Source organism: Rhodopirellula sp. MGV (assembly GCF_002251265.1).
Taxonomy (GTDB): Bacteria; Planctomycetota; Planctomycetia; order Pirellulales; family Pirellulaceae; genus Stieleria; species Stieleria baltica_A.
The window spans coordinates 1-199,566 of the sequence record NZ_NPDI01000073.1 but is presented as its reverse complement, the minus strand read 5'-3'; the positions used below and the strand labels follow the sequence as shown (position 1 = coordinate 199,566).

Sequence of the window (199,566 nt, the reverse complement as noted above, 5' to 3'; positions counted from 1 at the left end):
ACATCTACCAACACCAAGATGCTGGCCCGCCAACGCTGTACATGGTGGCGAATGACTCGAACATTTCCTCGGATCAATCGGGCCCCAATCAGGGCGTTGACCAAGATGATCTCAGGGTGGGACTCGCCGCAGGCGTTTGTGTCGCTGGCGGTGCCGTCGCCGCAGAATCTGTTGGTGGCGATCCGCCAAAGGCGAAAAATTCCGCCAACGCGGTGGTACGATCCTCGTCCGCCTGTGGCAGCCACTGGACGCCTAAACGTCGTAAGTGATCGGCAAGACCGGCCGTCCCGGACAGAACGGTGGCGGGGTCGAGTTTTTTTGATGAATCGTTCATGACGGTTTGATAACACACCGGCTACTGAATTTGCACTGCGCGGTTTAACATACCAGCGGCGGGCGTCCACGATTCAGGGGTAGCTGCCGGCATTTCGCTCCGATTTCACTGATTCACTGTTCAAAACACCTTTCCCATGCCTGTTCCCCAAGTAGCCATTGTCGGTCGCCCCAACGTCGGAAAAAGCAGTTTGTTTAACTGGTTGGCCGGTCGTCGGCTGGCAATTGTCGACGATTTTGAAGGCGTCACGCGAGACCGAATGACCACGTTGATCAACAACGAGGACGCGTTCTTTGAGTTGACCGACACCGGGGGGTTGGGCATCGAGGACCCGGATGACCTGACCGCCGACGTGCGCCGCCAGATCGATTTGGCGATCGAATCCGCCGATGTGATCCTGCTGGTGGTCGATGTTCAGACCGGCCCCATGCCGCTGGACGAATTGGTTGTCGAACGTTTGCGTGGAATCGAACGCCCGGTGATTTTGGTTGCCAACAAGGCTGACCAGCCTCACCAGGACACCCTCGCGGAAGATTTCCACCGCCTCGGTCGTGGCCGATTGGTCACCGTCAGCACGACGCAGAACCGCAACAAGTCCGAATTGATGGAGCTGATCCTGGATCGCTTGCCGCCTTCGGACGAATCGATCAACGAACCGACAATGAAAATCACCATCGTCGGACGCCGAAACGTCGGGAAGAGTACCTTCGTGAACACGTTGGCCGAATCGGACCGAATGATCGTCAGCGAAGTCGCCGGAACGACCCGTGACAGTGTTGACGTGCGATTCGAAGTCGACGGCCAGACCTTTATTGCGATCGATACGCCAGGTCTACGGAAACGGAAAAGTCAGCGCACGGACCTCGAGTTTTACGGGACTCACCGGGCCCAGCGCAGCATCCGACGTGCGGACGTCGTACTGATGTTCTTCGATGCGGCCGAGACGGTCAGCAAAGTCGACAAGCAGCTCGTCGGCTACGTGATCGAAAACCACAAGCCGGTCATTTTTGTGATCAACAAGTGGGACCAGCTTCACGGCACCGTTCCGACCGACCGCTGGGTGCGTTACATCCGTCGCCAGTTCCCCACGCTCGCCTATGCACCGATCGCGTTCGTCACCGGTCAAAGCGGAAAGAACGTCAAGGCGCTGTTGAATCACTCGACCATGTTGTTCAAGCAGGCCCGAGAACGTGTTTCGACCGGGCAGCTCAACCGATTGCTGCGATCGGCGATCGAAGCACACCAGCCGCCGATGTATCAAAACCGTCGTCCCAAGGTTTACTATGCGACGCAGGTCGCGACAGAGCCGCCGACAATCGTTGTGATGTGCAACGAACCCAAGGCTTTCGCGAACGATTACCGGCGATATCTCTTGAGCGTGCTACGTGACCACCTAAAGTTTGGCGAAGTGCCGATCAAGCTTTATTTACAAAAGCGTCCTCGCAACGACGAAATGGACGCGATCAACAAGTAGTTGTTCACCGATGGGACGCCACGCCAAGTTAATCCGATTGATCGTCCTGTTGGCGATCGCGTTGACTGGCGCCGCGTTGACCGGACGTTTAACAGTCCATCAGGTCAACGATTCGCCGAGCTATTTGCTCTACCCATTTGATTCACTGGAGCAATCGCTGCTTTCGATTCGGCCGCCGGTCTATCCAGTGTTTCTTCGCTTGGTAACGGCGACCGTGGGGATCTCCTGGGTGCCGGCACTGCAGGTCATTTTGCATGCCTTTGCCAGTGCGTTCTTGACCGAAGAGCTGATTCGACGCGGCCTTTCTATCAGGCAATCGCTACTAGCTGGAATCGTCGTCTTGATCGGCTGCACTGCCGCCGACAATCTCAGTACGATCAGCACCGACGCCCCGGCGGCCTCGTTGGGCGTGTTCACGGCAACTTGGCTACTGCGTCTGCAGCGGTGCGGTGGAGTCGCCGCAGGCGTTGCCTGTGGATTGTTTGCGTTCACATGCATCCTGATGCGACCGGCGTATCTGTTTTTGATACCTTGGTTGCCGGTCACCGGTTGGCTTGTCGCCCGTTGTGATCGCAACCGCACATTGCCACAGGTCTCAACGTCAAGGCTTGGCAAAGGGGCGAATCGATGGTCGGGGGCGTTCGTCGCGATCGGTGTCACGTTTGGCGTGCTGCTTTGGATGACGCTTCGCTTGGTGGTCGTCAACGACTTTGCGGTGCTCCCGTTTGGTCACCAGAATCTTTCCGCGATCGCAGCGCAACTGGTTTCGACCGATGAAATGCGATTGATCGCGAAGGACTCCGATCCGCCGACTGCGAAATTGCTTGTCGCGGTTGCCGATCGACTCGATCAATCAGGACTGGTGCTTCCACAATCCAAGCGTTCGTCACTGCCAACGTTGACACTGGAAAATCAGTGGGGCGAGATCAACTACGGAATCATTTGGCCTGAAGCCAAGCGTGTCATCTCGAGCAGCGATGGCGCGGACGCGGGGCTGAGTCGTGACGTCGCACCGCGAATCCGTGAGCATCGATTGATCGGGGAATTCAACCGAGCGATTTTGAGCGATGCCCCAATCGCTTATGCCAAATGGATCGCGTTGGCGGTTCGGCGTGCGGTTTGGGGAACATTCGCGAATCTGGCAATGCATCCGCCCTTTCTTGCGGTAGTTGTCGGAGTGCTATTTGCCATCGTCTGGGTTGCGGCGACCGGGCGAACGCTTGTTGCGCGTGAGTTGCCGCAGGGTTGGTATGCCTTCGCGGTTGTTTCGATCAGCTATTTGGTTTTCAAGGTTGGGTTCATCGTGCTGACGAGTCCGCCGATCGGCCGATTCGCCGATGCCGCCGCAATCTTCTTGCCGGCTCTGATCGGCAGTTATCTGCTGGGCTCGGTGCGGATCTCTGAACGTGAGAACCGGGGTTAGCCGCCGAACCCAGAGTTCAAGCGGCAAAACTCCATCGTGATTGTGGCACCATTTAGAATCATGTGCACGACGATGGTAATCCAAAGGCGGTTGGTCCGTTGATAGACGACGCCCAGTCCGAGGGCGAGGAAGAACAAGGGGATCGGGGCGGCGCCTTGGCCGAGGTGCATCACTGCGAATACCAAGCTGGAGACCAGTAACGGCGCCAGTGAGCTGTAGGAAAACCGCGGATGGTCGTCCTGCCACGACGTGTCGCCAAAGTACTTTTGCAGTCCACCTTGGAGCAGCAATCGGAATTGAAACTCTTCAACGATCGGGGTGAGCACTGCCGCCGACAGAAACAACGCCGCAAAGGTGCGCATGCTGTTCTTCTCGGCGAGCAGGTCAGTCACGCTGTGTTTGTATTCGACGAGCTGAGACACGGCGATGTTGACCAGCAGCACCGGTGCCAAGATCCAGACCGTCGCCACCAAGCCTCGCCGCAAGTCCGATAGCCGCGGAATGAGGGAAAGGTTCTCCAGCGTCGCGTCTCGAGCGAGATGCAAAAAAGCTAGCAGGATCAGGAACGAAGTGGCGTTGGCAAGCATTTGAATGCCGACGCGCTTCGCCAAATCCATTTTGACGGGAGGAACGCCGGCTTGATTGGGCAACACGCCCGGCTGCTGTGCGCTCTCAACCGGTTCGATGGCTTCGGGATTCGAGGCTTGTTCGGCGGGGGCGACTTCGGTTGCCTGTCCGACGGTTGGTGCGATTGGCTTGTTCAGAAGCGGAGACGCTAAAGACCCGACGACGATGATGGTTCCGAACATCAGAAAAAAGTCTGCGATGGTCCAGTGTTGCGCCGGCCGAGGCAGGCGTGTCACCAGGTAATCGGAATGGTCACCGCAAAGGTTACGACGCCGATAGCCAGCCATCCAGGCGAGCCACATCCCACTGCCGATCAGGACGGCGCTGAACACCGCACCGGTAAGGATGAAGTAACCGCCAAGAAAAAATGGATGGCTGAACGTACCCTCGTCGTACATCACACTAACGCGTCTCGTCGGGTTCGTCTTGCATCAAACGCGCCGCAATCACGGTGTAGTCGTAACCGGAGTAGACCGTCAGTGCAATTGCGGACCAGACCAGCACGTCCGTCGTCAGGCTTAGCCACTGGGCCGGTGTATCCGTTTGCAAATACAGCAATGCCGCGACGACTGCGGCACACTGCAGGACCATTTTCCATTTGCCGAGTTGGCTGGCGGAGAAATCTTTGCCGCTACCTTCGATCATCCCTCGCAAACTTGTGACCAGCAGTTCGCGTCCGACCACGACAGTCGCCATCCAGGACGCGATCGGTGAACCAGTCGAACCGACGAGCGCGATGAACGATCCGCAGATAATGATCTTGTCCACGAACGGATCGAAGATGCGGCCGAATTTGGTCACCTGGCCGTACTTTCTGGCCCAGTAACCGTCCATCCAGTCGGTCGAGGCGGCGATCAAGAACACGACCATTGCGGAGAAGTAATGCTCCAACGGGATCAGTGTCATGACGGCAATAGCGAGCCCAAACCGAATGCTGGTCAGCAGGTTTGGGACGTTGTAAATCGATCGGGCGACTGGTGGATTCGTCTCAGCCAACGGTTGCGGTGGTTGGGTTTGGCGTGATGCCCCGCTGGACGAGGCTTGATGTGAAAGTTGCACGGTTTGGTACCCTGTTTGGTTCCCTATTCATCATGATCCCAAGAAGCTACTGGGGAAAGGGCCCGCCAACGGGGGCATTCTGCGCGATTGTGAGCGATCAAACTATAGCGATTGCGGCAACGAATCGGGCGAGGCAACCGGGAAAACACGGCGTCAGTCGGCTTGGCGCACGCCTCGCGAACACTTCAATTACAGGGATGAGCAAACAAGAAATCGAGGCTGCGATTCCGCACCGTGCCCCCATGTTGTTGTTGGACGAAATTGTCCAGCGTGACGATTCTTCGATCGTCTGTAAAAAGACGTTTTCGGCAGAAGAGTTCTTCGTGCAGGGCCATTTTCCTGACAACCCAATCGTCCCAGGTGTCATTCAGTGCGAATGCTGTTTGCAGGCCGGCGCTGTGTTGTTGGAAAAGTTCATGGCGACGTTGCCCAACTCGCTGCCCGTCGCGACGCGAATGGACAGCGTCAAGTTCAAACGCATTGTCCGTCCGGGGGACAGTGTGGAAGTCCATGTGACGCTAAAGGAACAGGTTTCCAATGCGTACTTCTTGACCGGGAAGGTGATGCTCGATGGAAAGCTGGCGACCCGGCTGGACTTTGCGTGCAGTGTGACGCAAGTCGGTGAGGGAGGTGTTTGATGAGTGAGTCAGATCAGGCTGCGCCGCCGGTTGCCGATTTCTTGCAGCTCGCCGGTAAAACGTTCTTGGTACTGGGTGTCGCGAATCGCAAAAGCGTTGCGTACTCCATCGCACAAATGATCGAACAGGCTGGCGGGACGGTCGTGTACGTCGTCCGCAGCGAAAGCCGCCGTGAAAGCACCGGCAAGTTGCTCAAAGGTCGCGACGTACGTGTTTGCGACGTCGAATTCCAGGAACAAATCGACTCGCTCGCGAACCAGTTCGAGCAAGAAGGTCTCCAGTTTGCGGGAATGGTCCACTCCATCGCATTCGCCGATTATCCCGAGGGGATACGTCCATTCCACGAAACGACCAAGCAACAGTTTTTGCAAGCCGTGGACATCTCCGCATTCTCCCTCGTCAACCTTTCCAACGCTTTACGCGACCGTTTTACGACGGACGCTTCGGTGGTGACGATCGGGATCAGTACAACGCGGATGGCGAGCGAGAGCTACGGCTACATGGCGCCGATTAAGGCAGCTTTGGAATCTTCCCTTGCCTTTTTGACGAAGTCATTCAGCCGCTTTAGTCAGGTGCGATTCAATGCCGTCGCGGCCGGTTTGTTGAAAACCAGTGCTTCGGCGGGGATCCCCGGATACGTCGATTCGTACCTCTATGCCGAGCAGGTGATTCCACGCGGAGAGGCCGTCAAAACCGACGAGGTCGCCGCGACAGCCGCTTTTCTGCTCTCACCACGCAGCAGCGGCATTACGGCTCAGTCGATCGTTGTCGACGCAGGAATGGCAATCAATTATTTTGACGCCGCCGTCGTTTCAGCGGTAACGAACTCGCAGTTCGGTTCGTAAACGCCGTTACGGAAATCGCCAGCCTTTGGTCATCATCGAAGGCGATCGCCCTAGCAACGTTCAGCAAGCTTCAATCACCCCCATTTTCTCGCATCCGCCGACCATGAGCCGACAGATCTACATCAACGGTGAATTCTTCGCCGCCGAAGACGCCAAAATCAGTGTCTATGACCACGGATTGCTGTATGGCGACGGGGTGTTCGAAGGCATGCGGATTTACAGCAACAAAGTGTTCCGCCTGGAAGAGCACCTTGCACGCTTGGACGAATCCGCACGTGCGATCGGCTTGACGATCCCGATGTCCTTGGAAAAGCTCGCCGAGGATACCAACGCAACGGTCGCGAAGAATGGACTTGTCGATGGTTACATCCGCTTGATCGTCACCCGTGGATCCGGGGCACTTGGTCTGGACCCGTTCAAGTGTTCCAACCCACAAGTCATCATCATCGCGGACAGCATCACGCTGTACCCGCAGACGTACTATGAGAACGGCTTAGAACTGGTCACGGCATCGACCATTCGCAATCACCCCGCGGCTCTCAGCCCGCGAATCAAGTCGCTCAACTACCTCAACAACATTCTTGCCAAGATGGAAGGCCTGAAAGCGGGCTGCATCGAAGCGTTGATGTTGAATCACAAGGGCGAAGTCGCTGAATGTACCGGCGACAATATTTTCATTGTCAAGAACGGCAAACTCAATACGCCGCCCATCGAGGCTGGCATCTTGGAAGGAATCACGCGTAACGCCGTGTTGGAATTGGCTCGCGGAGCCGGTATCGAAACCACGGAGCTGCCAATGACCCGTCACGATATCTACGTCGCTGACGAATGTTTCCTAACCGGAAGTGCGGCAGAGGTGATTCCGGCGGTGAAGCTCGACGGCCGTGATATCGGTGAAGGCAAAGTCGGCCCGATCACCCAGCAGCTCAACCAGTTGTTCCGCGAATTGGTTCGCAAGTAATCCCCGCGAATTGGCTCGCAACTAATCGTTGAAAAGACGTTCTGTACGAGGGGCCGTGCCGGTGGTATGGCCCGCTCTCACGCCCTTATTTGGCGGCTTGTGATTGCAGTGTCGCGCTCGCGAGGTGGCTGCAGAAGAAACTTTCGAGATGTCGGTTCGCCCTCAAATCGAGTGCGGCGGTGAATCTCGTCCCCCGCGTCGGCCGATGACCGTTTGTGCAACGGATGCTGATCAGGAGTGCGTGGGGCAGGCCTTGTCAGTCGTTTCAGTTGCATAAGAAGCCGAGCGGCCTGGATTTTCTCAACCGAGACTGTGCGAGCGACAGTTCTCTGTGGGGCAGAAAATCCAGGTCGTCTCGCATGCGCGGGCCGAATTTTTCGGCGCCCCCGATTTGACTTTTGATGGCACTTGAGCGTTAATACGGGTAAGCAGCCGGATCGGTTGCTGTCGAGCTATCCCACCCATTTGCCCCATTTCTTGGGCAAGGCGACGCGTCTGTTGCGGTTTCGGCGTTCGCGCTAGGATTGAGACCCCCAGATCAGCTGTCACTCAAAGATCCCTCGGAGACGATGCATGAAACGGTTTGCGATTCTATTCGGTTGCTTTGCGCTGCTGGCCTCGCCCGCACTCGCGACAAGCGATTTCAATAAGATGTGGAAAGAGAAATACATCAGCGGTGACGACGCCAACGAAGATCTGAAGAAGACTGCTCGCAAGCACGGCTGCTACATTTGCCATGTCAGCGGCGAAAAGAAAGACGTTCGCAACGAGTACGGAAAGGCCGTCCACAAGTACCTCAAAGCAGAAGACTTCCCGAAAGATTGGATCAAAGACAATCCAGAAGAAGCTCGCAAAAAGATCTTCGCCGGTCTGGACGAAGCCGCAAAAGAGAAGAGCAAAGACGGTGACCTGTTCGGCGACAAAATGAAAGCCGGCAAGGTTCCTGCGACCGATAGCGGCAAAGACTGATTTCGCCGCCGCATTTTATTTGCGAGAATACGAACATCGAAACGCTTGCCTGCACCCTCGTGTGAGGCAAGCGTTTTTTGTTTCCCTCCAGAAGTCTCCTACCCCACCCCTGCAATGCAAAAGACTTTTTGTTTCTCACTGATTCGATCGGCTCTGATTCTCGGCCTGATCGCTGCGCTCATGCCTGCCAACAGCCAAGCCGAAGAAACCGCAGAAGACGGCTTCGTCAAACTGTTCGACGGCAAGACCATGGAAAACTGGAAGCTGGCCGAAGAGAACCAAGACGCGTGGCACGTCGAAGATGGCATGCTGGTTTGTGACGGCGAACGATGCCACTTGTTCTATGACGGTCCGCTGCAACCGATGAAGGACTTCCACTTCCGTTGCGAAGTGATGACTACTCCAGGCAGCAACGCTGGTATTTACTTTCACACCAAGTACCAAGCACAAGGCTGGCCGAAATACGGCTTCGAATGCCAAGTGAATGTGTCGCACTCCGATCCCAAGAAAACCAGCAGCTTGTACGGTGTCGACAACGTTGCCGATCCAGGCGTCAAGGACAACGAGTGGTACACCCAAGAAATCATCGTCAAGGGCAACCACGTTCAATTGAAAGTCAACGGCAAGACCCTGGTCGATTACACCGAGGCGTCTGACAAAAAAGCGTTCAGCAACGATTTCGAACGTCGTTTGAACGAAGGCACCATTGCGTTGCAAGCTCACGATCCAAAAAGCAAGGTTTACTTCCGCAACTTGGAAGTGAAGCCGCTGTAGTTGACGTCACTGTCTTTGACGACACGACTGACGTACTCGATCATCTGGCTTAAAGCAAAAACGTCGCGAGGATTATCCCCCGCGACGTTTTTCGTTGGTCTCAAAAGTTGATCGTGAACGCTTAGGCGTGTTCTGTCACGATGCTTTCGCCTTTCGGTTGATCGATTCCGGCGAGCAATTCGCCGAACCATGGTGTGTCGATGTCGAACGGCTTGCCGCCTTTGATGCGTTCGAATTCGATCGCTCGCAATTCGTTGTCGCGGTCTTCGTCTTCGCCGATCACGCCGCCATCGCCAGCAAGAGCACACTGGACGCCTTTGTGGGCGCACTTGGCGATTAGCTCGATATCGGCTTTGTTGGCCGCAGCGGCACGGCTGAAGTAGCCGCTCTTTTGCACCAACGTTTTCTCCGCCCCTAGCATCTCGCAAACTGTTTGCCGAACCATTTGCCGGGGTTCACCGCGTCCAACTTGACGTGGCCGAATGCGTCCGTGGGAACTTCTTCGCCGCGTTCACGCATCTCTTCAACGATGGTGCTCACGCCGGCACCTTCGCTGATGAAGATGTTGACGCAATCGTTTTCGTCCATGATCTTGCGAAGCCGCTCGGCTTCCTTCTTCATGTCGAAATGCATTTCCGGGATGTAGACGCCATGGACTTCTTTGCGCTCGCGGCTGAGGCCAGCCTCCGGCAGAAAGTTCATTCCGTCGAGGCGTTTGCGATAGGCTGCTGCGGTTGCCGCGGTCAGCCAGCCGCAGTTGCGGCCCATGACTTCGTGAATGATCAGCATCCGCGGGTTGGCGTTGTGTTCGGCGACGATGTTTTCGAAGAACAAAGCGCCTTGTTCGGCCGCGGTCCAAGCACCCAAGCTTTGTTTGATCGGGATGACGTCGTTGTCGATCGTTTTGGGCAAGCCGACGACGGTTAGGTTGTAGTCGTTCTCAGCCAAGAAAGCCGCCAAGTCGGCAGCCGTGGTGTTGGTATCGTCGCCGCCAATGGTGTGCAGCACGTCAACTTTGTCTTTGGTTAGTTGTTCCGCGGCGACGTGCAACGGGTTTTGGCCTTCTTGGACCAAGCCGCGTTTAACGCAGTCGGCAACGTTGGTCAGTTTGACGCGACTGTTGCCGATGGGGCTTCCGCCGTGCTCGTGCAATACCGCCGCTTTCTCGCGAATGGCGGGTGTGACGACAAAACTATCGCCTTGGAGCAAGCCCTTGTACCCGCTCCGGTAGCAGATGATTTCGATTTCCGGTGCCAGTTTGGTGTAGTTCTCGATCAACGAACCGATCGCGGAGGACAGACAGGGCGCGAGCCCCCCAGCGGTCAAGATTCCGACACGTTTGACTGCCATAGTTACAATTCCTGTTGAGTGTCCGTTAGGGGAATTAATGCCTTTCAAATGCCCGTGCATGGGAGTTTCGACACCCAACAAAATATCGCATGCCGCCAATTTCGTAAGGATCCCGGTGCTGAAGTTGACCGGAGGGCGTCCAACACGTCGCTACCGCCGCATTGCGGCAGCCCCGGCGTAGCCCTTGTCGGGGTGGCCGGTTCGTGAGATGGGTGGTGTGTGTGAATGAAAGCCAGTCTGACTGGCACTCGCCGACGACGCTAAAATAGGACCCCGGCCAACCGGCGTCCCACATTGACGAAGCGTTCACCTTCCGACGGAATCAAAAACTGCAAATGGATCTTGGCAAACAATACCGAGGATGTAGCGGGCGAAAATGCTCTCCGGTTCCGTTTCGATCCTCGATGCGGCAGCTTGTGATTGCGTGCGCGGTCTCGCTTGCGTGGGTGGCCCAAAGCAAACCCGTCCTGGCGCAGCGGCGATTAGATGATGCGCCGATCCAGTATCGTCAGTCCGCAGCTGATAATCCCATCGACCGACTGGCTTCGAGCGTCGCCGCGGGGGAGACGAAGCTGCAGTACGAACCGGGCTACGGATACCTGCATTCGATTCTGCAGGAGCTGGATATACCGGTCTCATCACAATCGTTGGTATTTTCGAAAACGAGTTTGCAGACCGGCCGTATCAGCCCTGACAATCCTCGGGCGTTTTACTTTAACGATGATGTTTACATCGGTTGGATTCGTGGCAGTTCGTTGATGGAGGTCGCGACCGCTGACGTCAACCTGGGCGCCGCGTTTTACTCCATCCAAATGAATCCGCGTGGCGCGTCGATCCGACGAGAACATCACCGCTGTTTGGTTTGCCATGAAAAAACGGCGGACAGCGGCAAGGTTCCGATGCACACAATCACGAGTGTGATGGCCCGTGAGACTGGTCAGGTGAATCTGCTGCTGGCCGAGTACAAAACCGATCACACCAGCCCATTTAGCGAACGTTGGGGCGGCTGGTATGTCACAGGTGATGCCGGCGAAATGGGGCACATGGGAAATGCATTTTTGAAAGATGAAACGCTCGTGCCGATCAGTCCGCATCAACTTGATGACTTGCACGGAGTGATCGAAACGTCACAGTGGCCGACGCCTCATAGCGACGTTGTCGCCCTGATGGTGTTGGAACATCAAGTCGAAATGCACAACCGGATGACGCGTGCAAACTACGCCGTGCGGCGCGCAGCGTTCCAAAAAGAACAAGGCGAAATCAACGATGCTGATTTTCAACAAATCGTCGATCGCGAGGCCGATGCGGTAACGGAGTACGCTTTCTTCAGCGGCGAAGCAAAGTTGACTTCGCCGATCATCGGTTCCAGTGAATTCACTCGCGACTTCGCCAAGCGTGGCCCGTTCGATTCGCAAGGCCGCTCGCTCCGAGAATTTGACCTCACCACTCGAATGTTCCGGTACCCTTGTAGCTATCTGGTCTACTCGGACCAGTTCAAAGGGATGGAGGATGTGTTGCGCGAGCGAGTTTTGGCCATGATGAACGACGTTTTAACCGGCAGCGATCAACGTCCTAAATTCGAACACCTCTCCGCCGAAGATCGCACTGCAATACGCACCATCTTGCAAGAGACGAAAGCGATTTAGCCTTCGCATCCACTGACTTTCCAGGCAACTGATGACAACTCAAAACCTCTCTGATTCCGTACGACGAAATTGCAAGCACCACCAAACGCTTGTCGTGGTGATGTGGTGTGTTTGCTGCTGTATTGCGGTTTCGGCCAGTGCCCAGGATCCGGCCAAGGCATCGGTGCAAGAATCGACAGGATCCGCCGACGTTGCAGCCAAACCGGCGGATGAGAAACCGGTTGAGCGACGGCGCAAGAGTTATCTCGGTCGAGTGGTCGCGCAGCCGATGAGCCATGTGGGCGCACCTTGGCTGATTCGGCCCGAGCGAGACAGCGAAGAGAACGTCACGGACTCGTACAAGGCGTTGCAAATCCAACCCGGGATGGTGGTTTGTGACCTCGGATGTGGCAACGGATTTTGGACACTGCCGATGGCCAAGGATGTTGGCGAAAAAGGCCTTGTCTATGCGGTCGATATCCAACGGGAAATGTTGAACAAATTGCAATATCGCGCTTCGCAAGAAGAGCTTTCTAATATTCGCCCGACGCTAGGGAAAGTCGATGATCCGAAGTTGCCTGTGGACGAGATCGACTTGTTGTTGATGGTTGACGTGTATCACGAGTTTTCTCATCCGCAATCGATGCTTTGGGAAATACGTCGCAGCTTGAAACCGACCGGCGTCGTCGCACTTCTGGAATACCGCGAAGAAGACCCGACGGTTCCGATCAAATTGCTGCATAAAATGTCAAAGCGTCAGATCATGAAAGAGTACGAAGCGAACGGGTTCAAGCTGGTGCGCGAATACAACGAATTGCCTTGGCAGCACCTGATGTTTTTCGCACGGGATGACAGTCCATTGGATGCCGTCTCTCCGGTGCCCGCTGGCGAAGTATTAAAGGCGCTCGGCAATTAAGTTTGGTCTGCGGTTCGTGGCCCAGGCCGCCTGTTCGGTTCGGCTATACTGGCGTCGATCGTTCGATCTTCTCCCCGCCCCTCTCTACTGACCTGCCGCGAACTGATGAAACTACGTTCCCCAATTGGCGCATCACTGGTTGCCGCATGCGCGCTGCTTCACTGCGTCTCACTGACTTCGATTCGAACCGTTGTTGCTGATGACGAGAGCCAAACGCACGAAACGGCGAAAGCCGATTCGGTTGTCAACATTTGGCCGAAAGATCCGCCCACCTGGAATGCGCCAACTGATCCAGAGGTCGACCAAACGAAACCAAACGGTGGTCGCGTCGCCGACCGGTACGTGATTCGACTTGGCAATGTTGCCACGCCACAGTTGCATGTTTATCCGGCCGAAGGTTCCAAAACGACGGTCATCATTTGCCCTGGTGGTGGCTTCAGTATCCTGGCCTGGGATTTGGAAGGAACCGAAATTGCCTCTTGGCTGCAAAGCAATGGGATCAGCGCGGCAGTGTTGAAATATCGCGTGCCAACGGGAAAAGAAGACAAGAAATGGTTGCCGCCCGCCCAGGATATGCAACGCAGCGTTTCGCTGGTTCGCTCCGGGGCAATCGAGTCACTTCCGACGGAGCATATCGGCGTCCTGGGATTTTCAGCAGGTGGTCATACTGTTGTCCGAGGGACGTTGGAAACCGAACGTTTGTATGAAGCCCAGGACGAGCATGATCAAGCGTCGCTGCGTCCTGATTTCGCAGCACTGATCTATCCCGCCTATTTGACCAAAGAACGTAACTCGGTCGAAATGGATGAAGAATTGAAGGTGACGAAGGACACGCCGCCGTTCTTCTTTGCACATGCCTTTGATGATCCATTGACCCCAATGGGCAGCGTCGGTTTGTTTGCAAAATTGAAGGCGCAAAATATTCCGTCGTCACTACACATCTTTTCAACAGGCGGTCACGGATTTGGTGGTCGCGATACCGGCGCCGAGAAAGACGCTTGGTTGCCACTTTTGAAATCGTTTCTTTCGGATCGCGGTTTTTGATCGAACCGTGTCTTGGCTCATTGGCCGATCGTTTTCTGAAAAGTGAAATCGCCCTGATTCGTTTTGCTTGACTTCTCAGGGCAAGTTGATAGCCTCAACGGGTTCGCGGGTGGTGGAGATGTAACCATTGCCCAGCATGGCTTATGTTCAAGTCGCTGTTCGCCGCTTTTCAATTTCGGCGAGCCTCGACTTCAGGACGGTTTTATCTTGTCGTTTCTCAACCCTGCCGCCATTCGATACGCAACAGTCTTGCTGTTGTTAGGGTGCGGGTTTGCTTTTTGTCAACAGCGTGCCTTTGGCTCGTGTGGCGATTACTTGCAGATGGGAAATGCTCACGATCTAACGTCTCAATCGAATGCGGCGACCGAGTTCCGGCTGGCTGACTTTGCCCCGGCGGCAAATTCGTTGCCACTGTCGGTGCCGCCGACGGTCCCGCGTCCATGTCATGGACCTGGATGTTCTCAGGCACCCGAGATCCCGCTTACGCATCTTTCTGACACAACCAATCCGTCTCGTGGCGAAGTGGTGGCGATGTTGATGATTCGATGTCTCGACGACATTGGAGTAGTGCGGGAATGGTTCGCTGATCAGCCTGTTGGCGCATCAGAATTGAACGCCAGTATCTTTCGCCCTCCTCGGCTTCTTTAGGGCCTCTGCTGACGGCCTGTTGATTTTCAAATTTGCAATGTCCCTCGATCGCCTTTTGCTCCGCAAAAACAGCGTTAGAGAACGCTTCTTTCGCAGAGCGAAAGACGACACTCGAAAATCAGCAGCCTGCTAAGCCTCTCCCAGCTTTTCCTGCATTGCGTCAAACGTATCGCCGTCTCTTCAATCGAGGCCGTCGCGCGTTGTGATCCTTGCAGCCGAAATGTCTTGGCGAAAGAATCCCAGTCCTGTTTCAACTCGCAAGTGTTTCGTCGCTGGTTCAGCATCCTTATTGCAATAGGACTGATCAGCTTCCGACACATCGTTGTGTGTTGCACTCGCTCTGGGTTTCGCATGCGCTGGCAGACCGCCCTTCTCGCTCGCTCGTAGTCGCTCAAGTTTGATTTGAGTTGCTGCTTGCGCACAACAAACGTTCATTGACGATTCGGAATCCGTGTCTTTGCGGACCGGACCGCCATCTACTTGTTCGCAGTGTTTGTTTTCGTCACTGGTCGGTGCTGTTCTTTTAGATGTCGATCAGCCGAGTGAAGAATCAATTTGGAATCATAGCCATGAAAAATAAAAAGAGTCGGAGCGGTTTTACATTGGTCGAGTTGCTAGTCGTGATTGCGATCATCGGCGTTCTTGTCGGTTTGCTTTTGCCTGCCGTCCAAGCGGCTCGCGAAGCCGCGCGAAGGATGCAGTGCAGCAACAACATGAAGCAGATCGGTCTCGGATTGCACAACTACCACAGTAGCTATAAATCGCTGCCTTTCGCTTGGGGTGGGACACGCCCGCCAAACAACAGTCCCGGGTATTCGGCACTCAGTCAGGTGTTGCCGTTTATCGAGCAATCTGCATTGCACGAACAAATCGATTTCGCAAAGCCATTGACGGATCCGGTCAACAGTGCGGCGCGATTAACAGAGGTCCATACGTTCCGTTGCCCATCCGATTTGGACAATCCACAACCACAAACTGGCGGTGCGACAAATTACATGGCCAACGTGGGCAGCCAGCACATTTGGCAGGACCCGCTGTTGCAAGACGGTCCATTCATCCGTGCAAGACAACTAAAGTTCCGCGACGTTCTCGACGGACTGAGCAATACCGCTGCGTTTGCCGAGCGCATGTTGACCGACGGTAGCAATGGGATGATCAGCGTCGAATCGGATGTGTTTTTGGGAAGCGGCGATCCATTGACGCCAGATGACGCGATTCGGCTTTGTTACGAAACCGATGTGGACAACCTTGCGACCCAGTTCCCGATCTTTATGGGCGCTCCCTGGATCAACGGGCAGCATGTTTACTTGCATGTCGACGTGCCCAATCGTCGTTCCTGCGGATTCTATCCGACAAAAGCGACGATGCCGGCGAGCAGTCGGCACGTAGGCGGTGCCCACATGCTGCGCTGCGATGGGTCCGTCACCTTTGTGACCGAAAGCGTGAATATAAAGTTGTGGCGTGCGATTGGTACACGAGCGGGTGGTGAAACCTTAGAGAGCGAACTTTAACAGCCAGGGATTCTGGCTTGAGCGATGTGCGAAAGCCTGTCCTTGGTCGGTCGTATTCTTTGTTCGCTTTTTGAGTTTGTAATGTTTCCCCATTGGGTTTCCAAAATGTTGCTATGTTTCAGGAACATCGTCGTTCCTTGTCTGTTTTTCATGGTTGTCGTTCTATCGGTCGCATTGCCAGGTTGCGGCAAGTCAACGAAGGCGGATTTGGTCGATCCCACCCTGGCTCGGTCAACACTGGAGTCGGTTTTAGAGAGCTGGCGACGTGGCGATCCGATTGATTCTTGGCAAATCAATGATGCACCGATTGTCGTACAAGACCTGGACTGGAAGGCTGGGGTCAAGTTGGCTTCGTTTGAGATATTAGACCAAGGCGATGCTGTCGATGCGAACCTGTTCTGTCAGGTCGAACTGTCCTTGATCGATTCTCGTTCCAAGTCATTCACGCGAAATGTCACCTACATCGTCGGCACCTCTCCCGTTCCAACTGTCTTTCGAAGCTTGACGCCATAGACATCCATTCGTCGCAGTTACGTTGCAACTTTGTGACGACCACCCCACACATATATTAAGACGAGTCAGATATGAGACACCATGTACTTTTTCTTTTGACCATTACGGTTGCTTTTACATCGTCGAACGCGAGGGGCGATGAACCGTCTGCGGAAATCACGCCGGATGGCGAACAGCTTACGCCGCAAGCAACTGTTATTTCCAATGAATTGCGGAACGCTTTCGCTCCCGACTCGGAGCCAATCGTCATGTTGGACGCGATCATCGACGGCACGGCGCTGGGGGGCTATGGTGGCTGGTTCCCGATGTCAAAAGCGAATAGCCGATTCGAGTGGCTCGCGATTGCAGACACCTTTGATGCGAACTCCGACCAAAAAATTACTCGAGAAGAGTTTGGCGGAAACGGAAACGATTTTGCCCGCCTGGATCGAAACGGCGACAAACAGCTTTCGTCGGACGACTTTGATTGGACCGAAAGTTCACTCGAACGAACGCCTGGCTACATGATGTTTTTCATGGCGGATCGTGATGCAAATGGTAAGGTGACTCGCGAGGAGTTTTCCGCACTGTACGACCAAGTGGCGGGACGCAATGCGAGCTATCTAACGCTCGATGACTTGCGGGACCAATTTCAGCCGCCGGACACCGTAGACCACGAACGTCGTGCGAACCGTCCTTCGCGAAGTACGCTGATCGCTGCGCTACAGCGTCAAGAAATCGGCTCGCTGCAATCAGGGCCACGCGTTGGTGAAATCGCACCGGATTTTTCGCTGGTGGATTTGAACGGAAAAACGGTCACTCTCTCCGACGAAGTTGGTGAAAAGCCAATTGTCTTGATCTTCGGAAATTTCACTTGTGGTCCGTTCCGTAGTCAGTCTGGAAACATCGAAAAGCTATACCGGACCTATCAAGAACGCGCCAAGTTTTTTCTTGTCTACGTTCGTGAAGCTCATCCGAGCGATGGATGGCAGATGGCAAGCAACCAACGTGTTGGCATTGACGTTCCCCAACCGACCAGTCAAGACGGGCGACGTAAGGTTGCGCAGCAGTGTCAATCACATTTGGATATGGACCTGCCGTTTCTTGTTGATGATGTGGGTGACACGGTCGGGGAGATGTACAGTGGCATGCCGAATCGGTTGTACCTCATTGACCGGCAAGGGAATGTGGCTTTCAGAAATGGCAGAGGGCCCTATGGTTTTCATCCTCGAGAGTTGGAGCAGGCACTGATTCTGTTGCTACGCGATGATCGAGAAGACGGTCAAAAGGATGCAGGACCGAAATCCGGTTTTTGACTCGAGACGGGCCAGCACGTCTTGTGAACAGCCTTTTGATTTTCGATTAACGCCATGCTTTTGATCACGCTTGCGGTGGAGTTCCAAACATGTTTTCGCTCGTCTCCGGTTGTGCCACGTCGGACACCGGAAGCTTGTAAAATGGAACTCGACCGCCAGCGAGTTTGATGATGAACGTGTGAAGTTGAACTCGTCGGCGTGCCCTCCCCACGCTCTCGATCAACCTCTTCGGTGCTCTCATGTTTCGATTCCGTTTTTTGTTTTCGGCGTATTGCATCGTTCACGTTGCGTTGCCGGTCTTTGTTCGACCGACCGAAATCTGCGCAGCGGATGAGACGCTGGTGGGACGGCCCAACGTTGTGATCGTGATGACGGATGACCAAGGCTATGGCGATTTGTCGTGTCATGGGAATCCCGTGTTGCAGACTCCACAACTCGATCGCTTGTATGCCGAATCCGTTCGACTTACAGACTACCACGTTGCCCCAACCTGTTCTCCGACGCGGGCGGCGTTCTTGACCGGCCACTGGACGAATCGAACCGGTGTTTGGCATACGATCATGGGACGGTCGATGCTGCGTGAGAACGAGGTGACGATCGGCGATGCTTTTTCGAAAGCTGGCTACGCGACTGGCATGTTTGGCAAATGGCACCTGGGTGACAATTATCCATACCGGCCAGAAGACCGTGGCTTCACCGAAGTCATGCGTCATGGCGGTGGCGGGGTCGGTCAAACACCGGATCACTGGGACAATGCGTACTTCGACGGTGCATACTGGCATAACCGTGAAGTGACTCCGGTTCAGGGCTATTGCACTGATGTGTTTTTTAACTACGCAAAAGCCTTCATCCGCACATCCGTTGCTGAGGATCAACCGTTCCTAGCTTACATCGCTACGAATGCCCCACACGGCCCGATGCATTCGCCAGAACAGTACAGCAAACCGTATGCGGAGCAGGGGAAACATGTCGCGAACTTTTATGGAATGATTGCGAACATTGATGAAAATGTTGGCAAGCTAAGGGAGTTGCTAGATGAGCTCGATATCGCTGACAACACGATTTTCATTTACACAACCGACAATGGGACTTCCTCGGGCGACAAAGTTTTTAATGCGGGAATGCGTGGTCGAAAAGGCAGTCATTACGACGGCGGACATCGAGTCCCATTCTTTATCCGTTGGCCGGAAGCGGGACTGGATGCGGGACGTGATGTTGACACCATTACCAGCTACGTCGATGTGGTACCGACGCTGATTTCAATGTGTCGCATCGCTCCACCGCCCCAGGTTGCCTTTGATGGCGTTGATCTTTCACCACTGATTTTCGATCGCGCCGAGGACTGGCCGGACCGTTTTTTGGTGACCGATTCGCAGCGAGTGAAAGATCCGATCAAGTGGAAAAGTTCTGCCGTGATGTCGGACCGCTGGCGACTATGTAACGGAAAAGAATTGTTCGATATGGATGTCGATCCGGGCCAGAAAAAAGATGTCTCAGAGAAACACCCGGATGTCGTTGCGGCGATGCGTGAATTCTACGATCAATGGTGGGCTGAATTGGAACCGAGCTTTGCTCAGTCGACAGCGATACATCTAGGGCATCCGACTGACAACCCCGCACGGCTGACAAGCCACGACTGGATCACGACGAAGATGACGCCATGGAACCAGTCTCAAGTTCGTGCGGCATTGAACGGCGATGCGAACACTGGATTTTGGAACGTTAAAGTTACCGAACCGGGACGCTATCGTTTCCTGCTTCGCCGATGGCCGGTCGAAGTCAACGGCCCACTGACGCAGTCGCTTGCCGCCGGCAAACCTGTTCCTGGCGATCGGGCGTATCGTGAGACGCCGGGAAAAGCGATTGCCGCAGTCAGAGCCAATCTGGTCATCGGGAAGCGATCGGAGTCAAGCGAAGTGGACGCGACGGCCAGCGAAGTGGCGTTTGATCTGGACCTTGAAGCTCAATCGACGAAGCTGTGGGCGAGCTTTGAAACCGCGTCGGGCGAAGAGTTTGGTGCCTACTTCGTGTATGTCGAACGGCTTTAAATTCGATTCGGTGTGAAACCGTCTCGATCTCCGGTCAATGAAACGTGGGTGTAGTCGGTGACTTGCCAGCTACCGTCGGGTTGCTTTTGCATTGTCAAAATCACACGCCGTGGAATCGTCATGTCTTTGACCGCACCACTGGCTAGCCCACCGCGAACGGTTGCGTCCAAGTCCACGGTGGCTTCTTGAGGAATGCTGCCTTCAATCATATCGATCCGAATGTTGCCGACGCGAACGCGTTGGAATTCATAGTTTGGCAATTCATTCAGTGCACGTTGCCGGGTGTCACGGTCGGCGATCACGGCCGCGACGGTCTCGTGATCGTTGTTTTCAGCGGCAGTTGCGGTTTCATCAATGATGCGCAAAATCGATTCACGGTCGGTTTCGATCACGTTGGCGATCAAAAACGAGCAAGGAAGCAATAGAGCCGTAATCAATGCGGCGATGCCGAGCGTTTTTTCACCCGTGCTCGTCCAGGCGAAAAACAGGGCACCGACCACAATTGAGATCATGCCCGCGATTAACCATGGCTGTTCCGCAAAGATATCGATCATTGGGTTGCGTCACCGATTTTGATGAGGCGAATGAGGTCATCGGTATCCATCTTGGCAGCTCGATCGGTGCCATCCAAAACGCCAGCGACAAGTTCTCGCTTGTCGGCGTGCATTTCCAGGATCTGTTCCTCGATCGTTCCCGCGGCGACCAAACGGTACACCGTAACAGGGCGTTCCTGGCCGATGCGGTGCGCACGGTCAGTCGCTTGGTCTTCGACGGCGGGATTCCACCATGGATCCAAGTGTATGACGTAGTCAGCCGCCGTAAGGTTCAAACCCGTTCCCCCAGCTTTCAAAGAAATCAGGAACAGTTCGCCTTCGCCGGCTTGGAACGCGTCGACACGTCGTGCCCGTTCTTTTGCGGGGGTGGCACCGTCAAGGTATTGATACTTGATGCCGCGTTGGTCGAGAAGTTCGCGGACAAGGGAAAGGTGTTTGACGAATTGGCTGAAGATCAACGCGCGGTGTTCGCCGTCGCGAAGTTCGTCGATCAGCGTTGCCAACAAGTCGAGTTTTGCAGAGCCCTGTTCCCACAAGCGATCGACTAGGCGTGGGTGACAGGCAAGTTGACGAAGCTTGGTTAGCCACGCCAGCGTTCGCATGCGGTATTCGCCTGGCTTTTCATTGGCGGCACCCGAAAGCTCTGCCAATGCGGCGACACGAGCGTCGTCATAGCGTTGGCGTTCTTCGCCACTGAGCTGTGCCCGCAGCGTGATCTCGGTTCGTGGCGGCAATTCTTTTAGTACGTTTTCTTTGGTCCGTCGCAAAATAAACGGACGCACGAGACTGGCCAGCGATTCACGACGTTCTTGGTCTTTATGTCGTTCGATCGGATCGGCGAAACGATTGCGGAAGCGATCCCACGAACCCAGTAGTCCTGGGCTGATCGTTCGCATCAAACTCCATAATTCGCCGAGGTGATTTTCAAGTGGAGTACCGGAAAGGGCGATGCGCCAGTTTGCGTTCACATCGCGAATCGCGCGTGACGTCTTTGTCTGGGCGTTCTTGATGAATTGAGCTTCGTCTAGAACCAGCGTGTTCCAAGTTCTCGAGGCAAAGCGTTTGGCATCACGCTGCACCAATTGATAACTGACGACAACGATGTCGCCCGGTCCGACCGATTGGATTAGTTCTTGCCGGTTGGATTCGCGATAGAGCAGCGGGTTCAGTTCCGGGGCGAAGCGTTCCGTTTCACGGACCCAGTTGTCGCCAACACTGGTGGGGGCGATGACGAGCGCGGGGCCTTCGGTGGCTCGATCGACCAAAACGCCGAGCGTCTGAACTGTCTTACCAAGACCCATGTCGTCGGCGAGGATGCCGCCAACTCCCCAGCGGCTGAGTCGTGCCAGCCAGCGGTAGCCTTCGTGCTGGTAGTCGCGGTATTCGACGTCCAGTGAATCCGGCTTATCAGGATTAAAGTCCTTCAGCGATTGCAGGTTCTCGATCGTTTGCGTCCATCGTGCGGCCGCTTCGATCGGAACATCGGTTCCCAAGATTTCTTGGACGACCGGTACTGCGGCATCGGCGACACGAAGGTTACCGCGATCGTCGACCAAGGTATCGCCAAGTTGTTCCAAGCGGCGACGGAACGATTCGCTGATTTTGGCAAACTCGCGATCACCGACCCGGACCAAAGCACGTCGCTGGGTGACAGCACGAAGCAGGTCAGCCAAGTTCACATCGCGACCGGCGACTGAAACGGTACCGGACAGACCGAACCAGTCTTTCGAATCGTCGATTTGAACGCGTAGTGCGGAAGGTGAGATTTCGCCGCGGACACGAATCGTTTCGCCTTCCGGCCAAATCATGCGTGGTGCGTCGTCGCCGGCTTCATAAAGCTTTGACAACAAGTCGAGTGCTTGCTCGTCGCTTTGTGCAACCCAGTGATAGGCGTCTTCGGGAGCGAGTTCTTGCAGCGAGAACTTATTGATGACTGTCGCGGCACGTTTTCGTTCGTCAGCAAGATCTCGCTTCAAACGGATCGGGCCGTCGTCGGTAAAGGCCGGAACCGTTGCCGGGTCTTCGCCGGGAGTCAACGTTTGATGCAATCGCGGATCCAGCATTGCTAAACGCAGGAACATGCCGGCGCCGCCGCGTGGGCGAAGCTCGATGACCAGTTCAGCGCTGACATCTTCGATTGGCCCGGCGAGTTGGCCTGGCAGGTCGATTCGTACCAACTGGCCAAGCGAGCCCGCTTTGAGCGACAGTTTCGATGCCGCTTCGTCGTCGACCAAGATTTCCGATAGTTCGCTGCGAAGCAAGTACGAGATCAAGCGTGTTGCCCGGCGGTCACGCAGTCGAGCAAGGATCAGTCGGTTGCCGGAAGTCTCGGCAATCATGACGACGGGCTGCGCCGGATGTAGATTGCCAAGGACCAATTCGCATTGGTCGATTTGGATGTCGATTCCGGGGACGGAAAATCCGACACGATACAGTGTCTTACGACGACTGGGATCAGATTCGGCATCCGAAACGATCTCACCTGATCGTTGCTCGTCATCGAGCGAATCGATTTCGACAGGTTGCAGTGAAATACCTAGTTCGCCACGCATCACTTCCAGCGGCGTTCCGTTGGTATCGTCCCAGGCCAAGTTCGGATGACCGACCAACAAGTCGACTGCTTGATAAAGGTTGTAGTACTCGCGGTTCGCGTCCAAGTTGGCTTGTGAAACCAATGCCGCGACTTGGCAATCAAGTGAACTGGAACCGGGCTGCGGACGCACCAAGTCGAACGTCGTTGCCAGCCGACCGCGCGACCAGCCCTTGCCGTTCTTCTTCAGTTTCTGAACGTACGGGTTGATCGCGACCGGGCCGTAAAGCAGGTTACCCGTGATTTTCAAACGCCACTGCACGCGGGTGTCTGCTTGCGTGGTGTCGTCCTGAGCTTCGTCGGTCAGCTTTAAGATTTGCGAAACGACTTCGCGTCCCGCCGCGACGTTGTCGGCTTTCAAGTCACTAAGGAATAGCAGGACTTCTTCGCTGCTTCGGCGGGCGAGTTGCTCGTGAAGCCACCAAGCGACGGCAAGCGTGCAACTGCAGCGGCCATGGTCCGTCATCTTTGCTTGGCGGGCAAAGTCACGGCATTCGCATTGCACGTCGGCACGCAAGGCGAGGTCGAGCGGTGAATCCGAATCGTCGTCCTCGTCAATCTCCGGAGCGATGTCGAGCTGCACCACGTAAGGCGGATTGCGATCGGGGCGCAAGCGAAACTCGAACGAGATCTTGCCTTCGCCTTGGGCGAACTTTGGTTGTTCGACTTTCAGCATCGCGGCCCGCTTGTCCAACGACTCGTGATGGTCATCCACGAGCCTGGAGACTGCTTCGCCTAGCAGCAATCCGAACGCCGCAGGCAAGTTCTCCGTCATCAAATCCATGCTTGAATCAATTCCTGTTCGTCTATCGCCAAGGGCAGGTCGATCGCGCGTGATTTTCTCCTGCCGCAACGTCAAACGGTCGAATACTCGGTGTATCGTCTAGCCGTTGTGTGTTCCGCTGTGTCGTTCCCGTCGAATCAAAACCGCTGGTGGCGGCCCGTCTCGGGACCAGGCCGCTGTGAAGGACGGTGGCCAACACGCTATTCTAACGATGGAGCGACAGGATGCGATGCCAACTGGCCACAGAATCTCGCTCGACGAAAACTTCATGATCCGTCGTCACGGATTTCTCACTTCACGAAAGGAATTTACCGGATGCCAAAGTTGACAATTGATGGGGAAACGACTGTTGAGGTTCCCGCCGGAAAGCGACTGGTGAAAGCTCTGGTCGAAGAGGGTGGTACGGACCAACTGCACGCTTGTGGTGGCGTTTCGCGATGCACCACTTGCCGCGTTCGCATCGTCGACGGTGAGCCGGAAAAGATGACCGAGGCGGAGAAAGAAACCTTACGCGTTCGTGAGGTGACTGAACCCGGCGTTCGCTTGAGTTGCCAGATCGCTTGCGATCACGACATGTCTGTCGAACTGATCAGTCGGTTCGAAGGCAGTGGCCGGAAAGACCAAGGCTCGCCCGTGGCCGAAGAGATCCAACCGGAGCCGGTTTGGACGACCAAGTAGCACCGAGCATGGTGCCTAGTAAGTACCCATCGGGCGGCGTTCTGTGCCGGCGAGAACTTTCATCAACCCGGCACGCAGTTCGCGAACTTTTAGTGGCAGTGCAAGCAGTTGGCGGCGCGGACCACGTTTTGCTTCGCCGATAATCTTCACCTGGCGGCGGTCGACCAGCAGGATCGACGGAATTTCGCTGGTGTGATCGTCGGTGGCAAATTTGTTATACGCTTCGAGCGCCAACGTGCCGAGCTCGGCCGCACTGAAGATCACGCAGTCTGCGGCGGCTTCTTCGCCCTGTTCAAATCGGGCAAGGGCGCGGTTGGGGTCTTGGATGATCAAGACACGATATCCACGCGCCTTCAAACGCTCGCGAATCGCATTTTGCAAGTTCGCTTTGGATTCCACCAGCATCACGACATAGCCTTCACCTTCGTTGGTCGGCGTGTCGTCATCTTCGTACTGTTGGCCCGGTGTGTTGTCTGATTCGTCACGGGGCGCGGTGACACCTTTTTCCAATTGATCGATCACACGCCGAACCTCGGCCGTCAGCGCCGCCGCGCTTTGGATTCGTTCGTTTGGGCTGAACTCCATCATCTTGCCTACCAGCTGGGTGACCAAGCCAGGCAGGCCTTCGACGTATTCGTTGATCGGCTTGATTTCTTGGAATCGCGTGACGTTCAATCGGGCCAAGCGGTCGCGTGTTTCACTAAGCGCTGGGGTTCCGGCGAGCATGTGGTAAAGCATGTTGCCAGCGAAGAAAATGTCACTGCGTGGGTCGTCTTTGCGGACGTTTGTACCACGTTCCAACGCCGCGTAATCAATTGCGCGAGCGTTCGGGCAATCGGCGATTTGGTCCGGGTTTTTCCGGTCGCTCAATGCCGCCAAGCCAAAGTCCACCAGCTTCGCTTTTCCATCCGACGAAATCAGTACGTTTGACAATTTCAAGTCGCGGTGCGAAATCCCCAGGCTTGCCGCGTGGGCCAAACCGGATGCGATCTCGGCCATCAGTTTAAGTGACAGGTCGACAGGCAATTGGCCGCGCAATCGGACGAGGTCGCGAAGCGTCTGCCCTTCGACAAATTCCATGACCAAGAAGGGGTTGCGCGGGTCCGCAATTACCTCGTAAATGCTGACGATATTGGGGTGGCGGAGTTTCAGTCCCATCTGGCCTTCGCGCAGGAACTGCTCCATTTCCTTTGGTTCGTCACGGAAGCGTTTACGTAGGACTTTGACCGCGAATACTTTGTCGCCTTTGCTGGCCCGGTACACGCGAGCAAACGTACCGGCACCGATCAGGTACAGAACCTTGTATTCGCCATAGAAATACCCGATCCGGTCACCACGTAGGATCTTTTCTGTCTGCAGCGTTGTCACCAGACCACGCCGTTGCATCTGATTGACGACCGCGTCGAGCGTGAATTCCGATCCGCCAAGTTCGCCCATAGCGCTTTCGACGAGTCGACGGTCCGCGAGTCCCAAATCAACAATCCGGCGGGCGAAGTCCTCAGGAGACTGAATTTGCATGGGTGGAAAACAGATTCTGGCAGTTCGAAAGGGGGGCGAAGGCTCGCCTCAGTTTACACCAAGCCTGGAAAAGTCGGCTGACCGCTTTATTGACCGAGACAAAAAACTGTGTCGGGTTTGACAATTATGCCGTGCAATCCGCCGCTGGCTCCAATACACAACGCGTGAACGGCGCGGGAAGTACCCCCGTTGCGTTTTGGGAAGCGGCCGGACCCAAGGATTTTATCCGTCATCCATCACGACGGGGGGATAGTTCTCGACCCCGCCGCGTGCTTTGGGGTCCAGCGGCATTGGAGGGCATCACGCTTTTGCGGCACCGTTTGGGGCGTCGGTCAACGAGATTTCGAGCTGGCCAATCTTTGATCTTTAGAAACAAAAAAAGCCGTTCGTATTCGCGATGAATACGACGGCTTTCATTCGAAAGGTTGTGAACTGCCCGGTCCCGCCATGATTAGCTGGGCCGTCGCAAGTTCGACTCGCTTAGCTGCTCAGTTTTTCGAGCGTGTTCAATGCAACGCGAGTTTCTTCGATGCCGAGTTCTTCGACGACTTCTTTCAGTCGAATTAGCGAGTCGACAGAGATTTTGTTGCCCGACGAAGCTGCTGCTGGACGGCGTCCCGCTGCACTTGCTTTCTTCGTCGTGCCGGCAGGACGACCCGGACGACGTTGAACGCCGCCAGTTTTTTTGCTGGTCGACTTTACCGTGCTGACAAATTGAGCCGAGACGTCGATCCCTTTAGCCTTCATCGCTTCGACCACTTGGCGAGGCTTGGCTTCGGGGTTCTTCGCTAGGAAGTTACGGATCTCGAGAGATTTGTTAGGTCCACCGGATTTTTTGGCCATCTTTGTTACCTATTGGTTTCTCAAATACCCTCTTCCATTTCAGGTACCAGAAACTTGTGAATGGATTCGATCATCGTCAGGATGCGTTTGTCGATCGACCTGCGATCAGACTCTAAGCCTCAACGTACCACCAAGAAACCGTCTCCGCGGTTGCCCCGGATCACATGTATCAGTTTCGGAACATTGAATTTGCGAAGGCGAAAGGATCGAATTAACCCTCCGTGTCTCGCCTACTTTAAGAGGCTAGCATCTCACGCGTTCGTAAAAATAAGGCATTGAAACCAAGTGTCAATCATGTTCGTCAAGGTCCCCCCCGATAAACCTGATGCTTATACATGGTTTTTTAGCGCACTAATAACGCGTCGCTGAACGAATTGCTATCTACATGCGTTCGACGACATCAATACCAAGCAATCGCAAACCTAGCTGAAGCACTCGTCCTGTCAAAACAACCAACGCCAATCGCGTTGTTTGAATCTCATTTGATTCGGCGCGAAGTACATGGCATTGCGTATTGAATTTGGCGAATGACTCGGCGAGTCCATAGACATAGTCGACGAGGTGGTTCGGCGCATAATCGTCATAAACGCTGGACAATGCTTCTTCAAAACGCATCAGCATTAATGCGAGGTCGCGTTCGGCGGGATGCGACAAGATGAGACCGGATTCAGCCACGCGTTGGTGTACATCCTTTTCGGTTACGCCATTTCGTTGCAGGATACTTGGGGTTCTCGCATAGTTATATTGGGCGTAAGTCGCAGTATTCCCGGACAAGGCAACCATCTTGGAAAGTTTAAATTGATAGTCACTAGTACGGTGATGTGATAGGTCGGCGTATTTGATTGCCCCTATTCCAATGGTTTCAGAGACTTGGCGTTTTTCGTCGTCTCCCATGGGTGGTTCCAAGTTCACAATCCGATCGGGATCGCAGACAACTTGATAGGCAGCTTCGACCGCATCATCGAGTAGGCTTTCCAACCCGATGAGTGTGCCGCTGCGTGTCTTAATCGGTTTGCCGTCCTCGCCGAGAACGGTACCAAAGCTGACGTGGACCAGTTTCGCCGTCGTCAGTTTGGTCAACTCGGCAACTGCAAACAGCTTTTCGAAATGTTCGCTTTGACGCGCGTCAACGACATACAGAATTTCGTCTGGCGAAAACTCTTCCTCGCGATATTTCAGCGTCGCCAAATCGGTTGTGGCATAAAGAAAAGCCCCATCGCGTTTTTGAATGATCATGGGGGCATCGAACTGGTCTAGGAAGACACAGATCGCGCCATCGCTTTCCGTCGCCAAGCCCCGTTCACGCAAATCGTCGACCGTCTTACGGAGCATTGGGTGGTAGAACGATTCGCCTAGCGTGTGGTCAAAGGAGACATTCAAACGATTGTAGACACGATTGATTTCGTCCTTGCAGTGGGGAAGGAACTGTTCCCACAGCTGTTTGTTTTCCTCGTCTCCGGCGTGCAGTTTGGAGGTTTCTTCAAGTACTGCGGTCGCGATCGAGGAATGTTTCTCGGCAAGCGACTTCATCTCGGGATCGGAATCGATAGCCTTGATTGTCGATTTGGCTTTTTCGATCCCTTCTTTGCTTCCGGCGATCTTTTTGGAAATCGAGTCGGCAAGCTTGCGTTTCTTTTTCGCTTCTTTGCCTTCGACCGCTTCGGCTTCCTTGAGAGCTTCTTCACGCTGTAGGGAGAGCGTTTCGATTTGGTGGTCAAGCTTTGGAAGCGAACTGACAGCCTTGTGGTAAGACATCAGTTGATGGACGAGTCGGTACAGCTTTGATAATTCTGGAACCGGGTCCGCCGCGACGACATTGGGATCGCCGAAATGTTTGTATCCATAAATGATCATCCCGAACTGGGTACCCCAGTCACCCAAGTGATTGTCGGTAATGATCTCATGGCCCATAAAGGCCAGGGTTTGTGCCAAACAGTGCCCGATGACTGTCGTGCGGATGTGGCCGACATGCATCGGTTTGGCAACGTTTGGCGAAGAATAATCGATCAGGATTTTCTTCGGCGAATCGACTTGGCCCACGAGGCATCGTGGGTCATCGAGCATGGCGACAAGATTGTTGGTGATGAAATCGTCACGTAGCTTCAGGTTGATGAACCCTGGGCCGGCGACCTCTGGTGCTTCGCAAATTTGGTCGAGGTCGGCGAGGTCGACGACTTGTTGTGCAACGTCGCGTGGGTTGCTGCCCGATACCATTTTGCTAAGTGGCATTGCGAAGTTGGCTTGGTAGTCACCGAACTTCGGATTTCCGGCGATGCGGATCATACCGGCCAATCGCTGGATATCGTCAACTTGGTCAGCGAAAGGGCTGCGCGCGATCGCGTCCGCGAATCGCTGAGAAAGCAATTGAGGGATGTGCATCGTAGGTCCAAATAACCATGCGCGACCCAGATCCCGGTCGCGGCATAAGGGTAGAGCAAAAGAAAGGCGATCGGGGGGAAGCGGAATGGATTACTGGGGCGCTGTCACACCGAGATCAGAAAGTGGGATGGGGGTACCGTCAGCCCACAGAGATTCCAGGTCGTAGAACTCACGGGTTTCCTCATCGAATAGATGGATCACCACGTTGCCATAATCGAGCACGATCCAGTGGCTCTCTTCGTAGCCTTCTCTGCCATAGCGTTTTTCGCCCAGCCCTTTTTCGAGGGCGTCGTCAATTTGTTCGCTGATGGCATGTAGTTGGCGTCGGCTTTGCCCGGTGGCGATCACAAACAAATCGAATTCGGCAGATTGGCCACATACGTCCAAGACGGTGACTTCTTGTGCTTTGTTGTCGATCGCGACGGTAGCCGCCGCGGCGGCAAGTTTACGGCTATCTTCAGTTCCACGTGGGCGGATGGCACGTGAGGGTGCGACCATCGGGTCGGCAGGTTTTGCTGGTTGTTGTTCTGTCATTTCTAAAGTTTATCAGTTTTATGAGCGGTGTCACGAAGGGGATTTGAATGCTGCGGCGCGCGATTCCGAGAGCCTTGACCGGCTGCATCAAGGCGGCGATAGACGCCGTTTCGGCGGCATGGATCCCTTTCTAGATTCCGTCGGCGTGTTCTGTGTCGTTTGCGTTGGGGGGCGATTGTATCGCGTGGCGGGCATCTTGATGACTGCAAATATGAAGTCATGACGGTCAATTGTCGCTGTCGTTCGTGCCGCAACTTTCCTGTTGGAGCTGGCTTTTTGCAGACTGTCAGGCTTTTGGTGGCGGATTGAGATCGTCGGGGGGATTCGCGTTGGCCACTCGCGACGTTGTTGATACACGTTGCTCGCCCGGGCGATTAGAATGCGTGCTCCTCCCTCCGTCATTCGATCTGGTGCAGAGCTCTCGATTCTGCATCAATCCCCGCCAACTTTACCGCTAAGGAATTTCTCGTGATGCAAGACCGTTTCGAAACATCCAATCACTCCAACCCCGATGTGCCAAGCGAGGCATCAGACAAGTCATCACGACGTGACTTTATGGTGAAAGGTTCGGTCGCGGCATCAACCGTGGGTGCCGCAGCCATGCACGTACCGGCTGTACATGCCGCCGACGCAGCCGCGGCAAACACCGAATTGGTCCGAATTGGGATTGTCGGTTTGGGCGGACGCGGCAGCGGCGCGCTCAGCGACACGATGACGATCAATGAAAACATCAAGCTGGTCGCGACCGCTGATATTGATCCGGGAAAAGCGACCGGGATCCTGCCACGGTTGCAGAAGACATTCGGTGAAAAGGTTTCCGTTGATGCGTCGAAGAACTATGTCGGTATCGATGCCTACAAACGGATTCTTGACGACCCAGAAATCGACTTGGTGTTGATGACGACTCCGCCCGGGTTCCGTCCAACCTATGTAATGGAAGCGGTCCAGGCTGGGAAGCACGTCTTTGCTGAAAAGCCATCGTGTGTTGATCCGACCGGTTACCGAACCTGTTTGGCCGCACATCAACTGGCCAAAGAGAACGGTACCGCAATCGTTACCGGGACTCAGTACCGTCGACAAACCAACTACGTTGAAGCGATCCGCCGTATTCACGAAGGCGCGATCGGTGACGTGATCAACATGACCGCTCGCTACTGCAGCACCGGCATTTGGTATCGCGCTCGCAAAGAAGGCATGTCCGATACGCAGTACCAGATCTACAACTGGATGCACTTCGTCTGGTTGTCAGGCGATCAAATCGCTGAACAAGCCGTTCACAATGTCGATGTGATGAACTGGGTCATGGGCGGCCCACCGGAATCGGCCTACGCAGGTGGCGGACGCTTTACTCGCCCCGACGACAGCGAGATGTGGGACAACATGTCGGTCGATTTCAGCTACTCCGGCGACCGGCAAGTCTCGTTCATGTGTCGTCAGATCCGTGGGACTCAATCTGAAGTCGGCAATCGTATCTACGGATCCAATGGATCGGCGACCATCTTGGGAAGCAACGGTGGTGCGATGATCTATGACAAGTCAGGAAACGAAATCTGGTCAATGAAAGGCAACATTCAGGATGCCTATCGTCAAGAACATAAAGACTTGGTCGATTCGATTCGTGCCGGCAACCCGATCGTCGAACTGAAAGACACCGCTGACAGCTCGATGACCGCAGTCCTTGGCCGAACGGCTGCTTACACCGGTCAAAAGGTCGATTGGAGTTTCTTGACCGAGGAATCGAAGCAGGACTTGTTCCCGGCGGACTTTGATTACGAAGGTTCGCGTCCCGAGTCAAGCTTCGCCGTGCCTGGTGAAACCAAGCTGATCTAAGCCAAGCGAACGCATCTGACCAAACTGCGATCCGCAGGGAACCGAAGCCAGCATGGCATTTGGATTCTCTGCGGATTTTTCGTTGTGCGGACAGAAGATCGTCGGTCGCGTATCAAAACTTGATCAACAGCAGCATCGAATAATAGACGTCGTTCGGACGCGCCCCCTGTGGAGTGCTGTCGTAGCGGTCGGTGACGGCGAGTTTTAGCGACAGATTTTCGGCGTCGTCGAGCAAAATCTCCCACGCCGCGTCGGCGACCAAACGGAAATCCGAGAAGTCTTCCCAGGCCGGGAAGTACTCCAGCTTGCCTTTGATTCGGTTTCGTTTGTTAACCTGAAAGTTGGCTTCGGAGCCGAACACTGCTTCAGGTTTCCACGAATCATCTGGGGCACCGATTTCTTTCGATGCACCAGCACCGAACCGGGTTGCGAGTGTCGCGTCGTCACTGCGCATAAAATAATATCCGGCACCACCGTTGAAGTTCAGACGCAGGTCAAACGCTTTGAACTGGTCCCATTCGGCACCGAACTTTCCAAAGGCTGACCATCGCGAGTCCTTGTACATTCGGTTGTAATCAAGGTTGTATCGCCCGTTGTCTTCGGTTGTGACGCCGCGCGTTGTCGCTTTGCGGTAATCGAAATCGAGTTCCAACGTGTACCGTTCGGTACTGCGTTTCATCTCCAAACCGGTTTGTAGGGCAAGCGTACGTGAGTTGCCGCTGCTGCCGTCGAGGCCAAACTCGGCGTGATTTTTCCAGCCGTCTTTCAGCCATTGCCAAGGCACTTGGTACCAACGGATCGAATCTTCGGCCAGTGGCATCGTTTCACCGGTCTGCCCTGATTCGATCGCCTCACCGATTGGCATCGACGCCGTTTTGACGTTTGGTTCGCTCGACGGAAGGGCAGGCAAGTCGAGGGGAAGTTCGGCGGATACTAACGCAATCTCTGAAACAGCGGTCCCAGGACTGTCGATCGATTCCCAGTCAACTTGCGTGAACGGGAATGTTTCGAAAGATTCGACTGGGGGCGACCAGCGGTCAACCAGGGGCGATTCGGCGGCGGACCGGCGAGGCGTCACCAGCGCAATCGAAACGATCGCGACCAAGGTGGCAAGTCGTCGGAAGGGAATCATGTCGGAAGCGTTCATCGGGCCGTGGTCATCGTTGCTAAAAAGACGTCTTCCGACTTTGGGTAGCAAAGATCTACCCCAGCCGTCAATCGAACCCGCCGGAGTCTAAAACCCATCGTGTGTCCGCGAGACACCCTACTGGTTGCTCATTGACGCCTCTTCTATCCTTTCGATGCTTGTACCGCTCCCTCCGTTGCCACTCTTCGCCCTCTCCTACCCATGACCATTTATTTCGAAACCGGAAGCGAGTCGACGTCGCTGACGAGCGATGATCTGCGTTCCGCGTTGCACGAGACCTTTCAAAAGATCGGCGCACCAAAGAAAGCTTTGTTGCTGCCGCCCGATCACACGCGTTTGTTCAGCCGCGCAGGCGAGATTACTTCGCTGTGCTACGAAATGCTGGGGGACGCGATCGCCGACATCATGCCAGCTCTCGGAACACACAGCCCGATGAAGCCGGCGCAACTGGACCATATGTTTCCCGGTGTCCCGTTAGACTTGTTTCGTCCACACCGCTGGCGTGATGACGTCGTGACTTTGGGGACTGTCCCAGCCGAATTCGTTTCCAATGTAACCGGCGGATTGTACGACAGGCCTTGGCAGGCACAGGTCAATAAGTTGCTGCGCGACGGTGGCCACGATTTGATCTTTTCGATCGGCCAAGTTGTGCCGCACGAAGTGATCGGGATGGCGAACTACAACAAAAATATCTTTGTTGGCACCGGTGGCGCGGAGGGAATCAATGAAAGCCACTATTTGAGCGCCGTCTACGGCATCGAGCAAACGCTCGGTCAAGCCAACACGCCATTGCGGCAGATCCTGAACTATGCCCAAGACCAGTTTTGTCGCGAGATGCCACTGCTGTATGCGTTGACTGTCATCCAGCAGATGCCTGACGGTGCACTTCACACGCGTGGGCTTTATATCGGGGACGACCACGAAACGTTTTTCAAAGCGGCGGATCTTTCGTATCGCGTCAACATCACCCACCTGGAAAAACCGCCTCAGCATATTGTCGCGTATTTGGATCCGAACGAATTCAAGAGCACCTGGCTTGGCAACAAGGCCATCTACCGGACTCGATTGGCAATCGCCGATGGCGGTCGCTTGACCGTATTGGGGCCTGCCGTGGAGGAGTTCGGCGAAGATCACGAAATCGATCGACTGATTCGTCGTTATGGCTACCTGACCAAAAAAGAAATCGTCGATCTGGTGCGTGATAACGAGGACCTCGCGGCGAACCCTTCGGCGGCTGCCCACTTGGTACATGGCTCCTCGGAAAACCGCTTCGAAGTCGTCTATGCGGCCGGGAAGCTTTCTGCAGACGAAATTCGCTCGGTGAATTACACGCCCGGCGATATCAACGAGTTGATGCAGCGCTACAACCCGGAAACGTTGACCGACGGGTGGCATAAAGACGCCGATGGTAACGAGTTCTATTTCATCCAGAATCCCGCCTTGGGGCTTTGGCAAGCTGCGTTGAGTTAGTACCAGTTTTTTAGCGATTCGGCGGCTTTTTTGCTTGGCGGTAAAGCGACAACCCGCTTGAATAACCTTGCCCCACAAACGCGTGTGTCGCCCGGGGTCAGGTGAACCATGACACCTGATCACGGGTACGTTTGCGTGCCCTGTTTTTTCCAGCACTGACGACTGATCTCGGTCAACCGCGAAAGTGTCCCTAATCCGTATTGGTTCGCCAAAGGCCGTCTGCTATTTTTCGCGAAACGGCAAACGGCTTGATGAACGGGACGCTTTGCTGATTTGGTTGACGGAACTAATTCGATGTCCCCGCGTATTTCCAAACGCCGGCCGGGGCACTCGTCGCGCTGGAAAGGAGACCAGAAGTGAAACAAGCCAAAGAAACCCCGGTCTGTGTACATATTCGTTGGATGATCCGCCGGGATATGCCATCGGTTCTCGGAATCGAGAAAGCCTGCTTCGAATTTGCATGGAACGAGGATGACTTTATCCGCTGCCTGCGTCAGCGGAACTGCATCGGGATGGTCGCTGAGAAAGACGACGAAATCGTCGGGTTCATGATCTATGAATTGCACAAAAATCGACTGCACATTTTGAATTTCGCAGTTCACCCCGATCACCGCCGCGACGGTGTCGGCAACGCGATGTGCAGCAAGTTGTTCGGCAAGCTCTCGCACGAACGACGCAATCGCATCATGTTGGAAGTCCGCGAAACCAACTTGGATGCCCAGTTGTTCTTTAAGTCGCTCGGCTTCCGTGCGATCAGTGTCTTGCGAGACTTCTATGACGACACGATCGAAGACGCGTATCTAATGCAGTATCGCTACCAGCCCAACGCTGCCGAGATCGCGCAGCCAGGAAACCGCATCACCAGAATGGCTGGCTAGTTCAAGGCTGATCGTTCCTTCGTCCGCTTGTTGTGGCGGACGAAGTGATGAGTCGCTCGATCCGATGGCCGCAGGTGAAAATGCTGCGGTTGAAGAGGGGAGCCGAGCGGATTGCAAATTGGATTTTCATTTGCTGACGCACGCTAGCGTCGGTTTTTTCGTGCATTAATGCCTTTCGTGCTCGTGCTCGTGCTCGTGCTCGTGCTCGTGCTCAGCGTTTGCGGTGCTAGCGATTCTGGCTGGTGTCTGTATCCCGATCGTTGGTAACCGACGTTAGCGCGTAACGGCTCAGTTGGTGCTGGCACAGGAAGTTGCCGGTTGTCACGCTGCGTTGGAGCAAACGCGATTCCTAGATTCCGTAGCGTTCTTTGAAGCAGTCGCGGTGTGTCGATGCGAGCGTCGCGACGGCGGCCATGCCAGCCGATTCGGCTGCGTTGGCGATCTGGCTGAGCAGTTCTCCGTAAGCCGGCATCGGTTCTGCGCCAAGGTCCCAGCCGGCTTTCATGAGTGCTTGGTAGGTATCATTGGGCGCGGCGTTTTGGGCTCGGTTCGCAAAGTGGTCGAACACCATTTGTCGGCGGTCGGCAGCGTCGTTGGCGGCAAGGCAGTCTAGGTACTCTTGCTCACTCGGGTCTGCGCTGCGGTAGCCAAGTTGCTGTAACCTCGAGGCGGAGAATTTTTGGCCTTCGTTGATGAAAGCGTGTGTCCGGACGCGAACGGTTTGGTCGGTGAATACTGAGCACTGCAGGCCTTTCCGGTAGCATGCAATTGCTCGTTCGCGGTTGTCACTCCGTTCAAAGCTGTAGCCCCATAAGTCGTAGACCCAGGCGAGGTCGTGTCGCCGTGTGTCGATCGCTTGGCAGTGTTCGGCGACCTTGGCCCAGTCCTGTGCGGCGCAGGCAGTATCGCTTTGCAGGCCGATATTTAATGCGAGCGATTGCGGCACGAGGCGACAATCAAACAGGTACTGTTGCTTCTCGACAGCCGGCACGCTTTTCCATTTGCTATGGCTGAGCTCTTGGAGGGCTGGGTTGTCGATCGCCGCGATGCAAAGCTGGCAGCGGACAGCGACCTCAGAGAGTTTGCATTGAAGCAGATGCTCGGCGAGCTGTTCGGGGGCATTATTCGGCGTGAGTTGGTTGACGCGTCCGTTCAATCGCCCGATCGCCCAGTCGTCGACCGCGTGGGAGTCGCGGGGGGGCGAGTCATCTTCGAGTGCGGCGAACGCATGCTCGCGTTGTCCGCCGGGGAGTTGTTGCCGTACCGAGTCGAAGTAGATTGCTTCGGAGAGTGACGATCCCCAGGGAATCCAGTCGCCGCCGCCATGGAACCATTGAACGATTTCAGTGGGGCGATTGTTTTGGCCAAGGCGAACACAAAGGTGGTCGCCGATTCCGTTGGAAATCAGCGGCAGGAAATCGCATGGCATCAGGGCCGGCCAGACCGCATGCGGGGCTGGTGCCAACAGGGCTTCCGGTTCGATCGCGAGCAGGAATCGTTGGCCACCGCCATCATCAGCGGATCGCCAAATCTCGTCGTCAAACCAGGCGCGAAGGTCGTCGGTGAGCACACACCGGTACCGCTGCTGGATCTGTTCGGACCACGGTACGGACATGTACTTCGAACGCAGGGGAAGGGACGCAGGCTATTTGATGAGGCTCATGTAGAAGCTGAACATTCGCTCGTCGTCGAATTCGCCTTTGTTGACAGGGAATGCAAAGTCAAATGCGAGCGGTGCAGGTCCAAGGGCTGGGATCGCAACACGGAATCCAACACCGGGGGACACACGAAATGTATCAGAATCCAGCTTCACGCTTTCTTCGACGGTACCAAAATCGCAAAATAAGACGCCTCGGAACGCGTCATCTGCCGTTATGGGGAACATATACTCCACAGAGTTTAGCCACTCGAATTGGCCCCCAACTTGGATCCCGTTGCGCCCGCCCGCGACCGGTCCAGCACCGCGGAAATTGAAACCGCGTAGAGTCGCGTAGCCACCGGCGAAGAAGTGTTCGAAGATCGGGGTATCGTCGCCGCTGTAGCCAAACTGAGTGCTATACGAAATCGTTTGTTTTCCGCTGCCGTCGGCTCGCTCAGCGAGCAGCCAGTAGGTTCTGTATTCGAGCTCGAAGCGGGCGTAGTCGAAATCACCAAACGCTTCTTCGAATTTGAATTGGAAGTAGTGACCTTCGCTGGGCTGGATCGGGTTGTCACGCGTGTTGTGGGTCAGCGTGATGTTGCCGGTATAGAGTTCGTTGTCGCCGACAAGAGCGTCGAGCTCGGCAGAGACGCCGGGCAAGCGGAGTCGGCTGATGTCAACGTTCTGCCCGCCGACGCCCACTGCCAATGACAGGTCGGGAGTGATGCGATAGCCCAGGGACACTTTCGCGCCCAGGCGTTCTTCGTCCCAGTCATTGAACCGACGGTCGTACAGGAATCCACTGGCTGAGAAGCTGATCGGAAGGTACCCGAACAAGTTTGGGTCGGCGAATTGCAAGCTGTATCGGTCGAACACGCTGCCGGGTGCGGCTTCCAGTCGAAACGTTTGGCCGGCACCACGAAACGCGGTGCCGCTGAACAGGTCACTGAAAGAACGCGGCCAGCGACTGATGTCAAAGTTGCGTTCATCGATTGTGATTTGTCCGGTCACCCCGGCATCACTATTGACCGCACCACCGAGCATGATTCGCCCGGTTCGCGCGGGAAAGCCGTTGATCAGCAAATCTGCGGTGCGGACGTTGGGTGTGTAGACCGGATCGGTCCCGATTGGCGGATACGCAGTCCCGCTTCCTGGCACAGAAGTGCCGGGCATCAGCGATTGGGTGCGGGGCCCGAACATCCGTGGTGGAAATTCAGGGGCGGCCGCAACAGATGGGGCCGGCTGTACGTTTGTTTGCGGCTGCGGAACGCCAGCGCCGGATGTGGCGTAGCTAGGCTGGTTCCCGTAGCCCTGCTGGCTTTGGGGAGCCGGCTGGTTGGTATAGCTTGGCGGTGTGTTCAGGCCCGGCTGGACTTGGTATTGCGACGGGGTGTAGTTCCGTGGTGTCGCGGTTTGCTGTGGATTAGCGTATTGCGGAGCGGTTTGAGTGTATCCGCCACCATACGGGTCAAACTGTTGTGCCGAAGCATCGCTGGCGAAGCAACCGATTGCAGCGACGGCCGCAGCGGCGATTGATTTGAGCGAAAGTTTGCTCTGTGTCGTTTGCGAATCCCAGAGGCATGACTTCAGTTCCATCGCACACGCTTTGAAAAGGCGTGTGGCACCCGTCGACTTCGACACGTCGGTTTGACTTGCGTCGGAGTTGGCATGGCGATCAAGTCGGAGCATCGTTGGCCGTGTGTGCAAAAAAGGATTCTTGAAGTGTTTCGCAATGGAGCTGGTCGATCGTTTGGTCGGAGCGTTCATTAGTACGCATCCTCCTTCGGTTCGACGATGATGTCTGGTGGGTCCGCGATTTGCGGATTCGTTTCCAGCAATTGGCCACGTGTCATCCGTCGGCGAGCGACTTCCAAAAGTCGGCGGTCGATGAAGTCACCTTCGTGCAGGTCGAGCAAGTTCAGCATCACGGTTTCCCGCATCAGGTGCGGTTCGCCTTCGATGTTGACGCGGATTTCGCCGATTTTCCAGCGATCGCCTTCTTCGATCTTGTAGACCAAATCGACCATGTTTTCTTCTTCCCGCATGATCGTTTGCGGTTGGACATCGGCGTAGATAAACCCTAGCTCGCCATATCCATAGACGATCTCGCCGACATCGCGTCGCAATACGGTGCCGTCGAACATGTCGCCGGGTTTCAATTCGAGCCGCTGACGCAGCGAATCTTCCGTGACAAAGCGGTTGCCGACGATCTGGATGTTTTTAATTTGGAACCGCTTGCCTTCGTTGACGACAAAGGTGACGTGTAGGTACTTGCCGCTTTTGTCGTACTCGATTTGACGGCCGACTGTTGCCGTCAGGTATCCGAGATTGCGATAGTGTGCCGCCAAAAGGTCAACGTCTTTGTCGATTTGTGCAAGATCAGCGGAGTTGAAAGCCCAGAGGACCACTCCGAGCGGCGCTTCGCGACTCTTGATGATTTTTTTCAATCGGGCGTCACTCAGGATCGTGTTCCCAATGACGTCGATTGATTTGATTCGTTCCAGAGGGCCTTCGTTGATCCGAAACACGACGCGACCGGGGACATCACCGAAACCGATCGATGTCGTGATCGTGACTTGGTTGAATTTCTTTTCTTTGTAGAAATCGATCAGCCGGCGACGGGCCGATTCGACAGCGAACTCGCTGAGTGGGTCGCCGACAGCAAGGCCCGCACGTCCAGCCAATTCACGCTCATTCATCCCGCGAGCACCGTGGAACATCACCTCGGTAATCAGTGGTCGTTCATGGACGATGAACGTCACCGCGACGCCTTTCGGGGTTTCGTCGGTGCGGAAGGTGACGTGGTCAAAGACCCGCATTTCATTCAATCGGTGGACGTCGCCTAGCAGCGTTTCACGGTGATAGAATCGACCTGATTTGGTTTCCAGTTTTTGTAGGATTTCGTGCTGGCCGACGGACTTGTTGCCTTGGACGGTGACGGCAGAGACGACTTGATCGCCGCTTTCACGCCCGATTCCCAGGGTGTCTGTGGTGTGTTTGAAGTCACGGAATTTGGGACGCTCGGAAGGCCCCGGGGCGCCGCCGCTTCCGCCGGCACCTCCGCCTCCCATACCTCCCATGCCCCCCGCACCACCGAACTGCGCGGACACATGTCCCGCTCCGGCGAGCGTGATGACAAATACCATCAGCAAGTGCTTGGCTGTTTGGCCGAGATTGTTGGGTAGTTCCATAGGGCGAAAACGAGCTATTCCGGCAGGTTTGGCAGTCCGTCTTCCATGACGAACCATTCGATCACCCGGATCGATCCGGGCGCGATGCATTACGCGCATTGGACGGTTTTGCACCAGATGCGGTGGTATCAATCAATCCAGCGCCGCCACAAGGCAGATTTAGGCACTCAACGGGCAGTGTCTGACCGATTTGAAAAGAAATTTGCCGCTTTCGTTGTGAAACCTCGCGTTTCACATCCGGGCATCGGTTTTACTCACCGCAAAGGGCGTCTGATACGCAAGGCTGCTTCTGTGATGTCGATCTGTTCTGTTCCTCTCGCTGTGCCGTGCCCACCGATGGATCTGCTTTCAAGACCGATTCTGCTGTTTACGAGTCCGAAAGCAGGAAGCGGCGCCAATCGAGAGCAGATCCCGCTGCTTCGTCAGCTGTTGAGTGAGCGTGGATTGAAGTTTCATGAAGTCGGCTGTCCGGATGAGTTGGCGAGAATTTCGAGGCATGCCGCCGATGTCGGCGCACCCCAACCGGTTGTGATTGCGGCAGGAGGTGACGGTACACTTGGGCTAGTCGCATCACGCACGCTTCCGGAGACGCCGTTGCTGCCCATGCCAATGGGGACGGAGAACTTGGTCGGGAAAATGGTCGGCCAAGCGTCGACGGCTGAAGCGGTGTTCGCTTCACTCGCTGGCGGAAAAATTCGACGCATCGACGCGGCGACCGCGAATGGGCGGCTGTTTCTGATCATGGCCACTGCCGGCTTTGATGCCGAAGTTGTTCGGCGATTGCATCTTCGCCGTAAAGGTCACATTCGCCGATCCAGCTATGTTGCTCCGATCTTGCAAACGTTGCAGCGGTATCGGTTCCCCAAAATCCGCATCAGTCGCTTGGCAGACGACGATACCGTGATCGACGAAACGGTTTGCCGGTGGGCGATGGTCTTTAATTTGCCACGCTACGCGGCGGGTTTGCAAATCGCACCGACCGCAATCGACGACGACGGCCAACTCGACGTGGTGGCAATGTCGGGACGTGGCCTGATCAGTGGGCTGCGTTATGTCGCGGGAGCGTTGAGCGGGAGTTTAGAGCGGCATCAGGATATCGAACGCTTTCAAACGCATCGGATTCGCATCGAGTCGGACGAGCGAGTCGCCTTCGAACTCGATGGCGATTATATCGGCAGGCTTCCGATGGTGATCGAAAGCCTGCCGTTACGCGTCACGCTTGTTGTGCCGTAGAAAGGTGCGAATGTCAGTTTCGCAGTTGTTGGCAGTGATTGTTCGCAGTGCCTGGATTGTTCACAGTTGCTGAGAGATGGTGAAAGCACACGGTGCAGGTAGACGCTGATAGAATCCTGTGCTGGCAAGCTTCTCCCCCTCCCCACCCTCCGATGACGATGCCTGCGCGCACACCGGCTCAACCGCCGTCCGATGATCTTCCTGTTGCTCTCGGTTTGGACTTTGGTACCGAATCTGTTCGTGCCGTCTTGATTGATGCGGGAGGCAGCGAGCTCGGTGTGTTCTCGAACGACTATGCGAACGGACAAATTCTGGATCGCCTTCCGGGGGCTTCTCAGCCGCTGCCCGCACGCTATGCCTTGCAATGTCCACAGGACTGGATCGACTCTGCTGTCGTAGCGACTCGCGCGGTGTTCGAGGCCAGTTCGATTGATCCCGATCGCGTCGTTGGCATCGGCGTTGATTTCACAAGTTGCACGATGCTGCCAACACTTGCGGATGGGACGCCACTCTGTCAGTTGGCTTCGTTCGCAAACGTTCCACTCGCTTGGCCAAAGTTGTGGAAACATCACGGTGCGATCGAGCAGACGACCAGGATGAATGATATCGCCAAGCAGAGAGGCGAAGCGTTTTTGGATCGCTATGGCGGAATCATTGGGCTGGAGTGGTTTTTTCCAAAGCTGCTCGAAACGATCGAGCTTGCGTCAGACGTTGCCGATGCCGCCGAGGTTTGGCTTGAAGGGGGCGATTGGTTTGTCTGGCAACTGGTGGGCGGTGCAGCCGAATCGCTGCCTCGGTCGACGTGTCAAGCCGGATACAAGGCGCTGTGGTCCGCGGACACCGGCTATGCCAACGCGGAATATCTAGCCGCCGTGCATCCCAGGTTGGCCGAGGCCGCAGCGGAGAAGATGCCAGGGCGGATGCTGTCCCCCGGACAACGTGCCGGAACCCTCTGTGAATCGATGGCGACACAAATGGGGTTGCGTGCAGGAATCGCTGTGTCAGCCGCGACGATCGATGCGCACAGCGGCGTTCCCGGTGTTGGCGAAGCCGAAGCGGGGACGCTTGTGATGGTCATGGGAACGAGCAGTTGCCACATGTTGAACGCACCTGACTTTCGAACCGTTCCTGGTGTTGCCGGTATCGTCGACGGCGGAATCTTGCCGGGGCTATATGGCTATGAGACCGGACAGGCGGCGGTGGGTGACGCTTTTGCTTGGCTGTTAAAGACACTGAATCTGGATTCGTTCGAGCAACTCGCGTGCGATGCAATGAAGTTGCCCGCTGGCGCTGAAGGCGTGTTGTGTTTGGACTGGATGAACGGGTGCCGAACACCGTTGATGGACGGAGCCGTGAAAGGCGCTTGGACGGGACTTTCGCTCCAGACCACACCGGCGCATCTCTATCGGGCGCTTTTAGAGGCATCAGCGTTTGGACTTCGTTGGATCGTCGACGTGATTCGTGAAGGTGGTGTTGCCATCAACAAGTTTGTCGCGACCGGTGGACTGCCCCATCACAATCCCGCCTTGATTCAAGTTTATGCAGATGTCTTGGCCAGCGAAATCGAAGTTCATCCTTCGCAGCAAGGTCCGGCAGTCGGCGCTGCGGTTCTGGGGATGTTTGCTGCCGGTACCGACAAAAGCGGTTTCGAATCGATTGCTCAAGCCGCAACTGCGATGGCGTCCGTTCCTGAAGATCAGCGTAGGATTGTCAAACCCAAGCTTGCTGACCAGAACACGTATGATGAGATCTATCGGCGCTATCGGAAGCTTGCCGAGCAAGTTCAATCGTCAAGCCAGACCGATCCAACTTCTTAGAATCGCGATGGCGATTCTTTTGTTATCGTCAGACAGAGATCCCTCCCCACCCACCGTTTCATTTTCCCCACCGTAAGATAGATGGCAAATACTGTTACCTTGATCGCCTCTGGCGATTTGCGAGAATCTGCAAACCAAGTTTGTTGGGCGGCCCAAGCGGAGATGGAAGCCGCGCTTTCGTCGGCGATTGGGAAATTAGGTTGGACTGTTAAACGCGGCCATGAGTTTGATGTGCAGCGCGGGCACGGTTTTATCGCGTCGCAGCGTCAAGGTCTTGAGGTGTTTCGCCAGCTTGACCCCGACAGCCCATTGATCGTCGCCGAAGCGGTGTGGCAATACTCTCATCATGTGTTGGCCGGATTGACGACGCACCGGGGACCGATTTTGACCGTGGCCAATTGGTCGGGGACTTGGCCGGGGCTGGTCGGACTGTTGAATCTCAACGGATCGCTCAGTAAAGCCGGTGTGAAATACAGTTCGCTATGGAGCGAATCGTTCGACGACGAATGGTTCACGCAGCAGCTCAGTCGTTGGCTGACCAGCGGCGAGGTGGAACATGACACGACACACGTGCGACCGTTCGATCCGTCGGTGGCAAGTGAAATGGCGCGTCAGGCCGGCCAAGAAATCGCGACAACGCTGCGCCGCGAAAAAGCGATTTTGGGCGTCTTTGACGAAGGTTGCATGGGGATGTTCAACGCGATCATTCCCGATCATCTTCTGAACGCGACGGGAGTGTTCAAGGAACGCCTAAGCCAGTCTGCCCTGTACTTCGAAACCAAGCAGGTTTCAGAATCAGACGCACAGGCAGTTCGTGATTGGTTGGACAAGGCGGGAATGAAGTTCCATACCGGACCTGAGCACACGAGTGACTTGACGGACGCACAGATTTTGGACCAATGCCGAATGTATGTCGCCGCCGTACGAATTGCTGCGGATTTTGGTTGCGACGCTATCGGTATCCAGTATCAGCAAGGGTTGAAAGATCTGCTTCCGGCAAGCGACCTTGTTGAAGGCATGCTCAACAATACCGATCGGCCGCCGGTTATGGATCGGGAGGGGGCCGAGGTGCTGTATCCGAATCGTGCGTTAACGCACTTCAACGAAGTCGACGAGTGCGCGGGATTGGATGGACTGCTCACACAAAGGGTACATTCGGCACTTGGCCAGCCGACGGAAAACACCCTGCACGATTTGCGTTGGTCAGATCGTGATCTTTCCGGAACGACCGACGAAGAAGTCTGGGTATTGGAAATCAGCGGCGCCGCGCCACCGGCCCACTTCGTCGGTGGCTGGAATGGTGCCGAAGGGTATCGGCAGCCTCCGATGTATTTCCCATCCGGTGGCAGTACCGTGCGCGGCATTAGCAAGCCTGGCGTTGTCATTTGGTCGCGGATCTATGTCGAAGACGACCGATTGAAGATGGATCTGGGCTTGGCCGATGCTATCGAGTTGCCGCCCGAAGAGACGCAGCGGCGTTGGGATGCGACGACTTCCCAGTGGCCAATCATGCATGCCGTCCTACGTGGCGTGTCCCGGAATCAGATGATGGCTCGCCACAAAGCGAACCATATCCAAGTTGCTTATGCAAACAGTGAATCAGATGCGGTCGACGCGCTGTATGCCAAAGCGACGGCTGCTTTCGAGCTTGGGATGGTTGTCAGTTTGTGCGGAAACATAGGAGATTGATGTGAATCAGAAAGCATTGGTCAAAGCGTTCGCGAGCGCGATCCGCACGGGCAATGAGAAAGCAGTTCAGAACGGTTTGTTGGATGGGTTTCCAATCAACGAACGACTGTTTGATGGTGGCAATCGCACGGCCCTACAGTTCGCGATCCAAAATAGGCGTTACAAGATAGCGCTAATGCTGCTCGATCATGGGGCGGATCCAGACGCCCAAACCGATCAGTTTCAGGCGACTGCGTTGTGCGAAGCTTGTGAGGAAGGGGATCTCGTCGCGGCCAAACTGTTGCTCGATGCGGGGGCGTCGCCGGATATTCCAAACGAATACGGGATCACGCCACTGATGGAGGCAGCGTCGGCGCCAAAGAATGCTCAAGAATTGGTTGCCGCTTTATTGGCTCATCACGCCTCGGTCGGCCCCAACAAAAATGGCAGGAATGCGTTGCATTCGAAGATCACCGATCCCAAGGTGGTTGACTGTTTAGTGGAAGCCGGTGCTGATGTGAACGCGGCATTTCATGGTAGCACTCCGCTGATGAAAGCGATGGAGAGCCCACAGCCAAAGGCGAACGTCATCGCAGCCTTGGTGAGCCATGGTGCAGGCGTCATCGGTTGCACGGCGATCGAATTCGCACGAGAGAAGCAACTGCCGCCTGCGTTCATCAAGTTGCTGGACGCCGGAGGCGGCTCGGCTGCGAAGAAGAAGGCTGCGAAGAAGAAGGCTGCGAAGAAGAAGGCTGCGAAGAAGAAGGCCAATTAGCGTGTTTGGAATACCTCCTTGTCTGCGCCGTTGGCTCGAAAGGGCCGTTTCGCTGTGATTTGGTCTTGTCAGCGAGTGATCGGATCGATTGAACTTGCTGGTGAATTTGGCAACCGTCCGATCTTTTCACCTACTTTGTTGCTTGCCCCGAGGACCTGTATCAATGACCGTCGAAAATCAGCACGATGTTGATGGAATCATGGCAAGCGGACGTGTGGTCGCCAAAGTGCGTGATGCGATGCTTGGCGCGATCGAGCCGGGGATGACAACGGCAGAGTTAGACCAATTGGGTGCCGATCTGTTGCAGCAATTTGGTGCGACATCGGCACCGCGAGCAATTTACGAATTTCCGGGCGCGACTTGTATCAGCATCAATCGCGAAGCGGCGCATGGCATTCCTGGGCCTCGCAAGATCGAGCCGGGTGATGTGGTGAACGTCGACGTCAGTGCAGAACTCGATGGCTACTTTGCGGATACGGGTGGGACCGTTGTGGTGCCACCAATTTCGAAGACGAAAGCGCGGCTCTGTCGAGCGGCGGAGCTCGCACTGAAAAATGCTCTTGCCGGTGTTCGTGCTAACGCACCGATCAACCGGATTGGTCAAGCGATCGAGTCGACCGCAAAAGCGCATGGGTTCAAGGTGATCAGAAACCTTGGAGGCCACGGCATTGGCCGAAGCTTGCACGAGGAGCCAGAGGGGATTGTCAGTTGCTTCGACGCGGCCGACCGACGAAAACTGAAATACGGCCAGGTTTTAGCCATCGAACCTTTCTTGTCGACGCACAGCACTCGCGTAACCGAATCGCACGATGGTTGGACGTTGCTGGGGCATCCTGACAATTTGACGGCGCAGTTCGAGCACACCGTGATTGTGACGAAAGGTGCTCCGATCGTGGCGACGTTGTCCGCGTAACGGCGACTACCAATCGGCCAGTGGTCCGGTGCTGCCGTCGGTAGCGTAGCGATATTGTTGATCGCAGAAACTGTCGGTCATTCCGGCGAGGTATTCGCCGACGACGGCGGCGACCGGTTGATCGTCACAGCGTCGACGGAATCGAAGCGGTAATCGTTCTGGCGCGTTGACCAGGACTTCGAACATGTCTTGAAGCCGGTGGTATGCGGCCCGGCGAACCGGTATTAGCCGTGGGTGGCGATACACCGCGTCGAACAGGAACGCTTCCAGTTCGGCACGTTCTCTGCTGAGTTGATCGCTATGTTCGAGACGCACGCCAGCGTCACGGATATCCGTTGCCGATTGCCCATTGAAGGTAATCAAGCTTTCGGTCGCTTCTTCTAGGAAGTCTGTGACCTGCAAATCGATCAGTTCGTGGACAAGCAACTGTCGCTGTTGGCGCACTTCGCCGGAACCTTGTTTCGCGGCGATCGAAGACATCGCGCGGCGGACGATCGCGAGTTCACTCAATTCGCGCATCGTCAGCAAGCCCAACTGCAATGCGTCATCGACATCTGCGGCGTCGTATGCCATTGAGTCGGCGGCATCAACAAGTTGGACTTCGAGCAGTGGGGATCGTCCGACGGCGGCCTCGGCTTTGTGGGCGCGGACATCTTGGCCGTCAAGGATTTCGCGGGTCAGGTTCAGACCAGGAAATGACTCGTAGCGTTTTTCCAATTGTTCAACGATGACCAACGCAAACGCGTTGTGAGAAAAACCGCCGACGTGCTGCATACAATCGCTAAGTGCGTCTTCACCACAGTGACCGTAGGGTGGGTGCCCGATGTCGTGGACGAGTGCGAGTGCTTCGGTCAGGTCTTCGTTCAATCGCAAGACGCGAGCCATCGTGCGAGCAATCGACGCGACTTCGAACGTGTGGGTCAAACGGGTGCGGTGATAGATCCCCATCTCGCCGGTGAAAACCTGCATTTTGCCTGACAGCCGTCGAAACGCGCTGCTGTGCAGGATGCGGTCCCGGTCACGTGCAAACGGCCCACGATAGGTGTGATCGGATTCTTCATATTGACGCCCAGCGGTATCGCGACTGTGCATCGCGAACGATGCCAGCAGCAAATGTTCGCGATCGTCGTAACGCCGAGTGTCCAGCATGGGGGATGTAAACAACTTTAACGACTTTAGGGTCTGTGCCCGCGAAAAATGGCGGACGGTGGGGATTTACGTTGACTGGAATTCCTACAATTTAGGTCACATTTCTATGATGCATCCTAGCGATCTGCCGCTGTCAGGCCCACACCAATGTGTCCAGATCACTGTAGTTCCGTGTTAAGATAAGAAGGCCTCGCAACGAGTCCTCGGTGGGCGGCGCGGCCTGTCGTTCCCACCACGGTCGTCCCAAATCCTGAGCGGTTTTTTGTCGTTTCAACCTTTCACTGTGACCTGCGTTACCTGCGGCAGTCGGCTAAGCGTTCGACGTGAGTCGCTCGTCGATCGCATCGTGGCCTGTCCAAAATGCCAATCGATGGTGCAGTTGTCGCGTTCGATGGCCGATGTGGTGCCGCCGATCGCGATCGGTGATCGTCCGGTCGATTCGGACGCGATAACCAAAGATTCATTCAGCAGCGAACCGCCGCTGCCTGATCCGGGGCAGGCAGCCCAACCGGGGTTCGGTGCCGCGAAAACAACCGCGCCCCCGCCTGTTGTTGGTGATAGCGATACCGTCGCCAATCTGTCGGGAGCGGCGCCGAGCGGCTTTGCTGATCCCAGTGGGTTAGACACGTTCACAGACGATGGCGCGGATGGGACGAATGCCGCGGCACCGCCGTCTGAATTCGGAAGCACGCTGGATTGGCAAAGTAATAAATCTGCCAAGAGTCGTCGGCTGGTTGTCATCGCGTTGTCTTCGGTCGCAGCCATCTTGTCGATCATCATTCTGTTGACTGTCTTGTTGCGCGATGATGGGAATGGCCAAGTCACGCTCGATAATCCGGCTGAGAGGCCAGGCCAGTCGGAGTCGGATCAAGCAAATACGGATGATTCGAGCTCCGCCGAAATCGATGATGTTGATGGTCAGCCGAGCGTTGCTGAAACTCCTACCGAGCCAGCTGAATCAGATGCCACGGACGTGAGTGATACCGACACGAACATTGTGGAGCCCGACCAGCAAACCGACACCGAAACATCGCAGCCGACGGATCCGCCAGGCAATCCCTCTGCGATTCCCGGTGATCTATTGCCGCAGAATCCGTTGCTGCCGGATACCCCATTGCTACCCGACAATCCGCTCTTGCCTGGGAATCCACTCGACGGATTTAATCCGGCTCAGCCTGCAACGCCGGGGGGCGATCGCGACGAGGGTCCCGAAGCGCCAACATTGACCGAATTGCCAGACGCGTTGAAACCGTTTTTAGTCGGGATGGACATTGACCGCCCTCACCTCGCCAGTGACGCGCCCGCCCCGAAAACCATCGACGAAATCGAACTCGATCGGGCGGCGTCTGACGACTTCAAATTGGAAGTCGCCGTTGCGGCGCCGACTCCCGTCAATCTGACCGCGGCACTGGGCGTAACGATCGCGTTCCAGCCCGCCAGCCCGGACGGTTATCCACTTGGTGACTTTGCAATGTTGCTGTCCCAGATGACTGGCGTGCCAATCGATGTTGAATGGATTTCGTTTGACCTTACGGGGACTCCGTTGACGACCCCCGTACCGTTGCCGGTTGGAAAGTGGGTTGATATTGAAGAGGCGTTGACGTCTGCTTGCGAGGCGATTGGTGCGAGCTTCGAAAAGCAACCTTACGGCGTCCGCGTGCATCCACTCGAGGACCGATTTGCGGCCGTTCTGACGGACGCGATCGACTTGAGTGATTTGGACGACCACGCATCGGCTGTCAAACTTGCTCGACAACTGTTGCGACAGACGGACGAGAATGTTGATGCCGTGCAGGTTCCTGTGGAACTTGGGCCCAAGCAACTGTCGGTCTTGGTTTGCGAAGCGATTCGACGGGTTCGTGGAAAACCGGGAAAGGTCAGCGACGAGAATGTGTCGCGATGGCTAGGTTCCTATGAATCGCAAGTAAAGGCATGGCCAGAGCTTTCCGGGGGCGATTCTGGTGGGGCGACGGACGAACCTTTGGCGATGTCATCATTGATTCGTCGGATCGCTCGAACCAACGGGGCAACGTCTTTCGTCAATTGGTTGGAAGTCAGCAAGCGTGCGCTCGGGCCAGGCGATTTGATGATGCCAAAGATGGGGCCAGGTGTTTCCGCCGCCGATGCCCTTGCCGAGGTGTTGGCACCCGAAGGTTTGCAGGTGCGTGTTTGTGATGCCAAACATTGGTGGGTCGGCACACAGGCCTATTTTGATCGTTTGCCGGTGGTCGTTTGGGTTGATGATGCCAGCAAGGCGAACAAGTTTCTCCGCGTTGCAGAGGGCGCGATCGGCGGTGCGGCCATTGATCAGCAATTCACCGCTTCGGTTGCAATCGATCCTGTCAGTGGCAAGTGTTTGGCAGTGTTGCCGAGGTTCTTGTTACGACAGATGCCACGTCTGATGTCGCTGGATTGAGCTGTATTGACTTGATTGAGCTGGGGGGCATCCGTCAATTGGGCGGTTCGGTTTAGGCCAGCTGTTCCGGCTGGGCCGTGGCGGCACGAGGGGTTCAAAAAAATGCTTTCATCTGGCGGATCCCCCGTTTGCTCCGTCATTTCTAAGAAGCAACGTTTGGCCGAGCGGGCTGTAGCGTCAGCCGCTGATTCCTGAAAACTCCTGGGTTGGCTGACCGGCCGAACGCGATTTGCTTTCATCCGTTGGTGAATAGAAATGAAATATGTGTTGCTTCTGATTGGCGTGGTGGGGTCGATCGCGTTTCTCGCGATGGCGGTTGACTTCGGCGATTCGTCAGAGTCTGGAGGTGACAGCGAGTCCGCTGAGGTGACGTCCGCTTCTCATCAGGTCGACCCATTTGACGATGCCGAATCGGGGTCGTCTGGGTTGGTGTTGATGAAGTTTGGTGCGCCGTGGTGTCCGCCATGTCGCATGGTCGACAAAGAGCTGGTTGACCTGGCGAAAGCGAACCTGCCAGTGGAAGTCCGAAAGATCGACGTCGACCACCGTCAAGACTTGGCAGACCAGTACGACGTCAGCAGCATCCCGCGACTGATTTTGAAAGAGGATGGCGAAGTGATCGGCGATCTTGTCGGTTATCAATCCGCGGCACAGTTAGAAGCTTGGATTCGTGACAACGCGTCTCAGGAAGCCTTGTCGGCGTCCAATGAACCGAAACTGCCGACCGTCTATGCGAACCCGTTTATGAAATAGGTCGCTGCTGACACAGCGGGCCGTTTGCGGCATTCTGAACGCCTCAATCGCACCCAATCAGCGTGATCTGGCTGGTTGGTGCGTCTTGAATGGGGTTGATTGATACCTTTGATGCGCGGAAACTCTGTCCACGCCCTCTCACGTCAGGCCACTGTGGCAGACGCAGGCGTGGATCATTTTTCAAGCTTCGGGGTGCATCATGCCTGACTTCTATCAGCACGAATTGATTACAACGATCCACGACTTGCAGACCGGTGGGTTGGATCAGATGGAAGAGATGTTGCGTTCGGCGACGCAGCAATCAAAAGTGGGTTTGGTGTTGCCGGTGACCGCATCTGATATGCGCGCAGAACCATTCGGACGCATCGTAGAAGAGCTTCGTGGTGCGGACTATGTCGACACCATCGTGGTTACGTTGGGCGTCGCGCCGAGTGAAGCTGACTACCAGGAGACACTTCAAAAGGTCGCCCCGCTTGGCGATCGTTGCCGGGTGTTGTGGACCGACGGGCCGAAAGTCCAAGGGCTCTATGACCAATTGATCGACGCGGGGATTCCGGTCAGTACGCCTGGAAAAGGGCGCAGTGTTTGGACGGCGTTTGGCTATCTGCTCGCCGATCCGTCGATCGAAGTATTCGTTTTGCATGACTGCGATATCGTCGACTATGATCGAACGTTGTTGTCGCGATTGTGTTTGCCAATGGTGCATCCGGCGCTCGATTTCGAGTTTTGCAAGGCGTACTATGCACGCGTGACCGATCGGATGCATGGACGTGTGGTTCGGTTGTTGGTCATGCCGCTGCTTCGTGCGTTGATGAAGATTTATCCGGACAATCGCTTCGTGCATTTCTTAGCGAACTTTCGCTATCCGCTCTCCGGTGAGTTTTCGTTGACGCGAAACTTGGCGCGATCCAACCGGATTCCTAGTGATTGGGGATTGGAAGTTGGCACGTTGGCGGAGGTGTTTCGCAACACGTCGCTGAAGCGGGTTTGCCAAGCTGACCTCTGCCGTTTGTATGAGCACAAACATCAGGACGCTTCGTTGCACAACAAGCAGGCGGGGCTGATGAAGATGGCGACGGATATTTTGACGACGATCTATCGCACGTTGGCTAGCCAAGGCGTGATTCTCAGCGATGGCGCGTTCATCACATTAAGAAGTCTGTTTTTACGAACGGCACAAGATTGCATTCGCCAATATGCCGCCGATGCCCGGATCAATGGTTTGGACTACGACCGACACGGCGAAGAAACGATGATCGACGCATTCGCGAGCTGTATCACTGCTGCGGCCGATATCTTTCGGGCCGACCCCAACGGCGCCGAAGCGATTCCAAACTGGACGCGTGTTCGTGCCGCCTTTCCAGATTTTGTCGATCGTCTGAGGGACGCGACGTAGTCCTTGTGGGCAGCCGCCCGTAGGGCAATCGCTGCTACAACGGGAATAACCCGATCAGTGGAAATTAATTCTGTCACCCGCGACAGCTGTGACGCGAGTGAGAATCTGGACAGAGACGGCGTCCGGAGAAGAATGGAGGAAACATTCCTGCTGGGCAAAAATCTGGTTAGAATTCACGGCGTGGCGTCTTGAAACGAGGCGTCACCCGTTGGGGCTTTGGCGTTCGGCCCTGCTTTTCCCCATTGAGCGTCTTTCCCACGCACTCCTCCGTCGCGTCCAAACCTATGCCGATTCCGATTCGTTGCCAATGCGGTCAATCTCTTGCTGTGAAAGAGCAATTTGCCGGACGAACGGTGAACTGTCCCAAGTGCAAGAGTCCGATTAAAGTGCCCGTTGCTCCGGCCGCACAAAGTGTTGGGACGACTGCTGCTGGGAACCCTCTGAATGACCTTTTTGATGAAGAGGGCTTCAGCAACAACATCGCGGCCTTGTGCCCGAACTGCAACGCAGAGATGTCTGCCGAGGCGGTTCTATGCACCAAGTGCGGGTTCAACAAAGCGACTGGCGAGATGGTTCGTGGGCACCTGACGGCTGGCTTGGATATCACACCCGGGGCGCTTGCCCTTGAGCGTGCAGCCGAAGACATGCGGCGGGCGGACAAACTGCAACGTGACATGACAGAAAAGGCTGGCATGCCGTGGTGGATGTTGGGCCTGATTCTGTTCATTCTAGGCAGCGCGACCGCACTGGCTGTGATGGCGCTGATGTCCGCCAACGCGGTTGAAGGGAATTCATCCTTCAATGCCATGCGGACGTTCTTGCAGCTTTCTGGGACCGCTTGTGCGATGGTCTCATTCGGCGCGTTCGGCAAGCTTGTTGTGGAAGCGTTCAAGGAGAACCGTAACACCGGTTTCCTTTCTCTGACGGTGGTCTATTTGTTCTATTTTGTCTTCCAAAAGCCTCGTGGTCGCATCGGCGCGTTCATCGTGATGCTTGTTCTGGGAGGCGTTGCGGGCGGCCTACTTGCGCAAAGCCAACGAGTTTAGTGGACTGTTGGTTTCGATCCGCAAATGACGAATTCGAGCAGCGAAACACTGGAGCAACGACCGGAGCTTTCGATTGTCATTCCTGCATACAACGAGCAGGAAAACATCGGGCCATGCTTGGACGATCTGATGTCGACGTTGGTCGACCAATTCGGTATCCGCACCGAAGTCATTGTGGTCAACGACAATAGCCGTGACGAAACGGAATCGGTTGTGTTGGAACGCAAGTCTCGCTGGCCGTCAATCCGTTTGATTCGTCGCCAACCGCCAGGTGGATTTGGGCGGGCGATTCGAACGGGTTTGCAGTATGCACGCGGCGAAGTGATTGTCATCTATATGGGTGATCGCTCCGACCACCCCATCGACGTCAAACGCTACTATGACACCATCCGTGAAGGATATGACTGTGTCTTTGGATCGCGTTTCGTTCCGGGGGCTGAGGTCAAGCGATATCCACGGATCAAGTTGGTCGTCAACCGCATTGTCAACAAGATGGTCCAGTGGATGTTTTGGACTCAGATGAACGACTTGACCAATGCGTTTAAAGCTTACCGTAGCGAAGTCGTCGATCGCTGCGGGCCGTATCGCGCATGCCATTTCAATATTACGCTTGAGATGTCATTAAGTGCGCTGATCAGTGGCTATCGGATCAAAGAGATTCCGATTCGATGGGAAGGACGCACCTGGGGATCGACCAATTTGCGAATGCGTGAAATGGGGCGGCGCTATCTCTGTACGTTGCTGATGTTGTTCTTTCAGCGTGTGCTGATGTCGGACGATGTGGTCGCCGAAGGCAACCGTGACGTGCGAGATACATTCGAGGTTCATCAGTCGTCGCAAGTCGGCAACGTCGCAACTTAAACCAAGTTCATCCAGCCAAGGGCAAGGACGATAATGCCGGCCGGGATGCACCAAGCGGCGAACCAATGAAGCCGTTCTTGGCGACTCCATCCGATCAGCCATTTCAGTGCGAAGATGCCGACGACAAATGAGATTAACGCTCCGGCGGCAAGTTCCACCGGGCTGTGCGAAGGGGCGGATTCTTCCAGTACGTCTTTGATTGCCAAAACAGTCGCGCCGGAAATGGCCGGGATGGCCAGCAAGAATGAAAATGTCACCGCGTCGTCCGTTTTCAGGCCCAGTAATCGACCGCCAAGGATGGTCGAACCGCTGCGGCTAATTCCTGGCAGAATCGCAACCGCTTGGAAACAGCCGACAATGATCGCGCCGACAAAAGAGAGGTTTTGGTAGTGGCCGTCGCGCTGCGGAAGTTTGCCTAACACGATGAGCATGCCGCCGGTCACAAGCAGCATCGCACCAGCGAGCATGGGGCTTTTCAAGATCATTGGAAACTGTGACTTGATCGTCAGACCGATGATCACAGCGGGGATTGTGCCCACGATGATCAAAGGGATGACACGTCGATCGCGGCTGAGCAGGTCGAGGATCCGACGCCAGAAAACAACAAGGATCGAACCGAGTGTTCCTGCGTGCAGGATGATTTCCATTGTGGGTGATTCGCTTTGCACTGCCCCGGTAAGCTGGTGGAAAATCGCCCCGATGATCACCAAGTGACCCGACGAACTGATCGGCAAGAATTCGGCGATCCCCTGGACAATTGCCAAGACGATCGTTTGGATTATGTTCTCGACCACGGGCTGAATCTGTGATTTGAGGCTTAGTGATGCTGCGAAGGAAACTTGCAGCCAAAGTATTTCTTGCAGCATAGAGAATGGGAACCACCCGATGACCGCCGCCGACCAGAAGCCGCAGCACGAGGCCGCATTGTCCGAACAAACCGCCTCCAATGCCGAGATTCGTGCCAATGCCGACATTGCCCAGCAGCCTGACAGCCGGCAGCCTGGTCGTTCATCCAACAACGCTCCAAGCGGGATGACGCATGATGTCATCAATGTCGTTCGGGGGTTCTGTATGGGAGCCGCGGACACTGTTCCTGGGGTCAGCGGCGGAACCGTCGCGCTAATTCTGGGGCACTATCAACGGTTGATCGGAGCGATTCGGCGAATCGATAGTGACGCGGTCTCGATGCTTTTCAAAGGAAAGTTTCGTGAAGCCTTTGATTATGTTGATGGACGATTTTTGGGGGCGCTCGGCCTGGGGATCGGTACCGGGATTGTGACGCTTGCCGGGCTGATGCACTGGCTGCTCGATAACCGCATGCCAGAGACGTTTGCGGTGTTTTTCGGGCTGATCATCGGCAGTGCTTGGATCGTACGCAAGTTTATCTCCGCTTGGTCGCCCGCCGGTGTCATCGCCGTGGTTGCAGGCGCGGCGGCAGCAGTCGCAATCGGTCGATTGTCGCCCACGGATGGAGGCGGATCGTTGGCGTACCTGTTTTTCTCGGCATCGGTGGCCATTTGCGCAATGATTTTGCCCGGTATCAGCGGCGCATTCATCCTGCTGCTGCTTGGCGTCTATCACCCGATCACAGGAATGATCAAAGAGCTCGCAAAGGGACAGGTTGATGCCAACGCACTCATGTCGCTTGGTGTGTTTGCGTTCGGATGCTTGTTTGGGCTGCTCGCGTTTTCACGCGTTTTGCATTGGCTGTTGCACAAGCACAAAGACGTCACGATGGCAGCGTTAATCGGACTGATGTTGGGAAGCGTTGAAAAGCTTTGGCCGTTGCAGATGCCAACGCCGGAAACCGCATCGCTGAAGATGAAAGAACGCGTGATGGTTTCGGTGCCGCCGGGCGAGTGGGACGGCAGTTTGGTATTGCTGGTGGGGCTCGCTATCGGCGCTGCGGTAGCCGTTTTGGTTCTCGAGCGATTGGGCGAGGCGTTCCAGGCGAATCATCCGAATGAAAACGTCGGTTAAAGATCGACGGGTCAAAAGGGTTCTCTACAGTCGGTGACGGATCGACCTTTTCGCTGATCCGTTGGAGCGGCGCGTTCGCAAAGTGGGGGACGTCATGTGGTGGCAAGCTAGCGGCTTGATCTACAGTCCCCACTTCGTCCGCCCAAGGGTTTGGTGCACTTGGCGTATTGGCCGCGGTCGCGGGGGGATAACTTGCCGAGTCATTCCATGCCGAATCGGTAGCCCAGGGATTTGGGGCTGACTCGGGTCGCTCGATGATGTTTGCGTTTCGAGTCGGGCTAGCCGTTTCTGTGATGGTAGACAGCCACAGGTCGAGGTAGCGCATCATTGGCGAATCGGACTTGCCGAACGTGTGTTTCGGCCCAGCGTGTCCGTCGAGTGCTCGGTTGCGAATTTCGCTTTCCTGCGGGTTTTGGCGATCAACGAACTGCAAAATCTCTGCAATGTTGTCGCGTGCAGTCGATTCAGGGGCCCACCTAGCACGAGTTGGTGGGTGGAATTGAAAGGCGCGTTCGTTGTTGTCGTGTTTGCTATGGCAACCGCTACATCGGTTCATAAAGATCGGTTGAACGCGAGCTTGGTAAAAGTACAGCGACTCCTCATCGATACCAAGTGATTCGGTCAAGTCTGGCAGGGCCTTCTTCAGGCCACCTTCCGGCACCATGTCATCTGAAACCGGCGACTCGTGAGAGACCGTTTGGACTGATCCATCGTTTCCACTGTTTGGGTTGGTCGCGCGGTCAAGTTCTGTTCGAAGTCGTGCCGCAATCTGTTTCAGCAGCCGTTGTGTTTCGAAGTCATTTGGGTCAATCGATCGCGCCAGCAATGCGTCTTTGGCAGCTTGTCGGATCATGTCGTTTCGCAGATACCAGCGAACGTCACGTTGGATCCCTTCGATGTCGCTAGCAAAACGATTGTTTGTGCGATGCTCAACCAATTTGTCGAGTGTTACGGCGATCAGGCCAACTTGGCTTCTTGGGATTCGGATGACCGACCCGTCACCGCGTTTAATCTCGATCTGTTCACCAAGGACGAGGACGCGGCCGACAAGCAGGTTGTCGTTGCGAAGCAGAACGTAAGACTCAGACGCGGGGACATCAACGGGTTCCGCTTCGACAATGCTAGCGGCGGCATTTTCGCGGACCGAAGGGAGGGCGGCTGGCAATTGTTCTGGCGTTATCAAGTCCGGGAACGGAAATGCATTTGGTGGTGCCGCTGGTGCCTGGGATACGCCGAAAGCTAGCGGCGCGACCAAAAGTCCGGCAAACGCAAATGCGGTCCGAACGGATTGGCGGCGATGTCGCAGTGGGCTGGGCATGGCAAAGGCAATGGTCGGCAGGAACAATTCAAGATCTCTTGACGGGCGCGTGTTGAGGCCCTCGCAAACAATGCTGCTAGCAAGATTGCGCGAATTCTGTCAAGGTTGTTTCCGGCATCCTTGTGCGGTGAGTAGGCTCCGAGAGCTTGACGTTTTCTAGTCCGTTTAGGGTGTGATAGACACCGTGAAACAACCGGATTGGTCAATTGCTAACGTGGACCTGAAGCGACAAAGTTGCTATGAACCGGACTTCAAACAGCACGTTTCCATTTCGACTCGAAGGACCGAATGTCGATTTCTTCCAGCCAACCGCGACTCCTATTCGTTGACGACAACGTTCGTTCCATAGGGGGCCACTACTTGGAATTGGCAAGCTTGCTTGCTGAGGGGGCGGGGAAAATCGGCTACGAGCCCCATTTGGTCAGCCACGTTGCGCTTGGAGAAGTCGTTCGTGCTGGTGAAACGGATCCTCGATTGAACGTTTTTCAATTGCAACCGAGGTTTTCGGTTCGGCGGATGGAAAACTGGTCCTTGGGTGTTGATGGTCCGTCACGTTGCCAACGAGATATCCAGGGCCGCCCAGCAGGACCGCGTTTTCAGCGGCTGCGTCAATTGGCGGCCGATCGGTTGTGTCGGCCAGCGAGACGTCCCGAGCAAATGTTGCAGACTTGGTCACGGCAATTTCGCGAGGCTCTCGAAGCGTTCGCGCCCGAGGCGAATGATGTCGTGGTCATCAACACGGGCGGCGACTTTCAAATACTAGCTCTCGCTCATGCGTTGGAGAACTTTCAGCGGTCTTCCGCATCGGTCCCGCTGCAAGTTCACGTGGTTTTTCATTTTGCTGTTTTTGAAGACCAACATGACGGCCGCGCACAGCTGTTTGGGCAACAGGTCAATCACGCCGTCAAGTCGATCGAAAAAGCTGGCGGCCATCAAATTCGACTTCATGCAACGACGGAACCGTTGTGTCAGCAACTTTCGCAGGTCGGTGTCCATGCAACTGCGATTCCCTATCCGACTCGTGCGCCTTGGGGAGAACGCAACTCACCACGTAGCGAGCGCAGCGATACGAAGCGTTTAAAACTGTTGCTTGCTGGATTGCCACGTGTGGAGAAAGGACGTGATGAAATGCAGCGTCTGATGCAACTGTTGGAACCCCAGCATTTGCGGACCGGACGTTACTGTGTTTCGCTTCAGTGTGATCCAAAGCGATGGCAACGGGTCATTCCGGCTTCCATGCAAGATCTTTATCAGCAAGCCATTCACGACGGTGAATGCAGCGATGATACAGGACTGGAAATCCGTCACGGCAATCTTGGTAGCGATGCTTATCACCGCTGGCTCGACAGTGCCGACATCGGATTGTTTCTCTATAACCCCAAGCGGTACGTCGCGCGTTGCAGCGGAGTGCTGCTGGAGATGATGATCCGCGGTGCCGCGGTGGTTGTGCCGGACGGCTGTTGGTTGGCCGATCAAGTCCGATGGGTCGAACGGCAACTCGGTGAACAGCAACTTGGTAGTCAACGTCTTGGCAGCGGGGCGGTCGGCTGGATTTATCAGTCGATCGATCAAATCCCCGAGATCCTTGATCAAGCTTTTCAACAGTTCCCCGAGGTCCGGCGGAATTGTCATGCTTGCGCAGAGTTGATTGCGACTGAGCATGCGGCTGAACGCACATTGATGCATATGGGAATTCCGAAAGCGTTCTCAGGTGAAAACGTCCGCGCGGCGTAGGGTAACCAAACCGATGAAACTGAAACACCTCTTGCGGTATCCGTCACGCATTCGCACGGCGCGTTCGCTTTTAAAACGCGGCGGCTCCGAGCACTCGAGTGCACGTGGCGTTATCGGGATCGACCTGTATACCGAACAACTGTTGTTTGATTGTGGTCGGCACCTCGCGTGTCTGGCGGCGACGGCGCAACTCGCCGAGTATGAGATTCATCTTCGCTGTTCGAAGTGGTTGCTTGCCGCGATCGCACACAAGCCGCTTGGCAAGTCATTTTTATCTCTCGGTAATGTGCGTTGGCTCTCACCGAATCAAATCTTCCCCGGACACGCCGTGGTGCTATCGGATGTTGCCGAGCATCATGCGTTGCGTGTACACGCGGGGCAGCATCTGATCCACATGCTAATCGGCTGTGATGTGATTCCCGGGACGATGGTGATGCCGTATCCCATGCATCCCAGACAGATATCCGATCTCGCAGTTTTGCAGAGAGATGAGCTACGCCGCCAAGAGAAACGCGGGGTCTTTTTTGCGGGGAATCAAAAGCAGCGATATGGTCGGTCGGCGATGCAAGATCGCTTTGGTGTGATCTCGCGATTGGAAATCGTTTCCACGCTACAGGAGGCTTTTTCGGATCGTGTTTGCACCGAACGCGACAACGTAAGTGATGGCGTCATTCACTTGCTGGATACGTCCATCAACCCAATCGCACTGGAAGACTGGGTACCAACACTTTCACAGCACCAATTCTTTGTTTGCTGCCCGGGCGCTTCACAGCCGATGTGTCACAACGTGATCGAAGCGATGAGTGTTGGAGTGATCCCGATCATTGAATATGGAGATCGGTTCCATCCGGAGCTCCGCGATGGGGAAACCTGCATTGCGTTTCACGGACGCCAAGGTTTGGTCAAAGCAGTCGAGCGAGCTGCGGCAATGCCCGCGCAAGACCGACAACGGATCTCGCGGAATGTCTATCGCTACTTTGACCGGAATCTAGATGGCATCCAATTCATGAAGAAAGTGTTTCAAGCGGGGCGTTCACGCAGCGAAGCCTGTGTTTCGATGCCGTTTCATGAATCCAACTTTTTTGACCCGACTCAGATCGCTGCGGTTGAATTCGACGCGGCGCCAATCGATTCAGCTGACGCATCAGCAAAGCAGGCCGCATAGCCACCATCGACGCGTCGATCGACCACGCCGGCGCGGCAGGTTGTTGGGACTTTCGATTTCTGTTCAACTCTTCCAATTCGTGAGTTGTCAACTGTCCCACCTCCCTTGCGTCGTTCATGCGAGTACTAGTCACCGGACCTGCGGGGTTTCTCGGCGGAGAAATCGTCGATCAGTTGCTCGAGCGTGGCGACGAAGTTGTCGGGGTCTCGCGCGGAAGTTATCCCGACGTTGTTGCCAAGGGCGTGGACTATCGCCAGGGTGATCTGACTGACAAAGCCTTCACGCTGGAGGCGATCCGGGACGTCGATGTTGTCGTACATACCGCGGCGATTGCCGGAGTGTGGGGACCTGACGAGCAGTTCGAGCGGATCAATACCTCAGCAACCGAACATGTGATCGAGGCTTGTCGCAGCAATGGAATCAAGCGGCTTGTCTTTACCAGCAGCCCTAGTGTGACGTTTGACGGGGAGGACCAATGCGAGCTCGACGAGTCCGCGCCGTACCCGGAACGTTGGTTGTGTGCCTACCCGAGAACGAAGGCTGCTGCGGAACAGTCCGTGTTGGCGTCACATCAATTAGGACACCTGCATACCTGCGCACTGCGTCCCCACTTGGTCTGGGGCGAGGACGATCCACACTTGCTGGCACGCGTCATCGACCGAGCGAAGGCGGGGCAGCTCAAAATTGTCGGCGACGGTAAGAATTTGATCGACACCGTTCATGTGATCAACGCTGCGGCGGCTCACTTGGATGCGATCGATGCACTTGATCGGCAGCCTGAAATTGCCGGGGGGCGAGCTTACTTTATCGCCCAAGATGAGCCTGTAAATTGTTGGCATTGGATCGGAACGATTTGCGAAGCGGCTGGCGTTCCTGTTCCAAGGAAACGTGTCCCGTATCGGGTGGCCTATTCGGTGGGGGCGATGTTGGAAATGACGTATCAGGTTCTTGGGCGACAAGCTGAGCCGCCAATGACGCGTTTTGTAGCCGCCCAGTTGGCAAAGCATCACTATTTCGACATCACCGCAGCGAAGGAGCGGCTGGGCTATCGTGTTCGTATTTCGATGGCGGAAGGGCTTCAGCGGCTACGCGATGCTTGGGCGGCGCGTTAAAATGGGATCGAGTGGTAGCGGCCGTTTGGCACGTCCACCATGTCTATTTCGTTGTTTGTTTTGCCGGGCCATCGATGTCGACCAGCGACGTTCGCAGCATTGAATCACTCGAACGGTTTCGTCAGGGGCTATTAAAGCTCGCCGACGATTGGGAGAAAACGCTGCAAGAGATCCGCATCAGCGTCCACCGGGCTCAGCGATATTACACCGATGAAGTGCCACGCTATTGGCGGCACCAAACCGAACTTGCCGAACGTGAGCTGACGGAATCGAAAGACGAGTTACAGCGTAAACAGGCCGCAGCGCGTGCGTCGGACCGAGTCAGTGCGTTGGAGGCTCAAAAACGCGTGGCCCGAGCCAAAGAACGTTTGGACCTCTGCCGACAGCGTCAACGCGTGGCCAAGTCGCTTTCGATCGAGATCAGTCACCAATGTGACGAAATGCTTGGTCCGCTCGCGGACATGACGGACCACAGCGAGACGCAGCTTCCCGCTGCCGCTGCAAAGCTACAGCGTTTGCTCGACGCGTTGCATCGCTACACCGATGCGTCATCGCTTCCGCGACTTGACGACCCTGCCGCGGCGGACCTCCGCTCGGGGGACAGTTCGACCGGCGAGTCCTAGAGCGCTTTTTAGAGACGACCTCCAGATTATCCCACCGATGAATACCGAAACGACAACGGCCTCCGAGCCTGCGATTGAAATACTCGAAAACGTCCGACGTTCTGGCAGCGACGGGACTCAGATTCTGCAGGGGCTAGTGGATTACTATCGCGAACAGCAGTTGCCGATGGAGCTTTTTGAAACTCGCAAATTGTTGATCCGTGATCGCCTCGGTCTGCCGTTGGTGGCGAGTGATGACCAACCGCTGCGTAGCGAAGAACTGGAACGACAACTCGAATCCGGTCTACTGGAAGCGTGTCGTGAGTCGGGCGAGATGTTGATCCGTCAAGAAAGGATCTTGGAAGGCTACACGTATTTACGTCCGTTGGGTGACAACGGGTTGCTGCGTTCGTTGCTGTCTGAGGTCCCAATCACGCAGGACAACTGCGACGAGATGCAGCGTGTGTTGCTGCATGAAGGAGTCGATGTCGCACGCGGATATCAATCCGTACTCGACTTTCAAGGCACCTGCAACAGTATCACCATCTACGATCAATTCGTGTCGCAACGCGGCAAGGCGGATCGACAGGCGGCAGCGAATTGCCTCCTCGATCACTTCTATCGCGAGCTGACATCACTCGTTCGTGAAGACATCATGCACCGTGGCAAGTCGCCGAGTGACAAGTCGGTCAGCAAAGACGATTCACTGTTCGAGTTGCTTGAAGGCAGGCCGTGGGTATTGAAGGAAGGCGGCTACCATCTCGACACGACTCATTTGTCAGCGGCCGTCCGAATCGCGTCGGTGTTGACTGACCCAAAGCAGCTTCGAAAGGCGTGGGAGCTGACGCAGTACGGTCGGCAGCTTCATCATCAGTTTCAGTATCCTGGCGACGAGCCATTCGTCGATTTCTATCCCGCTTACGCAGCGTTTTATGGGATTCTGCTAGGTGAAAACGTTGAAGCCGGATTGAAGTTGTTCCAACGCAAAGCGGTCTCGGTCGATACGTACCAGTACGGCACCGGTGCGCTCGAAACTTACATCGACTTGTTAGATCGCGTCGGGCGACCGATCGAAGCGATTGAGTTCGCCGTGTCGCACGCGCCGGAAGATGTACCCGCAGCGACGCTGGTGCCACAGCTACTGGAAATCGCTGTACGCGGAAGAGTCGCAGGCGACGATTCCGGTTTCGAGCGAATCATGGATTTCTGCATCGACCGCAAAGACTTAATCAGTCTGGCGATCGCCAAGCACGAATCGATCACGAGCCAAAGCTAGGCGATTGCGAGGCTAAGAAAAACACGGTGCCAGCCGAATGCGTCTGCTGCGGAATTTGCCGGGTCCGCAACCGACGCGATCGACTGACATCGCGCGTTCCACACCAGAAGTGGATTACCGAATGCCGCGTGGCCGACCGGCAACGGATTGTTGTTCTTCCATGTGGCCGATCGACATTCCGATCCAACCATCACGGAGTTCAAATTGCGTGATCTTGGTGTCCTCCGACACGCGATCCTGCAGCAAATCGCCGGAGGTGAGTTGCAGCGGTCGTGAAGGTGCGAGGACTTTGTTGAAGACAGCACGAACGGGGAATCGAGTTCGCATCGACATGCCGGGGCCGCTGATGCTCAGGTGACCGTCGCGAACCAGTGCCGTGTCGAGTCCATTGATCTGTGGAACATAGGACGCACGTACGATAAAGTTTCGCAGTTTCAGGTGGTCGTCGTCTTCAAGTCGGATGATTCTCATCGTGACCCATACCTTGCCGTCTTCGATTTCGACGGTGATCGGTCGGTGTTTGGCGAACTGGATGCGGATCTCTTCGGGGATGTCGTCGGGAACCGTTTTGTCGCCCATGCCGAGCAGATCAAAGCATTGCGTCAACACGTCGCGAATCGGCATCACCTCGTTCTGTGGAACCAATTGTTCCAATGTGTTGTTGAGAGCGGATTGGTGAATTTGCAAACTCATCAAACTGTCGGCCAAAGCCCGGGGGCGTGGCGTCATCGCAGCCAATTGCCAATCGCCTGCCATTCGATAGCGGGCAATCAATCGTGAATCGGTCGATTGCATGTCAACGACTTTGGGTTGCAGTTGCAATCGTGTCAGTGGACCAAAAACCGATTCGCTAAACCGATCGCTCGATTGGTCAACTTTTTCGCGAACGGTATCGGAAATCTCGTCGCCAATTTGATCCTGGATCCGTTGACGGGCGATCCGATTCGACAGAGACGCTTTTTCCAGGTATTCCATTTCCGCGAAGGTGCGGACCAAGCTTCCCACCAACGGCCATCCGTCGTAGTCCGTGTGGATGCCTCGCAGCCGTGACGTTCCACCGACGCTGACGTCAACTGCGCCCAATTCGATATTGGACGGCTTGATCGAAATCGCAGTTGAAGCGGAGAACGGGTTGTTGCTGGACGTGCGAACGGCGGCCGGACCACGCATCCCCACGCTTCGTGTGGCGACACTACCATCGGTTTGCAAGTCAATTTCCCATGACCCAACTGCCGGACGCAGACGAAGTCCCAGTTGGCTCTCAATCGTGCTCACACCGGTGACGCGGCTGCCTAGCATCGTGGTGCGAACGGGAACATTGCGCGAGGGGACCTCTGGCAAAAGCTGGTTCAACATTTCATCGCTGATCGACATCCGAACGTTGGCGTTGCGATAGAAAACATCAATGTTGTCAGCCAGACGTTGGACGCTGCTATGCCGCGCGTATCGCAGTGCTTGCATCGATTGAGCGACTTCGGCGGTGACCAAGTCGATCGCGTTTGATTCCGCTTTCTCAATTTGGTGCAAGAAAGCCGAATAGTCGATCGGACCCGTTGCCCAAGGGCGAATGGCTTTGGCAACCGATTGGACGGCGTCACCGGAGAGCCAGTGGCGATGAGAATCTTCGAGATTTGGCCATTGGGTTCGCGACAAAAACTTTTGCGACAGCTCCTGACGTTCACCGTCGGTTCCGTTTGTGAAAGCTTGTTCCAATTCGCCAAGCAACAGGAATTGATTCCAGCCCTCGATGTCACCTGTTTCGGGTAGCGATTGTTTCAGGTTTTCGATCGCCGCGACAGCGCCGATGAGGTCGTCGCCAACGTATTGAGTTTGTGGGAAATCACCGGAATTGATTTGGTAGATTGGTCCCCAGACGGCCAAACGTCGTTGGATCGAGAACGCCGCTTGCAGCCATGCGACCTGTTCGCTTCGAGACTGAATCGCCTCGGCGTGACTGAACGCGTAGCTGCACGATTGGTACAACTGGTTCAGCATGTGAAGGACTTGTTCGTCGCCGAGTCGTTTTGCCTGGGGCAATTGTTGCAAGACGTCTCTTACCGAAGCCGACCACTGTAATAGGTCGTCAGAAGAGAGCACCATTTCAGGACCGACTGGAACACCGGTCGATGCGATTAGGTTCTCGCGGGGTTGCATGGCGACAACACGATCGAGCTGGTCAAGTTGTTCCAGCAGTTTGGTCGCCACGGGCCAGGCTTTCGAACGGGCTTCGGCAAGTGGGCGTGTCTTGTCGTCTTCGGACAGATCGGCGACGGCGGGCGTTTCATCCGCCAAGTCGATTCGCTGCATGCCTTGACTGTCGTTCAGTGAAGGGATCATCTGAGCTGACAGATCGGATTGCAACTCTGCAGAAAGCGGAGATTGCGAACGCGATTCCTTGGCGATTCGCGTTGGAGACGCACCGGTCGATTCGTTGCGTTGGTCGCTCAGTTCGCTCGTTGTCGGTCGTTCGGCCAAACGTGGTGGAACAAGATCGACGCGAGGGGTATCCGCTTGGCCGACCAGCGGCAATTGCAGTTCTTCGTTGCCGGAGAGCTCGCTTTTTTCCAGTACAGAAGCACCAGCGGTTCGGTCCAGCAAGTCGGGATCGAGATCGATGACAGGGGCATCGGCCGATGGGGCAGGCGTGCGGTTAGAAACCGTTTCCATGACCGGATCAAAACCGAACAAGTCGCTTTGACTGTTCAGTGAAGGTGCGGGCAGTGTCGGCGATTGGACGGCGTCGGCCGGAATTCCGATAATTGCTGGCTGCTGAATATTGATTGGCGCGTCGAGCCAAGACTCAATTGTTGCCAGGCTGTTGGACAGCTTTGGCGCAACCGGTTTTGCCGCAGTGACGCTCGTTTCGGGTTTGGTAAACGCCGGGGCTTTAATGGTGACCGATGGCAGGGTATTGACCGTGTCGTGTTTCACGACTTTGGCTGGGATTTCAGCGACGACAAAGCTATCAGGCTCGCGGATCTCAATTTGTCCCATCGTCGGGAGGCTGATTTCGCCATCGGGGTGAGCCAGCGACAGCCAAAGGCCGTTCGCACGTCGCGCCAACGCTTTGATGAAAGCGTCTTTTTGGAGCGTGACGCCACCAATGCTGATGACGAGAGTCGCCGCTGAAAGCGGCCAAACGAAGAGGGAGCGTTTCACATCCTTGCGCATTGCATGACCATCGGACTAAGGGAATAGGTGGTGGCATTCCGAACCGCCTTGCCTGAGAATCGGCTAGATCTCCACGAGGGTTCAGCGAGGATGCAGCGGCGTCCGTAAATCTCGCCGAAGTCGATGTCGCAGGATCCGGCAAGATTTGCCGGTTAGCGGAAATTCGCAGGGGATTTTCTCACGTCGTCCCCAACAGAGTTGTCTGGCGGACAAAATCGGCAATGATCCTGGTGTATTGTCATTCACCCAAGCGGTTTGACCCCGGCTAGGGCGAGGGCAATCCCGGGTGTACGCGAAGGGCGACAACGGCGAAACTATGTCTGACGCCGCTTCAAAAGCGGCATCGCCCGTACGAAACTGTGTTCTGGAGAGGAAATGGCGAAGAAGAAAACTGCAAACGCGACGTTCGAGTATGTCGAGCCGATCGGGGATCGAGTATTGGTCCGCAAGGACGAACCGAAACGCGAAACACGTGGTGGTATTGCACTACCCGATGCTGCAGAGATTCCGACGATCACCGGGCGGATCGTCACCATCAGTGCAGTGGTCGAAAACGACGAAGAGTTACCGCTCCGGCAGTACGACAAAATCTTATTTCATCCCAAGAACGCGATCCCGGTTGATTTGGAGCATGACAATCAACTGTTTGTCATTCCGGTTGACGACATCGTTGCTGTCTTCCGTCGTGAAAAACCGGATAACGCCCCTTAAACGATCGCAACGGCGTTCTCACTTGTCGTTTCAATGCGATTCCATTGCATTGCCCTTTGTGCCATGCGGAATGCACCGGGACACACTGTGGAGTCATACAAGTTTGACCGGGATCGGTTAAACTGGGATGGGGCAATTTGGGCAGAATCGTTGTGGTCGATTGGCATTGAAATCAATCGTCTGGGACGCTCGTGTCGGGTTGCAAGCCTCGATGACGTGGAATGAGTGTTGAGCAACCGTGACAACGTAGACTGCGAGTGAAGTGAAGCTGAAATCATGACGTCCGTGACCGAACTGATCAATCGAAGCCAGGAGGGCGGTGAAGGAGAGACCGACAAGCTCTTCTCGGCGATGTACGACGACTTGCGTCGTTTGGCAGGGCGGTTTTTACAAAACGAACCGCTGCGGAACCGGTTGAGTAGCTCGTCGTTGGTTCACCAGGCCTACATGCGGATGGTGGATCACTCGCGAATCAATTGGCAAGGAAAAACGCATTTTTTTGCCATCGGTGCAACGGTGATGAGACGTATCTTGGTCGATCACGCTCGCAAAGTTCAGTCGTTAAAGCGCGGCGGCGACTGGGAACGACGCCAATTACATGACGACGTCACGTTCGAACTCAATCGTGACGAAGACGTTGTCGCGCTCGACGACCTGTTGGAGCAACTTGCCAGTCTGAATCCGCGGCAGGCTAAGATCGTCGAATTGCGGTTCTTCGGCGGAATGACCATGCGGGAAATCGCTGCCGAGATGAAACTAGGTCTGCGAACGGTCGAGAAAGAGTGGGCAATGAGCCGTGCTTGGATGCGTCGCGAATTGCGCCGCGACGAAGAAAAGCTCGACGGCGATTCGCCTTCGGAACCCGAGATCGATTGATGGATGCCGAACGCTACGCGAAGGTTCGCGCTCTGTTTCTAGCCGTCGAAGAACTGCCGACGGAGCAACATCGGGACTATCTGCGGCAACAGTGCGGCGACGATCCAACGTTAGTCGACGAGGTCCTATCACTGTTGGACGAGCATGACGTTGATTCGGCGATGCTTGAAGGCAATTCTGCGAAGCATCCGGTACTGCCGCCCAGCCAAACTGCATCGAGCCCGACTCTTTCTCCCTTCATGCCGGAATCGGGAGCAATCGAACAGCGTGTCGCCAGTGGCGAGTCCTCGGGGCGGACGCAGCGTCAATTCAATCGACGCAAACGTGAACTCCCCAGCAAATCAGGGTCAGCCAAATCGAAGCACGGTCGTTCGGAGACCGATTCAAGCGGCGAACGCGTCAGTAAAGACCGAGGGGACATTGCACAGGTTACGATGCAGGGTGCACAGCGAACCCATGCCTCGCCGCGCTATCAAGACGAAGCCGCGCCGCCGCGTCGGCCACCATCACCTGGGTTGTGGCAATCGAAAGTCAGACGACATCGGCGATTTAATTCCGGATGGCTTTTTTTGGCTGCCATCCTGCCGACGATCCTTGTTGGCGCGTGGACGTATTCCACGGTCGTAAAAAGCTTGCGCGGGTCAACGGCCAACGAATTGGCAGGTGTCGCTGACAATGTGCAATTGAATGTGCAGCGGTTCTTGGACGACCAAGCGAACTTGGCCAAATCATGGAGCCAGCAAGACGATCTCCGCCGTGCGATCGTCGAACTTGTGCAAAGCGATTGGTCGGACGCCGATTCGAATCGATTGAAAAATAATCCTGTCGCTAGCCGGATCCAATCGCAACTCCAGTCTCTTTCGCGACGTTCTAGCGTCCGTTACTCAGTATGGGACCGGACCGGACGGGTGATCGCGGCATCAGATGAACGCAGCGACATGATCGGTACGCAGGTTCCGCCTGGCGGCGCAGGCTATCTCGCGCGGGCAATTCATGGTGACACGGTATTGTTTGGACCGGGGACACTGGAACCTTTGTTGGGCGAAGACACCGCGTTGAGTTCCGAACCGGTGATGGCTGAACTGTTGCCAATCTTAGATGACGAATCAAATGTTGTGGCGACGATCTTGATTCATGGCTTCGGGATGTTCGAAAGCTTTGATCAGATTTTCCGGCAAGCATCGCTCGCGGGTGGACAAGATATCTACGCGGTTGACGTTTCTGGCACCATGGTCAGCAACAGCGCACTGGCCGTGGAGCGACTGCTCGCTTCCGATTCCAACGTCAGCGACGCTGGCGGTCAAGCGCGCAGGATGGTTGCGTGTCGGCTCCGTGTCTGCGATCCGGGAGAGACGAAAGCCAGGGATCAACTGGCCACTAAACTTCGCCGGCGTCAGCCGCTCACGTACGCGGTCTTCGGCGTTTCGAATGGCGACAACGGATCAATGTTAACGCCATACCCGAACTACGCTGGGGATTCGGTGGTTGGCGCATGGAGATGGATCGAACAGTACCAAATCGGCGTCGTCGTAGAACGATCGAGTGACTTGGCGTTCCAAACGGCAAGGATTGTCCGATACGGGTTTATCACCCTGGGATGTATGTTGACCCTGACAGCGTTCTTGGCGGCGAGCATGATTGCCAAACGCACCGCGATTGCTCAGGCGGCGGTACACCCCTTGAGCCGTTATCAAATCGTGTCCGAGCTGGGCAGCGGAGGAATGGGCGTTGTCTATCGTGCCAAGCACAGTCAGCTCGGACGTGAAACGGCACTGAAGGTGTTGCGAGCCGATCGTGACAATCTCGAAGACCGTTTGCGTTTCGATCGCGAGGCGAAACTGGCTTCATCGTTAAGCAACGCACACACCGTCACCATCTATGACTACGGACGTGGCGAAGAGGGCGAAGCGTACTGTGTGATGGAGTACCTACAAGGGATCACGTTGTATGATGTGGTCGCACGAAGTGGGATTCAAGACATCGGGCGCGTTCTATTCATCCTCCGCCAAATTTGCGATTCGTTGGGTGAAGCACATCACTTGGGCCTCGTTCACCGAGACATGAAGCCGCAAAACGTGATGATGTCGATGGATTCGTCGGTGGGTGATTGGGCGGTGGTGTTTGATTTCGGTTTGGCAAAACCGTTGCACCCAGCTTCTAATTCATATCAAACGACGGAAACGATTTGGGCGGGGACGCCGATGTACATGGCGCCCGAGCGGTATCGAGAACCGAACAAGATTGATCCGCGTTCGGATCTCTATTCGGTCGGCTGTATCGCTTACTTCTTGTTGTCAGGCCGTCCTCCGTTTATCGAATGTGACCCGGAATCGCTGTTCGCTCTGGTGTTGACCGAGCAACCGATCAGTATCAGCGTGCATCGCGATGAAGAGATTCCCGAAGAAGTCACTGCCTTCGTTAGACGGTGTATGGCGAAAAGCGTTGATGATCGATTTGGGTCGGTCGATGAATTGGCCAAGCATCTTGACCAGTTGATCCCCAAGTATCCCTGGACGGTCGAACAAGCGCGAACTTGGTGGCGCATCCACGGTGATGAACTCGATTGACGTGATCATCGTGGTAGTCTCCGAACGGAAGTCGCCTCGGCGATGACTTCTGATCCAGCTAACACCGCGACGCTCCGTTCGAGTCCGGCTTCGGTAAAGATCTCACGCATCCCAACCATGAAGTTGTGCCATTGTTGGATGGTGTCGGGTAAAGGAATCGAGATTTGGTCGCGACCGCCGAAACCGATTTCACTGACCAAGATCTCGGTCGGCAGGTGCAAGAGCGCTTCCAGCATTAGATGTTCCAAGCAATCACGGTCAGACAGTCCGGGGTCGTCATAAATCCAGAGGTGTGGAACCAAGACGCGATCCATCACAGCGAGTGCTGCTGACTCGATCGATTCGGATTCCAAAACAAGTTCCGTTTGTCCACACCCGACGTAATACTTTGCCACCGCGACGCTCCTTCTCGTTGGGGGATTCCCCACCGGAACACAATCGTTCCGGCGGGGATCAAGTTGCAAAAATGTCCCGGGGACTGTCTCGATTGCCCCGGCGACAGGAGAAGTATCGAAACCGAAATGACACGGCTGGTCATGTCGAAATCGATTCTGCAACGGGGGTCGGATTGGGAAATTTGGTGGAACTCTACGATGCCCGCTGGACCGGGAATACAGCCTCGACAGGGGCCGCTATACTTCAGCCATGTGCCCCACCCACTATCATGTTGTGACCGCTGATGTTTCGATTCCTTGCCTTGACCGTTGTCTTTTTCATCGCGTTCGCGGCCGCCATTGTTTTTCTGTTTTCGGATTCTGCTAACAACGGTGAATCAGAACTTGCAGCGATCCAGCAAGACAACGATGTCCAAGTCGCCGACGGAGAGATTGCGGCGAAACGCAACTCGGAGGTGACGTATACGCCTGAAGCGTTCCGCAAGGCTGCTTTTGAAGGCAACATAGAAATTGTCAAGTCGTGCATTGGCAAAGGGGTGGAAATCGACGACGCAGATTCCAGCGGATTCACCGCGTTGACGATGGCCGCCTACAACGGGCATGACAAAGTCTGCCAAGTCTTGATCGAAGCAGGAGCGGACGTCAACAAACGTGATAACAAGGGTCAGTTTCCGCTCTACCACGCGGCAAGTTTGGACTCACCGACGACCGTCAAACTTTTGCTCGACGCAGGGGCAGAGATCAACGAGACAGAAACTCGCGAAAACTTCACTTCGCTGATGATGGCAGCAGCTGAAGGCAATATGGGCGTGGTGAAGGTTTTGCTGGAAGCGGGGGCAGATCGGTCGATGCGTGACGTCGATGGCGATCGTGCTCTCGAATTTGCACGCGAATATGGGCACGAGGAAATCGCTCAACTGCTGCAAGAAAACTAGTCAGCCGTGCGGTTCTTTCGTCGCTGCTCTTTCGTCACGGCCAGGGATCAAACGACGCCCCGTCTGCCCAGGGTTTTATTCCTGCTATGGTAGATTAAACAGATTTTGAGCGCCCTCGAGCGAGACTCGTTGAGCATTAACCGATTCCCTCGTCTTGATGAGAAGACACGTGCAGCAGGTAAAGATTTTCAAGTCGACCGACACCGAACTGGAAGACATGGAAAAACAAATCAACCGTTTCATTCGAAAAAACGATATCCGTGTTTTGTCGATTAGCGGTGGGCACTCGCCGGCACCGGCATCAGGTAGCGGCCCAATGAACACCTTTGCCGGCGGTGATGTGACGGTCATCTTATTGTACGAAATCGATCTCTCGAAACGTCAGGCATAGTTCTCCGGAGACATGTTGTGATCGATGTGCAACGATTCGTGAAACGTTACGGAGACTTCACCGCTGTCAAAGGCGTGACGTTCTCTGTACCGGCGGGAAAGGTCGCGGCACTGGTCGGGCCCAACGGCGCAGGCAAGACGACAACGATCCGGTCGATGTGCGGAATCCTGCGACCGACCAACGGAACGATCACAATTGCCGGGTTCGACCTCGCTCGCGAAACGTTGCAGGCCAAGCATCGGTTGGCCTACGTCCCAGATGACCCGCCGCTTTTCGAATCATTGACGGTTTTCGAACACCTGCGATTCATCGCGTCGTCATTTCGATTGCGGCAATGGGAATCGGATGGCGAACGATGGTTGCAGTTATTCGACTTGGCCGAAAAACGCGACACCTTGGCGTCAGAACTTTCACGTGGCATGCGCCAGAAAGTCGCGATCGTCTGTGCCTATTTGCGACAACCCGATGTACTGCTTCTCGACGAACCGATGACGGGTCTGGATCCGCCTAGCATCCGACATCTGAAGGAAACGATTCGTCAACAAGCTGACCGCGGTGCGACGGTCTTGTTGAGTTCGCATCTGCTCAGTCTCGTCGACGATCTCTCGGATCACTTGGTGTTGATCCGTCGTGGCGAGGTGCTTTATTCCGGCGACCTTGCCGAAGCTCGGCGAGAATATGGCGGCGAGCGTGGGTCGCTTGAAGACGTCTTTTTCCATCTGACCGGACAGCCCGAAACGGTCGACCAAGAATCATGATTCACCCGGCATTGCTGCGATTGATTGGGGCACTTGCCTTTGCGGCTCTGCGAAAGTTCGGCCAGATCTGTCGCAAGCCAACGGGGTTGATCTTCGTGGTCTTCATACTTGGCTGCTTCGGCTTTGGGGTGGCGCCATCGATACTGATCGCCTTCCATCCAGATCAATCGGAGATGGCCAGCTCTGTACGGCGGTTGCAGCCGGTGCTGCCGATCATGCTCTCGCTCGTCTTCTTTGGGTTGATCTTGACTGATAGCGGTCGCGGGATGCTCGAATTGCGTCCACCCGAATTGCAGTTCATTCTCGCCGGACCGTTCACGTCGACACAGATTCTGTCATATCGATTGATTACGGTTGCGCTTGCGTTGCTCCCGCTATTTTGTGTCGGAAGCGTCGTGCTCCGTCCGCATGTGGCCCGGTGGGATGCTTGCTTAGTCGGTGTTGTGCTGACGTTTGCGACGATGATCATGCTGGCGTTTCATTACACGTTGATTAAACCACGGCTAACCTCGGGAATGATCGCTTGTTTTCGATGGGGGATCATCACGTCGACGTTCGTCTTGATGTTGGAAAGCGTTTTCGTATTCAGGCAACACCTATCGAATTTTGAGTTCGATCAGTTTGTCCAAGCGATCGCGGCAACTTGGTCGGGGCGAATTCTTGGTGCACCGTTCTATCCCTTTGTGCAAACGGCGATTGCATCCGACACGTTAAAGCTGCTGCAATACGCGTCGATCTCGTGCGGAATCCTGGGGCTGACGACCTGCAGTTGTTATCTCTTCAGTAGCGGATTTGCCGAGTTGGCCGTGGAAGGAGTGGCCCGGCGACAGCAACGACTGGAAAGTCTGCGACGAGGGAGTTCCGGGATGGCAAAGTCTGGGCGCGAGCGAAAGGCCCGCTTCAGCTTGCCAGCACTCCCGTACATGAGCGGTTTGGGGCCGGTCGCTTGGCTGTCGTTGACAAGTGCTTGGCGGCGAACAGGAAAACTTCTCATTGGACTAACGATCGCGAGCCTAATGGCTTCGTTAGGTCTTTCGGTTTATGTGACAGTGTTCCCCGAAGTGATCCCCAATGTGGTGCGATTGTTCGTGTCTTGGGGAGCATTTGGTGTGGCAGCGTATGTGGGCGTTTTGGTGGCGATGGGGACTTCGGGTGGGCTGACCGCACCGCCACGGACACTGACATGGTATTACTTGTTGCCGATTTCGCCCTACGCCATCGCGATTGGAGCCACGGCTGGAAGCACTGCGACGCTATTCGCGGTGCAGTGCGTTTTACAAATTCCCGCGATCGCGTTGACCACACAGCCCTGGTTTGACGCGGTGTCTATTTTGCTACTGGGGCTGGTTTTCGCACTCATCCTGAGTTCTGTAATCAGTTTTGTTTCTGTCACGACTGGTATTCGACCGATGCCACAAGGGACGCCCGACGTCTTTCAAGGCGCTCGTGTGTTGGTGTTCATGATGTTGGTCGGTTTGGCGTTGGTTCCGCCATTGTTGTTTGCGTTCGGGACCGCTGCCACGACAGCGGCACTCTTCGGGGTACGCCAGGCCGCGTTTGCGATCGGCGGCGCAGTTGGTGCAGCCATTTGGTTGCCAGCGATCTGGTGGTACTCGGGCCTCCAGTTTCGTCAACGCGAACTTCAGATCGCAGAGTGAACACCGGTTGATGCCCACCAGGATTTGAGCGTTGCCAAATCGCTCGCCTTGTCCGTACAGTTGTCGGACCCTGCCCTAGAACTTCAAAATCGGCCGTTGTGACGGGAACGATTACCGCCACGGGACTGAGTATGGATTCCAATTCAAACGATTCGACAACTCCAAACCTGAAAGGCTTTCGCCCCATCGAAAAGGTGGTCGAGGCGATCGCTGTCGCTCTCGATCTTCGACTGGACAAACGGCCAGTGCGACGGGTGGAACGCGAAAATCTGTCGCCCGAAGAGGCGTTGCAACAAGTCGTCGACGTTGCGATGGACGCAGGCATTGTTTTGCGACCGACAAACTATGTTTCCAGTTCGGAAACGTTTGCCGCGGTTCGACAAGGTTATGCGATAGCGTTTCGTTTGGGCGACGGTAAGTGGTTGGTCGCGCAAAAGCGATCCGGCCAACGGCTGCAAATGCTCGAGATTGACCAGCGGCGGACATCGCTGGAACTTACCCAAAGTGAATTGGATCGACTGCTTAAGGATTCAGGCAAGTTCCGAATGTTTGTGGCGAAGAAAGAGATGGAATGTGAAACCCTTTCAGCCACCAATCCGAACGTCTCTGGTGATCATGCAGGGCATCATCTGTCACCGCTTCAGCGGTTTATTTCGCTGTTGAAGCTCGACCGCTACGACATCCTCCTGGTGGTGCTGTTTGCGACCGTTGCGGGCGTGCTGGGACTGGCGACACCATTGGTGATCGAAGGGTTGGTGAATGTCGTCAGCTGGGGCATCTACTTCCAGCCTTTGCTGATCCTTTCGGCAATGTTGTTGGTGTGTCTGGGGATTGCGGGCGTCTTGAATGTCTTGCAAACGTGGGTTGTCGAGCTTGTTCAGCGTCGGCAATTCGTACGTATCGTTGGCGACCTCGCGCACCGTTTTCCGAGAGCCAATCGGGCGCAGATGTCTGACGTGTTCCCACGCGAGTTGGCGAACCGTGTCTTTGACATCATGACCATTCAAAAGGCCAGCGCGACGCTGTTACTTGACGGGATTTCGATTGTCCTGACGACAATTTTGGGCCTCGTCTTATTGGCGTTTTATCATCCGTTTCTACTCGGGTTCGATATCGTGTTGGTGATCACGATGGTCGTGTTAACCTGGGTCCTCGGACGTGGCGGTATTCGCACGGCAATCGAAGAATCGAAAACGAAATATGCGGTCGCCCATTGGTTACAAGACGTTATCGCAATGCCTTCGGCATTCAAAATCAGCGGTGGCGAGTCGCTAGCGATCTTGCGTGCCAATCAATTGACCAGTGAATACGTCAAGGCTCGTAAGCGTCAGTTCGGTGTGGTCATCCGGCAGATCATCTTCGCCGTAAGTTTGCAGGTGGTCGCTTCGACAACGCTCTTGGGGCTCGGCGGATGGTTGGTGATCCAAGGTCAGTTGACCCTCGGCCAATTGATCGCCAGCGAGTTGGTCGTCACTGTCGTCGTAGGGGCATTCGCTAAGGCGGGTAAGTCGCTCGAAAAATTCTATGATTTGATGGCCGGGATCGATAAAGTCGGGCACCTGTTGGACCTGTCGTACGACCCTCGCGGTGACATTGGCAAGTTGTCGTACGGCGCATTGCCGATCCGTTGGAGCGACCTGGTTTTCGAATCCGCCACGTCGAAAATCAAAATACCCGCGACGACGATCGAAGCCGGAAAAATGATCGCGCTGACCGGCCAGAGTTCGTTTGGCAAATCGGAATTGCTAAAAGCCGTATCGGGGCTGATTCGACCGAGCCAAGGCAGTGTCCAAGTTGAACGATTCGATGCCTACGAAGTCGCGCTTGCCGATCCGGGAAAGCTCGTCGGATACGCGGGAAAGCCAGAAATTTTTCATGGCACTATCGGCGAAAACGTCGGGCTCGGGCGTTCCGATTTGACACTGAGTTCGATTCGAGACTCGCTCGAAGCGGTTGGCTTGCAGGATCTAATTGTCAGGCTACCACAAGGCATTGATACCCGTTTGCAAACCGACGGCGCACCATTGAACGCGACTCAATCGCTGAAGCTGGCGATTGCACGTGCAATTGTGTTCAAGCCTCCAGTGCTTTTATTTGACCACTGCTTGGACTATTTGTCAGCTGATGAGAGCGCGGTGATCTTTGAATATTTATCCAAGTCGGGACCACCCACAACGGTGCTGATCGCAACTCAGAATCGAGACATCATCGATCGCTGTGACGAAAAGATTTCGATCCACCAATAAAACGGTTCTGGCAGGGGCACGCCAACTAGCAGAGCCCCGATTCGTTCGCTTTCACAATCGATTCATTTCAGCAGTTTTGACCCATGGCAACCAGCAACATCTCCGCAGACGACTTCCCCGCGCTGCAGATGGTGCGAACCGGTCGGTTCGTGCGAATCGCAGGCCGCATGACGTTTTGGGGACTTATCCTGTCGATTTTCGCGATGGTCTTTGTGCCTTGGCGGCAGACAGCGAGTGGTACCGGTGTGGTCGTGGCCCTCGACCCGCAGCAGCGTCCGCAACCGATGCTCAGTCAAGCCAAAGGAGTGATCAGCTACGTCAAACCGGGATTGCGCGAGGGTAGCTACGTCGAACAAGGCGAACTGCTTTTACGAATGACTCCATTCGCCGAAGACGGTGTCGCACAACTTGACAACCAGATCATCGCGCTTGAATCGAAAGAAGCCGCGATGAAGGCCAGTTTAGAAGTCGCGCGGCAAAACGAAACCTTGCAGCAGTCAAGCGGTGCGAGCTTAAAGAATTCGTTGGAACGCGAACTCGAGGCCGCACAACAGAAATGGGAGCAGTCCAAAAACGAAGTGTCGGCAATGCAGGCTGATCTCGCAAATAAAGAAAACCAATTGCAGGTTGCCGAACGTGTCTTTCCGCAGGGGCTGATTTCGCAAGAAGAATTGATCTCAAAGCGGCAGGCCGTCGCGGCGCAACGCGCCAAGGTGTTGCAGTCTGAAAACAAAGTGCAGGAGGTCTATGCGACGCTGGCTTCAAAAGAGGAAGAGATCGAAGCCAAGAAGCAGGAAATCTCGATCAAGAACCAAGAGGCCGCGAACAAGGTTTTTGATGCGATCAGTAAATTGAACACGATCGAGAAAGAGATTTTGGACGTCCGAAACAAACGTTCTGAATTGGACCGTTTGGAAATTCGAGCGCCCCGATCAGGCTACATCCAGCAGTGGTACGGGCGAGCAGGCAGCGACACGATTAAAGAGGGCGAGCGATTGTTTGTGATCGTTCCCATCGCTGATCAACTCGCGGTCGAAATGAAAGTTAATGGCAACGATATGCCGTTGATCAAAGAAGGCGACCGGGTCCGAATGCAGTTTGAAGGCTGGCCAGCAGTACAGTTTGTCGGTTGGCCCTCGGTGGCGGTGGGGTCCTTTGGCGGTAAAGTCAACCGAGTTTTCCCCACTGATGATGGCAACGGAAGTTTCCGTGTAATCGTCGTACCCGATAATCATTTCGAGCGGGAGAATGGATGGCCGGATAGCCGATATCTTCGTCAAGGTGTACGCGCAACTGGATGGGTATTGCTGCGTCGAGTTCCACTTGGTTATGAAGTATGGCGTCAACTAAACGGATTCCCGCCGATCGTTTCGGACAAAGAGCCGAAAGACGAAAAGGCCCCCAAAGTCAAGCTTCCAAAAGCTTAACGCGACTCCGCTTGGCGTTGGCAGTGGCATCGCTATCGATCGCTCCACTGGCTAGCTCGGTGGTGAAGGCTGACGATCCGACTCACAACGATAGCGAGTCGTTTGCCGCATTCTTGTCGATGGTCGAATCTGATGCGTTCGTGGCAAACCCCAACGCCGTCGCATATCCGGAGTCCAACGAGGATTCATCGTCGGCGATCGTCCAAGCCTCGGCATTTGACGATCAGGTGATTCAGGCTGACGATTCGATTGCCATCGGTGGGACGGAATCGATGGCAGAGGTTGCGGACGAGCAACTACAGTTGGCGGACGTTGTCGCCAGCCTTTACCGCTCGTATCCAGAAATTCAACAGGCACGCGAAATCGCGTCCGTTGCGACTGGCGAGCGAGTGTCGGCCTATGGTGCGTATGACACCAAGTTTCAGGCCGAGTCGCTCTCCGAGCCTACCGGTTTCTACCAAAACTATCGCAACAGCCTTGGCGTCGCACGACAGCTGTGGTGGGGCGGTTACCTCTCCACCGGTTACCGCATTGGCCGCGGTTATTTTCAGCCCTGGTATGGCGAGCGGGCCACTCATGAAGGCGGCGAAGGGAAAATTAGTTGGGTGCAACCGTTGCTGCGCGGCCGTGCGCTCGATGCTCAACGTGTCGCAGTGTTTCAAGCCTCGTTGGCCCAGCAAGCGGCCGGTCCGCAGTTGCTTCAGCAAATTTTGAAGTCCTCCGGTGACGCTAATCAGGCCTATTGGCAGTGGGTCGCGTCGGGCGCGATTCTGCAAGCACAGCGAGAGCTACTGAGTCTGGCCGAGGTTAGGTCTCAGCAAATCCAAGTGGGTGTTGAGGCTGGCAAGTTCAAGCGGGTTGACTTGATTTTCAACCGTCAATTGATCGCCGAGCGAAAGGCCGAATTACTGAAGAGCGAGCAAAAATTTCGCTCGTCGTCGATCAAGCTTGGGCTGTACCTTCGTGATGACGCAGGGGAGCCGATGGTTCCGAAAGATGAATGGCTGCCCAAACGATTCCCCTCAATTGAATCCAACTTGCAATTGGATTTGCAACAGGAGTTAGCGGCAGCACTCACGCGGCGGCCCGAGCCGTTGGTGCTGAGGTATCAGCTACAGCAAGTCAATTGGGATCGACAACTTGCTTGTAACGATATGCTGCCGACGTTGGATTTCGTATCACAGGCTAGCCAAGATGTGGGTCCGCCGGCGTCCAGTAAAGACGATAAAGGCGAATTCGAATTGGTGATCGGAATCCAAAGCGAGGTGCCGATTCAGCGTCGTAAAGCTCGCGGTAAGATTCAATCGACGTCGGCCAAGATGCGGCAGTTGACTGAAAAACTGCGTTTGACGCGTGACAAAATCGCGACCGAAATCGCCGTCGCAAACAACCGTTTGTCGTTAGCCGAACAGGTTGTTGATGAGCGTGAAGAAGCTTTTCTCGCGGCACTCGATACCTTGGCCCGTTATCGCATCGGTTTCGAACAGGGTTATATCGATTTGATCTATTTAAATCTGCTCGAAACAAAGACCAACGAGACCGAGATTAAATTGGTCGAAGCACAGCAGGACTGGTTTCTTGCTCTTGGAGAATTGCAGCTTTCACTCGGCTTGGACCCGCTTGAACAAGCAATGGTTGTTGCCGCGTTACCAGAGAGCGAAATGATTGGTCCGGGCAATGTCCCAGAAATCGAAGTGACTGACCAAGATGACATCCCTGCGGCGCCTGGTGCCAACAATCAATAGGCTGCTGAGAATCTCCTCTGATGGGGCGATTGGGAAGACAGAACGACAATATTGGGCTGGGGCAGACCAGCCAAGCCGAAAAACGTGTGTCCCGGGCAAGAGTGCCTTATAGTGGGCGTGAACGAGAATCGAGTGCTATCGCTTCGAGATCGCCCCGCCTCTGAAACGCTCACCTGGGACGTACAGAATGATTCGAGTATTGTTGGTTTGCTTGGCCGTTGTGGGCCAGGGCGTCCGTCTTCACGCCCAGTCGCGGTTGCATGACGACTTGGTCAGACGATCGGCATCTGAGTTAGCTCAGCGGTCACGTGTCTTGGGTGACGTCGAGCGTGGCGGGGTGCTGTTTTATTCGTCAGGTCTAGGCTGTGTGCAGTGTCACAGCATCGGCGAAGGGCAAAAACTGCTCGGTCCGGATTTGGCGGAACTCGGCGAGCGAGCAACGTTCCGACACGTTCTGGATTCGATTCTTCGACCAAATCAAATGGTCTTAGCGCCCTATGTTGCTGAGACCTTCTTACTTGATGACGGAGTCGTCGTCACCGGATTGGTCCGCCAGCAATCTGCGACGACGGTTCAACTTGCCGTGCCAGGTGAAGAGGCACCTCGGTCAATCTCACTCGCCAACATCGAAGCTCGAAAGCCAGCCAAGTCTGTCATGCCGACTGGTTTGATCAATCAATTAGGCGACGAAACGGATGTGTTTGACCTGGTCGCGTTTGTGGTCGCGTTGGGGCAAGCGGGACCTGAAAAGGCAGCATCACTGGTACCAGATCCAGGCTCGATTGCCGCCCCGCCTCTGCCGGCCTACGAAGCGAATCTCGACCATGCGGGGATGATCGCGTCGCTTGGCGAACGCTCGTTTGCAAACGGGCAACGTATTTACAACTCGCTATGCATCAATTGTCACGGTACGGAAAAGGAAGCTGGGTCACTCCCCAATGCCCTGCGGTTCGCTCTCGGCAAGTTCAAAAACGGGAGCGATCCGTATTCAATTTACAAGACCGTCACGCATGGCTTTAAGATGATGTTGCCTCAACGGCAACTTGTCCCGCAGCAAAAATACGACGTCATTCACTACATCCGCGAAGCGTACTTGAAAAAGCAAAACGCGGATCAGTACGTCCCGGTTACAGAGACTTATCTGGCGTCACTGCCAAAAGGAGACCTGCGTGGACCGGCCGCGGTGCGGTACGAGCCGTGGCTCGAGATGGACTATGGGCCGTTTTTGATCAGCACTTACGAGATCACCGGACCCGATACCAAACCGCGTCTCGGTATAACCGATGAAGAACGACGACAGGCACGTGAAGAGGGACGCCCGCCTGCTGAAGTTTGGCCTGACGACGTCAATTTCGCATACAAAGGCATCGGGATTCGCTTGGACTCTGGCCAGGGCGGTGTCGCCGCAGGATCACGCTGGGTTGCGTTCGACCACGACACGATGCGAGTTGCCGGCGCTTGGTCAGGTCAGGGCTATATCGACTGGCACGGAATTCTGTTCAACGGCAATCATAATTTGACGCCGCGCACGGTCGGTCAATTGGCATTCGGTTCTGTCTCGGGGCCCGGGTGGGCCGATCCCAAAACAGGATCCTTTGACGATCCTCGCTTGCGCGGAAAGGACGGGCGCGCGTATGGTCCGTTGCCACGACACTGGGCACGTTATCGAGGCCTGTATAAAAATGCTGAGCGAGTGATCGTGTCCTATTCGGTGGGCAATGCTGATGTTTTGGAATCTCATTCGTTTACATCGGTTGAACAAGGCGGCGTGTGGACACGGACATTGAATATCGGCAAGTCGTCGAATGATTTGAAATTGCGTCTGGCGCCCTCAGGTCAGGTCGTCGCAAGTGCCAGTGGTGGATTTGAAATTCGTCAGCAAGGCGGATACTCGGTCGTTGCGATTGCTGCAGAGCAAACACCAGTCAATTTTCAAATAAGACTTTCGAGTGAGTTGAATGTTCAATCGCTTGCCGCGATGCCATGGACAGAGACAGAAGACTTGAACGTATTCACGAAAGGTGGACCGCAGCAGTGGCATGAACTGCAGACGCAAATCTCGCGCGGCGCTGAATCCGGCGCCTTTTCGGTCGATACGTTGACTCGCCCGATCGACAATCCGTGGAAGAGTCGGCTGCGAATGTCAGGACTTGATTTCTATCCCGAAGGCAACGCACTGGTGGCCTGTTGTTGCGACGGCGACGTCTGGCGTGTCGATGGGATCAGCGATCCATCGGGTACGCTAACTTGGAAACGCATTGCGTCGGGGCTGTTTCATCCCTTGGGCATCAAAATTGTCAACGGCCGCGTGCATGTCGCTTGTCGCGATCAGATTGTTGTCCTCAACGATCTAAATGGTGACGGTGAGGCTGACTTCTACGAATGCTTTAACAACGACCATCAGGTCACCGATCACTTTCATGAATTCGCAATGGGGTTGCAGGCCGACAATGCGGGCAATCTGTATTACGCGAAGAGTGCCCGTCACGCACGGGATTCATTGGTGCCGCATCATGGGACGCTATTAAAAGTCAGCGCCGATGGCGAGCAAACAACGATTTTGGCGAACGGATTTCGGGCGGCAAATGGTGTTTGTCTTAATCCTGATGGCAGCTTCTTTGTGACCGACCAGGAAGGCCACTGGAACCCCATGAACCGGATTAACCGTGTTGTCGAAGGCGGGTTCTATGGCAACATGTATTCTTATGATGCGCCACAAGACTCCAGTGATGATGCGATGGAACAGCCACTCTGTTGGCCGAACAAACCGTTCGATCGATCGCCATCAGAACTCGTTTGGGTCGAAGGCGATGCGTGGGGCCCGCTGAAAGGCAGCTTGCTAAATCTTAGCTACGGCTATGGAAAAGTATTTATCGTCCCACACGAACAAATTGATGACATGTGGCAAGGCGGTATGTGCGAGCTTCCGCTACCGAGATTTCCAACTGGAATCATGCGAGCAAGATTTAGTCCGCAGGACGGTCAAATGTACGCTTGTGGAATGCAGGCATGGGGAAGCGATCAAGAAGAAAGTCCCGGAGGCCTGTACCGGATTCGTGCAACCGGAGAACCCTCGCATTTGCCCGTTGCCCTAAACGCTACCGGCGAAGGGATGGTCATCACATTTTCGGAACCACTTGAACCTGTATCCGCCTCACAAGCAGCGAACTACTTGGTCGAGACTTGGGACTTGAAACGGACAAAGAACTACGGCAGCCCGCGATACAACGAACAACTCTTGGCTGTGCAATCGGTTGACGTTTCGGAGGACGGCAAAACGGTGAAGCTAGTCTTGCCGAAAATCCAACCGACTTGGACGATGCAAATTTCCTACAAGCTGTTGGGTGAGGATGGCCGGCAAGTGATGGGGACGATTGAAAACACGATTCACCGTTTGGGTCATGACAAACGCTAAGCGACCGGCAATGCAAAATCCTTACGCGGCACCAAAATCACAACCGACGACATCGTCGAGACTTGGGATTGTTGTAGCACTTTGTTTTGGCGTTCTGGCGTTGGTCGTCTGCGGTCTTGTGGCGATCCCGGGGGTAGTCGTCCTGAATCAAAACTTTCAATTCGTTCCGACGGATACGTTTTTGTCTGGCGCGGAGATTGGCAGCGTGACGTTGGACGAGCAATCGTTGCTTAGTTGGTCACTTGGAATCGCGGTCCTATTTCTATTTGCTTCGGTGACGCAGTTTTGGAAAGCCTTTCGTCGTTGGCGTTCGTTCGAGGAAAGACGGCAACTGCGCGATCAGATGCTTTCCTAGCGATACACTGCACTTTCGCAATGACGAAATGAGTCGGGATGTCGTTCAAATCGAATCGGCATACGGTTTGCACTCCAGCGGAACTGTTCTGAGTCTTGCCCTCGTCACCCGGTTGCAGGTCAGCTTCGATGTTCCCGCTATTCCAATACAAATTCGCGGTTTCCCCCAAGTCGCGACAACGTTTTTCAGTCACACAGACGCTGGCCTGCACAGCAGCCTTTTGCGGCCTTTTGATTGCATCTACACCAGCTTGGTCCGATTCGCCTCAGCGGCTCGAAGGTTTGGACGCGCCGATCGTCGTCCGCGTCTCGGATGAGGTCTTCTCGCCACAATCCGAGTTGCAGACGGAAACTGATGTCGATTGCTGTATTTTGGGAGTCCGCAACCGAGGTTCGGCTGATGTGAACGGAACCATTCTGATCAACTTTGTTCCATCTGATGAAAATGCAAAGCTGCAGATTCGGTTTCAAGGGCACTTCGTGGCTCATACCCAGGGGAACAAAGGCCCGGCCACGATCCATTCACGCAGCAAGATGGCGTTCGATTTAGGAATGGTCGCGACGTTCGATCACGAGAGCGGTTTTACCCCAGGGGAACCGACCGGGACGGTGACGCCGGTTGAGTCTGACCGAAGGATTTCGAGCAGCATGCCTGGTTTGCGAGGTCGCCTCGTCCATCGAGTCGCGAGCCGACGAATGGCAGAAACGAAACACCAAGTGCAACAGATCTGTATCGCCAATGCTCGGACGGAGTTGATCAAAGAGATGGAGAGCCGCGTCCACGAGCAACTTCAATCGGCAAATGAGAAGTGGGCCAAGTTACGCTCGAATCTCGACGGCCAGCCATGGTACGGCAAAACTCCCAGTTTGCGCTTCCGCAGTGACGACGGCTACCTTGTCGTCCATGTGAATGAGACCGATGGTGCTAAGGTGGATGCTGATCGACTGGCTGATTCGAGTGAGCTGCCTCCGCCGAATCCGAATGCGATGACCGAAGTCTTGCTTGATCGGCAATGGGTTGAAGCCAACGAAGACAGCGGCGCGCTGCTGGCGTATGCCGCTTCATATCCACGACTGCTAAGCTTCACTTTCCAGGCGGCGACCAACTACAACCTGCCTCATCAGAAACAGGGACGATGGTTGGTCTTCACCTTGAAAAAGCCATCTGAAACGCCCGTCGAACGAGCGTTCGTGTCGGCTCCTTGAGAAGGCGGCCCCTATTTGATAATCGATTTGCCGCGGAGCAATTCGATGACCTGGTTCGCACATTCGTCGATCGAATCTTTCGATGTATCGACAACCAAATCTGGTGATGCAGGAGCTTCGTAGTCCGCCGTGACACCGGGAAAATTCAGCAGGTCGCCTGCGTCTGCTTTGGCGTACTGTCCCTTGCTGTCTCGTTCGCGGCAGACTTCGATTGGTGTGGCAACGTGGACCACGAAGAATTGATCTTCGCCAATCACTTTGGCAACTCGGTTGCGGACGTCTTCGCTAGGTGCCACGAAGCTGCCGATGCAGATCATACCGGCATCATTCAGTGCATGTGCCAGGTAAGCACTTCGACGCAGGTTTTCGCTGCGGTCTTCGGCGCTAAAGCCAAGGTCGCGTGAGAGTCCTTTACGAAGATATTCGCCATCGATCAATGACACCGCGCGACCGGAGTCAAACAGCTTTCGTTCGACCGCTTGTCCAATCGAAGTTTTGCCCGACCCAGTCAAACCGGTCAGTAGGACAGTCGCGGGTTTTTGGCCAAATCGTGCGGCCCGTTCATCATCGGTGACGGCCGAAATATCGACGTCTTCGCCGCTGGTTGCCGAAGTGTCTTCGTCCCAAACCGATTTGGATTTACCGTCGCCTGCTTTGTCGAGGATCATTCCTGCGGCGACGGTGGCGTTGGTAATCCGGTCGATCACGATGAATGCACCCGTCGAACGGTTGCGGCGGTAGGCATCGAAGTGCACTGGTGCCGACAGGGTGATGCCGACGCGTCCGATTTCGTTGAGTGCCAACTCCGGCGCGGGATCGCGGTGCAGCGTGTTAACGTCGACACGATAGTTCAATGTGTCGATCGTGCCGGGAATCGTTTGCGTCGTGTGTTTGAACAGATAGGTCTTGCCCGGAACCATCGATTCCTCGTTCATCCAAACCAGCATGGCTTCGATGGAATCACGAGACTTAGGTACGTTGCCGGGACGAACGATCATGTCGCCGCGTGACGCGTCGATTTCGTCTTCCAGAGTCAGCGTGATCGCAAGTGGGGCAAATGCTTCGTCAAGTTCACCGTCATAGGTGACGATTGATTTTACCTTGGACGTTTGCTTGCTGGGCAGCACCATGATTTCGTCGCCCTTGCGAACGATTCCGGACGAAATCGTTCCGCAGAAACCGCGGAAGTCCAAGTGGGGGCGGTTGACGAATTGGACCGGCATCCGGAAGTCTTGCAGGTTGCGATCGCTACCGATGTAGACCGTTTCCAAGAAGTTCATCAGTGTCGAACCGGTGTACCACGGCATTTTCTCGCTGCGTTCAACCACGTTGTCGCCGTCGAGTGCACTGATCGGGATGAAGTGCAAATCGGGCAAGTCCAGGCGGGTCACAAAATTGCGATAGTCGTCGCAGATCGCTTCGAACTTTTGTTCGTCGTAATCGATCAAGTCCATCTTGTTGATGGCCACGACGATGTGACGAATCCCCAGCAACGACACAATAAACGAGTGCCGTTTGGTTTGTGTCAGAACGCCGTGGCGAGCGTCGATCATCAAGATCGCAAGGTCGGCGGACGACGCGCCGGTTGCCATGTTGCGAGTGTACTGCTCGTGACCGGGCGTGTCCGCAATGATGAACTTGCGTTTTGCGGTGCTGAAGTACCGGTATGCGACATCGATCGTGATGCCCTGCTCGCGTTCCGCTTTCAGACCGTCGGTCAGAAGTGCCGGGTCAAACTTTCCGCCGGTGGTCCCAACGATTTTCGAGTCCGCTTCGATCTGAGCCAGCTGATCTTCGTAGATCATCTTGCTGTCGTACAGCAGGCGTCCGATCAGCGTCGACTTTCCATCGTCAACGCTGCCACAGGTAATGAAACGCAGCAATTGTTTGTTTTCGTGCTGCTTCAGATACGCGTTGATATCGGTTGCGATCAGGTCAGATTGGTGCGACATGGGAAGATAAAAATGAGTTGGATTGACGTGGCAAGGCCGAGTGGGCCGAGCCGATTGCGTTGCGCCGAATTGCGGCAAACGGCGCTTCGAGGATTGTCCGGATCAGATGGAAGTGACTAGAAGTAACCGCGGCGTTTCTTCTCTTCCATTCCCGCACCGCCTTCGTCTTGGTCGATGATTCGACCTTGGCGTTCGGAGGTGGTTGCCAACAACATTTCTTGAATCACGTCGACCAAGTCTGTCGCTTCCGATTCGACGGCACCGCTTAGTGGGTAGCACCCGAGGGTTCGGAAACGAACCATTTTTTCTTCTTCGACTTCGCCGTCCAGTAGCGGCATACGGTCGTCATTTCGCATCAGCAGGATGCCATCGCGTTTAACGACTTTGCGTTTTTCGGACAGGTACAGCGGGACGATCGGAATCTTTTCCAGGTGGATGTATTGCCAGACGTCCAACTCGGTCCAGTTGCTCATTGGGAACACGCGAATCGACTCGCCCTTGTTGACGCGAGCGTTGTAGAGGTTCCACAGTTCTGGCCGTTGGTTTTTGGGATCCCAACGGTGCGACTTGTCGCGGAAGCTAAAGACGCGTTCTTTCGCTCGGCTCTTTTCTTCGTCGCGGCGTGCACCACCGAAGGCGGCGTCGAATTTGTACTTGTCCAACGCAGCTTTGAGGGCGTCGGTTTTCATCAGTTCGGTGTGACGCTCGCTGTCTTCCCACGGTTTGATGCCGTGTTTGAGACCGTCTTCGTTGATGTGGACCAGCAATTCCAGGCCGAGTTCTTTCGCGACGTAGTTGTCGCGAAAGTCGTACATCTCTTTGAATTTCCAGGTGGTGTCGACGTGCAGCAGTGGAAACGGCGGTTTCGCCGGGGCGAAGGCCTTGAGTGCGAGGTGCAGCAGGACGGACGAGTCCTTCCCGATGCTGTAGAGCATCACGGGGTTTTTGAATTCTGCGGCAACTTCTCGGAAAATATGAATGCTTTCTGCTTCAAGCTGCTTTAGGTGGGTCAGGCTGTAGTCCGACATTATCTCTGTTTTAAGGAGGCGAAAAAGGCATTCACGAGGCTTGCACCGGAATCGACCCCAACTTGGGGCCTCGCGACGGGGCGAGTATAGACAGGGGACTCGTCGGTCGGAACGGGGTTTTCGTTCCAGAATTCCCCAGTCTGCGATGAAATTGTCGGGAAGCCGAAATGTCTGGCCGCTCTTTCATCCGCTCCCGTTGTCACCGCGACCTTTGAAGTTTACGCTTTTGGATTCTGCGCCGGCGAATTGATTCAGAGCCGGCCGATACAATTGCCTCCGGAGTGAATCGGTGTCGGGAACCTGCGTAATCGGTCTGCAGTGGGGTGACGAAGCAAAAGGCAAGTTGGTCGATTTGCTCGCTCCTCAGTTTGATCTCGTTGTTCGTTACCAAGGTGGTGCCAATGCGGGCCACACGGTCGTGGTCGGCGACGAAGTCTACAAGCTGCATCACATTCCTAGCGGTATTTTGCATACCGGTGTCGAGAACTTGATCACGCCTGGCGTGGTGATCAATCCCGAGACCATCATCACCGAAATCGATGGCCTCGCGAAACGCGGCATCGATTGCGCCCAGAACATGCGAATCAGCGAGCGCGCGCACTTGGTGATGCCTTGGCATATCGCCGAGGATCGTCAAATCAACGCCACCGCCGTTCGTGGTGAATCGATCGGTACGACCAATCGCGGCATTGGACCCTGCTACCGCGACAAAGTCGGCCGGACTCATGCGATCCGCATGACCGACCTGATTCAACCGACCCGTGACGAACGTCTACGCGTCGTTGCCGAGCAAAAGCAAGCCATCTTGCGCAGCCTCGGTGCATCGGAAGAAGAACTCGCATCGATCGCGCCGGAAACGGTGATCGCCAAAGCTGCCGTATGGGCGGATCGCTTGGGCCCAATGGTCAGCGATACCACTGACTATGTTTTGGATGCCTGCGAAGCTGACAAACGCATCTTGTTCGAAGGTGCCCAAGGGGCGTTGCTGGATATCGATCACGGTACCTATCCGTTTGTGACCAGCAGTAATAGCAGCGGAGTTGGCGTGTGTGCTGGTGCCGGTGTGCCTCCACGTTGGATCAACACCGTATTGGGAGTCTGCAAGGCCTACAGTACTCGCGTCGGCGGTGGCCCTTTCGTCACCGAACTCGAAGACGAAACCGGCGACCGAATCCGTACCCTCGGCAACGAGTTTGGCACCACCACTGGGCGCCCACGCCGTTGTGGTTGGTTCGACGCAGTTGCCGTACGGTACACAGCTCGATTGAGTGGCGTGACGCGATTGGCGCTGATGATGATGGACGTTCTTGCCCATCTGGATGAGCTCAAAATTTGTGTCGCATACGAACTCGATGGCGAGCGAATTACTCGTTTCCCCAGCCACGCCGATCAATTGCGTCGATGCAAGCCGATCTATGAAACCATCGAGGGCTGGAAGCAACCGGTTGATGAAGTTCGCCGCGAAGAAGACTTCCCCGCCGGCGCAATTGCCTATGTGCGTCGTGTCGAAGAATTGGTTGGTATCCCGGTCGGTGTGTTGTCTGTCGGGCCAGATCGATCGCAAACTATCTTCACGTCGCAAGCAGACAAGTTGAACCTGCAGCCGATCGGAGCCTAGACGCTTCAACGCGCGATCACGAAATGAACGCCAAGGATCAATCAAGCGATCTCGCAGGTGAAGCCGCCGATAAACGCGGCCCCCTGCCGGAACATATCGCGATCATCATGGATGGTAACGGCCGCTGGGCTCAGGCCCGTGGCATGCCGCGGATCGAAGGGCACCGCCGGGGCGTTGATACCGTGCGGATGGTCAGCGAAACGTGTACCGAGCTTGGAATCGGGGCGCTTACGCTGTACTGCCTGTCGAGCGAGAACTGGAAGCGGCCACAGGAAGAACTCGACTTCCTGATGGAACTTCTGCAGCAGTACCTGGTCGAAGAACGGCCGTTGATCATGAAGCAGAATCTGCGTCTGCAAGTGATTGGACGCCGTGATCGGCTGCCAGAAAAGGTAATTGCCGAAATCGATGAAACGATCCGTGTTTCCGCTGACAATACGGGCACCAAGTTGGTACTCGCGATCGACTATGGTGGTCGCGATGAACTGACTCGGGCGGCGAAGTTGCTGTGCGAAGATGTCCAAGCAGGCAAGCTTTCGATCGATCAGATTTCCGAACAGTCAATTAACGATCGGTTGTACACAAGCCGTCTACCTGATGTAGATTTGATGATTCGCACTGGCGGAGAACTGCGGGTGAGCAACTTCTTGTTGTGGCAATTGAGTTATGCCGAGCTTTGGGTTACGGAGACCTGTTGGCCCGAGTTTTCGAGAATCGAATTTGAACGTGCCATGGAGAGTTTCCAGAATCGTGATCGGCGATTCGGAGGCCTTTCGGTTGGCCAATAGAGATCGCAAGCGATCCTTCCAAAACAAAACCGCACGCTGTGCCAAAGCTGGCGCAACGAGGTAACTGAATTAATGCTGCGTGATCGTATTTTTTCGAGCACGATCCTCATCACACTGACGGTCATTTTGCTTTGCCTGGATAGCTTTCAGGCGGTCGACGGTGCGGCCGGGCTGTGGCTGATGCCGCTGCTCGCGTTTTTCGCGATCGGTACCGCATGGGAGATGTCGTCGATGCTGAAACGCGGTGGGCATCCCATTCGTCCGAAGACGGCAGTGATGGGAGCGACGATGGTTTCGCTTTCGTCTGCGGTGCCATATCTGTGGTTGATCGCCGGCGAAACGTATCCATCGGATTGTCCTGTCGGGCGACTCGGCTGGATTGTCTTGGCAGCTACTGTTGCAACCTTTGTCATGCTGATGGCCGAGATGCGTGAATATGGCCTTCACCAGGAAGTCGAACTTGGACGAGCCATCCGGCGAACCTGCTCGGCTGTTTTCGTATCGATGTATGTCGGATTGCCGATGGCGATACTGGTGGCTGTGCGCAGTTTGGATGGCCCTGGGTTGCCCGGGCGATTTGGGCTAGCGGCATTGATCACGACCGTCTTAGTGACAAAAGTCGCTGATATGGGGGCGTACTTCTCCGGGCGTATGCTCGGTCGTCACAAATTGATTCCTCGTCTATCGCCAGGAAAGACAATTGAAGGATCGATTGGTGGGATCATCGCATCGACACTTGTCGCCTATGTTTGCCTAATTGTCTTGTTCGAGGCGATTGGCGCAAGCAACGTGTCCGCGCCAGGTGCTGTTTCCGGGCAAGCCGTCAAATCTGGTTTGGCCGGTTTTCTGGGGCAGCCACTTTGGGGGGCTTTGGTCCTGGGCCCGTCCTTGGCAATCTCCGGAATGATCGGCGATTTAGCGGAATCACTGTTCAAGCGTGACTGTGGCGTGAAGGACAGTGGCAGCCTGCTTCCCGGATTAGGGGGGGTATGGGATGTTACCGATTCGCTGATCGCGTCCAGTATCCCAGCATTTTTCTGCTTCGTGTCCGGAGTTGGTGGGTAATAATCGCGTGTGGATCGAAGTCGAGAGCGATACGATAAACGCATCCTCCGGCGGATTTCTGCCAGATGAGAGTACCACGAACTGAAATCAATCACGAAGACGTCCACCAACGTTTTAGGAGATGACGGCCCGCAGTCGGCCCCTTTTGAATGACTGAAGCCACATTGACGGTCAGCGCACCCGACGAGCTACTGCAGCTTTTCGGACCGCGTGACCAGCATTTACGAATTCTGCGGCAGTTGTTCGATGTCACGATCACGCATCGAAATGGACGCGTGCGAATCGCTGGCGAGGGCGAGAACGTCAACGGTGCGCTGCGCGCGCTTGAAAAGCTGCGGCACAAAATCCAAAAGCAAGGTGCCATCGGTGGCGAGGACGTTGAAACCGCCGCGGTGGAAGAAGGCGCAACGCCTCGTGACGGACAAAAGCCGGCCAAGGCAGCTGCTAGCGGCGAAGACATTCAGATTCGTCACGCGGGGCGTCGAATCCGGCCTCGCACCGCCGGGCAAGCACGTTACGTCGACGCCATCCGTGAGCACGATTTGACGTTCGCAACAGGCCCAGCGGGTTGTGGAAAAACGTTCCTCGCGGTTGCAACTGCTGTCGAGGCACTCAAAGCCGGTCAGATTCGCAAGATCGTCCTGGTTCGCCCGGCTGTCGAAGCGGGCGAAAGCCTGGGATTTTTGCCGGGTGACTTGCGGGCGAAGCTGAACCCGTATTTGCGTCCGTTGCTCGATGCACTCGGAGAGATGGTCGATTACGACCGTGCACGCGAGTTAATGGAACAGGAAATCATTGAGGTGATCCCCTTGGCTTACATGCGAGGGCGAACGCTTAACGATGCCTTTATCATTTTGGACGAAGCGCAGAACACGACCATCGCACAAATGAAGATGTTCCTGACCCGAATGGGGGAACGCAGCAAAATGGTGGTCAGCGGCGATGCCACGCAGCTCGATTTGCCACGTGGCGTGACCAGTGGCTTGCACGACGCGTTGCGGCGGTTAAGCCGAATCAAAGCAATTGGGGTGGTAAGGTTGTCGGGCGAAGACATCGTGCGGCATGCCTTGGTCCAACGAATCGTCGAAGCTTATGACGACGATGACACTGCAGTTCCGATGCGACAGCGACGTGGCGGCGTTCGTGTAGTCGCTGAATCCAACCCGAATGGCGAGGAAACCCTGGATCGCTAGTCCCTTCACTGGGCTGTGATCCGATGTGATGAATGGTCAATCCAAGACGCGGACCCGTCAAGAGCGAATCGAGTCGTTGGGAATTCCCAAGCCTCGGTTTGTGCAATGGTGGATCGATAGCGACAAAGCCGATTGGGCCGTCCGAGCTGCGATCGGTTTATTTGCCGCTGCCGCATTGCTGATCATCTGCAGAACCTGGGAACCTAGGTTCGCATTTCGCAGTGGCTTGATTCCCACACGCGACGTGATCGCAAAAGTCGATTTCGAAGTCGAAAACGAGATCGAAACCCACGCCCGACGGTTGCAGCAAATCCTCGGTGTGCCGGTGTTTTATCGGAATAACCCTGCACCCCTGCAGCAACTCGGCGCGCGGCTGAACAACCGCTTGTTCGTCGTCCTCGAAGCTCCTTCGATCGACGAGATGAACAATGACGAGAAAGTCGCTTTTGAAGAATTCATCGCGAACGATCCGCTAACCCCGGAAACTGTCGATGGCAGTCGGCCAACTGCACAGGACCAGTTCGCCGCTTTAAAAGAAGTTTTCAAGAACGACTCCGAATTGAAAAAGCTGCAGACGGCTTTCAAGCACCTCGTCAAGGACGAGTTCGACTACGGCGTTCTGCAATCGCTGAAGCATGATCCTGAACAGGGCAACCAACAGTTCATTCGCGTCTACAACGTCGACCCCGCAGACGCGGTCACGATCAGCGTCGAAGACGTACAGGTCGCCTTGATGGGTGAACGCATCGAGAAGATGCTCGCAGACGAGTTCCGTTTGCTCTATGGCGATACAGACAAGTACCGCCAAGTGGCCAAAATGATTAGCCGCTGGATCGGAGCACGTTTGCCGGAGTACGAAACACTCGCTTATGACAACGAAGCGAGTGATAAGGCTCGCGCCGAAGTCGCGGCGAATGTTGCCCCGGTCATGAAACAGTATTACGCCGGCCGGTCCGAACTCGCTTCTGCCGGTGAAGCACTCGACCAAGAGCAATTGAAGCTGCTCCGTCAGGAACACCTGCAATGGACCACTTATCGTGGGATGCTCGACCGCGTCTCCAGGCTGGCGGCGTATGCGGGCATGGTCGCCGCGCTGTACTTGCTTTGTGGCTCGTACATTTTCTTTGTCGACGATCGCTCGTTGGTGATGGATCGTGTCAAGCTGTCGAAGATGCTGTTGTTGATCGTCGCAACCATCGGGCTGAGTTTTTGGGCTGCGAATGATCGCTATCGCAGTGAGTTGGCACCGTTGGTCGTCGCTTCGATCATCGCGGCAATCGTTTACGGTCGCGATTTGGCGTTGTTGTTGATGGCCGCGGCAAGTATCAGCGTGACGCTCTTTTTGAACGAAGACCTTCGTCACTTGGTGATGTTGGCCGCAGCGACCACAAGCGCGACGCTGTTGACAGGTCGAATTCGGTCGACAAGTCACCTGTTGTTTGTCGGGCTGATCTCGGCCGCGGTGACAATGTTGACAATGGTCGGGGTCGGGATCGTAACCGGCGAAACGATGTCGGTCAGTCAGATCACGGCACCGAAGGTTGCGCCCGTCGGTCAGATGACGTTCATCAACGTGCTGACGATGCTGGCGACGGACAGTGTGAGAGCGGGCGTGTTTATCTTGGTCTCTGCCGCAGCATTGACACCGGTGTTGCCGTTCATCGAAAAGTTCTTTGGCGTGCAGACGGACCTCAGTCTGTTAAAGCTGAGCGATGCCAGTCACCCGCTGTTGCGTCGTTTGGCCCAGCGTGCCCCCGGCACCTACAACCACAGCATCAATGTTGCATCGATCGCCGAAGCCGCCGCCGACTCGATCGGCGCAAATGGGCTGTTGGTCCGAGTCGGTTCGTACTTCCACGACATCGGCAAGATGTTCAAGCCGGAGTACTTCATCGAAAACCAAAATGGCGTGAATCAGCACGACTCGTTGCAGCCAGCGATGAGTACTTTGGTGATCATCGCCCACGTCAAAGATGGTGCCGACCTCGCGAGGAATCACCATTTGCCGCAGCCGTTGATCGACTTGATCCTGCAGCACCACGGGACCACACTGGTCGAGTATTTCTTCCATGAAGCTGCCAAACGCAGCGAAGAAAACCCAGACGAAAAAGAAGTCAGCGACAAGGACTTCCGCTACCCCGGCCCCAAACCACAGACGCTGGAAGCGGCTGTGATGATGTTGGCCGATGCGGTGGAAAGTGCCAGCCGGACGCTGGTCGATCCTACCCCCGCGCGTATCCAAAGCTTGGTCGATAAAATCGCCCAAAAGAAAATGGCAGACGGCCAGTTCGACGAATGTGGACTGACTTTCCGCCAATTGAACCTCGTCCGAAAAAGTTTGGTTAAATCTCTTACCGCCATTTATCACGCTCGTGTCAAATACCCCAGCCAGCAGCCCGCTTGATCGTTCGATGAGCGATTCGGACACCAAGATTTGCGTCGATCTGATCTGGGAAGACTGCATCCAGTCCTGGAAAGAGACCCTCGGGCTTTCCAACCAACAAATCGCCGAAGCTGCGATCGCGGCCGCACGACATCGCGGCTTTCGATCCGGGCAATTGGGCGTGATGATCACCGATGATTCGTCGATTCACGAAATCAATCGCGAACATCTCGGACACGATTACCCGACCGATGTGATCAGCTTTCCCTACGCCGAAGATGGCACACATCTAGAAGGCGAATTAGTCGTCAGCGTCGAGACCGCACACGAGAACGCGATCGAATTCGGGTCCGACACGGCAACCGAATTGTTGCTGTATGTGATCCACGGCGTGCTGCATATCGGCGGCATGGACGACCACGAAGACGACGACCGTCAAGCGATGCGTGATTCAGAGCAAGCAGTCCTGTCAGAATTGGGCATCGCGCTGGACGAGGCGCCGCAGGCATGAACAGTCCGTTGCCTTATTTCTTGATCTCGGCAAGCGGCTTTCTACTCAGCAGCGTCGGTGGCCTGGGGGCGGAACTTCTGGACTCTTTTGCAGGACGATCTCTCGAAGCGTTCTGCCGCGTCAAGCGAAATCGTGACCGATTCGGTGCCGTCCTCGAACACCAGGACTCGGTAATCCGAGGTAGCGAATACCTGCGAATGATCGGCACGGTGCTGTTTTTGGTCTCAGGGACCGCGGCACTGATTATCTCGCAACAAGACGCCGAAGCGATCGGTTTGACCTGGGAAATCGGTTCGCTGCTCGCATGGACTTTGTTAGCGATCATTTCGATGATGTTCGTCCATTCATGGTTGCCCGAAGTGGTGACCCGCTTTGCGTCTGCACCGGTGCTCTATCACACCTGGCCGTTTTGGCGAGCGCTTTCGTCGGTGATGAATCCGTTTTCAGTACCGGGTGAAATCATCGAAGCTTTGACCGCACGCCTGTCAGGTAAAAACGAGCATGAAGATGATTCCGAAGAGCTGATCGAAGATGAAATCCGTACCATTGCGGCGGCCGGAACGAATGCCGGGATCTTTGGCCCCGGCGTCCGGGAAATGATCCAGAACGTGATGGAACTGAACGACGAGAATGTCGGACATATCATGACCGTTCGGGGCGACATCGACGCGGTCGAGATTGGTGACAGTTGGGACGAGATCCTCAGCACGGTCATCGAATCCGGGCGAACCCGATTGCCCGTCTACCGTGAGAATCTGGATGACATCGTGGGGATCTTATACGTCAAAGATTTGCTTCCTGAAATTGCAGGCGGACGTGCCCCCAAAAAGTCGCTCGAATCGCTGATGCGACACGCGTGGACGGTTCCGGTCGACCGCAGCGTGGAATTCCTGTTGCGCGAATTCCTGCACAGTCGCAGCCACATGGCGATTGTGCTGGACGAATTCCAGCAGACCGCGGGCGTGGTCACCATCGAAGACGCATTGGAAGAAATCGTTGGCGAAATCGTTGACGAATCTGACGAAGAGGAAGAAACACGCTTTGACGTCATCGACGAACACACCGTCGTCGTCAGCGGTCGTGTGATGATCGACGATCTAAACGATCGATTACACTGGGACCTTCCCGAGAGCGACGACTACGAAACGATCGCCGGCTATGTGCTCAGTCATCTTGGTGAAATCCCCGAATCAGGTGCGAACTTCACGATCGGTGACGCAGCGTTCGAAGTCCTGCAAGCGACCCGTCAAAAGATCGAAATGATGGAAGTTCGCTATACGCCGGGCCAGCGATTGGCCGTCTAGATTTTCGACGCGTTAAGTCCAGCTGTTGTGGACTTGGTTGGGCAGTGTGATTTGCAGAGACATGCCGCCCAGCTCCGAGACGCAGTGAAGGACCTTGATCGTTCCTTGATGTGCATCGACGATGCGTTTGACGATTGCGAGACCCAGTCCGGTGCCCCGGGATTTGGTTGTGTAAAACGGCTCGAAAATTTGTTCGCACTGGTCCTTCGAAAGTCCCGGCCCGTTGTCGCTCACCACGATGCGTGTTTGCTGAGGGTCAGCCTGATCGAGTTCGATTTTGATCGTGGCGGGATCACTGCTCGCTGCCAACGAATTCTCAAACAGGTTGCGGAATACCTGCTCCAGACGCATCGTATCGATCGTCGTTTTGATTTGGTGACGATGGTCCAATTCGACCAGTTCGCACTGTCGATTCTGGCGATTGGATTCCAGATTTCGCCATGCGCGTTGGTAAACGTCACGCAGGTCCGCTTGCACCAAATGGAGCTGGATCGGTGCGGCGAAGGAGCGGATTTCTTCGAGTAGCGAATTCAGATCCGCTGCGGCGCGTTTGACCGTCAGTAAGTCCTTTGCTGATTCGGGATCATTACCAATATCCAGTTCGAGCAGTTCTAGGCCGGACTGAATTCGTTGCAAAGCATTTCGGCTTTCGTGTGCGAGCGAAGCCATCGTTTGGCCGATCGCGGCGAGGCGTTCACTTTGCGCGACCTTGGCTTGTGCGTCGACAAACTCGGTCACGTCAACGCCGACAGCCAAGACCGCTTCGATTTCGCCGGAATCGCGTTCGAGCGTCGTGTTGCACCAACGAATTTGACGCTCGCTTCCGTCGCGAGTGATGATCGCATTGATCACGCCAGTCGACGACCCGCTGGTTTGGGTCAACAAGAACACATCACGAATCGATTCCAAGGTGCTCGTTGGCACAAAGGTCGCGAACCAGTCTTTACCCTGGACCTCGTCCAGTTTCCAGCCGCTGATCTTTTCGAAGTATGGATTGAACCGAATGATGTGGCCTTTGAGGTCCAATACCAAGACGATCGCTTCTGCCGTGGTCAGGACGCGATTGGCAAACCGTTGCTCTTTGCGAAGCTTCAGCTCCGTCGTCTTCTTTTGGACGATGCGAAAAACGGTGTGACGCAGGGCTTCGGGATTGATCGGCTTGAGCAGAAAATCCGATGCACCCGATCGGAAGGCCGAGATCGTGCTGTCCATGTCTGCATAGCCAGTCACAATGACGATTTCGGCATCGGGGGCTTTCAGACGTAGTTGCGGAATGTGCCGCTCGGCGGGACCATCAGGAAGCTTTCGATCCAAGATGATGATTGCGATGCTGGCGTCGAGCAATTCGATGGCTTCGGCGATCGAGCTGGCGACGATGACTTCGTTCCCATCGATCTCCAACACATCCGTCAATGTGATGCGAGTGTCGTCGTCGTCTTCGACCAGTAATATCGAAAGCTCATCCCGCATTTTCGATGTGTCGACTCCAGAGAAAACGTGTTCTGCCGCAACAGTATAGCAGACCGCTCGTTGTCTTCGCGGCGGATACCTTAACCGCGTTTTTCGTAACGCACGCGATACACGGGGATTTGGTTTTGACGGCTGCGACGTTCGAAGTGCGTGCGGTAATCCAAGTCGTGCGTGGACTGTTTTTTCTGTTCCGGAATCGGGACGCCAAATTCAGGTGTGACGGCCGCGATCATTTCGACGGTCGATTCGAAGTAGTCCAACACGTCGGTCCAAAAATGGAAGCGTCCGCCCGGGCGAAGCTTTCGCAAGAAGTTTTGCACGCTCGATTCGTTGACGACTCGGCGCTTGCGATGCCGTTTCTTCCACCAGGGATCGGGGAAGTACACGTGGACTGCTTCCAGCGACCCATCTGGGATACGGTCGGCGACGAGCGGCCCGGCATCACCGGAAATGATCCGAGCGTTTTCGCGTTGTGCTTTGGAGAGGCGTGCCGCAGTGTGTTTCGCGTACTTGTGAACGATCTCGATCCCAAGAAAGTTGTGCTCGGGCGTCGTTTCGGACGCCGTTTTTAGGAACAGCCCTTTGCCGCTGCCGATTTCCAATTCGAGCGGTGCGTCGTTGCCAAACAAGACTTCGCTACACAGCTGCGTGGGGATGTCGGCAAGCGTCTCCTCCGCGGCGGGGTGTTGCGAGTAGCCACGCATCAACATCAAGTGCTTTGACAGGTCGATCGATGGTCGGGGCGAACGAAGCGGGCTGCGTGGCATCGGAAAACGCTGAATCACGGACTCGAAGGGGGACCGACTGGCCTGCCAGCTTTCACGGATTCGAATCTGCCCTCGTGCAAAACACGAGGGACAACCTCAGAAAGCGACGCCAATTGGCAAAAACGGAAGGGTAATCGTAACCTAGCGGCAAACCTCTACAATGCCGTCAGCCGGTCTTCTGGATGAATTCGGCCCCAACGACAAGCCGTTTTGCCGACCTAGAGTTTGCCGATGCGTTCTAGCGGCAATTTCCGGTGTCTCACCTTCCACCCTCGAACCTTCCCCACGTAGTGCCCATGTCCGTTGATGCTGACTTTTCCGGTCTTCACGTCGCTTCGCTCGAAAGCCGCCGCGCGTCCGAGATGGAGCGTCTGATCCAGCGGTATGGCGGTGTGGCCCATGTCAGCCCTTCGATGCGTGAAGTGCCCATCGAGCCGAATCGCGAGGCAATTGACTTTGCGTATCGCGTGATCACGGGCGAAATCGGGATCGTCGTGTTCATGACCGGCGTCGGGTTTCGGTTCTTGGTCAAGGCGATCGAGAAACACGTCGACACCCAGCGTTTCATCGACGCGCTGTCCGACATCACCACCATCTGCCGCGGACCCAAACCGGTCGCCGCAATGCGTGAACTGGGGATCCAGCCGACCCACCGCGTTGGCGAACCCAACACGTGGCGAGAGATCCTGCAGTACATCGATCACGAGAAGGTGCAGATCGCCAACCAAGTCATCGGGCTGCAAGAGTACGGCATCTCCAACGCATCACTGATCGCCGGTTTGGAAGCACGCGGAGCAATCGTTTCGCCGGTGCGTGTCTATGGCTGGGAATTCCCCGAGCAAACCGACCCGCTGCGTGAAAACATCCAAGCACTCGCCGACGGCAAACGCGACATCCTGTTGCTGACCAGCGCTCATCAAATCGTCAACATGATGCGGATGGCCGAACAGATGGGCGTCTCAAAACAGCTCCGCCAAGGCCTGCGATCGACCGCGATCATCTCGATCGGCCCAACGACAACTCAGATGTTGAACGAATGTGATTTACAGGCTGACATGGAACCGTCACACCCCAAAATGGGACACCTCGTGGTCGAGTCCGCGCGTCAGTCGGCCAGTTTGATCGCGCAGAAACGCCGCTGGCGTCAATCGGATATTGTGATTCAGGAATCCAAAGACATGGCTATCGAAAACGTCGACGCTTCGCAGCAACACCCTTCGGTCGACAGCTTGTTTATGAAAGCTTGTCGTGGCGAAGCGACCGAACGCACGCCAATTTGGTTGATGCGTCAGGCCGGTCGCTACATGGCCGAATACCGCGAAGTCCGTGCCAACCAAAGCTTCCTGGAACTGTGTTACAACCCCAAGCTTTGCAGCGAAGTGATGTGCACCGCGGTCGATCGATTGGGCGTCGATGCCGCCATCATCTTTTCGGACCTCTTGCCGTTGCTCGAGCCACTCGGGTTTGACCTTGAGTTTGTCGCTGGCGACGGCCCGGTGATTCACAACCCGATTCGCGAAGAAGCTGACATTGACCGCTTGAAGCGTTTGGAAGATCCTCAATCACTGGGCTTTGTTTACGAGACAGTGCGTCAAACACGTAAAGACCTGCCCGAGCATCTGCCGGTGATCGGATTTTCGGGCTCACCGTTCACGCTGGCCAGCTATGCGATTGAAGGCGGCGGTAGCAAGGTCTACATGAACACCAAAAAGCTGATGTACGCCTCGCTGAGCTCACCAAGCGGCGGTGCGTGGGCGGAGTTGATGGCGACATTGACGGAAGCCGTTACCGTTTACCTGAACCACCAAATTGCGGCGGGCGCACAATGTGTGCAGCTGTTCGATAGCTGGGCGGGATGTTTGTCGCCTAGCGAATACACCGAATTCGTGCTGCCCTGGATGGACAAGATCATCAGCGGGATCGCCCCCGGCGTCCCGGTGATCAATTTCGCGACCGGCAACCCAGAGCTACTCCCGCTGCTTCGGGGCGATCGTCGTACCGTCGTCGGTGTCGACTGGCGAATCTCGCTACGCAAGGCGTGGGACCGAATCGGCCACGACAAGAGCGTTCAAGGCAACTTGGACCCGGCAGTGTTGTTGGGAGAGCCGGAGCTGATTCGCAAACGTGCCGCAGCATTGCTGGACACGGTCAAGGATTTAGACGGTCACATCTTCAACCTCGGCCACGGCGTGCTAAAAGAGACGCCCGTGGAGAATGCAATTGCACTCGTTGAGTCAGTCAAAGAACTGAGTGCAAAGTAGTTAGTGCAGCGAGATCGCTTCTTGCAGCGGCCGCAGCACGCTGCCGACGAGGAATTCGTCGATCAGGTCACGGCCGAGCGCTGCTAGACGTGAGAATTCTTCGTGGAAGGATTCGTTCGGTCCCAAGCTGTCGAAGCGACGGACTGTCATGTAGACGCTCAATTGATCTTCGCTGAAGTCGCCGGTGCGAACTTGATAGGCCGTGGTGCGAGACTCGAAGCTCACCCGGCACTGCGTGCGGCAGTCCTCGTCCAGCGCGAAATGGATCGACGGCTCGTTGGACAACATTTTGCCGTAGGGCTGATTGACCAACCGCTCAAAAGCCGGCGCGACGCCGATCGCTTTGGTCAGAATCTCGTTGTGGTTCCCGCGATACCCATAGTCGAAACCGAACATCACGCTCAGGGATTCACAATCCAGCGGCGTGATTGAAAGTTCGTAGGGGACCAATTCTAGGATCGTTCGGTGTAACTCGAACGCTGCTTCCAGTGATTCGGGGTTGAGCGCGCCGCTGTTCAGTCGGCGTGGCTCGGTGGAAACCCACTGGTGCGCACCGCGTTCCTTTTCCTCTTCCAAAATGAACTCGCTCTTTTCACGCGAGTAAAAGTTGGCCATAGAGGGGAAACGGCGGCGGACTTGTTCAAAAAAGTGCAGGACGGATTCGCGCTGCTGTGGCAAATCCAGTTCGGTTGCCAGGTTCATATTGACGTAATAGTCATCGCTGAACATGCCGTAATCACTCATAAGCAAACTTGTTTCCTTGGGGCAAACCGAGGGTGAGGTTCAATGGTTGGCGGTGTGGTTACCGTTCGATGATCGAGACGTCATCAAACGCGTCGAGGTCGTCAAACGAGCCGAGACCGACACGGCCTTGTGTGAAGGTTTTATCGACGACTGTCAAATGTGGTTCGTCCATGTCGTCGAAATAGACGCTGATTTCGCCGCTGTTGACGTCGCGAATCAGTTTGACTTGGTGCCATTGGTCGTCCCATGGCGTGCGTTTTTCGTTTTTGGTCAGCGGGGCTCGCGGGGCCTCGTTTACGATCATGATTTGGCCGCTGGCGGGGTCCGGCTTGGCACCCAAGTGGACATAGTAGAAATGCTGGTCGTCTTTGTAGTTGAAAAAGACGCAACAATCACGGTGGTTTCCTGTGTCTTTGGTGCTCTTGACCCGAAACGTCAGCTCAAAGCTCTTCAGCGACAGGTCCTTGATCAAGGCCACGTGGTGGGGGCTACGTACCGGCGGTTGGTAGTCGCTCTCCCGGGCGGTGATTTCGATCGCGTGCGACCCGTGCTTTGCATTGTGGTCCCAGGTCTTGGGATCCAGAAATTCCCATTTGTCGGTTCCGGATTCAAAGTCGTCCGTGAAAACAGGTGTCTGAGCCGAGGCACCGGATGCCATGACGCCGGCCAAGAGCAACAGGCCAAAAGTCTTTCTGCGGACCGTGGAGCAAATGGTCGATGGTTGGAACAAAACGGTCATGGCAATACAAAAAGGGGAGAACGCTGGAGGGAAGGCACCGGGATGCGGTATTCGCGCGACCTGCCCACCTGGTGGGACAATTCGCAACCTGTGAAGTATAAACGAGCTGCGCCGCCGAAACCATGCGGCAGCGCCAGCCGCAATGCTTGATGGCGTGTTCGCTGATGCCCAATGCCCGGCAGATCACCGGCAAAGACGGTGACTTTGTTTTTTCGCCCGTTTCGTATACTTTCGCAGCACTCAATCGACATTCGGGATGGATCGGTCAATGAATTCGCTCGCGACGGACAACACCAAGCTGCTCGAACGGTTCGGGCTGCGCAGTTTCCGAAAAGGGCAAGCCGAGGTGATCCAGGCGGTCGCGGACGGGCACGACGTCATGTGCGTGATGCCTACCGGCGGCGGAAAAAGTCTGTGTTATCAGCTGCCGTCGCTGGCTCGCGATGGCGTGACGATTGTGGTTTCGCCGCTGATCGCGTTGATGAAGGACCAAGTCGACACGCTACGTCAGCACGGGATCGCCGCCGAACTGATCAATTCCACATTGGACCTGCGTCAACAACAAGACGTCATGGATTCGATGCGACGCGGCGAATTGAAACTGGTTTACATCGCCCCCGAGCGATTGCGAAACAGCCAGTTTGTCGAAACGCTCGGACACTGCAACGTCACCTTGCTGGCGATCGACGAAGCACACTGCGTCAGTGAATGGGGGCACGACTTTCGGCCCGACTATGCCCGTTTGGGCCAGATGCGGAAACGCTATCTGAAAAACGTTCAAACGATCGCGCTGACCGCAACCGCGACCGAAGCGGTTCGCGAAGACATCTGCGCGATCTTGGAACTGAACGAGCCACAGGTGTTCGTCAAAGGGTTCGCGCGAACGAATCTGTTTCTCGAAGTCACGCAAAGCAAAGGCGAAGCCGAAAAGGATCAGCAGCTCACCGACTTTATCCGGACTCAATCCGGAACGGGGATCGTGTACGCGGCCACACGCCGCGCATGTGAAACCGTCGGGCAATGGTTGCCTGAAAAAATCCGTCGGCCCGTCGGCGTGTATCACGGCGGCATGGATCCCGAACAGCGGCGGATCGTCCAAGAGAAATTCATGGCTGGCGATTTGGCCGCGATCGTGGCGACCAACGCGTTCGGGATGGGCATCGACAAAGCCGACATCCGCTACGTCGTCCACTACAACATGCCGGGCACGCTGGAGGCGTATTACCAGGAGGCTGGCCGCGCCGGACGTGACGGCCTGGAAAGCTCCTGCAAACTGCTGTTCTCCTACAACGACCGCTACACCCAAGAGTACTTCATCGAGAACCGTTACCCGTCCAAGGAAACGGTGCAAAAGGTTTACGAGTACTTGTTGGCCCGTCCCGAAGATCCGATCGAACTGACACTCGATCAAGTCCGCGATGCCGTTGGTGCCGATAGTGCCGAAGCCATCGGGATGTCCGAATCGTTGTTGTCAAAAGCAGGCGTGCTTCGGCGACTCGACAGCAGCCAGAACCAATTGATGGTGCGCATCGATAGCGATACGCCGACGCTGGTCGACTACTTGCCGCGTGAAGCGAAATTGCGTCGCCGCGTGATGAAAGCGATCGAACACTTCGTCAAAAAACGCCGCTACGAAGACGTGTTCATTCGCCCCGATCGATTGCTTCGGCAAGCCGATGTCAGTCGCGAACAGTTGATGCGAACGCTGCGCGAGCTGGGTCGGCTGAACGGGTTTGACTATGTCCCGCCGTTTCGTGGCCGTGCCGTTCACTTTGTCCAACGCGACGTGCCGTTTGAGCTCGTCAACATCGACTTCGATGAACTCGCCCGTCGAAAGGCTGCCGAGTACGGCAAGTTGGACGCGGTGATCGGTTTCGCGCGCAGCGGCGGTTGTCGACAACGTGTGATCCTGGATTACTTCGGTGATCCCGACAGCAAGAACTGTGGCAAGTGCGATCGATGCTGCGTGGGAGGTGTCGGTACCGCTCCCGTTCAAGTCAGCGATGCGCAAACGAAAGCGATCCTTTGCGGCGTCCGTGTGGTGCTCAGCGGTTGCACACGGATGCATGGCCGGTTTGGAAAAACGATGGTCGCGCAGATGTTGTGTGGCTCGCAGAACAAAAAGATGTCCCAGTGGAAACTCAATCGGCTCAGCACCTACGGCATGTTGTCGGCGATGAAACAAAGCCAACTGTGCCGTGTCATCGATGCCTTGATCGATCACGGGATGGCCGTCCAACGCGAAGTCGATCAACGGCGACCGACTGTCGAAATCAGTGACCTTGGCCGCGAAGTCATGCATTTGCGTGCCCCGCTGCCGCCCGCCTTCGTTGCGTCATTAAATAAAAGCTTGGCCAAATCGCTGATCTCGGCAGCCGCGCATATCGAATCAGCCGATGTTGGCGATCAAGACGAACAAGAACTTGATTCCGACAGCAGCATTGACGCGGCGGACGCGACATCATCTGATTCCGAGTCAACCGGAATCAAAGTGACCTTGGATGATTTGACCAGCCCCGAACAAAAGCTGACTCAAGCGGTCAGCGAATCGCTGAAACGATGGCGGCGTCGAACTTCTGCCGCGCTTGGTATCCCTGCGTTTCGTGTTTTGAGCAACGCGACGTTGCAGCGGCTCGCCGAAATTCGTCCTGCAACGAGCAGCGAGCTCGAAGAAATCGCCGGGATCGGTCCATCGACGATGGAGCAACACGGGTACGACATCTTGGAAGTGATCCGGTCGAGCGAGAGTTTGCACTTGGAAGAACTCGGTGACGGTGCATCTGATCCGCCGTCCGACTTGGAAATCGCCCCAGCAAAAATTAGTGTTCCCACCGAGTCCAACGTTCCGGCCCCGTCCCATGGATACAGTGACCAGGACGACACAGACGAGACTGGTGCGGAGGAAGAGGATTGGGATGACGAGCCCGATGATGTTGAATTGCCAAGTGTAGGTCAGATGGGCAATTCGCTAGGCGGCAGCGCTGAGCAGCCCCAATCGCATCGGAACGCCTATTGGACTTGGCGGCTGTTTAGTGAAGGCTTCACATTTGACGAGGTGTGCGAAATCCGACATCTGGGGAGGTCCGAGGTCGAGGCTCACCTGGACGATGCCGAATCGGCAGGCCGTAGCGTCCCACCGGCTTGGCGAAGCTAAGTCAATTTGGTGGCGTCGAGGCGGATTCGGTTTTTCCGAGGAATTGATACAATCCTCACTAAGGTGGCCCAATCACGACGGAATGTGCCCCCAGGGACCGCCAACCACGGCGGAACCCCAACCCATGTTTTGACACGCCGATAAACTGGAACCAGGCGGCAAACTGTTTTCGGAGATGAAAACGGCACTGGACAGAAAACGGCACTGGGTTTGCTTCGTTCGACCAAGCTCTGGCAACCTGCCACGAACACCTCCAGGTTGCTCACCCAAACAATCACTACTCTCAATCTGCGTTCGCCAGCGAACGCGTCGCACTTAAAACAAAACACTTATGGAAAATCGTCGCGAAGAACCGGAAGCAAAAAGCGATCCACCACGTCGAAACAGCGGCCTGCTGATCGCGTTGGTGATCTTGGCGGCTTTCGCGATCCTGTTTTGGAGAACCGAGGACAACGGGTCCCGCATCAAGTACAGCTTCTTCAAGAACGAATTGCTTGAAGACAACAACGTCGAATCGGTCCGCATCGGTGCAGGCCGGGTGTATGGGACGTTCAAAGTCGAACCGGAAGCGCCGCCGGTCATCAAAGACGGCCGTCCCGTCGTCGAAAAGGATGAAGACGGCAACCCGGTCAAGCTGCAGAAAAAGTTCTATTTCAACTTGTCGCTAGATTCCGAATCGTCGGCTCGCTTGGAAGACGACTTGGACCGAGCGAAAGTGCCGTTCGAATACCTCGACCGCGATAACTCGCGCGAGATGTTCCAACTGTTGATCTTTGTCGGGCTGCCGATCCTGCTGTTGCTGTTCGTGTTCATGATGATCCGGCGGACCCGCAACGACATCATGGGCGGCGGATTCCTGTCGGGCTTTGGAAAAAGTCCTGCGAAGCGTTTCGAAGCCAACGAAAAAACGGTGACGTTCAAAGACGTCGCCGGATTGGAAGGCGTCAAAGCGGACTTGCAAGAGATCGTTGACTACCTGAAGACGCCGGACAAGTTTCAAAAGCTCGGCGGTCGCGTGCCGAAAGGCGTGTTGCTGAACGGACCTCCCGGAACCGGTAAAACCCTGTTGGCTCGCGCCGTTGCCGGCGAAGCCGAGGTGCCGTTCTTTTCGGTCAACGGTAGCGAATTCATTCAGATGTTCGTCGGTGTCGGTGCCAGTCGTGTGCGTGACTTGTTCCAGACAGCCAAACAGAACAGCCCCGCGATTATCTTCATCGACGAAATCGATGCGGTTGGTCGTCAACGTGGCGCCGGTCTTGGCGGCGGACATGACGAACGCGAACAAACGCTGAACCAAATCCTCGGCGAGATGGATGGTTTTACGCCAAGCCAAGCGGTCATCGTGATCGCCGCAACCAACCGCCCGGACGTTTTGGATCCAGCATTACTCCGTCCCGGACGTTTCGATCGTCACATCACCGTCAATCGCCCGACGATGAAAGGCCGCGAGGAGATCTTCAAGGTCCACGTACGCGACGTGCCTTTGGCTGACGACGTAAAACTCGACCGTTTGGCAGCCGGTACTATCGGTCTGACCGGTGCGGACATCCAGAACATGGTCAACGAAGCTGCGTTGTGGGCCGCCCGCAATGACAAGAAAGAAGTCGACATGAACGACTTCGATTACGCCCGCGACAAGATCTTGATGGGCGCTAAACGTGAAGAAGTACTGAAAGGCATTGAAAAGGAAAAGACGGCGTATCACGAAGCCGGCCACACGTTGACCGCTTGGCACCTCGACGGTGCACACACGGTTCACAAGGTAACGATCGTCCCACGCGGACGTGCACTTGGCGTGACGCAGTACGTGCCCAACGAAGATCGCTTAAACGTCAGCAAGAAGGAACTTGAGCATCAATTGATCGTGCTGCTCGGCGGACGCGCCGCTGAAAAGATCGTCTATGACGAGCCGACGGTCGGTGCGGAAAACGACATCGAACGCGCGACCGGCATTGCCCGACGTATGGTCACGACTTGGGGGATGAGTCCAAAGCTCGGACCGGTTTGCTACAAGACCAGCGACGAGGATCCGTTCTTGGGCCGCGAGATGCACCAGCAGCGTCAGTTTAGCGAACACACGCAGGAACTGATCGACGAAGAGGTCTCGCGAATCTTGCTCGAAGCCGATCAACGTGCCGAGCAACTGCTACGTGAACATCGCGCTGACCTGGATAAACTGACGAAAGAATTGGTCGAACAGGAAGAGCTCGACGAAGAGCAGATCACGAACGTGATCGGCGAGTCGATTCAGCGGAAGATGAAAGCCAAAGGCGAGGAAGTCGAAGGCGTCGTCTCTTCCCCCGAAGTCAATGACGCTGGGATTTCCAACCCAGTGATCAATCGCGACGACGAATGAAAGACGTCAAGAATGGAAAGCCCGAAGTCGCGTCGGCGGCGAAGAAAGCCGTCAAGTTAGGCTTCGGGCGATCGAGTCATGTGCTGGTGATCTGCATGGATCGAAAGACCGGCAAGTGTTGCAAAGGCGAAGCGATGGCTGAAGCTTGGAAACACTTGAAGACGCGCTGTCGCGAATTGCGCAAGGCCGGCCATGCCCCGGTGATCCGTATCAAATCAGCTTGTCTCGACATCTGCAAAGCAGGCCCGATTATTGGCGTGCTGCCGGACGATGTCTGGTACGGCTTCTGTACCCCAGCGGTCATCGACCGCATTTTTGACGAGCATCTGGCCAAAGGCGACATCGTCAACGAGTACGTCATCGCGTCCAACCAGCAGACCAGTTAGTCCGCTTCGGTAGGTCATCAAGATTCGAACTCACTCTCGCACCAGCGAGAGTGAGGCAGCAATCAAGACAGATGTGAATCGCCAAATGGAAGGTCCAGCTGGAGTCTAAGCTCCAGCAGATTTTCGGTGCGATGGCGTGAACGACGAGTCGACGGGATGGCGGCCGCAACGCCGGCCCCTCCGAGGCGACTACGGTGTGTGGTCTCAGAAACTCGGGGCTGCCGCCCCGAGCTAACAAAGACGGCCCCTCCGGGGCGGGTTTAATATGCATCAATGCTCGTTCCACGGAGCTGCAGTTGTAAATGGTGTGTGCATACGTTGCGGTTGCGAAGGTCATCTCGGTCGCCAGACGCAGTGTGTACCGTTTGCTCGCCAGTAAAGCCTGGTTGATTCACGGTCTGCCGCCCCGAGCTAGCAACGACGGCCCCTCCGGGGCGAGTTTAATATGCATCAATGCTCGTTCCACGGAGCTGCGTTCGTACATGGTGTGTGAATGCGTTGCGTCTGTTTTGACTCTGGGGAGTCGGCGTCGGGCGCTTGCGGGGGCAACCCCGAGATTGCTTGTTCACCATTGCTCATTGAGTGGCTGGTAGGATCCCCGCAGCGGAGCTACACTCTTGGTCGATGGGAGTACCGAATCGTTGAGTACCGATCAGGAAAAGAATTCGTCGCTCGCGAAGCAGCGTCCACTTCAACGCATGGACGTGATTTGTGATCGCTATGAGCGACAATGGCTCGCCGGTAATCGCCCCGATCTCGGCGAGTTCCTCCAGCAACTCGACTCGCCAGTCCAGCCTGACTTGTTCACGGAGCTATTGCGGCTAGACATTCACTACTGGAATCAGAACAGCCTGCCCATTCGTCCGCACGATGTTGTTAAACGATTCCCAAACTTTGAAACCGAAATCCTAAACGCGTTCTCGCTCGAAAACGTGTCCGGTGACACAAGCGAGATACCGAGGGACCAATGTCTGACCCAGACTCGATCGGATCGAGAGCACACCGCACCGCCACGATCGACTCGTCTGCCGCTCGTCGAGTTTGACGGTTACGAACTCCTTGGCGAGATCGCGCGCGGAGGGATGGGGATTGTCTTTCGTGCCCGTCAAATCGAAGCCAACAGGATTGTCGCGCTCAAAATGATCCTGAGCGGGAACCTCGCCGGCGCAGGTGAAATCCAACGCTTTAAAAACGAAGCTAAAGCAGCAGCCCGTTTAGATCATCCCAACATCGTCCCGGTGTTTGATATCGGGGAACAAGACGGTCTGCACTTTTTTTCGATGGGGTTCGTCGACGGCCCCAGTCTCGAGAAATTGATCTCCAACGAGCGAATGGGCGATCAACGGTCCGCCGAGTTCGTGCGCACGCTCGCCCGGGCGGTTCAGTATGCTCATTCGAAAGGAATTATCCACCGAGATCTGAAACCCGCCAATATCCTGTTGGATGAACACGGCAATCCGCGAATCACCGACTTTGGTCTCTCCAAAGTCATGCACAGCCAGACCGAATTGACCGGCACCGGGCAGGTGCTCGGCACACCGGCTTACATGTCGCCCGAGCAAGCGTTTGGTCGTTCCAATGAAATCGCCGAGGCGACCGACATCTACTCGTTGGGGGCAATCCTTTATGAGATATTGACCGGCCGTGTCCCGTTTTATTCCGAAACGGTCATCGGCCTGTTGATGAAAGTTCAAAACGAAACGCCGCGACCTCCAGCATCGGTCAGTCGAGTTCGGATGAGCGCCGACTTAGACACAATCTGTATGAAATGCCTGGAGAAAAATCCAAGTGATCGATACTCGACCGCTCAGGATCTGGCCGACGACCTGGATCGCTACTTGCGTGGCGAGCCAATCCTGGCTCGTCAGATCTCACCTGGTAAACGCATCGCAAGATGGTGCGGCAAACGTCCATTGATCACCGGACTTGCGGCGTGTCTCATCATTTCTCTGCTGGTGTTCGGTTCCTCGACGCTCCACTTTGCAAAAACATCGCAGCAGCGATCATCGATGGTGGAATCCGAGAGACGTCAGAAAGTTGAAAATTTGCAGATCGCTTTGGTGGCGGTCGAACAAATGGTCGAGCAGGCCAAACTGTTGGCCGATGTGCCGCGCAAAGAAAAAAAACGTGTCGAGTTGCTCGACAAGGCTACGGACTTTTACAACCGGTTTCTGCAGCAGCGTCCCGAAGATCGATCGCTGCAGTTTGACGCTGCGATGGTGCATCAATCTATCGGCAACGTGTTTCGCATCCTGGATCAATTCGATCGGTCTCAACAGGCCCTTAAAGCATCGATTACGCAACTGATTGTGTTGATCTCGGCCGAACCAGACAACCGACAGTACTCGCTTGCTTTGGCCGAAAGCTATATCTCCATGGCGCTGCTGCTGAAACCTCGCGATCCGGAACCTGCATTCGGTGCGATCGAGCAAGCGAAGGCACTCTATTCTGAACTGATGAGAGATCAGGATTCCGACGACGACTCACGCCACCTACTTGCCCGAGTGCTCTACAACCGCGGTGTGATGCTCAGCGAACAAGGGCGACAGGAGTTGGCCGAACCCGACTATCAAGCAGCGATTGAGCTGCTTGGAACACTCGTGAAAGACGCCGGCGGTGGCACGTCAGACGATTCGCTCGCTCGAAGCTACCGCTTGGATTTGGGAAGAACCTTCAACAACTACGGCATTCTGCTGAAACAAGAGAAGCGGACCGAGGAGGCCAAAGAGCAAATCAGGCAGGCGATCGAGCTGCACTCGGACTTCGCTGATATCCGCGAGCATCGACAGGATGTGGCTATCTTTCGAAACAACCTCGCCAACACGCTGGTTACCGAAAAACAATTCACCGACGCCCTGGACGTGAACTTGCTTTCAATCGAGTCGCTGGACGAACTTGTTGCTCAGTTCCCTCGATATGCAAGCCTGAAAAGCGAACTTGCCAATGCGCTGAACACCCGAGGATCGATCAAGGGCAGCCAGAATGAACTCGGAGAAGCGTCGGAGTACTTCGGTCGCGCAGAATCCACCCTACAGAAACTCACACAAGACTTTCCAGAAAACGTTGAATACCGCAATCGCATGGCCACGGCTCGATACAATGTGGCGGTTGTCGCATACATGCAAAACGAGTTCGACAAGTGCGGCAAAATTCTCCGCGATGCGATCAAAGTTCACCAACAGTGTTTCGAAGCCAATCCTTACAACGAAGAATTTCGTGGCAATCTAAAAAAGGACTACTCCCTATTCATCAAGACGCTGCAAAAAAGTGGTGATCTATTTGAGATGGATCAAGCGATCGGTGAGTGTGTGAAAACGTTCTCCCAAGAGCGTGGCGTACGACTCGACGCCGCGCGATGGCGGGCAAAAGCATATGCCGACGCGACGCAATCGGAACACAAAGACATCCGAGAATCGTTCGGCCAAGACGCTGTCAAAGATCTTCGGGTGGCAATTCAATTGGGAGCAAGCATGGATGCGATTGTGGAGAATGGAAAGGTCGTCGAGCCGCTAGACGTGCTCTCCGGCCGAACCGACTTCCAGGACTTGCTCGATGAACTGAATTTGAACTCGATTCCGCCGCCGACGGACGGCGGTGAATGAAGCCATCTGGGAAGAGATGGGGCTCTGTGGCAAGGACCTTGTGTCGTTCAGAATCGTATCGCGTACTCGGCGCGAACGATGTCGTGATACCAAACATGCCCTGTCAATGAGCGTCCATAGCCGGCAAAAACGCTTCGCCGAGAATCTGACCAGCGTAGGCCAAGCTTGGTGTTGACCGTGGTGTCGCCATCAACCGAAATGATTTTGGCGGCGGTCGCCGTATCGGGAACCGTTGCCAGCCCGTCAAGGATTGTCCAACCGACAAACTCGCTCACGAGCGAAAGACGCTTTGATGATTCTGAGCAGGTCGCTTCTTGGCGGTAGAGGTCAATGCCAATGCCGGTCCCAAGCCGCAGGATCGGTCCCGCGAATGGTTCACCGCTGATCTCGGTGCCGTCGATCGGAATCCATAACCGAGCTTCGTTTTCCCAACTCACTAACGGACTCAGTTGCGTCGCATGCAAGAGGGCTGGCTCAAGACTCGCATGGTCCGTTCCCAAGAGTCGGCTAGCATCCCCGGTCGGCACGTAGGCGCGAAGCTGTCCCGTCACGACGTGTTCGGAGTTCATCCACAAGATACCTTTCGCGCCGAGTTCCAGATCGCTGAAACCTTGCTCGTTGTCATTACGTTCCGGATCAATGAAGCGGACGGGAACGTCTAAGAACAAGGACCAGAGTGGACTCGGAGCGAATTCGAGATAGGTTCTTAGGGATTGATAGTTGACGTTTGTTTCCGCCGGAGAAATCGGAACACCGGTCGCCGCCGTCGAAGCACGGTAGAAAAATTCCGCGCGGTCCGGTGTCGGATTGTCGTAGGCCGCATCAAAGCGAAACCGTACTTGGGTCATAGGAATTGCGCAATCGACGTAGCCCACGTTGGTGTCCGAAGTACTGAACGGTGGATCGTCGTCTTGCGCAAAACAGCTTCCGGCGGTTGCCAATGCAAGCAAAGCCATCGCCGAATATCGAATTAGCACAGAGAGAGTTGGCGGTGGCGTCATCGATTTAGGCTCAAATCCACGGTGGTTCGTAGGGAAGCGTCAGTACGTTGGTTATCGAGAACACAACCAGTACGACTTGAATCACAGTCACCCACTCGCAAGGTTTGCCAAACCGCAGAACTTTCCCCACCACCGCTCCCAAGACGCTCCACCGCCCAGAAGGCCTTGCAGTTGCGAAGTTGATCGCAACTAGGATTTTGATTGACTGCTCAGGAGCTGCGCCCACGAACCTCATTGAGAAAGAGAGTCAAAGCTGAACCGCATCTGCCTCTCTCAAGGGCGTTGGACACACGGTCGACCCTACCACCTTTCGTGAATTCGGTCTTCCTGCTCGAAATTGGATACTTCTTCTTGCCAGCGGACTTTGCTTTTAAGGAAACCGTACTTGTAGAAGATCTGCTTGGTTATGTCGTAACCGTCTCCACCGTCGAGATAGTCGCGTGTCCCATCGTATCCACCGCTAACCCAGTCGTCACCATTCTCGGCCCAAATGTGATCGGATCCTGAATCACCATACAGCGCATCGTTTCCATCGCCGCCGAAGATGAAATCATCTCCATCTGTCCCTCGAATGTAGTCGTCTCCACTTCCACCATAAAGAATGTCATTTCCACCAAGCCCCCAAATCCGATCGTTGCCTCCGTCGCCAAAGATCAGATCGGCATGTTCGCCACCGCGAATTTCGTCCTTTCCGCCTCCGCCATGAAGCTCATTTTCGCCGTTGCCGCCGTCGATGATGTCATTGCCGCCTTCCCCTCGGATCAGGTCTGCTCCGTCTCCGCCCTCAATGTGGTCTACCCCATTGCTTCCCGTGATAATGTCATTGCCATTTTCTCCATAGAGGAAATTGTTTTGAGAGGCCAACTCCGAATCCAACGCCAAAATTTGGTCGTCACCATCACCGCCCCATATTTCATGGTTTTGACCAGCGAATGAAATGGTGTCGTTTCCCCCGCCCGCAAAGACTTGCACATTGTTTCGATTGAGAACGTTTATCGTGTTGTCACCATCGTCGCCGTAAAGACCGACAAATTCGATGTTCGCCAAATTCGTGACGGCAGAGGGAGTGGTTTGCGAAGAATGAACGACTTGATCACCGTCCAGTTCAATCGACGTTCCATGGATCTCAACGCTGTCGAGGTCCAAGCCGCCATCAGCCGTTCCGCCGCCGTTTCCGACCAAAAGTTGATCATCGCCAGCCATTCCGAACAAATGTGTTTCGCCGGTGAATTCGCTTGCGTCGAGTTTGTTGTTTCGGGAGTCTCCTTCAAGCGTCAGAATTTCAAGTCCGGCCAAAACGTAGTCGGCTTGCCCTGTCAAAAAGCTGTCGCTTAGAACGAGATCAGGGGAAGCGTCCCCAGGCTTAAAGAAGGCATGATCACCATCGCCACCGCCACCAATCACGGTGACGTTCACCGGTGCTTTTCCAATATGAAACGAATCGTTTCCGTCACCACCATCGAGGTGTAAATCGATCAGTGAATTGTTTCCAAACTCGACGTGAATCTGGTCGTCACCGCCGAGCGATTCGACGCCGATCGATTCAATCTCGCTGACCTGCGGATGAACCAGTTCGATTGCGGTTTCCGCAGGCTGGGACAGATCTTGTCGTCTAACCACGATCCGTCCGCTTTCATTGAGCGACAATTCAATTCGTTCGCTGGCATCGCCGAATCGATAGGTGTAACGATCATCACCGAGTCCTCCGAACACGATGTCATCACCTGTCGTATGCAAAATCAGGTCGTTTCCCGCTCCTCCAATCAACGAATCCTCCAAGTCCGAACCGAGAAGCACATCATCGCCCTCGCCACCGTCCAGCGAGTCCAAGAGAACAGGCTCGGTGACTGAGTTCTGGTCGTTGGGGTCTTGCACACTCCAATTCGACCAACGATAGATCGAAAAGGTGAAACCACTCGCCCTGTTCGACTGTATTTGTTGCTCGAGGGATGAGATCCAATCGACAGAGGCATCTTTTGCGAACAGTTGATCGTTGCCATCATCGCCCCGCAGCATATCATCACCGGATCCACCATGCAGTTCGTCATCGCCGCCGCGACCGAACAACAAATCGTCGCCATCTCCGCCGTCAAGAATGTCTCCACTGTCGCTGCCAAGGAGCTGATCGTTGCCTTGACCGCCTTCCAGACGCAAGATGGAATCAAAGGTGCCTGTCGCATTGATATAGTCATTGCCACCAAGACCTAGAATCCGGATTTCGGAGAACGCCTGATCGTCGACGGGCGAGAACCAAAACTCTTGGGTACCAAGTTTAACGGAGACCGTCCGATCGAATTGAGAGATGTACAGTTGGTCGTTGCCATCGGTCGCCTTGATCTCCAGGATTCCGTTTTCCTGCGACGCCGTCAAAATGTGGTTTCCAAGTTCGTCCTGCAATCCGATTTCGCCCGAGTTGGAGCCACCCGTATCGGAAGCGCCACCACCTTCGATCGAATCATGCCCTTCGCCACCGATCAAAGCATCCGCAAAAATTGACCCAAACAATTGATCGTTTCCTGCACCACCATCCAGTGTGTTGATGACTCTAGAGTTGCCTAACTCAGTTTCAGGACTGATCAGCTGGTCAAGTGCGTCATCGATGCGACGCCGTTCCAAGTCGGTGACTCGCAATTTCAGCGTCTCAAGTGCGCCCTTTAGTTCGTCTTGCTGCGAATAGGTCATTCCTCCCATGGCAAATTCGAGCAACAGTGAATGCAATGCCTCGGTCTGGCTGGCAAGATTTTGTGCCGTTTGAATTTCAGCGATCAAGTCGTTGATCTGGCTGTCGGAAAGTTCGGACAAATACAAAGCCGGATCGATAACCGCAAACAGAATGTCATCTCCCGCATCACCCTGAACAAAATCGATTCCCACGCCACCAGCAAGCGAGTCATTGCCTTCACCGCCAAGCAACTTATCGTCGCCTCCGCCGCCGGCTAGCGTGTCATCTCCGCTACCTCCGTCGATTGCATCGGCACCATGACCGCCGAACAGCATGTCATTGCCTGCCTCACCGTAAATCGTACTTCCGGCAAGTCCGATTCCGGCATGAATCTCGTCATCGCCATCGCCTCCATGGATCACATCGTATCCGGCACCGCCGTCGATATAGTCCGCACCGCTGTCGCCATAAATCGCATCCTGGCCTTCACCGCCAAAGATCCTGTCTGCTGCGTCGCCACCATGGATTTCGTCGTTGCCGCCATTGCCGAACAACGTGTCCGCTCCCCCGCCGCCATACAACAAATCGTGGCCATCGGATCCGTTGATCGTATCGTTACCTTCTCCTCCATCGACGATGACGGTCTCGACGTTCAGCTCGCCGATCACACTCAGAAGATCGTCCCCACCCAATCCACTCACGCGGACTTTTTCAATATCGCGTTCCAGTGCGTTGGTAGGCAGACGGAATTGAAAGTTCGCCAGGTCACTGAAAACGTGAAAGGTTCCCGGTGTGTCGGCCAACGATTCCAATGTCAGTTCATCCGCCTCTTCCGTCCCATAGATTTCGACGATGTCTTCGTTCGCTCCACCATGCAACACATCGATCGAATCAGGGTCGTTGAGCAAGAAGCCAAATCGAATTATGTCATTACCCGCGCCACCGTCGATCGAATCGGCCCCCTCGGCGCCGCGAAGGATGTCGTCGCCATCGCCTCCCTTCAGCACATCGTCGCCAACACCTCCGTCCAGGTCGTCCGCCCCTGCGTCACCAAACAACGAGTCGTTGCCGGCACTTCCATAGACCGTATCGTTGCCCAGCCCAGCAATCAGAGTGTCATCACCGCCGAAGCCTTCGAGATAGTCGTCGCCATCACCGCCCTCCAACCGGTCATTCCCGGCGCCACCGATCAGTCGATCTTGACCGTCTCCGCCACGCAGAGTTGCAACTCCCGTGGTATCGATGAAGAACGTATCGTCGCCGCCGTCACCGTCCAACGTTACATCAGACGTAACACCATCGAGAACCGTGACTTGATCGTTTCCTTCTCCGCCAGCACCAACGATTCGCGATACCCCTTCAAAGATGCGGAGATAGGATTCCTCATCGGCTTCAAAGCCGACGAGCAGTGTTTCACCACCGCCGTCTGATCGGCCGAGAGACCTAATTGTAAAGGTCTCGTCGGCGACATCCGGTCGTGCATCCATTCGCAAGGACGCGGTGTCTCCCATGAATAACTGCAGTTCACCGTCAACTACCTGACCAAGTTGTGATTGATTGGCATCGCGCAATAGCGCCGCATCGTTCGATTCGAACAGCGTTCCATCGAGCAACTTGACCCGTGCCAATTCCCACGTCTTGTCAAAGACGGTAATGCCAAAGGTTTCCACGGTCACCGAAGCGGACAATCCCGCCTCTAGGCTACCGTTGACATTTGCGACGGCCAGCGGATTCTCGTTGACAATCGTCGCAAGCTCGGCGGCACGTATCCGTCCGTCATAGTTCCACTGATCCGGGGAGTCCAAAAAGCTGGGGGTCCACAGGGGCGAAAGCACGTCCTCCCAATCCTTAACGTCCACGTCGGGATCGGGAAGGTCATTGAGGTCTAGTTCGAGCGTGCCTTCGAGGAAAATGGCACCGCCGATGGTTGCCTTGACGACTTTGGCATCCAGCCCCGCCGAAATTCCTCCGGTGGCAGTCACCGTGAGTGAGACTTCCGGTGCGTCGTAGTCACTGTTTTCACGCTCGCCAACCACGCCGGCTAGGTCGTTTCGGTCATCCATGTAGAACCCGCTGATCAGCAGATTCTGATTGTCTCGCAGGCTCTGTTCCAAGGCCGCTTCGGATGAAAAGTCCGCAAGCTGAGACAGTTGGGCAATTCCCAACGCATCATAGCCGGCAGCTAATTCAAGCCCCAGTCCGACCGACAGTCCCGCATTGAGCTGTGCCAAATTCAACAAAGGCGCGATCGGGATTGAGATCCCCGCATCAAACCCGAGCTCCGCGTTGGCCTCAAAAGTCAGTAATTCTCCGGACGTGTCACCCATTAGGAAACCCGCCAGGATCTCAGGGTCCGTCAAGAATGGAAGATCAAACGCACCGCCAAAGTCCGTCCCCCATTCCATGCTCCGCTCGAATTCGGCCTTCCCCTCAGGGTTTGAAAGCGTGTTCGATAGATCAATCCCCAGCAAGCCGTCTTTCAAATCCCGGATGTTCTTGCGAGCTTCGTCGCCGAGATCACGGATGGCCTTCGGATCAAAGTCAACCTTTTCGAACTCGATGTCGAACAGCGACTGAATGTTTTCGCTGTTTAAACCAAATCCGTTGTAGTTCAAGATGGCATCTACCGCGTGAATTGCGATCGAAGCCGGATCATCAGGCTCGAGTTGTGCGAGGCTGAGCCCTGTTATGGGGCCTTTGCCCAGCATCTCATAGAGATCGCTAATCACTGGAATCGGCTCGATTAAAAAATCAATTGCCGGTTTGGCCGGCCTCAATTGATCTTGAAGCTTCCGAACAAATGGATCGATGAAGTCCGAGTAGATCTTTCCCAAATCAATCGCGACCTCATCCAAACCGACCGTCACGGCGTTGCCGGAATTGTCAATTTCACCGTCAGCGAAAACGAGTTGCGTGTCGTACTCAACACGCCCCTCCGCGGTGACTCCCAAATTGATCAGGTCTGTGTTCAGATTGATGTTTGGGAAAAAGGACGCGTCGATGTCCAAGTGGACTGCCCCGCTGCCGACCAAAGTTCCATCCACTGCGACCCCGCCCGTGGCGGATTGCCGTACATCGATCGTATAGGTTCCCGTGAAGCGTGATTCATGATCCGGCGACTCACTAAAGTCGGCAATGAAAACTCCGACGCGTCCCTTGCCAGAATTAAAATCCTCTCGCACGGTGGCCGTGTAATCGATGATCAACTCGTCCGCCGTTTCCGTATCGAAATAAAACGAACTGATACCATCGGAGTCTTCCACGACGCCAAAGGTCAATCGATACTGCATCGCCAAGTCCAAATCGACTTGCCCCTCGGTGCCCAGCAATAATTCGATTTCAGGATCCGCGCCGATCAAATCCAACGCAACGGCGGCTTCGCGACTGATCGATTCGGCAAGAGTGACCTCGAAACGAATTTCGCTATCGCCATCGTTCCCAGTGACCTGCACCGCATCCGGTGAAACACCGAGCACACCGGCCAGCTGGGATTTCACCTCCGCAATCGTCGCATTGGAATCAAAGTCCAAGGATGCAAACTCGTTTTCGAAATGGCTGAACCACTGGTTGGAAATCGAGGTTTGGGACTGCGATTGCCCGGCATTGATTTCTCCTGCCAACGCGCTGCCGACCAAGGGCGCGGGAGTTGATAGGATGTCGCGATTGATCGAGTCTTGCAGCTCTTGAAGAAACCCGGATTGCAATCCCTCGTCAACGATGCCGAGATCCGCCGCGAGCAGTTCTCGCTTGACCAATTTTTCCATCAGCATCCGACGCGGTCCCGTTTTCCGTGCGATTTGGGTGCGTGACTTTGGTTGTTTTCGAAACAGGCGGAATGCTGGGCTGATCATCTGTCGTGCACTTTTCGTTTCTTGAATGCGCTGAAAAATTGGCAATCGAATGCCCCGTCCCCCGTTGCTCGCAAACGAAATCACGCCACCGCCAAGATTTCAAATAAAAATTGATTGCATCGGCGATTCAATTCCGACGGAAAAGAGCATCCGTAGATGCGGCGGTTTGCCGGTACGATTGACGAGCCAACGTCAGTCAACCGTTGGATTCCATTTCACGACTGCGTTTCAATGACAGACAACCCTCCTGATCCGACAACGAGCTCACATTCCGTCACACTGATGATTGAGCGGTTAAAGGAAGGCCGATCGGACGCCGCGGCAGAGCTTTGGGAACGCTATTTTGATCGACTGGTCGCGTTGGCTCGAAATCGGCTGGGAAATGCCGAACGCCGAGTCGAGGACGAAGAAGACGTCGCTACCACGGTGTTTTTTGTGCTCTGTGATGGCGCAAAAAACGGTCGCTTCGAAAAACTGAAGAACCGCCACGACCTTTGGCTTCTGCTGGTCGCGATCACATCCAATAAAGCTGTCGATCAAGTCCGCCGTCAAACCAGCAAAAAACGCGGACTCGGGTTGGTGCGAGGCGATTCGGTCCTTTCCGCCAACAGTGGTTCACCCGGTGAATTTACAGAAATCATTTCTGACGCCCCGTCACCCGAACTGCTTGCACTGATGGACGAGCAGTTTCAATCGCTGTTGGATCTACTGCGGGACGATCTGCAACGTTGGATTGTCAAGTTACGACTGGCCGGTCATTCAAATCGTGAAATCTCGGACAAAGTCAACATCTCGCTCCGTTCCGTTGAGAGAAAACTCGAGGTCATCCGGGATACGTGGTCCAGCGTCTTGGACGATTGATCGCTGCAGCACGGTATTCGCTGGAGTCTAGGCTTTAGCCAATTTTCGGTGCGAGTACGTGGAGGCGGAGTCGACGGGACAACGGCAGCAACACCGGCCCCTCCGGGGCGATTACGTTGTGTGGTCATTGAAACTCGGGGCTTCCACCCCGAGCTAACAAAGACGGCCCCTCCGGGGCGAGTCAAGTACGCATCAATGCTCGTTCCACGGAGCTGCAGCTGTCCATGGTGTGTGAATGCGTTGCGGATGCTTGTCGATAACTGGCGGTGGCAATCCTGAGTTTGCTCTATCATGGTGCAAGACAAAGGGCGGGGATTGTTTCGTCTGGTGCGATGATTCGTCGAGTGACGGTGAGGTGTGCGATGAGAGGTCGATTGATGCGTGTGCGCATGGCCGTGGTATTGGCGTTGTGGTTTCTCGTCGGTGTAACTCAGGCCCAATCAGAACAGCCGCCGAACGTTCTGTTGATCTTGGCCGATGACCTCGGGTATTCGGATCTTGGCTGCTACGGCGGTGAAATTCAGACACCGAACTTGGATTCGATCGCTGAGCAAGGTCTGCGGTTCTCGCAGTTCTATAACACGGGACGTTGTTGGCCGACTCGCGGTTCGTTGATGACGGGCTACTACGCGCAGCAGATTCGGCGCGACTACTTGCCCGGTGTCCCTAGCGGCGGACGCGGATCGCGACCTGCTTGGGCGTGGCTGGTTCCGGAGTTGCTGCGTGATGCCGGCTATCGTTCGTACCACACCGGCAAATGGCATCTCGACGGTCAGCCACTCGAAAACGGCTTCGACGTCAGTTCGCAAAATCAAGTCGGCCGGTACTTCCAGCCACTGCCGGATCACGACGGCAAAGAAGGGCGGTCGCTGCAGTTTCGCGATGACTTTTACCTCACCAGCGCGATGGCAAACGATGTGGTCAGGAACCTGCGTGACCACCAAGCGAAGCATTCGTCTAAGCCGTTCTTCCAATACCTCGCATTCACCGCGCCGCATTTTCCACTGCATGCGCTACCCGAAGACATCGACGTCTATAGGGGAGTTTATGACGTGGGCTGGGATGTGATTCGAGAACGCAGGTTTGAGTCGATGCGAAAGCTAGGCATCCTTCCGGAAGCCGCTGTCGATTCACCAGCCTCGGTGGAGCGCGAGCTCGGTCCGCCGTATCACTTTCCTGAAGCATTCGAGATTCTTGGTGAAGGTGAAGTCAACAAACCGATACCATGGTCTCAGCTGACCGAGTCGCAGCGGCGTTTCCAAGCGACCAAGATGACGTTGCATGCGGCGATGATCCATCGAATGGACATCGAGATCGGACGCGTCTTCGATCAGGTCCGCGAGATGGGAGCTTGGGACAATACGTTGATCCTGTTTCTGTCGGACAACGGTGCGAGTGCTGAAATCATGGTGCGTGGTGATGGTCATGATCCGAACGCCTCGCCAGGATCCGGGCACAGCTACCTGTGTCTGGGACCGGGATGGTCGACCGTTTGCAACACGCCCTTCCGCCGCCATAAAACGTGGACGCACGAAGGCGGGATCGCTACCCCGTTTCTGCTTTCATGGCCTGACCAAGTCCAATCAGGCGGTCAGATTCGCCGCGGTGTTCATCATGTGATCGATGTGGTGCCGACATTGTTGTCGATCGCCGGAGTTCCTATGGATCCTCAAACGCCGCCACTGCCTGGCGAAAGCTTTGCAAATCAAATCAATCAGGCGTCAGTAACCGATGCACGAACGCTGTGGTGGTTTCATGATGCACACCGAGCGATCCGCGTCGGCGATTGGAAAGCAGTCGCTCCCAAAGACGAGCCTTGGGAGCTATATGATCTGTCGCAAGATCGCACCGAACAAGTTGACTTGGCAATTCCCAAAGCAGACAAGCTGACAGCTTTGATTCATGAATGGGAATCGATGACGCAGCAGATGACCAAGCTGGCGTCCGAAGATCTGAATGTGAAGCAGCTTGAAAAAGCACAAGGGCTCGCACATACCAGCGAGACGATGCTGCAAGCGCAAGAGGCGGCCCAGGTTCCCAGAACACAGCATTTGCTGGGCGGTGAATCGTTTCGTGTTGCCGACCGTCACGCGTTCTTGATCGAAGCGGACCAGCCTTTCGAACCCAAGCAGAAGCCTTGGGTGTTTTATGCACCGACGCTACGCCAATATCCGGATGCGAACGAAGAATGGATTTTCCGTCGGTTGCTTGATGCCAGTGTCTCCGTTGCAGGCATCGATGTTGGTGAAGGCTACGGCAGTCCGCACTGTCAGGCAATGTTTGACGCACTTTGTGACGAGATGGTGCGTCGCGGATTCAGTTCAAAGCCTGCGTTACTCGGACGCTCGCGCGGTGGTCTGGCAGTCAGCCGGTTTGCGATCGAGAGGCCCGAACGCGTTGGTGGGATCGCGGGGATCTACCCGGTGTTTGACTACACCAGTTATCCCGGCGTGCAGCGTGCCGCATCAGTTTATGGCGTGACAGCGGAGGAACTATTGTCCCAGCAAGACGCCTTCAACCCGATCAAGAAAGCGGGCGAGATCGCGGATGCCAAAATCCCGGTGTACTTGATCCACGGAACGGAGGACAAAGTGGTTCCGATCGAAGCGAATTCCGACGCGTTTGCACAGGCGTATCGAGAAGCCGGGAAGTCAGACTTGATGACCGTTAAACGGATCCGTGGGCAGGGGCACAATCTGTTTGAAGGATTCTTCCGCGATCAGGCATTGGTCGATTTTCTGATCTCGGCGGCTAGGGGTGAGTAGCCGCCGAGGAAACGGTTTCCGAGCTATTTGACGGTTACGCAAGCACCTTGCGTGGTGCTGCGAACGTAGATCTTGCCGTCGCTGAATGCTGGGGTGGACCAACACTTGCCTTCGAGAACGTCTTTGCGACCCAGTTCTTGGTAACCCTCTGGCGTCGCGTTGACGATCGCGACTTCACCTGCATCCGAAAGGACGACCAGTTTGTCGCCGACCAGGATGCAGTTGCCGGGGCCGAAGCCTGGTTCGGACCAGATGATTTCGCCGGTTTGCAAGTTCACGCAGTTCAGCGGAGCTCGGCCGTACTTTTTGAATTCGAAGATGCCGTACAAGTGCCCGTCGTGAACAATCGGCGTGCTCCAGTGATTCATCAGCTCGTTCGACTTGAACCAAACTTCTTTGACGCTGTGGTCAGATCCGATTTCGAACAGTCCAGCGCCAACGCCATATCCAGCTGAGCAATAGACTTGATTGCCGTTGACGATCGGAGATGCCGCGGTCGAAACAGAAAACGGAAAGACCGTTCGCCAAAGTTCTTTGCCGGTGGAGGCTTCGATGGAAACGAGGCCCGACTGGACAAAGTAGATGACTTGGGATTGGTTGTCGATTTGTGCGAGCGCTGGGGTGGCGTGAGTGATCGTTTCGTCGCCGGTCTTCCAATTCAACTCGCCAGAGGTTTTGTCGAACGCCAAGAAAGCTTGGCCAGCTCCGCCGCCACCGACATAGACGCGTTCTTCGTCGATAACAGGGCTGGATGCGTTTTTCCACTGGATGTTTTTGCCGCCGAATTCGGCAACGACGTCGTGCTTCCATTTCAGTTCGCCGCTTGCCGCATCGACGCAGTGAAGCACCAGGTGCGAGTCGTAGGCATAGACCAGGCCACCGCTGATCGCTGGTGTCGAGCGTGGGCCGTCGCCGCCCCGGTTGTCGCGTGTGCCCGCGTTACCACCGTCATGACCGTAATCGTTCGATCCCATGGTGTAGTTCCACAGGCTGTTGCCCGTTTCGGCATCCAGGGCAGCCAATGATTCTTTTCCGCCATCGACAACGATGGTGATTGCTTTTCCATCGGCAACGGCAAAGGAGCTGAATCCAAGTGCGGTGTCAGCGGTCCACTGCACATTGAGTTCGACTTGGGATTGCCCGGGGATCGTCTCGGCGAGTTTGCCGTCACCGTTGGGGCCACGGTACTGGGTCCAGTCGGCTGCTGGTGCGGTCAGTTGTCCGGCCAGGAGTGATCCGGAAAGCAGAGCGGCGAATGCGATTGGTCGTTGTTTCATCGTGTTGGGTAGGTCGAGTTGGTGGGCGTTTGGGGCAAGTCGATTGTGGTGGCAAAAAGAAAGCCTCGCATTTCTGCGAGGCCTCTATGATTGTACGCGTTCGGCTGAATGCCTATGCCATTGGGGCTGCGTTTTCGTTCATCGCGTCTTCGTCGATCAATTCCATCGGCAAAGGCTTGACTTCCAAGCCTGCTGTCGAGCAGATGCCGTCGATCGCTTCTTGAGCCTGGGTCACGGTGTTTTCGCGAGTTTGGCCTTTGTAGCGTGATGGCGAAGCGGCAGGCGAGATCGGGCCTTCGAAGCCAGCTGCGGCCAATTGCTTGACGATTTTGACGTGGTTCAGTGCACCTTCTTGCTCGGGCAGAACGCAGTCTTTGCGGGTCGCTTTAGACGCGTCAGCGTCATCAGCGAGCGAACCGATACGGACGGCAACGATTTTGTCGCCAGCGAGTTCGCTGAGTTGATCCAGTGCGCCACCGCCGACAACCCAGTCCCAGGTGTCGATGATGAAGCCGACCGAATCGCTGCCAACGCCATTAACGAAAGCGATCAGGCCTTCGACGTTGCGGATGAAGTCGAATTGCTTTGGGTTAGCCAATTCTTTGGTCGCGTCGAAGCCGACACCCAATTTGATGTTGCGGGGAGCCAAAACTTCGGCGATTTGGGCGATGCGGCCACGTTGCAGCTCGAAGTACTCGTGGTAAGGCATGCGGTCGGTCGAAGCTGGCAAAGTGATGTAGGCGCGGGTGACGCCCAAGCTTTCGGCCAGTTCGGACAGTGGGTGGAGCGTGCCCAGTTGGCTGGTGAAGGCAGCGTCTTCGGCGTCCAAATCGACTTCCAATGGGAAACCGCCAATTTGTTCCAGTCGGCCAGTTCCTTCGCCAAGTGCGGCGCGGACGAATTTGGTCGCGTCTTCAGCGTTCGAACGCTGTGCACGACGCAACATTTCATACATGTCCACGTCCATCGACGCAAAACCGTACGTCAGGGCCAGTTCGATGAGCTCACTCTGACGACCGTTGATGCCGAGTGCTTTTGGCGAGAAATTTTTGAGCATTCCAGTTCCTACTTTCTGATTCGCTTGCGGTTCCGCTCTTCCGCAGCTGACGTCCAGAGACCTGCATGACCGAGTCGCGATGGCGAGGGCGTGACCGTTTGGCAGGATCGGACAATGGAGATCGTCTCGTAAATCCTGGGGCCAAACCGGTCCGCTAGGGTCAAACAGAGTGTTCCGTCAGAGAGCGGCTGAAGCGAATCCTGGGGGGAAGGGTGTAAGTGTGTTGTCCTCGAAAGTCGCACAGTATCGCAGAAAAAACACATTTAAGAAAAGGGGCGTTTCGTGCGGGAAATTTGGGCGTCTTCCCAGGCATTGATCGCATCTAAAGCGAACAGCAGTTCAACTTAACCCGCCGGCTGGGTACAATAAGGTGCGTCCCACCCCTTCAGTCGCGTCAAATTCCCACCTTTCCGCGACGACCTGCCAAATCTTCGCTGAGTTCAAAGCCGACACAATCCACGCCAATGAGGTGGATTGATAACGGCCGGTAAATGAAGTGGCAGGAAAATGCGATTTCGTTTCCACCGAATGGGTGGGGAACGAGATGGTCTCACCGATATGAAATACCCCGCCTTAAAGATTCGAATGAAGTATGCAACCGCGTGCGCGTGGCGTTGCTGCGGATTGTTCCTGTCGTTGACCGCGCTGAGCAGCCCACCTGCTTTGGGCGACGATGTTCTGGAACGAGGTGAGGCGATTTATCGTGAGCAATGTCTGTCTTGCCACGGTGAAAACGGGATTGGTCAGACCGACGGGTACTCGGATGCCCTGGTCGGCGATGCATCGATCGGCCAACTCACCGAAACGATCACCGACACAATGCCAGAGGAAGACCCGGAGGCTTGCGTGGGTGAGGATGCCGAGGCGGTCGCCAAGTACATCCACCACACGTTTTATTCAGAAGCGGCACAACTGCGCAGTCGTCCGGCGCAAGTTGACTTGTCGCGGCTGACCGCACGGCAGTTGCAACAATGCTTGGCGGACCTCTACACACATTTCTATTCCAGTCCGTGGCTGGAAAAGAAACGCGGGTTGAATGCCAGCTATTTCGACAGCAACCGCTGGGACAACAGCAAGTTAAAAGTCGAACGTACCGACGCGGTGCTGGATTTTAACTTCGGACATGACGCGCCCGTCGAAGGCGTGGATCCGAAAGAGTTCTATATCCATTGGACCGGTTCGTTAAACGTCGAACACACCGGACGTTACGAAATTGTCGTGCACTCGACCTGTTCGATGAAGTTGCGTTTCGGTCATCAGGACGAAGTGTTGATCGACAACCACGTCCAATCCGAAGGCAAGACCGAGTTCCGTCGTACTGTGCACTTGCTGGGCGGTCGCCAATATCCCGTCTACATTGATTACACCCAGCGGAACCGTAAAACGGAGCAGCCGCCCGCAGAATTTTCGTTGCGTTGGGTGCCACCAGGCGGTGTCGAACAAGTGATCCCGACGGAAAACTTGTTCCCAAGTATGTTCCCCAGCACGTTTGCGCTACAAACCAAGTTGCCGCCGGATGACCGTAGCTATGGATATGAACGCGGAACGCGAGTCGATCGTGGTTGGGAAGACGCCGTCACGAAAGCGGCCTTCGAATTTGGCGCGATCGCGGTCAAACGATTGTGGCCGCAATACCGTCGCAATCATCGCGGCGAAAGCGACGAAAACCGCGAACGCTTGCGAGGCTTTCTGACCGAGATCGCGACGGTCGCGTTTCGTGGTGAGCTGGATGATGATGCGAAGCAGCTTTATATCGAAGACCAACTCGCCGCTGCCGAAGATGACCAACTCGCGATCGTGCGCTCGTGTTTGTTGATCATCAAGTCGCCGCGTTTTTTGTATCCCGCCGCGAACCCGAATGTCTCGCCGGAAATGCGGATCGCGTCGCGTCTGGCAATGACACTGTATGACTCGTTGCCAGCGGACGCATGGATCCTCGAACATCTCCGCAAGGGCGAGCTGAAACTTGGCGAGCCCAATCCAGAACAACGCGTCCGGCAAATGGCCGAACGGATGCTGCGCGATCCGCGTTTGGACGGCAAAGCGATGGCGATGTTCTTCGATTGGTTGGACATCGATCCGGCTGCGGAAATCCACAAGAGCCAAGAGGTGTTTCCAGGGTTTGATCAGCAGCTCGCGATGCAGCTGCGGCGGTCGCTGGAAACGCAGTTGTCAGACATTTTTTGGAGCGAAGACAGCGACTATCGACAGTTGTTCCTGCGTGATTGGAACTACACGAATCAGTCGCTCGCTGATTTCTACGGTACGCCGTTCCAGCCACGTGAAACGGCTGTGCCGGGATCGATGGTGCCGAGCCAGGCGGACCAACAACGAACCTTCGGTGTGCTGACGCATCCGATGGTGACCAGTCACCTGAGCTACTTTGAAACGACCTCGCCGATTCACCGTGGTGTCTTTCTGATTCGCCGCGTCCTCGGCCGGACGCTACGTCCGCCGATGGATGCATTTGCGCCACTTGATCCAACACTGCATCCGGATCTGACGACACGGCAACGTGTTGAGTTGCAGACGGGCGAGCAGTCGTGCCAGGTTTGTCACCAGCGGATCAATGCGCTCGGATTCTCGCTCGAACATTTCGATGCCGTCGGGCGATTTCGAGACCTGGAAAAAGGCAAACCAATTGATGCGACCGGTGGCTATGTCACACGAACGGACGAAGCCGTCGCGTTCGAATCGGCTGGCGATTTGGCTCGGTTTTTGGCGAACAACGAGGACGCGCACCGCGCCTTTGTGGAACGTGTGTTCGAGTATTTCGTCAAACAACCAGTCGCCGCGTTTGGCGAAGACACTCTCGATGAACTGACGCGAACGTTTCGCGACTCACAATTCAATATGCGTGCGTTGATTGTTGAAATCGCAGTGCAGACTGCGATGTCCGATTTCAATGAGGAGAAAACCGATGAAGCGACGTGAATTCATGACCAAGTTGGGAGTTAGCGCCGCCGCGGCCAAGTTCCTGGTCGGGCTTCCCAGTTTAGGTTTCGCCGCACAAGCGTCATCGCGACCGCAACGCGTCGTGTTCGTTTTCAGCCCCAACGGTGTGATCCCCAAACACTTTTGGCCTGATCAAACCGGTGCCGATTACGACCTGAAACGCATCCTCGCGCCGTTGGCGGATTTCCAAAGTCAGATGCTGACGATGAAAGGCATCTGCAACCGCATCAATGGCGACGGTGACGGACACATGCGCGGGATCGGTTGCCTATTGACCGGCATCGAGCTGTTCCCCGGTGACATCCAGGGCGGCAGCGACACGCCGGCCGGCTGGTCGATGGGGATCTCGGTTGACCAACATATTCGCAATCGCTTTCAAGCCAATGAAGCGACACGTACGCGATTCGGTTCGCTTGAATTCGGTGTGATGGTGCCCGATCGTGCAGACACATGGACGCGTATGTCCTACGGCGGCCCCAACCAGCCGATGGCACCGATCAGCGACCCGTATCAGATGTTCGACAAGCTGTACGGCCAGACGAAAAACCGGCAGATGTTGGCAAGTGTTCTGGACGATCTGGCGGGCGATTTCAAAAAGATCGGCGGTTCGCTGAGCAGCGAAGATCGGCAACTGTTGGAACTACACCTCGGGCTAGTTCGCGATGTCGAAAAAGATTTGCAGACCGAATTTGCTGCCGCAACCAAGAACGACGGGGCCGCGCACGCGGTACCAACATTGCCGGCAAACATCGAAGAGCAAAACAACAACATGCCGGAGATCACCAAGATGCAAACGGAGCTGTTGGTGAACAGCTTTGTGGCTGACTTTGCACGGGTCGCGTCCTTCCAAATCACCAACAGTGTCGGCCAGCCACGGATGAAGTGGTTGGGGATCGATGAAGGTCACCATGGTTTGTCTCACGAACCGGACAGCAACGAAGACGCGTACGAGAAGTTGATTCAGATCAACACTTGGTATGCCGAACAAGTCGCGCATATGGCCCGCCGCATGAAGGAAACGCCTGATCCCTCCGGGCACGGATCGCTATTGGACAACACCACGATCATCTGGACGAACGAGCTCGGCAAAGGCAACTCGCACACCCGCGACAACATCCCGTTCGTCATGGTCGGCGGCGGATTGAACTTCCGCTTTGGCGAAGCGTATGACTTTGGCCATGTCCCGCACAACCGTCTGCTGCTCAGCATCCTCGAAGGAATTGGCATGCCAGAGCAAACGTTTGGCAATCCAGATTTCTGCGGCGATGGAGCGTTGACGGGGCTGATGGTCTAGTCGTCAACGCTCGTGACTGGCGAGAAGCAGTAATCAATCGTGCGGATCGACGCGGACGATCGATCCGCCGCGATTGGGAAGCGTCTCGGCGATCGCATCCAAAATTTTTTGTTCCGGGTTCGTGACTTTGCCCCGGCGAAGCACACTGCCTGAGGATTTAGCGACGACCTTTGCGTTGCTGATCAGGCGGTCGGCAACACTGTCAGCTGTCTCGGCCGGCAGCGATTCGTGCAGCTTTTGTGCGTACTCTTTCCAAGTCTCCCACAAGTCTCGTGGCGGACGCACATCCAGCCATTGTTTTAGAAGAATAAATGCCAACGGGTTATCGGAAACGCCGCGTGTCAGCGCGGCGCTGATCACCATCTGCCGTTCGCCGCTCGTTACGGTTCCGTCGGCCCAAGCGACGAACACTAAAGGCGTCAGCGTGAACGCGGCAATTGTGCTGGCATTGATATTCAAGTCCAGCATGTGGTTAAGCAACTCTGGATCATCGACAGCCGCAATGTTGGCGAGTTCGCGTAGCATTGCTACACGTTTCGATTTTTCGCGCATCGATTGCAGCAGGGTGTCATCGACACGGCGGAAATACAAATCTTCCAGCACGTGTCCACGCTGATGAATCGTGTCTGTATCGTTCATGATGAATCCTTCGATGTTGGACGACCGATTGCTATTGGGTGGGTTATTCCGCCGTTTCCAGGGCAGTGATGAATCGTTCGATCAGCAGGCGTTCCTGCCGGGAAACTTTGCCGAATCCCAGATGCCCGCCAGACGCCTTTGCGATGCTGGTCATCTGTGTGCGAAGCAGGTCGATGAACTTGCCTCGTGTGAATGCCGACATACCTTGGGTTAGTTCACGTACATAGCGCTGCCAAGCGTCAAAGCTTTCTGCCGGGGGCCGTTGCCGCAGCCAATGCTCCAGCAGTACATACGCGACGCTGGATTCGGTAATCCCAAGCGGCTTTGCCGCATTCAAAACGGCGGCGTGTTCAGACGGATCGACCGCTTTTTCGGCCCATGCGACCAACACCAGCGGCAACATACGCATCACAACTAGAGACTCGGCAGTAATACCGAGATCAGAAAGCTCGGAGATCAATACCGGATCGGTGATTCCGGCTTCATGCATCAACGCTTGATGCGATTCATCGGTTTCCGCTTCACGTTTGAGACGTTGAAACAGTTGCTCTTTCAATTCGCCGAGATAGCGATCTTGAAGCACACCAAACCGGAACGTGTCGGGGGCTGTTTTAGACATCGTGGTGACTTGCAATCGAGGCAATGGCTGACGCAGTTGCTTTGATGCACGTCGAGTACCGATGGGCAAACCGCCGAGCGAATACGACTGACAGCATGTATCTCGGGCGATGGTGTGTGAGCCATCCGTGTCGTAAACAGACGCGAAACATGGGCATTTCACGCAGCGATGAGTTCTGACGACCCGATGCCATCGCTGAATTGTCGTTCGGAAATTCTTTGGCGATCAGCCTCTGCGAAAGCCACGCCGTGCCAGGACGCACGTCTGGCCTGTGCGAAAACGCCCGAGTGAGCACTCGAGATTCCTCGACAGCGAGGAAGCCGGACGATGCGATAGGGCCGGTTCAGCCAGTGCCTGGACGCGTCGCGATGATACCGATCTTGATCGATGTAGCGGTTGCCGAGCGTCCCGTTTGCTGAGAACGCATTTAGATTTTGTAAATCTTAAAACCGGCAAACTGCAAGGATCAGTGTGCGCAATCGGTGAGATCGGAATCATCGGTACACCTTCGTTGGTTTTCCGCATCATCCGAGGTTGCGTTTTCGCATCATCACCCCATCTAGCGTGCTACGTTTCGGCGGACGAGGTCTGTCACTGCATGATGGCCGCGTCTTGATCTATCCAGTCAATAGCTGACCTGTGACCCCGATCTGTGGCTAAGAAACGTATCCCATCACCGAAGCATGCCAAACCCGACGCGACCGGTTCGCGTTGCCGGTCATTGGTGACGCTGTCGATGTGTGTGGTAACGTTGGTTGCGACAATCGTGATCACGGCCGGCGGTTGTTCGCGATTGCGTCTACCTGCAGTCGATTCGACTGGACGACGGATCTTTAATCCACTGCCAACAACGACAACGCTTGCGCTGCCCGGTTCTGGCGGCGAATGCAAACTCGGCAATTGCCTCAAGAAACTCGGTGATCCGCTGAACTTGCAACCGTTCAAGTTTCCAGAGCCAGCGTTTTCTGAACCCGCCCCGCCGCCAGCTTGCATCACTCCGCCTGTAGCCACCGCTCCGCCGACCCCGATTGGCGGTTCGACGCTTGGCGGTGCTTGTGGAATCAAGCAAGGGGCAACCGCGCCTTGTGTGCCCGGTCCGATGTGTCCTGGCGACTGTTTAAACGGTCCGCCAGCCGTTTTGATTGGAAACGAAACGGCCGAACGACGTAGCTGCTGTTTGCCAAACCGCGGCAAACGCGGGTGCATCCTGCTGTCACCGCAAAAGATCGTCGCTCCGGTTGGCGGAGAAGTCATCTTGTTGTCCGGGATCTGCGGCGAAGACGGCTACTTGCAAATGGGCGAACCACTGGAATGGATGCTGACGCCGGACAGTGTTGGAACGTTTATTCAAGTCGGCGATGATGATCCGGGAGTCGTTCACAAGCTGGCACGAATCAAGAAAGCGGAAAAACAGGATCCGTCTTATGCACTCGGCGTGACCAGTACAAAACGCGTGAAGATCACGCGGGGCAACCTCAATCCCGCTGACGATATTCAATTGGAAAAAGGCCAGACCTGGATCAGCATTAGCAGTCCCAGTGAAGGGACGAGCCACGTGACTGTGCTGGCACCGGAGAGTGATTGTTGGGATCAACGCAAAGCGACCGCGACGATCTATTGGGTCGACGCGTCGGTGCAGTTTCCCAAAAATGAAATTCTGCCTGCGGGGCAACCCGTTACGCTGACCACGCGCGTCATGCGTAGCGAAGGTGCGTTGCCAGCCCGCGGCTGGAAAGTGATCTATCGATCGCTCCATCCCGAATTGGGTTTGTTCCAAAGTGCGGCGGGAGGCTCGCCGAAAGCGGAAGTGATCGTTGATGACAATGGTTTGGCGCCCATCCAGCTGATCCCTGTCCCCGGCACCTCGGGAACCGCGACGATCGAAATGACGGTTGTGCGGCCAGGTGGTGACACGGACAACATGCCGCCGCTGGAATTATACAAAGGCCACACGTTTGTGACGTGGAGCTCACCCCAGTTGATACTGGAGACTGTCGGTCCCGAGGTGGCGTCCTTTGGAACGCCGTTTAAGGTCGTCGCAAGGGTATCGAACCCGGGAGACCAACCTGCTGACGACGTGCGTGTGATTCTGACGTTGCCACAAGGTGTGCGTGCACAAGACACCGAATCGGACTTTGTACAGAACTTGCCGAATGCGATTGTCTGGAACGTGGGGCAGTTACCTGCGAAACAGCAATTGGATTTGTCGGTTGACGTGGTCACAGAAACATCGGTCGTCCTGCCGTTTGAAGCCCGAGCTGCCGGCGGTTTATTCGCCAGCGATTCGGTAACGGTTGACATCTACCGTCCGTCATTGGTTTTGACCGTCACGCCACGCGAAGGCAACCATGTCGCGGGCCAGCCCGTCGAGTTTGAAATCGACGTGACGAACACCGGACCGCGCCCGCTGGAAAATGTCCAGTTGATCGCCCAGGGCGATAGCGAAATGATCCACTCGGAAAGCAATCAGCCGAGAGTGAAGTTGCAGAAAAACGATGGCCCCCTGCAGCCGGGACAAACATGGAGCGACGCACTTGTGGCGTTCATTCCGACGAGTGCCGGCCGGCGATGCATCCAAGTCGAAGTGACTGCGGATGGCGGACAACGCGCCGATACGGAATCCTGTGTCGTTGTGATCAATCAACCAGTCGCGACGCCTTCGCTAAGTGTAACGCTTGACGGACGCACCCAAATGTCGGTCGGTGGAGAACAACTTTTCCGAGCCGTTGTGATTAATGATGGCCAAGTTCCACTGGACAATGTCCAGGTTTCGATGGCCTACGATCCACAGGTTCAACCTATTGGAGCAACGCAACAATATTTGACTCCTGGGAGTGCTGCGGGACAGTTTATGGTTCGTTGGACGATTCCTCGTTTGGAACCACAGACCAGTGAAACGTTGGAAGCAATGTTTCGGGCGCTTGGCACAAACCAACGTAGCAGCCTCGTTTTAGCTGCTGTGAGTGACCAAGGTGCTCGGGCGAGCGAACGGATGGACTTTGAAATCTTGCCCGCTGCGGTCACTCAGCCGAATCAACCGAACAATTCTCCCAATTTGCCGCCCGCCCAACCAACGCCCACGATTCCAGGCGACGCGCCGCTGCCCCGGCCGACTCAGCCTCAGGCACCTGCGCCCAGCGTCCCGGCCGCCGAGCCAAAGTTCCTTGGGTTGGTGCTTACCGGGCCGCAGACCAATGTGATCGTCAATCAACCGATTCGCTATGAATTGCGAGTGTCGAACCCATCGAGGTTCCCTGATTCGAATGTGGTGTTGAAATTTAACCTTCCTGAAGGGGTGAATGTTCGTCGTGTTGTTCAAAGGTTCAACCCGAACGATGACGCGGCGTCACTCAGCGAAACGGGTGGGTTTGTCTACATTGAAATCCGCACGTTACGTGGCGGCGAAACGTTGACCTATGACATCGTCTTGGAGTCGAACCAGCCGCAAACGTTTACATTGTCTGCCGAAGCCGTCAGTGCCAATAAAGAGCTTGGTGCCCGATCGACGGTGCAGACCGTCGTTGTCCCGCAGCCGTAGCGGCTGTCTGTCCATCGATTTCGTTGCCACTCGATGAAAGATGTTACAATCAACGTCTCTCATCAAACGACCTCATAGCGTGAGGAAATGTTGTGGCGAATCGAATCGTACTGTGGTTGGCGTTTGCCACACAGTTTATCGCGATCGATGCTACCGCTGCCGATCGAGCCAACAAGGTGGCAGCCAATCCGGACCGTTCGTTTCATAATCCGACGGGACAGATCGATCTTTGGATCAATCAGCGATTGGCAGCAGACGGAGAAACGGCAGGGGAGCAAAGCAGCGACGCCGAATTTTGCCGCCGTGTTTGGTTGGACCTCGCAGGCGTCGCGCCGCCGATCTGGGAAGTCCGAGAGTTTATCTCTGACAAGGAACCAGGAAAACGATCACGGTTGATCGAACGGTTGTTGGAATCGCCTCGGTTCGCTAGCCACATGGCAACGCGGTACTCACTCGCGTTGTTGCCGCAGGATGCCGGTTTGCTTGCGTCAAATGACTTGGAATCGCTGACGACGTGGCTGCGCGAAGCCTTTCGTGAAAACAAACCCTACGATCATTTTGTGGGGGCGTTCTTGACCGCATCCGGCGACGAGCCCGGCCCGACGATGTTCTATACGACGCGAGATGCCGATCCGGTGAAGGTCGCTTCAGCCACGTCGCGGTTGTTTTTGGGGATTGGAATCGATTGCGCGCAGTGCCACGATCATCCATTCAGCAAATGGACGCAGGATGATTTTTGGACCTTCGCAGCGTTCTTTTCTCAGTTGGAGATTCCCGAACAAGGGATGCAGCAGCGGAATGTGGTTCGCGATCGCGTTGGGAAGGAGTTGACGTTTCCGGAAAGCGATCGTATTGCCGAACCACGTTACCTGGGCGTTGAGCAGCCGCCCGAACCTGATCCGACAGACTTCCGACGCCGACAATTGACGATCTGGTTAGCGTCGCGTAGCAATCCCTATTTCGCCACCGCCGCTGTCAACCGCGTCTGGGCCCATCTGTTTGGGCGTGGACTTGTCAATCCGGTCGACGAAATTGATTCAATCGACTACGCCACTCATCCGGAGTTACTGCGTTATTTATCGGACTATTTCATTTCGATACGGTTCGATTTAAAGCAGCTTTATCGAACGATCGCGAAGACCGACGCCTATCAGCGGACCAGTCGATCGACGACGCATCGCCCTGCGGCTGAATCGTATGCGATGATGCATACAAAAACACTTTCGCCGGAACAGTACTACGACAGCTTGCAACAGAACGTGATCCGCAGCGGGACTTCTGATATTGCGCAGGGTTCACAGACCATCTTCATGCGTCAGCAGTTTGCTCAGCGGATGCGCGACAGCGGCGCGACCCCGCTGGAGTATTCACACGGTGTCGTACAGGCATTGGGGATGATGAATGGGCCGGAAATGATGTCAGCAACGGCGGAGCAATCCAGCGGCTTGATCGCCGGGGTGAACGCACCGTTTTACGATGACACACAACGGGTCGAGGTGATTTACCTTGCATGTGTTTCGCGATACCCCAATGACGACGAAGTCAAACGATGTCTGGCGTATTTGGGAGACGAAGCAATCGAGGCGACGCGTGACGAGAAATTTGGCGATCTGATTTGGGTGTTGGCAAACACGGCGGAGTGTTTTGTCTGTCCGTAAGTCGATTGGTTAGAAACCGACGGAGCCTGTGATGACATTTTCGCGACGTAGTCTGCTGACTCGGATCGGCCCGGCGTCTGCCTTCGGCATGTCGATGATGCGGCATCAGTTGCTTTGCCAAGCTGCTGAGGCTGCGACGCAAGCAGGACGCCATTGCATCGTTTTGTGGATGGCTGGCGGACCAAGCCAGCTTGATACCTTCGATATGAAACCGCAGACATCGGTCGGTGGTCCGCTCAAAGAAACGCAGACTTCGGTGCCGGGTATCCGGTTTAGCGAGCACCTGCCGAAACTCGCACAGCAAGCCGAGCGTCTTGCGATTTTGCGGGGGCTGACCACCAAAGAGGGCGACCATACGCGCGGTGCAATCTTGATGCACACCGGCAACAAGGTCGATGGCCCGGTGCGATATCCCGCGATCGGTTGCGCGCTTTCCAAGGCGATTCCTCATTCGGATTGTCCGCTGCCCGGATACATCTCGGTGGCGCCGGCGCCGATCGCTCCTGCCGCTTATAGCCCTGGTTTGTTGGGACCCAAATTCGCACCGACACACGTGCGTTCCGGAGCCCGCGACGATGCGGATGAATTTGCATCGCTAAAGGTCGATTACTTAACCCCACAGGTTCCCGTCCGATCGCGGCGCTACCAACAGCGACAAGCCTTATGGGATCTGGCACAGCAGGACTTTTTGTCGGAGCGAAACCTGCCCAATGTTGTCGCTCAGGACACGATGTATCGTTCGGCACTCACGATGTTGGAAAGCGATGGTAAGAACGCGTTCAACCTTGCCGAAGAAACAGATCAGGTGCGTGAAGCCTACGGGAAGGGGACGTTTGGTCAGGGATGCCTGATGGCACGCCGTTTAATCGAACGTGGTGTGCCGATGGTTGAGGTTGCCTTGGGGGACGGGCTGGGGTGGGATACACACGCCGATAATTTTGAACAAGTTAAATCGCTCAGCCAGCAACTTGACAATGGCTGGGCAACGTTAATGAACGAACTTGCTGAGCGAGGTTTGCTCGAACGCACCACAATCCTTTGGGCAGGTGAGTTCGGACGGACACCGACGATCAATCAGAATTCAGGACGAGACCATTTTCCACAGGCTTTCACTTGTGTCCTCGCGGGCGGCGGTGTCAAAGGCGGACAAGTCTATGGGGAAACGGCAAAAGACGGATCCGAAGTCGTTGACGGACGCATGGAAGCTGGCGATCTGATGGCGACACTCTGTCGTGCGGTGAATGTTGATCCGCAGCTCGAAAACATGACCAGTGACGGTCGCCCCATCAAAATCTCTGAAGGGAAAGTGATCAAGGACGTCGTGGTGTGAGTCCCTCCGGCAATCCGATGAACCGATTCAAATTCAAGTTGACCTGTTTCGGCGTTAGGCTAGCGATGCCTTGGAATCAAGATGCGGTCGGCAGTTGCCTTTGTCGCGATGCTCATCGTCGTGAGACGTTGGGAGTCGTGCTGCTGTTGGTTTTCGGATTGATCGGTTGCAATCGCGGTCCGAACAACTCGACGTCTGAACTTGATCAACATGCGGCGGCATCGATCGAGCCAATCGAGCCGGACAATCGCGATACGAAAGCGAATCTTGTTGAATCGGCGTTGTTGTCCGATACATCGAACGATGCCGAAGTTGACTTGGAAACGGAGCTTGATGACACGTTGAGTGTCGCCGCCGAAAAGGAATTGGTGGGGGCATTGGTGGGCGACAATGTCGGCGCTGAAAACACAACGTTGATCTTGCCATTCGATGATCGTCCGCCCACTGACTCCACCGAGTTGCTTTGGATTCCCGCGAGCGATGGCGTGCTGATCATTGGGATTCGGATCTTGATTGACGGCAAGCCATTGGAGGAGGTCTTCGAATCACAGATCGATACGTTGTTGGGCTTGATTCCAAAGTCAGACGGGGAGGTTCCAAAGTGGGACGACTTGTTCGACTTTGTTGGCGAACACGAAACGATCTTTGCAACCTCTGCCGAAATGATTGACGGTCAGTCGAAAACGCTGATTCGGCAGTACGACCGCAATACGAATCGCAGAGTGGACCGAGAGGAACTGACCCGATTCCTGTTTCGAATGTCTTCCAGTTCGAAACCATTCCGCTTGTTTGGTACCGATGCGATGCAGTGGATCAGTCGACACGCATCGCCGCTGTTTGAATCGATCGATGCCAACGATGATCGACTGATCGATGAGGCGGAACTGGAGAATCTCGCGGACCGCTTGTTGCTGGATTTTGATCGCAATCTCGACCGTTGTCTTTCGTTCGAAGAACTCACCCGTACGACTGAAAATGATGCTGACCCCTGGCGCAATAATCGTGCGTCGCGGCGTGGCGAAGTCGCAATGAATCTCGGTGGCTACAGCAACTGGAGCGACATGGCGTATACCCTGGGAGGTTTTTCGAACTATCGAATTTGGTATTCCAATGAGTCGGTGGAAGAAAAATTCGACGGTGACCAAGACGGCCGTTTTACTTCTGACGAAGCAGCCGCGATTGAGCAGGTTTCTCCAGCCATTGTTGTGACCATTGACATTGCCTCTCCGATACCGATGCCAATCACCGTTTGGGTCGATCCCGAAGTCCAAGGAATCGTCCAAGTTGATCCGACATTCAATCGAAGCGTTTGGATCAATTCGCATGAAGGAAGTGTCTGTGTTTCATTGGCCAATGACGTGACGGCATTCACACCGATGGGTAGCTTTGAGAAGATCGCGGAAAAAGTCTTAATAGAGGCACAAACGGAAACACCAGACGACAGCCCCAAGCCCTATTGGACCTCACAGGTTCGAGGGAGAGCGGCCAATTTCCCTGACCAGATGTTCGTTTTCCTGGATCAGAATCATGATTGTCTGCTTTCGCAAAGGGAACTCGACCAAGCCTCCGAGCAAATTCGGTCTGTGGGAATGCCCTTCCGAGCAGATCGGATCCCGGAGTCGATCTCGCTTCAATTGACGATGGGCGATCCTTCATCCGACGCACAGCGGTTTATGTTCCGGCGACTCGAAATCGAAGGCCAAAACAACTTGCCACGTTGGGCGAAAGTCGCTGATGCGAATGGCGATGGCGATTTGACGGAGTTGGAATTCATCGGGCCCATCGAACTGTTTCGCCGGTTCGATCACAACGGCGACGGATACATCTCCATCACTGAGATTCAGTCGATAACGCGTCAATATGAATCGGGTGAACCAGAGTCCGCAGCGGACGAAATTTAATCCTGCGTCTCCGATGCTTCCTCCAATTGCCGTTTGATCCGGTGGAGTTCCGCATCAAGTTCGGGTTGGTTGGAAACGTCTTCGATTTGTGTGATCGCATCGGCAAGGTGTCGCTTCACGTTCAAGTCCGTGACTGCATAGGGGAACAGCACGTCGAATGTTTCGCCGATGATTGTTTCCCAGGTTAGCTTTTTGGTGACGATGCAAAGGTTGTCGTCTTCATCGCAGCGGAAAGGCGACGGAAGCTTGCGTTGGTTGATTAAGACGATCGAGTGCGCCATTTGGTCGATACACTGGATCGCCGTAAACGGATCGTTCACACCAGGGCTGAGTGCGCGGATCGCGATTTCGGCGTATTGGTGCAGGATGAAAAACAAGTCCTGCGTGGGCGTGCGGATATTGCCAATCGCCAGGCAACGGTGAAATGCGGCAGCAAGTTCATCCGGTGTCTCATTCTCAGGGGTTCCTGTATCGACCGATGAACGCTTTTTCAATTTGGCAATCGTTTGTCCGATCAAGACACGATTCCCCGGATGAACAAGCAACTGCAGCACCGCTTGTCGCTCACCAGCGAATTCCATCAAACCGGTTTCGTCGATCCCTTGGAGGTATCCAAAGTGTTGGCTGCGGATCGGAATCGCATCAGACCAATCGATTGGTTTTTGATCGAGCGATTCGGCGGCGTCGCCAAGCATTTCGGGGAACAGATCATCCACCTTGGCTTCGACACGGCGCGAGATGTTGTCGAGCACGTTGGAGATATGAATGCTTTCCGGGATATGGTGAATGAAATAAATCAAAACACCCACACTGGCAAGCGTCAAAATAAAAGCGATCAGGACCGAAAGGTGAGGAACGAACAGTGCAGTTTGCAAAGCATCATTGTCTGGCCCTGTGTCGTCGGTTGCCGAACGTACCGTGCGCAGCACCATCAGACAGAACAGAAACGTTGCGACGAACGTTCCCAAAGTGATTTGGTTTCCCCGATCTCGCATAATGTTGTCTAGCAAACGTGGACCGTAGTGCGAGGTCGCGTGTGATACCGCCACCATTGTCAGTGAAAACGTGACGCCGGCGACAGTAATCATCGAACCGGCAACGGTCGCTAGCAGGGCTCGCGCCCCCTCAGGTTGATTGAGTGCCGCAGCGGGGAACATTTCGATCCAATCGAGTCCGATGGATCGGTCGACCGCGATTGTGATTCGACTAGCAATCAGGGATGCGATCGCCATCATGGTGGGGACGAACCAGTAGCTGCCACTGATTCTGTAGACGAGTTGTTGTAATCTTGCTCTCACGCTTCCGATGCGATTTTTGGGGGGACTGGCTGTAAAACGATGTTGATTGATTTTGACTCAGGTCGTTCGCCAAGGATGCATACCCCGTGCCAGCATGTCTGGTGTGCAAGAGTGAGTCTGCTATGAAATGGAGTTGAGGCGTTTTCGGCGGATATCCGTCGACAGGGAATCGAGTTCTGTAGTTCAAATCATGGGGCGAGCATGAAAGTTGAGAACGCCGAGTGGCGAATGAAATTTGCAATTCAAGCGGCTGAAATTGGTATCGCGCTGGGGCAGAGTCCGTTCGGTGCTGCAATTTTTTCGGAAAACGGTGACGCGCTGGCGATTGTCCACAACCGAGTGAAATCCGACATCGATCCGAGCGGCCATGCAGAGGTGATCGCTATTCGGACAGCGTGCGCAAAACTTGGACAAACGTCGCTTGCTGGATGTGAATTGGTCAGCACGTGTGAGCCATGTCCGATGTGCGCAAGTGCGATCGTTTTTTCCGGAATTCGATCTGTGGTATTTGGTGCAAGTGTGCAAGATGCAAAGCGAGCCGGTTTTGACCAGTTGCAATTGCCCGCAACGTTAATCTTCGATGAGTGTCCGGAAATGTTTCAATTGCGTGGTGGGATTCTGGTGAACCAATGCGTGCAGTTGTTCGAACGGAACAGCTAGGAGTCCGGATTAAAATCGATTCGCGTTTTTGGCGGAAAGGTAGCTCCGAATCCGAAGTTAAGTCGTTCGAGAGACTTTGTTTTTCCTGTCGCAGTGTGCTAAACGTTGCAGCACTCTCGCGGAGGATGGGGGATTCGAAGGAAACTGGTTTTCCGTTTCGCCTGCATCCCTAACGGGGGACGCAAAGGGGACTCGCCCGGCATTGGAGAGGCTTCTAGGCTATGGTCTGAAAGTTGCTGTCCTAGCGGGGCAGGGCGATCAATGACTATTCAAATCACTAGTCGTTCATTTCAATCATCGGTTGGCGGTGCACTGATCGGCCCACTGGCGGATTGCGGTTTGTCCCGCACCAAATTGATTCACCACTTTTTCACTTCACTGGTTAAGCGTGCGACAGTTCGTTGGAAGTTGTTTAATCGTTGACGATGTGCGCAGCACACGTGTGGCGATTAGTTCTTGGCTATCAGCACTCGGTTTCGAGTGCGTCGAGTCGAGCAATGGATTAGAGGCTTGGGATGCGATTCAAAATCGAGTTCCGAGTATTGTCGTTACCGACATCGACATGTCCGGTGGAGATGGCGTGCAGCTGATCCGTAATTTGCGGCAGTGCGAAGACCCGTTGTTTGCCGAGTTGCCTGTATTGGTAGTCAGCAGCTTAGAAGACAACATGATCGAAGAGCTGATCCAAGGGGTCGGTGCGAGTGCGTTCGCGTCGAAGCCGCTTGATCGAGAACAGTTCTTGATGGCGTTTTTCGCAACACTTCGTGGTTCCGACAGTTGGGGTTCATTCGCACAGGCGTTCCAGGTGGCGACGATCTCTCCAAAACTGCGTCGTTATGTGGCTGATCATCAATCGTCTGGCCAGAATTCGTCGGGCATCTGAATCGCGATCGCATTTGGCATCGCAGTTGCATCTGTTCACAGTGTCAATCGCTTCGGAAACGAAGCAGCCCAACACGTAGACTCGAACGGAGAATCAACGAATGTCGACGACCACGACACCTTTCAAGCGGACCATTCTTGAAGGCGAACGACTTGAAGCCACAACCAACTTGCTGCAACAGAATCTCGTCGATTTGGTTGATCTGGCGCTACTTCTCAAGCAAGCTCATTGGAATGTGATCGGCAAGAACTTTCGGTCGGTCCACTTGCAGCTCGATGAGATAATCGTCACCGTCCGCGCGGCGAGTGATGAAGTTGCCGAACGCATCGCCGCGCTTGGTGTGACCGCTGACGGCCGAGCGTCGACGGTCGCGAAGAACACGGACTTGAAGGAATACCCCAGCGGTTTCCAAAATGTCGACGCGACCCTCGCCCATGTTGGTGATGCACTTAAGACGACGATTGATGGATTGCGCAAGGCCATCGACCAAGTCGGCGATTTGGATCCGATCAGTGAAGACATGTTGATCGCGATTTCGGGTCCGCTCGAGAAGCACCTCTGGATGGTGCAAGCGCAGGAAGCTTAGGTTTCGACTGCGAGTGCAGTCATGCCGACTTTATAGCTTGATTTGAAAAAGGCGTTCACATTTCGTGGACGCCTTTTTTATTGGCGCTCATGCACTTCACGTTGGCGTAGTCGCTGTCTGGAAATGGCAAGTGATCGAATCTTCTGCGGTGGAAGAAGAACATACACCATGACCGTCGATCGCTCATTTACTAGGTCAGGCTGTCTCACTGGCAAGTGCTCCGCTCGCTACATCGCGTGATGAAGGACTTTGCTGCTCTTCCCTGAAGCCGCATTTGATACGGCAATTCACGGTGTGGTCGTGCTGTTGGGCGAAATTTCGCATTCCGCTTCAAGCTCTGGCATGGCACATGCACAGCCTTCTCGGGAACTCAAAGCCGTAACGAACGGCTTCGCATTGACGAACCAACAGAAGGAGTTTTGAGATGATTAATCGAGAACAATTGCACGGTCAGTGGAACGAAGTTAAAGGTCGCTTGCGTGAGCACTGGGGCCAACTGACAGAGAATGATTTACAGATGGCTCGTGGTTCTGCGGAACAATTGGTCGGCGTCGTACAAAAGAAAACCGGCGCGACCCGCAACGAGGTTGAGAAATTCCTCGATGGCATTCTTGATCCGTCGCTCAGTGAAAAGGTCGCCGAGACCGCTCATCAATATGGCGAGGCCGCGCAGCACATGGCACACGAAACGGCGGATTACATGAAGCAAGCTTATCGCGATGCCGCGGCTGTGTCCGAAGACTATGCCGAGCGATTCGTCGATACCGTGAAGAGCCGACCCAGGGAGTCGATTGCAATTGCATTCGGGCTGGGCATTGCTGCCGGAGCCTTGTTCTTTTTGGGTAAACGCCGGTAAGGCGTCGGCTATCGGCAGAAAGTATTTGTTCCTGACCCCGTAGACTGACATGGCAACAACACTCGCAACCGACAAGCAGGCGCAAGCAATCAAGCAACGGATGCAGCAGATCCGTACGAACTTGCCCTACGAGGTCGATCAAGCTCGCGACCAAGTGAAAGAGCTGTCGGACTGGAAGTATCACTTCCGTCGACATCCGGCAGCTTTATTGAGCGCGGCTGCGGTTGTTGGGTACTTGCTGGTGCCCAGCAAGTCGCCGTCACCAAAGCACTTTGTGATCGAACGACGTGTGCCGACTGATCGAGAGTCGATCGAGCCCACCAAGAAGAGCTTGATCGGCGGTTTGGTTGGTGTCGTTGCAACGATCGCCGTGCGGCAAGCCGTATCGATTGCGGCGGGCCATGTGTCGTCGGTGTTGACAAGTCAATCGAGGGCGGGGCGTTGAGTCGTTCCTCTAATCGAAACAGCACCATGATCGCACCACTTGAAAAACCGACGCCGTCATCGCAGCGACTGGCGAACCGTCCAGTTTACGACGGATCGGAACACTTACCAGGGCCAAGCAACGGTCGCGTTGCGCAGGTCGTTACCAACCATCCGAAAGCTTCAATGCTAGTGGCACTCGCCAGTGGCGCGTTGATCGGATGGGTCGTAAAAAGGTCAATGAAATGAATCATTCAGGTCCTCGTCAGCAAGATCAGCCGTCGCCAATGCGTGCGGTCGTACGTGACGTGATCGACTTGATGGAACTGCAATGGCAGCTCCTGTCGGTCGATTCGCAAACGGCGCGACGCAAATTAGCGAGTGCAGTGGTTGCCGGTACAGCGGCGGTGACGCTCGCCGGGTCTGCACTAACGGTTCTGTTGGTTGGACTTGGGGTATGGATTCATGAATGGACGTCGCTATCGGCAGGGGCATCGATTGTCGTCATTGCGGTTGTGTCGTTTGTCATTGTGGGCTTGCTGCTTTGGCTCGCAGCCGGAGCAGTGACAAAGGCGTCGGCCGCGATGTCAGAAAGTAAGTCCGAGTTTGTCGAGAGCTTGAAATGGCTCAAGGCCACGCTGGTTAGTCCGAGCTCTTCGGCCCGAAATCAAATCCGAGCCGAAGACTTCGACTTCCCGTCGATGGGTGAAGCTCGTGCCGAAACGGCCACCGGGCCTGGTCAGTACCGACGTGACTACACCGCACAGAATTAGTGTTTGAAATTTAACTTCTACAAGGAGAATGTGATATGTCTGGGAATAACCGAACCGCAGGTACCGAATCCAATGCCTCGCAGGCGCATGACGTTTCGCATCGTGTTGCAGAGCGAGCGATGGAGTATGGGCAGGGTGCCGCGCAGCACTACGTGAAAGAACCCGCTCGCGATTTGATCAGCTTGGCGAAAGACTATGCGAAGGATCATCCCGACGTGGCTGCTTGCTGGGCATTCGCGTTCGGAATCGTCGTTGGCTGGAAGATGAAGCCATAGTCTGAGTCTCGAATCGGACACCGCTTCTCGACCAGAACCGATAGGACGAACTGTGATTGATGAACTGAAAGAACATGCTCAGAACGCGAAGGCCGAATTCAATGGCCGAGTGCTTGGGCATGATGAACCGAATGGAAGAAACGTTGGGGTTGGACCAACGGAAAATTTATTGGCCTATGCTGCTGCAATTGCTGCGACATTTGCCGCCCGCCAAGCGTTACAAGCGAGTTGGCGGACCGCGCTCGACCGAGAACCCCCAAAGAACCCGTCGTCTCCAGAGGTCGATTGGAAGGACGCATTGCTTTGGGGGGCAGTTTCGGGAGCGATCGTCGGGATGGTGAGAATTGCTTCCCGGCGATCAGCCTCGGCTTTTTGCGACCGAATGAGATAAATCCAAAACAAGCTCGGCACCACGGTCGGGCTTCGATTGGCTTGCCCCGCAACAACCGGATGATGAAATGTCTGATCCACTACGTGTGCCATTGGCGTTGCTGTTTGTGATCCTTTGTGCAATCGCCGCTTCGCAGGCTCAATCCGCTGAGCTTCCGGCTTACGCTCAGGATTCCACAGTCGCATTGTCTGAGTAGCAGAGTGTCGTTTTAGAACTTCAGCGTCTTGACGACTTCTTTCACGCTTGAAGCATTGAGCTCCGCCAGCGCGTTGGGAAGTTGTTCGATGAGCCGTGTGGAGACGGTCGGGTCGTAATAGTTCGCCGTACCAATTTGAACGGCGGACGCTCCGGCCACCAGGAACTGCATCACATCGTCAATGGTCGCGATGCCGCCGATCCCGATGATTGGGACATCCACAGCAGAAGCGACTTGATGAACACAGCGGAGCGCGATTGGCTTGATCGCAGGACCGCTTAGCCCGCCCATGCCATTGCCCAAGATTGGTTTCTGTTTTTTCCAATCGATCGCCATTGCCAACACGGTGTTGATCAGGCAGACCGCATCGGCGCCACCATCGGCGGCACCTTGTGCAACCTCGGCAATGCGTGTGACATTGGGCGTTAGCTTGGCCAGAATCGGCACATCACAAGCTGCCCGCGTTGCGCCGACAACCTTGCGACAGGATTCGGGGTTGATCCCAAAATCGATTCCGCCGCTGACATTGGGGCAGGAGAGATTCAGCTCAATCGCGGCAACGCCTTTCTCGCCGACACGCGACGCGAGCGACACGAAGTCTTCTTCGGTACGGCCGGCGACACTGACGACGATCGGTGCACCGATTGTCAATAAGTACGGTAGGTGATGTTCTAGAAACGCATCGATGCCGTCATTGTCTAGACCGATCGCGTTCATTAATCCGCCGCTGGTCTCGACGGTTCGCCAAGGTGCGTTTCCGACGCGCGGTTCAGCTGTGATCGTTTTGGGGAGCACTCCACCAAGCTTTGACACGTCGACGATGTTCTGCATCTCGCGGGCATAGCCAAACGTCCCCGATGCCACCATGATCGGATTGGGTAGCGAGAGTCGGCCAAGTGTGGTGGAAAGGTCAACCGTGTCAGTCATCGACGTCTCGTAGGGCTGGTGAGTTTGCTTATGCGGTGTGGCGTATCAAACGTGCGTCGATCTCTCGGACCAACGCGGCGGCGACTGTTTGCTTGTCGGCGTGAAGTTTGATTAGCACTTCGCCGTCATGTCCGATCAGTTCGACTTCGTTCTCGTCTGAGTCAATCGCAGCTGGACCGTTGCTCACGATCAGGTCGCAGTGTTTCTTTTCGAGTTTGACGGTCGCACGAAAGCGACGGTCTTCCGTTTCGAGCGCGAACCCAACGACCCACTGATCGGGGCGTTTGTTTTGACCAAGTGTTGCGACGACGTCAGGGGTTTCGACCAACTGCAAGGTCAGCGGATCGCCCGTCTTGGCAATCTTTTGGTCGTTCACATAGCGCGGCATGTAATCGCACGGCGCGGCAGCACCGATTGCTCCGTCGCACAGCTTGAAGTGCTCCATTGCGGCGGCCAGCATCTCGTCCGTTGTGACGACGGGAATAACATCCGCGCCTGTGGGGTACTCGACAGCGACGGGACCGCTAATCACGGTAACGTCATGCCCGAGTTTGAGTGCCGCATCGGCAAGGGCAGATCCCATGCGTCCGCTTGATGCGTTGGAGATATAGCGGACCGGGTCGAGGTATTGTCGCGTCGGACCGGACGTGATCAGGATTCTCGCCACGAAATCTCAGTCCATCGATCCGAGCGTTTCGTCCAGCAGCTGATTCAGTCGTTCGGCGCCGACTTCCATCTTTGCTGCCGCGAGCGCGAACAAGCGTTTTTCGTTCTCGTCCAGTACCCCGTCGGCAGCCATCATCTTGATCAGGTCAACCAGCAGAGCTTCACGTTGTGGACCTTCTGTTGGCAGTTCCAACGCCGCATCATCACCAAGTCCGTAGCGGATTGCTTGGCTGAGTTCCGCTTCGCCGAGGCCCAATTCGTGACAACGCTGTGCGACGAAGTCGACTTCGCGTTCGCCGAGGGATCCATCGGCAAAAGCCATGACCACGAGGTTGCGTAGCTGACGTACGCGGTCGCTAAATTCTTGTTCGCTCATGTCGCAGAGTTTACCACCAACGTGAAATGATTGCCTATCCCCGGCGGGCGTCGAAACTTTGGCTCGGCAGCACTTTGGCTCAGCATCAACGTGGCTATTCCTCTTGGCTGCCGTGGCACTCGCGAGGCACGTGACGTCCGGGGCCGTTGTCGCCATAGTATTTTTCAAGGACGGTGTCGAAGTCGTCGCGTGATTTGATTCTGGCAAAACCCAGTCGAACATTTTCGTGGTCGGGGTGCGACTGGCTGTATTTGATGCCGAATTTCCGCATCAGCAAGGGGGCACGGGTTTCCCCATAGCTTTCTTCGCACAGCTCGAAGTGGTCGATTAGAACGGCCGCCTGTTGATGCAAGCTCGGCGGATCGGGCAGCGGTTCTCCGTTGGCGAGTGCGATCGCTTGGGAGAAAATCCAGGGGTTGCCGATGGCTCCACGCGCAACCGTGACGCCGTCGATCCCGGTTTGACGCATCATTCGCAAGCAGTCATCGGCGGAAAACAGGTCTCCGCTGCCAAGGATCTTCATGCGGTCTCCGACGTGAGACTTCACATCGGCCAGGAATTCCCAGCGACTGGGACCGACGTAGCGCTGAACAACCGTTCGGCCATGGACAGTTGCTGCGGCAAGGCCGGCATTTAAGGCGCCGTCGAGGATTTGAAAAAACGCGTCGCGTGATTCGTTGGTGTCGTCGATTCCACGCCGCATTTTCACCGTGACAGGAATGGTGTCTGGGACCATGTCGCGGGTCCGTTGCAAGATATCGATCGCGACCTCGGGTTGCGAAAGGTGGAAGCCCCCACGGCATCGTCCGAGGACTTTCTTAACGGGGCATCCGAAGTTCACGTCGATGATGTCGAAACCGGCATCGACCAGTTTCATCGCGCCTTGTGAGAACTGTTCGGGTTCAGCACCCATCAGTTGTCCGCCGACAGGATGTTCTTCGGGGTGGATGTCCAAAAAGTGTTTCGTCTTTTGGCGTTTGTTGAGTGCCAGCAGAAACTGGTCCAGCATGACTTCGCAAACTGAATAGCTGGCGCCCAACCGTCGCGCGATCGTACGCATCGGCAAATCGCTATATCCGCTAAGTGCCGCTTGGACGACCGGGAAGCCGATGTTGACGTTTCCGATCACCAGCGGGCGGAATTCCTGTTGCCAGGTTGTCGATTCCCGCAGTCGTGCGACGGTGGCGTTGTTTTGTGAGCCCTCGCGGGGCACTACACTATTCTGCATCGAGTCTTGTCCTGAACGATTTCGTTTTCTCTGCCCCGTTCAATTGATCATCTCAACTTGTCATGATGAAGCAATCTTTGACCGGATCGTGGTCCGTCCTTGTCGGTGCCGTCGCGATTGGCGTGACACTGGCGTTTGATTCGGTCGTTTTAACCCTGCCCGCCCAGCCACCACAGAACGATCGTTCGATGATGATAGAAACCACACCGTTTGGAACTGCCGATGGTCAACCGATTACCCGATACACCTTGGTCAATTCCAAAGGCCATCGGGTCAGCGTGATGAACTTTGGCGCGACGCTGTTGGAAGTCGAAGTTCCGGATCGAAATGGCGAGCTGGCGAACGTGAACCTGTGTTTCGACAAATTGCAGCCGTACGTTGATGGGCATCCCTATTTCGGAAGCTCGGTCGGCCGATTCTGTAACCGAATTGGAAATGCCAAATTCACGATCGATGGCACAGAGTATCCTCTGGTCGTCAACCATGGAAAACACCAACTGCACGGCGGCAAGAAGAATTTTTCTTACCTGGTGTGGTCGGCCGAGCCGATTCAAGCGGACGACCACGTCGGCATTCGGTTCTCGCTGACCAGCCCTGATGGGGACAACGGTTTCCCCGGCACGGTTCAGGCAGTTGCCGAGTACACATGGAATGATGCCGACGAGCTGACGATCACGTATTCGGCGACGACCGACAAGCCAACCCACGTGAACCTGACCAACCACAGCTACTGGAATTTGGGTGGTGCCGGAACCGGTACCGCGAAAGACCACTTGGCGACCATCGAAGCCGACCAATACTTGGATGTCGATGACGACCTGATCCCAACTGGAAAGCTGAACGACGTTGCCGGGACGCCACTGGATTTTCGCACCGCCACTCCGCTGGGCGAAAACATCGACGAATTGCCCGCAACGAAGGGCTTCGATCACTGCTACGCGGTTCGCGGCCAAGCCGGGGTGATGCGTAAAGCGGCCTTGGTGGTTGATCCTGATTCCGGACGGACGTTGGAAATCGAAACGACCCAGCCCGGCATGCAGCTATACACCGCTAACCACCTTGGTGGCGGCCCCGGAACTGCCGGAAATGGCTCGCACGATGCCTTCTGCTTGGAAACGCAGCACTACCCCGACGCGCCCAACAAGCCAGAATTCAAAAGCACCCTGTTGTCGCCGGGTGAAGCGATGAAGGAAGTCACGATTCATCGCTTCGGAATTCAGAAGTAATTTCGGTCTGAACCCCGAAGATTCGTTGCTTCGAAACGGTCTCGCGATCAGGCAACTTGATCGCAAGGCCGTGGTGCCATTGAAACGCTACAGTTCGCGGATGCGGACGTTTCGGTAGATCGCTTCGAGTTGTGGGCCGGCGTGAACTTGCAACGCGATCACGCCGTCTTTTTCGATCTCTGGGTCTTGTTCGGTGTAGTCGACGGTTTGCACGCCGTTCAAAAAGATCTGAATGTGATCGCCTTTGGCAACGATTCGTAGTTCGTTCCATTGTCCGCGTTTGACGGCCTTTTGAGCTTTTTCTTGGTCTTCGGCCAGGAATTTACGTCGTCGTGACTCGTCGTAGAGTGCTCCCCAGCAAGTGCCGTTTGCGAAAAAGCCGATGTCGGCTTGGTAGCCGATGACTTCGGTATCGTTGGGGATGCGCTTGGTACGGAACTGCACGCCCGCGTTGTCGCCTTTGCCGACCAGTTTGGCTTCGACGATTAATTCAAAATCGCGATAGGTCTTTTCGCTGCACAGGAAATAGTTGTGTGGAATGGCCTCGGTCGCACTGCCCGCGACGATGGTTTTGTCGCGAACGGTGAACCATTTCTTGTCTCCTTCCCAGCCACGCAGTGTTTCGCCGTCAAACAGCGACTTAAATTCCGTGGAATCGACCGCAGCAGCTTGATTGCCCGTTTCGCCAGGATTTGCCGCACGTGATTTCTTGGCGATCAGCAGCGTGCTGGGCAAAAAGGTGGTGATCACGATCGCGGTGGCCAGCCAATCGGTCATGAATCCAGAGTTTGAGTCCGTAAATCGGGAGGATCGGCAAATTCGGCGTGTACCGTTTTCGCGAGAGAAGATCGGTCGCATGGTGGGAGGCCTGGCGGGACGGGGACGGATTGTGAAATGGGAAGCGTTCATGATAATACGTTCCTCCGTCGGTCGCTTTGCGCGGCGGCACGGCGAGTCCCCCTTCCTTTTACACCGTCCATTCGTCCATGACTCAGCTAAACAAATACTCCAGCAAAATCACCCAGCCGAAAAGCCAAGGTGCATCTCAGGCGATGCTTTACGCGACCGGCCTGACCCGCGAGGACATGGACAAGCCGCAAGTCGGGATCGCCAGTGTTTGGTACGAAGGCAATAGCTGCAACATGCACCTGTTGGACTTGGGTGCCGAGGTAAAGTCTGGCGTTGAAAAGGCCGGGATGGTCGGGATGCGTTTCAATACCATCGGTGTCAGCGACGGCATCTCGATGGGGACCGACGGAATGAGCTACTCGCTGCAAAGTCGCGACCTGATTGCCGATTCGATCGAAACGATCATGGCGGCACAGTGGTACGATGGTTTGGTTGCGCTTCCCGGGTGTGACAAGAACATGCCGGGATGTTTGATGGCGATGGGCCGTTTGAATCGCCCCGCGATCATGGTCTACGGCGGAACGATTCGTCCTGGTTTCCGCAACGGCGAAAAGCTGGACATCGTCAGTGCGTTCCAGTGCTATGGCCAATTCATCGCCGGACAAATCAGCGACGACGAGCGCCAGGAAATCGTCGAGAAGAGCTGCCCCGGTGCGGGGGCTTGCGGCGGGATGTACACAGCCAACACGATGGCGACCGCGATCGAAGCACTCGGCATGTCGTTGCCATACTCGGCCAGTACGCCTGCCGAAGATCCGCTGAAGAAAGAAGAGTGCCGCCAAGCTGGCGACGCGATTCTGGAGTTGCTGAAAAAAGACATCAAGCCACGCGACATCATGACTCGCCAACGTTCGAAAACGCGATGGTTACTGTGATGGCACTCGGCGGCAGCACCAACGCGGTTCTGCACCTGATCGCGATGGCGCGCAGCGTTGGTGTGCCGTTGACGATCGACGATTTCCAATCGGTCAGCGATCGGATTCCTTACCTGGCCGACTTAAAACCGAGCGGCAAGTTCGTTCAAGAAGACTTGCATTCGATCGGCGGTACGCCAGCGGTCATGAAGTACCTGCTGCAAGAAGGTTTGATGGACGGATCGTGCTTGACCGTGACGGGCAAAACGCTTGCCGAAAACGTCGAGTCTGTTCCTGGATTGAAAGAAGGTCAATCGATCGTTCGCCCGGTCAGCAATCCGATCAAATCCAGCGGTCACATTCGTATTCTCAAAGGCAGCTTGGCTCCCGAAGGTGCGGTCGCAAAGATCACAGGCAAAGAAGGCTTGAAGTTCACCGGACCGGCACGCTGCTTCGATAGCGAAGAGTTGATGCTGACCGCGCTGGAAGAAAAGAAAATCCAAAAAGGCGACGTCGTTGTGATCCGCTTCGAAGGACCCAAGGGCGGACCGGGCATGCCCGAGATGCTGACGCCGACGAGTGCGATCATGGGCGCCGGCTTGGGATCCGACGTCGCGATGATCACCGACGGTCGATTCAGCGGTGGCAGCCACGGATTCATCGTCGGACACGTGACACCCGAAGCACAAATCGGTGGGCCGATCGGATTGCTGCAAGACGGCGACATTGTCACCATCGATGCAGAAAGTAACTCGTTGGACGTCGATGTCTCGGCCGAGGAACTGCAATCACGACGTGATGCATGGAAAGCACCGGCGTTGAAAGCAACCCGCGGAACGCTCTACAAATACATCAAGAACGTTAAAACCGCGAGCGAAGGCTGCGTCACCGACGAGTGAATTTGATACAATCGAATTCGGTCAACCGCGAAGACGTTCGTTAGCCTCCGCCATCTCCTCAAGCGAATGCGAATGATGAAAATCCCGATTCGTCAACTACTTCCACTGTTACTTCTCGCCGTGTCCACATTACCGGCAGGGGCGGAAGGGAATGAAGAATCGGGTGCAGAGATCGACACCACTTCGCAGTGGATCACTTCGATTGATTCGCTGGGCGACAGCGGATTTGTCGCCGGAACCGCCACAGGGTTGCTCCTTCGTCCGTCAACAGTCGTCAAGTTCGAAGGCAGCGACGCGAATCACCTGCAAGAGCTTTACCAACATCCGGCGGCCGTTTGGACGGTCGCCACACCGGCTGATGGAAAGACGATTGCCAGCGCCGATTACCAAGGCAATCTGATTGTCTATGACGTCGAAGCGGCATCACCGAATCAGTTTGATAAAGCTTTTGAACGTTGGTGTCAGAAGATTGCGTTTGCACCCGATGGAAAATCGATTGTCGCGGGCAACGAATCCGGCAAGCTGTATGTCTGGGACTTGGCAGAGTCGAAAGTGTCCAAGTCGCAAGAACTTTCGAAAGCATCGATCACTTGTCTCGCGATTTCACCGAGCGGCGAGCAATTGGCGGCAAGCGACGGTGAGGGCAAAGTGCATCTACTTTCTTGGCCCCAGCTTGAATCGGTCGGAGTTGTTTCCGTTGGCGAAGACACGGCTTGGTCCGTGGCTTACGAAAACGATACGACTTTGCTTGTTGGCTCCAGCGATCGCAACCTGTATCGTGTCGAAGCGAAACCTGACGCGACCCCCAGTGCAATCGCAAAGGGATCCGATTGGATCACTCGGATTGCGATTTCTCCCAGTGGCCAAATAGCGGCAGCGGAAGTTAGCGGAAAGGTTCACGTGATGTCGGAGGATTCACCGACAACGCTGTCGGCTGACAGCGGCGTTTGGGCTTTGGAATTTGGCAAGCAAGGCTGCCTGATGGTCGGTACTCGCAAGAACGGTGTTGCCGTTGCCAAGCAGAGCTGGACGTTTGAAACACCTGGCAGTGCACTGCCAGAGAGTGGGTCTGCCGAAGTTACTCAATGACACCCGATTCCAGTTACTCAGACGACCCGCAACATCCAGAGCGTTTGGAATACGTCGTTCGCTATGGCACGATGCGCATCTTGGGTGTGATGAATGCCCGCGAGCGGTATCGCTACAACGATCGTGTCGTCGTGCAGACGGACCGTGGAACCGAGATTGGTACCGTCCTTTGCGAAGCCACTCCGGCGGCACTCGATTCGATGGAAGAGCCGACGGCGGGAAAGATTTTGCGTTCGCTGTCCGACGATGATTCGCGACAATGGCACCACATTGAAAGCTTGGTTCGCGAAGATCTCGCGACCTGCCAGCGATGTGTTGATGCGTTGCGTTTACGGATGGACTTGGTGGATGTCGAACGACTGCTGGGCGGCGAAAAGGTTGTCGTGTACTACCTAGCGAGGGGCGAGTTGATTTCCGCCAATTGGTTCGTAACCTTGCCAGCGAATTTCAGACGCGAATTGAGATGCGACAAATCGGGGTCCGCGATGAAGCCAAAATCATGGCCGACTATGGGGATTGTGGACAACCAATTTGTTGTGCGACGTTTCTGAGTAAGATGCCACCGGTGTCGATGAAAATGGCAAAATTGCAACGCTCGACGCTCGATCCGACGAAAATTTCCGGACGATGCGGCCGATTGAAATGTTGTCTAAGATACGAATTCGACACCTATGAGCAGCTCGCTGAGGAGTTGCCACCGGTCGGAGCTCAGATTTTGACGAAAGATGGGAGGGCTACGGTCTTGGCTCAGGACATTCTTTCGCAACAATTGGTAGTGCGTACCGAAGACAAACGGCGAATCATGTTGGCGGCTGACCGTGTGGTCAGCATCACCAAGATGCCGCCGCCACAAAGTGCCGGTGGTCACCACAAGTCGGGGGCTGGACACAAGTCGGGTCCGCGACAGAAATCTCGCGACAGCGGGAACCATTAAACTAAAATACAATCAGCGTTTCTGCGATTGCCCCTCGTCCATCACTGACCGACACGCTGCAAAATCGAATAGAGTCATTGCACGATGAGTCATGAATTGTCCAATTCGCCGCTTCAAGCAATGCGGAAACTTTTGAAAGAAGACGCTCGTTACAAATACGAGGCGTATCAGTTCGTTCGCGAGGCACTGCAGTTCACCCAAGAGCACTTGCCCGAATTGACTGGCGCGTCGGTTAGCGGCGACTCCGGAGTTAGCGCTGTCGCCCGCCACATCACCGGCCAACAGCTCTGTGAAGGATGTCGGCACTACGCGATCGACCAGTACGGTTATCTTGCACGCATGGTGCTGAAGACCTGGGGGATTAAATCCACCAGCGATTTCGGCGAAATCGTATACAACCTCATCCGCATCGAACAAATGCGAAAAAGCGACTCTGATCGTCGCGAAGATTTCGATGACGTGTACTCGTTCGATGGCGCTTTCGAGCCCGAGTTCACGTTGCCCAAGCCAGTCGACGAATTCGACTGCTAGTTCTCGACACAACCGGCCAACAAAAAACGCCCACGCGATCGAATCACGTGGGCGTTTTCGTTTGTGTCATCAGTTGATTGCGAGGCGTCGTCTTATTCAGTCGGGCGCAGCACTGGGAACAGAATGACGTCCCGAATTGATTTCTGTCCGGTCAAGATCATCACCAAACGGTCGATACCGATTCCCAATCCGCCGGCGGGTGGCATCGCGTGACGCAATGCGCGAATAAAGTCGTGGTCCATTTTGGCCATCGACTCTTCTTCGTCCAGCCCTTCGAGTTGGGTCTCGAAGAGTTGCTGTTGCAGGTCGGGATCGTTCAGTTCGGTGTAAGCGTTTGCCAGTTCCATGCCGCAGATAAACAGTTCGAACCGTTCGGCGATCTCGGGGTTGTCGCGTTTACGCTTGGTCAATGGACAAATACTGGCTGGATAATCGATCACAAAGATCGGGCCTTCGAGTGTGTCCTCGACCTTCTCTTCGAAGATCTCGTTGCGGATGACGTCGGGGTGTTTGCCTTTGGTTTCCAGTCCCAGTGATTGGGCGTACTTGGTCACCGCTGCTTCGTCGGCCGCGTCGACACCGGTTGCCGCTTGAAACAAGTCAGCATAGGTCTCGCGTTTGAACGGCGGGGTGAAGTCAATTTCTTGACCGGCGAACTCGCGTTTGAACCCGCCGCCGATCGTTTCGATCGCATTGCAGATCACACGTTCGGTCAGGTCCATCATCGTTTCGTAATCACCATAGGCTTGATAAGCCTCCAGCATGGTGAATTCCGGGTTGTGGCGGGGGCTCAATCCTTCGTTGCGATAAACACGTCCGAGTTCGTAGACGCGTTCCATGCCACCGACCATCAAGCGTTTCAGGTGCAGCTCGAGCGCGATCCGCATGGTTAGCGGCATGTCCAGCGCGTTGTGGTGGGTTTCGAAGGGGCGTGCGGCGGCGCCACCGGCGATCACATGGAGGGTCGGACCTTCGACTTCACAGAAATCGTCGGCATCCAGTGTGGCTCGAACCGATTTGATGATCTTGGTTCGGTTGACGAAGGTTTCCATCGGGCCTTCGTTGAACGCCAGGTCTGCGTATCGCATTCGCTGACGCAGGTCGACGTTGGTCAAACCGGCGTGCTTGTCCGGTGGAGGATCAAGCATCTTGGTGTGAAAGTACAGCTTTTCGGCAAACACCGTCAGCTCGCCGGTGTTGGTGCGGCCCAAGCGTCCTTCGGCACCGACCAAGTCACCGAGGTCGAATAGTTTGGCGAGTGCGAAATCCTCCTCGCCGACCTGTTGCTTACCAATGAACAGCTGGATCGAACCGGTCCAGTCTTTGATGTTGATGAAGATCAGTTTTCCCTTGGTCCGCATCAACATGATCCGACCGGAAACGCGAACAGTTGGTCCGACTTCTTCGCCAGGGCCTTGGTCGCTTTTCCACTGGCGATAGTCCAGGTCGGGATCGTCAAAGCTCGGCAGGTCGATCAAGTCGCCGGCTTCGGTTTTGAATTTGATCTCGCTGGCTTTGTCGATGCATTTCCCGAGCATGTCTCGGTTGTCGAATCGGCTGCCGAAGGGATCGTATCCCATGGCTTCGATTTGAGACATTTTCTCGCGTCGGGCAACGCGTGGATCCGTCGCGTCCTCGCCTTCGCCGGGCGTGGCGGCAGGACCTTTGTTCGGGTTTTGGTTCATTGTGTCGTTGCGGGGAAGTTGCAATCTTCGTTTGAAGCGGTGGATTGTCGAGAGCGAAGGGGGTTTTGGCAAGACGAGCGTTGTCTAGATGTCTCTTGACGCCAATCGCACCCATGATTTATCCCATCTCGCACAATTCCACCCACCGCTTTCCCCCCTTAAGGTCAACCATGCAACGCGTTATTGTCGCACTCTTGATGGCATTTTCCGCCAGTTTCGCTGTCGCGTCAGCCGGCGAAGTCGTCCACTATCAGTGCAAGGAATGGAAGGCGAAGCACATCCACGACACCAAAAAAGTCGAAACGATCACCGCGACGCTGAAGAAACTCGGTTGCGAAGTCAAGCAAGAAGAGCACTCCGGCCATTTCGACGTGAAATATCGTTGCGCCAAGCAAAAAGACCTGCCGGTAAAATCCCACGAAGAAGCGGTTCAGTGGGAGAAGTGGTTCAAAGAATTCGGCTTCAAAGCGTTCCACACACACTGAGTGGGGCGAACCCCTCAGTATGAGACGGGCTACCAAGTCGTGCCGTCTTTTGCGAATCGTTTCAGCTTGCGATCGAGTGTGCTTCGCTCGATTCCCAAAATGCTGGCCGCACGACTTTTGTTGCCTTCGGTATGACGCAAGACACGCTCGATGTGAGCTTTCTCTAAATCCGCCAGTGACGTTTCGACTGGCGAATCCGACGCCGCGGCAGCGGGAGCCGATCCACCGACTGCCGCAGGTGTCAGCAGCAAGTGCTTGGTATCGATCGACTCGGTCGCGTTCAGCACGACCGCACGTTCAATGACGTTGCGAAGCTCGCGGATATTTCCCGGCCACGGGTAATCGAGCAGGATGCTTTGTGCCGCTGGGGTGATCGCGTTGATCCGCCGACCCATCTTCTCGTTAAAGCCAGCCAAAAAATGTTCGGCCAGTAAGACGATGTCTTTGCCACGATCACGAAGCGGAGGCACCAAGATTTCGACGACATGTAATCGATAAAACAAGTCCTGGCGGAACTTGCCTTCACCAACCATCGCTTGGAGGTCTCGGTTCGTTGCCGCGACGACGCGGACGTCGACCTTGATCGGCTGGTGTCCGCCGACCCTTTCGAACGGGTGCCCCTCGAGCACGCGAAGCAATTTGGCTTGGAGATCCAAATCCATTTCGCCAATCTCGTCCAGCATTAGCGTTCCGCCATCGGCCGATTCGAACTTTCCCGCTTTGCGGTCCGTGGCACCTGTGAAGGCACCTTTTTCGTGGCCGAACAGTTCACTCTCGAGCAGTGATGGTGAAAGTGCGGCGCAGTTCAGGCAAACGAGAGGCCCATTGGCGCGGCCGCTGGCATAGTGAATCGCCGAAGCGACGAGTTCTTTACCCACACCTGATTCGCCGCGGACCAGCACCGTCGCGCCGGTCGGTGCCGCCATCGATACCTGTTCGATGATTTGGCGGACCGCGTCGCTTTGCCCGACAATCTGGACTTTGTCGCCCAGCTGTTCGCGGAGTGCTTTAATTTGTTTTTGTGATCGCCTCAGCGAGCGATCGAGTTTGCCGCGAACGCTTAGATTGCGAAGTGATTCGGCCAAGATTTCAGCGACCGCAAGGACAAAGCCTAGGTCGTCACTGTCAAAAACTGTGTCGCTGTCCGTCGTCAGAAGGTGCAGCATTCCGAGCAGTTTCTTGTCGCGATCAATCACCGGCGCAAGGATCATGCTGACGGCATCGATTTCGCCTTGGCTGTTCTCTGCGGCGAGCGTTCGGTCACCGGCAACGTTGCGGGCTAGGATCGCGTGGCTTCGGGACTGACGACTGCTTGGATCGCGGCATCGGGAGGGCGACGATAGGTCACCGACCCAAGTGCATGTTCGTTCTGGCGCGTGGCAACCAAGGCGAAGTGTTTCGCTTGAATCGGTGAATCGGATGACTTCGATTTGGCGTCGATGACGTACGCCCCCGCACAGCGCATTTCGATTGACTCGGACAATCGGTCGAGCACCAAGTCGATCGCTTGGCTGACTGAATCGACGCGGGCTAGGTCAAAAGCGAGTTGCAATAAGGTCGCGCGAACGCTGTCGTTTCCGAGTGACGAACCGGCCGTCAGCGGTTCGCTGTCTCGGGCGCCGGTGCGATCAGGCAAAATGTCAGATTTGAAATAGCCGCTCTGGGATCGCCGTTCGGTGATCGAAGCGGAGTCCATCGCCATCGTCAGGTGATCGTCTGTCGCGGCAGGGGGGCGAGACTGGACCGGGCCTTCGGCAGATTGGATTTGATGGACAAACTGAATTGAATGGCCAGCGATTTCAATCCGGTCGCCATCAACCAAAAGCTGGGGAGCGGTTAGCCGTTTCCCAGAGACAAGTGTCCCATTTCGGCTGCCCAGATCCTCGACAGCCCACCCGTCTTGGGTGGACCACACCCGAGCGTGCTGGCGGCTGGCTTTTTCGCTGCGAATGGAGATTGGGTTGGCGCTGGCCCGGCCCATAATGACTTCGTTTGGGGCCGACAACCGGAACACATCGCTCCAGCGTCCAGTGGTGTGCATGACCAGGTAAGCGCCTGGTATTCCCGCCGCGGGTGCTGGATCGTTTTGGGGGCGAGCGTCGTTCTGCAAAACGTTTTCGCCGGATCTGCTCGGTTTGGCAGGCTGGGAGCGGTCGGAGCGTGAGGGGCCGTTTGAAATCGTCAAGCTGCTGTCACTCAAGTCAAAACTCCGTTGCAAAACGACAAGAACAGACGCATGGATCGACCGTCCGATTTTGACCGACCAATCGTGAGGGCCGGGAGGGGGCCTGATTCAGCGTGCTGGAGCTGAATTATATCGTGCGGCGAACGTTTCGAGTGATGGTTGAGTCGTTTGGACCGCCAATCCCCCCATTCGGCAAACGTTATCAGCGGAATAGTCCGCCATTTTGGTTTGGGCAAACCGCTGATCGGCGCGAGGGTCGAGCTTGCGAGCAATTTCCGTGGTAATTATTCTTTACTGCAACTATCTTCCGCCTCCACTTTTGACTTTTCTGCCGCCTACTGGGACCAGTTTTCAATCTGGATTAGCGGCCTCAACCGAATTCCATCTCGGAGTATTTATTCGATGAAACTAAGCCATGCTCGACTGATGATCGCAGTCGCAATGAGCTGCCTAGTCACGGTCGCAACGCTGTCAACGGCTGGATTCAATGGTGGCGGCGGCGGTAACCGTGTCGGTGGTGTTTCGATCGATCCGGCGGGGGTCGTAAGGACCGCGACGGTGGACGAGAACCAAGAGCTGGTCAATTTGCTGCGGAACGAAGTCGGTGTCGCACAAGGTGATCTGGCCTCAGCTGCCGATCGCCGCATGGTCTCGTTGGCCGGTTTGCAACGGGCGATTGAGCAGTCGCGTCAGTCAGGCGGACGCTTGCCAGCCGAAATTCGCTACTTGGCAGGATTGACCGGAATCGACTACGTCTTCGTTGACAAAGACAACAACGACATCGTGATCTCGGGGCCAGCGGAGCCTTGGACGATTTCTGAGACGGGCAGCATTGTCGGCAAAGAAAGTGGTGCCGCGATTTTGCAATTGGAAGACTTGGTCGTTGCCCTCCGCAATGTCGAAAACGCTCGCCAAGCAAGCATCAGCTGCTCGATCGAATCGACTCCAGAAGGCCGCAAACGATTCATGGCCCTGCAAAACCGTATGCGACTTCGCCCTGGCCAAAACCCAGCCGTTTTCGAAGCGGCAATGAAAGAAGCACTCGGCCCGCAGGTCATTAAACTAACCGGGATTCCCGCGACCAGCCGCTACGCTTGCACGATGGTCGCAGCGGACTATCAAATGAAACGCCTGGCGATGGCCTTGGTTGATTCTCCAGTTCGCGAATTGCCAAGCTACCTGCAGATGGCTCGCAACGGTTCGCACGCAGGCAACCGCAACCCACGCTGGTGGATGGCATGTGATTACGACAGCCTGACCCGCAACGAAGAAGGCACCGTTTGGAAGCTGACCGGCCAAGGAATCAAAACGAAGACCGAGCAAGACGTCATTGCCGAAGACGGTTCGACGTCGTCCGAAGCGAGCGATAAGTTGGCACAAAAGTGGGCCGATTCGATGACCGAGCATTTCACCGATTTGGCGTCCAAGATGCCAATCTTCGGTGAACTTCAAAACTTGATGGACCTGACCGTTGTGTCGACACTGATCGTTCAAGAAAACCTCGAGCATCACGCTGGACTGGATTTGGCTGTGCTGCGTGACCAAGAAACCTTGGCACCGCAAATGTTCGAAGCTCCTCAAAAGATCGCACCTGAATGCAGCTTCATCAAAGGCCGCAGCGGGTGGGTTGTGACTGCATCTGGCGGCGTTTCGGTTGACGCATTCCCAGTCGTTCACGATCAAAAAGTTGACGCCGAATTGGATGGGCAATTGGTTGCCGCAAAGTCGGACGCATGGTGGTGGAACGACGCCCGCTAAGGTGACGCCGTAGGACGCGTCCTTGCGACGCTTCAATCGAGATCAACGCTAAAGCCTCAACTTCGGTTGGGGCTTTTTCTATTCCGGTATCGGTGATTGCGAGTGTACTTGTTTGACCTAGCCGCAAATCACTTCAGGACGGATTTACGATTCGCTATCATCCCGCAAATCAAAGCACTCTCGATGAATCTTCGTCTCTACCGACCGTCCAACCATGACCGATATCCCGCTCCGCCGCGCGACAGAAAGCGACGCGGCCGCAATCGCTGACATCTACAACTACTCGGTCCTGAATTCGACAGCGACGTTTGATACCGAACCAAAAACGACAAGTGATCGCGAGCAATGGATTCGAGATCATGGTGACCGCTTTCCGGTGTTCGTTGCAGAAGCAGACGGAGTCGTCGTGGGGTGGGGGGCGCTCTCTTCGTGGGGAGACCGCAAGGCATGGCAGCGAACTACCGAGCGTCGTTCTACGTCGCCGAAGGTTTCCAGGGACGTGGGATCGGTCGCCGATTGATGACTCGTCTGATCCAGACTGCGCGTGAGCTGGATTTCCATGTCTTGCTGGCGCTGATCGTTTCGGAAAGCGCCGCTTCGCAGCATGTCTGTCAATCGCTCGGGTTCGAGCTCTGCGGGACGATGCGCGAAGTCGGATTTAAATTCGATCGACCGCTTGATGTGTTGATCATGCAACAGATCCTGTAGCCGTTGATCTTTGGACCAGGCCGGCTTCCGTTCTGTTTCCCGAGTCGCGTGGCTCAGGACGCTTCAGCGGTTGCCGTGCTTTCCGATTCGTTGTTGGCAAAGCGTTCGAGCAACCGATACAGCTTGCGGCGATGGATGCCGAGTACACGTGCGGCTTTGGCTTTGTTGCCGTTTTGCAAATCCAAAACACGCAGGACATGATGTTTGGAAACATCGTCCAGCTTCAGCGAATTCGGCAAGGAGACCGTTTGGTCGGAGCTGGTGCCATTCGAGTCGGAGTGGTTGAGTGATCCGTTGCCGTGGTTCACTTCACCATCGAGGTCACGAATGACTTCTGAAGGCAGGTCATCAGGGGTGATTTCGTTGCCATCGGAAGAATCGTTGCCCGCTGTATGACGTTGATCAGCTGGCGAATGTTGCCGGGCCAGTAGTAGCGGTTTAGTGCTTCTCGGGCGGCATCATCGATGTGCCATGGAACAGGCAAGTGATGATCGATCAATCGGTCGATGTCGCCGGGGCGATCACGAAGCGGTGGCAGTTCAAGCGACAGAACGTTGATGCGGTAATAAAGGTCTTCGCGGAAGCGGCCTTGTTCGACGTCGTCCGCTAAGTTGCGGTTGGTCGCGGCGATGATTCGAACGTTCACGATCCGCTCTTTATGCGAACCGATCCGTCGCATCGATCCGTCTTCCAAGACGCGCAGTAATTTGGGTTGCAGCGACAACGGCAACTCGCCCAACTCGTCAATGAATAGCGTTCCGCCGTCAGCGATTTCGAACAGCCCGGGTTTATCGGCCGTGGCACCGGTGAAGGAGCCTTTTTGGTGGCCAAACAATTCACTTTCGACCAGCTGCTCGGGCAAGGCCGCGCAGTTGATGGTGACAAACGGTTTGTCGGCCAACGGGCTGTTTTGTTGGATCGCTCGCGCGACGACTTCCTTTCCCGTTCCGCTTTCGCCAAGGATCAGTACAGGTTTGTCGGTTGGGGCGACCTTGGTCACCATCTTGATGACCTGTTTCATCGATGGCGATTCGCCAACCATCTCGATCGCAGGTTTGCTCCGCGAGATGATCGCTTTGAGTTGTTGGTTCTCTCGTTTCAGCCGACCGCGGTCGCGAGCGAGCACGCAGTGGTGTTCGAGATCACCAAGCGAGCAGGGCTTGGTCAAGAAGTCACAGGCACCCATCTTCATCGCCGCCACGGCAGCTTCGATGGTGCCTTGCCCGGTCAGGATAATGACTTCCATTTCGAGCTTTTGTTGGACGACACGTTGCAGCAGTTCAATGCCACTCATTCCAGGCATGTTCATGTCGAACACGGCAACGTCAAAGCTTCTTTGCTCGCAGAGGCTAAGTGCATCGGCACCGCTCGCGGCAGTGCTGACGAGATGTCCTTTGCGTTGCATCCAGCGTGCGCAGGATTCGCGGATATCATCTTCGTCTTCGACGAGCAACAGTTTGATGGGCGACTCGGTCATCGTAGAAAAGGGAGACTGTGGAACCTTGAGTAAACGCTAGGCATAACACGCAAGGCGAATGCCGAAACAGGAAATGGCGTTTTTCCCCGTATTTTTCAGCAAGATTCAAAACTCGCGGCGTGCACCGATGCCCAGTTGTGCCGCACTGTCGCGCTTCGTGGGCGATTGCGATCACACCAAGCGAAGGAGCCCATTTTAGCATCATGGGAAAGCCGGCGGACGCACTGGGATTTTGGATCTCCCTTGCCGCATGTACATCGGCACGCTAGTGCAAAACACCACATCAATGTATTCATGGATCCTGCATTCAATCAATTAAATGCGGTGTCCTGCGACAGAATACACCGAGTGAAATCAAGTCCCCTGTGACAAGAAGCGGCAACTGTGACACACTGGATCACTTTTGTGAGTGAACATGATGATGAGTAGCAGTTTGAATTGGGGCCAAGTGAATGACCACTGATCTTCCTACCGAATCAGCCGGACGCCTGGCTCAGCTCGAAGCAATCTTGAACAATGCCGTCGACGCGATCATTACGATTGATCGCAAGGGCACGGTTCAGTCGGTCAATCCGGCAACGGAGACATTGTTTGGATATCGCGCCGACGAAATCGTTGGTCAAAACGTCTCCCTGTTGATGCCGGAGCCCGATCGGAGCCAGCATGATGGGTATTTGCAGCGTCACGAACGTACCGGTGAGAAGAGGATTATCGGGATCGGTCGCGAGGTCGATGGGCGTCGCAAGGACGGAACCGTATTTCCCGCACACCTTGCGGTGAGTGAATACAACGTGGGTGCGGATCGGTTTTATACCGGTGTCGTGCGCGACATCACGGATCTTCGTCAGGCACAGCTAGAACTTTCCAAGCTGAACAAAGAGCTTGAGCAGCGGGTCGAATTGAGATCCCAAGAGTTGCAGCGAACGCAGAGTGAGTTGGTCCGAAAAGAAAAGTTTGTGGCGATGGGGCGAGTGTCCGGCGGGATCGCTCATGAAATTCGCAATCCGTTGAACGTGCTCAAGAGTTCGGCGTATTTTCTTTTGAATGCGGAGCACGTCAGTGAGGAGAAACGCCGCGAACATTTACACCGAATCGAACGCCAAGTTGGTGTGATCGACGGAATCGTGACCGCGCTTTCCGAGTCATCGCTACTGCGAAGTTCGTCACGTGTGGCGACGGATATCGCCGCGATGGTTCGTGATGTCTTGGCGAGTGAATTCACATCGCTGGAGTCGATCGGTTTTGAGGTGCAGCATCACGGTGAACCTGCCGTCGCGATGGTCGATCAAGAGCAACTTCGAATTGTCGTCCGCAACATCGTCCGCAACGCTTGTGACGCGATGGCGGACGGAGGCACGGTGCAGGTCGCGACTCGGTCGCAAGACGGGATCGTGTGCATCACGATCGCGGACCAAGGTGAGGGCATTGCGGCCGAGAGGATTCAGCAGATTACTGAACCGTTCTATTCGACGAAGTCGCGAGGAATGGGCTTGGGGCTGTCGATTTGCAAATCGATCCTGGACAAGAATGAAGGCGTTTTGAATTTCGAAAGCGAACTCGGTCGCGGGACCGAGGTTCGAATTCAACTGCAAGCTGCGGAACAGGAGTAAGTTCGGCTACGCCGCTTTTTCTTCGGCAGAGTTCAGCTTGTTGTAAAGCGTCTTGACGCTGATCCCGAGTTCTTCGGCGGCGGCTTTTTTGTCGCCCCCGTTGCGTTCGATCGCGCGATCGATAGCCATCATTTCCATTTCGCGAATCGTCATCGGGCCGGATTCACGAATCTCATTTCGCAATTTACGTCGGCTGAAGTGTCTTGGCAGGCAGTCGGCATCGATCGGCAGTTTGTCACAAAGGATCGCCGCATGTTCCACCACGTTGGCTAGTTCGCGAACGTTCCCTGGCCATTTGTGGGCAAGTAGCTCGGTAGTGGCTTCGGCGGTAAAGCAATCGTTGTCATCGCAGTCGGAACGGTGGCGACGGAGCAGGTGTTCGGCGAGGGGCATGATGTCTTCGGTGCGTTCACGAAGCGACGGCACGTGAATTTCAAACGTGTTGATGCGGAACATCAAGTCTTCGCGGAATTGGTCCTCCTGAACCATCTTTTCTAGATCGCGGTGTGTCGCACAGATCACTCGGACATCGACTCGCTTTGATTGATTGCTGCCAAGTCGCCGAATGTCACCGGTTTCGAGGACACGCAATAGTTTGGCCTGCATCATCAGCGGCAGTTCGCCGATTTCGTCCAGGAAAATCGTCCCCCCATCGGCAACTTCAAACAGTCCGACGCGAGCGTTGTCGGCACCGGTAAAGGCGCCTTTGACGTGGCCAAACAATTCGCTTTCGATCAGGTTTTCAGGGAGCGCTCCGCAGTTGATGGAAACCATCGGTTCCCCAGCTCGCAAGCTGGCGTTGTGAACGGCGCGTGCAACGAGTTCCTTGCCGCAACCGGTTTCGCCGCGAATCATCACGGTGCTGTCCGTCGGGGCAACTTTCTTGATCACCTGGCGAACTTGATCCATTGCGGATCCGTTGCCGACGAGTTGCCCGTCACCATCGGTTTGGCGGACGCGATGTTCGAGAGCGGCCAGGCGGCGCGATCCGGCGAGGCGATGGTAGACCTCGCTAAGCAGTGACTTGATTTGTTTAAAGCTGCACGGTTTGGTCAGAAACGCAAAGACGTGGTTATCGATGGCGGTCAGGGCGGATTGCAGGTCGGGCTTGCCGGTGATCACGACCGCTTCGATGTCTGGGCGGATTTTCTTTGCGCGCTCGATGACTTCGGCACCTTTCATGCCGGGCATGTCCAGGTCGACAATCAGGCAATCGAAGGGTTCGCGTTCGAGCGCGGCGACAGCGGTCGGCCCGTCGGGGCAAACCACGACGCTGTGTCCCAGCTTTTCCAGCTGGTTTTTCATCAAGGTTTGCAGCGTCGTCTCGTCGTCGGCGTACAAGACGTGCATGGATTCACATTCAGGCGACTTTTTCGACATCTTTGCTTATCAGTTCGGAGTCTTCAGCGATCGTTTGGGCAAACGTCGACGTGGGGAGCGACGGCGTTCGAAGTGCTGTGGGAGAGACTTCTTTAGGAGCTTCGGTCGGCAACCGTAAGACCATTTTTGATCCGCAGCCTTCGCCGTCGCTGTAGGGGGTGAGCGCGCCGTGGTGCAGGGAAACGATGCGGGCACTAATGCTGAGCCCTAGGCCCGTTCCAGAGTTGTCACGACGCCGTGTAAAGAACGGTTCGAAAAGGTGGTCCATGACCTCTTGGCTCATGCCGCAGCCGTTGTCTTCGACCGAGATGATCGCGTTGCGGCGGTCGGTCAGCGGATCGAATTCCTGGCGAACATAGACGTCGACTTTGCCGGCGGTGTCTACCGATTCGAGGGCGTTGCTGACCAGGTTCAAAACCACTTGTTGGATCTCTTGTGCATTGCAGTACGCACGGACATCACCGGTAAGGTGCGTTTGGATGGTTTTGCATCGGTATTCGCCGACTTTGCCAACCAAGGCGACGACTCGTTCGACCAGTTCACCAATGTTTTCTGTGTCTCGGCTGCTGTCGCTCAGTTTCGAGAAGCTGAGCAGTCGCTTGGTGATCCCTTTGCAGCGGAACGCTTCCGACTGGATCAGTCCCAGGTTGGTACGCAATTCGGCGAGGAAGCTTTCGTCGACCGTCTCGCCGTCCTCTTCAGAGATTTCGTCGAGCGATTCTTCGAGGGCTTCAGCACTCCAGGCGATCGCGCCGAGGGGGTTGTTGATTTCGTGAGCTACTCCCGCGGCGAGGAATCCGACGCTGGCGAGTTGTTCGTTCTGAATCGCTTCGCGGGTGCGCTCGCGGACTTCCTGTTCGGCGCGTTTCCAGGCCAGCGTCGCATTCGCAACCGCATTATTAAAACCGTCCGTGATCTCGTTGATCGTGTCGGCCATCAGGCCGATTTCGTCATTGGTACCGAGCAGGATCTTGTGTTTGTGGTGTCCATTGGCGATCAGTTCGGACCCTTTGATGAGCGTTCGGAACGGGACGACGATCAACGTCCAGAAAAGCCAGGCCAGAAACAGCATGACCATGAATGCCGCGATCGTTAGGCCCCAGAACGTGTTTCGTTTCGCGCGATGCTCGTTGTCGACTTTCTCGCCAAACTGTTTGATCGCGCCTTGAACCGCTTCAAAATTCGTTGCGGTTAGCTGTTCCACCTGCTGCGTTTTCGCAGTCAAGTCGGCGCGAAAGAATGACAGTTCCAATTGATCTTGGAGTTGTTCGGATTGGTTCCAGTCGGTTTGGATGTCGGCGAGATGGCTTTCGATCGCGGCCAGATTCTTGAGTTGTTGATCGCGATCGATCAGGAGTTTGGCTTCGCTTTCGCCTTCGGATTGTTCGGAGATCTTTTTGCGATAGGTGGCGAGCGCGCGTTGCAACCGATCGAGGTCAAAGCTGATCGTTTCGCTGATGCGGCCCCAATCGGCCGGCAGTTCAAGGTGCAGCGGTTGATGGGGGCGAAGTTGTTTTTCGTTGCCGACGGTTTGTAGATCGTAGACCGAGCCTTTGAATTTTTCGGTCAGTCGGATCAGACCGTGCGCGAGATCGATTTCGTCGGCGAGAAGACCGATTTCATTTGCCAGGGTTCGGTCGCGAGACATTTGCGACCAACTGCTGAACACCAGGGTTGCGAAGGCGATCGCCAAGGCAGTTAACCCTGCGATCATCTTGGTTCTGATTTTCCACTTTCGCATCGTCCCTGTGCCTCGTGGTAACCGGTGCCCCGAAGAAAGCATTTGATACACCAGCAATCCTCGCTGGGATCATCGCGTGAAACACGACCCTGTCGACTGACAATAGGGTGGGCCTGAGTAAGGATCAAGGTCAGAATCGGTACACAACCGCCTGCAGATGGCGTCCCTTAGACCCCTTTTCAGGGTGCATTGGCGCACAAGCCGCTATATTCCCTCGGTTGCTGTGCTGGTATCCTGAAAAAGCTGGTATCCTAAAACAGCTTGGACAATTTGGGCGACCTGAACCCGCACAAGGAATACACACCAGATGTCGGTCGAAACAGCCGGTAACTCGGCAGAAAATGAAGGAACAGGGCAGGGCGAACTTTCGGCGGCGGATGCGTCTCGGCTCAATCAGGCCAAACAGCAAATCGGCGAGCAGCTCTCTAAAGTCATTGTCGGCCAACAAGAAGTAATCGACGAAATCATGATCGGGCTTTTCAGCCGCGGTCACGTGTTGCTCGAAGGCGTTCCCGGTTTGGCGAAGACGTTGATGATCAGCACGCTCGCACAGACGATGGACCTGTCGTTCTCACGGATTCAGTTCACGCCTGACTTGATGCCGGCGGATGTGACCGGGACGGAAATCATCGAAGAGGACCGTCACTCCGGACACCGCGCCTTCCGTTTTATGGAAGGCCCACTGTTTGCCAATATCATCCTGGCCGACGAGATCAACCGGACTCCACCAAAGACCCAAGCATCGTTGCTCGAAGCGATGCAGGAACGCCAAGTCACCGTCGGGCGGACGCGCCACCAGCTTCCCAACCCGTTCTTTGTGTTGGCGACACAAAACCCGATCGAACAAGAAGGCACCTACCCGCTGCCGGAAGCGCAACAAGACCGCTTCATGTTCAAGGTCTATGTGAAGTATCCGTCGTTCGACGAAGAGTTCGAAGTTGCGCGGCGAACGACCGGCAAAGACACCGGTGTTGTCGAAGCAGTTCTAAACGCCGAAGAAATCATTCGGTTGCAAAACTTAGTGCGTCAGGTTCCCGTCAGCGACCATGTCGTGCGTTTCGCGCTGTCACTGGTTCGGCAAACTCGCGTCGGTGACGAAGGCGTGCCGGACTTTGTCAATGAGTTGGTCGGTTGGGGGGCGGGCCCGCGAGCTGTGCAGTTCCTGATCCTGGGCGGCAAGGCACGGGCGTTGTTACAAGGCCGTTTCCATGTCTCGGTGGAAGACATCCAGCAACTCGCCAAACCTATTTTGCGTCACCGCATGGTCGTGAACTTCGCTGCCGAGAGTGACGGTGTGACCAGCGACGATGTGATTGACCGCATCGTTGCCGCGACCCCAACGACCGAAGACGAGTTATCACGCGATGCCCGATTCCAAAGAATTTTTGCGTCCTGAAGTCACGCAGCGCATCCGTCGGATGGAGATGACCGCACGACGTGTCGTCGAAGGTTTCTTGTCTGGCATGCACCGCAGCCCGTACTTCGGACAATCGATCGAGTTTCTGCAGCACCGTCAGTACCACCCCGGTGACGAGTTGCGACACATCGACTGGAAGGTGTACGCGCGCCAGGATCGGTTGCACATTAAACAGTACGAAGAGGAAACAAACCTCCGGTTGACGCTGTTGGTCGACCGCAGTGCCAGCATGGCGTATGGCGACGGCGATTCGAATAAGTTTGATTATTCGGCATCGATCGCAGCTTCACTCGCCTATTTGGCACTTCGCCAAAAAGACGCTTGCGGCTTAATCACGTTCGATACCGCGATGCGTGATAGCCTGCCCGCCAAAAGCAACCAACAACAGCTGCTGCGTATCTTGTCACTGCTCGATCAGGTCGGTGCGGATGGGCGGACAGACCTCGTGCAAGTTGCCAAGCAGGTCGGGCAAACGATTCCGCGGCGCGGTTTGATCGTGATTGTCTCGGATCTGTTAGGCGTCGATTCATTGGTCGAAGGAATGCGGGTATTGCGTGCCCGCGGCCACGACGTCGCGCTATTTCATGTGCTGCACGATGATGAAATCGATTTTCCGTTCAACGGCGCGACGCGTTTCGAAGGTTTAGAAAACGACGACATGCTGAATTGCAACCCGCGTGCGCTGCGTGAAGGATACTTGGCTGCACTCGAAGAATTCCTCACACAGACGCGACGTGCGTGCGGAAGGCTTTCGATCGATTACATCCAAGTGCGCACCAGTGAGCCGCTTGACGCGCTGTTGGCAAAATTTTTGTCGCACCGTTTGTCTCTTCCAAAACTGCGTCGGTAAGGAGGCCGGAGAGTGTTTTTATATCCTGCACTGCTGGCCGGTTTCGCATTCATCGCGGTCCCGCCGCTGGTCCACCTGATCAACATGCTGCGGCATCGACGTCAGCGTTGGGCGGCGATGGATTTCTTGTTGTCCAGTTATCGAAAGCAGAAAAAGTGGCTGCGACTGCGGCAGTTTCTGTTGCTGCTGGCGCGACTCGCAATCGCAACGGTTTTGATCGCGATGTTGTGCGGATGGACCGGAGGGCGTCAGTTGTTGGGCGTGCTCGGTGGCCAGACAACGCATCACATTGTGATTTTGGACGACAGCTACTCGATGGGCGACGTGAGTGGTTCGGGCGACCGAACGACCTACGACCGTGCACTCGAAGCACTCGCCCAATTGACCGAGCGATTGGCGGCAAGCGATGGCAATCATCAGTTGACAGTCATGCGAGCCAGTCGGGCGGCATTGGCCGTTCAGGCCGGAAACGAATCGGGTGACGCCGCGGCGGATTTGTCAGCGCAAACGATTACCAGCGACAGCAGTCTGATCGCTCGCGTGATCGCGACCAACGCTTCTGCGATACGAACCGACCTCGTCCCGGCAATCGACCTCGCCGCACAGTTGGCGGGCGGAATGGATTCGGACGAGCAGTACCTCTATATCGCAAGCGATTTTCGCTCTCGCGATTGGGCAAAGACCGAACGAATTGCCGAATCTTTGCGAGCGTTCGAAGTGGACGCGCAAGTACGTATGATTGATTGTGCGGCATCGCCCGAACGGAACTTAGCCGTTACACGCCTGGTTCCGGTTCAAGACGTCTGGGTTGCCGGCGTACCCGTCGTCGTTCGCGCGACGGTAAAAAACTTTTCCGATCTGGTGGTGCGAAACGTTACGCTGGCATGTCGGGTCATTCGGTACGGAGACGACGTGACAGGGATTGACCCGTCTCGGCAGGTCAGCGGCAATAGCGAATCACTGCCAAGCTTGGTGATCGAGTCGATTCCGCCAGGTGGAGAGATCACGAAAACGTTTCAGGTCTATATCAGCGAAACGGGGACGCACGCGATCGAAGTCGAGTTGCCCGTCGACGCGCTGCCGATTGACAACAAACGTGTCTGCACGTTGCCATTGTCCGACGCCGAACGCGTCCTGATTGTCGATGGCGATCCGGAAGAACGCGGCGCTTATACAGTCGCGGCTGTTCTCGATCCAGGCAGCCAAGTTCGTATCGGTGCGGTTCCCGATATCAAGCCGCCGGCATTTTTGCGTAGCGTGACAAAGGAAACGTTGACTGGATATCGGGCGGTTTACTTGATCAACCTGCCGGAAATCAGCGAGGCTGCCGCGATTGCGTTGGACGGATACGTTCGCGATGGTGGCGGATTGGCTTGGTTCCTCGGCGGCGATGTTCAAGGCGATCGGTACAACCAAACATTGCTCTCGCAAGGCCGTCGGTTGTTGCCGAGACCGCTGGATGAAATTGCCGAGCTCGAAATCGGCGGTGATCAGCAAACTGGTGACGTGTTATTTGGTGATGAAGACACGCTGTTTGATCCGCTCCGTGGTGCTGGCGATTCGGTGCTGTCGTTGATTGGGATCGAGCAGAGTTGGACGCTGGCCGCCGAGGAGCAACCATCGCTTGATGAAGCAGATCCCAATGCGTCTCGGTTTCGGACGGTCCTGAAACGACGCGACGGCGCACCCCTGGTGACGGAGCAGACGTTCGGGGCGGGAACGATCGTTACTGTTTTGACCGCCCCAGACGGAACGTGGACAAATTGGGCAGGTGACCCGACCTTTGTACCGTTCATGCTGCTGACCAATGCAAAGCTTTGGAGTGGTGCCTCAGCAGCGACGTCGCGATTGGTGACCGACCCGATTGAACACCGATTTATGACCCGAGATTTCTTTCCAGAAGTCAAACTCGCGTTGCCCGCACAAGCACCGCCACGAACGGTCGTCGAATTGAAAGCCGAGGCTGGCACCGATCCCAACGAGTTAGCTGTACTTTCGATTAAGCCAACCGAGATGCTGATTTCGGCCGCAATGGGAATCGACGAATACCTTCGTCCGGGATTGTTCGAGTGGGGCATCATGTCAACCGAAGGCACGCCATCGGTTCGTCCGGTCGCGAGCACCATCGCGGGTGGAGAAGGCGATCTGGCACGCGCCGATTTCGCCGAGATTCGCCAATCGCTCTTGCCAATCGAAATTCAATTCATCTCCGCCGACGATTGGCGAAACCAAAATCAGTACGCGGGTAATTCAGCATTCGGTCTCGCCATGTTGGTGTTGCTGGGCATACTGCTTGCTATCGAACAAACGCTCGCCTATCTGGCCAGCTATCACGCCAAAGGCATCGACAGTTCATCGCGCGGACCAGTCCCAGCAGGAGGCGCGGTGAGCAGTTTCGGGTTGGGATCCACGTCAACGGGAGGACGGGCGTCGTGAACGAAAAAGCCTCCGACCAAATAGTCTTCGAATTTGCCCGCGCCGCTTCGATCAACGGATGGTGGATCTGGGCGATCGTATTCGTCGGTTTTGCACTGATTGTTGCCGGTTGCGTGCGGTTTTATCGCCGTGATACGGTTGAACTTTCCAAGCCCGTTCGCTGGACGCTTGTCTTTTTGCGTTTGGTGACGATCGTCGGATTGATCTTCTTTTTCTTTGATCTACAGCGACGGACGCAACGCGAGATCGTCCGGCCAAGCGAAGTGGTCGTGCTGGTCGACACCAGTCAAAGCATGTCCTTGGCGGAATCAGAGCGTCCAGGAAGTGATAGTCGGATCGCAAGCGTCACGAAGTTGCTTGACGAAGGCAAGCTAAGCGAAAAGTTAGGCGACGAACACCGTGTCAGCGTTTACGGCTTTGGCGAAACACCCGAACCGGTATTGCTGGAAGCGCAAGGGATCGACGCGCCTGCGAAAATGGATCCCAACAGCAATAGCGACGATAGTGATGCGGGAACTGAAGGCAATGGGAATCGGTCGCTGACCGCATTGGTCGGTGCGGCGTTGATTGCGATCGCGTTGTTAGCGTCGCTTGCATCGCTAATTGCGGGTGCGTTCGGAAAGGTGTCCGCACCAACAGAATCGAAAAGCAGTTCTACCAGCCAGGGCTCAACAACAGTGGGCTGGTTATTAGCAGTCAGCGCCTGCTTGCTTTGTGTTGGGATTGTGCTTGTCGGCGGCGCTTACAGTGTTCGTACGCAGCAAACACTGGCGGGGATGCTGGGGATTTCGGACGAACAGGCATTGCCCGAAGATTCCACTCCATCGGACGACGAAACGGATGCACTGCCGGATTCGTTCAAGGTGCTCAACTGGAGCGAAGCGATCGCCGCGTCTGCCTCGCAGAGTCGGATTAGTGACGCGATTAGCAGTGTTTTGGCAAGCCACGACCCGACGACCTTGGCTGGGATCGTTCTTTTGTCTGATGGGCAAAACAATGGCGGGACCAATGTGGCTTCGGCGACATCAATGGCCAAGCGAAGCGAAATCGCCGTTTACCCGGTCGGACTTGGAAGTAGTGAAGCGCCAACCAACATTCGTATTGTCGATCTTGATGCCCCGAAGCGTGTTTATCCCGATGACAAATTCGCCGTCTCGGCGGTGTTGCAAGCGACCGGTGGTCGCGAACTTAAGATTGACGTGCAGCTGCTTGATGCCCTGGACAATTCAGAAGGCGACGATGCGGGGACCCTGCCCACAGAAGTTATCGATACTCGAAGTGTCACTTTGAACGGTGACGGCGGGTTGATTGGGGTCAAGTTTGAGTTGGAACCAGAGTCTGTTGGACGACGTCGTTTGGCTGTGCGTGTGGTCGCCCCGGCGAATGACCAGAACGAACTCGACAACGTCCGGGATGCCCGCTACGAAGTTGTCGCGCGGAAGTTACGTGTTTTGTTGGTGGCTGGCGGACCGACTCGCGAATATCGCTTCGTACGGAACTTGCTCTACCGTGAAAAATCGATCCGATTGGACGCTTGGTTGCAGTCGGGCCAACCGGGGATGAGCCAAGATGCGGACGCATTGGTCTCCGAATTCCCGGCGACTGCGGCGGAGTTGTTTGAATACGATGCGATCGCGATGTTCGATCCCGATTGGACTCAAATCACCGCCGAGCAACTCGAATTGTTGGACCGCTGGGTCGCATCGCAAGCGGGCGGGATGATTATCATCGGCGGTCCGGTTTATCATCCACGCTGGTTGCGGTTGCGTACCGATCCGCGTGTCTCACAGATCGCCGGCTTTTATCCGGTCACGTTTTCGACGCGTGGTCTGATTACCGGAAGCGGTCGTGAAGGTGGCGAGTCAGCGTGGGCGTTTGACTTTACAACCGAAGCCAGACGGGCGGAGTTCTTGTGGGTGACCGACGATCCGGCGGAAAGTTTCGAGGCCTGGGATTCATTCGGCGGAGTGTACGACTACGTCGGTGTCCGGTCGGCAAAACCGGTTGCAAAGGTCTATGCGTACTTCTCGGATCCCTCGACACGAATTTCAGATTCGCTGCCGGTCTATTTGGCCAGCCAGTTTTACGGTGCTGGTCGCGTTTACTTTCAAGGCAGCGGCGAGATGTGGCGATTGCGGCGAGAAAGTGTTGCGTACTTCGACAATTACTACACCAAGTTGATTCGATGGGTGAGCGAGGGACGCTTGCTGCGTGACAGCAATCGCGGGTTGTTGTTGGTAGATAACCAACGGGCAATGGTAGGCGATACGATTTCGGTTCGGGCCGTGTTGACCGACGAGCAGTTCGAACCGCTAACCGTGTCCGAAGTCAAAGCGACTTTGTTGACTCCTCAAGGGGCACCACAGGAAGTACGTCTAACTCCTGTGCAAGGTGAGACTCGTCCGGGAACCTATGACGGGCGTTTTGTTGTTCGCCAGCCAGGTGATCACGAGTTGCAATTAACCCTCGGTGATACGTTGGAAGCGGTTGAATTGCGACAGAACGTTGCGGTGCGGATGCCCACGATTGAATTGGAACGCCCTCAGCGAAACGACGAAGCGTTGGCGGAGCTTGCCAGCGCCACGGGGGGGCGATACTGGAAACTTGATGAACTCGAGAATCGTGAAACGTTGATTTCGCAGTTGACCGAAACGATCCGCCCACAACCACAATTGACAGTCTTGCCAGGGACTCCCGATTCGATGTTTGCGATGCGCCGCAACGCGGTGCTGATGTGGCTGCTCGCCAGCATGTTAACGATGGAATGGGTGATTCGCCGGTTGCACCGATTGGCCTGATCGGGTTCGACCATGACACCGCGATTGCCCGAATTTACTGATTGTTGAAATACACCAGCGCCGGTCTAACGGCGGCACCGAAACTAGAGAATTCGACTCGAACATGTTTGACCCAAAAGTCCAATCGCTGCTCGAATCATTGCGTCGACGAATCCGGCGATATGTGGTTTGGGATTCGCTGTTGGCGATGGCTGCGATTTTGCTCGCCGCCTTTTGGATCGGGCTGTTGATTGACTACGTCCCTGTCACGCTTGGCGGTGACGAGATGCCACGCTCGGCGAGGAGCGTGTTGGTGCTTGGGGTCGGATTGACGTTGTTGCTGGTGATGACGCGGATGCTGTTGTCACGGCTCAATCGCAGCTTGCCAGACGACAGCTTGGCGCTATTGGTCGAACGCCATCATCGATCCTTGGGCGGTCGCTTGGTCACCGCCGTGCAGCTTTCCAAGCCGGGTCGTGATGGCGATGCGCACTCGGCCGATTTGTTGGCGATGGTCTGCAAAGAAGCGGCCGCCGAAATTGATCGAGTGGACCCGAAACGTGTCTTCCGTTCAGAACCGTTGGTTCACAAAGCGTTGGTGGTCGGCCCGTTGTTGATCATGGTGATTGCGTTTGCCGTGTACAGTCCCAACGCGTTTGCGCGCGCTGCCGCAAGGTTGACATTGATGTCCGACGCCAAATGGCCGCGCAGGGCACACCTGGAAATGGTTGGTGTTGATGTGCCAACGATCTCGGCAGCCTCTACCGCGCCGGAAGAGATGAATCGTCTGGAGTTCACCGACGGTGTCGTGCGATTGCCAATCGGTAGCAATCCGACACTGCGAATTCAAGCAAACACCGAAGACTTTGAAGTCCCAAGCGTCTGTACCCTGTACTACCAAATGGAAAGCGGGACGCGTGGACAGTCCAACTTTCGTCGTGTGGGCAGAGAACGAGACGGATACCAGGCTTTTGTTCTCGATGGCCCGCCGCTAAGCAATCTGGGTGAATCGTTTACGTTTTCAGTACTCGGTCTCGACGACCGTCTCAATGATTTTCGTGTCGAAGCGGTACAGCCCCCAGCGATCGCCGAGATGAATGTCCGGGTACGCTATCCCGAGTACCTGCGGGAATCATCGACGCTTGGTACCGATGGCGAATTCGACGTTGAAACAGCCTATCAGGCAGGCCTGCGGATCAGCGAAGGCAGCGACGTGACGTTGGAAGCCGTCACCAGTTCGCCAATCGGCCATGTGGATGTGTCGCTGGAATATCAAGGACGAGAAACGCTCGCCCAATCGATCGAAGTCGCGAAGGATCGTCGGTCGTTTCGAGTGCATCTCGGCGAATTCCGCAATCCGACTGCGATCCGGCTGGTTCCGGCGAGCCCAGACGGAATCAGCGCTCAAGCCCCATTTCGCTACTTCGTCGGCGCGATTGTCGATGAACCACCCACCATCGATCTGAAACTTCGCGGGATTCAATCGGCGATCACCCCGATTGCATTGTTGCCGATTGAATGCCAAGTCAAAGACGACTATGGCGTCGATTCGCTGACCGCGCTGGTTGCTCGCAGTCCTGCCGACGACACAGAAAACGAGACGCCGGAATCGGGCGGAGCAACTGATGCAGCCGCGCCATTGTCAGTCAGCATGACGCCAGACCGTGATGGTAAATCCGATACCCAAGTCGACTTGCGGGAATTGACCAACTCAAAAACGATCGAGCCTCTCGTGCCAGGGCGCTCAATCAGTGTTTACGCAGAAGCGAAAGATCGTTTCAATTTAGATGGCACACATTTGACGACGAGTGAAGTCTTTCGACTACAGGTCGTCACGCCCGAAGAATTGCTGACATTGCTTGAGCGTCGAGAACTCGGACTTCGAACGCGTTTGGAGCAAACGGTGACAGAAACACAAGGCTTGCGGGATCAGCTAGCAAAATTCAAAGCCGACGGATTCGACGGCAAGGATGCATCAGACGGCGGCGAAGAAAACGCGGACGCTGATGGCGAACAAAGTCGATCGCGGGCATTGCAAATCATTCGACTGCGGTTGCAACAAAGCGGATTGCAAGCCACGAAGACGTCTCAGGAATTGGTCGGCATTGCCGAGTCGCTCGATGACTTGCTGCAGGAGATGGTCAACAATCGGATTGATTCGCAGGACCGACAGGAACGCTTGGGAAGCGGTGTTCGCGATCCCCTCCGAGCGACAGTCGATGGGGCGATGCAAGAGTTGATGGCAGCGATCAATGCGATCGAATTGACTGTCGAAGACGCACAAAAGGCAACGGATAATACCAATACAGCGATCGCGGCCGCAGATCGGGTTCTACTCGAATTGTCGGCTGTCCTTGAAAAGATGCTGGATTTGGAGAGCTATAATGAACTTTTGGACTTGGTCCGTGGTCTAATCCAAGACCAAGAAGCCTTGCAAGAAGAGACCAAGAAACAACGCAAGAACGCGATCAAGAGCCTGTTTGATTAACGATCTGGACAAAACTATGTCACAGCCCAATCGATTCCCCGGCGTCACACTGTGGTGTGCGATCCTATTTGTTTGGGGAATCCTCGTCGGCGGATCCACCGCTTGGGCACAGCAAACCGATTTGGCATCGCGGCAAAATGGTGTCGCCGATCGCTATCAGCGGTTAGAGGAATTGCTGCTTCGTTTGGCGGATGTCGAGGCGGCGGAAAACCCTGAGCGTGCGGCGCTGCTCCGACGCGCGGCAAAGGAATCCCGCGAAAAATTCGTCCTCCAACAGCTGCGTACTGCGAGTGACTCGCTTCGCAATGAAAAGTATTCCGACGCGATCAATAATCAGGATACCGCGACCAAAGGCTTGGGAGAAATCCTGAAACTGCTGACCAGTGAGGATCGAGCAAACCGCATTCGCGACGAAAAAGAACGCGTTGCGCAAATGATCAAAGATCTCAAGCGTATCGAGCGATCGCAGCGCAGCACCCGCGCCCGGACCGAAAACGGTGCGGACATGCAGCAGCTTGGCAAAGAACAAAAGTCACTGCGAGACCGCGGTGAAGATCTGCAGCGTGAGATGTCCGAGGAGAACGAATTCGACAACGCTGACTCGAGCGACAGCGAATCTTCCGACAGCGAATCCTCGGACAATAGTGCGGAAGAGAATTCGAACGACGAACAATCCGACGCATCAGGTGAAGAGTCGGGGGAGAAATCGCCATCCGAGAGCGAGCCCAAACCTGGCGAGGAGTCCGATCAAGATTCCTCTGGCGAACCGAAATCTTCTGAGAGTGATTCGAAGGATTTGGAACAGCAAAGTCAGCAAGGCGAGGAAGGACAGCAAGGCGAGCAGTCCAAGCAATCCCAGCAAGGCAAGCCGGGCCAACAAGGGGAGCAATCCCAGCAAGGTGAGAAAGGAGAGCAGGGCCAAGAGGGAGAGCAGGGCCAGCAGTCGCAACAAAGTCAGCAGTCGCCACAGCAGGCGGCCGAGCAAAAGTTGCAAGATGCGATTCAGAAGATGCGTCAGGCTGAGAAAGAACTTGAGGAAGCGAAGCGTGACGAGGCGGTTGAGCAGCAGATTGCGGCGGAGGAAAATTTGCGTCAGGCGATCGACCAGTTAGAGCAAATTTTGCGTCAACTTCGCGAAGAGGAGATGCAGAGGGAACTCGCTCGCCTGGAAAGTCGGTTGAAAAAGATGGCCGCGATGCAGTCAAAAGTGCTCGAAGATACCGCACAGCTTGCCGAAACACCCAAGTCGCAGCGAAACCGGCAAACCGATTTGCGTGCCGGCGATCTCTCGTTCGAGCAGAAAAAGATTACGGTCGAAGCGGACCGGGCAATGTTGCTCCTCCGGGAGGAGGGGTCAAGTGTTGCCTTTCCTGAGGTGGTCGAGCAGATCCGAAATGACAGTGATCGCATTGCCCAACGTTTAGGCAATTCTCAGATTGATGCCGTTACACAAGGCATTCAACAAGATGTCCTTGCTGCGATCGAAGAAATGATCACTGCCTTGCAGCAGGCTCAAAGAGACCTCGAAAAGCAAAAACAGCAAGAAGGTCAATCGGGTCAGCAGCAGGCAGGACAGCCCGGTGAACAGCCGCTTGTGGGGGCAATTTCCGAGCTGAAATTGATCCGCACCATGGAAAAACGGATCCAAACCACGACACAGCGCTATTCAGGGCTCCTACAATCAGATGAGACTTCGGCACAAGACTTGCTTCCGATGTTGAAAAACTTGTCCGAAAGGCAGGATCGGTTGTACAAAATAACACGCGACTTGCTGATGAGGCGCAATCAATAGTCGACTCCAACAAAGGCGGACTTATTGTGACGCAAAACCACGCGACAACGACGTCGCTCGCAGCTGACTCCCGATCGACTGTTCGGTCGCAGACCTTTGCTATTGCCCTTTGGTTCTTCCTTGTCGCCTGTGTGCTGTTGACTCACGTCGCGGCCGATGACGCCTTGCAGGACGAGAGTTCTTGGAAACCGCTCAATCATGACCAGATGGCGATGGTCCTTCGCCAATCGCTCGATGAGTACGGTGTGGTCCCTTCGGTTGTCGATCAGACCACCGTGGCTTTCATCGAAGACGTTAATCGTCGCCAGCTGGATCCCATGGACGCGTTTGTTTCCGCAATCGCCAGCCTGAACGACTCTGTCCGCTCGCTTATCGAGACGACAACGATCAATCCGATCGCGGCCGCGACGAGTATCGATCCGTCCGCCCCTCAATATGCAGCGATCGAGTCGTTACCGAAGCCGATTCGAATGACCGTTCGAACCTGGCTGGGACGTTCGCTTGTTCGTGGACGATTGTACGACGAAGCGTTGCCTGTGATCGCCGAAGTTGATGCGACTCAATCGATTGATCCGGCAAGCTCGTTGTTCTACCGAGCGACTTGCTACCACGCTTTGCTGATGAAGAAAGAAGCATTGGCCGATTTGCGAATGCTGCTCGATAACGAAGACGCTTGTCCGGTGCGGTTCACACGTGTTGCGAAATTGATGGTCGCAGATATCAAACCGCTCAAAGAAGACTCGCTCGATGAAATTGCTCGCCTGATGACCGACGTTTCGCGTCGACTGGACCTCGGACGCAGCGATGAAAAAGTCGACGGTCAAGAACAAAAAATCATCGACAAGCTGTCGAAGCTGATTGAAAAGCTGGAAGAGCAGCAACAACAACAACAACAGCAGCAACAACAACAACAACAGGGAAGCGGCCAGGGAGGAAGCTCCAAGGGCGGCCAGGAGTCGCCGATGCAAGACAGCCAAATCGCAGGTGGCTCGGGCGACGGAAACGTCAAGAAGAAAGATCTTGGGTCTGATCCCGGTTGGGGAAATCTTCCGCCTGCTGAGCGGAAAGAAGCCCTACAGAAAATCAGTCGTGATTTGCCGACCCACTATCGCGATGCGATCGAAGCTTACTTTCGCAAACGTGCGATTCAGGAATAGCGTCAGCGGCCTGTTGATCTCAGCGGCCGCTTGATCTTTGAGTTCGATCTCACCCCCTCTCGCTTTCCACAACGCCAAAGCAGCGGTAGAGAACGCTGCTTTGGCAGTGGCACGTTGACTTATCTTGTAAGTGTCACCTGCGTATTGCTAGCCAAGTTTCCATGGCGCGCGATAATCGTATTGCAGTAGCTCATTTGCCTCGTCGTCATTGATGAAACGTTCGGCTTGGGCATCCCACTCGAGTCGTCGTCCGACCGCGAGTGAGATATTTGCAATCAGGCTCATCGTGGTACTGCGATGGCCGATTTCAACATCCGCGTTGGGCAATTCACGACTTTTGATACAGTCCAAAAAGTTTCTGGCGTGATCTTGCGTGAGTAGAGCATTTCCGCCTGGAACGGATTTTTTCTGCGGCTTCATCCGCGGGCCACGGTCGGCGAATTGGCCGCCAGATTCTGGAACGATTTCATAGTCGCGCTCGCTGACATAGCAGGTGCCGTCGGTGCCGCGTAGTTCGATTTCGCCCTGTTGAATGGCTCGGTTGCCACTGGTTTCGTACTGACCAAAAATTGCCAGTCGTCCGGATTCGAATTCGAACGTCACTTGCATCGTATCGGGGATGGTGCGGTCGTCGTCGATCGCAAAGTTGCCGCCCATCGCACAAACCGATTTTGGGGCCTCATCGCCAGTGCACCAGCGAATCGCATCCAGGTAGTGCACGCCCCAGTTGCCCATTTGTGAAGAGTAGTTTTTCCACCAGCGGAATTTGTACGGCGCGATGTTGTCCTGATAGGGACGTTCGGGACGAGGGCCAAGCCACATGTTCCAGTCCAGCGTGCTCGGCGGATCGCTGGCAGCGAGTTTTCCGATGCCATCGGGGTACATGTTGCTGGTTCGAAACGCTCGGCTGACGCAGACCTTGCCGATCATGCCGTCTTGTACTTGGGGGGCGAGCTCGCGATAGAGCTTGCTGCTGCGGCGGTGCGTTCCGACTTGGACGATGCGATTGTTTCGGCGAGCCGCATTGACCATCGCGCGACCTTCGTTGACCGCGATCGAAAGCGGTTTTTCGCAGTAAACGTCTTTACCAGCGTCACATGCTGTGATGGTTTGAATCGCATGCCAGTGATCCGGTGTTGCGACAACAATTGCGTCGATGTCATCGCGATCGATCACTTGGCGAAAATCACGATAGGGTTTCGGCTTGCCGTCGAGCTTGTTGACTGCTTTGCCAAGTGTGTTTGAATCGACATCACAGACCGCAACGATTTCGCAGTCGCTATGTGGCAAGAACGCATCGATCAATTGCCCGCCGCGATTCGCGACACCGATCACGCCGACGCGGATCCGCTCACTGGCGGCGGCGGTCGAATGGTTGGCGGCAAGTGCGGCCGCGGCGGTGATCGTTCCGGTGGTGAATTGTCGTCGATTAGGCATCAGAGGCCTCCAGGTGGCGGGGATGGGTGGGATCCCTAATCATAGCCGCTCCTGGGTTGGCCGGTGGGCAGTCAGCAATCAGCCGGTGGACAAGCAGCCTGAACGCAGTGGTTGTCGCTAATCGGCGAGTTCGAGTGGCGCAAACGCGAGCCGGAAGCTGTGTTCGCCTTCATTAAACTCGACCCTTGCCATCCGTTTCGGGCCACGACCGCTGACAGCGGTGATGACTCCGACGCCGTAGTCGGAGTGGCGGACCCGAGTGCCTTCTTGGAAGGCGGTGATGGGCGGTCGGTTGAATGTCATCAAGTCGGCAGCCGTTTTCAGGGTTCCGATTTGCGGTACCGGATCGGATGCCTTCTCGGGCTCTGGCGGCGGGGAATCCAAGTCGACATCTTCGAACTGTGCGATGTCTTCTTTGGCGTGATCGTTGGCTCCGAAATCGAATGACGTATCGGCATCTTGATTGATTCCGTCTTGGTCGATTTGGATCGCGGGCATGTCCCAGTCCGATGGCGTGCTTTGATCGACGTCGTCCAGCCATGCGCCGCGCTGGACCGAATCGATTCGCTGCATCTCTTCCAGTGGCAGCTCGTTCAGAAATGGGCTCGGAATGACTGGGCGGAATTCGCCACGGATCATCCGGCGTTTACAGCAGCTGAGCTGAAGCGAGTACTCGGCACGGGTGATTCCGACAAACAGCAATCGACGTTCTTCTTCGAATTGCGAGTCATCGTCTTTGGAACGTTTGTGTGGCAGCAGGTCGTCTTCGACGCCAATGATATAAACGCGTGGAAATTCCAACCCCTTTGACGCGTGCAGCGTCATCAGCGTGACGCGTTCATCGGAATCGTCGAAGGCATCGGTGTCGCTGACCAAGGCGACTTGTTCCAAGAACGCATCCAGGGAACCATCATCGGGGTGGCGACGATCAAAATCCGCGGCCGCGGTTACCAGTTCGTCCACGTTGGCCAGTGGACTGACATCTTCGCCATCGGGGGCTGACTTTTCGAGATACTTGTCGTAGGCGCTTTCTTGCACGACGTAGCGGATCACTTCTTCCAGTGATGCGGTCGCTTTGGCAGCGATCTTGTCATACAGATCGACAAAGCGTTTGACCATGGTTTGGCTGCGTTTCGCGATCGAATCGACCTCGTCAACTCGGCGCGCAGCTTCCAACAGCGGGATCGAGTGGCGGTCTCCAAACGCCTGCAAACGTTCGACTGTCTTGGCACCGATCCCACGTGTTGGCGTGTTGATCACCCGCATCAACGCAACATCGTGGCTGGGGTTGTTGACCAAGTGCAGGTACGCCAAGATGTCTTTGATTTCTTTGCGCTGATAGAACTCGACACCGTTGATGATTTGGTAGGGCACGCCGCGTCCACGCAGCGCATGTTCGACTGATCGTGTGAGCGAGTTCATGCGACAGAAAATCGCGAAGTCGCTTGGCTTCGCCGTTTCGCTGGCGACCAAGTTCACGATGTCATCGGCAATGCTGTCAGCTTCTTCGAAACCGTCCGAGCAGAACTTCAATGTGACTGCGGGGCCTTCGTCGTTTTCGGTAAACAGGTCCTTTTGTTTGCGGCGGCGGTTGTGCCGAATCAGTTGGTCGGCTGCGCGAAGGATGTTCGGTGTGCTGCGGTAGTTCTGTTCCAGGCGAACGGTTTTGACGTTCGGATAGTCTTTCTCGAAATCCAGGATGTTGTTCAAGTCGGCGCCGCGCCAACCATAGATCGACTGGTCCGGGTCGCCGGTTACCGACAGATTCGGATGGTCGACAGAAAGTCCGCGGACGATCGCGTACTGTGCCAAGTTTGTGTCTTGGTACTCGTCGACCATGATGTACCGGAACCGCGCATCCAAGTCAGAACGCAGTTCCGGATTCATGCGCAACATCGTCGCGACGTGCAGCAGCAGGTCATCGAAGTCGACGGCGTTGGCGACCAAAAGCTGTTTTTGATAAACCGGATAGACCTGCGAAGCGACCTTTTCTTGTGGACTGACAATTTGGGTCTGCCAGACCTCAGGGGTGATCAGTTTGTTCTTCGCTTTGCTAATCAGGTTCGAGATCTGATCGGGTGACGCGTGCGAGGTCGATACGCCGGCCGCTTCGATTGCACGTTTCATCGCCTGCTTTGAATCAGACGTGTCATAGATCGAATAGTTCTCTTGCAGCCCAACCATCGGCGCATAGCGGCGGAGCAGTTGCGCGCAAAAACGGTGGAAGGTCCCCATCCAGACCTGTTTGCCTGGGGCCAGGGAATCGACCCGGGCCCGCATTTCGTCGGCAGCCTTGTTCGTAAACGTCAGTGCCGCAATTTGCCACTCGGGGATTCCCGATTCCAACAGATGGGCGACCCGGTGGGTCACCACACGAGTTTTGCCGCTACCCGGACCGGCCAGAATCAGCATCGGGCCATCAATATGGACAACCGCATTTTGCTGTTCGGGGGTGAGACGCTCCAGAAGACGCGAGTTTGAAGCGGGGGGCACATCCATGGGGCGACAAATTCAGAGCGAACGAGGAAAACGGTTTCGAGCCCCATCATACCGCGTTTGCTTCGATTGGCCACGCATAGCATTCGCCGACGCTCCCACGTCTCGTTGGCAAACCGCTACACTCTACCTCCGCCGCCCAGGTTGGCGGCGTGGCTTGCGATTGTTCATTTGAAACTGGCAGAAGTTATTGATGGCGAAGAACGTACTGGGGACAGAGTTAGGCGAGTGCAGTACCGATCCGGTAACCGGTTTTTACCGAGACGGGTGTTGCAATACCGGTGCCTCAGATTCGGGGCTGCACACAGTTTGTGCGGTGATGACGGCCGAGTTTCTTGAGTTCAGTAAATCACGTGGCAACGACCTCTCAACCCCCAACCCGATGTACCGCTTTCCGGGGTTGAAACCGGGCGATCGCTGGTGCTTGTGTGCGACACGTTGGAAAGAAGCGTTCGATGCCGGGATGGCGCCTCAAGTGGTGCTCTCCGCCACGCATATCTCGACGCTGGAATTCGCGTCGCTCGAAGAACTGCAGGAACACGCGGCCGACGCCTAGACAAAAGCACAGCTGACGGGCGACTTTTCGAAATCGCCTTGCCGCCGGTATGGCTATCCCGCTATAGCGTCTTTAGAGCGATTGGAAAAAATTCTGAAAATCGCATTTGAATTCCGCAAAACCGGTTGGGACATGCGTACTTTTCTTTCAAATTGGATGTCAACTCTGTCAGCGCGGCGTCTTTCCGTAGCACTGGCACTCGCATGTGCCACCTCGGCCGGAGCTCTCACGAACGAGGCTTACGGCCAAGCGTTTGACCTTCCTGGGGGAGCCTCTGCGTCACTGCAGGCGCAAGCTGGGCAAGGTCTTCCCAACCAAAATGCAGCTGCTGGCCAGCCGCAACCGCTGCCGACACAAGGCGGTGCGATGCAAAGCATTCAGCCTCCACCGAACAACCAACGCAACTCGCTGGGTAATTCGAGTGGCGGAAAGCTGCTGCCGCAAACGGCTGGCCAACAATCGCGTGATTTTGACCTGCGACCGTACACAGGGTATTTGCAGAATCACGACCACCCCGAGCAGGCCGTGATCGATTGGATTTTGCGAGAAACCGGCACCGATGCTTGGTTCACATCGCCGTTCGGTTACATGAACGCCAGCCGCGATACGCTTTCGGTTTACCACACCCGTGAGATGACCGAAGTGGTCGCCGGAATCGTCGATCGTTTTACCGCAGGCGAAAAAGACCCACAGGTCCTGTCACTCAAAGTAATGACGGTTGGCAATCCGAACTGGCGGAGTCGGGCGCACTTGCTGATGCAGCACGTTGCGGTCGATTCACCGGGTGTGCAAGCGTGGTTGCTGAGCAAAGAAAACGCAGCGCTCGTGATGGCAATGCTGCGTCAGCGTACCGATACGCGACAAGTTCAAGCATTGGATCTGATTACTTACAACGGGCAAACTCAGAAGTTGGCAAGTACTCGCGGGCGAAACTACGTTCGCAATGTGAAGCCTGCTTCGACCGGTTGGCCACCCTACGAACCTGAAACCGGCGAAATCCAAGAAGGCTATCGTTTGGAAATCAGCCCGCTGTTGACCGTTGATCGACAAGCACTCGATTGCGTGATCAAAGCAGAAATTGATCAAGTCGATAAGCTAAAGCCTGTCGAGTTGGACCTGCCGCTTCCAGATGGCACCGCTTACCGCACGAAAATCGATGTCCCTCAAGTTGTCAGCTGGCGATTGCACGAGCGATTCCGCTGGCCGTCCGACATGGTGCTGCTGCTTTCCTGCGGTGTGATCGCCAGTCCCGAGCGGCCGCAAGCCGCAGTGCCGCTGCTGAACCTGGAAATGATTACTGGGATGACGGCGGGACGTGCGGACGCCCTAATGTTTATCGAGTACCGTGGCCGCGCGTCAGATAATTTGACGACGACGCCGATGGTTCCACAGATTTCGCAGGGGCCGACCGCCCCCAATCGTGGACGCTATTAATCGCTTGGCAAGCTGCTACAGTCGTCTGTGCAGTACCCCGGCTGGTGGACTGCACAAACGCATGGATGTTGGTGCATGTTTTGTCTGTTGCCGATGCCCCCTCTTTGCTATATCACCTAGAGCTTAGAATGTGCCGCCACATTCACTGTTCCCCTTGTCGTTGCAATTGATTCATGGACAACGTCGCTTATCGCCGGGTCGTTATTACGGGTACCGGCGTCATTTCACCTCTCGGAAACGACCCCCAAGAACTGGTCAAGCGATTGCGCGAATCGCAGAGCGGGATTACTCCGCTGACCCAGGTCCCACAGGGCGTGCTGTCGATTGACTATGCCGCTGAGGCATCGGAATTCACCGGTGACATTAGCGACTATGGGCCCATGGACAAAAAGCTGCAGCGGACAATCCGCAAGGGCAGCAAGGTGATGTGCCGCGAAATTGAAATGGGTGTCGCCGCAGCCCAGTTGGCGATGCACAACGCAGAAATCAATGACTGCGAAATCGATCGCGAACGCTTTGGTGTCGTCTACGGTTCAGACTACATCATGTCGTTGCCCCAGGAATTCGCCTCGGGTATCGCCAAGTGTGTCGATGACGAAGGCAATTTCCACTTCGACAAATGGGGCAGCGAGGGCAAACCAGAGGTCAACCCACTTTGGTTGCTAAAGTACTTGCCCAACATGCCGGCCAGTCACATTGCGATTTACAACGACCTGCGTGGCCCGAACAACTCGATCACTGTTCGTGAAGCGTCCGCCGGCGCCGCAATCGCCGAAGCGTTCTCGACCATCTCACGCGGCCATGCGGATGTGTTGGTGGTCGGTTCGACCGGGTCGCGGATTCACCCGTTGCGTTCGTTGCATGCCGCGATGCAGGAAAAGCTGGCTTCGGGCCAAGACGATCCGACCACGATGAGCCGTCCATTCGCCGAAGGCCGCGACGGCAGCGTGCTAGGCGAAGGAGCCGGTGCGATCATCTGTGAATCACTCGAGCACGCCCAAGCCCGCGGTGCGAATATCTTGGGCGAAATCGTTGGCTATGGCAGCAGTGCCGTTGGGCCACTAAGCGGCGAAGAATTCTTGCGAACCGCAATTGCAAACGTGTTGCGTGCTGCTCTAGGTGAAGAAGCCCCATCGGCGATCGGGCACATTCACGCCCACGGCTTGGGTACTGTGGAGTGCGACCGGCAAGAGGCGGCAGCCATTGTCGATGTGTTCGGTCCGGTCTCGCAGCAGCCTCCGGTGACGACTGCCAAAGGTCACTTCGGTAACTTGGGTGCCGGCGGCGGGATGGTCGAAACCATCGCCAGCTTAGTGAGCTTAGGCGGTTCGCTGTTCCCAATTCGAAACGTCGAACCGCTCGATAGCGAATGCCCAATCAACGCGTGCCTGGACAATAGCGTCCCGGCAGGTGACCAGTTCATCAACGTCAATATCACACCGCAAGGCCAAGCGAGCGCGATCCGCATCAAAGCGGTTGCCTAGTCGCCTGTTGGTTTTCAGATTTGGTCTCTCTCAGCGTCGCCTTCTGCGGCGCGAAAAGCGCCACCTGAAAATCATTCGACAAGCAGACGGGGCGTTCTAGAAGCCTTCGTCAAAGAGCTCTTTTCCGACCAGGGTTTGCAAAATCACTGGGCAGCCTTCTTCGAGCATGTCCAGGACGTTTGCGAACCCGTCAGCCTCGCCGTAGTACGGATCCGGTACATCGTTTGGCCAGTTGTCGTCGAGGTAGTCGCTGAAGATCCGGACATGGTCTACGGGCTTGCCGGCCAGTTGAAGTAGACCTTGGTAGTTCTCGTTGTCCATCGCAAGGACGAGGTCGAACCGTCCAGGTTTGAGGTCTTCTTTGGTCACTTGGCGAGCGAGGCTGGTCAGTTCATAGCCGCGGGCCTCGGCGGCCGTTCGCATCCGTTGGTCGGCACGTTCGCCGACGTGATAGCCGTGAGTTCCTGCGGAGTCGACTTCGACATCGACGCGGAATTCTTCGGCGAATCGCTTCATCACTGCTTCGGCTGCGGGTGACCGACAAATGTTGCCCATGCAGACAAATAGCACGCTTTTGGTCATTGATCTCTGATTGACTGGAGTGGTTGCAATCGGCATAGCCTATGCGATTGCTCACAAAACGATCAATGCTTTGCGCTGTCTTCCCTCGCGATGAGTCCGGCAAACCGCCTGATTCACCCGATCGTTCCGCGCAATGTGATCGATAGTTCAGGATTCAGATGGGTGCGACCGCACCCGCCGCATGTGTTTGGATGGTCGCAATCCGTTGAGTGGTCAGCCTTGAAAAACTTCGATCGGCGTCGCGTCGTTGGCGACAAGACCGGCTTCGACCGCACGACGGTTGAGCTGGTGGAGTGCGTTTCGACCGACATCGCCCAGTTTGACAGTCCAGTCGTTGACGTAGAGGTCAACATGCTGCATCAGAACTTGATCATCGAATTCCTGCGCGTACTTTCGCATCGTCGGTAGCGCTTGGTCCGGGTTAACTCGCGAGTATCGCAGCGAGTCGTAAACTACGGATTGAATCGTCGCGATAAGCTCGTCAGGGAGTTCGCGTTGTGCGACAAGTCCGCCCAGTGGGAGTGGGCATTTAGTTTCGTTTTCCCAGCGAGTTCCTAAGTCCTCGACAAGAGTCAGGCCCTGTTGCTGCCAAGTGAATCGGCCCTCGTGAATACAAACACCAAAGTCTGCGGTCATGTCCTGCAGGCGGGGCATGATGTCGGAGAACACAACCTGCTCCACACGTGACGCCTGGGGATAGAACAGTTTCAATAGCATCGTCGCGGTCGTGTGTTCGCCGGGGCACAGCGTCAAGCGATTTTCTGATTCTGGCGTGCATCCCGCTTCGCTTGCCAATAATAATGGGCCGACCCCAAACCCAAGTGCCGATCCGCTGGGGAGGACTTGCGTGCGATCGGCCAGCAAAAGCGCCGCGTGGAAACTGCATTTGGCAACGTCGAACGCATTGGCGAACAAGCGATCGTTCAATTGCTGGATATCAAGCAGCTCGATTTGAAATTCCAATCCGCGCAGGTCGACCTTGTTTTCCAGGATGCCATGGAACGTAAACGTGTCGTTGGGGCAGGTCGAAATTCCAAGTCGGATCGGAGCAGTCATGGAAGCTTGGGATGCAAGTGCGAGCGATTCGTTTCAGTAACAGTACTAAGTGACTTGGCGCAACTGTGTCGCGACGGAAGTCAGCGCGTTTTCGATTTGCCACTCCTGTTTGTCTCGCCGGCCGACCGGATTCGAAAATCCTCGCAGGATTTGAATCGGAATCCCAGCACGATTGGCTGCTAGCGCGACGGAGAACGATTCCATGTCTTCGCCCAGCGAGTTTGGGAATCGAGATTTCCGCAGAGCAGCTTCGGCGGGATTTGCAGAAGCCGCACACACGGTGAGTAGCTGACGTGGAGCGGCTTGGGAGTCAGAGTGCGCATCCGGTCCAGGCATTACCCGCAGCGTCGTGCCATCGCGCGAGTCGCCATCGAGCCATTGCCAGCCGAGTTCGAAAGCGGATTGGTAGTCATCACCTTGCCCGATTCCGATCCCGTCGATCGTGACTTCATCAAACCAGGTCGCTGTGCCCACTTGATGTTGTGGGTCATCAACCGGAAACAAGCCGGCAATTCCAATAACGATGATGCGTTCGGGATGGCGTTTTTGAATCAGTTCGGTCGTGCGAATTGCCGCGGCGATGACACCGAATCCGATGGTCTCAATCGACCATTGATCAGGCAGACCATCGATCGATTGTTCGATCTGGCGTCGTTCCATTGCAGTTGGGACCAGCAGCAATGTTCTCACGCGTTTTCTCGATCTTCCAGCCAGCGTTCGACGGCACGGCGGTTGGAATCAAACGCCATGTGATCGAGGTGTTCTTGATCAGGGACCGTCCAAACAAACGCGTCCAATTCGCTCGGTTCAAGTCGAATCGCATCGGGATTCGAAACGTGGCAAATATAAAACAAGTCGATGACTTGTGAGACAACACCGCGATAGTTGTATTGGTTTGGAAACGTCATCAGCAGCTCCATCGACTCGACGGAGAGTTCGGTCTCCTCGGCGATCTCGCGTGTCAACGCTTGTTCGACCGTCTCGCCCGCATCGACAAAACCACCGGGCAACCCCCAGCAGCCTTTGCCAGGATCTCGGGAGCGGCGGACGAGCAACACCCGATTCGACTCATCGACAATCAAGGCACCCACGGCTGCGACCGGTCCGAAGAATTGGGTGAAGTTACATTCGGTGCAACGGAACGGGATTTTGCCAGGATCGGAGTGTTCGCTGCCGCATCGTGGGCAATACTTGTACGTCTTTTCGATTGCTGTCGTCATGACAATTAGAACGCGGCTACGGAGAAGGCGAGGGCCGGTGTGAAGAGGCCCATCGCCCGTTGGGAAAGGGACGGGCTTTGCGCGGAGGCATCGACTCGGCCAGTAAAGATACCGGTCTGGCCAAGCGAATTGTAGGTGGGACGCTAGCGGTTGGCAGTGAAACCTGCGGCACGGACGACACCGCAACTGTCAAAGCCCCGGGAAAGGTTCGACAGCCCGGCAAGAGAGTCGACGACGCCGATCCCCAGCCGCTCGATGTCGTCTGAGTCCAGTTGGCTGTGCAGCATCACACGGTAATTTTGCAGGATCGGCCATAAGACGGTTGCGTGGGCTGCAAACGGATCCCATACGGGCAGCCCATCGTTGTCGTCGGTTGCTTCGACGAATGCGCCGTCGAACGTTTCTTCGTCGATCGCAAGCAGCGCTCCACCCGGCGATTGGTCGAGATGCGACCAGACGACGATCGTCGCGTCTGGGTTTGCGCATCCCGTTGCTGCCCGCAGCGCACGGATCGTATTGTCCCAAGTTTGTTGCTGGGGTGGGCCATCGAGCGTTACGATCACGAGGTCAGCCTGATCCGGCGGCGACAAAGGAATGCATTGTTCAGCAATCGCTTCGACGGGTCCCGCGACAACGGATTGAACCTCACCGGAGCGATTGATGACCACACCACACATCAATTGCACGCCGAGCAACCACGGGACATCTTTGTCGATCGGATTACCGGTGGGCATCTTTCTCGAGGGCGCCGATCGCACCAAATTTTCAATCGCTCGTCGTCGGGTCGCCGAATCCGTGAGCGCAGGGAAAATTCCGGTGACGTCATTGTTTGCAGTGTCTTGGCTCGGGCGGATCGCGACCACTGGCAGCACCAAGTCTGCTTCGACCAAGAACCGGTTCAAGTAAATCGGGTCCGCATCGGCATCCGCTGCCAAGTAGCTTAGGTCCGCCCGAAAGTCGCACCGATGGCGGGTTACGTTGCAGCCGGGGGCGGCTTGACGAACTTGCTCGAGCGTCGCGTCGCTGGCTTCGTCCCAGAGGACCAAGTCGATTTCCCCGGCTTCGGTCTTGCGGATCGCCGTCACCACCCCCGAAACGATTTGGTCAATTGCAGGCAAATTGGGGTCAAGCGCCACTGCGACTCGATCACCAGGCACCACAGCTGCCTCGAAAGCCGGGAAATCGATCGGGGATTGTAGCGCACTGGTGGTTTGTTCGCTGACGTTCTCGCAACGATCGCCAGCGGATCGAGCGAGTTCCCAGGTTTCGGTTGCTTGGAGTTTCGCGTCTTGAAGCGAGAAGAGCAGCATTAAATCGAGCAAAGTGCGAAGGTCGAAATGGGGAAATTGACGGCGCGTTATGCCGGTTTCTGCCCGCGAGTGCAACCGCCTCGCGTCCAATCCGGCCGATTTGGTATCACAGTGGCTACTCTTTCAAACTTTTGGCCATCCCCATGTTCTATCGAAACCCTTTTGCCGGTACACAAAATTTGGCCGGGACGCGAAATCACGTCGACAGCTGGATCGGGGCAAGTGGTTGCGTTCCACTGAGTTACACGCACGGAATCGTCGTCGCGTTTTCTGCGGTGGCGATCATCTTGGTTGGGTGCGGCATGAATACCGCTCCTGTTGAATCGGGCGATGATGGATCCGTGCAAAACGCAACACTGCCTTCGATTGAGCCCGAACAGTACCTCGAAAATGTAATCGCTCGTTACCGAAGTGAACCCTCGTATCGAGACCAGGGAATGGTGCGGATGGTCGTCGAACGCGACGGGCGAAGCAGCGAACAAACGGCACCGATGAGCGTTCATCTCGACGGAGACAAAATCCGTGTCGCGGCTTACGACGCGCGGCTTTGGTCGGATGGTGAGCGAACGTTGGGTTGGATCGCCGACCCGAATACCGAAATGCACGACGGGCAAGTTGTCGTTGGTGGCAGGCTGCGTGGTGACGATCCCTCGGTACCAAGGCCCAGTTTGGAACGCATGTTACGTGACCCGCTGCTGACCGAAAAAATGAAAGCCGGATTGGGTGGGCCGCCGCCGCAGTTGGAGTGGTTGCTTGAAACCGATCCCATGGCCAATTTGTTTCGCGGCAAGCAACCGAGCCGCATCGAGTATGAGTCGATGCATGAATTGAAAGGCACATTGTGTGTGGTCGTCGTTGCCGAAGTTGAAGGCGAGAATTATCGGTTTTGGATCGACCGACAGCGTTCGATTGTCAAGCTTGTCGAGCTGCCGACGTCCGTCGCCGAAATGGGATTTTCTGTCGATGGATATCAGATTCTGTCATTGGAGTTGGTGCTTGACGGTGCAACGTTCAGTCCCGGCGCCGATGCCTTCTCGATGGCGCCGGGTAGCGATTTTCCTCAGCGACCGGCATTCGTGAGATCGCTTTTGCCGCTGCCACCCAGTCCGCCCAACTCTCTCGTCGGGACCTCGTTGTCGCCGTTCAGAGTGCGTGATGCGTCAGACCAGTTCGATGTCAGTCAACGTGGGGTCGATCGGTTGTTGACCCTCTTCGTGTTGACCGATCCGAATGCAGGAGACGACGTTGCTGATGATATGCAGCTGATCAGTTTTGTGTCCTTGCAACTGGGAAACTTGCCTGCGGAGATGCGCGAGAAGGTCCGTCCGGTGGCTGTGGGAAGTCCAAAACGAGCCGGGCAGCTTCGTCAGATTGGAATTGATCAATCGGATTGGTTGATCGTTTCCGCACCAAGCGTTCTTCGCGAGATCAACTCCTATCCCGCTGTGGTCTTGATCGATGCACGTGGCAATTGTTTGTTTGTTGCCCAAGAACACATGGCGACGCAGCTAACAACATTGCCAAGCTTGATCTCTGACACCCTTTCCGGCGTCGACGTGGCAAAGCGAATCCGACAACAATGGCAAGCCGATCGTGACGCTTATCGTGCGAAGCTCGAAGAGTTGCGGGTCAACTAAGTCCCTGTCTGTTGAACAGACGCAGGCACTGTTGGGGACGTTGATCCATGAAGACTATTTGCTGTCAAAAGCTGGGTTTGCACCTGATCTTGCGGTCAAATCGGTGCCTCGACGAAGATGCCGGTTGGAGTTCTAACTTGCACCGCTGCTGAATGAGAGACGGATCGATGGACCAGCGTGATTTGGATCGGATGCCGAATCCGTTTTCACCTTTTGCCGAAGAGAGTAAACGGTCGCGCGAGACGGTGACATCAACCGTGAAGTGGTTGTTGATTGCGGTGGTGATGTTCGTTGCCGTAACCTATGCACAAACCCGTCTTGAAAAGTTTCGTGTGGCGGTGATTGACGATCAACTCGCGTCGAACGCATCCGGCGATGGTCAGCTGGATGCAGAGGGTGAGCAATCGGCATTGCGTAAAATCGATCAGATCGAAAACGACCACGACAAAGTCGATTTGCTGATCCATGCCCTCTGTTGCGAAGACATCGCGTTGTCAAAGGAATCTGCGGGGCGACTATTCGAGTTGAATTCGCAGTGGACGACGATTCCCGTGGCTCGCCAAATTGAACGACGCAGCTACTTGGCACGGAAACTGACTTCCGCATTGACCGAGCATCTCGCAATGAGTCAATCGGAGCATGTTTGTCTACACGCTCGCCAAGTTGCTCGAGCGATCTTTGAAGACCTTGTTGAATCGCCCGACGGTCTATCGGATGAAAACGATGCCGCAAGATTGACCGCGATGAAAGCCGTTTCTGTGTTGCTTGAAACACAGCTTACAGAGAAGCCGATGGCAATCGCGTCGCATCCCGAATCAATGGTCGCGAAGACGGACGCTAGTTGGACGGATTGGCCACCCGCTCCGCCAAAGATCTACCGAAAGCAGGTTGCATCACTGAAGTCTGTCGAGCAACCCGCAGTCGTGCTCAGCCAGTTGGGTGAGTCCGAAGCAAACCAGCCAGAGCCGCGGTTGGTACGCCCGACCATGCAAACGTCGTCGACACCCTCCACTATCCACGCAATCAACGAAGGTTCACAAGAAAGCGATTCAATTCGGTCACCCGAGCAGATTCAGATTCAACGGTACGTTGACTTGCTAGCCAGCCGCAGTCGTTGGGACAGGTTGGAAGCTGTCGCGTCACTTGCAAAATTGAATACGCCTCAGGTCGTCCAAATTTTGCGTCGCCATGTGGAAGGAGAACAGGATCTGAAAGTCGCAAACTTGATCCGTAACTATCTTGACGAAGACGCTCGCTAATCGGTTGCTGTCATGCTTGAAGTGGAAACGAAATACAAAATCGATCAGCCTTCTGTCGTGATCGAGAAGCTCGAACAACTCGGTGCGGTCAACGAAGTGGTCGAGTCTCATGCGGATACCTATCTAAGGCATCCGTGTCGGGACTTTGTGCAAACCAAAGAAGCCCTGCGGATTCGACGTATCGATGGAGTTGCGTCGGTTACCTACAAAGGTCCAAAGTTGGCGATCAAGTCGACCGGTCACGATCAATCGGCACTGAAAGCACGCAAGGAAATCGAGTGGTGTCTCGCACCCGCAGATTCTGACGGCAACCAAATGACAGAGTTGTTCTTGTCGCTTGGGTTTGAAACGGTGGCAACGGTTTGCAAACAACGCCGGACTTTCCAATGGCCTGCCGGTTCCGACCATGACGGATTCTCGGTCACGGTTGACGAAGTCGAAAAAGTCGGCACCTATGCCGAAATCGAACTGCTCGTCGACGATGAAAAAGGTGAATCTGTCGAAGCCGCCGGGGAGCGGATTCACCGACTTGCCGAAACATTGGGTTTGGACGAGAGCGAAAAACGCAGTTACCTGAGTTTGCTGCTAAGCCGAAGTTGACTTGTTTGAACAAAATCCACGGATGGGCGAATCCGGTTACACTGGAACGTTTCCCTGCCCACCTCCCGCCGATTTTGTTGCCATGAAGAATCTACTGGTTGCCGCTGCCGCATTCCTCGCAGTCTGTCTTTCGGTTTCTCCCGCCAGTGCTCAAACGAACGCACAAGAGCCTGGTACGAAGCAGTTCGAGATTCCCCTGTGGGATGGAATGCCACCAGGGTCAAGCGAACAGGGTGACGGTGACGTGCCCAAATTGATTTGCACTTTGGTGGATGCGAGCGATCCTGTCGCGGCAATCGTCATTCTTCCGGGTGGAGGATATGGCGGTCATGCGATCGGACACGAAGGGTATCAAATCGCCGAGTGGTTCGAGGAACGCGGTGTTTCCTCTGCGATTTGCACTTACCGGCTGCGAGGAAAAGGCAACGCGGGAAAAGGATACGGGCATCCCGTTCCGTTGCAGGACGCACAGCGAGCGATTCAAACCTTGCGTGCCAATGCGGCGGAATGGAATATCGACCCGGAACGCATCGGAGTGATCGGTTTCTCTGCCGGCGGTCATTTGTGCGCCACGGTGTCGACTCGCTATGCCGGTCAACCGGACGACTCGAGCGATCGTGTTGGAAGTGTATCTTCCCGTCCTGACTACAGCATCTTGTGCTATCCCGTGATCGCGTTTGGAAAACCTCACACGCATCGTGGCAGTCAGCAAAACCTGTTGGGTGCAGACGCAAGTGCGGAATTGATTTCTGATACGAGCGGCGAAGTACACGTGAGCGACCAGACGCCGCCAAGCTTTTTGTTTCATACGGCGGCGGACAAGGTCGTTCCGGCGCAAAACAGTCTCGATTACTACTCCGCATTGCTTCGGCACGAGATCCCGTCAGAACTTCACGTGTTTCCTGAAGGTCGTCATGGATTGGGGTTGGCCAAGGACCAACCAGGTGCGTCCGTGTGGCCGTCGTTGTGTGAACAATGGTTACGTGGGCTTGGGGTAGTGACCATCGAGCCACGATAGTGGTTCGACGCCGATGAGGGCTCACGGACATCGCTTCAATTTCCGAATACTCCGAATGGGATGGCGGTAGGCAGTGCCGTTTTTCGCACGGGGGCTTTCGGACCGAATCATTGATCCGCTGTCATCTTTGACGACGAAAGTGCTTCCAGGTCTGCCCCAAGACCATCCAGCCATTGTCGTTCAGTATGGGACCGGAAGAGGACCACTCCACACCACCGCAAGATGATCCGCAATCGCCAGGGACGTCCAAATTATTGGTACCGTCTGGTTGGGGATCGGTGCGTTGGTTGGGAAATCAATTTGAATTGTCGCAGATCGATCCGGACGGATTCGTCGCGACGATCTCGTTAGACGGATCAACGTCCGAGCCATTGGCGACGTTGCAACGTTCGAGCGGCTCGGGAAAGAGCCGTTCGGCGATTGTGACGACCGCTGCCGGCTCGGTGGTGCCGATCCGTTTCTCGGTCGATCAATACCAGGCCGGTGAATTGCTCGGCCGATTTGATCGTTCATCGGAAGTGATTGAGCGATCGGTCGCCACGCTACTCGATCAGATTCGAGAGCTTCAAGATGCGTCGACCACAGATCTAGAGACTGCTGTCGACGATGTCACTGAAATCGCGGCAAGCGTCGAAGAAGCGGTCCATCGCGATGAGCCGGTTGGGCAAGCGGATGTCGAATCAGAATCGCAGACTTCGGTGTCCGAGGCGTCAAGCGTCGAGCCGAAAAGCAGTCACTCTGAAATCGAATACGACCTCGCGGAACAACTTGCCAGTTTGTCGACGTTTGTCGATACGTTCCGCGTGGGTGAAGTCGTTTCCGTCACGGATGCGCTCGCCGTTACCGACGCCAATTTCGATTCGTTCCATCATAGTGAAACATCACCCGTCGCTCATGGTTTAGATGCCGACGAAGATGGCGAAGACGTCGGACGACGGTCGAACGAAGCAGAGAAAAACGCCGCGGAAGCGATTGCGAAAGAAGCCGTTGCTGAGCCAGAGCAGGTTGCTGAGGTTGAGGAGTCTCCAGCGGTTCAGGAAATTCCTGAAGTTGCGCCGGCTGCGACGCTCTCGGAACCAGAGCCGGAAGTTCCGGCTGTTGAGCCAACCGTCGAAGAATCAGAGCCTGTTGCTTCAGCTGCAGTCGTTGAGTCGCCTGTCAGCGAACCGGCTGTCGAAGAAGCGGTTGCGGCGGACGTAGCTGCTGAGCCAGAGCAAGTTGCTGAAGTTAAAGAGTCGCCAGCGGTTCAAGAAGTTCCAGAAGTTGCGCCGGCTGCAACGCTCACGGAACCAGAGCCTGAAGTACCAGCTGTTGAAGTAGCAGCACCCGTTGCATCAGCTGCAGTCGTTGAGCCGCCTGCCAGCGAAGTGGCCGTCGAAGAAGCGGTTGCGGCGGACGTCGCTGCCGAGCCAGAGCAGGTAGCTGAGGTTGAAGATTCTCCGGCAGTTCAGGAAGTTCCTGAAGTCGCTTCGGCTGAAACGCTCACGGAACCAGAGCCCGAAGTTCCGGCTGCTAATTCGCTACTCGTTACCCTTCGCGATGCCGATCGAGTAAACTTGTCGTCAGCGGCGAACTGCCAACTGTCGTCGTGGGTAAACCGCGAACCACTCGATGCACGTGGCCGCCGCGAACGACTGACCACACCACCCAAACACACCCAACAC

At 55.4% G+C, this 199,566-nt stretch carries 149 protein-coding genes and 4 pseudogenes; 103 read left to right on the top strand and 50 right to left on the bottom strand.

Features of this window, described 5'->3' with window-relative positions:
• The 3 genes from CGZ80_RS28930 to CGZ80_RS25855 all read left to right on the top strand — a co-directional run.
• Positions 1 to 269: hypothetical protein (locus CGZ80_RS28930; RefSeq protein WP_233148683.1), on the top strand; the 269-nt coding region annotated here is incomplete at its 5' end.
• A gap of 201 nt (positions 270 to 470) precedes the next feature.
• Entirely contained in the window at positions 471 to 1,808 is a 1,338-nt protein-coding gene (gene der / locus CGZ80_RS25860) for a ribosome biogenesis GTPase Der (protein ID WP_094418563.1), read from the top strand.
• A gap of 10 nt (positions 1,809 to 1,818) precedes the next feature.
• Positions 1,819 to 3,231, top strand: a complete 1,413-nt coding sequence (locus CGZ80_RS25855; protein ID WP_094418562.1) for a hypothetical protein — start codon at positions 1,819 to 1,821, stop codon at positions 3,229 to 3,231.
• On the opposite strand, the gene CGZ80_RS25850 is transcribed toward CGZ80_RS25855, so the two are convergent.
• Both CGZ80_RS25850 and pgsA read right to left on the bottom strand, forming a co-directional pair.
• A complete protein-coding gene (locus tag CGZ80_RS25850; RefSeq protein ID WP_094418561.1) occupies positions 3,228 to 4,256 on the bottom strand; it encodes a CPBP family intramembrane glutamic endopeptidase in 1,029 nt (342 codons plus the stop codon). The two genes, CGZ80_RS25855 and CGZ80_RS25850, sit on opposite strands and share 4 nt — an antisense overlap.
• Positions 4,257 to 4,260: 4 nt before the next feature.
• Complete coding sequence (gene pgsA, locus CGZ80_RS25845) at positions 4,261 to 4,917, bottom strand: CDP-diacylglycerol--glycerol-3-phosphate 3-phosphatidyltransferase (RefSeq protein ID WP_233148682.1); 657 nt, start codon at positions 4,915 to 4,917, stop codon at positions 4,261 to 4,263.
• Positions 4,918 to 5,114: 197 nt separating this feature from the next.
• On the opposite strand from pgsA, the gene CGZ80_RS25840 reads away from it, so the two are divergent.
• The 5 genes from CGZ80_RS25840 to CGZ80_RS25820 all read left to right on the top strand — a co-directional run bounded on the left by CGZ80_RS25840 (position 5,115) and on the right by CGZ80_RS25820 (position 9,104).
• Complete coding sequence (locus CGZ80_RS25840) at positions 5,115 to 5,555, top strand: 3-hydroxyacyl-ACP dehydratase FabZ family protein (RefSeq protein WP_094418560.1); 441 nt, start codon at positions 5,115 to 5,117, stop codon at positions 5,553 to 5,555.
• Positions 5,555 to 6,400, top strand: a complete 846-nt coding sequence (locus CGZ80_RS25835; RefSeq protein WP_094418559.1) for an enoyl-ACP reductase — start codon at positions 5,555 to 5,557, stop codon at positions 6,398 to 6,400. The genes CGZ80_RS25840 and CGZ80_RS25835 overlap by 1 nt, the downstream gene beginning before the upstream one ends.
• A gap of 103 nt (positions 6,401 to 6,503) precedes the next feature.
• Positions 6,504 to 7,361: a branched-chain-amino-acid transaminase gene (gene ilvE / locus CGZ80_RS25830; RefSeq protein WP_094418582.1), complete on the top strand. Its 858-nt coding sequence runs from the start codon at positions 6,504 to 6,506 to the stop codon at positions 7,359 to 7,361.
• A 573-nt stretch (positions 7,362 to 7,934) separates the two neighbouring features.
• On the top strand, positions 7,935 to 8,330 hold the full coding sequence (locus CGZ80_RS25825; protein ID WP_094418558.1) for a hypothetical protein: 396 nt from the start codon (positions 7,935 to 7,937) through the stop codon (positions 8,328 to 8,330).
• A gap of 114 nt (positions 8,331 to 8,444) precedes the next feature.
• On the top strand, positions 8,445 to 9,104 hold the full coding sequence (locus CGZ80_RS25820) for a DUF1080 domain-containing protein (RefSeq protein WP_094418557.1): 660 nt from the start codon (positions 8,445 to 8,447) through the stop codon (positions 9,102 to 9,104).
• A 121-nt stretch (positions 9,105 to 9,225) separates the two neighbouring features.
• Here the strand turns inward: CGZ80_RS25820 and CGZ80_RS28925 are convergent, their stop codons facing one another.
• The gene (locus tag CGZ80_RS28925) at positions 9,226 to 9,549 is read right to left on the bottom strand and encodes a hypothetical protein (protein ID WP_233148681.1); all 324 of its coding nucleotides are present in this window, start codon (positions 9,547 to 9,549) and stop codon (positions 9,226 to 9,228) included.
• Positions 9,519 to 10,454 (bottom strand): pyrophosphate--fructose-6-phosphate 1-phosphotransferase, encoded by a 936-nt coding sequence (locus tag CGZ80_RS25815; RefSeq protein ID WP_233148680.1) that lies wholly within the window; start codon positions 10,452 to 10,454, stop codon positions 9,519 to 9,521. Before CGZ80_RS25815 ends, CGZ80_RS28925 begins: the two co-directional genes overlap by 31 nt.
• Before the next feature lie 446 nt (positions 10,455 to 10,900).
• On the opposite strand from CGZ80_RS25815, the gene CGZ80_RS25810 reads away from it, so the two are divergent.
• The 7 genes from CGZ80_RS25810 to CGZ80_RS25770 all read left to right on the top strand — a co-directional run bounded on the left by CGZ80_RS25810 (position 10,901) and on the right by CGZ80_RS25770 (position 20,054).
• Positions 10,901 to 12,100, top strand: coding sequence for a hypothetical protein (locus tag CGZ80_RS25810; RefSeq protein ID WP_143544161.1), 1,200 nt, complete (start codon positions 10,901 to 10,903; stop codon positions 12,098 to 12,100).
• Positions 12,101 to 12,131: 31 nt separating this feature from the next.
• Positions 12,132 to 12,995, top strand: a complete 864-nt coding sequence (locus CGZ80_RS25805; protein WP_233148679.1) for a methyltransferase domain-containing protein — start codon at positions 12,132 to 12,134, stop codon at positions 12,993 to 12,995.
• Positions 12,996 to 13,100: 105 nt separating this feature from the next.
• Complete coding sequence (locus CGZ80_RS25800; RefSeq protein ID WP_094418555.1) at positions 13,101 to 14,039, top strand: alpha/beta hydrolase; 939 nt, start codon at positions 13,101 to 13,103, stop codon at positions 14,037 to 14,039.
• 1,217 nt (positions 14,040 to 15,256) lie between these two features.
• The gene (locus CGZ80_RS25785) at positions 15,257 to 16,198 is read left to right on the top strand and encodes a DUF1559 domain-containing protein (protein ID WP_094418580.1); all 942 of its coding nucleotides are present in this window, start codon (positions 15,257 to 15,259) and stop codon (positions 16,196 to 16,198) included.
• A gap of 150 nt (positions 16,199 to 16,348) precedes the next feature.
• On the top strand, positions 16,349 to 16,711 hold the full coding sequence (locus tag CGZ80_RS25780) for a hypothetical protein (protein WP_143544160.1): 363 nt from the start codon (positions 16,349 to 16,351) through the stop codon (positions 16,709 to 16,711).
• A 71-nt stretch (positions 16,712 to 16,782) separates the two neighbouring features.
• Positions 16,783 to 18,006, top strand: a complete 1,224-nt coding sequence (locus tag CGZ80_RS25775; RefSeq protein ID WP_094418551.1) for a deiodinase family protein — start codon at positions 16,783 to 16,785, stop codon at positions 18,004 to 18,006.
• 239 nt (positions 18,007 to 18,245) lie between these two features.
• On the top strand, positions 18,246 to 20,054 hold the full coding sequence (locus CGZ80_RS25770) for an arylsulfatase (protein ID WP_094418550.1): 1,809 nt from the start codon (positions 18,246 to 18,248) through the stop codon (positions 20,052 to 20,054).
• Here the strand turns inward: CGZ80_RS25770 and CGZ80_RS25765 are convergent.
• Together CGZ80_RS25765 and CGZ80_RS25760 are read right to left on the bottom strand one after the other, a co-directional pair.
• The gene (locus tag CGZ80_RS25765; RefSeq protein WP_094418549.1) at positions 20,051 to 20,608 is read right to left on the bottom strand and encodes a hypothetical protein; all 558 of its coding nucleotides are present in this window, start codon (positions 20,606 to 20,608) and stop codon (positions 20,051 to 20,053) included. The two genes, CGZ80_RS25770 and CGZ80_RS25765, sit on opposite strands and share 4 nt — an antisense overlap.
• Positions 20,605 to 23,982, bottom strand: coding sequence for a DEAD/DEAH box helicase (locus CGZ80_RS25760; RefSeq protein ID WP_094418548.1), 3,378 nt, complete (start codon positions 23,980 to 23,982; stop codon positions 20,605 to 20,607). The genes CGZ80_RS25765 and CGZ80_RS25760 overlap by 4 nt, the downstream gene beginning before the upstream one ends.
• A 315-nt stretch (positions 23,983 to 24,297) precedes the next feature.
• On the opposite strand from CGZ80_RS25760, the gene CGZ80_RS25755 reads away from it, so the two are divergent.
• Positions 24,298 to 24,660, top strand: coding sequence for a 2Fe-2S iron-sulfur cluster-binding protein (locus CGZ80_RS25755; protein ID WP_094418547.1), 363 nt, complete (start codon positions 24,298 to 24,300; stop codon positions 24,658 to 24,660).
• A 15-nt stretch (positions 24,661 to 24,675) separates the two neighbouring features.
• Here CGZ80_RS25755 and CGZ80_RS25750 read toward each other — a convergent pair whose 3' ends face one another.
• The 4 genes from CGZ80_RS25750 to rsfS form a co-directional block, all read right to left on the bottom strand.
• Positions 24,676 to 26,178, bottom strand: coding sequence for a serine/threonine-protein kinase (locus CGZ80_RS25750; RefSeq protein WP_094418546.1), 1,503 nt, complete (start codon positions 26,176 to 26,178; stop codon positions 24,676 to 24,678).
• A gap of 480 nt (positions 26,179 to 26,658) precedes the next feature.
• Complete coding sequence (locus tag CGZ80_RS25745) at positions 26,659 to 27,021, bottom strand: hypothetical protein (RefSeq protein WP_094418545.1); 363 nt, start codon at positions 27,019 to 27,021, stop codon at positions 26,659 to 26,661.
• A gap of 381 nt (positions 27,022 to 27,402) precedes the next feature.
• The gene (argS, locus tag CGZ80_RS25740) at positions 27,403 to 29,400 is read right to left on the bottom strand and encodes an arginine--tRNA ligase (RefSeq protein ID WP_094418544.1); all 1,998 of its coding nucleotides are present in this window, start codon (positions 29,398 to 29,400) and stop codon (positions 27,403 to 27,405) included.
• A 90-nt stretch (positions 29,401 to 29,490) separates the two neighbouring features.
• A complete protein-coding gene (rsfS, locus tag CGZ80_RS25735; protein ID WP_233148678.1) occupies positions 29,491 to 29,934 on the bottom strand; it encodes a ribosome silencing factor in 444 nt (147 codons plus the stop codon).
• Between the two features lie 471 nt (positions 29,935 to 30,405).
• Between rsfS and CGZ80_RS25730 the strand changes: the two genes are divergently transcribed.
• Complete coding sequence (locus CGZ80_RS25730) at positions 30,406 to 31,764, top strand: Gfo/Idh/MocA family oxidoreductase (RefSeq protein ID WP_094418543.1); 1,359 nt, start codon at positions 30,406 to 30,408, stop codon at positions 31,762 to 31,764.
• Between the two features lie 112 nt (positions 31,765 to 31,876).
• Here CGZ80_RS25730 and CGZ80_RS25725 read toward each other — a convergent pair whose 3' ends face one another.
• Positions 31,877 to 32,911, bottom strand: a complete 1,035-nt coding sequence (locus CGZ80_RS25725; RefSeq protein ID WP_094418542.1) for a DUF481 domain-containing protein — start codon at positions 32,909 to 32,911, stop codon at positions 31,877 to 31,879.
• A 201-nt stretch (positions 32,912 to 33,112) separates the two neighbouring features.
• Here CGZ80_RS25725 and CGZ80_RS25720 point away from each other — a divergent pair, with 201 nt between their 5' ends.
• Both CGZ80_RS25720 and rimI read left to right on the top strand, forming a co-directional pair.
• Positions 33,113 to 34,381, top strand: coding sequence for a D-mannonate epimerase (locus CGZ80_RS25720; RefSeq protein WP_094418541.1), 1,269 nt, complete (start codon positions 33,113 to 33,115; stop codon positions 34,379 to 34,381).
• Between the two features lie 401 nt (positions 34,382 to 34,782).
• Positions 34,783 to 35,259: a ribosomal protein S18-alanine N-acetyltransferase gene (gene rimI / locus CGZ80_RS25715; RefSeq protein ID WP_094418578.1), complete on the top strand. Its 477-nt coding sequence runs from the start codon at positions 34,783 to 34,785 to the stop codon at positions 35,257 to 35,259.
• Between the two features lie 349 nt (positions 35,260 to 35,608).
• Here rimI and CGZ80_RS25710 read toward each other — a convergent pair whose 3' ends face one another.
• The 3 genes from CGZ80_RS25710 to CGZ80_RS25700 form a co-directional block, all read right to left on the bottom strand.
• Positions 35,609 to 36,874 carry an SMI1/KNR4 family protein gene (locus CGZ80_RS25710; protein ID WP_143544159.1) on the bottom strand — a complete coding sequence of 422 codons (1,266 nt, stop codon included), beginning with the start codon at positions 36,872 to 36,874 and terminating at the stop codon, positions 35,609 to 35,611.
• 30 nt (positions 36,875 to 36,904) lie between these two features.
• Entirely contained in the window at positions 36,905 to 38,587 is a 1,683-nt protein-coding gene (locus CGZ80_RS25705; protein ID WP_094418577.1) for a BamA/TamA family outer membrane protein, read from the bottom strand.
• Positions 38,588 to 38,664: 77 nt separating this feature from the next.
• Positions 38,665 to 40,089 (bottom strand): outer membrane protein assembly factor, encoded by a 1,425-nt coding sequence (locus tag CGZ80_RS25700; protein WP_233148676.1) that lies wholly within the window; start codon positions 40,087 to 40,089, stop codon positions 38,665 to 38,667.
• A 336-nt stretch (positions 40,090 to 40,425) separates the two neighbouring features.
• Between CGZ80_RS25700 and CGZ80_RS25695 the strand changes: the two genes are divergently transcribed.
• From CGZ80_RS25695 to map, 5 genes are all read left to right on the top strand, one after another.
• On the top strand, positions 40,426 to 41,322 hold the full coding sequence (locus tag CGZ80_RS25695) for a diacylglycerol/lipid kinase family protein (protein WP_158222851.1): 897 nt from the start codon (positions 40,426 to 40,428) through the stop codon (positions 41,320 to 41,322).
• Positions 41,323 to 41,474: 152 nt separating this feature from the next.
• A complete protein-coding gene (locus tag CGZ80_RS25690) occupies positions 41,475 to 43,139 on the top strand; it encodes a ribulokinase (protein WP_233148675.1) in 1,665 nt (554 codons plus the stop codon).
• 81 nt (positions 43,140 to 43,220) lie between these two features.
• Entirely contained in the window at positions 43,221 to 44,828 is a 1,608-nt protein-coding gene (locus tag CGZ80_RS25685; RefSeq protein ID WP_094418538.1) for a fucose isomerase, read from the top strand.
• Position 44,829: 1 nt separating this feature from the next.
• Positions 44,830 to 45,582 (top strand): ankyrin repeat domain-containing protein, encoded by a 753-nt coding sequence (locus tag CGZ80_RS25680; protein ID WP_094418537.1) that lies wholly within the window; start codon positions 44,830 to 44,832, stop codon positions 45,580 to 45,582.
• A gap of 163 nt (positions 45,583 to 45,745) precedes the next feature.
• Complete coding sequence (gene map / locus CGZ80_RS25675) at positions 45,746 to 46,495, top strand: type I methionyl aminopeptidase (RefSeq protein ID WP_094418536.1); 750 nt, start codon at positions 45,746 to 45,748, stop codon at positions 46,493 to 46,495.
• Positions 46,496 to 46,501: 6 nt separating this feature from the next.
• Here the strand turns inward: map and dgt are convergent, their stop codons facing one another.
• Positions 46,502 to 47,644: a dGTP triphosphohydrolase gene (gene dgt, locus CGZ80_RS25670; protein WP_094418535.1), complete on the bottom strand. Its 1,143-nt coding sequence runs from the start codon at positions 47,642 to 47,644 to the stop codon at positions 46,502 to 46,504.
• Between the two features lie 346 nt (positions 47,645 to 47,990).
• On the opposite strand from dgt, the gene CGZ80_RS25665 reads away from it, so the two are divergent.
• From CGZ80_RS25665 to CGZ80_RS25645, 5 genes are all read left to right on the top strand, one after another.
• The gene (locus CGZ80_RS25665) at positions 47,991 to 50,060 is read left to right on the top strand and encodes a hypothetical protein (protein ID WP_143544158.1); all 2,070 of its coding nucleotides are present in this window, start codon (positions 47,991 to 47,993) and stop codon (positions 50,058 to 50,060) included.
• A 255-nt stretch (positions 50,061 to 50,315) separates the two neighbouring features.
• Complete coding sequence (locus CGZ80_RS25660; protein ID WP_233148674.1) at positions 50,316 to 50,813, top strand: thioredoxin family protein; 498 nt, start codon at positions 50,316 to 50,318, stop codon at positions 50,811 to 50,813.
• Positions 50,814 to 51,012: 199 nt separating this feature from the next.
• Positions 51,013 to 52,209 carry a glycosyl transferase gene (locus CGZ80_RS25655; protein ID WP_094418533.1) on the top strand — a complete coding sequence of 399 codons (1,197 nt, stop codon included), beginning with the start codon at positions 51,013 to 51,015 and terminating at the stop codon, positions 52,207 to 52,209.
• A gap of 353 nt (positions 52,210 to 52,562) precedes the next feature.
• Positions 52,563 to 53,255: a zinc ribbon domain-containing protein gene (locus tag CGZ80_RS25650; protein ID WP_143544157.1), complete on the top strand. Its 693-nt coding sequence runs from the start codon at positions 52,563 to 52,565 to the stop codon at positions 53,253 to 53,255.
• A 24-nt stretch (positions 53,256 to 53,279) separates the two neighbouring features.
• Positions 53,280 to 54,116 carry a glycosyltransferase family 2 protein gene (locus CGZ80_RS25645; protein WP_233148673.1) on the top strand — a complete coding sequence of 279 codons (837 nt, stop codon included), beginning with the start codon at positions 53,280 to 53,282 and terminating at the stop codon, positions 54,114 to 54,116.
• Here the strand turns inward: CGZ80_RS25645 and CGZ80_RS25640 are convergent.
• Positions 54,113 to 54,910, bottom strand: a complete 798-nt coding sequence (locus CGZ80_RS25640) for an undecaprenyl-diphosphate phosphatase (protein ID WP_233148672.1) — start codon at positions 54,908 to 54,910, stop codon at positions 54,113 to 54,115. The two genes, CGZ80_RS25645 and CGZ80_RS25640, sit on opposite strands and share 4 nt — an antisense overlap.
• Positions 54,911 to 55,001: 91 nt before the next feature.
• Here CGZ80_RS25640 and CGZ80_RS25635 point away from each other — a divergent pair, with 91 nt between their 5' ends.
• A complete protein-coding gene (locus tag CGZ80_RS25635; RefSeq protein ID WP_094418530.1) occupies positions 55,002 to 56,096 on the top strand; it encodes a DUF368 domain-containing protein in 1,095 nt (364 codons plus the stop codon).
• Here the strand turns inward: CGZ80_RS25635 and CGZ80_RS25630 are convergent.
• Positions 56,011 to 57,414, bottom strand: coding sequence for a hypothetical protein (locus CGZ80_RS25630; protein ID WP_094418529.1), 1,404 nt, complete (start codon positions 57,412 to 57,414; stop codon positions 56,011 to 56,013). The two genes, CGZ80_RS25635 and CGZ80_RS25630, sit on opposite strands and share 86 nt — an antisense overlap.
• Before the next feature lie 288 nt (positions 57,415 to 57,702).
• On the opposite strand from CGZ80_RS25630, the gene CGZ80_RS25625 reads away from it, so the two are divergent.
• The 5 genes from CGZ80_RS25625 (at position 57,703) to CGZ80_RS25605 (ending at position 63,303) form a co-directional block, all read left to right on the top strand.
• Positions 57,703 to 59,148, top strand: coding sequence for a hypothetical protein (locus CGZ80_RS25625; protein ID WP_094418528.1), 1,446 nt, complete (start codon positions 57,703 to 57,705; stop codon positions 59,146 to 59,148).
• A gap of 13 nt (positions 59,149 to 59,161) precedes the next feature.
• A complete protein-coding gene (locus tag CGZ80_RS25620) occupies positions 59,162 to 60,313 on the top strand; it encodes a hypothetical protein (RefSeq protein WP_094418527.1) in 1,152 nt (383 codons plus the stop codon).
• A 116-nt stretch (positions 60,314 to 60,429) separates the two neighbouring features.
• On the top strand, positions 60,430 to 61,425 hold the full coding sequence (locus CGZ80_RS25615; RefSeq protein ID WP_094418526.1) for an NAD-dependent epimerase/dehydratase family protein: 996 nt from the start codon (positions 60,430 to 60,432) through the stop codon (positions 61,423 to 61,425).
• Positions 61,426 to 61,499: 74 nt separating this feature from the next.
• Positions 61,500 to 62,048, top strand: coding sequence for a hypothetical protein (locus tag CGZ80_RS25610; protein WP_094418525.1), 549 nt, complete (start codon positions 61,500 to 61,502; stop codon positions 62,046 to 62,048).
• 37 nt (positions 62,049 to 62,085) lie between these two features.
• On the top strand, positions 62,086 to 63,303 hold the full coding sequence (locus CGZ80_RS25605) for a hypothetical protein (protein ID WP_198953790.1): 1,218 nt from the start codon (positions 62,086 to 62,088) through the stop codon (positions 63,301 to 63,303).
• 114 nt (positions 63,304 to 63,417) lie between these two features.
• Here the strand turns inward: CGZ80_RS25605 and CGZ80_RS25600 are convergent, their stop codons facing one another.
• Complete coding sequence (locus tag CGZ80_RS25600) at positions 63,418 to 66,462, bottom strand: hypothetical protein (RefSeq protein ID WP_143544156.1); 3,045 nt, start codon at positions 66,460 to 66,462, stop codon at positions 63,418 to 63,420.
• A 387-nt stretch (positions 66,463 to 66,849) separates the two neighbouring features.
• On the opposite strand from CGZ80_RS25600, the gene CGZ80_RS25595 reads away from it, so the two are divergent.
• The 3 genes from CGZ80_RS25595 to CGZ80_RS25585 all read left to right on the top strand — a co-directional run bounded on the left by CGZ80_RS25595 (position 66,850) and on the right by CGZ80_RS25585 (position 70,628).
• Complete coding sequence (locus tag CGZ80_RS25595; RefSeq protein WP_094418523.1) at positions 66,850 to 67,185, top strand: co-chaperone GroES; 336 nt, start codon at positions 66,850 to 66,852, stop codon at positions 67,183 to 67,185.
• A gap of 276 nt (positions 67,186 to 67,461) precedes the next feature.
• Positions 67,462 to 68,061 (top strand): sigma-70 family RNA polymerase sigma factor, encoded by a 600-nt coding sequence (locus CGZ80_RS25590; RefSeq protein WP_094418522.1) that lies wholly within the window; start codon positions 67,462 to 67,464, stop codon positions 68,059 to 68,061.
• The gene (locus CGZ80_RS25585) at positions 68,061 to 70,628 is read left to right on the top strand and encodes a serine/threonine-protein kinase (protein WP_094418521.1); all 2,568 of its coding nucleotides are present in this window, start codon (positions 68,061 to 68,063) and stop codon (positions 70,626 to 70,628) included. The genes CGZ80_RS25590 and CGZ80_RS25585 overlap by 1 nt, the downstream gene beginning before the upstream one ends.
• 5 nt (positions 70,629 to 70,633) lie before the next feature.
• Here CGZ80_RS25585 and CGZ80_RS25580 read toward each other — a convergent pair whose 3' ends face one another.
• Positions 70,634 to 71,023 carry a hypothetical protein gene (locus CGZ80_RS25580; RefSeq protein WP_094418520.1) on the bottom strand — a complete coding sequence of 130 codons (390 nt, stop codon included), beginning with the start codon at positions 71,021 to 71,023 and terminating at the stop codon, positions 70,634 to 70,636.
• A gap of 284 nt (positions 71,024 to 71,307) precedes the next feature.
• Between CGZ80_RS25580 and CGZ80_RS25575 the strand changes: the two genes are divergently transcribed.
• The 10 genes from CGZ80_RS25575 to CGZ80_RS25530 all read left to right on the top strand — a co-directional run bounded on the left by CGZ80_RS25575 (position 71,308) and on the right by CGZ80_RS25530 (position 85,158).
• Positions 71,308 to 71,958 carry an ankyrin repeat domain-containing protein gene (locus CGZ80_RS25575; protein WP_094418519.1) on the top strand — a complete coding sequence of 217 codons (651 nt, stop codon included), beginning with the start codon at positions 71,308 to 71,310 and terminating at the stop codon, positions 71,956 to 71,958.
• A 157-nt stretch (positions 71,959 to 72,115) separates the two neighbouring features.
• Positions 72,116 to 72,349, top strand: coding sequence for a DUF4827 domain-containing protein (locus tag CGZ80_RS25570; protein WP_233148671.1), 234 nt, complete (start codon positions 72,116 to 72,118; stop codon positions 72,347 to 72,349).
• Between the two features lie 38 nt (positions 72,350 to 72,387).
• Complete coding sequence (locus CGZ80_RS25565; protein ID WP_233148670.1) at positions 72,388 to 73,107, top strand: ABC transporter ATP-binding protein; 720 nt, start codon at positions 72,388 to 72,390, stop codon at positions 73,105 to 73,107.
• Positions 73,104 to 74,765, top strand: coding sequence for a putative ABC exporter domain-containing protein (locus tag CGZ80_RS25560; RefSeq protein ID WP_094418516.1), 1,662 nt, complete (start codon positions 73,104 to 73,106; stop codon positions 74,763 to 74,765). The genes CGZ80_RS25565 and CGZ80_RS25560 overlap by 4 nt, the downstream gene beginning before the upstream one ends.
• A gap of 131 nt (positions 74,766 to 74,896) precedes the next feature.
• Positions 74,897 to 77,011: a peptidase domain-containing ABC transporter gene (locus tag CGZ80_RS25555; RefSeq protein WP_094418515.1), complete on the top strand. Its 2,115-nt coding sequence runs from the start codon at positions 74,897 to 74,899 to the stop codon at positions 77,009 to 77,011.
• Positions 77,012 to 77,094: 83 nt separating this feature from the next.
• Positions 77,095 to 78,438 carry an HlyD family secretion protein gene (locus CGZ80_RS25550; protein WP_094418514.1) on the top strand — a complete coding sequence of 448 codons (1,344 nt, stop codon included), beginning with the start codon at positions 77,095 to 77,097 and terminating at the stop codon, positions 78,436 to 78,438.
• Positions 78,439 to 78,461: 23 nt separating this feature from the next.
• Positions 78,462 to 80,183 (top strand): TolC family protein, encoded by a 1,722-nt coding sequence (locus CGZ80_RS25545; RefSeq protein WP_233148669.1) that lies wholly within the window; start codon positions 78,462 to 78,464, stop codon positions 80,181 to 80,183.
• Positions 80,184 to 80,370: 187 nt separating this feature from the next.
• Positions 80,371 to 83,598, top strand: a complete 3,228-nt coding sequence (locus CGZ80_RS25540; RefSeq protein WP_094418513.1) for a DUF6797 domain-containing protein — start codon at positions 80,371 to 80,373, stop codon at positions 83,596 to 83,598.
• Complete coding sequence (locus CGZ80_RS25535) at positions 83,585 to 83,953, top strand: hypothetical protein (RefSeq protein ID WP_094418512.1); 369 nt, start codon at positions 83,585 to 83,587, stop codon at positions 83,951 to 83,953. Before CGZ80_RS25540 ends, CGZ80_RS25535 begins: the two co-directional genes overlap by 14 nt.
• Positions 83,954 to 84,081: 128 nt before the next feature.
• Positions 84,082 to 85,158 carry a hypothetical protein gene (locus tag CGZ80_RS25530; RefSeq protein WP_094418511.1) on the top strand — a complete coding sequence of 359 codons (1,077 nt, stop codon included), beginning with the start codon at positions 84,082 to 84,084 and terminating at the stop codon, positions 85,156 to 85,158.
• 11 nt (positions 85,159 to 85,169) lie between these two features.
• Here CGZ80_RS25530 and cysN read toward each other — a convergent pair whose 3' ends face one another.
• Together cysN and cysD are read right to left on the bottom strand one after the other, a co-directional pair.
• Positions 85,170 to 87,110, bottom strand: a complete 1,941-nt coding sequence (gene cysN / locus CGZ80_RS25525; protein WP_094418510.1) for a sulfate adenylyltransferase subunit CysN — start codon at positions 87,108 to 87,110, stop codon at positions 85,170 to 85,172.
• A gap of 116 nt (positions 87,111 to 87,226) precedes the next feature.
• Positions 87,227 to 88,138 carry a sulfate adenylyltransferase subunit CysD gene (gene cysD, locus CGZ80_RS25520; protein ID WP_094418509.1) on the bottom strand — a complete coding sequence of 304 codons (912 nt, stop codon included), beginning with the start codon at positions 88,136 to 88,138 and terminating at the stop codon, positions 87,227 to 87,229.
• A gap of 289 nt (positions 88,139 to 88,427) precedes the next feature.
• Between cysD and CGZ80_RS25515 the strand changes: the two genes are divergently transcribed.
• The 7 genes from CGZ80_RS25515 (at position 88,428) to CGZ80_RS25485 (ending at position 97,000) form a co-directional block, all read left to right on the top strand.
• Complete coding sequence (locus CGZ80_RS25515) at positions 88,428 to 89,756, top strand: adenylosuccinate synthase (protein WP_198953789.1); 1,329 nt, start codon at positions 88,428 to 88,430, stop codon at positions 89,754 to 89,756.
• 23 nt (positions 89,757 to 89,779) lie between these two features.
• Positions 89,780 to 90,544: an isoprenyl transferase gene (locus CGZ80_RS25510; protein ID WP_094418508.1), complete on the top strand. Its 765-nt coding sequence runs from the start codon at positions 89,780 to 89,782 to the stop codon at positions 90,542 to 90,544.
• A gap of 72 nt (positions 90,545 to 90,616) precedes the next feature.
• On the top strand, positions 90,617 to 91,609 hold the full coding sequence (locus tag CGZ80_RS25505) for a phosphatidate cytidylyltransferase (protein WP_094418507.1): 993 nt from the start codon (positions 90,617 to 90,619) through the stop codon (positions 91,607 to 91,609).
• 149 nt (positions 91,610 to 91,758) lie between these two features.
• A complete protein-coding gene (locus tag CGZ80_RS25500; RefSeq protein WP_094418506.1) occupies positions 91,759 to 92,802 on the top strand; it encodes a PhoH family protein in 1,044 nt (347 codons plus the stop codon).
• Between the two features lie 28 nt (positions 92,803 to 92,830).
• Positions 92,831 to 95,206, top strand: coding sequence for an HD family phosphohydrolase (locus tag CGZ80_RS25495; protein WP_094418505.1), 2,376 nt, complete (start codon positions 92,831 to 92,833; stop codon positions 95,204 to 95,206).
• A 7-nt stretch (positions 95,207 to 95,213) separates the two neighbouring features.
• A complete protein-coding gene (ybeY, locus tag CGZ80_RS25490; RefSeq protein ID WP_143544154.1) occupies positions 95,214 to 95,696 on the top strand; it encodes an rRNA maturation RNase YbeY in 483 nt (160 codons plus the stop codon).
• Entirely contained in the window at positions 95,693 to 97,000 is a 1,308-nt protein-coding gene (locus CGZ80_RS25485) for a hemolysin family protein (RefSeq protein WP_094418503.1), read from the top strand. Before ybeY ends, CGZ80_RS25485 begins: the two co-directional genes overlap by 4 nt.
• A 12-nt stretch (positions 97,001 to 97,012) precedes the next feature.
• On the opposite strand, the gene CGZ80_RS25480 is transcribed toward CGZ80_RS25485, so the two are convergent.
• Together CGZ80_RS25480 and trmB are read right to left on the bottom strand one after the other, a co-directional pair.
• Complete coding sequence (locus CGZ80_RS25480; protein WP_094418502.1) at positions 97,013 to 98,470, bottom strand: ATP-binding protein; 1,458 nt, start codon at positions 98,468 to 98,470, stop codon at positions 97,013 to 97,015.
• Positions 98,471 to 98,550: 80 nt separating this feature from the next.
• A complete protein-coding gene (gene trmB, locus CGZ80_RS25475; RefSeq protein WP_094418501.1) occupies positions 98,551 to 99,237 on the bottom strand; it encodes a tRNA (guanosine(46)-N7)-methyltransferase TrmB in 687 nt (228 codons plus the stop codon).
• Between the two features lie 296 nt (positions 99,238 to 99,533).
• Here trmB and hemE point away from each other — a divergent pair, with 296 nt between their 5' ends.
• On the top strand, positions 99,534 to 101,498 hold the full coding sequence (gene hemE, locus CGZ80_RS25470) for a uroporphyrinogen decarboxylase (RefSeq protein ID WP_094418500.1): 1,965 nt from the start codon (positions 99,534 to 99,536) through the stop codon (positions 101,496 to 101,498).
• Here hemE and CGZ80_RS25465 read toward each other — a convergent pair whose 3' ends face one another.
• Positions 101,499 to 102,242: a hypothetical protein gene (locus CGZ80_RS25465; protein WP_094418499.1), complete on the bottom strand. Its 744-nt coding sequence runs from the start codon at positions 102,240 to 102,242 to the stop codon at positions 101,499 to 101,501. It lies immediately after the preceding gene.
• Positions 102,243 to 102,300: 58 nt separating this feature from the next.
• The gene (locus CGZ80_RS25460; protein ID WP_094418570.1) at positions 102,301 to 102,900 is read right to left on the bottom strand and encodes a hypothetical protein; all 600 of its coding nucleotides are present in this window, start codon (positions 102,898 to 102,900) and stop codon (positions 102,301 to 102,303) included.
• A gap of 349 nt (positions 102,901 to 103,249) precedes the next feature.
• On the opposite strand from CGZ80_RS25460, the gene CGZ80_RS25455 reads away from it, so the two are divergent.
• The 4 genes from CGZ80_RS25455 to CGZ80_RS25440 all read left to right on the top strand — a co-directional run bounded on the left by CGZ80_RS25455 (position 103,250) and on the right by CGZ80_RS25440 (position 112,479).
• Complete coding sequence (locus CGZ80_RS25455; RefSeq protein WP_233148668.1) at positions 103,250 to 106,135, top strand: ATP-dependent DNA helicase RecQ; 2,886 nt, start codon at positions 103,250 to 103,252, stop codon at positions 106,133 to 106,135.
• A gap of 331 nt (positions 106,136 to 106,466) precedes the next feature.
• Positions 106,467 to 108,491, top strand: coding sequence for an ATP-dependent zinc metalloprotease FtsH (ftsH, locus tag CGZ80_RS25450; protein ID WP_094418497.1), 2,025 nt, complete (start codon positions 106,467 to 106,469; stop codon positions 108,489 to 108,491).
• Positions 108,488 to 108,877: a (2Fe-2S) ferredoxin domain-containing protein gene (locus CGZ80_RS25445; protein ID WP_094418496.1), complete on the top strand. Its 390-nt coding sequence runs from the start codon at positions 108,488 to 108,490 to the stop codon at positions 108,875 to 108,877. Before ftsH ends, CGZ80_RS25445 begins: the two co-directional genes overlap by 4 nt.
• Before the next feature lie 641 nt (positions 108,878 to 109,518).
• Positions 109,519 to 112,479, top strand: a complete 2,961-nt coding sequence (locus CGZ80_RS25440) for a serine/threonine-protein kinase (protein WP_143544153.1) — start codon at positions 109,519 to 109,521, stop codon at positions 112,477 to 112,479.
• Positions 112,480 to 112,526: 47 nt separating this feature from the next.
• Here the strand turns inward: CGZ80_RS25440 and CGZ80_RS25435 are convergent, their stop codons facing one another.
• Together CGZ80_RS25435 and CGZ80_RS29070 are read right to left on the bottom strand one after the other, a co-directional pair.
• Positions 112,527 to 113,435 (bottom strand): hypothetical protein, encoded by a 909-nt coding sequence (locus CGZ80_RS25435; protein WP_143544152.1) that lies wholly within the window; start codon positions 113,433 to 113,435, stop codon positions 112,527 to 112,529.
• A 345-nt stretch (positions 113,436 to 113,780) separates the two neighbouring features.
• A complete protein-coding gene (locus tag CGZ80_RS29070; protein ID WP_261340975.1) occupies positions 113,781 to 119,912 on the bottom strand; it encodes a hypothetical protein in 6,132 nt (2,043 codons plus the stop codon).
• Positions 119,913 to 120,224: 312 nt separating this feature from the next.
• On the opposite strand from CGZ80_RS29070, the gene CGZ80_RS25420 reads away from it, so the two are divergent.
• Together CGZ80_RS25420 and CGZ80_RS25415 are read left to right on the top strand one after the other, a co-directional pair.
• Positions 120,225 to 120,854, top strand: a complete 630-nt coding sequence (locus CGZ80_RS25420) for an ECF-type sigma factor (RefSeq protein WP_094418569.1) — start codon at positions 120,225 to 120,227, stop codon at positions 120,852 to 120,854.
• A gap of 377 nt (positions 120,855 to 121,231) precedes the next feature.
• The gene (locus CGZ80_RS25415) at positions 121,232 to 123,619 is read left to right on the top strand and encodes a sulfatase-like hydrolase/transferase (protein WP_198953788.1); all 2,388 of its coding nucleotides are present in this window, start codon (positions 121,232 to 121,234) and stop codon (positions 123,617 to 123,619) included.
• A 23-nt stretch (positions 123,620 to 123,642) separates the two neighbouring features.
• Here the strand turns inward: CGZ80_RS25415 and CGZ80_RS25410 are convergent, their stop codons facing one another.
• Both CGZ80_RS25410 and CGZ80_RS25405 read right to left on the bottom strand, forming a co-directional pair.
• Complete coding sequence (locus CGZ80_RS25410; RefSeq protein WP_094418490.1) at positions 123,643 to 124,896, bottom strand: PQQ-binding-like beta-propeller repeat protein; 1,254 nt, start codon at positions 124,894 to 124,896, stop codon at positions 123,643 to 123,645.
• Between the two features lie 112 nt (positions 124,897 to 125,008).
• The gene (locus CGZ80_RS25405) at positions 125,009 to 125,953 is read right to left on the bottom strand and encodes a TIM barrel protein (RefSeq protein WP_094418489.1); all 945 of its coding nucleotides are present in this window, start codon (positions 125,951 to 125,953) and stop codon (positions 125,009 to 125,011) included.
• A 558-nt stretch (positions 125,954 to 126,511) separates the two neighbouring features.
• Here CGZ80_RS25405 and CGZ80_RS25400 point away from each other — a divergent pair.
• Both CGZ80_RS25400 and CGZ80_RS25395 read left to right on the top strand, forming a co-directional pair.
• Positions 126,512 to 128,887 (top strand): DUF1588 domain-containing protein, encoded by a 2,376-nt coding sequence (locus CGZ80_RS25400; RefSeq protein ID WP_158222850.1) that lies wholly within the window; start codon positions 126,512 to 126,514, stop codon positions 128,885 to 128,887.
• Complete coding sequence (locus CGZ80_RS25395; RefSeq protein WP_233148667.1) at positions 128,874 to 130,202, top strand: DUF1552 domain-containing protein; 1,329 nt, start codon at positions 128,874 to 128,876, stop codon at positions 130,200 to 130,202. Before CGZ80_RS25400 ends, CGZ80_RS25395 begins: the two co-directional genes overlap by 14 nt.
• A 33-nt stretch (positions 130,203 to 130,235) precedes the next feature.
• Here CGZ80_RS25395 and CGZ80_RS25390 read toward each other — a convergent pair whose 3' ends face one another.
• Together CGZ80_RS25390 and CGZ80_RS25385 are read right to left on the bottom strand one after the other, a co-directional pair.
• Positions 130,236 to 130,841 (bottom strand): hypothetical protein, encoded by a 606-nt coding sequence (locus CGZ80_RS25390; RefSeq protein ID WP_094418486.1) that lies wholly within the window; start codon positions 130,839 to 130,841, stop codon positions 130,236 to 130,238.
• A gap of 43 nt (positions 130,842 to 130,884) precedes the next feature.
• Complete coding sequence (locus CGZ80_RS25385; RefSeq protein ID WP_094418485.1) at positions 130,885 to 131,460, bottom strand: hypothetical protein; 576 nt, start codon at positions 131,458 to 131,460, stop codon at positions 130,885 to 130,887.
• A gap of 652 nt (positions 131,461 to 132,112) precedes the next feature.
• On the opposite strand from CGZ80_RS25385, the gene CGZ80_RS25370 reads away from it, so the two are divergent.
• The 4 genes from CGZ80_RS25370 (at position 132,113) to CGZ80_RS25355 (ending at position 139,887) form a co-directional block, all read left to right on the top strand.
• On the top strand, positions 132,113 to 134,998 hold the full coding sequence (locus CGZ80_RS25370; protein ID WP_103296384.1) for a DUF11 domain-containing protein: 2,886 nt from the start codon (positions 132,113 to 132,115) through the stop codon (positions 134,996 to 134,998).
• A gap of 92 nt (positions 134,999 to 135,090) precedes the next feature.
• Positions 135,091 to 136,656: a DUF1549 domain-containing protein gene (locus CGZ80_RS25365; protein ID WP_094418481.1), complete on the top strand. Its 1,566-nt coding sequence runs from the start codon at positions 135,091 to 135,093 to the stop codon at positions 136,654 to 136,656.
• 31 nt (positions 136,657 to 136,687) lie between these two features.
• Positions 136,688 to 137,986, top strand: coding sequence for a DUF1501 domain-containing protein (locus CGZ80_RS25360; protein WP_094418480.1), 1,299 nt, complete (start codon positions 136,688 to 136,690; stop codon positions 137,984 to 137,986).
• Positions 137,987 to 138,003: 17 nt separating this feature from the next.
• Entirely contained in the window at positions 138,004 to 139,887 is a 1,884-nt protein-coding gene (locus CGZ80_RS25355; protein WP_094418479.1) for an EF-hand domain-containing protein, read from the top strand.
• Here the strand turns inward: CGZ80_RS25355 and CGZ80_RS25350 are convergent.
• On the bottom strand, positions 139,884 to 141,185 hold the full coding sequence (locus tag CGZ80_RS25350; RefSeq protein WP_143544150.1) for a DUF2254 domain-containing protein: 1,302 nt from the start codon (positions 141,183 to 141,185) through the stop codon (positions 139,884 to 139,886). The genes CGZ80_RS25355 and CGZ80_RS25350 overlap by 4 nt on opposite strands.
• A gap of 201 nt (positions 141,186 to 141,386) precedes the next feature.
• On the opposite strand from CGZ80_RS25350, the gene CGZ80_RS25345 reads away from it, so the two are divergent.
• The 9 genes from CGZ80_RS25345 (at position 141,387) to CGZ80_RS29050 (ending at position 146,228) form a co-directional block, all read left to right on the top strand.
• Positions 141,387 to 141,845: a nucleoside deaminase gene (locus CGZ80_RS25345; RefSeq protein WP_094418477.1), complete on the top strand. Its 459-nt coding sequence runs from the start codon at positions 141,387 to 141,389 to the stop codon at positions 141,843 to 141,845.
• Between the two features lie 388 nt (positions 141,846 to 142,233).
• Complete coding sequence (locus CGZ80_RS25340; protein ID WP_094418476.1) at positions 142,234 to 142,728, top strand: PleD family two-component system response regulator; 495 nt, start codon at positions 142,234 to 142,236, stop codon at positions 142,726 to 142,728.
• 100 nt (positions 142,729 to 142,828) lie between these two features.
• Complete coding sequence (gene dps, locus CGZ80_RS25335) at positions 142,829 to 143,314, top strand: DNA starvation/stationary phase protection protein Dps (protein ID WP_094418475.1); 486 nt, start codon at positions 142,829 to 142,831, stop codon at positions 143,312 to 143,314.
• 424 nt (positions 143,315 to 143,738) lie between these two features.
• Positions 143,739 to 144,170, top strand: coding sequence for a CsbD family protein (locus CGZ80_RS25330; RefSeq protein ID WP_094418474.1), 432 nt, complete (start codon positions 143,739 to 143,741; stop codon positions 144,168 to 144,170).
• Between the two features lie 49 nt (positions 144,171 to 144,219).
• A complete protein-coding gene (locus CGZ80_RS25325) occupies positions 144,220 to 144,615 on the top strand; it encodes a hypothetical protein (RefSeq protein WP_094418473.1) in 396 nt (131 codons plus the stop codon).
• A 223-nt stretch (positions 144,616 to 144,838) separates the two neighbouring features.
• Positions 144,839 to 145,366, top strand: coding sequence for a phage holin family protein (locus CGZ80_RS25315; RefSeq protein WP_094418471.1), 528 nt, complete (start codon positions 144,839 to 144,841; stop codon positions 145,364 to 145,366).
• Between the two features lie 35 nt (positions 145,367 to 145,401).
• Entirely contained in the window at positions 145,402 to 145,641 is a 240-nt protein-coding gene (locus CGZ80_RS25310) for a hypothetical protein (protein ID WP_094418470.1), read from the top strand.
• A gap of 52 nt (positions 145,642 to 145,693) precedes the next feature.
• Positions 145,694 to 146,032, top strand: a complete 339-nt coding sequence (locus CGZ80_RS25305) for a DUF4235 domain-containing protein (protein WP_094418469.1) — start codon at positions 145,694 to 145,696, stop codon at positions 146,030 to 146,032.
• A gap of 67 nt (positions 146,033 to 146,099) precedes the next feature.
• Positions 146,100 to 146,228, top strand: a complete 129-nt coding sequence (locus CGZ80_RS29050) for a hypothetical protein (RefSeq protein ID WP_255407730.1) — start codon at positions 146,100 to 146,102, stop codon at positions 146,226 to 146,228.
• A gap of 12 nt (positions 146,229 to 146,240) precedes the next feature.
• Here CGZ80_RS29050 and CGZ80_RS25300 read toward each other — a convergent pair whose 3' ends face one another.
• From CGZ80_RS25300 to CGZ80_RS25285, 4 genes are all read right to left on the bottom strand, one after another.
• Positions 146,241 to 147,155, bottom strand: coding sequence for a dihydroorotate dehydrogenase (locus CGZ80_RS25300; protein WP_094418468.1), 915 nt, complete (start codon positions 147,153 to 147,155; stop codon positions 146,241 to 146,243).
• A gap of 28 nt (positions 147,156 to 147,183) precedes the next feature.
• Positions 147,184 to 147,822, bottom strand: coding sequence for a phosphopantothenoylcysteine decarboxylase (locus tag CGZ80_RS25295; RefSeq protein WP_233148666.1), 639 nt, complete (start codon positions 147,820 to 147,822; stop codon positions 147,184 to 147,186).
• 6 nt (positions 147,823 to 147,828) lie between these two features.
• Positions 147,829 to 148,197 carry a hypothetical protein gene (locus CGZ80_RS25290; protein ID WP_094418467.1) on the bottom strand — a complete coding sequence of 123 codons (369 nt, stop codon included), beginning with the start codon at positions 148,195 to 148,197 and terminating at the stop codon, positions 147,829 to 147,831.
• 94 nt (positions 148,198 to 148,291) lie between these two features.
• Entirely contained in the window at positions 148,292 to 149,425 is a 1,134-nt protein-coding gene (locus CGZ80_RS25285; protein ID WP_094418466.1) for a tRNA dihydrouridine synthase, read from the bottom strand.
• A 188-nt stretch (positions 149,426 to 149,613) separates the two neighbouring features.
• On the opposite strand from CGZ80_RS25285, the gene CGZ80_RS25280 reads away from it, so the two are divergent.
• On the top strand, positions 149,614 to 150,651 hold the full coding sequence (locus CGZ80_RS25280; RefSeq protein ID WP_094418567.1) for an aldose epimerase family protein: 1,038 nt from the start codon (positions 149,614 to 149,616) through the stop codon (positions 150,649 to 150,651).
• An 87-nt stretch (positions 150,652 to 150,738) separates the two neighbouring features.
• Here the strand turns inward: CGZ80_RS25280 and CGZ80_RS25275 are convergent, their stop codons facing one another.
• On the bottom strand, positions 150,739 to 151,428 hold the full coding sequence (locus CGZ80_RS25275; RefSeq protein WP_094418465.1) for a DUF1080 domain-containing protein: 690 nt from the start codon (positions 151,426 to 151,428) through the stop codon (positions 150,739 to 150,741).
• A 209-nt stretch (positions 151,429 to 151,637) separates the two neighbouring features.
• Here CGZ80_RS25275 and ilvD point away from each other — a divergent pair.
• The 5 genes and pseudogenes from ilvD to CGZ80_RS25255 all read left to right on the top strand — a co-directional run bounded on the left by ilvD (position 151,638) and on the right by CGZ80_RS25255 (position 155,867).
• Positions 151,638 to 153,313, top strand: a pseudogene (gene ilvD / locus CGZ80_RS29165) (dihydroxy-acid dehydratase).
• A 120-nt stretch (positions 153,314 to 153,433) separates the two neighbouring features.
• Entirely contained in the window at positions 153,434 to 154,402 is a 969-nt protein-coding gene (locus CGZ80_RS25265; RefSeq protein WP_143544149.1) for a WD40 repeat domain-containing protein, read from the top strand.
• Positions 154,399 to 154,817 (top strand): annotated as a pseudogene (locus CGZ80_RS29160) (PSP1 C-terminal domain-containing protein); the annotation flags it as partial. The gene CGZ80_RS25265 and the pseudogene CGZ80_RS29160, both read left to right, overlap by 4 nt.
• Positions 154,818 to 154,823: 6 nt before the next feature.
• On the top strand, positions 154,824 to 155,336 hold the full coding sequence (locus CGZ80_RS28885; protein WP_261340974.1) for a stage 0 sporulation family protein: 513 nt from the start codon (positions 154,824 to 154,826) through the stop codon (positions 155,334 to 155,336).
• Positions 155,337 to 155,420: 84 nt separating this feature from the next.
• On the top strand, positions 155,421 to 155,867 hold the full coding sequence (locus CGZ80_RS25255) for a Minf_1886 family protein (RefSeq protein WP_094418463.1): 447 nt from the start codon (positions 155,421 to 155,423) through the stop codon (positions 155,865 to 155,867).
• 92 nt (positions 155,868 to 155,959) lie between these two features.
• Here CGZ80_RS25255 and lysS read toward each other — a convergent pair whose 3' ends face one another.
• Complete coding sequence (lysS, locus tag CGZ80_RS25250) at positions 155,960 to 157,552, bottom strand: lysine--tRNA ligase (protein ID WP_094418462.1); 1,593 nt, start codon at positions 157,550 to 157,552, stop codon at positions 155,960 to 155,962.
• Positions 157,553 to 157,722: 170 nt separating this feature from the next.
• Here lysS and CGZ80_RS25245 point away from each other — a divergent pair, with 170 nt between their 5' ends.
• Positions 157,723 to 158,037 carry a hypothetical protein gene (locus tag CGZ80_RS25245; RefSeq protein ID WP_094418461.1) on the top strand — a complete coding sequence of 105 codons (315 nt, stop codon included), beginning with the start codon at positions 157,723 to 157,725 and terminating at the stop codon, positions 158,035 to 158,037.
• 29 nt (positions 158,038 to 158,066) lie between these two features.
• Here the strand turns inward: CGZ80_RS25245 and CGZ80_RS28880 are convergent, their stop codons facing one another.
• Positions 158,067 to 159,248: a sigma-54 interaction domain-containing protein gene (locus tag CGZ80_RS28880; RefSeq protein ID WP_233148662.1), complete on the bottom strand. Its 1,182-nt coding sequence runs from the start codon at positions 159,246 to 159,248 to the stop codon at positions 158,067 to 158,069.
• Positions 159,249 to 159,316: 68 nt separating this feature from the next.
• Complete coding sequence (locus CGZ80_RS28875; protein ID WP_233148661.1) at positions 159,317 to 160,237, bottom strand: FHA domain-containing protein; 921 nt, start codon at positions 160,235 to 160,237, stop codon at positions 159,317 to 159,319.
• Positions 160,238 to 160,624: 387 nt separating this feature from the next.
• Here CGZ80_RS28875 and CGZ80_RS25235 point away from each other — a divergent pair, with 387 nt between their 5' ends.
• The 3 genes from CGZ80_RS25235 (at position 160,625) to CGZ80_RS25225 (ending at position 162,688) form a co-directional block, all read left to right on the top strand.
• Positions 160,625 to 161,980, top strand: coding sequence for a DUF1598 domain-containing protein (locus tag CGZ80_RS25235; protein WP_143544148.1), 1,356 nt, complete (start codon positions 160,625 to 160,627; stop codon positions 161,978 to 161,980).
• Positions 161,981 to 162,194: 214 nt separating this feature from the next.
• Positions 162,195 to 162,500 (top strand): GNAT family N-acetyltransferase, encoded by a 306-nt coding sequence (locus tag CGZ80_RS25230; RefSeq protein ID WP_094418459.1) that lies wholly within the window; start codon positions 162,195 to 162,197, stop codon positions 162,498 to 162,500.
• Complete coding sequence (locus CGZ80_RS25225; protein WP_094418458.1) at positions 162,428 to 162,688, top strand: GNAT family N-acetyltransferase; 261 nt, start codon at positions 162,428 to 162,430, stop codon at positions 162,686 to 162,688. The genes CGZ80_RS25230 and CGZ80_RS25225 overlap by 73 nt, the downstream gene beginning before the upstream one ends.
• A 53-nt stretch (positions 162,689 to 162,741) precedes the next feature.
• Here CGZ80_RS25225 and CGZ80_RS28870 read toward each other — a convergent pair.
• Positions 162,742 to 164,165 (bottom strand): annotated as a pseudogene (locus CGZ80_RS28870) (sigma-54-dependent transcriptional regulator).
• 452 nt (positions 164,166 to 164,617) lie between these two features.
• On the opposite strand from CGZ80_RS28870, the gene CGZ80_RS25215 reads away from it, so the two are divergent.
• Entirely contained in the window at positions 164,618 to 165,775 is a 1,158-nt protein-coding gene (locus CGZ80_RS25215) for a two-component system sensor histidine kinase NtrB (RefSeq protein ID WP_094418457.1), read from the top strand.
• 6 nt (positions 165,776 to 165,781) lie between these two features.
• Here the strand turns inward: CGZ80_RS25215 and CGZ80_RS25210 are convergent, their stop codons facing one another.
• Together CGZ80_RS25210 and CGZ80_RS25205 are read right to left on the bottom strand one after the other, a co-directional pair.
• Entirely contained in the window at positions 165,782 to 167,125 is a 1,344-nt protein-coding gene (locus CGZ80_RS25210; protein ID WP_094418566.1) for a sigma-54-dependent transcriptional regulator, read from the bottom strand.
• A gap of 10 nt (positions 167,126 to 167,135) precedes the next feature.
• On the bottom strand, positions 167,136 to 168,896 hold the full coding sequence (locus CGZ80_RS25205; RefSeq protein WP_158222847.1) for an ATP-binding protein: 1,761 nt from the start codon (positions 168,894 to 168,896) through the stop codon (positions 167,136 to 167,138).
• A gap of 307 nt (positions 168,897 to 169,203) precedes the next feature.
• Here CGZ80_RS25205 and CGZ80_RS25200 point away from each other — a divergent pair, with 307 nt between their 5' ends.
• From CGZ80_RS25200 to CGZ80_RS25170, 7 genes are all read left to right on the top strand, one after another.
• The gene (locus tag CGZ80_RS25200) at positions 169,204 to 170,292 is read left to right on the top strand and encodes an AAA family ATPase (protein ID WP_094418455.1); all 1,089 of its coding nucleotides are present in this window, start codon (positions 169,204 to 169,206) and stop codon (positions 170,290 to 170,292) included.
• Positions 170,282 to 171,163 carry a DUF58 domain-containing protein gene (locus CGZ80_RS25195; protein ID WP_094418454.1) on the top strand — a complete coding sequence of 294 codons (882 nt, stop codon included), beginning with the start codon at positions 170,282 to 170,284 and terminating at the stop codon, positions 171,161 to 171,163. The genes CGZ80_RS25200 and CGZ80_RS25195 overlap by 11 nt, the downstream gene beginning before the upstream one ends.
• Before the next feature lie 12 nt (positions 171,164 to 171,175).
• Complete coding sequence (locus CGZ80_RS25190) at positions 171,176 to 173,599, top strand: BatA domain-containing protein (protein ID WP_094418453.1); 2,424 nt, start codon at positions 171,176 to 171,178, stop codon at positions 173,597 to 173,599.
• A complete protein-coding gene (locus tag CGZ80_RS25185; protein WP_094418452.1) occupies positions 173,596 to 176,397 on the top strand; it encodes a hypothetical protein in 2,802 nt (933 codons plus the stop codon). The genes CGZ80_RS25190 and CGZ80_RS25185 overlap by 4 nt, the downstream gene beginning before the upstream one ends.
• Before the next feature lie 103 nt (positions 176,398 to 176,500).
• Positions 176,501 to 178,864, top strand: a complete 2,364-nt coding sequence (locus tag CGZ80_RS25180; protein ID WP_094418451.1) for a polyketide synthase — start codon at positions 176,501 to 176,503, stop codon at positions 178,862 to 178,864.
• A gap of 16 nt (positions 178,865 to 178,880) precedes the next feature.
• Complete coding sequence (locus CGZ80_RS25175) at positions 178,881 to 180,656, top strand: hypothetical protein (RefSeq protein WP_233148660.1); 1,776 nt, start codon at positions 178,881 to 178,883, stop codon at positions 180,654 to 180,656.
• A 131-nt stretch (positions 180,657 to 180,787) separates the two neighbouring features.
• Positions 180,788 to 181,813: a hypothetical protein gene (locus CGZ80_RS25170; protein WP_233148684.1), complete on the top strand. Its 1,026-nt coding sequence runs from the start codon at positions 180,788 to 180,790 to the stop codon at positions 181,811 to 181,813.
• Positions 181,814 to 181,960: 147 nt separating this feature from the next.
• On the opposite strand, the gene CGZ80_RS25165 is transcribed toward CGZ80_RS25170, so the two are convergent.
• Both CGZ80_RS25165 and CGZ80_RS25160 read right to left on the bottom strand, forming a co-directional pair.
• A complete protein-coding gene (locus CGZ80_RS25165) occupies positions 181,961 to 183,250 on the bottom strand; it encodes a Gfo/Idh/MocA family protein (RefSeq protein ID WP_094418449.1) in 1,290 nt (429 codons plus the stop codon).
• Between the two features lie 117 nt (positions 183,251 to 183,367).
• Positions 183,368 to 185,749 carry an ATP-dependent helicase gene (locus tag CGZ80_RS25160; protein WP_094418448.1) on the bottom strand — a complete coding sequence of 794 codons (2,382 nt, stop codon included), beginning with the start codon at positions 185,747 to 185,749 and terminating at the stop codon, positions 183,368 to 183,370.
• Between the two features lie 190 nt (positions 185,750 to 185,939).
• Here CGZ80_RS25160 and CGZ80_RS25155 point away from each other — a divergent pair, with 190 nt between their 5' ends.
• From CGZ80_RS25155 to CGZ80_RS25145, 3 genes are all read left to right on the top strand, one after another.
• Positions 185,940 to 186,302: a DUF2237 family protein gene (locus tag CGZ80_RS25155; protein WP_094418447.1), complete on the top strand. Its 363-nt coding sequence runs from the start codon at positions 185,940 to 185,942 to the stop codon at positions 186,300 to 186,302.
• A 156-nt stretch (positions 186,303 to 186,458) separates the two neighbouring features.
• Positions 186,459 to 187,736: a hypothetical protein gene (locus tag CGZ80_RS25150; protein WP_233148659.1), complete on the top strand. Its 1,278-nt coding sequence runs from the start codon at positions 186,459 to 186,461 to the stop codon at positions 187,734 to 187,736.
• 173 nt (positions 187,737 to 187,909) lie between these two features.
• The gene (locus tag CGZ80_RS25145; RefSeq protein WP_094418446.1) at positions 187,910 to 189,220 is read left to right on the top strand and encodes a beta-ketoacyl-[acyl-carrier-protein] synthase family protein; all 1,311 of its coding nucleotides are present in this window, start codon (positions 187,910 to 187,912) and stop codon (positions 189,218 to 189,220) included.
• 96 nt (positions 189,221 to 189,316) lie between these two features.
• Here CGZ80_RS25145 and CGZ80_RS25140 read toward each other — a convergent pair whose 3' ends face one another.
• The 5 genes from CGZ80_RS25140 to CGZ80_RS25120 form a co-directional block, all read right to left on the bottom strand.
• Complete coding sequence (locus CGZ80_RS25140; RefSeq protein WP_094418445.1) at positions 189,317 to 189,802, bottom strand: low molecular weight protein-tyrosine-phosphatase; 486 nt, start codon at positions 189,800 to 189,802, stop codon at positions 189,317 to 189,319.
• 213 nt (positions 189,803 to 190,015) lie between these two features.
• The gene (locus CGZ80_RS25135) at positions 190,016 to 190,858 is read right to left on the bottom strand and encodes a 1,4-dihydroxy-6-naphthoate synthase (RefSeq protein ID WP_094418444.1); all 843 of its coding nucleotides are present in this window, start codon (positions 190,856 to 190,858) and stop codon (positions 190,016 to 190,018) included.
• Positions 190,859 to 190,903: 45 nt separating this feature from the next.
• Complete coding sequence (mqnB, locus tag CGZ80_RS25130; RefSeq protein ID WP_146042981.1) at positions 190,904 to 191,548, bottom strand: futalosine hydrolase; 645 nt, start codon at positions 191,546 to 191,548, stop codon at positions 190,904 to 190,906.
• A complete protein-coding gene (locus tag CGZ80_RS25125) occupies positions 191,545 to 192,078 on the bottom strand; it encodes an NUDIX hydrolase (RefSeq protein WP_094418442.1) in 534 nt (177 codons plus the stop codon). The genes mqnB and CGZ80_RS25125 overlap by 4 nt, the downstream gene beginning before the upstream one ends.
• 143 nt (positions 192,079 to 192,221) lie before the next feature.
• Complete coding sequence (locus CGZ80_RS25120; RefSeq protein ID WP_094418441.1) at positions 192,222 to 193,388, bottom strand: hypothetical protein; 1,167 nt, start codon at positions 193,386 to 193,388, stop codon at positions 192,222 to 192,224.
• A 143-nt stretch (positions 193,389 to 193,531) separates the two neighbouring features.
• Between CGZ80_RS25120 and CGZ80_RS25115 the strand changes: the two genes are divergently transcribed.
• The 5 genes and pseudogenes from CGZ80_RS25115 to CGZ80_RS25095 form a co-directional block, all read left to right on the top strand.
• Entirely contained in the window at positions 193,532 to 195,025 is a 1,494-nt protein-coding gene (locus CGZ80_RS25115) for a hypothetical protein (protein WP_094418440.1), read from the top strand.
• 167 nt (positions 195,026 to 195,192) lie between these two features.
• Positions 195,193 to 196,284, top strand: coding sequence for a hypothetical protein (locus CGZ80_RS25110; protein ID WP_094418439.1), 1,092 nt, complete (start codon positions 195,193 to 195,195; stop codon positions 196,282 to 196,284).
• A gap of 12 nt (positions 196,285 to 196,296) precedes the next feature.
• A complete protein-coding gene (gene cyaB, locus CGZ80_RS25105) occupies positions 196,297 to 196,884 on the top strand; it encodes a class IV adenylate cyclase (protein WP_094418438.1) in 588 nt (195 codons plus the stop codon).
• 82 nt (positions 196,885 to 196,966) lie between these two features.
• Positions 196,967 to 197,902, top strand: a complete 936-nt coding sequence (locus tag CGZ80_RS25100; RefSeq protein ID WP_233148658.1) for an alpha/beta hydrolase — start codon at positions 196,967 to 196,969, stop codon at positions 197,900 to 197,902.
• Positions 197,903 to 198,075: 173 nt separating this feature from the next.
• Positions 198,076 to 199,566 (top strand): annotated as a pseudogene (locus tag CGZ80_RS25095) (hypothetical protein); the annotation flags it as partial.

Coding starts and splice junctions, on each gene's coding strand:
- CGZ80_RS25110 (WP_094418439.1), top strand. CDS start 195,193: ATGGACCAGCGTGATTTGGATCGGATGCCGAATCCGTTTTCACCTTTT.
- ftsH (WP_094418497.1), top strand. CDS start 106,467: ATGGAAAATCGTCGCGAAGAACCGGAAGCAAAAAGCGATCCACCACGT.
- CGZ80_RS28880 (WP_233148662.1), bottom strand. CDS start 159,248: ATGATCCTTGCGCCGGTGATTGATCGCGACAAGAAACTGCTCGGAATG.
- lysS (WP_094418462.1), bottom strand. CDS start 157,552: ATGAACCAAAACCCGAACAAAGGTCCTGCCGCCACGCCCGGCGAAGGC.
- CGZ80_RS25800 (WP_094418555.1), top strand. CDS start 13,101: ATGAAACTACGTTCCCCAATTGGCGCATCACTGGTTGCCGCATGCGCG.
- CGZ80_RS25695 (WP_158222851.1), top strand. CDS start 40,426: ATGGATCTGCTTTCAAGACCGATTCTGCTGTTTACGAGTCCGAAAGCA.
- CGZ80_RS25625 (WP_094418528.1), top strand. CDS start 57,703: ATGTCGATTTCTTCCAGCCAACCGCGACTCCTATTCGTTGACGACAAC.
- CGZ80_RS25390 (WP_094418486.1), bottom strand. CDS start 130,841: ATGAACGATACAGACACGATTCATCAGCGTGGACACGTGCTGGAAGAT.
- CGZ80_RS25530 (WP_094418511.1), top strand. CDS start 84,082: ATGTTCCCGCTATTCCAATACAAATTCGCGGTTTCCCCCAAGTCGCGA.
- CGZ80_RS25445 (WP_094418496.1), top strand. CDS start 108,488: ATGAAAGACGTCAAGAATGGAAAGCCCGAAGTCGCGTCGGCGGCGAAG.
- CGZ80_RS25560 (WP_094418516.1), top strand. CDS start 73,104: ATGATTCACCCGGCATTGCTGCGATTGATTGGGGCACTTGCCTTTGCG.
- hemE (WP_094418500.1), top strand. CDS start 99,534: ATGTCCGTTGATGCTGACTTTTCCGGTCTTCACGTCGCTTCGCTCGAA.
- CGZ80_RS25585 (WP_094418521.1), top strand. CDS start 68,061: ATGGATGCCGAACGCTACGCGAAGGTTCGCGCTCTGTTTCTAGCCGTC.
- CGZ80_RS25225 (WP_094418458.1), top strand. CDS start 162,428: ATGGCAGCGAACTACCGAGCGTCGTTCTACGTCGCCGAAGGTTTCCAG.
- CGZ80_RS25290 (WP_094418467.1), bottom strand. CDS start 148,197: ATGAGCGAACAAGAATTTAGCGACCGCGTACGTCAGCTACGCAACCTC.
- CGZ80_RS29070 (WP_261340975.1), bottom strand. CDS start 119,912: ATGCTGATGGAAAAATTGGTCAAGCGAGAACTGCTCGCGGCGGATCTC.
- CGZ80_RS25155 (WP_094418447.1), top strand. CDS start 185,940: ATGGCGAAGAACGTACTGGGGACAGAGTTAGGCGAGTGCAGTACCGAT.
- CGZ80_RS25780 (WP_143544160.1), top strand. CDS start 16,349: ATGGTTGTCGTTCTATCGGTCGCATTGCCAGGTTGCGGCAAGTCAACG.
- ybeY (WP_143544154.1), top strand. CDS start 95,214: ATGAGCGATTCGGACACCAAGATTTGCGTCGATCTGATCTGGGAAGAC.
- CGZ80_RS25720 (WP_094418541.1), top strand. CDS start 33,113: ATGACCATTTATTTCGAAACCGGAAGCGAGTCGACGTCGCTGACGAGC.
- CGZ80_RS25775 (WP_094418551.1), top strand. CDS start 16,783: ATGAGACACCATGTACTTTTTCTTTTGACCATTACGGTTGCTTTTACA.
- CGZ80_RS25455 (WP_233148668.1), top strand. CDS start 103,250: ATGAATTCGCTCGCGACGGACAACACCAAGCTGCTCGAACGGTTCGGG.
- CGZ80_RS25415 (WP_198953788.1), top strand. CDS start 121,232: ATGCGTGTGCGCATGGCCGTGGTATTGGCGTTGTGGTTTCTCGTCGGT.
- ilvE (WP_094418582.1), top strand. CDS start 6,504: ATGAGCCGACAGATCTACATCAACGGTGAATTCTTCGCCGCCGAAGAC.
- CGZ80_RS25630 (WP_094418529.1), bottom strand. CDS start 57,414: ATGCCCAGCCCACTGCGACATCGCCGCCAATCCGTTCGGACCGCATTT.
- trmB (WP_094418501.1), bottom strand. CDS start 99,237: ATGCCACGCAGCCCGCTTCGTTCGCCCCGACCATCGATCGACCTGTCA.
- map (WP_094418536.1), top strand. CDS start 45,746: ATGACCGTCGAAAATCAGCACGATGTTGATGGAATCATGGCAAGCGGA.
- CGZ80_RS25615 (WP_094418526.1), top strand. CDS start 60,430: ATGCGAGTACTAGTCACCGGACCTGCGGGGTTTCTCGGCGGAGAAATC.
- CGZ80_RS25325 (WP_094418473.1), top strand. CDS start 144,220: ATGGCAACAACACTCGCAACCGACAAGCAGGCGCAAGCAATCAAGCAA.
- CGZ80_RS25855 (WP_094418562.1), top strand. CDS start 1,819: ATGGGACGCCACGCCAAGTTAATCCGATTGATCGTCCTGTTGGCGATC.
- CGZ80_RS25210 (WP_094418566.1), bottom strand. CDS start 167,125: ATGCACGTCTTGTACGCCGACGACGAGACGACGCTGCAAACCTTGATG.
- CGZ80_RS25140 (WP_094418445.1), bottom strand. CDS start 189,802: ATGACCAAAAGCGTGCTATTTGTCTGCATGGGCAACATTTGTCGGTCA.
- CGZ80_RS25805 (WP_233148679.1), top strand. CDS start 12,132: ATGACAACTCAAAACCTCTCTGATTCCGTACGACGAAATTGCAAGCAC.
- CGZ80_RS25100 (WP_233148658.1), top strand. CDS start 196,967: ATGAAGAATCTACTGGTTGCCGCTGCCGCATTCCTCGCAGTCTGTCTT.
- CGZ80_RS25330 (WP_094418474.1), top strand. CDS start 143,739: ATGATTAATCGAGAACAATTGCACGGTCAGTGGAACGAAGTTAAAGGT.
- CGZ80_RS25280 (WP_094418567.1), top strand. CDS start 149,614: ATGATGATAGAAACCACACCGTTTGGAACTGCCGATGGTCAACCGATT.
- CGZ80_RS25125 (WP_094418442.1), bottom strand. CDS start 192,078: ATGACGACAGCAATCGAAAAGACGTACAAGTATTGCCCACGATGCGGC.
- CGZ80_RS25575 (WP_094418519.1), top strand. CDS start 71,308: ATGTTTCGATTCCTTGCCTTGACCGTTGTCTTTTTCATCGCGTTCGCG.
- CGZ80_RS25410 (WP_094418490.1), bottom strand. CDS start 124,896: ATGAAACAACGACCAATCGCATTCGCCGCTCTGCTTTCCGGATCACTC.
- CGZ80_RS25175 (WP_233148660.1), top strand. CDS start 178,881: ATGTCACAGCCCAATCGATTCCCCGGCGTCACACTGTGGTGTGCGATC.
- CGZ80_RS25620 (WP_094418527.1), top strand. CDS start 59,162: ATGAAACTGAAACACCTCTTGCGGTATCCGTCACGCATTCGCACGGCG.
- cysD (WP_094418509.1), bottom strand. CDS start 88,138: ATGTCGGACTACAGCCTGACCCACCTAAAGCAGCTTGAAGCAGAAAGC.
- CGZ80_RS25120 (WP_094418441.1), bottom strand. CDS start 193,388: ATGCTGCTCTTCTCGCTTCAAGACGCGAAACTCCAAGCAACCGAAACC.
- CGZ80_RS25770 (WP_094418550.1), top strand. CDS start 18,246: ATGTTTCGATTCCGTTTTTTGTTTTCGGCGTATTGCATCGTTCACGTT.
- CGZ80_RS25150 (WP_233148659.1), top strand. CDS start 186,459: ATGTCAACTCTGTCAGCGCGGCGTCTTTCCGTAGCACTGGCACTCGCA.
- CGZ80_RS25755 (WP_094418547.1), top strand. CDS start 24,298: ATGCCAAAGTTGACAATTGATGGGGAAACGACTGTTGAGGTTCCCGCC.
- rsfS (WP_233148678.1), bottom strand. CDS start 29,934: ATGACAGAACAACAACCAGCAAAACCTGCCGACCCGATGGTCGCACCC.
- CGZ80_RS25500 (WP_094418506.1), top strand. CDS start 91,759: ATGACTGAAGCCACATTGACGGTCAGCGCACCCGACGAGCTACTGCAG.
- CGZ80_RS25275 (WP_094418465.1), bottom strand. CDS start 151,428: ATGACCGATTGGCTGGCCACCGCGATCGTGATCACCACCTTTTTGCCC.
- CGZ80_RS25215 (WP_094418457.1), top strand. CDS start 164,618: ATGACCACTGATCTTCCTACCGAATCAGCCGGACGCCTGGCTCAGCTC.
- CGZ80_RS28925 (WP_233148681.1), bottom strand. CDS start 9,549: ATGGTTCGGCAAACAGTTTGCGAGATGCTAGGGGCGGAGAAAACGTTG.
- CGZ80_RS25245 (WP_094418461.1), top strand. CDS start 157,723: ATGCAACGCGTTATTGTCGCACTCTTGATGGCATTTTCCGCCAGTTTC.
- CGZ80_RS25315 (WP_094418471.1), top strand. CDS start 144,839: ATGAATCATTCAGGTCCTCGTCAGCAAGATCAGCCGTCGCCAATGCGT.
- der (WP_094418563.1), top strand. CDS start 471: ATGCCTGTTCCCCAAGTAGCCATTGTCGGTCGCCCCAACGTCGGAAAA.
- CGZ80_RS25550 (WP_094418514.1), top strand. CDS start 77,095: ATGGCAACCAGCAACATCTCCGCAGACGACTTCCCCGCGCTGCAGATG.
- CGZ80_RS25235 (WP_143544148.1), top strand. CDS start 160,625: ATGAAACTAAGCCATGCTCGACTGATGATCGCAGTCGCAATGAGCTGC.
- CGZ80_RS25465 (WP_094418499.1), bottom strand. CDS start 102,242: ATGAGTGATTACGGCATGTTCAGCGATGACTATTACGTCAATATGAAC.
- CGZ80_RS25635 (WP_094418530.1), top strand. CDS start 55,002: ATGACCGCCGCCGACCAGAAGCCGCAGCACGAGGCCGCATTGTCCGAA.
- CGZ80_RS25535 (WP_094418512.1), top strand. CDS start 83,585: ATGACAAACGCTAAGCGACCGGCAATGCAAAATCCTTACGCGGCACCA.
- CGZ80_RS25835 (WP_094418559.1), top strand. CDS start 5,555: ATGAGTGAGTCAGATCAGGCTGCGCCGCCGGTTGCCGATTTCTTGCAG.
- CGZ80_RS25435 (WP_143544152.1), bottom strand. CDS start 113,435: ATGGCTTTGCTTGCATTGGCAACCGCCGGAAGCTGTTTTGCGCAAGAC.
- CGZ80_RS25160 (WP_094418448.1), bottom strand. CDS start 185,749: ATGGATGTGCCCCCCGCTTCAAACTCGCGTCTTCTGGAGCGTCTCACC.
- cyaB (WP_094418438.1), top strand. CDS start 196,297: ATGCTTGAAGTGGAAACGAAATACAAAATCGATCAGCCTTCTGTCGTG.
- CGZ80_RS25725 (WP_094418542.1), bottom strand. CDS start 32,911: ATGAACGCTTCCGACATGATTCCCTTCCGACGACTTGCCACCTTGGTC.
- CGZ80_RS25285 (WP_094418466.1), bottom strand. CDS start 149,425: ATGCAGAATAGTGTAGTGCCCCGCGAGGGCTCACAAAACAACGCCACC.
- CGZ80_RS25200 (WP_094418455.1), top strand. CDS start 169,204: ATGTCGGTCGAAACAGCCGGTAACTCGGCAGAAAATGAAGGAACAGGG.
- CGZ80_RS25820 (WP_094418557.1), top strand. CDS start 8,445: ATGCAAAAGACTTTTTGTTTCTCACTGATTCGATCGGCTCTGATTCTC.
- CGZ80_RS25360 (WP_094418480.1), top strand. CDS start 136,688: ATGACATTTTCGCGACGTAGTCTGCTGACTCGGATCGGCCCGGCGTCT.
- CGZ80_RS25205 (WP_158222847.1), bottom strand. CDS start 168,896: ATGCGAAAGTGGAAAATCAGAACCAAGATGATCGCAGGGTTAACTGCC.
- CGZ80_RS25485 (WP_094418503.1), top strand. CDS start 95,693: ATGAACAGTCCGTTGCCTTATTTCTTGATCTCGGCAAGCGGCTTTCTA.
- CGZ80_RS25605 (WP_198953790.1), top strand. CDS start 62,086: ATGAATACCGAAACGACAACGGCCTCCGAGCCTGCGATTGAAATACTC.
- CGZ80_RS25345 (WP_094418477.1), top strand. CDS start 141,387: ATGAAAGTTGAGAACGCCGAGTGGCGAATGAAATTTGCAATTCAAGCG.
- CGZ80_RS25495 (WP_094418505.1), top strand. CDS start 92,831: ATGAATGGTCAATCCAAGACGCGGACCCGTCAAGAGCGAATCGAGTCG.
- CGZ80_RS25660 (WP_233148674.1), top strand. CDS start 50,316: ATGAAATATGTGTTGCTTCTGATTGGCGTGGTGGGGTCGATCGCGTTT.
- CGZ80_RS25570 (WP_233148671.1), top strand. CDS start 72,116: ATGAGAAGACACGTGCAGCAGGTAAAGATTTTCAAGTCGACCGACACC.
- CGZ80_RS25385 (WP_094418485.1), bottom strand. CDS start 131,460: ATGTCTAAAACAGCCCCCGACACGTTCCGGTTTGGTGTGCTTCAAGAT.
- CGZ80_RS25405 (WP_094418489.1), bottom strand. CDS start 125,953: ATGCTCAAAAATTTCTCGCCAAAAGCACTCGGCATCAACGGTCGTCAG.
- CGZ80_RS25395 (WP_233148667.1), top strand. CDS start 128,874: ATGAAGCGACGTGAATTCATGACCAAGTTGGGAGTTAGCGCCGCCGCG.
- CGZ80_RS25655 (WP_094418533.1), top strand. CDS start 51,013: ATGCCTGACTTCTATCAGCACGAATTGATTACAACGATCCACGACTTG.
- CGZ80_RS25480 (WP_094418502.1), bottom strand. CDS start 98,470: ATGCGGGATGAGCTTTCGATATTACTGGTCGAAGACGACGACGACACT.
- CGZ80_RS25310 (WP_094418470.1), top strand. CDS start 145,402: ATGTCTGGGAATAACCGAACCGCAGGTACCGAATCCAATGCCTCGCAG.
- CGZ80_RS25765 (WP_094418549.1), bottom strand. CDS start 20,608: ATGATCGATATCTTTGCGGAACAGCCATGGTTAATCGCGGGCATGATC.
- cysN (WP_094418510.1), bottom strand. CDS start 87,110: ATGTCGCACCAATCTGACCTGATCGCAACCGATATCAACGCGTATCTG.
- dgt (WP_094418535.1), bottom strand. CDS start 47,644: ATGCTGGACACTCGGCGTTACGACGATCGCGAACATTTGCTGCTGGCA.
- CGZ80_RS25825 (WP_094418558.1), top strand. CDS start 7,935: ATGAAACGGTTTGCGATTCTATTCGGTTGCTTTGCGCTGCTGGCCTCG.
- CGZ80_RS25400 (WP_158222850.1), top strand. CDS start 126,512: ATGAAATACCCCGCCTTAAAGATTCGAATGAAGTATGCAACCGCGTGC.
- CGZ80_RS25135 (WP_094418444.1), bottom strand. CDS start 190,858: ATGACTGCTCCGATCCGACTTGGAATTTCGACCTGCCCCAACGACACG.
- CGZ80_RS25460 (WP_094418570.1), bottom strand. CDS start 102,900: ATGGCATCCGGTGCCTCGGCTCAGACACCTGTTTTCACGGACGACTTT.
- CGZ80_RS25555 (WP_094418515.1), top strand. CDS start 74,897: ATGGATTCCAATTCAAACGATTCGACAACTCCAAACCTGAAAGGCTTT.
- CGZ80_RS25505 (WP_094418507.1), top strand. CDS start 90,617: ATGCTGCGTGATCGTATTTTTTCGAGCACGATCCTCATCACACTGACG.
- CGZ80_RS25540 (WP_094418513.1), top strand. CDS start 80,371: ATGATTCGAGTATTGTTGGTTTGCTTGGCCGTTGTGGGCCAGGGCGTC.
- CGZ80_RS25710 (WP_143544159.1), bottom strand. CDS start 36,874: ATGTCCGTACCGTGGTCCGAACAGATCCAGCAGCGGTACCGGTGTGTG.
- CGZ80_RS25815 (WP_233148680.1), bottom strand. CDS start 10,454: ATGGCAGTCAAACGTGTCGGAATCTTGACCGCTGGGGGGCTCGCGCCC.
- CGZ80_RS25595 (WP_094418523.1), top strand. CDS start 66,850: ATGGCGAAGAAGAAAACTGCAAACGCGACGTTCGAGTATGTCGAGCCG.
- CGZ80_RS25700 (WP_233148676.1), bottom strand. CDS start 40,089: ATGGAACTACCCAACAATCTCGGCCAAACAGCCAAGCACTTGCTGATG.
- rimI (WP_094418578.1), top strand. CDS start 34,783: ATGATCCGCCGGGATATGCCATCGGTTCTCGGAATCGAGAAAGCCTGC.
- CGZ80_RS25610 (WP_094418525.1), top strand. CDS start 61,500: ATGTCGACCAGCGACGTTCGCAGCATTGAATCACTCGAACGGTTTCGT.
- CGZ80_RS25750 (WP_094418546.1), bottom strand. CDS start 26,178: ATGCAAATTCAGTCTCCTGAGGACTTCGCCCGCCGGATTGTTGATTTG.
- CGZ80_RS25420 (WP_094418569.1), top strand. CDS start 120,225: ATGACAGACAACCCTCCTGATCCGACAACGAGCTCACATTCCGTCACA.
- CGZ80_RS29050 (WP_255407730.1), top strand. CDS start 146,100: ATGTCTGATCCACTACGTGTGCCATTGGCGTTGCTGTTTGTGATCCTT.
- CGZ80_RS25180 (WP_094418451.1), top strand. CDS start 176,501: ATGTTTGACCCAAAAGTCCAATCGCTGCTCGAATCATTGCGTCGACGA.
- CGZ80_RS25690 (WP_233148675.1), top strand. CDS start 41,475: ATGACGATGCCTGCGCGCACACCGGCTCAACCGCCGTCCGATGATCTT.
- CGZ80_RS25840 (WP_094418560.1), top strand. CDS start 5,115: ATGAGCAAACAAGAAATCGAGGCTGCGATTCCGCACCGTGCCCCCATG.
- CGZ80_RS25685 (WP_094418538.1), top strand. CDS start 43,221: ATGGCAAATACTGTTACCTTGATCGCCTCTGGCGATTTGCGAGAATCT.
- CGZ80_RS25230 (WP_094418459.1), top strand. CDS start 162,195: ATGACCGATATCCCGCTCCGCCGCGCGACAGAAAGCGACGCGGCCGCA.
- CGZ80_RS25730 (WP_094418543.1), top strand. CDS start 30,406: ATGCAAGACCGTTTCGAAACATCCAATCACTCCAACCCCGATGTGCCA.
- CGZ80_RS25590 (WP_094418522.1), top strand. CDS start 67,462: ATGACGTCCGTGACCGAACTGATCAATCGAAGCCAGGAGGGCGGTGAA.
- CGZ80_RS25760 (WP_094418548.1), bottom strand. CDS start 23,982: ATGGATTTGATGACGGAGAACTTGCCTGCGGCGTTCGGATTGCTGCTA.
- argS (WP_094418544.1), bottom strand. CDS start 29,400: ATGCACATCCCTCAATTGCTTTCTCAGCGATTCGCGGACGCGATCGCG.
- CGZ80_RS25145 (WP_094418446.1), top strand. CDS start 187,910: ATGGACAACGTCGCTTATCGCCGGGTCGTTATTACGGGTACCGGCGTC.
- dps (WP_094418475.1), top strand. CDS start 142,829: ATGTCGACGACCACGACACCTTTCAAGCGGACCATTCTTGAAGGCGAA.
- CGZ80_RS25300 (WP_094418468.1), bottom strand. CDS start 147,155: ATGACTGACACGGTTGACCTTTCCACCACACTTGGCCGACTCTCGCTA.
- CGZ80_RS25510 (WP_094418508.1), top strand. CDS start 89,780: ATGAACGCCAAGGATCAATCAAGCGATCTCGCAGGTGAAGCCGCCGAT.
- CGZ80_RS25785 (WP_094418580.1), top strand. CDS start 15,257: ATGAAAAATAAAAAGAGTCGGAGCGGTTTTACATTGGTCGAGTTGCTA.
- CGZ80_RS25255 (WP_094418463.1), top strand. CDS start 155,421: ATGAGTCATGAATTGTCCAATTCGCCGCTTCAAGCAATGCGGAAACTT.
- CGZ80_RS25705 (WP_094418577.1), bottom strand. CDS start 38,587: ATGCTCCGACTTGATCGCCATGCCAACTCCGACGCAAGTCAAACCGAC.
- CGZ80_RS25850 (WP_094418561.1), bottom strand. CDS start 4,256: ATGTACGACGAGGGTACGTTCAGCCATCCATTTTTTCTTGGCGGTTAC.
- CGZ80_RS25355 (WP_094418479.1), top strand. CDS start 138,004: ATGAACCGATTCAAATTCAAGTTGACCTGTTTCGGCGTTAGGCTAGCG.
- CGZ80_RS25115 (WP_094418440.1), top strand. CDS start 193,532: ATGTTCTATCGAAACCCTTTTGCCGGTACACAAAATTTGGCCGGGACG.
- CGZ80_RS25745 (WP_094418545.1), bottom strand. CDS start 27,021: ATGGCCAAAAAATCCGGTGGACCTAACAAATCTCTCGAGATCCGTAAC.
- CGZ80_RS25645 (WP_233148673.1), top strand. CDS start 53,280: ATGACGAATTCGAGCAGCGAAACACTGGAGCAACGACCGGAGCTTTCG.
- CGZ80_RS25165 (WP_094418449.1), bottom strand. CDS start 183,250: ATGCCTAATCGACGACAATTCACCACCGGAACGATCACCGCCGCGGCC.